Source organism: Mesorhizobium sp. P171375, from assembly GCF_057786075.1.
This window is the reverse complement of the sequence record NZ_JBYNWF010000001.1, coordinates 6,073,374-6,297,501: the sequence shown is the minus strand read 5'-3', so window position 1 is coordinate 6,297,501 and position 224,128 is coordinate 6,073,374. Positions and strand designations below refer to the sequence as shown.

The window sequence follows — 224,128 nt, the reverse complement described above, 5'->3', positions numbered from 1 at the left end:
TGAACTGGTCGGCGAAATTGGTTTCTTTGCAGGGCTGCCCCGTACGGCCACTGTCCTTGCAGCGCGCGATTCGATCGTCCTTGAAATCAGTCGTAGTCATTTCGAGAAGGCGGCCGAGGCTCTGCCGAACCTGAGAGAGGCGGTCACAATATCTCTGGCGCGCCGGTTCGCCACGCAATCTCCGATTTTGTCAGGTCTCCAGAAACCTGCCAAAATCCGAACGCTTGCCATCATTGCAGCCGGCGGAAGTCGCATCTCACCGGTTTTCATCGGGCACCTACAGCAAGAGTTCGGCGCGGTCACGCGCGCTCAGTTCGTTTCCCGGCTTGACGTTCACACGAAGTTCCCAGGTCGTCCGATCGACGACCAGCCGGTCCTTAACTGGTTAAACGAACTGGAGGCGCAAGCTGAATTCGTTGTCTACGTCGCGGATGAAGAACCTAATGAATGGACACGAGTCTGCATTCGCCAGGCCGATACCGTCCTGCTGTTAGCGAATGCGTCCTCCTCGCCTCGCTTGAACACGTCCGAGGAATTGGCGCTATCGGTCCATCCACCATCGACCGGTCGCCTTGTCTTAATTCACGACAATCGCTCGACTGCGGTCTCCGGCACCTCTGCGTGGCTCGATGAGCGCCCCCATGTCGGCCAGCATCATCATGTTGCGCTGGAGGACGCGTCTGATATCCAGCGCCTGGTCCGATTTATTTCCTGCAAGGCACGTGGCTTCGTGGCGGCTGGGGGTGGGTCCCTGGGCAGCGCCCATCTGGGCGTTTACAAGGCCTTCGTCGAGGCGGGCGGGCGCTTCGACTATCTCGGCGGGACAAGTTCCGGAGCGGCGATGATGGCCGGCTTCGCAAGAGGGTTGGACGCAGAACAGATCGACCGCGGCACGCACAACATATTTGTCAAGAGTTGGGCGTTTCGGCGCCCCACCTTGCCGCGTTTCGCGCTTCTGGATCACAAGGCCTTCGATCGAGCCCTTCGGGAGGAATACGGCGAAGTTCTGATCGAAGATCTTTGGTTTCCGTTCTTTGCGCTTTCGACCAATCTGAGCAGCCGTCAGCCCCATATCCACCGTCGTGGAAAACTCTGGCAGGCCGTTCGGGCATCCGGCTCGCTCCCGGGTGTCCTGCCGCCGTTCTTTACCGCTGACGGCGATATGCTGGTGGACGGCGCCATCATGAACAATTTGCCGCTGGAACAGATGAGGGAACTCAAGACCGGCCCCAATGTCGTCGTGAGCTTTGGGTCCAGTGGACCGCAAAAATACCACATCGACTATGACCGCATCCCCGGAAGGTCGGAACTGGCGATCGCCCTGCTGAACCCTTTCGGCCGTCCCCGCCTGCCGCAGGTTCCGAGCATGCTTCAGGTTATTGCCGCGAGTATCCTGGCACACGGGCCTCAGGACATTGCTGTCGGCGACGAGGATGTCTTGGTCTGTCCGCAGGTTTCGAGCACCTTCATGGATTGGAGTCGGCATTCCGAGTTGTTTTCGGACGCCTACGACCGCACGGCGCAATGGATCGAGGAACGTCTCCGCCAGAACGACTCAGGGCTCCGGGCGGTGCTCGGTTGACGAGCGCATCGAGTTGAACGACGACCGGCTGACCGCGTTGAGGCGCGAAGCGGACATTCGGGTCCGCTCCCCTCAGGACGCCCAAGTCGCGCCGGCGGCGAAAGCCATTGACGCCGAACAGGTGGAGGGCAAACCGGCATCGGAGCTGCCCCCGCGACTAAAATCTCAACACCCAGGCTTCCACTTTTCCCTTGCCTTTGACTTCGATAGCGCCGCGCGGCTCGAAGACGAATTGGTCCTTGAGCTGTTCGTAGACGGGGCGCGTCACCTGAACAGAGTCGGGAACTCCGCCAGACTCCATGCGGCTCGCCAGGTTCACAGTGTCACCCCATAAATCATAGATGTACTTGCTCTTGCCAATGACGCCGGCGACCACTGGCCCGCTGTTGACGCCAACCCTGAGCTTCATCGAGACGTTGTGTTCCATCGCGTGCTCGCGGGTAATGTGGACCATGCGGATGGCCATGCGGACCATGCGCTCGGCGTGGTTGGCCACCGGCACGGGCAGGCCGCACACCGCCATATAGGAGTCGCCCACCGTCTTGATCTTCTCGATGCCGAGATCGTTGGCGGCAACGTCGAAGCGCGTGAAGAGTCCGTTGAGAAACATCACGACATCGTGCGGCGGCATGTCCGATGTGAGTGCCGTGAACCCGACCAGGTCCGCGAAGGCGACCGTGACCTCGGCGAAGCCGTCGGCGATCCTCTCCTCGCCAGCGCGCAGCCGATTGGCGATCGGTGCCGGCAGGACGTTGAGCAGCAGCTGCTCGTTCTCGCGGTTCTTGGTCTCGATCACGACATTCTTCTGGCGCAGATCCTCAACCATGCCATTGAAGGCCGAGCAGAGTTCGCCAATCTCGTCGCGCGTGCGGACCGGCACGCTGGTCGCATAGTCGCCGGCAGAGAAGCGTTTGACCCCGGCAGTGAGATCGCGGAGCGGTCCGAGCAGCGCGCGCGAAAGCCAGGCGGCGGTGGCCGCGACCACGAGCATCGCCAGTCCTCCGGCGAGCAGCAGATCCCGGCGGAGTTCGGCGATCGGTGCGAAGGCCTCGGCGCTGTCGATCTTGGCGACGATAGCCCATTTGAGATCGGAAATCGCGAGCGGTCCCCATGAAGCGAGCGTCGGGACACCACGGTATCCGATGATCTCGCCCGTGCCCTCGACACCGGCGAGCGCGGCACGGGAGGCCTTGGTGTCGATGCGCTGATGCAGCACTGGTGTCCCGTAACGCTGAATGGCGGCGATCTCCTCGTCCGAGGCGCCGACGGATTTGAGGTCGGCGAAGAAGCTATCCCGGTTCTCGTAGAATGCCCGCGGGCCAGAGCGCGCCAGATAATCGGGTCCGATGAGATAGGCCCCACCCGTGTCGCCGAACCCTTCCTGCCGCCAGCGGCGGTTACCGGTGACGACGTTGTCGATCTCATCATTCGACAGTTTCGCGACCAGCACGCCGATGACGACGCCCTGGGCAATCACCGGTGCTGCCATGAAGGCGATCGGCGCGCCGCCTGATGGCGCATAAGAGGCGAAATCTACGAGGCAGATGGCTGACGGGTCCGCGATCTGCGAGCAGCGGGCGACGGCGGCCGCGACGTTGGCGCTGCGGTACGGACCCAACTGAAGAGACGTGGTGAAATCCACCTCCTTCTGGACCGCATAGATCAGGCGACCTGATTTGGGATCGGCAATCATGAGATCGAAAAAGCCGACCGTGGTAGCCGCAGCGCGCATCAATGGATGATATATGGCATGCAGCCTGGAGTATTCGCTTCCGTCGCCGGCGTCGTCGAGAAGGTTGCGCCGCTCCGCGGGGTTGGGATTGTCCACAATGTAGTGATACTGCAGATAGTAGGGGGCACCATCGACCGGCAGGTAGTCCGACAGGGCTGGTTCCCGGCCCAGGGTGCGCGTCATTCCGGGGATGAAGTTCTCAGCGTACCAATCGCCGACCCTCTGCCGCAGGTCGGGCGGCGCGCCTGCCCGGTCGAGTTGGTCGACCGCGGTCCGGAACTCGCGTGTCGCATCGACCACCATCTTTGAAGTGGCAAGCAGGCGCAGTTCCGCCTCGATCGTGCGGAAGTAGGTTTCGATCTGGCGCGTCTTGGTCTGACGAGCGGCCGTGAGTTGGTCGAAGACCGCTTTTTCGAGAGCGTCGCGGGCGCGGAAGTAACCGAGCGCCCCGGTGACCATGACGGCGATCGCGCCAAGAAAGACGAGGGTTGTAAACAGCTTTGCAGCCAATCCCCAGCCTGCGGGACTGGATGAGCCGGTCACATCTGAAGAAGACATGAGATCTTGCTTTGCTTTTGCATCAGGTCTTCGGAAACAGGAGCGTCGGCGTCGCGCCGGTCGGCAAGCCAGGATCGTGTTTCATCTGTTTTCCCCCTCTCCCTCGCATATGCATACCAAATTTACTGCGAGACGTGTGCGGGAATGCGTCGATTTGCCGATGGGACCGTACGGCAAAGCGGCCATGGAGAATGGCCCGAGGGCTTGCTTGGTTCTCGTGAATTCGTTTGGATGCTACCCCATCCAAAGCCCAAGGTGGCGCGCTTGAACCAGGATAGCAGGTACCGCGGTTCGACCAGGCGTCCGGAAAGCGGACGCGATGCACTCTGGCTTTTGGCGCGATGCGGTTGGGCGAGCAAGATACTGCCAGCGAGCGTGCGATGACCGCTGCATCCGACGATTCAACTATTCAATCGATCCCGTTGATCGCCAGCGCGAGTGGACCAAATGCTTGTGCCTGTCGAACAGAGCCAGTTTGTCGAAATAACCTAGCCGAAGCCCAGCCCCGCAGCCGTCACAGGTGAAGCGAGAAATCGACTTAAACCATGAGCCATTTCGAATGATTGGATGTTTGCAGACCGGGCACTCAAACTGGAGCTCCACGTCGAGCAGATCGTTAGCTATAGGCATGGTCACGCCCCAAACTGCAGATACCTTCCATTAATCCCGGAAGATGACGGGCGTATGTGACTTCAGTCTCAGAGGGGAATTGCGGGCGATTGCATCGGGATTCAACTGCCCCGGACGAGGCAGGCCTGATGCGGACATATCGGCCGTGCACGATTGCGAACGGGACTCAGCTGCTTCTGGCGAGCGCGCGCGAAACGGGTGACGCCTCCGGAGCGGGTTCCAAGGGTTGGGAACGCCAGCTCGGCGAGATCCGCCGATTTCGCAAGGTGGGGGCATGGTCAGACAGCAAGGCCCAACGGCGCAGTCGGTGCGCTATAGTCTGTAACAGGTTGTTGCATCTCGAGGATTTCGCCAATGATGGTCGGCTTTGTAGGCATGTCAGCGCCGAGGCCCCTGCCTGCAGTGCCCTCTGCCTACAGAGACAACGTCTCAGGCGCGTGGGTTCCTCGTGAGCCATACGCCCGGCAGGAAGCCGCGCACAGTTGCCCTCGCGCTGCTTCATTCATCACGAAGCCAGCGCGAGGGCAGTTGACGTTCTCAGACCACAACGAATGAACTTGATGTGATCGCGAGATGTGGGGCAAGCGTGGCGAATTGCGTTTGAGCGGCGCCACCGGCTCCGTCACTGTCGAAATAGAGCGCTCCGGTCGTGCTGTTGTAGACAATATGGTCGGTACTGTCGTGTGCTGCCGTCCCGCTATAGAAATCAGCGCTGGCGAGCGTTCCGACCTTGAGCCCTTTGAAGATAGCATCATCAAGGTGGATCTTGTCATTCGACGGGTCGAAGTCGGTGATCCTGTCGACATTTCCGGCGCCAAGCGCAGTGTTGAAGACGAAAACATCCTTGCCGCCAAAACCGGTCAGTGTGTCGGCGCCACCGCCGCCGCTGATGACGTTGTTGCCAGCATTGCCCTGGATGGTCTGGGCGAACTCGTTGCCGGAGAGGTTGATTGCCGTGGTGGCAGACTCCCTCGTGGTGCCAAGGACTTCAATCGACGAGCCGGCCGAGAGCGCATGGCTTACAGAGGTCCATATCCTGTCCTGACCCTGGCCAGCGGTCTCGATCACCTTGTCACCGGCATTGTCTACCCAGTAATCGTCGTTTCCGCCGTGGCCAATCATGGTATCTGCGCCACCGCCCCCGTTCAACGTGTTGTTGCCGGCATTGCCCTCGAGCGTCTGGACGTACTCGTTACCGGTCAGGTTTATTGCCGCTGTCCCGGCCACATTTGTGGTGGTTAGAGACCCCACCGAGGAGCCGGCGGAGAGCGCAAAGCTTACCGATGTGAGAACCTTGTCCGTGCCGCCGCCGTCAACCTCGACAATCCGGTCACCAGCGCTGTCAACATAATATGTGTCGTTGCCGCCATAGCCGGTCATCGTGTGCGCGCCGACTGCCTGAAGAATATCGGCGCCGCTGGTACCGACGACTTTGTCCGTGGTCGGAGTAGGATCGACAGGGGGAGGAGTGGTTGGCGTGGTTGGCGTCGGGGTCGTTGTCCCGGTTTGGCTGTTGTGATCTTGGAAAAAAGCCTGCATTGACGGCGTGTTGCCAAGCGACGTTTCGCCGTTCTGCGAGGACCATTTGTAGGCCATATCGAAGACAGGTGAAGGAACCAGCTTTTCCCAGTGATCCATCATAGTCTGCATCTGCGCAGTGGTCGGCATCACATAGGAGCCGCCTGTATTGGTCGCCCAGCCACCACCGCCAAACGACTGATAGACGGGTACGATCGAGCTCAGCGGGATGCCCGCATTCAGCGCGGCCGTCACGGAACGGTCGATGTAACTAAAGTCGACGACCGTCGATCGCACCGGATAGGGATTTATTCCGTAGAAATCGATGCCGGTGTTGGCCGGATTGTAGGTGTTGGTGTAGTCGGGGGTGTTGAACGAGCCCATATTCATCAGAGTGATGAAAGTCTTGGCCCCCGGGAAATGGGAGTGGATCCAATCCGATTCGGCCTTCAGATTGGCAGCGCTGACCTGAGTATGATATTTGCCCGTGGGATCCGGCTCATCGGTGAGATAAAAAGCTAAGACCTTCGAATTGCCGATAAGAGGGGTCACCTTGTTGATGAAAGAAGCGGTTACCCCGTTGCCTTCATTGAGCCAAATCAAGGCCTTGGAGCCATCCGGCAGGGCGTTGACCGATGAGGCGTACTGGAGATCGACCAGGTTGAAGCCGTTGGCTGCAGCTGCTGCGGCAGGGGCGCCATAGGCGTAGTGCATCGTAGCCATACGAAGGTTCTCTCTTCTGACTGGTAGCGCCCCACCCCCTGCCTAGCCGAGAGTCTACATTAGCGCCAAATCAAATACGGAAATGCGTTGATAGAAACATTGATCTGAGCCTTGAACACCTCGGCAACCTCAAGCCAACGAGGCCCAACACCACGCTTGCCTTGCCTAATCGGCGGCGTTGTCGGTACCAAATCAAAACCGATACTCGCTGACAATCACTGATTACTGGCGTGGTTACTGAGAGCTCAAAACATCGGCGTTAAACCTGCAATTTTTTGGAAGAAACCCCGTTCTTGGGATGCTTTCTTGAGCCGATCATCTCTCAGGAGATGCGTCGAAACCTTCGAATCTTAATGTCCGGCAATTCGTCTTACTGAAGGCAGTCGACAGGCGGCGGAAAAGGAACCGCTTTCTGTGCGACATGTGTCTGCCTGCGAACTTCTGTACTGGTGTTGAGCCAGGTCACGGTGTCTTGCGACCCGGTCGCATCATCGGGGAGATGGCCGGTGGGTAAATGAACCAGGCCAAACCGCCGGCGAGGGAAGGCCACCATAAGCGCGCCTTCAGGCGCCTTGCCGGGAGACGACGCGCATCATTTCGGTCCAAGCCGGAGACCCTGCGCGCACGAGTGGAACTCGCTCATTCAAACGGACGAGGACAGTCGGCAAGCCTGACCGTACCGTGGAGCTTGGCATTACAAGTTCCAGGCAGCGGAACCAAGGACAATGAAAGCAGGACCAAAAGCCGGCCAGTGCGCGCGATCGGAGTTATGCGCACGGTCAGGAGACGGGGAATGAACCCGCATCTCGTGTGTGTGGGGGGCGAAGATCACGCCTTTAGAATTCCGTTCCTGTTGTCGATGCGCGAAAGGGGCTTTCGGGTCACTGCAGTCTCCACCGGCGATGAGGCCGCGTTCTCGCGGCATGGCATTACGCATCGTCGTTATGGCTTCGACCGGTTTTCCAGCGGCAGTAGCGGCGCCATCAAAACGATTCGAAAACTGATTTCGGAGCTCCGTCCGGATATTGTCCAAAGCTTTGACACGAAGCCCAATCTATTAACACCACTGGCGGTGCGCGGGACGGTTCCGGTCGTCCGTACAATCAATGGGCTGGGCTGGACGTTTTCATCTCTGGAGCCAAGGGCTCTGGCCCTTCGTCCAGTCTTTTGCGCACTGCAGTGGCTTTCGTCATTCTGGACGGCTGCGACAGTATTCCAAAATCGGGACGATCACGCTTTCTTTGAGCGCTACCGACTGATCGGACGCGGTAGCGGAAGAGTGATCCGCAGTTCTGGAATCGATGTTGATGCATTCGCTGCCGCAACCCATCTCACATCGTCGCCAGAGAAATTGCGCGAAGAGCTTGGGCTCCAGTCCGCAGAAGTTGTAATTTTTGTCGGCCGGCTCACTCGTCAAAAAGGCATACCGACACTGCTTGAGGCTGTCCCCCGCGTCCTGGCCAAGAGGCCCGATGCGCGTTTTGTGCTGGTCGGCCCATGGGAATCCGAGGGTCCGTTTGCCGTCGCCAAATCGGACATCGATCGGTATTCCCCTCATGTCATCGCCTTGGGTCCACGACAGGACGTTGCCGCCCTCCTTGGCATGGCCGATCTGTTCGCCTTTCCAACGCAATATCGGGAAGGAGTTCCGCGTGTCCTGCTTGAGGCGGGACTGGCGGGATTGCCGATCGTCGCTTCTAATATGCCCGGTTGCAATGAGGTGGTCGAAGACGGCTGGAATGGATATCTGGTCCCAGCCCATGATGCAGATGGTCTTGCGTCAAGAATAATAGAAATCTTGTCCGACCGCGGCAGCGGAAGGACCATGGGTCATCGGTCTATCGAATTCGTCAAGACGCATTTCGCGCTGCCGCTGGTGATCGATCAGTATTGCGACCTCTACAATCAGGTCCTTGGCGCCAGATCCCTTGGCGATGCAGATTTGCGTTCGCAGGCTGGAAAGGATGCCGCGCTCGGCCGACTGGGCGAGGTGCGCCAATGATTCGAGACGTGTTATTGGCCGGCGGCGTCGCGATGGCCTACGCATCTCAACTTGAGATCCCGGGAGCGCCGTTCGGCATCAGCGAACTATTTCTGTCCTCGTGGATCCTCATATCGTTGGGCCGGGTACTTGCGGGGGGCCAACTCGTGGTCACGCCGGCACTTTCCATTCTCAGTGCCTTCTGGGCGATCATGACATTCGCCCTCAGCCTGGGCCTGATCGTCGGCATGCTTACAACCGTTCAGTATCTGGAAGCGCCGATACACGACACGATCGCCTACCTGCTATTGGCCTCCGTCACATGCCTGCTTGCGGCAGATCCGAACGCGGATCGCCATCTGCGCCGCACCTCATGGCTGGTGATCGCAATTGCGAATGGATGTTTTGCTTTCCAGTTGGCACTTGGATTCAATCTGATCCATCAGTCCGGAGTAAACCCGTGGTTCTGGGACCGGTTCACGGGTTGGTCCGACAATCCAAACCAGCTGGCTCTTTATTGCGCACTTTTCGGCCCTCTTGCGCTGCATCTGGCGGTAACAACCCATAGCATGATCGCCAGGGCGTACGCGCTCGCGAGCATTGCTCTCATCGTCTATGTCGGGAGATTGACCAAGAGCGACACCTATCTTTTGACGATCGTTCTGACCGGCTTGATCTTCTTGCTGCTGCGTGTCCGGACCTGGGTCACCACAGGCGGACAAGCCTCGCTCGGCCGCCAGGTCCTGCTCCTGTCATTGGCTGCTCTGCTTCCTCTCTCAATCTCTGCAACACCCTATGTGCTTGCGGAAGCGACCAGTGTCGAAAACTTTGCCAAGAGCCTGACCAAAGGAGAAGGCGGCGAGGCGACAGCCGAGACCGCCAATCTGCGTATCAACATCTGGACCAATGCTTTGGGCAAGGGCTTGGGCTCCGCCTCACTTGGCCTTGGCCCCGGGCCTCATGTCGACAGGAATGTCGTGACCAAGGAGTTTATCGATCTGCCTTTCGAGGCTCACAGCACGTTGATTGATACGTACACTCAAGGGGGCATTCTCGCGGTCCTCGCCCTGCTGTGGATTCTTGGCACCGCGGCAATCCAGGCATGGCGCAAAGGCCTCGACGCTCTGGTGGCGCTCGTGTTGTCGATAGGCATCTTCGGCTTCCCACACCTGGTCATTCGCCACCCGATCGTTTGGTTTTCAATCACTCTTTGCCTGGTTGCCGGAACAGCCAAACCGGCTGCGGCAACTGCACGAGCGGCGGGCCGATAGCATGTGCGGGATTGCCGGGATCCTACTTGCCCCTGACTCAGCCAGTACAAGGCCGCTGCGGGCAATATCGCAAATGACGGCTGCCCTTCGTCACCGCGGCCCTGATGGCGAAGGCTTCTGGAGCGATGGTGAAGCCGGCATTGCATTCGGCCACAACCGGTTGGCCATTGTCGATTTGTCGGAGGCAGGATTTCAGCCGATGCGTTCGGCAAGTGGCCGGTATGTCATCACTTTCAACGGTGAAATATACAATTTCCGCGATCTGCGCCGGGAACTCGAGAGCGCCGGCCATCAGTTCCGCGGAGCATGCGATACAGAGGTTATACTCTGCGCGATCGAAAATTGGGGGCTTGATGCCTCACTCAAGCGTTTTGCCGGCATGTTCGCGTTTGGACTGTGGGATCTGAAGACAAGGACCCTTCACCTGGCTCGCGACCGAATGGGCAAAAAGCCAATTTATGTCGCCCCGACACGCCATGCACTTGTTTTTGGCTCCGAGTTGAAAGCCATCAGGTGTTTCCCGGGTTTCAATCCGGAACTCAATCTCAATGCGGCCAGGTCGATGCTGTCGCGAGGATGGGTGCCGGATCACAATTGCATCTGGCGAGGGGTATTCAAGCTACCCCCAGGCTCGGTCCTGTCCTTGACGGCCGAAGACTTCGCCAAGGCGCGTCGCACCGGCTCCGTTCGGCATCGTGTGCGAGCTTGGTGGTCACTGGCCGAAGTGGCCACCAAAGGCCGACAGGACCCTATGGTCGGCAGCGACGAAGAACTGACGAGTGAACTCGATGCGCTACTACGACTTGCCGTCAGGGAGCGCATGAACGCCGATGTGCCGCTGGGCGCGTTTCTGTCCGGCGGTGTTGACAGCTCAACCGTTGTAGCCCTGATGCAGGCTCAATCGCAAAAGTCTGTACGCACATTCACCATAGCGTTCGGCGAGCGCGGATTTGATGAGGCTCCTCATGCCGCCGCGGTTGCGCGGCATCTGGGCACAGACCATACTGAACTCCACCTTTCGCCGGCCTCGGCGCGTGACATCATTCCAGAACTGCCTCAGACTTGGGATGAGCCGTTCGCCGATAAATCGCAAATACCGACGCTGCTGGTGGCGCGGCTCGCTCGCCAGCACGTTACGGTCGCGTTGACGGGCGACGGTGGCGACGAGTGTTTTGCCGGCTACGCCCGCCACCTTATGGCGGCGCGGGCCAATCGACAGCATGGTATGCCCTCGCCGCTGCGGGAGACCCTTGCGGCGGCCATTGCGCTGATGGCTCGCGCAACCCGTCACAATATTTTCAGCAAGCTGCCGCTTTCAGGGCTTACTCGGCACGCGTTGCGCAGCGATCGTCTGGATCGGCTGGCTCGGCTGTTTTCTGCCGCCGATCAAGAGGAGTTGTATCAACGACTGACAGGCTCATCGACAGTTAATCTAACGCTCCCCGGGCCACGCACATCAATTCGCCGCGCGCCTCAGTTGGATGACCTGCTGTCCCGTCTTTTGTACAACGACATGGCTGGCTATCTGCCTGGCGACATCCTGGTAAAACTGGACCGCGCCAGCATGGCCAACAGCCTTGAGGGCCGATGCCCTCTTCTTGATCACCGAGTTGTCGAATTCGCCTGGCGGATGCCGGCGAATGCAATGGTTCGCCATGGACAAGGCAAGTGGCTCCTTCGCCAGTTGCTGCGCCGGTACGTTCCTCAGCGACTGATAAACCGGCCAAAGCAGGGTTTCGACGTTCCTATGGCGCTCTGGCTGAGAGGGCCTTTGCGTGCCTGGGCGAGTGATCTTCTGGCTGACATGCGCCACTCCGGACATGAGCTTTTCGACGTGGCAAAAGTTCAGACGTGCTGGCGCGATCACCTCGATGGAAAACGGGATCATTCTCGTGATTTGTGGGCGACGTTGATGTTCCTTGCATGGCGCCACGACGCCGATCGGCCATCAGTGGCATCAGCAGCCCTGCCGGGCGCGCTTGAGTTGACGGGAGTTTGAGATGGAAGGTTCAATTGTCAGTCGCATTCAGCTTCCGCGCACCACAGAGATGCGGGTAGCTGTGCACGAGACCAATCCACGCATGCGGCGGCGGTTGCGTGAACCGATGGACACGCAGACCCCTTTCGGCCAACTGATCATCACCATCGCGAGGCGGAAATGGTTCCTGCTTGCCATGGTCGTTTTTGGCGGCGCACTTGCAGGGCTTGTTGGCTTTTCGCGCCCGGCTGTGTTCGAAGCGACCACACAGGTGATCGTCGATAGTTCGATGAGGACTGCGCCTGACGGCACAGGTGGTCAGGACATGTTGGACACAAGCATCGACAACCATTTGACCATGCTCCTGTCGCAAGGGCACCTGCGTCGCGTTGTTGCGGCATTGCGCAAGACCGAAGCTGATCAACAGGCTGACGTCGGTGGTTCTGTCGCGCAGGGATCGGCTCCTGAGGCGCCAACGGAAAAGCGTTCGTTTGCAGCCGATTTGTTGGATCGAATCTTGCTGCATGGCAGTGACGATGCCGCAGAACTGAAGACGTTGCGACGTGGACTGCGAGTTGGCCAGGAACTGCGATCGCGTGTTATCACCGTCGGGTTCAGCGATAAGGATCCTGTGCGGGCAGCCCTGGTGGCCAACACATTCGCCCGGGTTTATGTCGATGATCTCGCACGCAACAGCCAAACCGCCGACAGGGCGGAGCTCGCGTCCATCGTTGCCGCTCTGCCGACGGTCCAAAGTGATCTGGCGGAAGCGACCGATCGTCTGGAGGAATATCGGCTGAGCCATGGCACTGTCGATCAGGGTGCAGCCGACAACGCTGCCAGGGAAACAGCTGATCTCAACCAACAGCTTGCCTTGTCGAAGGCCGATCTCACCACGACAGAGTCCCGTCTTCAAAAAATCCAGGACCTGCAAAAGTCGGGCGCCTCACCGGCCGCGCTTGCGGACGTCATTGGATCGCCGGCGCTCGCCGACCTTCTGGCCCATCCGGCAGACAATACGGCAGGAAACGATCCCGCGGGGGCGATTAACCGTGAGATCGAACAGGGCATCGCACGTATCGCTGCGGAGGCGAGTACGTACCGTGCCCAGATCGCGGCGCTAGAGACGCGCAAGAATGTCCTCGAAGCCGTAGTAACCGACACTGCGGGCCGACTTTCAGGGATGCGCGCACTTGAACCAAAGGTTACTATCCTGACGCAGCGATACAATGAGCTCCTGACCAGACAACAGGATCTGAGCCGGCGCATTGCAAGCCCCTCGTCGGGAGTTTCGATAATTTCGACGGCATGGCCGCCGAGGAACCCCAAGAGCCTTTCGCCGGTCTACCTTATTCCACCCGGCATGGTCGTATTTGGTCTCATTGGCGGTATCCTTGTCCTTCTCGGCAATCGTCTCGATCAGACTTTGCGCGGTGAGGCGGAGACTGAAACAGCCCTCGGCTTCCCATGCCTGGGATTGCTCCCGAAGGTCTCAAGACCAAGTGCCAGGCGCCTGCAACAGCTGGTTCTTGGGCAGCAGCAATCCATATACAGTCGGGCTGCAATGTCCCTGCTGGTCAATGCAACGCCGCTTCAGGCAAGGGGGCGCCCGTCGCAGGTCGTGCTTGTTACGTCCAGTGACCAAAGCGATGGGAAGACCGAGCTCGCATGGAGCCTGGCTCTCGCGGCAACGCGCCTGGGCGGCCGTGTGCTTTTCATCGACTTTGATCGCCACGACGCGCGGCTTACGAGCGATTTCGTGAGCGAGTTTAGTATTTTGAAACCGCACAGATCCTTTGGAGACTATGCGAAGGGGCGCTGTGATCTGGAGGGTGTAATTTCGAGCATGCCTGAGATCGGCGTCGATTTCATGGCTGCGCCGGCGCTCTCGGATGACCTCCTGAAGTTGCTGTTCACAATGGACGCGCCGCGACAATTTATGGACAGGCTGGGCTCAGTCTACAGTTTCGTCGTCCTGAACGGACCGCCGGGGCTCGGAGGCCCGGAATCCCGTCTGCTGGCGGGTTGGGCGGATTCCGTTCTGTTTGCGGTACGCTGGGCAAAGACACCGCGCAACGTTGCACGCGGTGTCCTGGAATTGCTTCAGCCCGAGGAGCCCGGATCTGTTCCAGTCGGAACCGTGCTCACGCAGGTCAACCTCAAACAGCATGCAGCGTATCATTTTGGAGACGGCGGCGATCTGCTGCTCGTGGGGGCATGACAAAGGACTCAAGCACCGGTTGCGGCAAATGATCATCGAACTCTTCGGACCGCCTGGATCCGGCAAGGCAGCCTTTGCTGATGCGCTTGCAGGACGGTTGCGTGGACAAGGCTACCGTACGAGGGTTGTCCACAGTCGTCAGCGCAGAAAGAGGGGGGGCAGTGTCGACCTTGGAGTATTCCTATTTCTTTTTAGAGTCGGGGCGGCAATATTTTCGGCCTTTAGTGTACTGATATCACCGAGAGGCTTAGTAAAGTATCTTTCGCTGTCACTTGCCATGATAAGAATTATTCCGCCAAAGAAATTCATATGGCGGGCTAGGGTGTGGCAACATATTTTGAAACTTTCTCATACCTGGGATGAGGCGAAGCAATCCGAAGAAATAATAATATTCGAGCAGGGATATGTTCAGGCAGTTGCATCGCTGGCGATTTTCAACGGCGCGGCTGATAATATTGCAATCGCACGGACGCTAAAACTCACGCCGGTGGCGGATTTTACGCTCAGAGTTGTTCTGCCACGTCCCATCGTGGAGACACGCTTGCGGGAGCGGATGAAGCACGATGCTCCTGCTGAGCGAATTCTCGATGCGGATCTCGACACAAGCATGCGAGCGTTTGGTGTATTTCAAAACATAAATGATATTCTGCTCGGAAACGAAAGGAATATTCTTCCTGTTGAGACGCTCAATGATCGGTCGTCGTTGGCGAGCATTCAGCGCATCGCACGGAAGATAATCTCAAAGATTCAGCACGATGGGGTCAGATATTTGCCACGCGGCGAAGCAGGCCATCCAATGCTTGAAGGTGGCGTAGGATGCTATATTGAGGAGTGTGGAGGTACGATAACCGCACAAAATGTTGCAACTTCTCTTGCAGCTGCAGATACCATTTTGCCGAAGAAGGAAGATCTGACCCGTAGCCTCGGCTATGCCGCCATCTTTGCTCTTATGATCTATGTCGCAGGCGCAGGGCTGACCAGCTTGGCGCAGTTGCTGATTGCGCGCATCGTCGGCTCCACAAGTTATGGCATCTATTCCTATGTCCTGTCCTGGACTTCGGTTCTTGCCTATCTAGCAACGCTCGGCTTCAACGTATCCTTGCTGCGCTTCGTATCCGCCTATCGGGCCCAAGGTCGACTTGACCTGGCGCACGGTGTAATCCGGTTTGCTGTGCAACGATCGCTGGCGGTGGCGACTCTATTCGGTCTGACTGGCGCCACTTTCATCTTTTTGTTTTCTGGTCCTTCCAACAAGGAACTTGAGATCAGCCAGCTTCTCGGCATGGCAGCCGTGCCTTTGGTCACCGCCTCCGCATTGGGGGCTGCACTTGTTCGTGCATTCGGGGGCGGCGTCTCAGCCCTTTTGCCCGAACGCATTGTGCGCGACGGGTTGTTGTTGACGTTGCTTGGAGTTGCCGCCCTGTCCGGCGCGTGGACCTTGAATGCCCCATTGGTGATGCAAGCAGTGCTGACAAGTTCGGGCGTAACGGTCGGACTGGTGTTCATAATGGCCACAAGGTTCCAGCCTCCCGGTTTGCGGCACGCTGAACCTGCCGACGCATCGAAAGACTGGTGGGCGGTGGTTCCGCCTATTATGCTCATGGCCGGGCTCGATGTCTTTATCAACAGGGCTGGGGTCATGGTGCTGGGCTGGACTGGGCATATCCGTGACGCGGGCATTTTCGCCCTGGGCCTCAACGTGGCGTTGCTTGTCAGCCTTGCCCTGGTGGCCGTCTCCACAATGTTTTCGCCCACTGCAGCTACCCTCTATGCTCAAAACGATCGCAAAGCCCTGCAGGCGCTGTTTTCGCGAGCGACCTTGCTTGCCGCAGCCGGCGCCATAGCGATGGCGCTCCCGCTGCTTGTGATCGTGCGACCTCTTTTGAGCTGGTTTGGTGAGGATTTCGGCACAGGGGCGCCCATCGCGCGCGTGCTGATGCTCGGATATGTCTTCGTCGCGCTCTGCGGACCCCAGTTGAACCTCTTGACCATGACCGGAAATGAATGGGCCGCGGCCATAACCATGATAGTCGGCGCTGCGATTGGCGTCATAGGCTGTGCAGTGGGTATTGAAATCTACGGTCCACTGGGCGCGGCCGTGGGGCTCGCGCTTGCCCTGGTGGTCTGGAATGTGGCGATGGCGATTTATATCCGCAAGCGGCTGAGGATCATTCCCGGGTTGATCTTTGCATTGATGTCACTCAAGGCGCGCCCGGTCGAAAGTCACCAACGGTATTGGTTCTTGCGTTGACCTGACGGCCGGGAGCCGCGTCCGGACAGGCGTTTCCGGTCGCTCGAATTCAGAGCGATGCAGACGGCATGCGAATTATCCATCGGCGACGTCCCTTCTGGACATTTGTGAATCCTTTCTGGGGTTCAGTTTATGGAAGGGCGTCCTCATGCAAACGCACGATGATGTGCCTCGATGCGGCAATCACTATTCAATGCTCGCTTGGCGGGTTCTCTATGGCGCTGTGGGCATGACACAGGATCAGGCCGCTGATCATCCGGCAAAGGGATGACGCGACCGGGGAGGTAGTAATGCAACAGGCGAGCAACAACTCATCGCGCCTGGCATCGCTCGACCTGCTGCGATTGGTTGCGGCCCTGGCGGTTGTGGCCTTTCACTATCTTTTTCGCGGGCCAATAACCGGCGATGTCGACGTTGGATATGCAGCCGCTGCACCGTTTGCCATCTACGGCTATCTCGGCGTCAGTGTGTTTTTCCTGATCAGTGGCTTCGTCATAACTTGGTCGGCCGAAGGTCGAACCTGGCAGGAATTCGCAGTCGCGCGCTTTGTCCGGCTTTATCCTGGATTCCTCGTCTGCATGACCGTGACGTTCGTCGTTCTCTCAATCGCCGACGACCCCCGTTTTCCGACTAATGTTTCGACCTATGCCGCCAATCTTACCATGTTCGCCCGCGCATTCCACAGGCCATCCATGGACGGCGTCTACTGGTCGATCATGCTCGAGATCGTGTTCTACAGCTGGATCGCACTGCTCATGCTTGCGGGTGCGTTTCAGCGCTGGAAACTAGCCATCGTTGCCATCTGGCTCGCAGTTTCGGCAGGAAATGAGCTTTTCCTCGGGAGCATGGCAATACGAGTTCTCTTTATCACCGACTATGCGCCTTTCTTTGCCTTCGGTATTCTGACCCAACAAATCGTTGCAAAAGGTCGTTCGCCGGCGGCGCTCATCCTTCTTGCAGTGGCATTCCTGGTGTCTTGCCAGACTATCAGGTTTGACCATGGCTGGATGCTGGAGCATCACGGTGTAGCCATTTCCTATCCTGCTCTCTTTGCAGCCAAAGCTGTAGTTTTTGGGATTTTCGTAGGAGCAATACTTATTCGTTCTATGGTAACACCTTCAAAGACTGTCCTGATGCTCGGCGGATTGACTTATCCGCTTTATCTTTTGCACCAATATATCGGTTACATCTCGCTCAACGCCCTAACCCCGCTGGTCGGCAAGAACGCCGCGTTCTTTCTCGTAGTGGCGACTGCCCTCCTTGCCTCGTTCGTGATCTGGCGTTTCATCGAGAGCCCGATACGCAAGCCGCTTATCCGCGCATTGCTGTCTGGGATGGATCGCATCTCCCCGATTGGATCGGCGAGCGCTCGAACCAATAGCCGCGTCGCGCCGACATAGAAGAAGCTCTGCCCGAAGCAGCCGGTAACAGGTCACGTCTTGAATGGGGGATCGGACGGGATGAGCTGGGCGGGGTGGGACCCGCGGTCAATGGTTTACACAGGCATGAGGTTTTGTTGTTCTGACGAGGCCACAGTATCGCCTCCATGAAAGTGTCGATACCATTCGACAAAACGCTGAACACCGTCCTCGAGGGCCGTAGAGGGAGCGAAGTTTACGGCGCTGCGAAGATCGCCAACATCGGCGCGAGTCTCCAGGACGTCGCCGGGAGGCAAGGGCACATCTGTGCGAAGAGCCCGACGACCAAGGGCAGTCTCGATGATTGCAATCAGCCGGTTGATCTCCTCGGGCCGATCATTGCCGATATTGTACACACGATATGGCGCCGAGCTCGTAGCCGGATCCGCTGCGAAACCATCCCAATTCGGTTCGGCACGCGGCGGGGTGGCCAGCACTCGAACCACTCCCTCGACGATGTCGTCTATGTAGGTGAAATCTCGCCACACACGACCGGCGTTGGCCACTGCGATCGTTTTCCCTTGGGCGATTGCATGAGTGAACGCGTAGACCGCCATGTCGGGCCTTCCCCACGGCCCATAGACGGTGAAGAACCGCAATCCTGTCGTGGGCAAGCCGAACAGATGACTGTACGAATGCGCCATGGCTTCATTTGCACGCTTGGTCGCGGCATAGAAGCTGAGGGGGTGGTTGGCGCCGTGGTGTTCGGAAAACGGTATGGTTTGATTGGCGCCGTAGACGGAACTCGACGAGGCGTAGACCAGGTGTTTGACGCCGGCGTGCCGGCAGCCCTCCAGGACATTGAGAAACGCCACGATGTTGGACTGTACATAGGCATGCGGATCGACCAGCGAATGACGCACGCCCGCCTGGGCAGCCAGGTGAACAAAATGCGATGGTCGAAAGTCGTAGAACAGCGACTGCACAGGCAACCGATCCGCCAAATCCAGACGCATCGGAGTAAACCCCGGCTCGGCGCACAGGCGCGCAAATCGCGCTTCCTTCAATCTTGGATCGTAATAGGGTGTGAAATTGTCCACCCCTACAACTTCCGCACCGGAGCGCAAAAGCCGCCAAGCGACATGAAACCCGATGAAGCCCGCTGCGCCGGTGACGACGATCGGACCTTTCCGCGACAGTTGCAGGATTGCGCGGTCCGATGGGGCTGGTCCAGATTTTGCTTCCGCCGGACCGGACCTGTCGCGTTGACCATTGCCCACCCTGTGGCCCTCGGAATTCTGTCCGACCATGTCGAAAATTTCCCCCCTCAAGATTGAGCTCGTCGAGCTGGCCGACCGTGGCGCCGTGGCAGGCTGGGAGCTGCGCAAGGGCAGCTCCACAGCGGCCAGAATTCCGAGTGACGCCGCCTCGCGATCGAGACGGCAACCCTCACGGCAATACGGAAATACGCCCCAGAAGAGCCACCAGTTCCCCCTGGCGTTTTGTGTCGGTCTTGGCGAAGAGCGACGCCAGTTGAGACCTGATCGTGGTCCGGCTAAGCCGCCAACTGCGGGCGATTTCCAAGGGCGCATCCCCCTGGGCCAAGCGCATGGCGAGCTGGGTCTCCGCACTCGTCAGGCCGAACATCTTTTGCAATGTCTGAGGATTGGCCGACGATCTGTTCTCGCGGTCCAACAATGCCACGATGCTCGTTCCATCAGGAGCAACGACCCCCCCTTCATTGAGTACCACCGGCCGGTCGCCGGCGCTGCGGATCACCACCCATGAGAGCGAGCCTGGCAGAAAGTTGGCCGGAACATTCGCAACCAGGCGCCTTAGTGCGGCCGAAAGCTCGGCGGCTGTACCAGCCGCTTCATCCTGGCGTTCGAACGTGTCCTGGGCGGCGGCGTTCCATTCAACCACCTTCTTTTCGCGATTCAGGACGAGATACCCACAGCCGATGCGGTCAAGCATGCCGGTGACGGATTCCATGCCGCGGCGCTTCGAGTCGCCGACATCGGCCAGCCTATCTGGAGTGCGCCCCGTCGTACGCGTTACGCAACCATATTTATTCCCCAAGACAACATACCGCCCGCCCGCAACGGTGTCGTTGCGCCTATCAATCAGAGACATTGTTCCTACCCCAAGCCCAGTGTTTCTACCCGACGGAAACTCTTCGATATCTCCTGCGTTTTTCCTTTGTCGAACGGATAGTAATCTGGTGTTTGGGTGTGGCAATCCGGCAGTGGTACTAGTTAGGCGGTTGCCTCCTAGCCTCGACGGACTAGACCGAAAGATGTAGACTGGTGCATGGGATCGCATTTGCGTAGGTTGGGTTTCGGCTTGCTGGGTACACCTTTAGCTCACGTGGCTTCAATATTGGTGCTTGTTGCCACAATTATATTCGAAATAAATGGCATAATTCATACCGGTCTCGGGCCAAGTTTTATTGAAACTATTCCGGCTATAATTGTCATCGTGTATCTTGAAGGTCGTCGAGCCGCGATCGCTGCGACGCTGGCGATCGCCGGCGCCGGCCTGTGGGCCCAGAACATCCTTGGCGGTCGGATCTCCAATGAGGACTGGCTTCGGGCAATCTACCTTCTGGTGTCGGGTGGCGTGATAGCATTTGTCTTCCACCGGCTCCGACAAGACCTGCGAAAGGCGGTGGAGGTCGCCGAGTCCAGGCTCGCTGCTGTAGAGGCGACCGAAGGCCGCTTTCGGTGGGCATTCGAACGTGCGGCCATGGGCTTTGCCAACGCCAATGAGAACGGTGAGCTACTGCAATCCAACAGACGGCTGTGTGAGCTGACGGGTTATACTGAAGCGGAGCTCGCCCAATTGCGGCTTGTGAGCCTTGTTCATCCCGACGACCGGGATTCGATGTTGATATTGATTGAAGGTCAGGGCAAGGCCACGACCCCTTCCGGTGCTGAGGTCCGTTTGTTGAGGAAGGACGATACGACATTCTGGGCTCGAGTAGTCCTGTCTTCATCCCGGCCCGACGGCGTCCTTTCGGGGGGTATGTTCGTGGTTGTCGACGATATCTCGGACCGACGAACGGCGCGCGAGGCGATCCGGGCGCAGAAGGAGCGGCTTTCTCTCGCGCTTTCTGCTGGCCGCTTGGGCACTTGGCAAATCGACCTCACCGATGGGACTGTCACAGGTTCCGACAAATTCTGGGACACTCTAGGCCTGCCTCCAGCCGCCAGCCGGCCCTTGCAAGATCTTGCTGCTGTCGTGCACCCGGCGGACTGGCCAAAGCTTGCAGCCACGACAGAACCTGCCTCCACTACTAATCACGATATCGAGATACGCGTCCGGCGAGCGGACGGTAACATCCGCTGGATAGCTTTGCGTGGGCGCGAGGAAAGACATGATGACCATCTGCTGCGCATCGGGGTAGCAGCTGACCTGACAGAGCGCCGGCAGACTACGCTGCTGCGCGCAGCGGTAAAGAAGCGGGAACGCGTAATGCTCGAACAACGCCATCGGTTCAGCAATCTTTTCCCGGTGATCACCGCGCTGGTAAAAATGGTCGATTTTCCCGACAACAATGTCGCCAAATACAAGGAGGACCTGATCGATCGAATTCGAGCCCTTGAAGCGACTCACACGCTGCTTTCACGCCGCACCAGCGCTTCGGTGCTGCTCGACGACCTGGTTGTCCGGGAGCTGCAACTCTACATGGGAACACGCGATATCGTGGTCGACGGCCCTGACATCATATTGTTAAGCGGTGCGGCAGAGAGCTTTGCAATGGTGGTTCACGAGCTGACGACGAACGCCGTAAAGCACGGCGCACTTGGCGAGCCAGGAGGCCGGCTTGAGGTTACCTGGTCCTTTGCTCCAGAAGGTGAGGGAAACGATATTGTGTTCCACTGGGTGGAATCGGGCCGACGCAAGAAGGCCAAGATGATCGGCCATGGCTTTGGTTCAATGATAATCGGGATCGATGGCGCACCCCTTATCGGCCACTCCTCCAAACTGGAGATATTGGACCACGGGTTGCGGTACTCGCTGCGCCTGTCACAGCATGAAATCGAATCCTAGCTCGCGTTTTTCGAAAGCCAATTCTGCAGCACAAGGGCTGCTTCGGTCCGGTTTCGCACTCCAAGCTCACGCATTATGGCAGCAGCATGGATTTTTGTGGTCGCTTCGGCGATGTCAAGATGGCGAGCGATCTCCTTGTTTGAATAGCCTTCGGCCATCAGCTTGAGGACATCCCTCTGCCTCAAGGTCAGCTTGCTAAGACTGCCGGTCCCGGTCCGCGGTTGAGTTGAGGCTCTCTCGGGCGGGGGCGCGTGTAGCCCTTGGCCTGCAGAAGTCCGCGACAAGAGCGCCGGAACGTAGATGCGGCCTGACAAAATTTCGCTCACAGCCAAAACGACTTCTTCGTCTTTTTGCGACTTTACGATGTAGCCGTGAAGGCCGATCGACAGAGCCGTCAATATCTCCGAACGTGAATCATTGCCCGAAACGATTGCGAAGCGCGTATCCGGGTATGTCGACAGAACGTCGGCGAGCACCTGCTGGTTGAACAGCCCCGGCATATTCAGATCCAGGATCGCAAGATGTATGGGAGCCTGATCCGCCAAGAGGCTGACCACGGCATCGAAGCATGCAGCCTCAAATATCTCTATACTCGGAATGCCGGCGCTTAGCGCCAGTCGCAAGCCGCGACGATACAGACCGTGATCGTCGGCAATGACGATTCGATACATTGCATTACCCCAACCCGTACTCGAGCCCAATGAACAAGGACAATTGGGCCCTTGAAACATCCCTTACGATTGGGAGATCGATCGGTGAAAGGCATTCAGAAGCGTGGCCAACCACTCGTCGAACCAACCCAAGCAATGTTAGCAGAACCCGCGTATCGCTAACTATCACTTTTGCTAATGTAATACTAAATAGCGGAAAACTCTCCTGTTTTTTTTAGATGTCGTTTAACCATGTTGAATTAGCCCTACCTGGCGTTGTGGAACGCCCGATTCTAAATCTCGCTAATTCAGCCCCAACTAAGGAAATTTCGCTGGGATTTTCAGCGTCTTGCTGGAGTTCGGCAGACCGTTCCAGCAGTCGCAAAATCCTTGGTTTTGGGGCCTGGGAAGTCACGGACGTTTGAATATCTTGGCAGACATTGATGGCTCGCCCGCCGTTCGGGGCAGGCCTCAAGCCTGACCGACCAACCTACCTTCAGCACGGCTATTGAACACCAGAAGTGTTGGATCGCTACCATTCGATTGCACGACGACATCCAGCCAACGGTCACTTACCGTTCCTCCTATGATGCTCGGATTGACGCGCGGGGGGTCGGCAAGAATTTCAACCGATCTTCACGTTTGAAAAGACCCAAACGCGCCTTCCCGGACACCACCATCGACTTGGCAATAAATCAGGAGGATCGGATGAAAGCGGTTATTCAATGCGGTGGGATGGGAACGCGCCTTCGCCCCTTCACATCGGTCCTGCCGAAGCCCCTCATGCCGATTGGTGCTCGCCCCGTACTTGAGCTGCTTTTGAAGTGGCTGCGGCGCAATGGCATTGAAGACGTCTATATCACAACCGGATATCTCGGCCATCTTATCCGCAGCGTATGCGGCGATGGTTCGCAATGGAACCTGAAGATACGATACACTCAAGAAATGGAGCCGCTCGGCACCATCGGGCCACTTTCGCTGATCAGGGATGAACTGACTGAACCCTTTATTGTGCTCAACGGCGATGTTCTGACCGATCTCAGCCTCAGCCGATTCATTGCGGCACATCGCAAGCACAAGGATCCGGTAACGATCGCTACCGCCAACCGCCTGATCAAGATGGACTTTGGCGTCATCGACGAAGTCGACAATGCAGTCCAGATGTTTCGCGAGAAGCCAACGCTTTCTCATCTCGTGAGCATGGGGATCTACTGCATGAACCCCGATGTTCTGAAATTCATTCCGTCGGGTATTGCATTCGGATTCGACGATTTGATGCTGCAGATGATGCAGCAAGGCACGGTCGTCCATACCTACAAACACGAGGGCCTGTGGCTCGATATTGGTCGCGTGGACGACTTCCAAAACGCCCAAGCCATTTCCTGGGAAGAGCAATCGGCTTCGATCGAGGTTGCCGCGGCAGCGGCCTGACAAATCACGTCACGAGTTCAAATCACAGATAATAGTCTAGGAGGACATTATGCTCTTGGTCAGTGCCCCAATTTTGGGTGTCCCGGAGAAGGCAGCTCTATCAAAAGTCATCGATAGTGGCTGGCTGACCATGGGAGAGCAGGTGCGAGCCTTTGAACAGGCCTTTGCCAGCATGCATGGCGCAGAGGACTGTGTGGCAGTCAGTTCCTGCACAGCAGCACTTCATCTCATTTTGCACGGACTTGGTATCGGCCCTGGTGACGAGGTTCTGGTTCCCTCGCTCACTTTCGTGGCAACCGCGAATTCGGTGCTCTATGTCGGCGCCACTCCGGTCTTCGTCGATATCGAATCGGCCGACGTGCCGTTGATGTCGCTTGCGGAAGCGGAAGCCCGCTGCACACCGCGCACCAAGGCAATAATTCTCGTTCACTTTGCAGGGTACCTCGCCAATCGGGAACAATGGCAGAGGTTTGCCCGGGCCCGCGGATTGCACATCATCGAAGACGCCGCGCATGCTCCTGGCTTGAAGGAGGTAGGGACGTTTGGCGTCGCTGCCGCCTTCAGCTTCTATGGCAACAAGAACATGACAACCGCCGAAGGCGGGGTTGTCATTGCCAAAGATCCCGAACTGCGCGAACGGATTCGCCAGGCCCGCGGGCACGGGATGACCACCGGAACACACCAGCGGCTGAACAGCCGAACGCCGCAATACGACGTGACCATGCTCGGCTTCAATTACCGCATGGACGAGATGCGGGCAGCAATTGGACTCGTGCAGCTGCAAAACCTGCAGGAATGGAATGAGATCAGGCGCATCCTGGTCGTACTTTATCGGCGGCTCATTGCAAAACATTGCCCGGCGGTGACAGTTCCGTTCAGCGAACCGCGCAAGTCCGCATACCACATCATGCCGATCCTTCTGCCGCGCTACGCCAACAGGCAAGACGTCATCGACGAATTGCGCACGCAAGGGATCCAGACCACCATTCACTATCCGCCCGTGCACCAGATGACGCTCTACCGCGAGCTCTTCCCGGGGACCCACTTGCCGCGCACAGACGACTTTGCTCAACGTGAGCTGACAATTCCACTTCACCCCCAAATTACATCGCCCGTCGTCGAAGCGGTTGTGGAAGCTCTGGCAGCGGCGGTGAACAGCGGCACTCAGGCAGGAACAGCCGCATGAATGCAACGGACCGATCCCTTCATCGACGTTTCGTGCCAAGCTCAGCCCATGGGCTTGCGAGACGCTCGATCGACATAGCGGTAGCCAGTGCTGCTGTCATCCTATTCGCACCACTGATGCTGCTGATTGCGATTGCTCTTCTAGTCGAAGGCGGCCGTCCAGTTTTTTTTGCGCAGACACGCATCGGCGCAGGAGGTCGGCCCTTTCGCATGTACAAGTTTCGCAAGTTCGATGTGCGATGCGATCCTCACGGTCTCGCGCTGACTGTCGCCGGAGACACTCGCATGACGAGAATAGGCCGGATTCTCGCCGCGACAAAGTTCGACGAGTTGCCGCAACTGTGGAATGTCCTCAGAGGCGAGATGGCAATTGTTGGGCCGCGACCGGAAAGCCTCGCCTTCGTGGATTGCTTCCATAGCGGCTCGGAGGCCGTTCTGGGATACAAGCCCGGCTTGCTCGGTCCATCACAGGTTCTTTTCCGGAACGAGGCCAGTTTTTACCCTCAGTCGATGGATCCGCTGCTGTACTACCGGGAGGTGTTGTTTCCCGCCAAGGCCATGATCGACCTGTCCTATTACCCCCGACGCACGCTCGCATCCGACATTGTCTGGATGGCACGCGGTTTTCTGGCAATTCTTGGCCGGGTCCCGCCGCCGCCGAATGGGCGCTCTGATGACCTGCAAGATCAGCGTGTGACATAGGAAAGAGGACAATCAGTCATGGGCTATAAGGGCAAAAAAGTTCTCATCACCGGCGCCGATGGATTTATCGGGTCGCATCTCACCGAAGCACTGGTTCGCGACGGAGCCGATGTCACGGCGCTGGCTCTTTACAATTCATTCGACAGCCACGGCTGGCTCGACGATTTGCCGGACAACATTCGAAGCCAGCTGAAGCTTGTCCGGGGCGACGTGCGCGACAGCGCATTCCTTAACAGGATCGTGCGTGGCCAAGCCGTCGTGTTCCATTTGGCTGCACTGATCGCGATTCCCTACTCATACGCGGCTCCGCAATCCTATGTGGAGACCAACATCCTGGGTACGGTGAATGTTCTGGAAGCTGCGCGCCAATGGGAGACGGAGCGCGTGGTTCACACCTCGACAAGCGAAGTTTATGGCACAGCGTTAACCATGCCTATCAAGGAATCGCACCCGCTGCAGGGGCAGTCACCGTATTCGGCTTCCAAGATTGGCGCCGATATGATGGCGGAAGCCTACGCCAGGTCGTTTGACGTTCCCGTCGTGACGATGCGGCCATTCAACACCTATGGTCCACGGCAGAGCGAACGAGCTATCGTGCCGACCATCATCCGGCAGGCGCTCGACAACAAATGTTCAGCGATCATGGTCGGCGACACAAGCCCGATCCGTGACCTCACTTTTGTGGAAGACACCGCGGCCGCATTCCTGACTGCCGGTGTGGCTGATCTCGAATTCGGCCATGCGTACAATGCCGGAAGCCAACGCGCCGCGACGGTTGCAGATGTTCTGAAGCTGGTGCTTGAGTTGAGCGGCTCAAAAAAGCCCGTCCATCGAGACGAAGGCCGCCTGCGGCCGCAGAATTCCGAGGTCCGTGCACTGCTCGCCGATTCTTCGCAGTTCGAAAGCCAAACCGGGTGGCGAGCGCGGACCAGTCTGCGCGACGGCCTGGAGCGAACCATCGAATGGTGGCGCGCCCGCCTTAGCGAAGGCCGGGTGCGCCGCGAGATGAGCTACATGACATGACCTTTCGTGACCGGCATCCTTTGGTGTTGTTCTTGTTTGCCGCTGTCGCATTCTTTGATCTGCATGTCGCCGGAGGTCAGGGGCGCAGCACCTCGACGTTGTTCGTTGCGACGCCAGCGATGGACTTGCCCGACTACCTGCGCCCAGCCATCGATCCGATAGTTGGCGCAAGCTTCACCCGCATCACCAAGCCAGGGCAGCTTGGCAACGGCGTCGCCTGTGGACATGATTATTGCAGCCACCGTTATTCAAGCGCCCAGGCCTGGAATTCGGATCAGAGCCTCCTTGTGATTACCAACGGCTGTAACGGCATGTGCTTCTTTGACGGGCACACCTATGCTCCCATCTTCATGCGCAATCGATCGGCTGAATGTGAATGGCACCCTCGAGACGCGGCGCTGATGATCTGCGTTCAGGGCCAGAAAATATCGACCTGGGCACCGCGGACCAATCGCGAGGACGTGCTGTTTGCTTCAAAAGATTATCACGATCTGCACTTCGGACCGGGCAAAGGCAACCCAAGCCGTGACGGCAACCGTATCGCAGTGCGTGCGGTTCGCAAGGACGGCGCCGAAGTTGTCTTTGCATACGATCTCAAGCTGCGGCAAAAGTTCGTCGATATCACGCTTGGGCAACTTCCTGGCGTCAATGACAACTGTTCGATTTCGCCGCTCGGCAACAACATCATTTGCATTCAGGAAGTGGCAGACGGCACCACCGAACAGGCCTTTATTTTCTCTGTCGACGGCACCCCGGGCCAGAGGTGGACACAACATCATCGGCCCGGCCATGGCGATATGACTGTCGATGACGATGGAAGCGAAATCTACGTCGGCATCAGCAAATCCGATCCAGACAAGTTTCAGGTGATCAAGCGCCGGCTGTCTGACGGCAAGGTGACTTCCCTTATGAAGTATGGCGAGGCAATGCATGCTTCGCTGCGCGCCTTGGACAAGCCAGGCTGGGTGTTCCTGAGCTATGGCGGCTATCCTGATGAGGTCTCGAGCCGTCCTGAAATGGCCCCCTATGCACGAGAGGTGATCGCGCTGCGCCTCAATGGCAGCGGAGAGGTTCGGCGCATAGCGCAAACGCGAAATATTGATTTTGACTACCGAAGCGAGACCCACGCCTCGCCGTCCCCTGACGGTTCGCAGGTGATCTGGGCCAGCAACTGGGGCGTGCCCGGCGGGCCGGTCTATGACTTCGTCACCCGAGTCGATTGGCCGGAAGAGCCGACATCCAACTAGTGGAGATTGTGACCATGGCGTTCATGAGTAGAACCATTCTTGTAGCGCTCGGTATGCTGGGCGCCATCGATATGGCTGGCGCTGCGGACGTGCGAAGTGCCTACAAACTTTCTCCCGGCGACATCGTCGAGATCGGAATTTCGTCCATTCCTGAACGGACCCAGCGTGCCGCAATCCAGATGGACGGTACGATCGCGCTTCCCGAAGTCGGGATGGTGGCCGTCGGCGGCCTGACGCCGGCGGAATTGCAGGCTCGCATGGAAACCATCCTGCCTACCAAGATATTTCACCAGCGCCTGCCCGATGGGCGAGAGCAGATGATCGTCATCAAGCCAGGCGATGTGACGGCGATAGTCGCGGAATATCGTCCGATCTATGTGACTGGTGACGTGCTCACTCCGGGCCAGCAGGCCTATCGACCGCTCATGACCGTGAGACAGGCCGTGGCGGTGTCAGGTGGCGTCAGCCTTTTGCGATCGCGGGCAAACCAGGCTGGTCCCGACCCGGTGGACCTGCAGCGCGACTACGAGTCGCTTTGGGGGGAATACACACGAGATTACTTCCATAGTGCTCGCGTTCGAGCCGAACTGCAGGATCAGGTGACTTTCGACATGCAGCCGCCTCAAGGCTCACCCTTGTCTGCAGCTTTCAGTTCGGCAATTGCCAAGGCCGAGGCGGAAGGGCTGAAGATTTCCCTCGACAACTTCCAGCAGGAACAAAGCTACGTAGATCAGGGTGCCAAGGATGCGGCGGCACAGATCGAGGTTCTGACAAAGCGTGAGCAGGTCGAGAGCGACGGGGTCAAGGCGGATGAAGAGGATCTGGCGCGGGTGACGAAATTGTTCCAGGCGGGCAATCTGACCAGTAACAGGCTCGCCGACGTCCGGCGCTCCGTCCTTCTGTCCTCCAACGGGGTACTCCAAACATCGGTAGAACTCATGAGGGCGCGGCGCCAACAGGAGGACTATCGCAGACAGCGCGAGCGCAATGACAATGTGCGCAGGATCGGCTTGCTGACCGAGCTCAAAGATACCGACGTGCGACTTGCCGATACCACCGCCAGGCTTCGCGCCGCCAGCCAGAAGTTGCAGCCCACTGGTGCATCCGCCATGCCGCTGCCAGTTGCTGGCGAAACAATTCGGGCTCAGATCACGATCGTGCGTAAGGTTGGCGAAGAATGGCGCAAACAACCTGCCGAAGAAGACACCGAGGTGACACCGGGAGATACGATCGAGGTGCGGTTCAGCAGCGGTCTCGAAAATGTGGCAGTCCAATAGACCCTCACCCGGCCGACAGCCAGGTTTAGGGAATGCCCTACTGTTTGAAAGCTCTGGAGAACTGGTCCGTAAGGGGCTTCAACAGATACGACCAGACATTGCGCTCATCGGTGCTTATGTGGACCTCGGCCGGCATGCCTGGTTTGAGTATTTTCTCTCCCGTCAGGCAGGTCGCTTCATTGTCCACGTTGATGCGCGCCGAGAAGTACGAAAGCTGACGTTGCTGATCCTTGATCAGGTCGGCAGAGATGCGCTTGACGGAGCCTTCGCAAACGGGGGTCGTTCCGACGTCAAAAGAAGGAAAGCGGATTGAAACCCGCTGTCCTGGGTGAACATCATCCATGCGGGTTGGAGGAATGAGAGCATCCACGACGAGATTGTCAGTATCGGGCACAACCATCATGAGCACTTCCCCAGCGCCAATAACGCCTCCGACCGTGTGTATCGAGGATTCCTGTATGGTCCCCGTCTGAGGGGACCGGATATCGGTCCTGGCGAGTTCGTCGTCCGCCACTATCTTGCGCTCTTCGAGCTCGGTGCGCTTCGCCTCCGTTTCGCGGAGTTCACTTGTCACGTCGCTGCGCATCTGCTCGTCGAGTTGAAGCACCTGCAGGTCAGTTTCACTGATGTGAGCCTGCACCTCGGCGATTGCTGCGACAAGTCGTCCGGACTCGCCGCGGGTTCGGCTTTCTTCCAGACTGACATTGCTCAGTCGCTCTTTGGACACCAGCTTCTTGGCGTAAAGCGATTGGACGTCGGCAAGGCTGTGAGCCAACAGATCCAGAGAGTTCTCCGTCGCAGCCTGCTGAGCCTTGAGGCCGTCGATCTGGTGCCCCAGTTGCAGTGAACGGCTTTTCAACTGCGCTTTCTGGCCGGCCAATGCCGTAGCACGGCTTTCGAACACAGCCCGCTCGCCATTGACAAGTGCCGCCACCTGCGGGTTGCCCATTCGCACCCGAAGGCTGGGTGGAACCTGCATTTCCGGCAAACCCTGTCGCTCGGCTTCCAACCGCGCCAGGCGGATGGTGGCGCGGTCAAGATCTTCACTGACGATCTGCAGGTTTGACCGTGTCAACGTGTCGTCGAGCCTGACCAACACGTCGCCGGCACGCACATGGTCCCCATCCTGGGCGAAGATGCCGCCGATGGTGCCGCCGGTTCGATGCTGGACTTTCTTTATATTGGTTTCGACGACCACCGTGGCCGGCGCAATGACGGCACCGGCAATCTTGGTCAACCCCAGCCAAAGTCCTCCGCCGACAATCAAAAGGAGCGTGGTCGCCAAGCCCAGAAACAGGTTGGCTCGAATGCCATCCGGCTGTTCGGTTAGATCCGTCCCGATCCATTGGCTTGCGCCGGCAGCATATGTGGAAATGGTCGCGTCAGACACGGGGCAATTCCTCAAGCATGACCGCCTGCACTTTTCTGCAACGGAACGACTGTTGGCCTCTCCGGATTTGGGAAGGGGCGGATCACATTTGCCAAGACATCATCACGCGAGCCAAAAGAGTGGACCATGCCGTTGGACATGACGAGTACTTGATCGATGTTGACGAGGGCAGAGGGGCGATGCGCAACGACGATCACGATGCCCCCGCGCTGGCGTACCGCCATGATCGCTCCTGCCAAAGCCACGTCGCCGTCCACATCCAGATTGGAATTTGGTTCGTCGAGAACGACAAGAAACGGATCGCCATACAATGCCCTCGCGAGCCCGATCAGCTGCCTCTGGCCAGCCGACAGGGCCGCTCCTCCTTCTCCGATGCGTGTTTGAAAGCCTTCCGGCAAACGCATGATCATCTTGTCGACGCCTGCTGCCCGGGCGGCTGCCATGACACCTTTAGGGTCGCTCCCGCCCCCGAACCTGGAAATGTTGTCGGCAACTGATCCGTCAAACAGTTCGACGTCCTGTGGCAGGTAGCCGATATGAGCGCCGAGCAGTTCGGAATCCCACTGATCGAGCGCCGCCCCATCCAGTCGCACCGTGCCTCGAAGGGGCTTCCACACCCCGACCAAACCGCGAACGAGCGTTGTCTTCCCGGATCCGCTCGGGCCGACAACCGCCATCCCGGCGCCACTCGACAAGCGGAAGCTTACATTGAGAACGGTCGGCTTCTGTGCGCTTGGTGGCGCTATCGTCAATTCCTCAACGGAGAGCTGTGCTTGCGGCCGTGGCAGCTCCATAGGGGCCTTTTGGCTGCCGAAAGCATCCAGCGCAGCCGCCAGGTCGCTATAGCTTCGGCGGGCAGCCAGAAACCCTCTCCAGTTTGCAATCGCCACATCGACCGGCGCCAGTGAGCGGCCTAGCAATATGGAAGACGCGATAATCACGCCTGGCGAGGCCTCGCCCCCGATCACCAGGTAGGCGCCCAATCCGAGTACACCTGATTGCAAGGCCATTCTGAGTGTTTTCGACAGCGATCCTGTTGCGCCCACAATATCGGACAGCCGTTCTTGGTTCTTGAGATACGCATGGCTGACCTCACTCCACCGCCGACCGAGCCGGGCGGAGAGACCCATCGCTTGAACGACCTCTGCATTGCGGCGGCCGGAATCCGCAAGAACGCGTTGCGCGATCAGTGTTTCAGATGCACGAGCGGCGGGTCTGCGGCCTAAGATTTCCGCCGCCACCGTCAAAATCACGACAGCAGCGGCGCCGGCGGTTGCCAGCAGCCCAAGGGAAGGGTGCAACAGATAAATGACCACCAAATAGAACGGTAGCCATGGGGCATCGAAGACAACCGTCGGCCCCAAGCCGGAAAGAAAGCCGCGCAGTTGGTCCAGGTCGCGAAGCGGCTGCACCCGGTTGCCGTCCTGCCCGGCAAGAAGAGGCAGTGACAGTGAAATGGTGAAGGCTTTTTGCTGCAGGTTTCGGTAGAGTCGATTGCCTATGCGAACCAACAGGCGAAGCCGTACGAAATCGAGCAGCCCGTAAATGGCATAAAGGCCCAGCATGCCGATCGTGAATCCGATGAGTGTCGGAACGCTCTGCGAGGGAAGCACACGGTCATAGACCTGCAGCATATAGACGGAGCCGGTCAGTGCCAGAACGTTTATCACTGCCGAAAAGAGGCCAATACCAACCAGCCCAGGCCCACAACCCAACATGGCTGAGCGTAAATCTTGCGCGCGCTGTTCCCTCACGACATGCGGTCTCGCACGCCAGCATGTCGCATGGTGTCATAGCTTCCGCAGGTGTTGGACAAACTCTTGCCTCTCGTTGCCCCGCCCACTCCCGAAAACATTACGCCCAGCTAACGTTCGACAAATTTGAGAGAAATGCAGCGAAATCGTGACGGTGAGCCGTAATATCGCTAATTGGCCTGCCAAGCTGGGGATAACCGGCCTGGGAGGGCGAATGCCTGCCCAGGCAGATCACGTCGTCAACTCGCATGGTTAAAGTCTGTCGGATTGCGACAATGAGTGAATCCGACCGAAAGTCTGGTTCAGGCCTGTTTCTTCATGTGACCGACGACCACTCGGCCCTCTCCGTCCTCATTCATGACCGCGTGAATCTTCTCGTAGGCCTTGGAGCGTTCGAGCAGACCCATGACTTGTCGATCCTGGCCAAGACCGACTTCGAAGAGCAGGATACCAGCGGGACGCAGATAACGTGGAGCGTCCTTGATCACGCGCATGTGGATGCTCAGGCCATAAGGACCAGCAGCAAACGCCTCACGCGGCTCCAGGTCCGTCAGGTGTGCGCGGTCGCCCTCGAGCCGCTTTTCCGAAATGTAAGGCGGATTGCAGACGATCATGTCGACCGTGCCGTCAAGCTCCAGGCCCGAAAAGGCCTCGAACAAGTCGCCCTGAAGCACAGACACGCGGTCTGCCAGCCCATGATGGGTGATGTTGCGGCGCGCGGCCTCGACACATCCATCAGTTAGGTCGCTCGCCCAGATGCGAGAAGCGGGAGCATGGTGCGCGATGGCGCAAGCCAGATTGCCCGCGCCGCAGCACATGTCGACAATGCGAGGCGCCGCCATGTTCACCTGACGCAAGGCAGTGAGAGCGGCCGTGCCCAGCAACTCCGTCTCCGGCCGGGGCACGAGTGCCCCGGGTGCGACGAGCAGTTCCAGCCCCATGAAGATGGTGCGGCCTTTGCTGTAGGCGTCCGCGACACTGATTTCGTGGCTCACGACAAACCCACCTTCCCGATGTTGCGGTTGCATAAAACTTTGATAATCAGTTCGTTTTTCGGATGACGTACTGCGCAATCCCCTGAATGGAATCGAGGTTCTCAGGCAGCAGTTCGCTGTCCTCGACGATGATTCCGAACGTTTCCTCGATGAAGCCGATGACCTCAAGCACTCCCGTCGAGTCGACGATGCCTTGGTCGAGCAGAGACGTCTCGCTCTCCAGGGCCTCGGCGTCGGCCACGTAGAAATTCGACGCCAGGAAACCGCGAATTTGCTCCCTGTAGATTTCTATTCTGTCCTTGCTAGCCAACATCGAATTATTCCTCCAGTTCTACAACATAAAGCCAGGTCAAATTCCCACACAAATCAGATCATGACAGAGCCGTTTTCTTCAGTTTTCCCGTGTCCGTCATTGGCAAGCTGGCTACAACAATGATCGACTTCGGGACCATGAAATTTTCCAGTCGTTTCTGGCACTCTTTCTGCAGTTGTTTTTCGCCGATGGTTCTTCCTTGCTCCATGACGACAAACGCCTTAACCGCCTGCCCGAGAAGGTCGTCAGGAACGCCGATGACTGCGGCTTCCCGGACCCCCGGAATATCCATCAACACGTTCTCCACCTCCTTCGGCGCGACCTTCTCGCCTCGGGATTTGATGATCTCGTCGCCACGGCCCACGAAGTAGAGGTAGCCCTCCGCATCAATCCGGCAGTAGTCGCCGGTGTACAGGACCTGCTCGCCCGGCAGAGGGCCGGGTTTGAGCTTTCTGGCGGTCGCCTCCGGCTTGCCCCAATAGCCTTTCATCACCGTCGCGCCGCGGATGACGAGTTGGCCAACGACGCCGGGGCCGACCCGTCGATCGTCCTCGTCGACGATCCACATTTCCGTGTTCGGAATGGCGATCCCGACACTCAACGGCTTTCGCTCGAGATCCTCCGGCGGCAGATAAGTGCAGCGCTTGCATTCGGTGAGGCCATACATGGAATAGATGCGCGCGCTCGAAAACAGCTCCTGAAGCATCAGAATGTGCTTGAGCGGGAGAGCTGCCGCCGTGTTGGTGACATAGCGGATGCTCGAAAAATCCTGATCGTTCAGCGATTTGAGCTCCGACAGGGCAGCGAAGATAGTGGGCACGCCGGGGAACCCAGTGACCCGCTCTTGCTTGATCAGTCCAAGGATCTGCGCCGGGAACGCAAATGAGCGCTCGAGCACCAGCCGGGCGCCGGTGCGAAACGCCATGAGCATCTGGTACAGTCCGTAATCGAAGGCCAGCGGCAGGACGTTGAGGATCACTTCGTCCTCGCCGAGCTCAAGGTATGAGGCGATCGATGTGCACGCCGTCATCATGTTCCTGTGCGTCAACATCACGCCCTTGGGCTCGCCGGTCGACCCTGATGTGTAGATGATGGCCGCCAGATCGATGTCAATGCAGCGGCGCACCGGCGCCGCGCCGTGGCCGGCAACCGCAACGTCCCAACGCACCGCATTGGGCAACTGCATCAACTCGGCGTCATCGATAGGCCCGGAGACGATAACCCGGCGTAGTGACGGGCATTTGCGCGCGGGCTCGCTGAAGATCGAATGCAGGTGCTTGTCCGTTATCAGCGCCGTCGGCAGGCAATCGTTGAGCAGGTAATCAAGCTTGTCGCTTTTGGTGAGCGGGTTGACGATGCACACAACGGCATTCGCCTTTAGCACCGCCCAGAAACTGACGACGGTCTCGACGGTGTTGTCGGCAAAGATCATCACACGATCGCCGCGTATCACCCCGGCGTCAGCCAGATGTTGTGCGACAGCGTTGGCGCGTGCCTCGATCTCGCCATAGGTCAGACGTTGCCTTCCGCAGACCAACGCCACCTTGTCGCCGAGCCGGGCGGCGGAGTGGCTTAGATAGTCGTGCAACAGCGGTATCGCGCCATGCATCATGCCAACACCTCTTCCCGATGCTCATGGTCAACATCGACGTTGAGCTCAGTCTTTCGCGTGGTGCCAGGACGAGTGGCGATAAACTGCTGGTGAAGGAGTTGGGTCGACAGAACGCCGACCAGCGCCATGTTATCGGAGTTGGACAGATCTCCGTCGACCGTCCTGGCCTGACACTTGCCGAGCAGGCGCGCGACCGACTTCGGATCGAAGACGTTTGCCTCGCGCACCGCCGTCTCCGAAAGCGCTTCACGGACATAGGCCGGGGCATCATCGGCGATGAAGCATAGAGCATTCGGTGCCCGGTACGGTTGCTTCTTGCGGGCCACGACTTCGGGCGGCAGAATGGGTATCGCCACCCGCTTCAGCACATGCTTTTCGTCCAGGACGCGCAGCTTGTATTCGGCCGGAAGCGAATTCGCGAGTTCTACAACGTCATCGTCCAGGAACGGGAACCGCCCCTCGATGGAGTTCGCCATCAGCATCCTGTCCCCTTGCGACGAAAGCAGGTAGCCCGACATCAGCGTTTGGATCTCGAGATACTGGTCTTGTGCCAGCGGCGCCCAGCCCGAAAACTCCGCAGGCAAACGGGCCAGAAGCTCAGACACCGTATTGCGCTGTTCTGTCTCGGCCCGCATATCGGTCGAGAATAATCGCTTGACGGCGCTGGTGGTGCGCCAGCGCGTATCGTGCGCAAAGCCTGGCCCATCATAGGCCTGGATATCGCGCCCGAAAAACTGCCGAGCCATCGCTTGCTGATGGACCGGCGAACGGGTGAGATACGGATAGAGCCGCTCCAGCAGCCGCGCGCGTCGCGTCGACTCTGGCTGGCGTCCCCAGAACCGGCGCACCTTGCCTTCCCGGAACAGATCGTAGCCAGCGAACATTTCGTCGGCCCCTTCGCCCGTCAGCACGACCTTGATGCCATGCTTGCGCACCAGCCTCGAGAGCAGGAGCAGGGGCGCCGGCGCCGTCCTGAGGATTGGACGCTCGGTGTGGTAGATCACCTCAGGAAAGATATCGGCAATGTCGCTGCGCGAAACCACCACCTCGTGGTGCTCGCTGCCCGTCGCGCCAGCGACCAGCCGCTGGTAACGGGTCTCGTCATATTCGGCGTCGTCAAAACGCAGCGAGAAGGTCTGGAAGCGGTTTCCTGCGATGCCTCTTCCCAGCATGGCGACAAGAGAGCTGTCGAGGCCGCCGGAAAGGTAACAGCCGACCGGCACATCTGCCTGCTCAATCCTGAGCGACGTCGCGGACTGCAGGGCGCTACGCACCTTGTCGACTGCATCATCGAGCGAGCCGGCAAATTCATGACGCGAGCCGGAAGCGTCGGGATAGCAAGGTTTCCAGAAGGCCCGCTCGCGGACAGTGCCGTTCTCGTAGATGCGGACATGCCCTGGCTTGAGTTCGCTGACCCCCTGGAATACGCCTTGCGGCGGAACCACCGTCCAGAGCGTGAAAGTCTGGTCGATGCCGGCTGGATCGAAGGCTCTCGGCACAGCCGCTTCAGCCGCAAAAATGGCTTTCACTTCGCTGGCGAAATAAAGGCGACCAGCATGCTCGCAAAAATGCAGAGGGCAGATGCCGAAACGATCACGCGACAAAACCAGACGACCGGCCAGCGAATCCCAGATCGCGACCGCCCATTGCCCATTCATGCGCTCGAAGGCGGCCTCGCCCCACGCGCGATAGGCGTGGATGACCACCTCGGTGTCGCTGCGGGTGCGGAAGCGATGGCCGAGTGCGACCAGCTTTTCCCTGAGCGCGACATAGTTGAAAATCTCGCCGTTGAAGACGATCCACGTTGTACCGCTGGTGTCGGCGAGCGGCTGCTGACCGCTCGACAGATCGACGATCGACAGGCGGGCATGGGCCAGGCCCGCGCGTTTGTCGCGGTAGAGGCCACGTTCATCCGGGCCGCGGTGAGCGAGTGAGCCCGCCATGCGCAGCAGCGCCTCACGCGACGGGGGTGCCGCAGCAGCGCTCAGCGCCACGATTCCGGCGATGCCGCACATCCAGTCAGCCCTCGTCCATTGCAGTGACCGGCAGAGGTCTGGCGTGAAGGTAACGCGCTGCGCGCCGCTTGCTTTCGATGTCCTTGAAGACTTTCTGGACCTGGTCTTCGGTGAGGCCGGCAACCGTGGCGACCTCGGCGGCGGAAATGCCGTGGTTCACGCCGTAGAGGCACAAGTCCGTCAGGTGGTAAGGCAACGCGAAATAGAATTCCTCCTGGCTCTGCGCCATGGAGAAAGTGTCCGTGGTCGGCGGTCTGCTGCGAACCTCCGGGTCTATCCCAAGGTATTCCGCCAGTTGATAGACTTGCGTTTTGTAGAGGTGAACGATCGGCAACACGTCGGCAATGCCGTCGCCCTGTTTGACGAAGAAGCCCTGGTCATGTTCCAGCCGATTTGGCGTACCCGCCACCGCGAAGTTGAGACGGTCCGCGTGATAGTACTCCGTCATCTTGCGCACCCGCTGCTTGTAGTTGGTGGCGGCGACGATCTGCAGATAGGCTGCTGGCGACAAACGAACGGTGTCGATATTGCCCTCGGGGTCTTCGACCGTGAGGCGTGTTATGTTGAGGCCGTTGCTCTCAAGGACGGATGCCATCACCAGCTTGCATTTCCAGCCGTCGCCATAGGCCGGAACGACGGTCCTGATTGCGTCGACCTGGCGGGAATAGGCGCCGATCCCCTCCAAGGCCGGCGTGATGTCTTCAAGGATCGAGTCTATGCCGAGTTGCGCTGCCACCGTGCGGCCTAGCCTTAGCGAGTCCCCTGAGGAATGGAGCTCCGGCATGAATATGCCGAGGACCTTGTCTTTCCCGAACGCGCGAACGCTAAGGGCCGCGACGACGGAGCTGTCGATCCCGCCGGAGAGTCCGACAACCACCCCTCGGCGCCGGAGGGTGCCGAAGACCTGCTGGCGCAAGATTTCAATGATGCGATCGACCTCCGCACGAGGATCGAGCACCAGCGTATCCTTGCCGAATCCTGAGATCACGTCGATGACCTGTCCTCCCCCTGGCGAAACTCTTCTGGCAGATAAGTCCGCGCCACGGCCGCCTCGATGAGGGGACGGTTCGAGGCGACATGAGGTTCTGAGACCATATCGATATGGCTGCCGACGATGGGAATTACATCCAGGTCTGCGAAAGCACTGTCCCAGCCAATGGCTCGAGGCATTCCTGGCCGAGCGCAACGGAATAGGGTGCCCGTGATCGGCAGTGTCGGCTTTGGCATTTGCAGCCACTGCCAGAAGGCTCGGGCTCTCAAAACTTCCTGAAGTTCCAGTTTGGCCCTGAAGCTTGTCGCGTTGAACTTATCCTGTGCATACCGGTCGAGCATGCGAGCGACTTGCGCCTCGTAGCCCATCCTGACCGTGACCTTTGCGAGAGCACGGCAAGCCATCCGGTAGGCCGTGATGCGATTGGTTCGGATTCGATGATATGTGCGGGTAATTGTCTCCCGATAGGTGCTCCGTTCGCCGAGAAGGCTCGTGTCAAGGATGCCCAAAAATTTCACGGTTCGTCCGACAGCCAGCAGCCGCGAAGCGACTTCAAAAGCAACAACGCCGCCGAGTGAATGGCCGAGGAGTCGTACGTTACCTGCAGGCTGGGCGCGGTTTATTTGAGCGAGTGCGGCGTCAGCCATGGCGCCGACGGTGTCTTCGCCCTGCAGTATCATCGCCAGGGCAGGATATCGGACCGGGACTACTCGCGCCGTCTTGCCCATAGAGGACGCGAAGGCGGCAAGGCTTGGGCCGTAGCCAACCGACCCAGGGAGCAGAAAAAGAATTGGAACGTGGTCCTTGCGCGCATTAGCTTGCTGGTTGCCCGCCTTTGCCGTGTTAACCGCCTTTACCATCTCGTCGAAGGTCATCCCGACGGTGAAGGATTCGAGGTCGAGTTCCTGTCCAATGACACCCTCGATTTCCATGACGCAGTGCAACAACTTCAGCGAATCGCCGCCTGCATCATCCCAACGCCCGGCGGCGACGCGGGTATTGAGAATTTTGGTCCAGGCCCGCTGCACCACCTGATGGACATTCTGCTCGCGTCCGGCATTCGAGACCTGCGGAGTCGGGGCTGTCCTGATGCTTGCACTGTCCAACGCGGCAAGCCTCGCTATGTCGACCTTTCCGTTCGGCATGCGTGGAATTTCGGTCAGCGCATGCAACCTCAAGGGACATAGAGGTGGGGGCAGAGTCATTCTGACAAGCTGGCGAAGGTCGTCGGAAAAGTTGGAACTGGCCGGGCCACGAGGTACTGCGAAGGCCACGAGTTCGGTAGCCGCTGTCACAATAGTCACGGCGTCCTGGACAGAGGGCACGCTGCGCAATACCTGTTCCAGTTCTGCCGGTTCGACGCGTCGGCCATTGATCTTTATCTGGCGTCCCTTGCGGCCGACGACCTGGAGCAGGCCATGCTTGTCCAACTGGACGAGGTCACCCGTTTCAAAGATGCGGAGGGTGGGATTGTTTGGATCCGAGGCCACAGGCACGACTGCGCCGTTTTCCCAATGGCCAAGCAACACATATGGGCTTCTTATCACGAGCTCTCCGGTCGTGCCCGGCGGGACGCGCCGTCCCTCGTCATCGACAATCGCAAATGTAATTCCTGGAAGGAGCCAGCCCACCGGCACCGACGCGCCTTGCTCTGGCCAGTCGTTCGGCAAAAACCATTGTGAGCCAGTGGTCTCGGTTGATGAGTAACCGATCTGGACGAGGCAGTCGCTCGAGACCGCTTGGCGCAGCAGCGCAATATCAGCCCACGAAACCTTCTCGCCCCCAATTCGAGCGACCCTCAGTGTGCGGAAGGCATCCTCTGACCTATTTGCCAAGAGTGCGCGCAGCAGCGCCGGCACCAAATAAGTGACCGTCACGCCTTCGGACTGGATCCGGCCCAGAAGGGCGCGCAAGCCTATCGCTTCGACCTCGACAAGATGAAGAGTGGCACCTGTGAGAAGGGCAGCGAGCACCTCCCGGCATCCAGCGATCGTGGCTGGCCCCGTCAGGGGCAAGAAGACGTCGGTTGAGTCGATGTGGCATGCGTCGACATATTGCTGAACACGCCACAGAAGACTGCGCTGACTGTTGACAATGCCTTTGGGGCGCCCGGTGCTACCCGAGGTATAGAGCACGATTGCCGGCGAATCGACGGAGACGGAAAAGGACTGGGGTATCCGATCGATTTTCGGTATAGCGCGGGGCACGACATTGATCCAACGGACAGCTTGCGGCAGACCCGTCGGGCGTATGTCGCCATCGCCTATGACAGCCGATAGCCGCGCCGCAGCCACGATTGCATTGATTCTGGAGTCGGGATCCCTGGTGTTCAGTGGTACCGAAGGTCGCCCGGCAGCCATACTTGCCAGCATTGCCAACGGGTAGAAGGCCGAGTTTGCTTGAAGGATCCCGACCGCCTGTCCATCGGGAACAATGGTGGCGATTTGGCTAGACAGGGCCTCAACGGCCGACAGAAGTTCCGAGTAGGTAAAGCGATTGGTTCCGTCGCTGACTGCGAGCTTTTCGGGATACTGCCCGGCGATGCTTCGCAGATGATCGAAGACGGCAGTGTCGGCAAAGTCCGTGCCCATCCGACGATAAGGACGCAGAACGGGACCGCCCTGATCGAGCGCATATTCTGGCACGTTTGACCATGTATCGGAGGCCGCTGGTTGAAAACCCGACTCTGGATCCTCAATTACCCTTTCAGGTCCGAAATTGGCTGGTGACATGGCTGGCTCACGCTGAGATTAAGGTCACTTATCGCCGCCCGTCTAAATCTTTTCATCGATCATTCTGATGATGCTGAGAAATACTCGCGGCGCATACGGGGTGTGTTCGCTGGGCTGGCCGGGCGCCGTCCGTTGCGGCTAGTAATCAGACGCCAGGCGTAATCGATGCGGTCCAACCAGCCGATCGAGCTAGACGAGATTGTTGTCAACACGGTCGATGGCCACTGCAGCCGACACCTCAAGCCTTCGCTAGAGCAATTCCAGGAAAAGTGTGTGCGGTTTCCGTCCGGAAATTGCGTAAAAACAAAAAGATAGAGCGGTTCGCCGTTTCCGTGAAACGGTGAAATGCTCTAGCGCAAGCAACACCGTCTATCGCCCATCGTGTGGGCAATTCGGGACACGTCTCAAACGCGAAGTTTTGAGAATTGTTGGCGACGTGTGGCCCGCGCTTCGCTACCCCTGAGCGAACCCGGCATCCACCACACACTTATCGCAGTGCGCCAGCCAGCCTCGTTATCAAGCCCGCGACGACCAGGCCGCAGATCATGCCCGCGCCGTCGGCAAGCCAGTCGAATACATCCCTGTCGCGCGCTATCAATTGCGTGCCCTGAAGAATCTCGATCGCGGCACCTATAAGAAGCAGAAAAACAACCAGCTTTGTTTTTTGCTCGGGCCAGCCGAGGCTGCCAAGGGCCGCCAAAACCGCGAAGGCGGCAGCATGGTTGAGCTTGTCATGATTGGACGTGAAGGCCATATCGAGAATCTCGAGGAGCCGCTCAGGCAACAGCGCGAGCAAGAGAACACCCACCAAAGTAAACGGAAAGGCCGTCCTTGCCACGATCGGATAAGAGTCTACGCGCAACAATCGGCATTAATCCTTGATCCGAGATTGCTGCAGCCATCGATGGCGCAGCGTTAACTGGCGGCAGCAATTTTCAGCTTCCGTCCTCCAGCGTGCCGACGCATCGGCCAAATGAATGACGATCCCTGCGTTGGTCAAATTCACAATGAGCGGTGAACAGGTTCGATTCCACCAGGCGCTTCTCGCAAACCATGGCCGTGCGCCTGGGAACCGATTGCTGTCTGCCGGCGCCGGTCAGAGATTTCACGATCCCGAGGACACCTGCAACCCACACGCTCGGCACCTGAGCGAACTGCCTTCCTCGATGCTGCCTTGATCCAACATGGGCTCTTGTCTTCCATGGAGCATCCAACAGCGCGGGCATTGAGCCACCCCCTCAACAATGGGCTTGTAGGTGTATACGCGCGAACCTGCAGCGGCGTTGTTGTCGAGATCGGCTCTCAGTTTTGCCCTGGCTTCGTCATGCAGGGTTAGCTCGCGACGCAGTTCGTCGGCCCTTGTGTGCTTGTCGATCGAGATCCTTTCAGCCTCAGATTTTAGCGTATCCCTAACACCGACCATTGCACGATCTCCCCGCCCGTACGTTCCTGTGTGCTGGTGCATTTTAAAGATCGCAAACGTGTCAGAGACGTCTTGGTTGATTACAATAAAACCTGAGGTCGTGCCGGATGCCGCCGCTGCTTAATCCGAGTCCGCAGTGCTGGTGATCCTGAAACCATCACAATGTGGAGAACTTCACTTACTCCAACATGTACCCTGCGCTATCTTCTTCGAGGGGAGCCACGACTGTCCTGCACTTGCAGGGGGCCCAGCGGCTCGCGTAGGTACTGGGCAGCGGTTGGCCGCTGGGCCTAACCGACGGGCATTGGGGCGCCGGCTGACCAATTTATGCATCCGGGCGAAATGCGAGCGAAACATGCGAACGAATTACGTGAGCGACGGAATTCAGGACGGCGGTGCTTCGCTATCTTCGGCAATCGCTACGGCAGCTGAGCTTTTGCGTTTGGCGGTAGCTAGCGATCGGCGAAAACGGCTTCAGCCAGTCATGGGTAAGTCACTGGGAACCAGGAACCCGCCTTCCAGCAACTCCAAGGCATCCAAGGCTTCGTCGTCTTGCAAATGGGCCAAGGGAACGCCGTCTATGTGGACAACGTTCTGGTCGTCTACGTCGTAGACTTCCCACAATTTGTCCGCGCCTCTTCGGATGGTGTGTCGTCGGATGGTGTGTCGTCGTTCCATGAGCGGACCATAGGGGCGGCGGTCGAAATTGGGTAGGAACAAAACTGGGGCAACCAAATTATAGTAGTGGAAAACTTAACCGCCTTGATTGTGTCTGCCGACAAATGCAACCTGGATAGTCCGCCGTGAAGGTGAGTAATCACGCGCAGCTGAAGTGACCCGAGGAGGTTCGATTGCCGATATTGAGACCACAAAGCCTAGGACCAAGAACGGTTTCGCAGTGAGCGTGCGGGGCTTGAACTTTCTGCAGAGATGGATGGACGACAATCTTCCGCACCATTCGTCATCTGATCCAAATTTGGCGCGAGGCCTTGCGGAACGAGCAACCACAGATGCAAGATACGCGGGAATTCCGCCCGAAGAGATTTCAGAGGAGGTGGGTAGCCTGTTCACGACCATGCTTGAGGCGCTCGAAAGTCGCGACCGCGAAGGTGGCTGAGAATGGCGATATGCTCGGCAGAGCGTCCGCGGCCAGCCATCCGTCGGACCTGACGCCGGTGCAATACGAAACGGATGCGCGGCCCGGCAAAACTGGCGATCAAGCCGCCAATACAAAACCAGGCGGTCCACCGGACCGTCCCTGTCAATTGTCGCTCCGCACTGCGCTTTGCTTTTTCATGTCTTCGAACGATGAAATGGCTCACCGGAATGTCGATAGTTCAGGCGGGATTTCCAAATTCTCGGTCTCCAGCGTTGGGTTGCTGTCAGCGCATTAGTGGCGGCCGGGCTCTACCTGGACAGGTTAGGATAATTTTTGGGCACCGAGGCCAATTAGTACAAGGAAGCAACATCCATGACAGTAACAGGCCTTTACAGGTGTCCGGGAAATCCTCCATGCGCATGTGTGATGGAAGACAAGAAAGCCAGCTACGTTGACGCGGCTCACTATCGCGAACGTGGGTATAGGCCGGACTTTGAAAGCTTACCTTGGGAAGGCGAGTACAGGGCAGCAAAGGAAGGGCGCAGGCAAGCCAGTTCGTGAGCCCTCCTTCCTTTTATTGGAAAGGCTGGCATCGACTGGGCTTGACCTAAGCTGCGATTTCGGTTCGGACGCTGCGCATCGGTCGACAGGCGGTTCGAAGCTGGCGTGTCCAAATCATCGCTGTCGCCTGGACTCGACCAAGCAGCGAAGTGTGCGGCGCACTGGAACTTCTCGGCCAGGTACAACCAGAACATGACCGATCTTTGACAGGCAGCGGTGATCTGCGGCGGCCCGGCGCTCTCATGTCGGGGGAGACAGTAAGCGCACCGGGCCTCACCGGAGGGCAGCAAGCACCCCGGCTGACCAAGATGTTTGCGCTGCTCCTGATCTCAGCGAAGCATTTAAACGAAGGATCGTTCAGGCCAAAACCGAGTGGATCTGCGTCGGCCCGAACGCTCTGTCTTCGGGTTGGCCAGGCCGGGCTTGGTAGCCTTTTCTCGATGCGAGAGGCGGCTGGTTGGCGTGTGAAAGAAGAAACATTGGATGCACTGAGGTGGCGCATCGATTGGATGGGCTGCTTCCTAGCGGCCTACGACCTCAGATCGATGGCCTGTGACACCAAAATCCGCGTGCTCGCTATAGCCCTTGCGCTGCGAAAAATCCGAAGAGCAAAATCACGTTACCTAGCACGGCGAGAATTTCAAACGCTTGAAGGGATCCTTTCGTTCGATCGGGCGTGGCCATTGTTATTTGGAATAGGAATCGATTCGTGCCAACGATTGCGGCATACGAAATTATCAGCACGCCAAGCCAACTTAAGTTCAGCATGTGAACCCTCCATCTCGATAGGAACGACGCAAACTGAGTCAAAGTTTCCAGATTTCGAGATACGGATTCTCCCCGGATATTCGTCCTTGATGATTGGGAAATCCAAATCGCAAGCCCGCGCCAGCGGTCCCAGAGGCGCGGGTTCACCACCCCAGCCCGGTTCGAGACACGGCTTGTCCGTAACCAACCGGTCCCTCGGATCATTCCACGCGGGACCCTCTCAGGCTATTTAAGACTGCCAGCTGGCACCGGCTGGCGGGCTGTTTTCTGAGGCGATTTCTTTCGCGGCTTTCGTTCGCCTGCCTGGTCTTCCGTTTCAGGTGCCGACGGCACCACGAGTGCTTGGGCAGTTGCTCTGATAGTTGCCAGTGTGTCTGCCATGCCCTCGGCAACCTCGGTAAGAAACACGAACTGGTCAGACGTTCCTTCCGAAAAAGGATCGGATGCCTGCGATCTCATCTCATTCACGAGGTGCTGCGCCTCCGAGAGAATGAGGTCGCGTTCGGGATGCCGTGCGATCATTTGCGCTAGCAATCCTTGAATAAGCATCACGGCGCCCACTGTGCGACCGTCACCGGTAAGAGTTTGTGTCATCTGCTGCCTTTGCACCGGACTACGACTGTGCCCCTTAGATCACATAGGCCTTTCTCTCAACCAGGCAACGCAGCCTCTGAAGTGATGCTCGGTCCTTTTTCCGCACCATAGGGCCAAGAGGCTCGCGGTCGCCACCCAGGGGGTGATCATACGCCACATTCTGAGCCGATAGCCGTAGCAGATCACTATTCCCTTCACAGGTGCGCCGTTGTTCGGCGTCAGATTAACCTTAATCTGCTCCTTCGATTGAACGATCAGCTCGTGATCAAGCAGAGGTAATGTATCTGTTGCAGCAACTCGGCCAGGGTTCGCCGACAATAGGAGCAGGCCATGTGCGGCATCGTCGGAATTGTCGGCCAACAGCAGGTGGCGCCGCTCATCGTCGACGCGCTGAAGCGGCTCGAATATCGCGGCTATGACTCGGCCGGTGTCGCCACCGTCGAGAAAGGCGCGCTCGGGCGCCGCCGCGCCGAAGGCAAGCTGATCAACCTCGAACGCCGGCTGAAGGACGAGCCGCTCGACGGCACGATCGGCATCGGCCACACACGCTGGGCGACGCACGGCGTGCCCAACGAGACCAACGCGCATCCGCATTTTTCCGACGGCGTCGCCATCGTCCACAACGGCATCATCGAGAATTTCGCCGAGTTGCGCGACGAATTAATCCGCGATGGCTATTCGTTCTCCTCGCAGACCGACACCGAGGTCGTGGCGCATCTGGTGGCGCGGGAACTGGCCAAAGGGCTGAAGCCGGTCGAGGCCGCGCACCAGGCGCTGAAGCGGCTGGAAGGCGCCTTTGCGCTGGCCATCATGTTCACGGGCGATGAGGACCTGATCGTTGGCGCCCGCAACGGCCCGCCTCTGGCTGTCGGCCATGGCGACGGCGAGATGTTTTTGGGCTCGGATGCCATCGCGCTGGCGCCGTTCACCAATTCGATCACCTATCTCGAAGACGGCGACTGGGCGGTGGTGCGCCGCGAGGGCGTCACCATCTTCGACATCGATGGCAAAAAGGTCGATCGCAAGCGCCAGCAGTCACTGTCGACCAGTTTCATGGTCGACAAGGGCAATCGCCGCCACTTCATGGAAAAGGAAATCCATGAACAGCCGGAAGTGATTTCGCACACGCTGGCGCATTATGTCGATTTCGTCTCCGGCGTGTCGAGACCGCTGGAGCTGCCGTTCGACTTCGCCAAGATCGGCCGGTTGGCGATCTCGGCCTGCGGTACCGCCTATCTCGCCGGCCTGATCTCAAAATACTGGTTCGAGCGCTATGCGCGGCTGCCGGTCGACATCGATGTTGCCTCCGAATTCCGCTACCGCGAAATGCCGCTGTCGGCTGATGACGCCGCCTTCTTCATCTCGCAATCGGGCGAGACCGCCGACACGCTTGCCTCGCTGCGCTACTGCCGCAAGGCCGGCATGAAGATCGGCGCCATCGTCAATGTGCGCGAATCGACCATGGCGCGCGAATCCGATGTCGTGCTGCCGACGCTTGCCGGGCCGGAGATCGGCGTCGCCTCGACCAAGGCTTTCACCTGCCAGCTGTCGGTGCTGGCGTCGTTGGCGGTGCGCGCCGGCGTGGCGCGCGGCACGATCTCCAAGGACGAGGAGAAGACGCTGGTGCGCGCGCTTTCGGAAGCGCCGCGCTACGCCAACCAGGTGCTGAAGCTCGAGGAGCAGATCGAGCGCATCGCGCGCGAAATCTCGCGCTACAAGGACGTGCTCTATCTCGGCCGCGACACCAATTTCCCGCTGGCCATGGAAGGCGCGCTAAAACTCAAGGAAATCTCCTACATCCATGCTGAGGGCTACGCCGCCGGCGAGCTGAAGCACGGCCCGATCGCGCTGATCGACGAGAACATGCCGGTGATCGTCATCGCCCCGCATGACCGCATCTTCGAAAAGACCGTGTCGAACATGCAGGAAGTGGCGGCGCGCGGCGGCAAGATCATCCTGATCACCGATGCCAAGGGCGCGGCGCAGGTCAGCGTCAAGACGATGGAGACCATCATCCTGCCCGACGTGCCGGAAATCATCTCGCCGATCATCTACGCGCTGCCGATCCAGATGCTGGCGTACTACGCCGCCGTCTTCATGGGCACCGACGTCGACCAGCCGCGCAATCTGGCGAAATCGGTGACGGTGGAGTAGGGCGGATGGCTAATCGTCTCCGCCGACAGGAGGTGACCAATGAGTCGGCAATTGGGACGAAGCCCTCGCGATCGAGGCTGCATTTTTCGTCGATCACAGGTGAATGGGCCAGTTGCGCTCTTGAGGTTTTCATCGTCGCAATGATCAGCCTTTTGCTGGCCAGCGCCATCGGCCTGATGGTCCCCATTTTGTTGATAGGTCGAGCCTAGCAAGCGCGAGGAATATCCTTCGTCCGTTCGAACGAAGACAAGTAAGGAGATAGGGATAAAATTCGTCTCACGCGGCATTTGGCGCCGCGGCGCAATAAGCAGAAAATACAATGGCGGTGAGGGCGGTGGTTGATGAGTTTCAGCGATGGTCTATGCGCAGAATACCAAATTAAAGCGTCTCCGCTGGAACGTCACGTTCTTTAATCGACGCCTATTGATTTTATCCCGAGGGATACGCGGCACAGCGCGTGGCGCCATATTTCCTTTCGTTCCGTTAACCCTCATTCTGTTATTTGCATCTCCAGCCTACAGTCAGCTTGCTCCGGAAACGTCAGCAGTCGGCGCAGCTAGACAGTTCGTCGATCGTGGTTTCGCACCACATCGATTTCGAAAAAGAACCGGGCAACGCGCAACCAGGCGCGCCCGGGTCCCATATATCCCATGCAGTCCTCGGTGAAGCGCAGGCATCCAAGGATGCACACAACCCGCTCGACGAGAATGTGGAAGGGTTGCGCCGCGAGTTGGCCGCAGCACGAGAGGAGCTCGCCAGGCAAGCTCAAGCCTTAAAAGCACAGCAGCAAACAGACGAAGTGCTCTCGCACAGTCTGGAGACGGCGCAACGTGTTATCGAAAATCTCCGGGCGGCAGCCACTCTCTCTGAAAGCGCGGACAACAGCGTGCCAGAAGCCAACTCCCCCATGGAAGCCTCCGAGGCTCCTGCCAAGCAAGCGCTTGAGGACGAGCGCCAGAAGATTGAGCTCTTGAAGCAACAACTTTCCACGGCTTATCAAACGATCGATGCCCTCAAGACAGGCGCAAATCTGGCCGCAGTCGGGCAGGCCAGCGCCGCAAAGGACCGCCAAGTGGCCGAAGCCGCTTCCAAGCAGGCTGGGGAAGCACTCAAACTGGAACGCGAACGAGCAGATTCAGCCACAAGTGAGCTCGACTCTGTTCGGAAGGAACGCGATGCGTTGAGGCAGCAATCGATTGTGTTGAGTGCGGCGCTGGACCAGGAGCGTGAAAGGTCTAACGGTTTGGCCCGCAGCCTCAGTGCCGCGCGTGAGACAATTGACATCTTCAAGGATAAGCGTCGCATTACAGCCTTGCAGCGCGCGCCGAAAGTACGCGCGCCAGCGGGTGAGCTTGCATTACCGCGCTCAGGGGCAACCCGTAAACCGCCCTCGCAGGACAAACAGAAGGAAAAGGGCCAGGACCCATCGCAATCGGAGGTGCTGGCTACCATCGATCTTCCCGCGGCATTGCTCCCAACGCGCCCCCCGAAAAAGCGCGGCCTGCGCCCGTGAGGACCAGGGAGCGAAATGTATGCCGCACGGGAGCATGACAATGAAAAATTGCGTCGTGGCCGCATTGATGATCGGAATGGCAGTCGGGCCTGCCTCGGCTTTTGAAACAGGCGTTGGCGGTCACGTCGGCGGCATCGGACTCAGCGCAGGAGTGAGCGGCGGTAGGCAAGGCACATCTGTGGGGGTGGGCGCGAACGTCGGCGGTCTCGGGATCGGTGCTGGAGTGAGCGCCGGTGCGCAAGGCACGTCTGTGGGGGTAAGCACGAGCGTCGACGGTGCGGGCGGAGCAAACGTTGGAGCTTCGGTTGGCGCAGGTCTCGGCGTCGGCGTCGGCATCAGCGATGATGAGTCCGCCGAAAGCCAATCGGCTGCCGCTGCCGGCAGTCCGGCCGCAGTCTCGGCAGCGACTGCCAAGACCACCAGAAAGTCGATGGTTCTGCCGCCTGTCCTAAGGCCTTCCAAATCAGGGCGGGGCTTCACCAAGGGGTATCCCTTTGGATTTCTGGGACCACTGGAAGCGATTCCCGGGACGCCAGTTGCGGTCGTGCAAGCCTGCCGCTCGGCGGTCATGTCCGCTGCCAAGCCGCTTGGGGCCATCCGTGTCCGCGCGGCAAGCGCGGGTGCCTTGCGTCAACGCCGCGGTGCAATCTCGGCGCCGATCAACGTGCGAGTGGACTACGCAAGGCAAGGTGGCATCGAAGTCCGGCAGGCAAAGGTCAATTGCAGTCTCGATAGAGCAGGCAGGGTCAGCGGAATAAAATAGACCTATGGCCTGTAAGGGCCACCACACAACGTTTTGCGGGTCGTTCGACATCGCGCGCGGCGCCACGCTTGGCGATGACCATGCCCCCAAGTCTGATTTTGGGAACCCGCCGCTTGATTAGCCCTAGTGAACCTGAAGCCGCTGTTCCCGGTGCAGCGAGGAACCGGGCTGGTGGAGTTTCTCCCTGCAAACACGTTGGGTTGAAGGACAGGGAGCTTCGCAAGAATCCTAGCCTGTAGTGTAGCGACCGGACTCTCGAGAACGATGCAGCTGTGCAATCGTAACGCCTGGAAAGGGCCGATGCTATATCTCCTCGGTATAGGCGACAGTGAAACTTCGTGCCGGCATGGGAAAGATCGTTTCCATGGCCAGATTCTGGATTGTTATCTGTCTTTGGCGACCTGTTTTTTCTATCACTGATCATCCAACTCGTTGAAACCGCATGCTTTGCAGCGGTACGCATGGTTCGGCTCCTCTTCGCGACGGAGCATCCTGACTGTGCCGCGTTCCACCCAACAGATTGGGCACGAGAAATTGCCTCCGTAGCGCGGCCGGTACACTTTCAGGCGCCCGTCCGCGAGATCCGCGGCCTTCAGTCGTTCGGACATCTCGGCCAGGCTTTTGTAGGCTTCGGCGATTCGGGTTCGCAGGGATTCTCGGTCGTTCGCTTGGGCGAGCGCTTGTTCCTTCGCGCGAAGAGTGAGTTTTTTGGCAAACCGCTCCATCATTCGCTGCCTGATCACCCTCGTCTCGGAGTGGAGATAGGGGTTGCTCGAAACAGGACGATAGGCCGTAAGGACTAGTTGACCCAATGTGAGCTTCAGCTAATTTTAGCTACGACGAGAATTCAAACCCCTCGTCAGCCTTTGATGAAACTTCTCGCCCGCGGGCTCAAGCCGGCGGGCTTTTTTCATGTCTGTATGTCCTTGCTGACCTCATCGAGCATCTTCAGTGCAGCACTTTTTCTGCAGGCAGCACCAGCAAAGCGCGTTTATGAAAAGCCGAAGCTGGACAAGAAGGGCAGGCTGACAGCTGTCACGGCTTCACCGAGGCTTCTCCAGCTGTGCCGGCACAGCCGACGCCAACCTAAGGTATTGTTGAGTAACGCAAAGCCTGCTGTCGATTGCCCTTCCCCGCGCACTGGCGGATTGGACTATGATAGGCGCATGCTCTGCATCTTTTGTTCGAAAAGCGCGAGCTTGGTCAAATAACCGATCCTAATCTTCGTGTCGCATCGGTCGCAGTTGAAGGTAGATATCACCTTCACCCAAGAGCCCTTCTTCACCATTACATGGGAGCAGTTGGGGCATTGAAATTCGAGGTACTCGTCCATCATTTCTTCGGAAATAGGCATGTGCCACTCCCCTCAGCGATTTACTGAAACTAAGCGGTGGCGGCCTTCCAGCCGAGCCACGAATGCGCGGCTCGAACCTTAACCTTGGGCAAAGGTTCCATCGCCCGGCTTCGGTCCTAAGGTGCAATAGACCAAAGTCCCAATGTGCTTGTCGGAAGTCATTTAAGAGGCGGCCCTCGGCCGTCGTGACCTCCGAGCAGGAAGGCAGGTTATCACCCTCCCCACTGAGTGGGAACATTCCGTAAAAAACGTACAAGCTAGATCTCGAGGCCCAGCCCGCCGAGGGACGGGCGCGGCCTTCTTTCCGCAATCGGCGCACGATGTCGCCGTCCGGATCAAGCACGCACACGGAAGGCACGGGCTCCAGCGGCAGGCCTTTCTGCCGCCGCGCCTCACGCAGCATGTTTTCAACCTGAAACACGGACTCGGCCGAATAGTTCTTCAGCTCAAGCAGTGGCGACTGCGGAATTAGCGGCGTCATATTGTTCGTCCAAGAATCTTTGGATGCGGGACCACTTCAGGCCGCTGCCTCAACCGGAAGGCCTGCAGCCTTCCATTCGGGATAGCCGTCCTCGAGCCGGTGAACGACATATCCTCGCATCCGCAACGCCGCGACAGCTTCGAAGGACAGAACGCAATAAGGACCACGGCAATAGGCGATGACCTCTCGGTTCGCGGGCAGCTCCGCCAGCCGGCGATCAAGCTCGGCGAGCGGGATGTTGAGCGCGCCCGGAAGATGTCCGAGCGCGAATTCGTCGTCCGGCCGGACGTCGAGAACCGTGACGAGGCCATCATGCAGCCTTGAGACAAGGTCTTCGCGCGACACTGCCTCCAGCGCGTCGCGAGCGTGGAAGTAGTCGGTCATGACGCGATTGACCTCGGCGAGGTTCCGCTCGCCCACGCGCCCCAGGGCCTTCATCAATTCAACCACCTGGGCATCTCCGGCAAGACGATAAAGCACATGCTTGCCATGTCGCTGCGCCTCGACAAGTCGCGCGCGTCGAAGAATTTGGAGGTGGCGCGAGGCGTTGGCAAAGTTGAGGCCAGCCCGTGCCGCAAGTCCCTCGACGCTGCGTTCGCCCTGGGCGAGGTGCTCCAGCAATTCCAGCCGGTGCGCATGCCCGAGAGCTTGAGCCACTTCGGCAAGGCTGGCGAAAATTGCCTGTTTTGGCCCGATGCTTGACATGCGATCTTCTCGATGAAACATTCAGCAGAATAATTGACTGTTACCTCAAGCGAGGTAGAGAGCGCAAGTCATGATCCTCCGTCAATTCCTCCATTCCGACCCGGTCGCTGCATCCTACCTGTTCGGCTGTGGTGGCAAGTCGGCCGCCGCCGTCGTCGATCCGGTCGGCGACATCGCGCCGTATCTTAGGGTTGCCGAGGCAACCGGCATGCGCATCCTCTATGTGGTCGATACGCACATCCATGCCGACCACATTTCCGCCGGGCGGGCGCTTGCGGCTGCCTCCGGCGCCCAATATGTGCTCTTCGAAGGCGTGGAATCGGGGTTCCCGTTTCTGCCGGCCAAGGACGGTGACGTGCTCGAACTCGGCAACGTGACCATGACCGTCATGCACACGCCCGGGCATACGCCGGAACACATTTCGCTCCTGGTCACCGACAGGACACGCGCGGCCGAGCCATGGTTCGTGCTGACGGGCCACACTCTCATGGTTGGCGATCTCGGACGAACCGAACTTGCAACCAGCGCCGAGGCCGGCGCGCGGACGCTGTTTTCCAGCGTGCGGCGTCTCAAGCAACTGCCAGATCACGTCGAGGTGCTGCCCGGCGCCTTTTCCGGCTCGGTCTGCGGGCGCTCGCTCAGCGGCAAGCCGACATCGACGATTGGCTTCGAGAAGCGCTTTAACAAAGCGTTCCGCATCGACGACGAGGAGGCCTTCGTCGCAACGATGATCGCAGACATACCGCCTCCGCCGCCGGATGCGGCGCGCAACCGCGCCGCCAATGCCGGCTTGGCCGCCGCTGCGGCCTGACCGATGAGCGACGCATCGGTTTCGCAGTCAGCAGGCTCGGCCGTCAGGCTTGGGCTCAAGGAAAACTGGCGGCAGTTTGCTCTTCTGATGCTGGTGAATGCCTTTGTCGGCGGCATGGTTGGGATCGAGCGAACGGTGGTGCCGCTCATCGGGTCGGAAGAGTTCGACATCAAGTCAACGACACTCGTCGTCTCCTTCATCGTCAGCTTCGGCGTGGTCAAGGCACTTGCCAATCTCGTCTCGGGTCAGCTCGCCGATACCTGGGGGCGCAAGCGCGTTCTCGTCCTCGGCTGGCTTGTCGGCTTGCCGGCTCCGTTCATGATCATCTGGGCCCCAAGCTGGGGATGGGTGATTGCGGCCAATGCACTGCTCGGCGTCAACCAGGGACTCGCCTGGTCAATGACGGTGGTCATGAAGGTGGACCTCGTTGGCCCGAAGTCACGCGGCCTCGCCGTCGGACTCAATGAATTTGCCGGCTATCTCGCCGTCGGCGTGACGGCGTTCCTCACCGGCTATCTTGCTTCGCGATACGGTCTGCGACCGGTGCCCATCTATCTCGGGATCGGCTATGCCGTCGCCGGCACTGTGTTGTCGGTGCTGCTCATCCGCGACACGCGCGGCCACCTCCGGTTGGAAACATCCGCTCACGCACAGCAATCCGCGCCGATCAGCTTCCGGGAAGTTTTTGCGCTGACCTCGTTCCGGGATCGCAATCTGTTCGCGGCATCGCAAGCCGGCCTCGTCAACAACCTCAACGACGGCATGAGCTGGGGTATTTTCCCACTGTTCTTCGCGTCCTTCGGCCTCGGCGTCGAGCGCATCGGCATCCTGAAGGCGATCTATCCGGCGACCTGGGGGATCCTGCAGATCGTCACCGGCCCCTTGAGCGATCGGTGGGGTCGCAAGGGTCTGATCGTCGCCGGAATGTGGATCCAGGCCGGTGGCTTGTTTCTCACCGCGGCCACGAGCCGGTTCGAATGGTGGCTCGTCGGCAGTCTTCTTCTCGGCCTTGGAACGGCAATGGTCTATCCAAGTCTGATCGCCGCCGTTTCCGACGCTTCGCACCCCAGCTGGCGCGCCCGCTCGCTCAGCGTCTACCGGTTCTGGCGCGATCTCGGCTACGCGATCGGCGCGCTTTCCGCAGGTCTCATCGCCGATCGCTTCGGGCTCTCATCGGCGATCACATCGATCGCCGCATTGACGTTTCTGTCGGGAACGGTGGTTGCCATGCTCATGCGGGAAAGGAGCCCACATTGAAGGGACCCGTCCGCCTTGGCGGTGCAACCGAGCAGCGATGGCTCGAAGCAGCCGTCTGAGGCTGCACAACCCATGTTCAACGACGAAACGGAGAGAGATTTTGGTGCCGATCCATCCCTGGCGGACAGGCAGTGGAATCCCTTTCGGTGTTCCTCAGCCGTTTCGGTAGTCAGTTCAAGCTGCCCCTACCATTCGTCCTTGGCAGCCTGCAGGCGCGGCAACACCCTTTCACGGAGAGCCTCTCCGGATTGCTTCGTTTCTTCGACCCGCTTGGCACGGGCAGCCTTCTCGGCGGCGTCGGCGGAGGCCTTTTTCTGCTGAGCTTCCTCCAGCATCATTCGAAGCTTGTCGTCGGCCATCTCATCCTCCGCTTTTTCGATGCCTAGATCATCCCTGCTTTGTCAGCATGCCGCCGGCAGCCTTGATCCCGGCCTCGATACCTTGCAGGAAGGGAGTGGTGTTGCCCGGCGTCCCGGGATAGCCCGGCGTCCCTGGCATGCCGACATGAATCCCTTTGATCAGCCGATAACCGAGTTCGAAACCATCCGAAAAACTCCCATCGACTACCGACATTTGAACCCTCCCATGTCGCGACTCATGTCGCACGGACATGCCGATAGCCGCAGGAAACCCTTGGAAATCAACGGCAACGGTTTGCAACATGACGCGACATGAAATCAACCACCGGATGCCTATGTTTGCATCTAAGTTGCTGATTTTGTTTGTAGAATTTTGGTAGCCGGAGAGCGCTACCGCCATTCCCCCCACTCATCGAGCTGCCAGTTCAAGCTTCGCTGCTGCGGCTGAGCGAAGCGAATCTATCTTAACTTGCGGCTTCCCGTTTCATCTTGCCGCGGCGCCGTATCTCTTCAGGGGTCGGCTGCTCAGCCGCTCGGGGCCGAAAACCCTGCGCGAGCCGCACGGCTGGCCAAGCTCGATCAGCAGGTTCGCTCGCATGCAAGCCTGGTGCGGCTGTATCTGTCTGTCTTCAGCCCACCCCTGCGTCCAATGTGACACCGGCGTGAGAGACGATTTATCGAGTCTGTGGTCGCCATTTCACCGGATCTGGAACCCATGCGCCAGCGGATCGCGATCGTCGACGAAAATCGTGTTGTGGCCGATGATCCGCGCCCAGCCGCTGACACTGGGCTTGATGCCCTTGAAGGGGCCTATGCCGGCCTCCGCCTCGACGCGGCCCTCGAACACCGTGCCGATCAGGCTTTCCTGGCGGAAGCTATCGCCGACCTTCAGTCGTCCCTTGCCATGGAGTTGCGCCATGCGCGCTGAAGTCCCGGTGCCACCCGGCGAGCGGTCGATCGCCTTGTCGCCGTAGAACACCGCGCCACGGCCATCGGCATTGCTGCTCAAGGGCTCGTCGCACCAGATGGCGTGGTCCACGCCGCGTATCCTTTCGTCTTCGGGATGAACTGGATCGCAGACGGGTTTGAGCGCTTCGCGCAGGCCGCGACTGAGGTCGACGATGTCGCTTGCCGACATGCCGTGCAGGCCCGGCCACGACTGCTGCGGCTCGACGACGGCGTAGTAGTTGCCGCCATAGGCGATGTCGACGACGAGCCGACCGAGACCGGGCACATCGACGGCGACGTCGGCTGCATGCAGGTAGCTGGCAACGTTGAACATCCGCACGGAGTCCACGAACTCGCCAGGCTTTTCGTATTCGATATCAACCCTGCCGGCGGGAGTTTCGATTGACAGTTTGCCGGGAACACGGGGCGTCACGAGACCTTCCTCGATTGCTGCCGTCACGAGGCCGATCGTGCCGGCACCGCACATTGGCAGGCAGCCGCTGACCTCGATGAAGATCACAGCGAAATCACAGTCCTGACGGTGCGCAGGATAGATGATCGCGCCCGACATGATGTCGTGTCCGCGTGGTTCGAACATCAGTGCCTGCCGGATCCAGTCATGGTCGCGTATGAACAGGTCGCGTCGCTCGGCGATGGGAATATGCGGCAGCAGGGGGCCGCCTCCCGCGACCAGGCGGACCGGATTGCCGCAGGTGTGGGAGTCGATGCAGAAGAAACTGCGGCGCATGGGAATTCCTTTTGCGGTTCAGGCGAGCTTTGCCGCGCCAGGCGCCTGGCTGCGCTGCAGCACGCCCCTGGAAACCCGGTCGAGGAGGATGGCGACGGCGACGATCGACAGGCCGGCCCTGAGGCCCAGGCCCATCTCCATCCGCGTCAATCCCCGCGTCACCTCGGCGCCAAGACCGCCTGCTCCGACGAGACCGGCCAGGACGACCATGGCCAGCGACAAGAGGATGCACTGGTTGAGACCGACCAGCAGTGTCGGCGTGGCCGAGGGGATTTCGATCTTGAACAGGATCGACCGCGGCGAGGCGCCGGTGGCCTGCCCGAGCTCCAGTAGGTCTTTCGGCACCTGGTTGAAGGCGAGCGTTGTCAGGCGCAGCATCGGTGGGATGCCGTAGACGATCGTGGCGATGATCGCCGGAACGCGGCCGAGGCTGAAGATCATCACGGCGGGAATGAGATAGACCCATGGCGGCACCGTCTGCATGATGTCCAGAACGGGTCGGATCGCGGCCTCGAACTTGCGGTAGCGTGATGCCAGAACTCCAAGCGGGAAGGCGACCGCCACGGAAATAATCACCGCCACCGTTACCAGCGCCAGCGTCTGCATCGACGCGGTCCAGAAACCCGCCAGCAGGCAGAAGGTGAGCGCGATGGCCGTCACCACCGAGACCCGGACGCTGACGAAGAACGCGGCGAGAAGGACAGCCACGACGATCGTCGCGTAGGGCGGCGGATAGAGCAGGGTGGTTTCTATGGCGCCAAGCACCGCCTCGATCAGCTTGGTCACGGCATCGAAGAACGGATGGAAGTTCTTGTTCAACCAATCCACGGCAGGGGCGAGGTAAGCGCCGGGCGAAAACTGGAGCAGATCAGGATTCATCGTGCGTCTCCCTTGGCGCGGCGCGCCACACTCTGCGTAAGTCTGTCGAGCACCATGGTCAGGATGACGATTGCGATCGCGGCGTTGATCGACGTGGCGATGTCGAGCGTGCGCACCGCCGAATAGATTGTCTCACCCAGGCCGCCAGACCCGACGATACCTGCAATGACGACCATGCCGAATGCCATCATCAGGCATTGGTTGATCCCGGCCATTATGCTCGGGATGGCGAAAGGGAGCCTGATCTTGGTAAACATCTGCCAGGGTGTCAGGCCGCTTGCCTGGCCAAGCTCTATGAATTCGTGCGGCGTCATCCTGATGCCCAGCGACGTGAGCCGGATGGCAGGAGGCATCGCGACGATGAATGTGGCGACGAGCGCAGTCGCAGCCCCGTAGCCGAGCAACGCGATCGCCGGAAGCAGATAGATGTAGGGCGGCATGGTCTGGATCAGGTCGAGTATCGGCTCGAGAAAGCGGTCAAACGCCCTGACGAAGCCAGCCACGATTCCAATGGGGATGCCGAAAAGAAGAGCGAGGATCGTGGCAGTGATCACCAAGGCCAATGTGCTCATGGTTTCGCTCCAAAGCCCCATGACGGCGCAGAAGATCATGGCAAGCCCCGCCAGGATGCCCGCGAAGGCGTTGATCAAGCGCCATCCAAGCAGGGCTGCAATGATCGCGATCACGTAAAACGGTGCGAGCTGAAGAAGCCAGAGGACGCCGTCATAGGTGCCTTCGAGCACGGCCCTGACAGAGTCAAACAGCCACTCGCCGTTGTCGCTGATCCAGCCAAGTGCATTGTCCGTCCAGCTGTCAAAAGTATCCGTGATGGTCGAGATGTCCATTTCGCTCTCCCGAGCCTAAGCGGCGGTTGGCGTGCCCGCGACGCCTCGGAGCAAGCCGCGAATGGTCACGACCCCGATGATGGCTCCGTTGTCGACAACCGATATCGCGTCGCGATCGGACTGCATGGTGAGATCGATGAGCGCAGCGATATCGGCCTCTGGCGACGTTCGAAGAAGCGCGTTCACGTCGCAATGCGGCTCCGCCGCCTTGAATTCGGCAACCGGGCGCATGACGGAATGGGCCTTTACCAGGTGGATCCTGGATATTCCCGCTACGAAATCCGAGACGTAGTCGTCGGCGGGCCTGGTGACGATCTCCTCCGCCGTTCCGACCTGTACGATGACGCCGTCCTTCATGATAGCGATGCGGTCGCCGATGCGGATGGCCTCTTCGAGATCATGGGTGATGAAGACGGCCGACTTGCCCAGCGACTTCGTCAGCTGTCGGAATTCATCCTGCAACTGACGGCGGATCAACGGGTCGAGGGCGCTGAACGGCTCGTCCATGAGGATGATTTCGGGATCTGCCGCCAGCGCCCTGGCAAGACCGACGCGCTGCTGCATGCCGCCGGACAGTTCTCTCGGATAGCGCGAGGTCCAGTCGCCAAGCCCAACTTTTTCGAGCGCCGCGCGGGCAACCCTGTTGCGCTCGTCTTTCGCGACGCCACGCACTTCGAGACCGAAACCGGCGTTCTCGAGAACAGTCCGATTGGGAAGAAGCGCCACGCTCTGGAACACCATGCCGATGTTGCAGGAACGCATATCGCGCAGCTCCGCCGGATTGAGCCTGGCGATCTCCTTTCCTTTCACCGTGATCTTGCCAAGACTCGGTTCGATCAAGCGGTTGAGCAGGCGGATAAGCGTCGACTTGCCGCTCCCCGACAACCCCATGATGCAGAATATCTCGCCGCGGCGGACCTGCAAGCTGGCGTCGGAGACGCCCACCACGCAGTCGAAGTCTTGCAGCACCTGCGTCTTGGAGAGCCCACGTTCGGTTATGGCCTTGACAGCGGCTTGGGCGCGACTGCCGAAGATCTTCCACACCGACTGGCAGTCGACCAGCACTTCGCTGGAGTCGTTAATCGCAGTGTTCATCGCGTTCCCCACGGGCCGGTTTGGCGACGGCCTTCATGTTTTCGTTGCTACGGAACGGGCCGCCGATGTCGGCGGCCCGCCGTTTCGACGACTATTGGGTCTTGATGTTTTCCCAGCGCTTCAGGAGGTCGGCGTGGCTGTCGGTCCAGGCCTTGATGGCCTCGTCCATGGTCTTGCCCTCGTTGACCGCCGAGTTGATCGCGGTGATGTCGGCAAGCGGCACGTAGACGCTGGCGATCACTTCGCGTGCATGCGGATTGTCGGCGGAGAAGCCCTTCTTGCCGATCCAGTAATAGCTCTGCGGTGGTGGGAAGACTGCCTTCGGGTCCTTGAGGAACTTGACGTCATATTTCTGCATCATCCAGGAGGGCTCCCAGATGGTCACGGCGATCCATTCCTTGCGGTCGACGGCCGACTTGAGCGCGGCGGTCATGGCTGCGGTGCTGCCCTCAACGAGCTGCAGTTTCAGGTCGTATGCCTTAACCGAGTTTGCCGTATCGCGCATCAGACCCGAACCGGGCTCAATGCCGACGATCTTGCCGCCGAACTTGTCGGCGTTGTCGTTCAGCTGGTCCATGGAGTCGATGGTCACGTATTTCGGCACCGCGACGCCCTGGAACAGGCCATGCGAAACCGGCGAGATCTTCTCCAGCTTCTTCTTGTTCTTGTCCCAGTAGTCCTGGGCGACGTAGTCCGTCTGCGAGGCAAGGATCTGGATGTCGCCCTTGGTCAGCGCGGCGTAGGCAATGCCCCACTCGGAAAAGTCCACCACCTTCACGGTGTAGCCGGAATCTTCGAGCACCTTCTTGGTAATGCCCGTGATGGGGGTGAGGTCCTCCCAGGACATCGTGCCCACGGTAATGGTCTTTTCTTCCGCCTGAGCGGACAGCATGGTCATACCGACCATCGCGGCAGCGCAGACCGCTTTCCACAACGTCTTCATTTTACTCACTCCTTTGTTTTTCGTTCCCATTCTCATTTGAAGACTTCGCCATCGGCTCGGTCTTCACATTGCGCGGCGAAGGTTACCCCTCGCGGCCGGCACGCAATTCCTGCAGTCGGATCACGGTATTGACGCCGAGCCATGCGAGCGGCTCCGGAGGGAGTCTCGCGGGCTCAGGCTGATCCGAGAATTTGTCGAGCATGTCCGAGCGGGTTCCGGTCGCCAGATCGACTGCCATGACACCCGCGAGCGTGCTTTTCACGGTCCCGAGGCCGTTCTCGCAGCACGCCGAGTAGAGGCCCTCTTGGATTTCGCCGAAGGCGGGCACATGGTTGCGGCTGAGGCAAAGCCGTCCTGCCCAGACGTGCTCTAACGACACATCCTTGAGGTCCGGAAACCTGGCGTCCAGGGACGTCCGCTGTTCGGCGGCGATTCCGGCCAGGCGCTTCTCACCGACCTGGACAGCCCAGTCGTAGGTGAACCGGGTCCGGATCACGATGCGTGAGGAGCCATCGGCGGTGATCTTCCTGACGGTCGCGCCCATTGGATCGGCCGGAAGCAACGCCCACCTATCCTTGCCCGTCGATCTTTCGGTGAAGGGCGCGGTCATCGATGCGTAAGTGAAGATGTGCATCAAGCGGCCGCGGAAATGGCCGAAGTCCTCGATGTGGCCGTTGACGCCGAGGATGACTTTCGGCGCGGTGATGCTGCCTCGATGCGATATGGCCTTCCACGCCCCGCCGACACGCTCAAGTCTGAGCACCGGCGAGTGCTCGTATATGTCGACCTTTGATGACAGCCCGGCGGCAAAGCCGCGAATGTAGTCAGCGGGCTGGATCATCACCGCGCCTGGCGTGTAAAGACCTCCCAGATAGTATGACGATCCGGTGATCTCCCGCATCTCGGCCGCATCCACAAAGCGGTGCTCCTCGCCGATGCTAGCGAGCGAGCGGCCATAGTTTGCGTTGAGTTTTATCCCGCGCTCCGTCGCGGCAGCATTGATCTTGCCCGACGGATCGAAGGTCCGCACCGACATGTCGTACTCGGCCGCAGCGTCGGCGGCGAAGGAGATCGCAAAACGGTTCTGGGCGATCTCCGTCTTTGTCGCGGCCTCGTCGGCGACGGAATACTCGCCCGACGAGATATTGTGCGGGACGTCGATCATGTAGCCGGAGTTCCGGCCCGCGGTGCCCTTGGCGATCTCTCCCGCATCCAGAAGGACGATCCTGTCGCCAGGCCGCAGCTGAGACAGCCGCCGCGCCGCGGAGAGGCCGGCGAAGCCTGCACCGATGATCAGCCAGTCGGCCGACACGTTGCCGTCGAGCGTCCGGATGGGGAAGCTGCGTCTACTGATCGCCTCCCAGCCCGAGGTTCCGGATTCAGCCGGAAGACGCTTGACGACAACGTCGCTCATCGGATGGTCTCGTCGACCGAACGATCCGAGACGTCGATCCAGACCGTCTTCAATTCGCAGTAGTTGTCGTGCGCGAAGACCGACTTGTCGCGGCCGCCGAAGCCGGACTCCTTGTAGCCGCCGAACGGCGTCGTCGCGTCGCCTTCGCCAAAGCAATTGACGGTGACGACGCCGGCTCGGATTTCGCGCGCAAGCTTGATCGCCTTGCGCAGGCTGCCGGTGTAGACGGACGCGGTCAGGCCATAGTTCGTGTCATTGGCGAGCGCCACGGCTTCGGCAAGCGAATTGAACGTCGTGACCGAAAGGATCGGTCCGAAAATCTCCTCCCGAAACAGGCGGCTTGCGGGCGTAACTCCGTCGACGACGGTCGGCTCGATATAGATGCCCTTGTGTGTGGCCCCGCCATGGGCGATGGCGAGCTTTTCGCCCTTCGCGTCGGCGAGGAAGGATTTCACCTTCTCGAAATGGGACTTGCTGACGAGCGCGCCGATGCGATTTTCCGGATCGAGCGGATCGCCCGTCTTCCATTCGCGCATGTAGGCGCCGATACGCTGCAGCAACTCGTCCTTGATGCTGGCCTGGACGATGAGTCGTGACGTGGCCGAGCAGTTCTCGCCCATGTTCCAGAACGCGCCGTTGACCACCTGTTCGGCGACGAGGTCCAGATCTTCGGCATCCTCCAGAACCACCGCCGGGTTCTTGCCGCCGCATTCGAGGACGATGCGCTTGAGGTTGGAGTCCGCGGCGTAGCGCAGGAAGCGGCGGCCTGTCGGCGTCGATCCGGTGAATGCCACCATGTCGACGTCCATGTGCATGCCGATCGGTTCGCCGACCTCCTTGCCGCCGCCGGTGACGACATTGAAGACGCCAGCCGGGACACCGGCTTCATGCGCCAGTTCGGCAACACGAAGCGTCGTCAGCGTCGTCTCCTGGGCGGGCTTCACGATCAACGAGCATCCCGCGGCAAGTGCCGGACCGATTTTCCAGGCCAGCATCAGCAGCGGAAAGTTCCAGGGCAGGACGCAGCCGACGACACCGACCGGTTCGCGCACGACCATAGTCAGCGCGTTCGAACCCACGGGAGCGACGTTGTCATAGAGTTTGTCGATCAGTTCGGCGTGCCAACGGATGGTGTGGATCGTATCCGGAACATCGACGGTCTGGCATTCGCGGACCGGCTTGCCGCTGTCGAGGCTCTCCATGACCGCGAGTTCGTGACGGTTGTCCTCCAGCAGCTTTGCGAATTTGATGAGGACGGCCTTGCGCTCGCCAGGCGAGCGGAGATGCCAGCGGCCGTCGTCGAAAGCCTGCCTGGCCTTGGCCACGGCGAAATCAACATCGGCAGCATCGCACGCCGCGATCTCGGCAAGCGTCTCGCCCGTCGCTGGATTGGTCGTCTTGAATGTCTTGCCGGAATTCGCCGGACGGAACGCGCCGTCGATGAAGGCATTGGTCGGAAATTGAAGGCCTGCGGCAATCGCCTTGTATTCGGCGGCGGTCAAAGGTTCATGCATGGTTTGCTCCCGACGTGATCTGGGCGACCGTGCGCTTCAAGGTGGCGACGACAGTCTGGAGACCTCGCTTTTCTTCCGAGTTGAGAGGGCGCAGCGGCGCCCGCACAGGGCCGGCCTTGAGGCCGGTCAGCTCACAGCCATGCTTGATCGACTGCACGAACTTTCCGCATTCGAGGAAATCCATGAGCGGCAGCATCGCCGTCATGATGGCGCGGCCCTTGTCGAAATTCCTTTCGAGCACGCAGGCTTCGTAGAGAGCGACATGCTCGCGCGGCAGAAAATTGGAGCCGGCGCAGACCCAGCTCCTGGCACCCCATGCAAAGAATTCGAGAGCCTGGTCGTCCCAGCCGCAGGAGAGCGCGATATTGGGGAACTTCCGCGCCAGCAGATGGACGTTGCCCATCTCGCCGGAGCTCTCCTTGATGGCGACGACGTTGCGGGATTTGCCGACGCGGGAGAAATAGTCCTCTCGCATGGTCACGCCCATGCGGGCCGGATAGTTGTAGAGCATGATCGGAAGGTTCGCCGCACGGTCGACTGTGAGGGCGTGAACCGCATTCTCACGTTCGGTCGGCAGAGCGTATGGAGGCGACGACACGAGGATAGCGTCAGCGCCGATCTCCTTTGCCGCCTTGGCATATTCGACCGAGTCTTCGGTCCTGGTAGCGCCCGTTCCAATGATGAGCGGAAGCCGGGTGCCAATCACTTCCTTGGCATAGGCGGCGAGATCGAAGCGCTCCTGGGCGCTCTGCGCGTAGTATTCGCCCGTCGAACCGCCGACGATGATGCCGTGCACTCCGGCCTCGATGAGCGACTCAAGAACGGCTGCAAAACCGGCGCGATCGATCCGCCCGTCCGGGTCGAGCGGCGTTATCGCCGGCGTGTAGATGCCCTCGAATTTCAAGTCATTCCTCCGTCGATGGAGTCGCCGTTTCGACGAATGCGCTTTCGGGGCACACGAAGCCGTCTGCGAACTTCTCACGCGAGAATTCTCAGTGCCCCGAACCCGTCGATCGCATTTGATGGTCTGGAAAATTGCACACGGTCGGGCGGGAGTCAATGGATTGTATTATCTGTGTACACATTTTTTATATTTTGATAACACACAACTGCCTCGCAGGTGCGCGCCTGAGACCGGTTGGGTTCGGCTGAATATTGCGGCGGCTGTCTCACTGCCGGCAAAGTGCCCGGCGCGCGAGCAGAGCTGGGTTTGCGGTCGGGGTGAGCCCTCAGGACCAGAAGCAGCGAAAGGAGCAGTCCTCTCGCACGCGGCGCATTTCGAGCCCGTCCTGAACAGACCTTGGGTGATGTCAGCAAAAAGGGGTGTGATCCCGGACCAGGGCGCTAATGCTGAAAGTTAAGGTCTCCGGATTTCTCCGGGCCGCTTACGGCGATGCGGTCAAGAACCGCCAATGAGGGCATCCGCCTTCAATCCTTGCGGCGCGATAAACATCTCCATGTTTTCGCGCGACAGTTCCCAGTGCTCGAACACGAGGTCGACAACGGCGTCCTCTTCGTGAGCGCCGATGGCAGAAATGAAGCCGTCGTGATGTTCAACTGCTATCTGAAGCCGCTTGCGCATGTCAGCGTTGCGCGGACGGAAGAAGGTGTGACCAATACGGGCGTGATCGATCAGCAGCCTGCCGAGACTTGGCTGCAGGTAGGCATTGCCGGACATCTCGCCGATGATCTCATGAAAACGGTTGTTCTCGAGGACCATCGAAAGCGCATCGCTGGACGTACTTGCCTTGCGGAAACGCTCTTGTGTGTCCTTCAAATCCGAAAGCTGTGAGGGCTTGAAATTCTGGACGGCCAATCGGCCGATAGCAGCGTAAATCATGGGCGCGACCAGGAAAAAATGCCGAAGGGTCGAATGGTTCATCGGGACAACGCGGGCGCCCCTGTTCGCGCGAATTTCGATGTATCCTTCGCCCTCCAATCTGCGGAAGATTTCCCTGACTGGCGTCCGTGACAGACCGTAGCGCTCGCTCAGCGCCACCTCATCGAGATCCTCGTCAGGATCAAGTTCCATCGTCAGGATGCGGCGCTTCAGATCGTCGTAGAGGCTGCCCTTGCTGCTCTTCATTGCGCACCTTCGGAATGATTCTGATTGTCAATGATATCTAGTACGGCACGAAGAATCGCATGCGTTGATAGGCGTGTCAACGGATTGTATTTTCTTGGTACACAATGTATAGCCGATCATCAATGGCTCACTGGAGATAGACGAAGCTATCCCTCTGCCGGTCGAGCAACGCCCCAGGACAGCCCAGGAAAAAGGAATGGCCAAGAGGTTTGCGTTTCTCATGGTTCGTGATTTCACCCTGTCGCCGCTCTCGCTGTTCATCGACACACTGCGACTGGCGGGTGATGAAGGTGATCGAAGCCGCAGGGTAGAATTTGACTGGCAGATCATTGGCGAACGCGGCCTGCCAATCAGGGCGAGCTGCGGCGTCGAATTGCTCCCGACGAAGGAGATCGGCAATCCGGAGGACTTTCACAACGTCGTCGTGGTCGGCGGCCTGCTCGACACCAACCGCGTCCTCAGTTCAGAGAAGGAGGCATTCCTTTTGCGGGCAGCTGAGAAGGGAGTGCCTCTTACCGCGCTTTGCACGGGAAGCTTCGTGCTTGCCCGTTACGGCTTGCTGGATGGCTATAGCGCCGCCGTCAGTTGGTTTCACATCAAGGATTTTCGGACCGAGTTCCCCGCTGTGAACGCGCATGCCCATACTCTGTTTTCCGTCGACCGTGGCCGCTCAACTTGTGCCGGAGGTACGGGCGCGGCCGACCTAGCCGGCCATTTCGTTTCGGAATCCATAGGGCGGAAAGCGGCCGAAAAAGCCGCCAAGATCCTTGTCCTTGATCGAATTCGAAACATCAAAGATGCGCAGCCGGTCGGGGACCTGTTTCCCGAAGCGTCGAGCCGCGCGGTGAAGCGGGCCCTGCTGTTGATGGAAAGCAATCTCCAGGAGAAAGTCTCGATCACCGAGATCGCAGGCCGGTTGAATTGTTCGAGGCGACAGTTGGAGCGTCTTTTCGGGACTGAATTGGGCGTCAGTCCGATGGCGGCGTATCTCGCGCTGCGGGTGCATTATGCGAAGTCCCTACTGGAGGACAGCGACTTGCAGATAGGAGAAATCGCATACCGATGCGGTTTCGAAAATGCCGGGCATTTCAGCCGGGTGTTTCGTCAACAGACCGGTGCGACGCCTACTCACCTTAGGCATCAGACCCGATCCTCAGGCGGCTCTACCAATGCGTGACATGAGTTCGTGCCGGATTGAGCTGCGCCAACGTCCGATTTCTGCTCGAGACGTCCGAAACCCGACATGCCGCTTCCGTGAAGAGTTTCGGGCGCCGGCAGGCGTACGAAAGTCCCCGAGGAAGGAACCCGTGGGCCACAGTCGATGGCTATGGGGATTTCGATTTGCGGCTGGTGTCGGCGACGGCGCGACCGCCGCCGGCAAGCGTCGGTTTTGATGTGGACGGACCGCTTCGCCTTTCAGCCACGCGGTATTGTCGGCTCGGCGCGCGGCCGGACGCGACCCGTTCGGCGTCGATGATCACCATGGACACGCGTGGGTCCGTTGCCGGAGGCTGGGCGCCTGCGGCTGAACGCTGGAGCATGCCATGCCGGGTCATGGAGAGTTCTCCCGGTTCGTCGCGGTGGTGTCCGGCGGTCCGCGCGGCTGTCGCCACCGTTCGAACGTCTCGATGATGATCATGCTTCCGCCGCAGCATCGGCATGGCGGACGGAAGTCAGTCGGTTCTACCGAGTTGTCGTCCTCCGACGGCGCAGCAACGTTCAGCAGTTCGCGGGCGCGTGCGAGGCTGCCTTTGCGGGAGCCGCCGGCGAGCAGGCCGTAGTGACGGATGCGGTGGAAGCCGCGCGGCAGGATGTGGAGCAGGAATCGGCGGATGAACTCGTCGGTGGCGAGTGTCATGACCTGCTGCCGATCGGTGCCGTCACGACGATAGTCCTTGTAGCGGAACGTGACCCCTGCTTCATCGAACCGGATGAGGCGGCGGTTCGAGATCGCAACCCGGTGGGTATAGCGGGACAGATAGGCGAGCACTGCCTCCGGCCCGGCGAACGGCGCCTTGGCGTACACCACCCAGCGCTTCTTGCGGACCGGCGACAGGTGCCGCACGAATGCCTGCCGCGCGGACAGGTGCGCCATAAATCCGAAGAAGGCGAGCCGTCCTGCGTCGTGCAGAGCGACCAGCCGGGTGAGGAAGAGCCGTCGGAACAGCTTGCCGAGTACGCGCACCGGAAGCAGGAAGGCCGGCCGAGAAGATATCCAGCGGCTTCCGTCCGGCGCGATGCCGCCGCCCGGCACGATCATGTGGACATGCGGATGGAGCGTCATCGCCGAGCCCCAAGTGTGAAGGACGGCGGTGATGCCGATGCGCGCGCCGAGATGCTTTGGATCCGCCGCGATCGTCAGCATCGCCTCCGCTGCCGCCTTGAACAGCAGGTCGTAGACGAGCGCCTTGTTCTGGAACGCGATGTCGGCGACCTCGGCGGGCAGCGTGAACACGACATGGAAGTAGCCGACCGGCAGCAGGTCGGCCTCGCGCTCGGCCAGCCACGTCCGCGCCGCCGCGCCCTGGCACTTCGGGCAGTGCCGGTTGCGGCAGGAGTTGTAGGCGATCCGCCATTGGCCGCAGTCCTCGCAAGCCTCGACGTGACCGCCAAGGGCTGCGGTGCGGCAATACTCGATCGCCGACATGACCTTGAGCTGCTGCAGGCTCAGATGACCTGCGTGGGCGGCCCGGTAAGCGGGTCCGGCAGCACGGAAGACGTCGGCAACCTCGATCGAGGCGCGCACGCTCAGCCGTCGGATGAGATCTCTTCCGGCTTGAACAGGCCAAGCTTGTCGAGCGGGCTCGTGACCGTGCGCACCGTTCGGGTCGCCACCTTCGCGTAAAGGGCGGTGTTGTTGAGCTTGGCATGCCCGAGCAGGACCTGGATGATCCGGATGTCGGTGCCGTCCTCCAGCAGGTGGGTGGCGAAGCTGTGGCGCAGCGTGTGCGGCCCGACCCGCTTGGCGATGTCGGCGGCCTGGGCCGCCTCGACGACGATGCGATAGAGCTGCCGCGTGCTGATCGGCTTCATCGCGTGCTGTCCGGGGAACAGCCAGCCGTCACGGTGCATCACGCCCTGCTGACGTCCGACCTTCCACCACTCACGCAGAAGCGTGAGCAGGTCCTCCGAGAGCATGGCATTGCGATAGCGCCCGCCCTTGCCACGCTCGACGCGCAGCAGCATGCGCTCGCTGTCGACGTCGGCAACCTTCAGCATCGACACCTCGGCGACACGCAGGCCCGCGCCATAGGCGACTGACAATGCGGCCTGGTGCTTGAGACACGTGGTGGCGTTGAGCAGCCGGGCCACCTCGTCGCGGCTGAGCACCACGGGCAGGTTGCGCGGATGCGCCAGCCGGACAAGCCTGCGCGCCAGGTCCGGGCGGTCGAGCGTGTGGGTGAAGAAGAAGCGCAGTGCCGACACGATGCTGTTCATCGTTGGCACGGGAACGCCGTCCTCCTGCTGCTCGATCTGGAACCGGCGCAGGTCGTCGGCGGTAGCGGTGTCTGGTGAACGCCCGAGGAATGTCGCCAGGCGTCCGATGTCGCGGAGATAGTTGCGCTGCGTCTCGCGTGAGAAGCGCCGCATGTTCATGTCGTCGATCAGCCGCTGGCGCAGCGGGCTGACGGGTGCATCGAGAACGGGATGGTGCATGGTCAGGCTCCTTGTTGAAGAAGCCCGCCATGCTCTGCCGCTGCCGAACCACCCTCAATGCGAGCGCGACGTCCGGGTCGTGATCGCTACCTCACCCCACGCGCCCATCCCGCGCAGCGGGTTCGTTCAACGGCCCCAAAGGCGACATCACAACATCTGCTCGGCGATGATCGCTTCTGGCGCATCTGCGACGTTCTTTGGCACCGTAAGGTAGCAGGCTCGGCCTTGAATCATTGAGGATTTTTCGGACAGGGCGCTACCATAGATCCGGGTTTTTGTTATATTTCAATAGCTTAAAGGTAGACTGGTAGCGGGAGAGGGACTTGAACCCCCGACCCCAGGATTATGATTCCCGTGCTCTAACCAACTGAGCTACCCCGCCAGGGCGGCGAAAGGCCCGAATCCACCTTAAATCGAAAGGCATTTCGAGGCGTTCGCCAAGGTCGCGCGGATATAAGGTTGGGAGGGCGAGCCTGTCAAGCATCGATGCGTCAGGCGCGCCGGCATATTGTCGCCCGAGAAAAGCTTTGCCGGGCAGACATCCCGATGCAGCCGGGATGGGGCTCTAGTCTTTGTTTGAGCATGGTCTCTGGACAAAACGGGTACCCCGTTTGTCCGTGAAAACCGGTTCCCACTTTTCGGGACCACGCTCTTGTCGCCGGGGTTGAGTTCGGCGGGGCACGTCGCTATGTCTCGGCCAAGAAATCTAGAGTTTGAAGCTGATGAAGCCGCGCATTGCAGTCCTCGGTTGCGGATACTGGGGCAGCAACCACATCCGCACCCTCAAGGCGCTTGGCGCGCTGCATGCGGTTTCCGATGCCAATCGGGCGCGGGCCGAAGGTTTTGCCAGCGAGCAGGACTGCCTGGCGATCGAGCCGGATCAGCTGTTCGTGCGTGACGATATCGACGCCATCGTCATGGCCTTGCCGCCGCAGTTCCATGCCGACCTTGCCGTGCGCGCCGTCGAGGCCGGCAAGGACGTGCTGGTGGAAAAGCCGATCGCGCTGACCGTGCCCGATGCCGAACGCGCAGTGCAGGCGGCCAAGGACAATGGCCGCGTCTTCATGGTCGGCCATGTCTTGCGCTTCCATCCAGCCTTCGAGACGCTGAAGGCGCTGATCGACAATGGCGAGCTCGGCGAAGTCCGCTACATCCATTCGCACCGGCTCGGCCTTGGCAAATTTCATACCGAGAACGACGCGCTGTGGGATCTTGCGCCGCATGATCTGTCGATGATCCTGGCCATTACCGGCACGGAGCCCATCGAAGTCAGGGGCGAGGGTGCTGCCTTGCTCGACAGTCTCAGCGACTTCGCGCACCTGCATATGCGCTTTCCCAACGGCCTGCGCAGCCACCTCTTCGCCTCGCGGCTCAATCCCTATCGCGAGCGGCGGCTGACCGTCGTCGGCACCAAGGCGATGGCGGTGTTCGACGATGTCGAGCCATGGGAACGCAAGCTTGCCGTCTACCGCCATGCGGTGTGGCAGGACAGCGGCCAGTGGGCCTTCACCACCAACGAACCATCCTATGTCGCGGTCGGCCAGGGCATGCCGCTGACGCGCGAGCTCGAGCATTTCATCCAGTGCATCGAGACGCGGGCCGAGCCGCGCACCAGCGGCGAGGAAGCCATCAGGGTGCTGCGCATCCTGACCGCGGGCACGGTTACCCACACAAAGTCCTGAGACCGTTGGAAGCTGCGCTGAAGGTCAGAGAAACAGCCTCTGAAAGGACGGCGTTATTCTGCAGGAACCTGTGCCGGCCTGGCGGCAAGCCGCGTCAGCATCGCTTCGGCCTCGGCGCCACGCTCGGAGCGCTCGATAAAGCCGCCGCCGAAGACGCGGGCCTCGTTGCCGTCGTCCGAATAGAGCACGCAGGCCTGTCCGGGCGCGATACCGGACTCGCCGTCGACCAGTTCCACAAAGGTGCTGCCGGCGCGGTGATGCAGCACGGCCGGGCGCGGCGGCCGCGTCGAGCGGACCTTGGCAAACAGCTCCATGCCGGCGGCCGGAATGTCTGACAGCGCGCGATCGCCCAGCCAGTTCATGTTGCGCAGGTAAATCTTGTGCGTTTCCAGCGCCTCGCGCGGGCCGACAATGACGCGGGCCCGGTCGGCGTCGAGATGGACGACGTAGAGCGGTTCGCCCGACGCAATGCCGATGCCGCGGCGCTGGCCGATCGTGTAGCGCAATATGCCATCATGGCGGCCAAGCACGCGGCCGTCGATATGGACGATGTCGCCCGGGTTGGCGGCAGCCGGCTTCAGCTTGGCGATGATATCGGAGTACTTGCCCTGCGGCACGAAGCAGATGTCCTGGCTGTCCTGCTTGGCGGCGACGGTCAGCCCCATCTCTTCGGCAATAGCGCGCACCGCGGGCTTCGACAGGCCGCCGAGCGGAAAGCGCAGATAGTCGATCTGCGCCTGCGTGGTGGCAAACAGGAAGTAGCTCTGGTCGCGGTCTGCATCGACCGGCCGGAACAGCGCGCGGTGGGCGCCATTGGCGCCGGAGCGGATATAGTGGCCAGTGGCGAGCGCGTCGGCGCCAAGGTCCTTGGCGGTCGCCAGCAGATCGGCGAACTTCACCGTCTGATTGCAGGACACGCAGGGGATCGGCGTCTCGCCGGCGACATAGCTCTCGGCGAACGGGTCGATGACCGCCTTGCGGAAGCGCTCTTCATAGTCGAGCACGTAATGCGGGATGCCCAGCGTCTCCGAAACGCGGCGGGCGTCGTCAATGTCCTGGCCGGCGCAGCACGAGCCGGCCCGGTGCGTTGCCGCGCCATGGTCGTAGAGCTGTAGCGTGACGCCGACGACATCATAGCCTTCGCGCTTCAAAAGGCCTGCGACGACGGACGAATCGACACCGCCCGACATGGCGACGACGACGCGGGTGTTTTGCGGGCTGGCGGGAAGGTCGAGGCTGTTCATGGTTCTTTCGTTCTGCGCGGCGCTTCAATGGCAGTGGCGCGAATATAGGTCAACCACATCAGCGGCGCCAGCTTTGCGGCAGCGCCGATTTTGCGGGAAAATTGCGCGCCCGCCGGCCGTTCACTCAAATGCCGACGAAAAGACTAACGCGGCGTTCATGATCCTTACCTAGTCATTAGGGTTCGCTTAGGCAATTTTTAAAGCTGTGGCGGTAATGTGGTGGGGATTGGGTCTTTGAGTTTTTTGTAGAGAGTACGATGACCGATCTTGTTAGACCGCGAGTCAAATATGTTATCGGGCCTGACGGCAGCCCTCTTACGATTGCCGATCTGCCGCCGACGAATACACGTCGCTGGGTTATCCGGCGCAAGGCGGAAGTGGTTGCGGCGGTGCGCGGCGGGCTTTTGAGCCTCGACGAGGCATGCCAGCGCTACAAGCTGACCACCGAGGAATTCCTGTCCTGGCAAGCGTCGATCGACGAATACGGGCTTGCCGGGTTGCGCACGACGCGCATCCAGCAATACCGGCACTAGAGCCAGGATCTCAACAAGAAAAGGGCGCGGTAACCGCGCCCTTTTGCCTGTCGTAAGGCCCCTGCTTCAGGCCGTCAGCACCACCTTGCCGATGGGCCTGGTGGCGAGAAAGGCGTGCGCCGCGCCCGCCTGTTCGAGCGGAAAGCTCTTTGCCACATGGACGGCAAGCTTTCCCGCATCGACCAGTTTGCCAAGCTCAACGAGGCCTTCGCGGTCAGGCACCACAGACATGCGCTCGACGCGGATGTTTCGCGCCGCAGCCTTGGCCCGGGTGGTGTCGTGGACGTCGAGCAGCGACACCAGGACGCCGCCGTCCTTCAGGACTGTCAGCGATTGGTCGGCATGGTCGCTGCCCATCGGGTCCAGAACCAAATCGATGTCACGGACCTCAGCGGTGAAATCGCCCTTGGTGTAGTCGACGACCTCGTCGGCGCCGAGCGAGCGGACGAAATCGAGTTTCTTCGGACTGGCGGTGGCGATGACATAGGCGCCGCGCGCCTTGGCAATCTGCACGGCCAGATGTCCGACGCCACCGCCCGCGGCATGGATCAACACGCGCTGGCCGGGCTTCAGGCCACCATGGCGGACAATGCCTTGCCAGGCGGTCAGGCCGGCCAACGGCAGCGCGCCGGCGTGATTGTGATCGATGCCTTGCGGCTTCGGTGCGATTTCATCGACCGGGGTGACGGCGAGTTCCGCATAGGCCGCGGCCTGCTTGGGAAAACGCGGCATGCCGAATACGGCGTCACCGACCTTGAGGCCACCATTGACGCCTGGGCCCAGCGCCTCGACGGTGCCTGAAATATCCCAGCCAAGGGTGAAGGGCGGTTCGCCCAGCAATGGATAAGAGCCGGCGCGCACCGAGCCATCGACCGGATTGATGCCGGCTGCGTGCACGCGGACCAACACTTCGCCTGATTTGGGCGAGGGGGCGGGACGATCGGCGATGACGAGGACGTCGGGTCCGCCGACGGAATTCTGGACAACGGCACGCATGGGATATCTCTCCTGCTTGGGTTCATATGCCGCTATCATTTGGATAGTATTATTCTCTTGTCTAGTATGTACCTTTTCTATATATAGGTACCCCATGGATAGTGATAATGATTGCGGCAGCGGCTATGATGCCTTCCAGCGGACGTGCCCTTCGCACGCCGTGCTCGAAATGCTGGCCAGCAAATGGGTCTATCTGGTAGTTTGCGCATTGCGCCGCGGCCGGATGCGCAATGGCGAACTGGCCCGCAGGCTGGAAGGCATCACGCCCAAAATGCTGACGCAGACGCTGCGCATTCTCGAGCGCGACGGGCTGGTGCGGCGCGAAATCTTTCCGGTCATCCCGCCGCGGGTCGAATATGAATTGACGGAACTTGGCCAGAACCTGGCGGGGCTGCTCACCCAGATACGGTCCTGGTCGGAAGAGCATGTGCCCGACATCAAGCAAGCGCGGGCTAGGGCAGAGGCGAATCAGGAAGCGGAGTTGCAGGCACAGGCCTGAAGCTGCGGCCGCCCTGCGGCCAGATCAGCAGCGCTGGAACTTTGGTCCGGCCGCACTCAAGCAAAGTGCGGCGTCAGGCGCCGCTGGCTGGATCAGCCACCGTCTTCAGCCGATCATGGCGCTGCGGCCGCCGAGTTCAGCATCGCGGATCTTGGTGTCGCGCGATTCCAGCATCTCAGCCTTGGAAAGCTCCGCTTCAGCTTCGCCGAGTAATGATTCGGCAGCGCTTCGCTGCTGGGCGAGGTCGCTTTGCGAGTTTCTGAGGTTGTCGCGGCGCAGACGGGCCGCTTTGGCGAAGGTTGGATAGGCAAAATGACTGATGTCGGTGATGCCCGCCTTCTTTTCTTCGGCGGTGATCTGAAGCTCCAGTTCAACAGCCATGCGCTCGAACTCGGCGATCATCGTGTCGAGCTGCAGCAGCTGCCGCCGCTTCTCATTCACCTGAAACTGCTTCAGCCGAACGAGGTTTTCACGTGACTTCATGATTCGGTACTCCCGCAAACGCACACCTGCACATATCGTCCAATCCGCTCGCCAGGGCCTGGCGACACCCGTATCCACCGGCATTCCCCGAACTATGGGAAACAAATTCCTAAAGTTTTTTGCCGGCGGTAACCATTCGTTTACGGGCATTGTTAATCATACGGGCGAGGACTTAAGGCCGGGTAAAAATTCCGGCTCCCGATACGGAAGCCGGCCAGCGAGTCCCTTGAGTCACTTAGTCCAACTTATTAATGTGTTGCATTAGCGATTTGGTTCTGTGATTCATCATTAGATTCAAGAGGGTGTAGAAAGCGGTTAAAAAATCTGGTACCGTTCTGACTGCGGAATTAGGTTTTGTTAACCATTCGATGGCAGCCTTCTGTTCAGGCAATCACTGCTCCGGTCCCGGATGGGTCGTGACATGGTCCGGCGGCAGAAAAGGGGAATGAAATGCGCGTTCTGCTGATAGAAGACGACAGTGCAACCGCTCAGAGCATCGAGCTGATGCTCAAATCCGAAAGTTTTAATGTTTATACGACCGACCTCGGTGAAGAAGGCGTCGATCTCGGGAAACTTTATGATTACGATATCATTCTTCTCGATCTCAACCTTCCCGACATGTCAGGCTACGAAGTCTTGCGGACGCTTCGCCTGTCCAAGGTGAAGACGCCAATCCTGATCCTGTCCGGCATGGCCGGCATCGAGGACAAGGTGCGCGGCCTCGGGTTCGGCGCCGACGACTATATGACCAAGCCGTTCCACAAGGACGAGCTGGTCGCCCGCATTCACGCCATCGTGCGCCGCTCCAAGGGCCATGCCCAGTCGGTCATCACCACCGGCGACCTGGTGGTCAATCTCGATGCCAAGACCGTCGAAGTCGGTGGCCAGCGCGTGCATCTGACCGGCAAGGAATACCAGATGCTGGAGCTGCTCTCGCTGCGCAAGGGCACCACGCTGACCAAGGAAATGTTCCTCAACCACCTCTATGGCGGTATGGACGAACCGGAATTGAAGATCATCGACGTCTTCATCTGCAAGCTGCGCAAGAAGCTCGACGCTGCGTCCGGTGGCCAGAACTACATCGAAACGGTCTGGGGCCGTGGCTATGTACTGCGCGAGCCGGAAGACATCCGCGTCAGCGCCTGACCGAATCATCTGATTGAATTCAATGCAAAAAACCCGGCTCAGGCCGGGTTTTTTGCTGTCCCTTCCGTTCGAGCACGAGCCGAATCAGGCGGCGATCTTCAGGGTACGAAAGCGTTCGAGCAGTTGCGGCCGGTTGAACGGCTTCAAGAGATAGCCCTGGGCGCCGGCGCGCTTTGCCTTCATGATCGAGGCGACATCGACTTCGACCAACGAAATCAGGATCTGCGGCTTGATCGCGCTTTCCATGGCGCGGACCCGGCGGATGACATCGACCGCCTGCATGTCCGGCAGTGCGCCGTCGACGACAATCACATCGGGCATCTCGGCAGCGCACATCTCGACCGCGTCGTGTCCGGTGGCCGCTTCGATCACCACCATGTCGGAGCCGCCAAGAATCCGTTTTGCGACCTTTCTGATCACACTCGAATCGTCAACAAACATGCAGCGCTTCATTTCCGGGTCCTCTTTGCCTTGGGGCGAACCGGCGGCATCCGGGGTATCGGGATGCACCTTAGACCGATCTGGTAAAGAAGCCGAAAAGCCGTTAGGTAAAGTTTTTGCAAAAATGTCGTTTGCGCGCCGTGTCTGCGGACGCGTCGCCGACGAAGAAACTTGGTTGTTCTGAATTTCGGCCAAGCCCGCAAATATCAGCGGGAAAAGATACTTGACTTGTTCTTGGCTGTCGGCCGAGCCGGTAACGACTTCGGGTCGTCAGACCGCGGACAGCACGATCTCTTCGGCGGTCGCGTGGATCGAGATTGTCATGTTGGCCTCACGCGCAAGAAGCAGCGTGTAATAAGGCTGGACCGAATGGGCGTCGATCGGCTCCTCGGGCTTGTTGCCGGAATGGAGTTCGAGGAATTTTGGCGGCACGCGCAGCATCGGGCCGCTTGCCGCAAGCGCAAAGCGCGGCTCGGTGTCGAGGTTTTCCAGTGTAACCACCAGCTTGCCGCCGCGCGGGATGGCGGCGTTGGCGACGAGCAGCAAATTGAGCAGCAGCTTGACCTTGTTCTTGGGCAGCAGGGCGCGAACGCCGTTCCAGACCAGTTCCGGCTTCTCGTTCTTCAGGAACGCGATGGCGACGGACTCGGCATCGCCGGTGTCGATCATCATGCCGGCCGAACCTGCGGCGCCGAAGGCGATGCGGGCGAACTGCAGCCGGGCCGAAGCGTTTTTGGCACTCTGGCGAATCAGCTTCATGGCGTCTTCGTCGGCGCCGCCCTCGTCGAGGAGTTCAAGGCCATTGTTGATGGCCCCAACCGGCGAAATGATGTCGTGGCAGACGCGGCTGCACAACAAGGCTGCGAGATCGGGTGCGGAGAGAGAGAAAAGCTCGGCCATCGGCAAAAATCCCTGCAAAAAATTCACATCCTGGTGGCCACGCGAGCGACCGCCGCGCCTCACCCACCCGAATCACGCTCTTTCCCCAGCGCTTCTGAATACACAGCGCCCGAGCGTGCAGCAACAAATCCACAATTCTCGTCAGCAAAAATGGCGTGTTTGCACAGGATGGGAGCCCGCACAGACGGTCAGACAGCCTTCGAACCGCCATGTTCATGTGGAAGGTTAATGGTTGAAAAAGGATTACGGCATAGTTTGCCCGTAACAGTCATCCTTAACGGCCGCCTAAAGAGCCGGACGGGGTGCGAGGCGTCGGCGAAAGTGCTCCCTGACGGAGATTGGAAGCATGGTTTCCCGATTCTACGACCGGACCTTTGTCCGTGTCTTCTTCATGGCGATTGCCCTCATGGGCGCGCTCGCCTTCTCAACCTCTGCGTCGCGGGCGCAGGAATACACCGCTCAGGAGATCGTCGATTCCGGCCACAAGTTCTTCGGCGCGACGTCGGGCGGTCTCGCCACCGTCGTCGAGAAGATTTTTGCCTCCTACGGCCTGCCCAATGGCTATCTGCTCGGCGAAGAGGGTTCTGGCGCGGTGATCGGCGGCCTGACCTACGGCGAAGGCACGCTCTACACCAAGAATGCCGGCGACCATAAGGTGTTCTGGCAAGGTCCGTCGCTCGGCTGGGATTTCGGCGGCGAGGGATCGCGGGTGATGATGCTCGTCTACAATCTCGACGACGTCAGCAATCTCTACAACCGGTTCGGCGGCGTTGCCGGCTCAGCCTATGTCGTGGCCGGCGTCGGCTTCAACGTGCTGCAGAACAACAGGGTGTTGCTGGTGCCGATCCGCACCGGCGTCGGCGCGCGGCTTGGCGTCAATCTCGGCTATCTGAAGCTGACGCAGAGGCCGACCTGGAATCCCTTCTGAGCGATTCCGACCACAGGTTGACCCGATCAACAGGTTCTGACCCGATCAAGCTGCGGCATACTCTTGCCGCAGCGCTGGATTTGCGTCATGCGAACATGGCAAAGTCCAGACTTGGCGGTTGTCGGCTAGCGACCCGCCTGTAACGGGTAGTCACCTTGGTTCAATCGATCCTGTTCTTCGCCCTCGGCTTTCTGTGCGCCGGCTTTCTGGCGCTGCTGGTTGCGCCGGCCATCTGGCGGCGGGCGGGCGCGCTGACGCGCAGGCGTGTCGAGGCGTCGGTGCCGCGAACGCTGGCCGAGATCCAGGCCGACAAGGACAGCTTGCGGGCCGAGTTCGCCATGACGACGCGCCGGCTCGAAATCAGCGTCAAGACGCTGCGTGAGCAGGCCAATGAGCAACTCGTCGAAATCAGTCGCGGGCGCGAGGCGCTGAAAGGCCTGGCGGTCGAGCGCAAGGACAAGAAGCAGGCGCTTACCGAGCTCGGAGAAAAAAACGAATTGCTCCTGCATCGCGAGCAGCAGATACAGCAGCTGACGGACAAGCTGGTGCAGGCCGAGCGCATGATGGAAAAGCGCGCGCTTGAGCTCGAAAAGCTTGAGCACATGTATGACGACGCCTCCTTCTCCTCCAGCAATCGTCAGATCAAACTGGTGGCGCGGGAATCGGAGCTGGAAAAGTTTGCCAACGACATTTCGGTGCTGCGCGGCCAGCGCAAGGAAGCCGAGAAGCGCCATCAGGAAGTCGTCGCCGAGAGCAAGGCCACGCGCGATTCTCTGAAAGCCGAGAAGAAGAGAACCGCCGATCTCGAGAAGAAGCTCGAGCGCCTGCTCGCCACGCTTGCCGATCGCGAGGACAAGCTCGATCGCCGCGAAAAGGAACTGGTCCGGCTTCGCGAACGGTTGAAGGGCGAGGCTGCGGGAGGCGCCGTGGCTGCTGGCCTTGTTGGCGCGCAGGACAATGCCCCCGCTGGTAACAACGACGTCGACAAGGTGCTAGCCAAGCTCGAAGGCGATCGCGAGCGGCTGGAAGCCAGGCTGACGACGCTGGCCCGTGAGAACAAGCGGCTGAAGACGGAGCTTGGTGGTTCCGAGACCACGAGAAATGGCGACGACGAGCGCAGCGCCGGGGATGCGTTGCGCGAACAGATGAACACGCTCGCGGCAGAGGTCGTCAGCCTGACCGCCAAGCTTGAAGGACCCGATTCGCCGATCACCAAGGCGTTGGCTGCGCCGCAGGAAGCGCGATCGGGAACCATCAGCCTCGCCGATCGCGTGCGGGCGCTGCAAAAGGCAGATTCGGCGGGCTGAGCTTCAGGCCGCTGGCTTTCAAAAATCCTGGGCGGCTACCGACTTGGCAGTCGAAAAATGATGCAACGCGATGGCTGAGGCTGCAGCGACATTCAGGCTGTCGAACCCTCCAGACATCGCAATCCTCACCGTCCGCAGCCGGTCAAGCAGCCTCTCGGGCAGGCCTTCGCCTTCGGTGCCGAGATAGAGCGCCAGTCGTTGCGGTCTCGCGGCATTGCGTATGTCAGCCTCGCCGCGCGGCGATAGAGCGACCTGGGCGAAGCCCAACTCGTCGAGCTTCGCGATGAAAGCTTCAGTGTGGCTGAAGGAGGCGAAGGGAACTTTCAGCGCTGCGCCGACGGAGACGCGGATCGCCTTGCGATACAGCGGATCGCAACAGGTGGCGTCGATAAACACGGCATCGGCGCCGAAGGCGGCAGCGTTGCGGAAGATCGATCCCATATTGTCATGGTTGGCGATGCCGATGAGCACGACGATCAGCGCGTCGGCAGGCAAGGTGTCGAGCAAGGCCTGTGCGAGCTGCGGCGTGCCCTTGCTGCCGATCGCCAATATGCCGCGATGCATGTGGAAGCCGGCGATCCTGTCCATGACGTCGCTTTTCGCAACGTAAACCGGCAGGTCGGCAGGGGCCTTGCGCAGGATGTCGTCGAGCCCGGCCAGCCGGTTTTCCAGAACCAGGACCGACTCGGCGGCGAAGCGTCCGGCTGTCAGCAGGACGTCCAGCACCACCTTGCCTTCGGCGACGAACCGGCCATGGCGGCCGGTGAGATCGCGCTCGCGGATGTCGAGATAGGCGGCGACCCGCGGATCGCGCGCGTCGTCGATCTGGATCGGATCCATAAATACCTCGGCCGGCGAAAATCGTCAGCGAGGTAAGGAGCGATCGGAGCCGCAGGTCAAGTCCCGGCGCGGCGCAGACGCGTTGCCATCTGGGACAAATCGCCGGCGCCGAAGATACCGTCCAGCATGCGCAAGAGGTCGCGCACGGCGTCCGACTTGCAGGAATAGTAGATCATCTGCCGGTCGCGGCGGGTCTCGACAAGATCGAGCGCCCTGAGCTTGGCCAGATGCTGCGACAAAGCGGACTGGCTGAGCACCACCTTTTCGGCGATGGCACCGACCGACATTTCACCGTCGGCCAGATAGCTCATGATCAAAAGCCGCTTTTCGTTGCCCATAAGGGTCAGAAATGTCGCCGCCGATTCGGCATTGGCGATTAGTTTGGTCGAGACCATGCCCCATGTTTCCCTGCTCATCCGAACGCTATGGGGGCAAATAGCGTTGGGTGCTATAATTCAGCTGTGGATGCACGCTGCTGATTCAGCGCTACCTGAATCGTAGATCATTTCGCCCAAATCTCAAGACATGCTTTTGATTCATGACGATTATCCTTGCTAACCCTGCGTAGCCGGCGCACGTCCGGCCCTGGCCATGTCGACCAGAACGGGCCGCAGGTCGCGCGCGGTATTCAATGGTTGCGGAAAATAGACCCTGCAAACGGCGTCGCCCGATGCCAGGTCCATGCCCTCGGCATCGAAGCCGGTCATGGTCCAGCCATCACCGTCGGCCTTGGCAAAATGATGGGCATAGACGGCGATTGCATCGAGATGGTCGGCATTCATGTGGTCGAGGGCGGACTGTTCGCTGGCCGCCAGTTCGTCGACGATCGGCCCATCGGTGATGAGATCGGCACGGTCGAGCAGATAGGCCTTGCCGAAACCGCCATTGAGGCTGGCACGCTCCGGCTCGAGGCGGAAGATCGAGAAATCGCCGAGCCCGGAATAGAGCTTAGCCCTGGGATTGTGATTGAGATAGCGCCGCTCGGCGCGGGCATGCGCGCTCGATCCGCGCTCAAGCGGCTGGGCCCGGCAAACCAGTGTTATCCTGGGGTGCGCCAGCGGATCGCCCTTGCCGGGCTCACCGACAAGCAGCGAGCAACGCGGCTCGGCAAGCATCGCCCCGGTGTGGGCGGAGAGCGCCGAGACAAGGATCAGCGGCGTGCCATCGGTGTCGGTGGCGACACCGACTCTGGAGGCCAGCGGCGAACCGGTCGAGGGCTCGATGACCGCAAGGGCGCCGAAGCGGGCGCTGCGGATCAAGGTTGTTGCCAGCCTGACCGCCTCGGCGTCCGTCGCGCGAATGACGTCCTTCTTCGGCTCGTTCAAAATGTTCACCGGGTTAAGTTGATTTTCTTCATCCAGTTATTGGCCAATCAGACCGGATTTGACAAGCGCTGTAATCTCATCTGCCGAAAAGCCGAAGCGCGCCAGCACGTTTTGCGGCCGCTGGTCGTCATCATCCGGCATGGCGGCAAGCGCCGGCTGCGAGGCGGAAAAGCGCGGCGCAGGTGCCGGGCGTTCGAACGTGCCCGTCTTCACAAATGCGTGACGAGCACGATTGTGCGGATGGTTCCTGGCCTCCGCAAGCGACAAAACCGGCGCGACGCAAGCGTCGGTGCCCTCAAACAGACCGGCCCAGTCGTCGCGCGTCTTCAGCCGGAACCGGTCGGCGAAGGTGGCGCGCATGTCCGGCCACAACGCCTTGTCGTACTGGCCGCGGACAAAATGCTCGCCCAGCGGCAGCAACCTGGCGAATTCGGCGAAGAAGCGCGGCTCAAGGCAGCCGACCGCGACGTGGCGTCCGTCCGCCGTTTCATAGGTGTCGTAAAAGGGGGCGCCGGAATCGAGCAGGTTGGCGCCGCGCCTGTCGCTCCACAGGCCTGCCGCCATGAAGGCGTGTATGGGCGCCGTCAGCATCGAGGCGCCCTCGACCATTGCCGCGTCGACCACCTGGCCCTTGCCGGAGCGCGAACGCTCAAACAGCGCTGCAAGCACGCCGGCGATCAGCATCATGGCGCCGCCGCCATTGTCGGCGATCAGATTCAGTGGCGGCACCGGCCGGCTTTCCTCCCGGCCGATGGCATGCAGCACACCGGAATAGGCGAGGTAGGTGATATCGTGGCCAGCGCGGCCTGCGAGCGGCCCGTCCTGGCCGAAGCCGGTCATGCGGCCGTAGATCAGCGCCTTGTTGCGCGCCAATGCAGCATCCGGGCCGAGACCGAGCCGCTCCATGACGCCGGGACGAAAGCCCTCGACCAGCAGATCGGCCCGTTCGACGAGATCCAGCACCAGCTCGATGCCTTGTGATTGCTTGAGATCGACACTCAGGATGGAACGGCCGTGACGGTCGAGATTGTACTCATCGGAGAGCGGCAGCAGGGGTTGGTCCGAACCGCTGCGCTCGATGCGCAGCACCTCGGCGCCCATCTCCGACAGCATCAGCCCGGCCAGCGGCACCGGGCCGAGCCCGGCCATCTCGATGACTTTCAGGCCGGCCAGGGGGCCGGTCTTCACTGCGGCTGCGCCGGCCGCCATGGCCGTCTATTTCGGCGCCATGCGGATCGCCCCGTCGAGGCGGATGGTCTCGCCGTTGAGCATCTGGTTTTCGACGATATGCAGGGCGAGCGCCGCATATTCGGACGGTTCGCCGAGGCGAGACGGGAACGGCACGGCCGCACCAAGCGAATCCTGCACCTCCTGCGGCATGCCGGCCATCATCGGCGTCTTGAAGATGCCGGGCGCGATGGTGCAGACGCGAATGCCGGAGCGGGCGAGATCGCGGGCGACCGGCAGCGTCATGCCGACGACGCCGCCCTTGGAGGCGGCGTAGGCGGCCTGGCCGATCTGGCCGTCATAGGCGGCGACCGACGCCGTGTTGACGATGACGCCGCGCTCGCCGCCCTGCAACGGCTCGAGCTTGGCGGCGCGATCCGCGACGAGGCGGATCATGTTGAAGGTGCCGATCAAGTTGATCTCGATCACCTTGCGATATTGGTCGAGCGGGTGCGGACCATCCTTGCCGATGGTCTTCACGCCGATGGCAATGCCGGCGCAGTTCACCAGGATGCGCGCCGGCCCAAGCCTTTTTTCCACTTCGGCGACCGCGGCCGCACCGCTGTCGGCGCTGCTGACGTCACACTGGATGGCGGTGCCGCCAATGTCGCCCGCCACTTTCGCCGCCCGGTCGATGCCGATATCGAAAATCGCGACGCGGGCGCCCTTGTCGGCCAGCGCTCGGGCGGTTGCCTCGCCGAGTCCGGAGCCGCCACCGGTTACGATCGCAATCTGGCCGTTCGGGTTCATGCCGCGTCCTCCCTGCTTTTGCGGATCATGCTACGGAGGTCGCTGGCATGGTGCAACCTGATCGGTCCATCGAGACGTCTCGATCGGCCGGGCAATCAGGCCATCGCCGGCGCGGGCTCGGCAATCCTGGCGACGCTGGCATGGCAGACTTCGCCGGAAAGACGCGCCACGGCGCCAGGCACGATCTCGTGCGACAGCAGCCGGTCGAGGTCGACCGGGCGTGGCATGGAGATCTGGCCGCGCGGGATCTTCCTGAAGCCGAGCGGGCCGTAATAGGGCTCGTCGCCGACAAGGATCACCGCCGGCGCGCCAGCCTTGGCAGCCGCTTCCAGCGCGATCGCCACCAGCCGGCGGCCGATGCCGAGATTCTTGAACGCAGGGCGCACGGCAAGCGGCCCTAGCATCAGCGCGCGGCCGGCGCCGGCCGCAATGCGGGTCATGCGCACCGAAGCAACGACGATGTCACCGTCCACGGCGACGAAGGACAGCGAGCGCTCGTGGCCGCCGGCCTCGCGGATCTTGTAGGCGGCCAACACGAAGCGGCCGGGGCCGAAGGCTTCGTCGTTGATGGCTTCGATTTCGGGGTCATGCGCCGGAGTTTCCGGCAGGTATTTCACGTCGGCAAGGCTCATGGTCTTCGCGGTCCGATATACGAGGAAGGTTGCTGCAAGCGGCAGCGTTCGCCAGTCAGCGCTTTCTAAGCGCGGGCGCCCTTTCGTCGTCGGTCAAACCGTATCGAGGCAAAGTCGAACATGCGGAGTGTCCGCTAGCATCATTTTTCGGCCGCTGCAATCGGTCGCTTTTATCAGGCATTTCGGACGAGTGACGCTCTGTTCAGCAGATGACGACTTCGACATTGCCGCTTTGCGCCTACATTGGCCAAGGCAGGCAAGGAGATTTCGCATGGGTTTGCTGGTCGAAGGCAAATGGCAGGACCACCCGGCCAAGGTCGATAGCGGCGGCAGGTTCATCCGCGCCGAGGCGCAGTGGCGTGACTGGATCACGCGTGATGGCTCGCCGGCTAAAGGCCGTACGCGCGGCTTCAAGGCCGAACCGGGCCGTTACCATCTTTACGTCTCGCTCGCCTGTCCGTGGGCGCACCGCACGCTGATTTTTCGCGCGCTGAAGAAGCTCGAAGGGATCATCTCGGTTTCGGTCGTGCATCATTTCCTCGGTGCCCACGGCTGGACTTTTCTGGCCGAGGACGGGGCCACTGGCGACACGGTTTACGGCCTCGATTTCCTACATCAGATCTACACCAAAGCCGATCCCGCCTATTCGGGCCGGGTGTCGGTGCCGGTGCTGTGGGACAAAAAGGAACAGACCATCGTCTCCAACGAATCCGCCGAGATCATCCGCATGCTCAATTCCGCCTTCGACGCATGGGGCGATGCCAACGTCGATTTCTATCCGCCGGCGCTGCGCGGCGAGATCGACAAGGTCAATGCGCTGGTCTATCCGGCCATCAACAACGGCGTCTACCGCGCCGGCTTTGCCACCACGCAAGCAGCCTATGAAGAAGCCTTTGCAGAGTTGTTCTCGGCACTCGACACGCTGGAGGAGAGGCTGTCAAAACAGCGCTATCTCACCGGCGAGCGCATCACCGAGGCGGATTGGCGGCTGTTCACGACGCTGGTGCGTTTCGACCCGGTCTATGTCGGCCATTTCAAATGCAATCTGCGCCGCATCGCCGACTATCCGAACCTGTCGAACTATCTGCGCGATCTCTACCAGGTGCCCGGCGTCGCCGGCACGGTGAACCTGCACCACATCAAGACGCATTATTACGGCAGCCACGAGAGCATCAACCCGACGCGCATCGTGCCGGTCGGCCCGGAGCTTGACTACGCCGCGCCGCATCACCGGGCGCGGTTCAGGAAGGCGGCGTGACGCCAAATCCAATCGAGCGCATGGCGCACTACGTTGCGATTTCAGCAGCGAGAGTTATCGCAGCAGCTAATGCTGTCGGAGAACTCTGGCCTACCAGTGCGGCGATGCCGGGTCCCCACCAAAAACCTCAGCGATCCGCCGCAACGTCGCCGGCGTCGTGCCTTCGGGCAGGCGATCAAGCGGGAAGAAGCCGGCTTCGGCGATCTCGTGGTCCGGCAGTTTCGGCGCCGTCTGGCTGAAGCTCTCGATCAGGTAGAAGGCGACATGGTCGCGGCGGCTGGAGCGGCGGTTGAAATGCATTGATTTCAGCACCGGCGGGGCGGTGAGTGCGATGTTGCCTTCCTCGGCCAATTCCCGCGTCAGCGCTTCGCCAAGCGTTTCGCCCAGCTCGACGCCACCGCCCGGCAATTGCCAGCCGGGAACGTAAGTGTGGCGGATGAGGAAGACGGAGTTCGACGCGCGATCGTGGATCAGGCCGCGCACACCAAGCGTCATTGGCCGCCGCAGCAGGAAATAGAGATGGAACAACCTTGCCCTGAGGCCGGCCCAACTGGTCTGGCGAAACGCCTGCTCCGGATCCGATATCGCCATCGCTAGCGAAACCGTAAGCAGACAGGAAACAGTGAGTGGAAAGCGGGGGGCGCGTCGCCTATGAAGGAAGGATGTTCAGGCTCGCGCATATTTCCGATGTCCATCTGGGGCCGCTTCCCGGTGTAACCTATCGCGAACTCGCGTCCAAGCGCGTGGTCGGCTATGTCAACTGGCAGCGCAACCGCCGCCGCCATATGCACGATGCCGTCATCGACACCATCGTCGCCGACATGAAGGCGAGCGGTCCCGACCACCTCGCCGTCACCGGCGATCTGGTCAATCTGGCGCTGGATGGCGAGATCGAAATGGCAAAGCACTGGCTGGAGACGCTAGGCCCTCCGGAGGATGTCTCGGTAGTGCCGGGCAATCACGACGCCTATGTGCCGGGCGCCTTCGACAAGGTCTGCCGCTCCTGGGCGGCGTGGATGAGCGGCGACGGCGTCACCACACCAATCGACCGCAACACTTTTCCCTATCTGCGCGTGCGCGGCAACGTCGCGCTGATCGGCGTCTCGACGGCGCGCGCCACGGCGCCGTTCATGGCCAACGGCTTCTTCCTCGAAGGTCAGGCGCAAAGGTTGGCCTCGATGCTCGACGCCACTGCCAAACGCGGCCTGTTGCGGGTGATCATGATCCATCATCCGCCGGTGCGCGGCGCCGTCACCCAGCAAAAGCGCCTGTTTGGCATATCCCGTTTCCACAAGACCGTTCACCGGCACGGCGCCGAGCTTGTGCTGCACGGCCATTCGCACCTGCCGTCGCTGTTCTTCATTGGCGGACGCGGCACCAGGATTCCGGTTGTCGGCGTCGCCGCTGCCGGGCAGTCGCCCGGCGGCAAGAACCCGGCGGCACAGTACAATCTGCTCGACATCGACGGCGAAAAGGGCAACTGGCGGATCCGGCTGACGCGTCGCGGCCTGACCGGACCGGCCATACCGCCATCCGACCTCCAGGTAATGGAACTTGGCGTGGATGCCGAGGCATCTAAACCACTGGTCAGAAGCTGATCTTCATCGCCAGGATGCGATCCCAAAACAGCACCGCCGACACAGCAAGGCCAACCACGGCGCCGGCGGCGATCAGGCCGAGGCCGGACAGGAAGGTCGACCAGCGCCTGTCGGGCGCGGTTGCTTGCAAGGGTGGTTCGGCCTCCCGCACGGTGGCGCGGTTCAGGCCGGCCACGGCGGGCTCGACGCCACCCTCCATCATGCGCTGGCGCTCGACGATGCGCTCCGCCACATAGCGCGTAACCTGATCGGCAACCGGTTTCATGTCGGTCGATTCGGCAAGTACCACGCGGCCGATGCGGGTATCCCTGAGGAAACGGTAGGTGCGGCGGTCGCGTCCCATGGCGACATGGCTGACGGCGTCGATCCACAGCCGCGGCTGCAGGCCCGACGAGACGACGAAGTCGAAATTGTCCATGTCGGCGGGTACGTCGGCAAAGACCGGGGCGAGTTCGGCGGCAAGCAGATCAAGCCGCATGCGGTGCGCCTCGCGCATGTCGACCACGACATCGTCGCGATCGGCAAAGGCGTTCTTTACGTCGCGAACGGCATCGGACAGTTTGCGCGACGGGGTTAAAGAGGTGAATTGCTCGTCTGAGTCCTTCATCATCCCTCGCTAATATATGGTTAATAGCGAGTTAACACAGCCATTTGCAAAATGCACTGGCGAGATGCCGGAAGACGGTTAGTTCAGCTCGCTGCGGCGTCGAATGTCGGACGCCTGCCGCGCCGGTCCATGTTCCGGCGCACGGCCTGGGCGACCACGCCTGGCTCCTCCTCGACCAGCATATGGCCGGCATCGATGACGTGATGGATGTGAAAATGCGCCGGCAGGCCATCAGCCTGGGTATAGGGCAGGACCGGATCGTCCGTTCCCCAAACCACCATCACCGGCATGTCGAGCGTGTCCAGCTGTTCGCGGGGGATGACGCCCTGCCGCTCATCCCTGGTCATGACAGTTGCGATCTCGATCAGCTTGCGCAACTGGCCGGGGCGACGGCGTACTTCCGCCAGCACGCCAACGATGCGTTCGGGCGGCGGGCTTTGCGGTCCGGACATGGCGGCAAGGCAGGTGCGGATTTCGCGTCTGTCGGCCGCCGCGGCGTAGCGACGCAACAGCGGCCCATTGATCTCCGGGCCAAAACCGCCCGGCGCCAGAAGCGTCAGCGAGGCTATTGTTTCGGGTTCGGCCAATGCCATCAGGGTGGCTACCGCACCGCCCATCGAATGACCGGCGACATGCACCCGTGCTATGCCGCGTGCGGCGAGATCCGCGAGAACTGCTCGCGCCGCTGCCCTGGCCGGACCGCTGCCGGGGAAATCGAGCGACAGTCCGTGTCCCGGAAGATCGTAGGCCAGTGTTCTGATCCCGGGCGCCAGCGTCGCGGTCACCTCGCGCCAGATGTCATGGCAACCGCCGAAGCCATGCAGCAGGACGACCGTCTTCGGCCCGGCGCCCCGCTCGGCAACATAGAGGGATGAGACCATGAAAAATGTATGATTATTGCAAGATAGGACAGGAAATTTCGAATTGGGCTGGATTGCTCCCAGTCCAGACCGATGGCCAGTAAAATTTTCGCGATCCGGAAAGATACTAGCTGGCGTTACCGAGGCCCGCGGCGCGCAACGCCTCGACCAGCCGCTCGGTCAGATCGGCGGGATATTTCCGCTCGGCGAAGGCCGCACGCGGGTCAGCGGCGAATTTCGGGAATTTGGTGGTCAGCTCATCCAGAAGCTTGGCCGCCAGCTGCTCGCGGCCGGCAGCCTTGGCGCCGATCAGCCGCGCCGCCAGATAATGCGATTTCATCGCCGTCGTGCGCAGCGACTCGCTGGCGATCGCGGCCTTGTTCATATCGCCCAGCATGAACTGCCCGGCGAAGAGCCCGTAATCCCACCAGGTCGGGTGGCCGCTGAACGTCTCGACGGCACGGGTCAGGATCGGTGTTCCCTCGGCATATTTGCCGGCGAAGATCAGGCCATAGCCGTAGGCGGCAGCCATGCTGAGGTCGTAGGGGTTGAGCTGATAAGCCTTGCGCATCCAGCGGATCGCCTCCTCGGGGTTGCCGAGGCGCGAGTAAAGGTAACCGTATGCGCGGTGCGCATAGGGGCTGGTCGGCCCCATCTGGATGGCGCGATGGGCAAAAGACATCGCCTGTTCGACCGTCGCGTCAGGCGGATAGGCGTAGTGATCGGTCGCGGCCTCGAGATGGAGCGATGCCAGTTCCGAATAAACGAGCGACGATTTTGCGCCTTGGCTGGCAAGGTTTTCCAGACAACGATAGGCGGCCTCATGAGTCTTGGTGCTCTGGTCGAGATAATATCTGTCGTTGAGGATCAGGCACCTCGTCAGCCCGGTCTGAATGCCGTTCTGTTCGATGTAGCTGTAGAGCGGGCCGGCGGCGGGAATGGTCGAGCTGAGGATGGCGGCGATACGATCCTCGACGGTACCAGGCGCACTGTCGGCGACCGTCAGATTGCGGGACAAAAGCACGCGGCCGGTCGCCACACTCTGCAGCTCGAGCGTCACGTCACCTGCCATTGGTCCCGGCAGGACATCGAAAACGAAGCTGGTCGGGTCGGTGCTTGGATCACGCTTGCTGTCGGCGTCGCGGCCGATGAAGTCGATGGTGTCGAAACCGGCAAGACCGGCGCGCAGCGAGGCGGCGACGCGGCCGGCCTCGGGGCCGGTGGCCTTCACGGCGATGTAGACGAGGGGCAGAGCCTCCATCGTCGGCGATGCGATGCTGCTCGTCGCGCCCGCGGTCTCGACCCCCGCCGCCGGATCGTTGCTGGCAAGCAGTGCGCCGCTGCCCTGGCGCAGGATGAGCACGCCCAGCATGAGGATGACCAGCGTCAAGGCGATCCAGAAGAACTGGAGATGGCGGGCCAGCGAAGGCCCAGGTTCTGTAATCGCCGAAGCTGTCGTGGGGAGCGCGGCAGGAGCCGCCTGGTCAGGCGATCCCGGCAGGGCGGCTACCGCCTGCGCCAGCGCCACCGGCTCCTGCCCAACCGGCAGGCGGATGGCGTTGAGTTCATAGGACGGCACATAACCGCCGCGCGGGATGGCGATGCGGACCGGATCGGCTACGCCCTCATTGGCGAAATAATGCTGGAGAAGTTCGCGCAGCCTGCCGGCCTGCACCCGGACCACCGCATCGGTCGACGAATCGAAATCGCCATCCTTGCCGAAGACGTCCATGGCGATGGAGAAACCCTTGAGCCTGTCGGCTTCGCCGGCCTGCTCGCGCTCTACAAGATAGCGCAGCAACTTGCGCGCGCGCTCGGAGCGTCCGAACGTTTCGCTGGCGAGTAGTCGCTCCAGTGTCTCGCGCACTGCGGGGGCGGCAGGCGTGGCATGCTGCAAGTGTCGATCCTCTCGAAGTCGGCACAGGTTGAGGCGCAATCATATAGCGCCTGCACTTCCATACAAGCTTGCTTATGTTATGCGATCGCGTACCGCACCAGATAATTACCGATGGTTAACACGAAAAAATCGGAATTTACCCTGGCAAATGGGGGATTTCCGGGCGCCGCTGACATCGGCGCCCGGGAGAATATCAGCTGACCTTGCGGCTGATGATGCGGTTGGCGGCCGAAACCACGGCTTCCAGCGAGGCGGCAACGATGTTGGTGTTGATGCCGGCGCCGAACAGCTTGCCGCCGGGATATTCCATCTCGACATAGGAGATCGCCGAGGCGTTCGAGCCGCGCTGGAGCGAATGCTCGGAATAATCGAGCACCGACATGTCGACGCCGACATGGCGCGACAGCGCATCGACGAAGCCGTCGATCGGACCGGTGCCGGAGCCGGTGATGGTCGTCTCCTTGCCGTTGTCGAGGATCACCGCCTCGACCACCCGCCGGCCCTTTTTCTCGGTGTCGGGATAGGTGTGATGGTCGAGGAATTTCAGCCGTGCGCCAGGCTGATCGACATAGCTCTCGAGGAAGCGGTCGTGGATGCGCTTTGCCGGCACTTCCTTGCCTTCCGCGTCGGTGATCGCCTGGATCTCCTGGCTGAACTCGATCTGCAGGTTGCGCGGTAGGTTGAGGCCGTAATCAGCCTGCAGCACGTAGGCGATGCCGCCTTTGCCTGACTGCGAGTTGATGCGGATGATCGCTTCGTAGCTGCGCCCGACATCGGCCGGATCGATCGGCAGATAGGGCACTTCCCAGACCGGCGTGTTGGCCTTCTTCAGCGCCTTTATGCCCTTGTTGATGGCGTCCTGGTGCGAGCCGGAAAAGGCGGTGTAGACGAGTTCGCCGACGTAAGGGTGGCGCTCGGGGATCTTCAGCTGGTTGGAATATTCGTAGACGTCCTTCATCCGGTTGATGTCGGAGCAATCCAGATGAGGATCGACGCCTTGTGTGTACATGTTGAGCGCCAGGGTGACGATGTCGACATTGCCGGTGCGTTCGCCATTGCCGAACAGCGTGCCTTCGACGCGGTCGGCACCCGCCATCAGGCCGAGTTCGGTGGTGGCGATGCCGGTGCCGCGGTCGTTGTGGGGATGCAGCGAGATCAACAGGTTCTCGCGGTTGTCGAGGTTGCGGCACATCCATTCGATGCGGTCGGCATAGATGTTGGGCGTCGACATCTCGACCGTCGACGGCAGGTTGATGATCAGCTTGTTGTCGGGCGTCGGCTTCACGATTTCGGTAACGGCGTTGCAGATCTCCAGCGCGACTTCGAGTTCGGTGCCGGTAAAGCTCTCCGGCGAATATTCGAAGCGGTAACCGCCGCCGGCCTTGGCCGCCATGTCGGTGATCATCTTGGCCGCGTCGGTGGCGATGCGCTTGATGCCGCCGACGTCTTTCTCGAAGACGACGCGGCGCTGCAACTCGCTGGTCGAATTGTAGAAATGCACGATCGGGTTGGTGGCGCCCTTCAGCGCCTCGAAGGTGCGGGTGATGAGTTCGGGCCGGCACTGTACCAGCACCTGCAGCGAGACATCGGCCGGCACATTGCCTTGCTCAATGCACCAGCGGGCGAAATCGAAGTCGGTCTGCGAGGCCGAGGGGAAACCGATCTCGATCTCCTTGAAGCCCATGTCCAGCAGCAGGCCGAACATGCGCGCCTTGCGCTCATGGCCCATCGGGTCGATTAGCGCCTGGTTGCCGTCGCGCAAATCAACCGAGCACCAGACCGGCGCCTTGTCGATGACCTTGTTGGGCCAGGTGCGGTCGGTGAGGCCGACTGTCGGATAGGGCTGGTATTTGCGGGCGGCGCCCGGCATGTGGCCGGCTGTGCCTTTTACGCTTTCGGCTTCGCCGGATCGTATCTCTTCTCGTGCGTTCATCGTCTTGTTCTCCCGGCGGCTCACGGATCGGTCTTCGGACGGATTGAGAGCGAGCTGCGCCTTACCAGATTTTCGTTCGCTTGATGTGAATTGCCAATTTTGAAACTGGCCAAGGAGCGTGCGCGTAAGCGGCGGTTCGACCGCCGGGCGCTCCTTCAGCGAACCCGGCGATCGCCGATAAGGCCGAGAAGAAGCAGGGTCGATGCCAGCGCGCGAACGGTCTCGCCGGCAAAGCCGGTCGGACGGGAAGCGACGGAGGAGGCGCGCGTGTTCATGGCGGTTTTCATACAGGAGCGGCCATGGAGAGGCAAGTAGGCGCTTTTCTGCCTGTTTCAGACCTCTTCCCCACGCGCGGCAAATACGCCAGACTTGGTGTTGTTTCTGTGCGTGTCGCCGTCCCTTCGCGGTCTCGGCAACATGCTTGGACGAGGTCGCGATGCCGGGGGAGGTCGCCCATGAATTTTGTATTCTTCTCGCCGCATTTTCCGGCCAACGGCGCCGATTTCTGCGACCGGCTGAAGAAGGCCGGCGCCACGGTGCTGGGCATTGGCGATGCGCCCTTCGATGCGCTGGACGGCAAGCTCAAGGCTGCTCTGTCGGAATATTACCGCGTCGCCGACATGGAGGATTACGATCCGGTGTTCCGGGCGATGGGTCATTTCATCCACAAATGGGGCCGCATCGACCGCTTCGAGTCGCTCAACGAGCATTGGCTGGAACTGGAAGCCAACATCCGCACCGACTTCAACATCTACGGCACCAAGCTCGATTTCGTGAAGAATCTGAAGCGCAAGAGCCGCATGCGCGCCTTCTTCCGCAAGAGCGGCGTCGATACCATTGCGCAGCGCAAATGCTCCGACCGGGCAGGCGCCATGACCTTCATCCGTCGCGTCGGCTATCCCGTGGTGGTGAAGCCCGATTCCGGTTCCGGCGCCTCGAACACCTTCAAGATTTCCAACGCCAAAGAACTCGACCAGTTTTTCCGGGACAAGCCCGAGGACGTGACCTTCGTCATGGAACAGTTCATCGAGGGCCTGGTGGTCACCTTCGACGGGCTGGTCAACCGCGACGGTGAGGTGGTGCTTGCCGCCAGCCACCGCTACGACCAGAGCGTCATGGAAGTGGTCAACAAGGATCGCCACATGAGCTACACCTGTTTTCCCAAAATCAGCCCCGCGGTCGAGGAGGCAGGCAGGAAAATCCTGAAAGCGTTCGACGTGCGCGAGCGCTTCTTCCACATCGAGCTGTTCGAAACCAAGGACGACCGTGTCATCGCGCTCGAGGTCAATATGCGGCCGCCCGGCGCCTGGATGACCGATGCGATCAACTACACGTTCGACATCGACGTCTATGCGGCGTGGGCCGACATGGTGGTCAAGGATGCCGCCAGCGGACCCTATGAGGGCAAGTATTTCACCGCCTATGCCAGCCGCAAGCAGCACCTCCATTATTTGCACAGCCATGAGGACGTGCTAGCCGCGCATCGCGACAAGATCGTCCACCATCAGCCGATAGAAAAGGTTTTCAGCCGCGCCATGGGAAATTACGCCTACCAGATGCGCTCGAAGGACGAAGCAGCGCTGCGCGAGGCCGTCGCCTATATTCACGCGGAAAAGGCTTGAACGCGATGGACATTTCCTATCACAAGGGCTTTGCCCGCAATCTCGGCCGCGACATGGAATACAAGCGCTACGGCCATGCCGGCCGGCCGGTGGTCGTGTTCCCTACCTCGCAAGGGCGGTTCTATCAGTTCGAGGATTCCGGCGGGGTGGGGGCGCTGGCCGAATTCATCGACACCGGCCGCATCCAGCTGTTTGCGGTCGACGGCATCGATTCGGAATCTTTCTTCAACAAGCATGCCGACGCCGCCCACCGCATCGGTCGCCACGAGGCCTATTTCCGCTATGTCCGTGAGGAGGCGTTGCCGGAGTTTCTGGCGACCGCCGAGCAAGCCAATGGCGGACGCAAGCTGAAGCCGCTGTTCACCGGCTGCTCTATGGGCGGCTACCATTCCTCGAACTTCGTCTTCCGCTTCCCCGAACTCGCCAGCGGCGTCATCGCGCTGTCGGGCGTCTATTCGGCGCGCGACTTCTTCGGCAAGGCGCTGGAAGGCGACATTTTCTACAACTCGCCGCTCGACTATCTGCCCGGCATCGTCGACCCCAAGCTGCTAGCGCGGCTGAAGGTGCTGAGGATGATCTTCTGCTGCGGGCAGGGCGCCTGGGAAGAGCGCATGCTGGTCGAGACGCGCAAGCTGGAACAGATCCTGCGCGACAAATCCATTCCCGCCTGGGTCGACTATTGGGGTGGTGACGTCAGCCATGACTGGCCGTGGTGGCACAAGCAGCTGGTCTATTTCTTCGGCCGCTGGCTGGATGACGATCTGATGCATAGATTGGACTGATGGCCACGCCCGAGCCCATCCGCCGTTTCGTCGAGGCCACCAATGAAGGTGACACCGAAGCGTTTCTTGGTACCTTTACCGCCAACGCATCCCTGGCCGACTGGGGACGATCCTTCCATGGCCGCGAGCAGATTGCGCGCTGGAACCAGTCGGACAATATCGGCGTGAAGTCCAATCTGCGCATTGTCCGCATCGCCGAGGCCGATGGCAGCTACCACGTCCGCATCGCCGTCACAGGCGAAGGCTTCAACGGCGAAGGGAACATGGTCTTCACGATGGACGGCGACCGCATAGCGAGCCTGGTCATCAGCTGACGCCGCGCAAGGCTAGCCTTCCTGGCATACCGGCAGAGGAGCGGTTTCGTGCTCCACGGTCGATCCGCGGCGCAGGCCGAGGAAGACGACAAGCGCGGTGACGATGGTGATTGCCGCCAGCACGATCAGCAGCCTGTCGAACGCCGTCTCGTAGGCCTGGACCAGGATCGTGGCTCCGGCTCCCGGCAAGCGGGCTGCCGCTTCGCCGACATTGCCGGTCACCAGCAGTTGGGCGGCAGCGGTTGCACTCAGGGACGACGTTGCGCCCTGGGCCGGCAGTTGTGCAGCCGTGAGCCCGACAGGACCGCCATGACGATGGCCAGCGCCACGCCTTCACAAGCGACGCGGGTGGTGTTGAAGATGCCGACCGCCATGCCGGCGCGCTCCTTCGGCACGACGCTGACGGCAAGTCCGTCCATCAGCCCCCAGGGCAAAGCGATGCCGATGCCGATCAGCATCAGCGGCGCCACAAGGGCGAGGGCGACCGGCGGCGTCAGGCTCAGCCAGACAAGGCCGGCGGCGGCAATCAACAGGCCGACGCCGCAGATCGTCGCCGGAGCGATCCAGCGCGCCACCTGGCCGGCAAGCAGAGGCAGGATCAACAGCGGTCCCGACAGGCAGATCATCAATTGCCCGGCCTCGATCTCGCTCATCCCCTCAATGCCGATGAAGCGGATCGGCAACAGCACGAGCAGGACGACGAAGCCATAGGCGGGGGCAGCCGCCAGAAACTGGACGCCGACGAAGCGGGGAAAGCGGAACAGCGAAAGATCGAGCATCGGCCGGCCCACGCGCCGCTCGACGATGACGAAGGCGGCAAAGAAGAGCGCCGCGATGGCAAGCAGCCCGATCACGAGCGGATCGGTCCAGCCGCTCTGCGGCGCCTGAAACACGCCGTAGGTCAGCGCAGCCAGCGCAATCGTGAAAGTGCCGGCCCCCGCCCAGTCGAGGCCAGTCGCATCGGGGTCGCGCGATTCCTTGATTGTGCCCAGACCCAGTAGCGCGGCGGCAATCGCAAGCACTGCCACCAGAACGAAGATCGACCGCCAGCCGAATGCTTCGATGATCAGGCCGGAGGCGATCGGACCGAAGGCGAGGCCAATGCCGAAACTGGTGCCGAGGAAGGAAAAGGCGCGCAACCGCAATTGCCCCTCGAATTCCTGGGCAAGCGCGGAGGCGCCGCCGGCGAAGGCGGCCGCACTGCTGAGCCCTTGCGCAGCCCGAAGTGTGTCGAACCAGACGATGTCAGGCGCGAGCATCGCGCCCAGCGTGGCCAGGACATAGAGGCCGAGGCCGGCGAGGAAGATGCGCTTGCGGCCATGATTGTCGGCGAGCGCCCCCAACGCCATCAGGGTAGCGCCAAAGGTCAGCATGAACGCGTTCGTCACCCAGTTGAGCGCGATCGGGCTGCCGCCGAGATCGGCTGCGATGCGCGAGAGCGCGACGGCCGGGCCGGTGAAGGTCAAGGGCATGGTCATGGCGGCAAGGCATACCGACAACAGGACGAGCCATGGCGCAGCTGCGCCGTTTGTGGTCTTCGAAATCATGGTTTTTCCTATCTGAAGCAGGATCCGCCGGTGTGCCGTCGGAGCGCAGCACCGGTCGCAACGGCAAGATAGGCCCGCGACAATCACGGAAAAATAGTATTAAATCTCCAGATATACCGGACTGAAACGCTCGAATGGAGAGATGTGATGGAACGCCTCAACGGCCTTCTGGCCTTTGCCCGCACCGCCGAGTTCGGCAGTTTCATCGCCGCCGGCCGAACGCTTGGCATCTCGGCGTCGGCCGTCGGCAAGAGCGTCGCCAGGCTCGAGCAGGATCTCGGCGTGCGGCTGCTGCAGCGCAGCACGCGCCGTGTCGGACTGACCGAAGAGGGCAAGCTGTTCAACGAGCGGGTGCGGCGCATCCTCGACGACATCGACGATGCCGAGGCGATGCTGTCGCGGACGCGGGAAACGCCGCATGGGCGGTTGCGCATTTCGACGCCGATCGTGACCTATCACCTGCTGTTGCCGGTGCTGTCGGAGTTCATGGCGTGCTATCCCGAAATCGAACTCGACATCGATTTCAACGATCGCATCGTCGACCTTATCGACGAAGGCGTCGACATCGCAATCCGCAGCGGTGAGCTGCCGGATTCGCGCCTGGTGGCGCGGCCGCTAGCGCCCTTCCGGCTGCTGTTGTGCGCGGCACCTTCATACCTCGAGCAGCACGGCAACCCGAGCGGACCGGACGATCTCGTGAACCATTACGGCATACGCTTCCGGTTTCCAAACACCGGAAAGCTGCAGGGTTGGCCGTTCATCGGCGGCAGTGTCGAGCCGCAGGTCCGCTCGATGCTGACCTGCAACAACACCGAGGCGCTGAAGGGCGCGACCATGGCCGGTCTCGGCATCAGCTCGATGCCCGATTTCCTGGTCCGCGAGGCGCTGCGCGATCGGCAATTGCGCACTGTGCTGGACGACCATGTCGACGGCCGCGGCCAGTTCCGGATGCTGTGGCCGTCAAATCGCCATTTGTCGCCGAAGGTTCGCGCTTTCGTCGATTTCCTCCCCGACCGGCTTGCCGCGACGCTGAGCGGCTCGTAGTCCTTCGCGGCGCCGATGGCGATGACGAAGACGGCGAGGGACTAGCGCTGTTTCTCAGTAGGTGGCCCGTCCGCCCGACAGGTCGAACGTTGCGCCAGTGGTGAAGGAATTTTCGTCCGAGAGCATGAAGGCGATCATCGCGGCCGCCTCTTCGACTTCGACAAACCGCCCGCGTGGCACCTTACCCAGCATGTAGGCCACCTGGGCCTCGGTGAGCTGTTCGAGGATGCGGGTGCGGGCGGGCGACGGCGTCAGCGCGTTGACGGCGATGTCGTGGCCGGCAAGCTCCTTGCCCAGCGATTTGGTCAGCGCGAGCACACCCGCCTTGGCGGCCGAATAGGCGGCGGCATTCGGATTGCCTTCCTTGCCGGCGACAGAGGCAATGTTGACGATGCGGCCGTAGCTGCGCGCGATCATGCCGGGCACCAGGCGTTTGCAGCAGTAGAAGACGCCGTTGAGGTCGATGTCGATGATCTGGCGCCATGAGGCAGGATCATAGTCCACCACGGTAGCCGCCGGTCCGGCAATGCCGGCATTGTTGACGAGCAGATCGACCGGGCCGAGCGAGCGCTCGGTTTGCGTCGCGGCGCTGTCGACGGCCTCGATCAGCGATTGATCGCACAGCAAAGCCTCGATCCGACCGAGCGGGGCGAGTTCGGCGACGGCGTTCTTCATCGCAGCCTGGTCGACATCCCAGATGGCAACGCTGGCGCCCGACGATAGCAGGCGCCGGGCAACAGCAAGGCCGATGCCTTGCGCGCCGCCCGTCACCACGGCGACACGGCCTGAGAGATCGACGGCATTCACGCGACGGTTCATGGGCAATTTCCTCTTCCCGGATACTTGAATTCGTAACTCAGTCCCTGACGGCTCTCGCCACCAGCCGCGCGATGCTTGGCCCGGCGATGAGCACGACCAGGAAGCGGGCCGATTGCAGCGCCATGACGAAGGAGATGTCGACGTTCTGCGCGGCGGCGGCGATGATGGCGACGCTGTCCATGCCGCCGGGGCTGGTTGCGAGATAGGCGGTCAGCGGATCGATGCCGAGGACATGGCTGATCAGCCAGGCAAGCCCGCCGCAAAAGGCGATCAGCACGACGATCGAACCGACGATCTGCGGCAGTGCCCGCGTCGCATGGCGCAGGATCGCCCGGGTGAAGTTCAGACCGATCGACCAGCCGACCATCGCATAGGAGAGTGCCAGCAGCCATGGCGGCAATTGCATCGCCACGCCGAAGCCGAGATGGACGATGGTGCCGAAGATGAAGGTGCCGAGAAAGAAGGGCGAGGGCAGCCGGCAAAGCCGGCCGAGCAGGCCGCCGACCAGCGCCACGCCGAGCGTGGCGGCAAAAGCCATTGCGTCGATCGGCGGGAACCAGACAATGGCTGGGATTTCAACGCCGGAGGTGTCGACCCACATCTTGGCCACGAGCGCCGCCGTCATCGAGACGAAGATCACGCGCAGATACTGCATGAAGGCGACGAGGCGCTGGTCGGCGCCGAAGGCGCCCGCCATCAGAACCATGGCGGTGGCTGCACCCGGCGATGAGCCCCAGACCGCGGTGGTGCCAGGCAGAATGCGCCAGCGGCTGATCAGCCAGCCGAGCAGGCTGGACGCCGCAAGGGTCGCCAGCACCACGACGAGAAACAACGGCCATTCCTTGTAGAAAACCGAAAAGATGTCGGCCGAGATCGACGCCGCGACAAGGCAACCGACGACGGCCTGGGCGGCGCCGAACAGCGGGCGCGGCACGCGCACCGTGGCGCCGTTGGTGCCGGCAAGGATGGCCGCCAGCATCGGGCCTATCAGCAGGGCGGCGGGCAGTGCGGCGTATTCCAGCGCGCCGGCGAACAGCAGCGAGAAGATCAGCAACACCAGCCACTGCCGAAGCGGACGCATGCGCGTCATGCGTTCGATGGCCGGCTGTTCTGGCGAGGAATCCATATCAGGTCTTAGACTTGGAGAAGAATGACGCGAACCCCGCCGAGGAAAACTCGAAAACCGCGGTTGCTTTCGAACATCACTCGTTCTTGACGGCGGGCAGGCCGAAACCCCCGACCGGATGGGTCTCGATCTGGAACTCGAAGCCGGAGATGAAAGGCCGCGCCTTGGCGATCGCCGCCTGGACTTCGGGCAGTTGCAGCGATGCCTTGTGGCTGGCCTGATCGGTCCACACTTCGGTGACCCAGATCGCGTCGGCATCGGCCGGGTCGGTGGCGATGATATAGCTCAGGCAGCCGGGGAGGGCGCCGGTGCTCTCGCGCAAAACGCCCATGATAGCGTCGCGCTGGCCGCGCGCCGCCCGCATCTTGCCGATCAGTCCGTACATCGCCTTACGTCTCCCCTTGCTTTCAACCGCTGAAACTTTCGCACAACATGCTTGGGTTGCGAGACGCAGTATGCAATTGCCCGCTCAAGGCATCAACTGGCCACCGTTCACCTCGATCACCTGGCCGGTGATGTAGCCACTCAGGAGATCGGAGGACAGGAAGAGATAGGCGCCGACGCAGTCTTCGGCCGTGCCGGCGCGTCCCTGAGGAATGGTGGCAACCATGCCCTTGATCTGTTCGTCGGTGGAATAGCGCTCGTGGAATGGCGTCAGGATCGTGCCGGGCGCCACTGCGTTGACGCGGATGCCGAAGCCAATCAGCTCCTTGGCCATGCCGCGGGTGACGTTGGAGACGAAGGCCTTGGCCGAGCCGTAGAGCCCGGCGCCGCCGCCAGCGCCATTGCGCGCGGCGATCGACGAGGTGTTGACGATGAAGCCGCCCTGCTTCTTCAGCCATGGCATCGCCTTGCGCGAGGCGGTCAGAACCGAGCGGGCGTTGAGGTCCATCACCGCGTCGTAATGCGCCTCAGTCTGCTCGGCATAAGGCACGCGGCCAAGCATGCCGCCGGCATTGTTGACCAGCCCGTCGAGCCGGCCGAAATGCTCAGCGCTCTCCTCGACCACACGCTCGACATCGGCGGCAATCGAAAAGTCGCCTTGGGCGAGAAACACCTCGCCGCCGCCATCGCGGATGGTCTTGGCCAATGTTTCGGCGGCCTCGCGGCTCGAATTGTAGTGCAGCGCGACGCGGCTTCTTTGCGCGGCATAGGCCAGCGCAAGGGCAGCGCCTATGCCGGTCGAGGCGCCGGTGACCAGCACCGCCTTGCCGGCAAGATCGGGGATGACGAGGGTGGGGGTTGCTGGCACGTCGGTTCTCCGGGAATTTCCTCCCGTCCTTCGTAGGCGCTCGCAGCCCTCCTGTTCAAGCCCCGGCTAGGGTCTGAGATAAGCGTAACCCTGGCGCTGCAGTTCGGCGAGCTTGACGACGCCGCCCTTGTCGGCGGCGTGGAAGCCCTCGAGCAAATCGGCAGGGGTGATCTCCATGCCTTTCATGGTGTTGCCGCACGCGTGCGACTCAAGACCCTGCTGGATGAGGCCCGCAAAGCGTCCCGAAATCGCCGCTGATATGCCTTTCGACTTGAAACCGGCAAGGGCGGGACCATGCACGACCAGCACGATGTCGACATTGCCGCCGGTGCCTTCATAGTGGTTCTTGATGTTGCCGAGCACGAAATTGACCTTGTCGAGATCGCTGAGGTGATAGGCGACCTTCGGCTTTTCTTCGGCGGCCGCTGCCCGGCTCAGCCCGAACAGGCCGGCGGCGCCGACAAGGCTGGCACGGAACATGTCGCGTCTGCGCATAGCATCCTCCTCGTCCTGGCGCTCACCGCAAATTGCGTGGCTGCGGCCATGATCCTAGCATAAACTGACGTTACGTCCTGTCGATGCGAGGAGGGGGTCCAATGGCATTCAGGAAGTGGAAGAATTTCGCCGTCGCCGGATTTGGCGCCATGCTGCTCGGTGCACTTGCGGGTTCGGCCGTGGCCGACGATGCGCTTAAATTGCCCGAACTCAGTGCGAGTGGCGCCGATGCCTGTTTCGGCCGTGTCTATGACGCGGCCCATCTCAAGGCGCATCCGAAGCAGAAGGTCGCGCGGATTTTCTTCCTCTATGGCCATGATCCGGTGAGCCATCCGAACGAGGAGCCGATGGCGAATGCGGACACCTCCTACAATGGCTTTCTCACCACCACGGTGCGTGGCGCCAAGACGCCGCAATGGGCCGGCGGCTGGTGCAATCACGAGTCCGAAGACGGTAAATCAGGCCCGATCCGCTGCGGCATGGACTGCGACCGCACCATGGCTTCGCTGAAACTCGATGACAAAGGCCGCCTGATCCTCACCGATGTTTCGTCCGATCTCTATCTCGACGCCGGATCGGAAGACGAACTGGGCGAGGCTGAATATGACCGGCAGGCGCTGGGCTCAGAGGACGATAATTTCCGCCTCGACCCGATGCCGGCGGCGACCTGCAAGGCCGAATTCGCCAAGATCGATCCGATCGATCCGGCGCTGGGTGCGCCTTTGCGCGAGCGGCTGAAGCCGGGCCAGCCTTTCTGTTTCGGGCGCGATTACGATGCCGCGCATCTCTCCTCTCATCCCGACCAGGTGACGCAGTCGATCCGCGTCTTCCGCGGGCCGGTCGAGCTTGCCTCCTTCGCCTCAGGCGGCGATGTCGCCAACTGGCCCGACGGCGCCGACATCGCCGTTTCGGTGACCACCAGGAAGAACGGGGCCAAGGTCACGCAGACCTATTCCTGCCAGGGCGAAGCGGACCAGTGGCGCTGCGCGGCGAGTTCGAAGATGAGCAATGCTTCGTGCGACATCAGCCAAAAGGAAATCTACCTCAAGCGCGGCGCCAACGGCACCATGATGCTGGCCAACCCGAACAGCAGCCTGGCGATTGTGGACCTCTGCTCGAAGGCGGCGGAGGGCAAGACGCAGTCGGACGACAAGGTCTACCGGCTGGAGTCGATGCCGCAGTCGGCCTGCGCCCCGTAAGGCCTGTCGACATTCAGGTGAGGCCGGCCTGCGAACGGCGGCTTCCTGCGCTTCCGGTGCTCACGTACTTCAAGTACGCTCCGCTCCGGTTCTCGGAAGCCACCATTCTCGACTCGGCCTGACCTGAATCTCGACAGACCTTCGCACCTAGCGCTGGACTACGCGAACGGCACGGCCGTCGTGCCTTTCGGCAGCTTCGCTTCATCATCCGGTTCGACATGGATGGTGACGCGCACCGAGGGGATTTCGGCTTTCAGCGCATCCTCGATGCGGTCGCAGATAACGTGGCTGGCGCCGACGGTCATGTCGGCGTCGACGACCAGGTGGAACTCGATGAAGGTAGCGCGACCGGCGATGCGGGTCTTGAGGTCATGAACCTCCAGCGCGCCCTTGCAATTGGCCGAGATAGTGTCGCGGATATGCATGTGTTCCTGCGTGTCGACGGCGCGGTCCATCAGCCCGTTCATCGACGAGCCGATGACATGCCAGCCCTGCCACAGGATGTTGAGCGCCACGATGACGGCAAGCGCCGGATCGAGGATTTGCCAGCCGGTCAGGATTGCGCCGACGAGACCGCCGAAGACGCCGACGGAAGTCACCACATCGGTCATGATGTGCCGGCCGTCGGCAACCAGCGCCGGTGATTTCGCAGCGCGGCCGGCGCGGATCAGCGTCCAGGCCCAGAAAGCGTTGATGACGGTGGCGACGCCGTTAATCCCCAGGCCTTCCCAGGGTTGTTCGAGCGGCGTCGGCGTCTGCCAGGAGCGCCAGACCTCGCTGAGGATCAAAAGTGCTGCCAGCACGATCAGCACGCCTTCTAGCACGGCCGAGAAATACTCGGCCTTGTGGTGGCCGAATGGATGGTCCTGGTCGGCCGGCTTGTAGCTGACCCGGATCGCCCAGTAGGCAGCGGCCGAGGCAATGACGTTGACGATCGATTCCAGCGCATCCGAATAGAGCGCGACGGAGCCGGTGATGTACCAGGCGGCAAGCTTGAGCGCGAGCACGACGCAGGCGACGACGATCGACCAGAAGGCGAGGGCGGCGACCCTTTGCTTGGCCGCCTCCTTTGCCGCGATCGCCGTCACGCTGTCCGCTGCGGCCATACCGGTCAGGCCGCCTTTTCCTTGGCCTTGCGCGGCAGATGCGCAACGATGTTCTCGATGATGCGCATGCCGGCATTGTGGCCGAGCGTCATGATCGATTCCGGATGGAACTGTACGGCGGCGATGGGCTCCTTGCGGTGCTCGAAGGCCATGATGACACCGTCCTCTGTCTCGGCGGTGACAACGAAGCCGTCGGGCAGCCGTACCGGATCGGCAAAGATCGAGTGGTAGCGGCCGACGGTGACTTCCTTGGGCAAGCCGGAGAAGATGATGCCGGGCTTGGAGACACGGATGCGCGACGGCTTGCCGTGCATCGGCACATGCAACTGCCTGAGCTCGCCGCCATAGGCCTCGGCCAGCGCCTGCAGGCCAAGGCAGACGCCGAAGATCGGCAGGTCGCGAGCCCTGGCTTTCTTGATGGTCGCGGCGCAGTCGAAATCCTTCGGCGTGCCCGGTCCGGGCGACAGCACGACGAGATCCGGCTTCAGCCGATCGAACACTTCCTCCGGCACCGGCGTGCGCACGGTCGAGACATTGGCGCCGGTCTGGCGGAAATAGTTGGCCAGCGTGTGGACGAAGGAGTCCTCGTGGTCGACGAGCAGGATGTTGACGCCGTCGCCGACGCGCGCGGTGGTGCGTTCGGCGCCGGCGGCATTGCCTAGTTTGGCGTCGCGGATGGCGGAGAGCATGGCGGATGCCTTCAGTTCGGTTTCGGCTTCTTCTTCCTCGGGGATGCTATCGAAGAGCAGCGTGGCGCCGGCGCGCACCTCGGCAATGCCATCCTTGATGCGGATGGTGCGCAGCGTCAGGCCAGTGTTCATGTCACCGTTGAAATTGACCATGCCGACGGCACCGCCATACCAGGCGCGCGGGCTCTTCTCATTTTGCTCGATGAAGCGCATGGCCCAGAGTTTCGGCGCGCCGGTGACGGTAACCGCCCAGGCGTGCGACAGGAAGGCGTCGAAGGCATCCATGCCTTCGCGCAAGCGCCCTTCAATGTGATCCACTGTGTGGATCAGGCGCGAATACATCTCGATCTGGCGGCGGCCGATGACGCGCACGGAGCCCGGATCGCAGACCCTGGACTTGTCGTTGCGGTCGACGTCCGAGCACATGGTCAGCTCGGATTCATCCTTCTTGGAGTTGAGCAGCTTCAGGATCTGCTCAGAGTCGGAAATGGCGTCGTCGCCACGCTTGATGGTGCCGGAGATCGGGCAGGTCTCCACCCGGCGGCCATTGACGCGCACGAACATTTCCGGCGAAGCGCCGATCAGATACTCGTTTTCGCCGAGATTGATGAAGAAGGAATAGGGCGAGGGGTTGATCGACTTCAGCTTGCGCGAGATTTCGGAAGGCTGCGTCTCGCAACGCTCGTAGAACATCTGCCCGGGCACGACCTCGAACAAATCGCCGCGCTTGAAGCTATCCATCGCCTTGCGCACCAGATTGGCATATTCGCCGGGTTCATGATCGCCGCGCGGCGGGATGCGGTCAGCGGTCTTGAACGACTCGGCGATTTCGTCGCGCGGCAGGCCTTCAGTCGAAAAACCGTCGCCGGAATAGTCGTAGCGGTCGGTCCAGGCCTTGGTCGAATAGTGGTCGACGACCAGGATCTCGTCGGGCAGGAACAGGACCAGGTCGCGCTGGCTCTGCTTGCGCTCGAGCTTGTAGTCGACCGGATCGAACTGGAAGGCGAGGTCGTAGCCGAAGGCGCCGTAGAGGCCGAGATTGGCGTCTTCGTCGGTCTTGAACAGCGCGGTGATGGCGCGCAGCACGGTAAAGACGGAAGGGACGCGGCTGCGCTCTTCCTCGGTGAAGACCCGGCCAGGCTTGGCGACATCGAGGCGGATCAGCTTTTTCGAGGTTTCGGTGATTGTGACTTCGCTCAAGCCGGCAAGCGCCTTGCCAATTACCGGCAACAGCACCTCGCCACGGCCGTTCAGTGCCTCGATGCGCATGGCGCGGCCACGCGCGGAAATCACCAGCGGCGGGTCGATGATGGCCGTATCCCAGCGCGTGTAGCGGCCGGGATATTCGTAGTTCGAGGAAAACACGGCCCCGCGGCGCGAATTCAGCCCGTCGACATAGGAGTCGATCGCGCCGGCATAGGGCTTGTCGTGGCGCTCGCGGGTAATGGTGACGCCACCCGCGGTCACGAAGCGTTCCGCGCCGTTTTCCAGAACCTTCATCGTCGTCATTGCCGTCTCCATCTGGCTTGTTGGGCAACGGACCCGGGACTGGCTTTGAAAAAACAAATGGCCGCCCGGACATTCCGTTGCGGCCACCTTCTATTTTCACGCGCACGCGTTCGAACAGGCCGCTGTCAGCGAGCCCACCACCAAACGGTCTTGATCGAACGCATGTTCATGGGCGAAATCCATAGCGGCGAAAAGCCGGATGCGCAACAGGTTTGAAAGGCCTGTTTGTGGCCGCCGCTTCCGGGGCTCATGGCACATCGCCAGGGCCGGCGTTCCTGCCTAGACTAACCACGCAACATCGAGAAGACGGGAAGACACCGATGACCGACCAGATCGAGCGCGCACGCACGTTCCATTCCCTCCACGTCAAGGGAAACCCGATCGTTCTCTACAATGCCTGGGATCCGGGCTCGGCAAAGATCGTCGAGAAAGCCGGAGCCAAGGCGATCGCCACGGGCAGCTGGCCGGTGGCGGCCGCCTTCGGCTATGCCGATGGCGAGAAAATCCCCAGGGAATTGGCGCTGGACAACATCAAGCGCATCGTGGCGGCGGTCGACCTGCCGGTGACCGTGGACCTTGAGGGCGGCTATGGCGTCGAGCCGGAGGTCGTCGCCCGCACAGTGACGCTTGCGCTTCAGGCGGGCGCCATCGGCTTCAATTTCGAGGACCAGATCGTCGGCGGCTCTGGCCTGCACGACATCGCCGTGCAGGTGAAGCGGATCGAGGCGGCGGCGGCAGCGGTGAAGGCTTCGGGCATTCCCGCCTACCTCAACGCCCGCACCGACATCTTCCTCAAGGCGAAGCCGGATGCGCATGACAAGGGCCTTCTCGACCAGGCGATCGAGCGGGCAAAGGCCTATAAAAAGGCCGGCGCGAGCGGTTTCTTTGCGCCGGGTCTTGGCGATGAGGGGCTGATCGAGGCGCTCTGCAAAGCCACAGCGTTGCCGGTCAACATCATCGCGCTGGCGCATGTGCCGCCACGCCAGCGGCTGGCCGAGCTCGGCGTCTCCCGTGTCAGCCACGGCCCGGTGCCCTACCGGCAGATGACCGAATGGCTGGAGGCGAAAGCACGGCTGGCGATCTCGGGCTAGGTCAGTCCTCCAGCGTCCCTGACCTTGCGTCGGCGCTCTTCTTGTCGCCGACCAGCTTCAAGAGATCCTCGCCGGCGCGGATGATGCGGCGCGCGCGGCGGGTCAGGATGATGCCGTCCTGCGGGGCAAATACTTCCGTGCGGCCGCCGACCTCCCCGGGTGTATGGACGATGGTGGCGAGGCGTGCGCCCTTGGCGACGCGGTCGCCGGGCTTCACGTCGTAGAGCACGGCACCCGCCCGGGGTGCCGGCATCATGTCGATGTTTTCCAACGGTGCGACGAAACCAGTGAAAGGACCTGGTGCGGGTAGGGCCGGGTCGGCGATCACGCCGCGCGCCACCAGCAGCCGGTAGAGACCTTCGGCATCGGATGCGGCCAACCTGCCGTCGACATCGAGCATGCCGCGATATTCGACCGTGGTGGCGACGCGCCGCTCGAACTTCGCCACGCCTGCGGGGACGTTCTGGTAGGGCATGATCGTGGCGCCCTCGAAGGTCCCGTCGCTGTCTTCGCTCCACAGCACCACCGCGTCGATGCCCATCGCGGAGGCGCAATCGGCCATTGTCGGCCACAGGCTGGTGTGGACGTAGAGATAGGCCAGTCCTTCATCGTCACAATGCAGATCAAGCACGATGTCGTGGCCGATGGAAAGTTGCAGCAGCCGCGTCTTCAACTGCTGGTCGGCAGTTCCGAATGTGGTGTCCGGCAACAGTGCGGTATCAGGCGCGGCAAGCAGCGGAAAGGCTCGGTTGAAGTTGGTGCGGGTGCCGAGATGAAAGCGGCCCTGATGTTCGCCGAAATGATATTGCGCGCGGCCGATCGGGTTGGCCCAGGGAACGACCGTGATGTTGCCCTTGATGCGGCCTTCGACCTCGGCCTTGTTCAGCGCAGGCATCAGCGCGTCGATGGCGACGACGCCCGGCAATTCGCCGGCATGGAGTGCCGACTGCAGATAGGCTGAGGGCGCTGCCTTGTCGGCGCCCGTGAAGCGGAATGCCGGGAATTCGTAGAAAACGCCTGCGCTGTCGCCGGAAATGCGTTCGATCGATTTCTGCATGGGATGCCTCCGAGAAAGAGGCAGAACACATGCACCTTTGCCGGAGGGCTGTCGATTGGTCCAGTTCACGCCGCCATGGGCGCAATGGGATTATTCTGCGGCCGCCGGAACGGTCGCCACAGGGGCTGAGCGTTCTAGCGCCTGTGAGACAACGGCCACGGTAACGGCCAGCAGCGCCAGCACCGCGCCAACCAGCGGCAGATGGGCGTAGGAAACGCCGGCGGACAAGGCCACGCCGCCAATCCAGGCGCCGCTGGCATTGCCGACATTGAAGGCGCCCTGGTTGAGCGTCGCGGCGAGGTTCGGCCCTTCGGACGCCGCCTCGACGACGCGGATCTGCAGCGGTGGCACGACGACGAAGATGAGCAGACCCCAAAGGAAGACGACACCGATGGCGACACTGGCGATGGCGCCGAACTGCATGAAGCCGACAAACAGCACCGCCATCAAAAGCAGCGTGCCGATGACCGTCGGCATCAGTTTCCAGTCGGCCAGCCGGCCGCCCATGATGTTGCCGATGGTCATGCCGGCGCCGAACAGCAGCAGCACCCAGGTGACCGCGGAGGTCGACAGGCCAGAGACCTCGGTTAGATAGGGCTTGATGTAGGTGAAGACGGCAAACAGGCTGGCCGAGGCCAGCGAGGCGATCAGCATGGCGAGCCAGACCTGCAGCTTGCCCAGCACGCGCAGTTCGCCGCGCAGGCCGCCACCGCTGGGTTCGGCGACATTGGATGGCACCAGCCAGGCGATGGCCGCAACAGAGATCAGGCCGATGCCGACGACAGCAAAGAAGGTGGAGCGCCAGCCGAACGCTTCGCCAAGCGCAGTGCCGGCGGGAACGCCGAGGATGTTGGAGAGCGTCAATCCCGCGAACATCATCGCCATGGCGCTGGCGCGCTTGTTGCGCGGCACCAGGCTGGCGGCAACGACCGAGCCGATGCCGAAGAAGGCGCCATGGCCGAAGGCGGTGAAGACGCGCGCAGCCATCAAGAGCCAGTAATTGGGCGCAATGGCGCAAAACAGATTGCCGACGACGAACATAGCCGTCAGCGCGACCAGAACCGGCTTGCGCGGCAAATTCGCGGTGGCCATGGCGACGATCGGGGCGCCGAAGACGACGCCCAGCGCATAGCCGGTGACCAGCAGACCTGCCGAGGGGATCGACACGCCGAGATCGGCGGCAACCTCGGGCAACAGGCCCATAATCACAAACTCGGTGGTGCCGATGCAGAAGGATGCTATGGCAAGCGCAAGGATCGGCAAAGGCATGGAAAGTCCAGTCTGAATCGGTTCAATTTCAGACTGAACGAGAAGCCGTGCCATGCGCAATGCACATTGCTGCAATGCACCAATGCAGAAAGCCGGGAGCTTGACGCAAAGTTACGTCACACCAGCGGCTTCAGTTCCTGGGCGATGGTCGGCAGCAGTTCCGAGACCGTCGGGTGGATGTGCATAGCACGGGCCAACGTGTCGACCGGCGCCTTGGCGTACATCAGGTCGAGCACGCAGTGCACCGCCTCGTCGCCGCCAGGGCCAAGCACGGAACAGCCGAGGATCTCCCTGGTGTCGGCATCGACCAGGATCTTCATAAAACCTTGCGTCTCGCCCTTTTCGACGGCGCGGCCGACGCGGGTCATCGGCCGCTGGCCGACCAGCGCCTTGCGGCCGGATTTTTTCACGGCGGCCTCGGTCATGCCGCAGCGGCCGAGCGGCGGATCGATGTAGAGCGCATAGGCCTCGACGCGGTCGCTGACCTTGCGCGGATCGTTATCGAGCAGATTGGCGGCAACGATCTCATAGTCGTTGTAGGAGGTGTGGGTGAAGGCGCCCTTGCCGTTGCAATCGCCCATCGCCCAGATGCCGGGCACGCTGGTGCGCAGCTGGTCGTCGACGGTGACGAAGCCGCGCAGATCGACCGCGACGCCGGCCTTGTCGAGGCCGAGGTCGTCGGTGTTGGGAGTGCGGCCGAGCGCCAGAAGCACGTGCGAGCCGACTGCCGGCGGTTCGCCGGCCGAGAACGTCACGGCGATGTCGTTGCCCTGTTTGGCGAAGCCGATGTCGTCGGCGCCGACATGGACCGCTATGCCCTCGTTTTCGAGGATCAACAGGATCGCAGCCGATACGTCCTCGTCCTCGCGGCCGGCCAGGTGTGGGCTCTTCTCGATGACGGTGACTTCGCTACCGAAGCGGCGGAACATCTGCGCGAATTCGAGCGAGATGTAGCTGCCACCGACGACGACGAGGTGACGCGGCAAAATTTCGAGATCCATCATAGAGGAATTGGTGAGGTAGTCGATGTCGTGGATGCCGGGCAGATCCGGCACCGAGGCGCGGCCGCCGGTGTTGAGGAAGATCTTTTCGGCGGTCAAAAGGTCGTTGCCGACGCGCACCGTGTTGGCGGATTCGAAGCGGGCGTGGCCACGATAGAGGGTGCATTTGTCCATGCCGGCGATCCAGGTTTCCAGCCCCGTGCGGGAGGCGCCCGAAACCTTGTCCTTGCGCGCCTTGATCGCCTTATAGTCGACGCCGACAGGGCCACTGAGCGTCACGCCATAATCGGCGGCGCGCCGCGCCAGATGGGCGGCATAGGCGCTGGCGACCATAGTCTTGGTCGGGATGCAACCGGTGTTGACGCAAGTGCCGCCGACCAGCTTGCGCTCGATCAGCGCCACGCTCATGCCGGCTGCGTTCAGCCTGCCGGCGAGCGGCGTGCCGGCCTGGCCGGCGCCGATGATGATGGCGTCGAAAGTCTTTGCCGTCATGCCACCGCCGCCACGATCAGCAGGCCGCCGATGATGGCCGCCGCGTCCTCGATGAGAGCGGCGGGCCGATCCTGGCCGAAGGCGGCTGCCAGCCGGCCGCGCGCCTCGGCGCCGCCATAGGTGCCGATGACGGCGCCGATGGCGCCGGCGATCAGACCGCCAACGGTGGAACCGGCGGTGGCGCCGATCACAGCACCTGCAAAGGCGCCAAGCAGGATGCGGGCGCCGAACTGCTGCGGCACTTTGCGGCTCGGCGTCGACGGCAACTGGTCGGTGACCAGCTCGACGATGGCGAGGATGGTGAAGATGCCGACGGCGGCCCAATGGCCCATGAAGCTTGCCCAGGTGCCGGCAAGCGGCAGCCAGCCGAGATAAGCACCCCAGGCGACTGCGGCCGGTGCTGTCATGGCGCGAAGACCGGCGATGATGCCGATCAGAAGTGCAAGCAGATAGAGCATGGTTGATCCCCTCAACGCAGAACCCCGGACGGTCCGCGCGGCAAGCTAGCATAGGCCGGGCATTTGGACAGCGGGGTTTTCCCAGGCGGAGGATTGTGCTTTGGCAGGAGATCAGATTGGAGGCATGGCCATGTCCGCAAGCGAACGCACGAAGATGATTGCAGGCGAGTGGTACACCTGCATCGACGACGAGTTGGAAGCGCTGCGGGTGATCGCGCGCGATGCGGTGTTCGAGCACAATTCGCTGCCGCCCCGACCGCGCGGCAACATCGGTCCAGCGCTATCGGCGCTGCTCGGCAGCGCGGGCGAGGGCGCCCGCATCGAGGCGCCCTTCCACTGCGCCTACGGTTTCAACATCCATCTCGGCGCAGGCGCGTTTCTCAATGCCGGCTGCACCATCCTCGATACCGCGCCGGTGCGTATCGGCAACCGGACACTCCTTGGCCCCAATGTGCAGATCTACTGCGCCGAGCACCACAAGGAGGCAGCAGGCCGTCAGACGGGGCTGGAGATCGCCAGGCCGGTCACCATCGGCGACAGTGCCTGGATCGGCGGCAGCGCCATCATCCTCGGCGGCATCAGCATCGGCGATGGCGCCATTGTCGGCGCCGGCGCGGTGGTGACGCGCGACGTGCCTGACAACACCACCGTGGTCGGCAACCCGGCGCGGGCGGTCAAACGCGGCTGAATACGCGTCCGCCGAAGATCAATGAGACAGGGCGGACATCGCCTGCTCGCCGGTCCGCCTGGAGAATTCGCGCCGGTACTGCGCCGGCGAGGTCCGCAGTCGTGCGGCAAAATGCTGGCGCAGCGAGGTGGCGCTGCCGAAGCCGGCCTCGAAAGCCACCATGTCCATCGATTTCTCGGTCGCCTCCAGCAGCCGTTGCGCCAGTTCGATGCGCTGGCCGGCCAGCCACTCGCCAAAGCTGGTGCCCATCGATTTCTGGAAACGGCGGGTGAAGGTGCGCCGGGTCAAGCCTGCGGCCTCGGCGACGCGGTCGAGGCTGTGCGTTTGCCCCAGCGTTGCCCGCACGGTGTCGAGCGCCTGGGTGAACCGATCGGCGGTCGGGGTTTTTGCCAGCGGGCGCTCGATGAATTGCGCCTGCCCGCCCTGCCGGTGCGGCGACAGCACGATGTGCCTGGCCAGCCGCAGCGCTACCTCCGCGCCATAGCGGGCGCGCACGATGTGCAGGCAGCAGTCGAGGCCAGCGGCGACGCCGGCCGAGGTGACGATGTCGCCATCGTCGACATAGAGCACGTCGGCGTCGACTTCGATGTCGGGATGCAGCGCCTGCAGGCGGTCGGTAGAAGACCAGTGCGTGGCCGCCCGCCGGCCGGCAAGCAGCCCGGCGGCGGCGATGGCGAAGGTGCCGAGACAGAGGCCAACGATCAGTGCGCCGCGTCGGTTCGCGCGCGTAAGCGCTTCGAGGAGCGGGTTGGGAAGCGGGGCGTCGAGATCTTTCCAGCTCGGAATGATGACGATGTCGGCATCGTCGAACGCGGAGAGCCTATGCGGCACCGCGATCGTCAGCCCGGCATCGGTGTGGATTGGCCCATTGTCGAGCGCGCAGACGCGAAAGTCGAAACGCGGCAGGCCGAGTTTGGTGCGGTCGGTGCCGAACACCACGCACGGTACGGAGAGGTGGAAGGGACTGATGCCGTCAAAGGCGAGGACGGCAATGATCGGATCAGTCATGGGCGTTTCCGGCAAGTGAGATCGGATTGTCCCAATTCTTTCGAATGATGTCAATCGGGCCACTTTTCGCTGCCGGGCGATCCGCCTATTTTCGACCCGTCCCAGTCAAGCCCGAAAGGAAAACACTATGTCCGCCAACACCACGCCGCGCCGCGCACTCATCGTCATCGATGTCCAGAATGACTATGACGGCGGCAATCTTGCGATCAAGCATCCGCCGTTTCGCGACAGCGTCGTCAATGTGGCCCAGGCCATGGACGCTGCCAGTGCTGCCGGCGTCAAGGTGGTCGTCATCAAGCAAATGGCGCCCGAGACATCGCCGATCTTCGCCAAGGGCAGCCATGGCGGCGAACTGCATCCCGAAATCGCCAGGCGCAAGCGCGACCACTATGTCGAAAAGAACTTGCCGAGCGCCTTCACCGGCACCGATCTCGAGGCGTGGCTGCGCGCCAATGCCATCGATACGATCACGGTCATTGGCTACATGACGCATAATTGCGACCTGTCGACCATCATCCATGCCGTCCATATGGGCTTTACGGTCGAGTTCCTCTCCGACGCAACCGGCTCGCTGCCCTATGCCAACAGCGCCGGCTATGCCTCGGCCGAGGAGATCCACCGCGTGGTGAGCATCATCCTGCAGTCGCGCTTCGCGGCCGTACTCAAGACCGCCGAATGGATCGACTGCCTGAAGACCGGCGCACTGCCCGAACGCGACACGCCCTATGCGTCCAACCAGCGCGCGCTGGCGCGCAACGCCGCATAGGCAAATCCGTCCCGGAAAGCAAAAAGGACGGCCATTGGCCGCCCTTCTGGAATCTCGCAACGATCTCGAAATTTTTAGAACAGGCCTTCGATCTGGCCGGCTTCGTTGAGGAAGATCTTTTCCGAGGACGGCGCCTTGGGCAGGCCGGGCATGGTCATGACCTCGCCGCAGATGACGACGACGAAGCCGGCGCCCGCCGACAGCCTGACCTCGCGCACCGGCACGGTGTGGCCGGTCGGCGCGCCGCGCAGGTTCGGGTCGGTCGAGAAGGAATATTGGGTCTTGGCCATGCAGACCGGCAGGTGGCCATAGCCGGCCTGCTCCCAGGCATGCAGTTGGTCACGCACCGACTTGTCCGCAATCGCCTCGGAGCCGCGATAGATGCGCTGGACGATGGTGTTGATCTTCTCGAACAGCGGCATGGCGTCGGGGTAGAGCGGTGCAAACTGCGAGGCACCGGATTCGGCCAGCGCCACCACCTTGTTGGCGAGATCCTCGATGCCGGCGGAGCCATGGGCCCAGTGCTTGCACAGGATCGCCTCTTCGCCCATCGAGGCGACATAGTCCTTCATCGCCTGGATCTCGGCGTCGGTGTCGGAATAGAAGTGGTTGATGGCAACCACCGCCGGCACGCCGAACTGCCTGATGTTCTCGATGTGGCGTCCGAGGTTGGCGCAGCCCTTCTTCACCGCCTCGATGTTCTCCTTGCCGAGGTCTTCCTTCTTGACGCCGCCATTCATCTTCATGGCGCGCACGGTGGCGACGATGACGGCCGCGGCTGGCTTCAGCCCTGCCTTGCGGCACTTGATGTCGAAGAATTTTTCGGCACCGAGGTCAGCGCCGAAGCCGGCTTCGGTGACGACATAGTCGGCGAGCTTCAGCGCCGTCGTGGTGGCGACCACCGAGTTGCAGCCATGCGCGATGTTGGCGAACGGGCCGCCATGGACGAAGGCCGGGTTGTTCTCCAGCGTCTGCACCAGGTTGGGCTGCATGGCGTCCTTGAGCAGCACCGCCATGGCGCCATCGGCCTTGAGGTCGCGGGCATAGACCGGCGTCTTGTCGCGGCGGTAGGCGACGATGATGTCGCCGAGGCGCTTTTCAAGATCCTTCAGGTCGTTGGAGAGGCACAGGATCGCCATGACTTCCGAAGCGACGGTGATGTCGAAGCCGGCCTCGCGCGGAAAACCGTTGGCGACGCCGCCAAGCGAGGCGATGATTTCGCGCAGAGCGCGGTCGTTCATGTCCATGACGCGGCGCCAGACGACGCGGCGGGTGTCGATGCCGAGCTCATTACCCCAGTAGATGTGGTTGTCGATCAGCGCCGACAAAAGATTGTGCGCCGTGGTGATGGCGTGGAAGTCGCCGGTGAAGTGGAGGTTCATGTCTTCCATCGGCACGACCTGCGCATAGCCGCCGCCGGCTGCACCGCCCTTGACGCCGAAATTCGGGCCGAGCGACGCCTCGCGAATGCAGACGATTGCCTTCTTGCCGATGCGGTTGAGGCCGTCGCCGAGCCCGACCGTGGTCGTCGTCTTGCCCTCGCCGGCCGGCGTCGGGTTGATGGCGGTGACCAGGATCAGCCTGCCATCCTTGTTGCCTTTAACCGACTTGATGAATTCAGCCGAGATTTTCGCCTTGTCGTGGCCGTAGGGCAAAAGGTGCTCGGTCGGGATGCCGATCTTCTTGCCGATCTCCTGGATCTGCTTTTTCTTGGCGCCGCGCGCGATCTCGATGTCGGACTTCACTTCGGCCATGACGGCTTTCCTTCGGATTGAACGGTGGAGGGGACGGGTTTGATCTCACTCGCAGGCATGTTGGACCCGGGCGCGGGCATGTTCTAACCCTGTCGCTGCCGCGGCGTCAACTTGCATGCAACTATGTTTCCTGTGAAGAAAGTGTCTCCGCGGCCGGGCCGACCTGCCGTCGGTTCTTCCTGGCTCCGTTGCCGCGCCGTATAGAAGCCAGAGGACGCGTCGTTCCGCCGTCTCAAAACAGCCGCCCAATGCACGGAATGCGACAGAGGCGACGGCGCAAATTCGCCATCGCTGCTTGCGTTGCGATAAGGGCTACTGGGTCAGCACGTTGCTGATCTCAACCATGTTGGAGCGCACCCGCAGCACGTAGAAACCCATCGTCGTCAGGTGCGTCGGCATGATCCAGCCATCCTCGCGGCCATTGGCGATGATGAAGGGCTGTATGCGCAGCGCCGAGACGAATTGCGAATCCATCGTGTCCCACAGATTGCCGAGATGCTTTTCCTTGATCACGTCCTCGAAGTCGGCCTGGGCGCCCTTCATCAGGCCGTAATAGGCATAGAGCTGGCCATAGGCGAACCAGAAGCGGTCGTCGGCGCGGAAGTCGAACCAGCCATTGTTGTGGTTTTCGGCACGCTCCTTGAGGATTGCCGAGGTCGAACCGATGTCGGAGGAGATGCGGTCTATATACTGCTTCAGATTGTCGGCACGGGCGTCGAACGTCGCCTGGCAGGTGGCCAGGCGGGCGTTGAAGGAGCGCAGCTTGTTGACGGCATCGCGATAATAGCTCGGGGTCGGCGTCTTCGGTCCGAACGGGTTCAGGCCGAAATACCAGGTTTCCTCGTCGAACTGCAGATTGCCGCGAGCATCCTGCAGATCGGCGTCGATCTGCGATGTCGTACGCACGCGGCCGAGATTGTCGGCAAGCTCGGTGGCGGTGCGCCGCACCGCCTGGTTGATGCCGCGCTGGAACGAGGCCTTGTTGTCCATAAACGGCGTGTGATCCCAGTCGACGCCGAACAGGCCGAGCTTGTAGAGGATCATCGACGAGACCCAGGCATTCTGGTTGACGTTGAAATCGGTGAGGTCGGCCGCGACCTGGGCGATGCCCGAATTGCCACAGGTCTTGGCGGTCTCGGTGCCGGCACCGGCCGCGACCTGTTCGCCGGCGGAAATGTTGCGGTTCTCGAAGGTGTATTTATCGACGTAGTTGGGGTCGAACTTGTTCCACCACTGGGTGGCGTAGAAGAAGTTGGCGTAGAGGCCGATCAACACCAGCAAAGCCAGGCCGACCACCGCCTTCAGGATCCAGCCGCGCTGCGTATACCAGCGCCCGGCCCATAGGAAAGGCCACAGGATCGCGCCGATGACAAGGCCGATACCGCGGCCGATCCATTGGAAGATGCGGGTGAAGAAATTCACGATCGGATCAAGCATGGCTCTCGTTCACCCCTCAGCATGATGCCAAAAAGTTGCAGGCTTTTTGGATAACATCATGCGCCAAAACAATAAATTAGAACGAAATGACGGCTCATTTCGTTCTAGTCAGTCAAGCCGTAAAGGCGCGTGCGAAACGCCACCTTGTCTTTCAAATATGTGGTTTTCAGAACGTCCACAACATGCGATCGCCAGGCGTCGCTGTAGCCATCGTAGTCCTTGTAGAAGCCGGGCTTGTTGAAGACGTAGCGCGAGACGAAGTCCTGCGGTACGAAATCCGAGATCAGCTGGTTGGTCAGCCAGGCATCGGGATGGTCGGGCTTGCCGCGCACGACCAGGAAGCGCTGGCGCGGCGCGACATCCTCGATCTTGAGATGGCCGAGCTGGGCGATTTCGCGCTTGGCGGCGTTGAGGAAGGGAAAATTGCCGTCGCTGGTGATGAGATCAGCATGGCCGTGGATCCAGGTCTGCAGCCAGACCTTGTCGACATCGGTCAAATTGCGGTTCGGTTCGGTGTCACGGATCAGGGAGCGCACAACCATCTCGGCGCGATGCTCGAGATAGCCCGAGCTTTCGACCCATGACGCCCGCGGCAGTTCGATGCGGCCGGTCGAGGCCAGGAACTTGAACACCTTGTCGGCATCGTTGATCGAGAGGTAGCTGACCTGCCAGGGCCGCGAGCGGCGAAAGCCGGGTGCGGCCGGGTCGCCGATGACCGTCGTCATATCGGGGTCGACGAAGACGTAGACGCCGCCGAAATGGCTGGTCCAGTAGGCGTTGTGGCGGAAGATCACCTGGTCGGGCACCAGCGCATTTTCGCGGATATCGCCGCAGACCTTGGCCAGCTCCACCATGCGGTTGAGCATGGCGCTATCGCGCCAGGCGTCCGGCTCCTGCTTCAGCCGGTCGACAAGCTTGCCGAGCTCGGCGGCCTTGCCTAGCACGTCCTCGGCCGACAGCACCTTGAACTCGACCTGGCTGATCGACAGCAGATCCTCGATGTCGTTGACCACGGGGACGGAATCTTCGATCTCGCCGTAGATGACGTCCTTGATGGTCAGCGCATCGATGGCGCGCTGGTTCTTGGACATGAACTCAAACATCAGCTGCGAGGTGTTGGAGAAGGCGGTGTGCACCACCGGCAGGTCGATCTGCGACGGCGTCAGGATGATGAAGCGGCGGTTGACCTCATTGGGATCGAGATAATCGTAGTCGCCGCATTCCTCGGCCACCTCGGGCGAGAAGCCGGTGCGGTCGATCTGGAAACTCTTTAGTTTGGTCGGCTTCGACCCGAAGGCAACAAGCGCCTTGTTGTAGCGCTGGATGAGGTGCGACTCATCGACGGCGAGTAGGCGGCCGTAGATCAGTTCGTTGTCGCGCAGCAGGTCGGGTTTTTTGGCGGGGGTCACTTTTCCTTCTCCCCGTTCACGGGGAGAAGGTGCCCGAAGGGCGGATGAGGGGCGGCGCAAGCGCTCATCATCTTTCCTCCGACGTAGAAGAGGGCAAAAACTTCACATCGACTGCAATCATCGTCTGATTGAGCCGACCATCCAAAGCCGCAACAATCGTATCCAGCACGCTCTTGCGCCCCGTCAGGACATCGGCGTGCCAAACCCTCAAAACCGACCAGCCGTTCCAGTTCATAGTCTCATCCCTGAATCGATCGTGGGATCGATTTGCATGCTGGCTTCCATCGACTTCCACAACCAGATTGGCTTCACGACAGGCGAAGTCGGCGAAATATGGACCGATCGGCAGCTGGCGAACAAATTTGTAGCCGTTCAATCGTCGCCCGCGCAGTTCGTGCCATAGTTTCTCTTCAGCTTCATTTTCAACTTGCCTAAGTTGCCGGGCTCTCGCCGCTTTTGGCTCGTTTCCTCCACACACAGCGCTGCCCCTCATCCGCCCTTCGGGCACCTTCTCCCCGTGAACGGGGAGAAGGAAGGAAGCTCACGCATTCCACAGCCCCTTCTTCTTCATCTCCTCCATCTCGCGCGCTGCACGTTCGCGCAGCCGCGCATCGCGGAGCAGCTTCTCGACCGCCGCATCGTCGGACTTGTCGGAATAGCGGAACTCGGAATCGGCGTAGCGGTTGATCTCCTGCATGACCATGTCCATCGAGAACGGCCCGCGCAGTTCCTCGATCATGGCTTTCTTCTCGTCATAGCCCTTGTGCATGAAGGCTTCCGGTTTCTCGAACCAGTCGTCGGGCAACTCGATATCCATGGCGCGCATCTTGATGGCGTCGGTGACGTTCTTGATGGCGCGGCCGGTGAAGCGCGGCTCGGCGTCCTTGATCAGGTGCAGATAGGTGCCGATGTCGGCCATCGATTTCGGCGCGCCATTCTCCTTCATGTAGCGCTCATAGACCTTCATCAGCCCATCTTCCTGCGGCTTCTCATGCTCCTCATAGGCCTCGGTCACAGCACGCTGGATTTCCTGCGCGGCATAGAGCTTGTGGTCGCCGAGCGGGATCTTGTGGTTCTTGCCGGCAAGCAAAACGAAGATGTCGATATAGTCGTCGCGGCTCTGCGGCCCATCGACCAGCCAGCGGGCGCCGGCGCGCTGGCGCAGGGCGTCGTCGACATTTTCGGGATAGTTGGAAAACATGCCGAACGAGCAGTTGCCACGCACCACCGTGCCGGCACCGGCAAAGGCATCCATCAGGACGCCGGTGATTTCCTGCTGGCCGGCCGAGGCGCGGTCGTCGGAGCGGCGTGCCGCCACCTGGTCGATGTCGTCGACGGTGCCGAAACCGATGACGCGCGGGTTCAAGGCATTGTTTATGAATTGGCGGCAGTTCTGGCCTGACTTGCCCTGGTAGGACGAAATCTGGTCGACGCCGAAATTCTCATAGGCGAAGGGATAGCCGGCGACCTGGCAATAGCCGTTGACCAGGCCCGCGATCATCTGGATCAGCGTCGTCTTGCCGGTGCCCGGCGCACCGTCGCCGATGAAGGTGAAGAGGAAGCCGCCGAGTTCGACGAACGGATTCAGCTCGCGCTCGAAATCATAGGCCATCAGCATCTTGGCGAGCTTGACCGACTGGTATTTGGCGATGTGGTTGCCGACGACCTCTTCCGGCTTCTTGAAGGTCATCACCAGCGGCTTGGAGCGCTTGCCCGGCGCGACGTCGAAGCCGTCCAGGGTGAAATCGTCAGCATCGATGCGGATATGAGCGTCCTCGAACGGGCCGATACCATCGAAGCGGCCTTTGCGGGCTAAGAGCCCGTCAATGGCGACGCGGGCGAAGGCGCGCGCCCGGGTGGTCAAATCGCCATCGTCCTTGGAGCCGGCAATCGCCTTGTCGAGACCGGCGACAATCGACTTCACCGCATCCTGCGGCGTGTCGAACAGGAAGTCCGGCTCGGGGATATCGTTGGGCGCCTCGCCGTCGCTGTCGATCAGCTGGAACAGATAGGAGGCAAGACTGAAGGCTGAAACGTAAGCCGAGGCTGACAGAAGCTTCTTGAAGGTGGCGGCTTCGTCGCCTTCCAGCGGCGCGCGTGTGTTCTTGGCCTGCAGGCTTTCAAGATCGGAGCCCTCGGCGAAGACATCGGAAATGGCGAGCGAAATCGCCAGGCCGCGCCGGGCGCGAAACAACAGCGTGTGCTGCGGGATGCTCATCAGCTGGTCGTCGGGATGGATGGCGGCGACGGTTTTGGTCAGTTCGACCTCCCGCGTGCGCCGCACCGAGCCAACGGAGACGGTCGAGACGAAGCGGCGATTGGTGCCCGCAAGCGCGGTACCGGATTCTCGCGAAGGGTCTTCCAGCACGACGACGCGGGTGATGAAGCTCTGCGCCGTGGCGCGGTGCTTTTCGATCGCGGCTTCCGGGATGGTGGTCAGGCCGGTGTCCATGAAGGATGCTCCGTGGTGTGACGGTCAGACGTCTGAGATGACCTGTCCGTTGGACAGGATGTGAACCTTGTAGCCGGAAAAGATCTTCTGCGCCTCGCCGGCGGCGTAGAGAGCCTGGTAGGCTTCGTGCGGGATCAGGGCGTGGTTCTCGTAGCTCGACACGCCCTGGCGCGCGGCTTCGAGATCGTCGGTGTTGATGAAGAATTCCTGCGTCGTCTTCTCGCTGGAAAACAGGCCCTTGCGGCCGGGTTTCTCGCCCTTGGAATAGACCTCCTGGATGGTCCAGGTGAGCAGCCAGGCATTTTCGGGCTTGCGCACCTTGGCCAGCACCTCGGTCACCGTCGAATTGTTGTCGGTAATCCCTGCGGAATAAAAGGGGCCAAGCACGACGCGGCGCAATTGCTTGGGGTGCAGCGGCTCGAAATCCTTGTCGAGATTGACCGCAATCGTCGCCGGCGACAGCGTGTAGGCGGAATTCTTCTCGGTGAAATCGTCGAAGCGATGGGCAAGCTCGGGGTTGAGCAGGCCGTCGACCGGCAGCGGGATGTCGACCTGTTCGTTGAGCTTGCCGTTGCTGTCGACAAGCTGGCGGATCATGGCTTCGGAGGAATCCTCCACCGTCACCATGTAGACCAGCGGCAGGTTGGCGCTGCCGTCGAATGTCGCCCAGTGGACGAGGTAATAAGGCCGGAAGGTTTTTGGATTGACCGAGACCTTGGCCGTCTGCGCCAGCGAGAACGGGCCGAAGGTCTGCTCGCTCTTGACGTCTTCAAGATAGAGCCGCTCGGCCATCGACTTTTGCAGCGCCTCGGGGAACTCCTTGTGGCGCAGAATGAAGTCGGCCATTTCCTCGCGCAATTCGCCGGCGAGCGGGATGTTGGCCAGACGCGCGTCGGCCTGGCGGCGATCGTTTTCCAGCTCGAGCAGGTTCTGGAAGACGGGATAGCCGCTGTCGGCGCGCGAAATGCGGAACGTGTCCATGAAGCCGAGACGGTTGCGCCAGCAGGAGAACGATTTGTCCAGCCGGGCAATGTATTCGGCGACGATCTTGGCAACGATACCGTGCCGGTAAAGCGGCGAGCGGTCGTCGCGCATGAACACTTCAAGGCCGCTGAGTGCGGCCGTGATGGCGGAAAAATAGCGCGCCGCCGCTTCGTTTTCGGGAGTCATGCCGGGTGTGCTCGCGTGCAGCCGCTCCTTACGACTGCACGTAGTTGGCCGAATTGTGCTTCTTCATCACGTCGTCGAAACGGCGGGCGAAGGCATCGTCGGCGAGCTTCTTGCGGCGCTGGATGTCGGCGCTGGCGACCATGTTCTTCTCGTGCATTTCGAGGAGATCGCCAATGTGCTTTTGCGAGGCGGCACCAATGCCGGCCATGGTCTCTTCGGCGGTGTTGTCGACCTGGCTGCCCAGCGTGTTGATCTTGTGGGCGACGTCCTGCTGGGCGGCAGTCTTCAGCGAATCTTCCAGGGCCTTGTAAAGCACGATGCGCTGTTCGGTATCGATGGTCAGCTTGTTGATCAGCGTCGACTGCGCCGCAATCTGGTTGTTGAGCGAATCGACGAAGGTCTGGAACATCGAGGTATAGCGTTCCAGCGTCTGGCTCTCGGCCAGCAATTCCTGCTCCTTGGCTTGCTTTTCATTGTATTCGGTGGCCAGTTTCGAGCGCTCGCCCTCAAGCTGCGTGCGCTCCTTCTGGCTGGTCGAGGCCGCGATCTTGTTCTCGATGTCGAGTAGCAGCGGGTTGACCTCCTCGATGCGTTTCTGCACCGCTTCGAGGTTGGTCATTGTCACCTTGCGGCGCTCGATCACCTGCGACAGGCTATTTTCGGAAGTTTTGTAGCGCTGGTCGAGGACCTCTTTCTGCGCCTTCAGGATGCCGACGATTGTATCCGACTTGACCAGAAGCTCCTGCAGATTGCCGGCCAGCGACATGTTGCGGACACGGTCGGTGCGCATGCGCTGCTTGCGTTGCGCGGAGAAGACGCCGACGAAGCTTTCCCAGCCTGTGTAGTTCTTCATGCTCTCGAATTCGGCGCCGAAGACGTTGGTGGCGTCTTCCAGCCCGATGATCAGGTCGGCGATGTTGCCTTCCATCACCTTCTGCTGTTTCAGCACATCCTCGATGCGGGCATTCTCGATGTCGAAATTGGCATCGCCGATCTTCTTGTCGGCGGTGGCCAGCGTATCAAGCACGGTGCCGGACTGCTCGATCTTGCTGCGCATGTCCTGCACGACCTGCCTGGTCTTGGCAATTTCGGCATCGAAATTCTGCAATGTCGCCATAGGGGCCTCCCGCTTCGGCTTCCGGTCGCTGGCTGCGAACAGCGGCGAATATATGTGGGGCATCCGGGGATTGAAAGACGCAAGACAAGACCCGCCCCGAAAACAAAAAAATCCGTCATCGTCTTGAAAGTCAATGAAGGCGGGGTCATGGCGTGAATAACCAGTCGGCCAGGCATTGTTCAACTGTCATTGAACTTTGATGTTGGCAAGCAGCCGATCTCGGCCGGTGCGGACGTCCTGAAATTCGACAGAGAACTCAACCGGTTGCAGGCGCGAGACAGCTGGCCAAAGCCATCGCCATCGCGGTACGCATCCAGCCGTTCAGGGCTTCGGATCGGCCTTCAGATAGGCGATGACGTTGGCAATGTCCTCGTCGCTGGTCAGGCCGGAGAAGGCCATCTTGTTGCCGGGTACTTTCAGCTTGGGGGCGCTGAGATAGGCCTTGAGGTTGGCTTCGTCCCAGACGAGGCCGGCGGCGCCGGCATCCTTCATGGCCTGCGAATAGTTGAAATTCTCGGCTGTGCCGGCCGTACGGCCGACGATACCAAGGAGATGCGGGCCAATCTTGTCGCGGTCGGTTGCCGCCTCGTGACAAGCCATGCATCTGAAGAAAACCTTCTTGCCCAGCGCAGCATCGCCGTCGGCTTGCGCGGCCGCGATACCGGCTAAGTAAATGACAAGTGCTGACGAAATGGCTCTAAGCATGGCGGTCCCCGGCTGGCTCTGGCTGCCGGCAAAATAGGCTGCAGGGCCTTAACAAACGCCGCATGGTGGCTGGATTGCAAGACCGGTCTTATCCCGTTCGGTGGAGCGGCATTTCCGCGATTGCCTGCCGGATCGCTTTTTCAATTGCTGCCGATGAGTGGTTGTCACGCACGAAGGTGCGGCCGCTCTCCGCCATCTCGGCCGCCGCTTGCGGGCGTTTCGCGAGATCAACGATTTTCGACGCCAGTTCGCCGGCATCGTTGCTCGACAGGAAATGCCTGCCCGCCTGCAGGCCGAGCCCTTCGACGGCCTTCTCGGTGGCGCAGACGACCAGGCCCGCCGCCATCGCCTCGAGCACCTTGATGCGGGTTCCGCCGCCGAAGCGCAGCGGGATCGGCGCATAACCGGCACGGCCAAGCAATTCCGGCAGATGCGGTGGGTTCTCGATCAGCTGCAGACCATGCTTGGTGCATAAACCACCCACGACGTCGCGCGGGTTCCTGCCGGCGACGGTGATCGACCAGGGCCGGCCGGAGGCGGTGAGGCGCGGCACCATCCCGCGTCCGATCTGCTTGACGGCGTCGATGTTGGGGAAATAGCCGAGATGGCCGATGAAGCACAGGCTGAGTTCACGGTACCGCTCGGCACCAATCGGCAGGGAAAGCACACTCTCGTCTGGAATGGGGTTGGCGATGAGCCTGACGTCGCCGACGGGGCCGAGAGCGGACAGCAGCGCGCCGTCGGTCGGCGAGCAGACCCAGACCTGATCGGCCATGGCAGCCGCACGCCTGTCGGCGTCGCGCGCCTGCGCCCTCTTGCGCCCGTTTTGGCGCCAGCCTCGAATTTGCTGCCACAGCGTCAGGCCGGCGATCCGGTCGGCGACCGTCCGGGATTCGATGTTGTGCTGGTCAAGAACGGTGCGTGCGCGATGCTTCGGCGCCAGCGTCAGCAGCTGCGACAGTGGGATCTCCTCGATCACCACGAGATCGGGCGAGAATTCTCTCCAGATCGCGTCGGCTTCAGCCAGTTCGTCGTCCGGCATCATATGCACGGTCGGGTGAGGGCTGCGCCTGCCCCAGAGACCTCTGCCGCGCGCCGCCTCGATGATCCGGTGACGGATATTCGGCGGTGGAGAAGGCGCCGGGGCGCCAGTTAGGCTTACCGTCAGAACCTCGCCCATCGATGCCAAGGCGCGCGCATTCGCGGCGTTCCTGATCTCGGCGCCGGATACCGGCGGAAACGGGCAATCGACTGTGAACTGGAGAATTCTCATGTTGCCCTGGCCGTTCAGCCTCTGGTGAAGCCGATGAAGTCGTCGGGCGCGGCGCGGCCCATTTCCTCTTCCCAGTGGCGGCGGCAGAGCGAGACATAGACGTCCTTGCCGATCGCCACCTGTTCGCCTTGCCGCGCCACTTTGCCGTCAGGGCCGAGACGCACGACCATCGTCGCCTTGCGGCCGCAGCGGCAGATGGTGCGCACTTCGCGCAGGTCGTCGGCAATGGCCAGAAGCGCACGCGAGCCGGAAAACAGATTGCCCTGGAAATCCGTGCGCAGGCCGTAGCACATGACCGGGATGTTCAGCCGGTCGGCGATACGGGCAAGCTGCCAGACCTGCTCCTCCTCGAGGAACTGCGCCTCGTCGACGAAGATGCAATGCACGGTCGTGTGTTCATGATGCTCGGCAACGCGAGCGTAGAGATCGTCGCCATCGCGGAACATCTCGGCCTCGGTCTCCAGGCCGATGCGCGACGAGATCAGCCCGGTATCGCCCTTGCGATAGTGGCCGGCGACGAACAGCATCGTCGTCATGCCGCGTTCGCGATAATTGTAGGACGCCTGCAGCAGCATCGTCGTCTTGCCGGCGTTCATCGTCGCATAGTGGAAGTAAAGCTTGGCCATGCCGTCCTTTTAAGCCGAGTTGTCCTGCCGCGGGGAGGGGGCACCGCAGCATTTCACTGGAAAAGCCGTCTGCCATCGAAAAAGCGGCAGGCGTGTCGCTGTTTGGCCAGCCCGCGCCGTTGATCGTGATTGCCTTAGCGCTTGAAACCACACCAGAATGGTGTTTGGCTGACGAAACAAGGCGGGCAAAGAAACCGTAACTACGCTTCGCCAAAGAATCACAATGGGAGACTATCAATGTCGCGTATGAACACCTTCGTCGCCGGCCTCGGTCTGGCGACTTTCCTGTCCACAAGCGCAGCCCTTGCCGGCGATCCGGAGAGCTGCAAGGCGGTGCGCCTTTCCGATGTCGGCTGGACCGACATTCAGGCCACGACCGGCGTCGCTTCGGTGCTGCTCACCGCGCTCGGCTACGAGCCGCAGACGATCCAGCTCTCGGTGCCGGTGACCATGGCGTCGCTGAAGAACAAGGATCTCGACGTCTTCCTCGGCAACTGGATGCCGTCGATGACCAACGACATCAAGGACTATACCGCCGACGGTTCGGTCGAGACGATCAGCACCAACCTGACCGGCGCCGGCTACGGCATCGTCGTGCCGACCTATGTCGCCGATGCCGGCGTCAAGTCGCTGACCGACATCGGCAAGTTCAAGGACAAGTTCAACGGCAAGATCTATGGCATCGAGGCCGGCAATGACGGCAACCGCATCATCCTCGACATGATCAAGAACCCGAAGGACAATCTCGAAGGCTTCGAACTGGTCGAATCCTCGGAAGCCGGCATGCTGACGCAGGCCGAACAGTCGATGAAGAACAATGAGTGGATCGCCTTCCTCGGCTGGACGCCGCATCCGGTGATGGGCGCCATGAAGATCACCTATCTCGACGGCATGGGCGACAGCGGCTTCGGCGCCGCCACCGTCTACACCAATGTGCGCAAGGGCTACACCACCGAATGCCCGAATGCCGGTAAGTTCATCGCCAACCTGAAGTTCAATCTCGACATGGAAGGCGAGATGATGGACGCGATCCTGAAAGGCGGCGACGCCAACACGGTCGCAGCCGACTGGCTGAAGAAGCACCCTGACGCGGTTGCGCCGTGGATTGCCGGCGTCACCACCTTCGATGGCGGCGATGCGGCCGCAGCGGTCAAGACCGCGCTCGGAAGCTGAGCCGACTGAATTCGGCAAAGCCGAACCAGGAAGGGCAGCCAATCTAGAAAAGGCTGCCCTTTTTCATATCCTGTGAGAAGATGACGTAACGACAGCAGAGGCCGGGGGCAGGCGGTCTCGCGCATGAGAGGGGCGATATGGATCCGATTTCGAAATTCATGGTCGATCACAAGATACCGATCGGCGCCTGGGGAAAGGCCTTCTTCGGTTTCCTCACCGACAATTTCGACACTGTGTTCAGGGCTTTTTCGAACGGCCTCAATTTCCTGCTCGACGGACTGGTCGACATCCTTTTGATGGTGCCGCCGGTGCTGCTGGCGCTGGTCGTTGCCATCATTGCCTGGCTGCTGCAGCGCTCGCGGCCGCTGGCCATCGGCGTGTTCCTCGGCCTGATCTTCATCATCAACCAGAACCTCTGGAAGCAGACGGTGCAGACGCTGGTGCTGGTCGTGGCCGCCGCCGCCATGGCGATGGCCATCGGCGTGCCGCTCGGCATCTGGGCCGCGCACAAGCCGAAGGTCTACCGCGTCATGTTGCCGGTGCTCGACCTGATGCAGACGCTGCCGACCTTCGTTTACCTGATCCCGGTCTTGACCCTGTTCGGCCTTGGCAATGCGCCTGGCCTCATCGTCACCATCATCTTCGTCATCCCGACCGCGGTGCGGCTCACCCATCTCGGCGTCGTCTCGGTGCCGAAGTCGATCATCGAGGCCGGCGAGGCGTTTGGCGCCACCAAGCAGCAGCTGCTGTGGAAGGTCGAACTGCCGTCAGCGCTGCCGACCATCATGGCCGGCCTGACGCAGTCGATCATGCTGTCGCTGTCGATGGTGGTGTTCGCAGCGCTGATCGGCGCCGGCGGCCTCGGTACTGAAATAAACCGCGCGCTCGGCTCGCGCCGCATCGACCTCGGCCTTGAAGCCGGCCTGGCGATTGTCGTGCTCGCCATTGTGCTCGACCGAATGACGCGTATCGGCGTTGGAGGCAAGAAATGACCGTCGCCGTTGACTTCAAGAATGTCGATATCGTCTTCGGGTCCGATCAGGCCGGTTCGCTGGCGCTGATCGACGGCGGTGCCACGCGCGCCGAGATTCTCGAAAAGACGGGCAATGTGCTGGGTTGCGCAGGTGCCAGCCTGACCGTGCATGAGGGCGAAATCTCCGTGCTGATGGGCTTGTCGGGCTCCGGCAAGTCGACGCTTCTCAGAGCCGTCAACCGGCTCAACGTGGTGTCGCGTGGCCAGGTGCTGGTCAAGGACGGCGACAACATCGTCGATGTCGTGACCTGCGACCAGGCGACGCTGCGGCGGCTGCGCCAGAAGCAGGTGGCGATGGTGTTCCAGCAGTTCGGCCTGCTGCCATGGCGTACGGTCGAGGAAAATGTCGGCCTCGGCCTCGAACTCGCCGGCGTGCCGGACGCAGAACGCAAGGAGCGCGTGCACAAGCAGCTCAAGCTGGTCAATCTCGACCAGTGGTCGAAAAAATACGCGCATGAACTGTCCGGCGGCATGCAGCAGCGCGTCGGCCTCGCGCGCGCCTTTGCCACCGAGGCGCCGATCCTGCTGATGGACGAGCCGTTCTCGGCGCTCGATCCGCTGATCCGCACCAAGCTGCAGGACGAATTGCTGCAGCTGCAGGCGGAGCTGAAGAAGACCATCATTTTCGTCAGCCACGATCTGGAAGAGGCGCTGAAGATCGGCAGCCACATCACCATCATGGAAGGCGGCCGCATCGTGCAGACCGGCGCGCCGGAAGACATCGTGCTGCGGCCCGCCAACGACTATGTCCGCGACTTCATCGCCAACGTGAACCCACTCTCGGTGCTGACCGCCTGGAACGTCATGCGCGACCGCCGCGACCTCGAGCACGGCGATAACGGCTGGGTGTGGCTCGACCGGCGCAAGACGACGCGCTTCAAGATCGACGATCACGGGCTGGTGGCGGCGGCGGAACGCGACGGCAAGCCGGCAGTGTGGGTGTCGTGCGTCGATGTCGAGGCCCAGCCGGAGGAGACGGCACAGGTATTCTGGGCCACTCCGGGCACCTCACTGAAGACAGTGATGCTGGCCATGCACCGCTCGCAGACAGCGCCCGTGGCGCTGTTCGACGACCAATCGCGCTTTGTTGGCGCCATCGGCATACGCGATGTGCTGAGCGCGGTGCTGCGGCGCTAGGCCGGCAACGTCACCGATGAAACGGATTTTGACCTGGCTGTCGATGCCGCGGGCGGCGCAAGCGGCGCTCGGTTTGCTGATCGTGATTGCGATCCGCTCGAACCTGGAGTTCTTCCGCCTTGGGGGCGCGACCGCGTCGCCGCCGGGCAATGAGGAAGTCTTTTACATCGAAGGCTCGCTTGCTGCATCCATCGCCGCGCTTGTTGTTCTTGCCTTGCATGCGTTCGGGCAACATCGCTGGGCAACGCTGTTCGCGGCGATTGTCATCATCGCATTGCTGGCCTGGAAGATTGTTGCCGTTCCCTGACAGGCTGATACGGCGGCCAAGGGCTGCTTTGCAGGTTCAGCTAAGCCCGATGCGCTTGGCGCCGAGCTTGTAGAGGGCAGTGGCATCCGGGTCGAAGCGGAAGGTGCCGATGAAGTCGTCGGTGGTGTAGTCCGGAAGCGTCTTGCGGATGGCGGCGGCGAAGGTTTTGGCCTCGTCGAGCCGTCCGGCCAGCGCCAGGCAATGGGCGGCGATCGACAGGATAATGACATGGGCATTGGGGCGGGCCGCGGCCTTGAGCGCCCAATGCGCCGCATCATCGAACTGGCCCAGCCGGACATGGGCCATGGCGCGTGCACCCAGCATGCCGAACAGCAACGGATCGAACGGCGACAGATGGCGCGAGTGATCCGACGACCCGATCGCGGCTTGCGGGTCGCCCGACTGCGACTGCACGAAGGAAAGCGCATAGTGGCCAAGCGCGAAATTGGGGCTGAGATCGACAGCTCTTTCCAGCTCGACAAGCGACGCGTTGCCTTCGCCGCGCAGCCACAGCGCCCGGCCCATAGCCCAGTGCGCGGCCGGATTGTGATCGTCGACCAACAGGCTCTGGCCGGCCGCTTCGTAGGCGAGCGCGCTGTCCTGGTCGCGGTTGCCCCAGCGCTGGAAGGCGCTCTGCCAATGGGTGAAGGACAGGCCGGCATAGGCGCGGGCGAAGGTCGGATCCTGCTGCACGGCTATATCGAAGAAATGCCGGGCGAGGTCGTTTTCGCTGCGGGTGAAGCGATACATGTGCCAGAGGCCCCGGTGGTAGGCCTCCCAGGCATTGAGTGAATTGGGCGCCTTCAGCATGGCGCGGTTGCGCTCGACCGTCTCGATCTCGGATGAGATGGAGGCCACGATGCTGTTGCCGATATCGTCGAGGATCGCGAAGAGGTCGTCGGGCCTGCGCTCGAAGGTCTCGGCCCAGACGATCCTGGCCGTGCGCACCTCGACAAGCTCGACGGTGACGATCAGGCGGCCTGTCACGCTGCGCACCGTACCGGTGGCGACATAGTCGACATTCAGCCGGCGACCGGCATCTTCCGGCGCGATGTTTTTCTCGGCCAGCGCGAAGGCCGAGCCACGGGCGATGACGAAGAAATCCCTGAGCTTGGCCAGGCGGGTGATGATGTCGTGGGTAAAGCCGTCGGCCAACCCGCCGCGAATGCCGCTGCCGGCGTCTTCGGCGAACGGCATCACGGCAAGCGAGGCCTTGTGCGGTGTCGAGGGCTCGGCACCGGCAAGCATGATCGGCGCCTGTTTCGCAGCCGGCACCGTTGCCGGCTGTGCCGGCAAAGTCGCGCAGTGACGTTCCGCGCGAATGGCCAGCCACGCTTGGCGCACCGGGCCGAAATCCAGCTCTTCCGACTGAAACAGCTGCGCTGCTGCTGCCAGATGGTCCTCGCAGGCGCCGAACTGGCCGCGCCGCGCCAGCCTTTCCAGGAGCGCGATGTGGGCGCAGCTGTCGAACGGGGTCAATTCCAACCATTTTTCGAGATGGGAGGAGACGTCTTCGGAATCGGCCGGGAGCGTCTTGACCAGATGTTCCAGGATGGCTGCGTGGCAGGATCCGAAACGACGGCGCTGCGCGGTCAGCCAGCTGTTGAAGAGCGGGCTGCGGTCGATCTCCAGCCCCTCCAGGAAGTTACCGGCGAAGAGCTTCGACAGCGCCTGCAGTCGCTCGGGGTCGAGCGTTTCGATGCCTGCGGCAGTCGCCGCCGCGACATCCAGCACGTCGACCGAAATGCCGTCGAGATCAAGCGCGATCGTATCATCAGCGGTTTCGATCCTGCGGCGCCCCGGCTCGTCGAGAGCAGCCCTCAATTTGCTGAGGCACCAGCGCAGCTCGCCTCTGGGGTCATTTGGGACATCCCACAGCAATTCGCACAGCTTGCCACGTCCGACCGGGTGGGGCGCTAGCACCAGATAGGCCAGCAGCGCGCGCAACTTGCGCGATGCCGGCAGGACCACCGGGACGCCGTCGCGCGCAATCGCCGGCGGCCCAAACAGGCGCACGCTAAGACCTTGACGGCTGCTCTCCACGCTCGATTCCACGTCGGATACCACGCCTTCTCCCACGCTGGCCCGCCGGCCCCTGCTTTATCACCGAACACGACAAAGTGCACCCGGCTTTGCAAATTTGCGCGCCGGATGTGGGGTTTACCACATTGCGGCACGTCAAAGACCTGTAGTGCGGCAAGGTGTCGAAATCTCGCCGCCCAAACCGCCGGTGTGTAACCGGTCCGTGAGCAAACCAGGAGTTCATCCATGTTGCATCAGCAGAAAATCAGAACCACGGCCGGCCGCGGCCGCCTGTTCGACAGCATTCTCGACACGGTCGGTGACACGCCGGTCATACGCGTCAACAATCTCGGCCCGGCGCACGCCACCATCTACGTCAAGGCAGAGTTCTTCAATCCGGCTGCGTCGGTCAAGGACCGGCTGGCGCTCAACATCATCGAGGAAGGCGAGCGCACCGGCGCGCTCAAGCCAGGACAGACCGTGATCGAGGCGACCAGCGGCAACACCGGCATCGGCCTCGCCATGGTTTGCGCGCAGAAGGGCTATCCGCTGGTGGTGACGATGGCCGACAGTTTTTCGGTCGAGCGCCGCAAGCTGATGCGCATGCTGGGCGCCAAGGTGGTGCTGACGCCACGCGCCGAAAAAGGCTTCGGCATGTACAAGAAGGCGGTGGAACTGGCCGAAGCCAATGGCTGGTTCCTGGCCCGCCAGTTCGAAACCAAGGCAAACGCCGCCATCCATGAGGCGACCACGGGACGCGAGATCGTCAACGATTTCGCCGGCTCGCGGCTCGACTATTTCGTCACCGGCTACGGCACCGGCGGCACTGTCGCCGGCGTGGCGCGCGTGCTGCGCCGTGAGCGGCCCGAGACCAAGATCGTGCTGACCGAGCCCGCCAACGCACAGCTTGTCGGCAGCGGCAAGCCGCAGGTGCGTGGCGCAGGCGGCGCGCCGGCTGCCAGCCATCCGGCCTTCGAGCCGCACCCGATCCAGGGCTGGACGCCGGACTTCATTCCGAACGTCCTGCAGGAAGCGATCGATGGCAACTTCTATGACGAGGTGATGCCGATCGCGGGGCCGGAGGGCATGAAATGGGCCAAGGCGCTGGCGCAGCAAGAGGGCATCTTCACTGGCATTTCCGGCGGCTCGGCTTTCGCCGTGGCGCGCCAGATCGCCGGTACGGCGCCTGCCGGTTCTGTGATCCTGTGCATGCTTCCCGATACCGGCGAACGCTACATGTCGACGCCGCTGTTCGATGGCATCGAGGCCGAGATGAATGCGGAAGAGCTTGCTCTTTCGCGCTCGACGCCCGGTTGCCAGTTCCCGGCATGATGGCGCGGGAGCAATCTGCATGGACGCGTTGTCTGGACACTCGGCTACCGGCACCGAGGAAACGCTTGACCCCTCGGACTGGGCCGATGTGCAGGTCCTGTCGCATCGGATCGTTGATGATGCCGTCGCCTATTTGCGCGATGTCAGGCAACGGCCGGTGTGGCAGGAGATGCCTGGAGATGTGAGAGACTTCTTCACTGCGTCCCTGCCGCAATCGCCAACGCCGCTTGCCGACATCTATGGCGATGTCGTGGACAAGGTGATGCCCTATCCGATGGGCAACATCCATCCGCGCTTCTGGTCCTGGTATATGGGGTCGAGCAATTTTACGGGCGCCCTTGGCGATTTCCTGGCGGCCATCCAGGGCTCCAATCTCGGCGGCGGCAACCATGCCGCCGCCCTGATGGACGGCCAGGTGGTCGACTGGTGCAAGCAGATGATGGGCATGCCGGCTTCGGCCAGCGGCACGCTGGTCAGCGGCGGCTCGATGGCCAACATCATCGGGCTCACCGTGGCGCGCAACACCAAGGCTGGCATCGACGTGCGCGAGCATGGCGTTGCTGCAATCGAGAAGCCGTTGCGCTTCTATGGTTCGGACCAGATCCACTCCTGCCACCGCAAGGGGATGGAGGCACTCGGCCTCGGCAACAGGGCGCTGCACCGGATTGCCAGCGAGGCTAGCCTGCGCATCGATATCGCGGCTTTGCGGGCGGCGATATCGGAAGATCGCGCGGCCGGGTTCAAGCCGGCTTGCATCATCGGCAATGCCGGCACGGTGAACACCGGCGCCATCGACGATCTGCAGGCGCTGGCCAAGCTGGCGCACGAGGAAGACATGTGGTTCCACGTCGACGGCTGCATCGGCGCGCTGATTGCGATTGCGCCTGAGAATGCGCATCGCGTCGCCGGCATCGAATGGGCCGATTCCATCGCGCTTGATCCGCACAAATGGCTGCATGCACCGTTCGAGGCGGGCTGTGCGCTGGTCAGGGATGCCTCGGCGCATCGCAAGACTTTCGCGGTGACGCCGGAATATCTGGAATCGACGCCGCGCGGTCTCGCTTCCGGGCAATGGCTGCACGATTACGGACTGCAGACGTCACGCGGCTTCAAGGCGCTCAAAGTGTGGATGGCGCTGCGGGAACATGGGGTCGAAAAATTCGGCCGCCTGATCGACCAGAATATTGCGCAAGGGCATTGTCTCGCGAACCTGATCGAGGCCGAACCGGCGCTTGAGCTGACAGCCCCAACCAGCATCAACATCGTCTGCTTCCGCTATCGCGCGGAAGGGCTCGATGGCGAACGCTCGAAAGCGTTCAACACCGAGATCATGCTGCGGCTGCAGGAGGACGGCATCGCCGCCATTTCCGATACGACGGTGCAGGGCCGACATTGCCTCAGGGTGGCGATCAATAACCACCGGACCCGGCGCGAGGACCTCGACCTTCTGGTCGCCGAAACGATCCGCCTGGGCAACGAGATTTCGGCTGCCTGACCGGCCGTCGTGTCGGGCAGGCGGCTCTCAGCCGCTGGCGGCCGCCTTGAAATCGTCCCCGCCTTCCGTGACGGGAAACGTCAGGCCGGGAAGGTAAAATGTGATAGGGCGGATTTCGTAGACTGCCGAAGGGTTCACGCGCCTCAGGTCACGCGCCGCCGCGATGGCTTCATCCTGGGTGGCGCAGTCGAGCACATACAGACCCAGCAATTGCTCCTTGGTCTCGGCAAACGGACCGTCGATGACGATGCCGTCTCCCGGGCCGCGCAGAGTGACGGCGTCGGCGGTTGCGCCCAGCCTTGCCGCCGGCCCGAGCTTGCCCTCACGGGTCAGCCTGGCATTGACCTCGAGCAGGTCGTGCATCAGCGCCGCATCCTGCTGCGGCGTCAGGGACTGGATGGTCTGTTCGACGTGATAGGCCAGGATGGCGTAAAACATGCGGCGATCTCCTCCTGTTCGAGCGGCCGCACTATTGCAAGGTTGGGTTGGCCGATCCAGCCCCGGTGCCCATCGAGACGGTAGTCTCCTGCCTTATGCCGCCAGCGGCAGTCTGAGTTCCGTCAGCAGGCCGCCGCCGGGATGGTTGGACAGATGGACCTCGCCGCCGGCGGCACGCGCAATGTTGCGGGCAATGGTCAGGCCGAGGCCAAGGCCGCCGGTCTGGCGGTTGCGCGACTGCTCCAGCCGCACGAAGGAACCGAACACCTGGTCGAGCTGCGCCTGCGGGATGCCCGGTCCCTCGTCGCGGATGACCAGCGTGATCGTGCCGTCCGACTGGCGCAGGCTGAGATGGGCCTTCTTGCCGTAGGTCACGGCATTCTGGACGAGGTTGTTGACGCAGCGCTTCAGCGCCACCGGCCGCGCCATGCAGATCATGCCACGCGGCCTGGCGCCGTCATGGTCGAACGAGACGTCCTCGAAGCCGTCGGCGATCGATTCTACCAGCGACCAGAAATCGATCCGCTCGCTCCTCTCCTCGGTGACTTCGAACGTGGCAAAGTCGATGACGGAGCTGGCGATGCTCTCGATGTCGGCGAGGTCGTGGGCCAGCGCCTCGCGCGCCGTCGATTTGCGCAGGAGTTCGAGGCGCAGCCGCATCCGGGTCAGCGGCGTGCGCAGGTCATGCGCGAGTGCTGCCGCAAGATGCTCGCGGTCCTCGACATAGTCGCGCAATCTGACCTGCATGGCATTGACGGCTTTCGCCGCGGCGCGGATCTCGCGGCTGCCGGTCTCGGCGATCGGCGGGCTCTTCAGATCCGTGCCGATCCGGTTGACCGCCGTTTCCATCATCCGGTAGGGCGCCGTCAGCCGGCGCAGAGACCAGATCGACATGATCACCACCAGGGCCGCGATAAGCGAATAGAGCGGCAGGCTGTCGAAGCTCAATATCGGCCCGACCGGCGTGTTGGGCTCGGTGAAATTCAGCCATTGGCCGTCGGCGAAGCGGACCGATGCCGTCAGTTTGTCACTCTGGGCGAAGCTCGCCGCCAGTCCCAGGAGGTCGCGCTCCACCGCGCCGACATCCTTGGAGAGCACCACGCCGCCAGGCGTGTTGGCCGCCTGCGATGCAGGATCGCGCCGGACGCGTGCGTCGGTGATGCCGAATTTCGACAGCCGTCCGACCAGTATGTCCTCGAGCTCGGCCAGTTCGTCGTCGCCGGCGATCGACGAGGTGACCGCGGGCGTGTCCGAAACGGTCAATGCATAAGTGGCGTTGAACAGGCCGGACGCCGTCAGCTTGCGCTGATCGGGCGTGTCGTCATGCATCAGCTGCACCAACGAATAGGCGCGGTCGTTGAGCCGGTAGAGATCGACCTCGTCATTGGCGACGGCGCGGTCGCGCGAGACGATATAGAGGGTGGCAACCTGGCTGATCAGCAGGCCGGCAATGACGATGAGCAAAACCCAGACCGGCAGGGTTTGCGGCAGCAGGCGTCTCATTCGGAGGTGGTCTCGGGCAGGAACTGGTAGCCGCCGCTGCGCACCGTCAGAATCAGTTTCGGCGTCTTGGGATCGTCTTCCATCTTGCGCCTGAGACGGCTGACCAGAATGTCGATGCTGCGGTCGAAGGAATAGTCGCTGTCGCCACCGGAAAGCTCGATGAGCTGGTCTCGGGTGAGCACGCGCTGCGCGCTCTTGACGAAGGTCTGCAGCAGGTTGAACTCCGCCATGGTCAGCTCGACCCTGACGTCGCCCGGCGCCATCAGCCTTCGGCGCGAACAGTCCATCGTCCAGCCGGCGAAATGGTAGATCTGCTTGGTGCTGGCGCGCTTCGGCTCGGCAGCGCCATTGCGCCTCAGCACGGCGCGGATGCGGGCCAGAAGCTCGCGCGGATCGAAGGGTTTGGGCACATAATCGTCGGCGCCCATTTCGAGGCCGACGACGCGGTCGGTGGTCTCGGTGACCGCGGTCAGCATGATGATCGGTGTCGAATAGCTGGCGCGCAGGTCGCGGCAGAGCTCCAGCCCGCTCTTTCCCGGCAGCATCACATCGAGAACGATCAGGTCGACCTGCGTGCGGCGCAGTATGTCTTCCATCTCGATGCCGTCGGCGGCAACCGTGGTGCGCAGGCCGCGCTTCTGGAAGAATTCCTGAAGCAGGTCGCGAATGCCCTTGTCGTCGTCGACGATCAGTATGTGCGCATCGGATTTCACGGCGATCCTGTCATTGTTGGCGGGCCAGTCGGTGGCCGCCCTTGAGTTTGCTTTTGGCGACGTCACCCACACGATAGAATTCTGGCCACATGTTGGCCAGCGGCGATGATCGCCTGCAGAGCCGATTTGCCAGAAACAATCCAGAAACAAAATTCTATAGTCCGGAAAAACTTCCGAAAAAAATCAAGGGCATAAAGGGTGCCGTGGCGGTCAGGTCATCGGCTGCGACGCTAGTCTCCGGAGTAACGGACATTACCAATGCACAGGTTCACGACCAGCTTGATGGGTGCGCTGTTCAGCATTTCGCTCGTCACGGCCGCGGTCGCAGCCTCTAGCGCAAAGGTGACGCCGATCACAAGGAGCGAGCGCTGCATCGATCTCAATCGCCAGGTAGACGAAGCCCTCGAAACCCATGCCGCGGCAACGCAGGTCACCGCGGCGAAAGCACTGCAAAGAAAGGGAAACCGGTTCTGCGCCAACAAGAAACAGGCACAGGGTATCCGGATGCTCGCGAACGCTTTGAAGCTGCTTGGAGTGACACCGATCGACCCGGTTCAGTGACACTCAAACCGACCCGCACAAAAAAGGAAATGAAGCCATGAAAAAGTCCATCCTCTCCGCCACCGGTCTCGCCGTCGCTCTCGCTTTCGCGATGCCGGCTCTGGGCAATGCCGCTGCCACCGCGACCGCTGCTCCGGCTGCCTCGACGACCGCTCCGGCGACCACGACCGCCAAGCCCCCGGTGAAGAAGGTCGTCGCCAAGAAGGCCGTCAAGAAGCACAAGAAGGCCAAGAAGGTCGTCAAGAAGGACGCCCCGAAGGCCTGATCCAGACCGACCCAATAGGGTTGTCTGTAACAAGGCCGCTCCAGCACCCCCCGGCTGGAGCGGCCTTGTCGTATCTGACAAGCATGATTATCCCGTTGATGGGTGCCGGCCACCCAGGACTTTAACCCGTTTGCAATGCCGGTCCGATAGGACAGCCAGCATGAAGAAGCGGCTTTCATCCATTCTGCGCTCGATGGCCATTGGTGGCCTTGTCGCCTCGGCTGTGGTCAGGGTGCTGATCCAGTTTACGGCCAGCCCGGTGCCCGATCCGGTGAGCGGGCGCACCGAGCCGTCGCTGTTCGCGCCGGCTATCTCCAGCAACTGGCAATACATAACGCCATGGCAGAGCCTGCTGCTTGCCGTGCTCACTGGCGGCGCGCTGGCCTGCTTTGCCGGCTGGCTCGCTGTCGCCTGGTTGGAGCGCAAGGCAGATGCGGCCAGGTCCGCCTCAGCAGGGCAATTCCACGCTCGTCGCACCGTCGACCGCCAGGGCCGTTGAACCGTACCGGACAGTTCCTAAATTTGTGAATGGCAGCACTCCCGGGAAGCCGGTTTCGCGCGCCGATCAAAATGGACGACTGCTTTCCCCCATGACAAAGTGAGAGCGACCCTCGCGCAATGCCGGTTTCCGATGCCTGAGATCACCTCCAAACCCCGCACCAAGACCAAGCCGCAGACCGAGCGACCGAAGCTCTACAAGGTCATCCTTATCAACGACGATTTCACGCCGCGCGAATTCGTGGTGACGGTGCTGAAGGGCGAGTTCAAGCTCAGCGAAGACCAGGCGCGCCGGGTGATGATCACCGCCCACCAGCGCGGCGTCTGCGTCGTCGCCGTGTTCACGAGGGATGTCGCCGAGACCAAGGCGACGCGAGCCACCGACGCCGGCAAGGCGAAAGGCTATCCGCTGCTGTTTACGACGGAGCCCGAAGAGTAGCTTCTCCCCGTTTACGGGGAGAAATGTCCGGCAGGACAATGAGGGGCGGCGCTGACGTCGATGACAGTTCACTTGCGCGGGTCGTGGAGGTTGCCAACAACCTCAGGCTAGCGCTGCCCCTCATCCGCCCTTCGGGCACCTTCTCCCCGTGAACGGGGAGAAAGGAAGGAGCGCTCCTACCGTCCCTCTCTGAACCACATCGCGCCCATCGCCAGCAACAGCAGGCCGAGGCCGAGGAAGCCGCCGAATAGCGGCACGCGCGAGACGGCTTTCAGTACGCTGTCGTCGGTGGTGCGCAGGCCGATCCAGTCGGCGCCCGAGGCCGCGCCCGAGGCGCGGACCGGGACGATGGAGGGCAGGGCGACACTGCCGGTAAGCTGGCCAAGGGTGGAGGGCGCCGCCAGCCGGCGCACGCTGCCGCCGGTGGCTTCCGCCGGCGCCTTCAGCCGGTTCTCAGTGGAGATGACGTCGGAGAATTCCGGCGCGTTGACCGGACCGACATGGGCAAGTGCGGTCAGGTCGCCATTGCCGATCTGGTAGAGGCCGATCTCCTTGGTCTCGACGCTGCCCAGGAAAACGCCGGGCTCGGATTTTTCCAGCTTGACGATCAGCGCCTTGCCTGAGGGGGTGATCACCTGGGCCGGGCCGGGGTCGTCGCTCATTGTCTGGCGGCGGATTTCCAGCACCATGCCGCGGCCGTCGGCGGTCAGGCGCTCTTCCTCGAGCTCAGGCTCCTTCATCAGCCAGTGGGCGATGCGGCGGTAGAGCTGGACATGCGGGCCGCCGCCCTCGAAGCCGCGCGCCCATAGCCAGCCCTGATCGGACAGAAGCATGCCGACACGGCCTTCGCCCTTGTGGTCGAGCAAAAGCAGGGGACGGTTGTCGGCGCCCTTCATCACCACTTCGCCTTCGGGATTCTGCACGCCGATGGTGCGGAACCAGCGGCTCCAGTGCGGCGGCTCGCTCGCCGAACCGTCGAGGCCGCGCGTCACCGGATGGCGCTGGCCGAGATCGGTGAGGCGCGGATAGAACGCCTTGTCGATGACTTCGCCTGTCGGCATCGCCGGCAGCGAAGACATTAGCGGCGTGCGGGCGATCGAGGCGTCGCCGGCATATTCCGGCCCGGCGGCGATCAACAGCGCACCGCCCTTTTCGACATATTCGGAGATGTAGTCGTAATAGAGGATCGGCAGCACGTCGCGGTGCTGGTAGCGGTCGAAGATGATGAGATCGAAATCCTTGATCTTCTCGACGAACAGCTCGCGGGTGGGGAAGGCGATCAGCGACAATTCGTTGATCGGCGTGCCGTCCTGCTTTTCCGGCGGCCGTAAAATGGTGAAGTGGACGAGATCGACCGAAGCGTCGGATTTCAACAGGTTGCGCCAGGTGCGCTCGCCGGCATGCGGCTCACCGGAAACCAAAAGCACGCGCAGGTTTTCGCGAATGCCGTCGATCAGCGCGATGGCGCGGTTGTTGGCGTCGGTCAGTTCGCCCGGCTCGCGGTCGATGGAGAGTTCGACAATGTTGCGGCCGGCGCTGGGGATGGTCACCTGCAGCGGCATGGGCTGGCCAATGGTGGCCTCTTCGACCGCGACCTGCTCGCCATTGACCGAGACGCGGACATCGACCGGGCCGGTTTCGCCGTCCGTGGCGATGACGCGGTAGGTCATGTCGAGCGGCTTGCCGACGAGACCGAAGCGCGGCGCGTTCTCGAAGCGGATGCGGCGGTCCTTTTCGTGCTCATTGCCGGTGATCAGCGCGTGCAGCGGCGCGTTGAAGTCGGGGGCGGCGGGCGGCGCGTCATGCACCTCGCCATCGGTGATCATGATGGCGCCGCCGATGCGCGATGGCGGCACGTCGCGGAAAGCGCCTTCGAGGGCTGCAAAAAGCTTGGTCTCGGTGCGCTCTTCGGCGGCTTCGGACTTGCCGGCCTCGACGACGCGCACGTCGAACTGCTTGAAGCGGGCAAGGCGCTGCTGCAACCCTGCCAGCGCTTCGTCGGTCTGCTTGGTCCGGTCGCCTATGTCCTGGCTCTGGCTGCGGTCGACGATGACGGCAACGACGCTTTTCAACGCCTCGCGCTCCTCGTCGAGGAAGACCGGGTTGAGCAAGGCGGCGCCGAGCGCAATCAGCGCGGCGAAGCGGAAGATCGCGCCGCGCTGGCGAAACCACAGGCCGACAGCCGCGAGCAGCAGCAAAGGCACCAGCACCATGGCCAGCAGCGGCCAGGTCAGCAGCGGTTCGAAGGAGATCGACCAGTTCATGATCTTACTGCCCCAGCCGTTCGAGCAGGATGGGCACGTGCACCTGGTCGGATTTGTAATTGCCGGTCAGCATGTACATCATGATGTTGACGCCGGCGCGCAGCGCATAGATGCGCTGCATCGGATCCGACGGCACGGTCGGCAAAAGCGGGTCGCCATTCTCGTCGACCGCCCAGGCGCCGGCAAAATCATTGGCGGTGATCAGGATCGGCGAGACGCCGTCGCCGACGCGCACCGGCCGGTTTTCGGCGTTGCTGGCGTCGAGCGAGGCTTCCACCCAGAGCGGGCTGCCGGCGAAGCGGCCGGGAAATTCGGGCAGGATGAAGAAGGATTTGGTCAGCACATGGTCGGCAGGCACCGGCTCCAGCGGCGGCACGTTGAGATTGCCGAGGATGTCGCGCAATCGTTCCGTCGCCGGGCTCGCCGAATCGGCGCCGATGCCGTTGGCAAACTGATCGCGGGTGTCGAACAGCACCGTGCCACCCTGCTGCATATAGGCGTCGATGCGGGCGATCGCGGCCTCGCTCGGCATCGGCGCGGAAGGGTCGATCGGCCAATAGATCAGCGGATAGAAGGATAGCTCGTCTTTCGAAATGTCGACGCCCGCCGGCGCGCCCGGCTCAAGCGCGGTCTTCTCGATCAGGAAGCGGGTCAGACCTTCGAGCCCGGCGCGGCTGATCGAATTGTCGCCTGGCACGCCAGTCAGCACATAGGCGATGCGGGTCTTGGCAATGTCCTCGATGGCCGCGGCGTCGCCCGGTTTGGCATCGTCGGCGCGGGCGAGGTCGGCATGGCCAAACAACATGCCGAGGCCGAGCAGCAGCGCAGCCGTCGTTGCCGCAGCCGTGCGGGCGCGGCGCGGCCGGCGTGACAACAGCCCGCCCATCCAGAACACCGCCAGCGTGTCGAGCAGCATCAGCACAAGTGCTGCGGTCACCAGCGGACCCTTGAGGTCGCGCGATTCGTCGAAAGCATACTGGACATTGGTCACCGGCACCGTGAATTGCGGCCGCTCCAGCGGCGCGAAGACGGTGGCCGGATCGAGCAGATTATGGGCGAAGACGCCGGTTTCGGAGCCGTAGAGACCGGGCGGGTTCTCGAACGTCACAGGCAGCGGGCCGGCGACGGGCACCAGCGGCCGTGCGTCCGGCGTCGGCGGCACCAGCGCGCCGTCGGCCGCGATCATGCGATAAGGAGCCAGCGAGGTGGCGGCGGCTTCGGCGTTGGCGACTGCGGCGCCCTGGTTGCGCGACAGCTGCACGATACGCCGCAGCATTTCGACGAAGCTGCCGGAGATCGGCAGCGTCGACCATGTCGCCTCCGGGGTGACATGGAACAGGACGAGCGTGCCCTTGCCCTTTTTCAGCCCGGTCACCAGCGGCGTGCCGTCGGCCAGCGTTGCCCAGGTGCGCTCGACGATATCGGGCGTCGGCTCGGCCAGGACCTGCCGGCTCACCGTGACTTCGGCCGGCGGCGCGAGGTCGGCAAAGGGGCCGTTCTTCGGGAATTCGGTCACCGGCTGCGGCGTCGTCCATGACAGGGAGCCACCGAGCGAACGCTCGCCGGTGCGCAGCCTGACCGGCAGAAGATCATCGTCATTGCCGGCGGCGGCCAGCCGCGACCCGGCGAAGCGCACCAGCGTGCCGCCATTGTCGACCCAGTCGACGAGCCGCTGATGGACTTGCGGCGGAATGGTGCCGATATCGGCCATGACGATCATCGCCGGCTTTTGGTCGAGGAGCTGCGGGATGGCGTCGGCGAGGTCGGCGCTCGACGGTTCGACCAGATCGGCGAAGGGCTGCAGCGCGCGCCTGATGTAGTAGAGCGGCGACAGAAGCGGCTGCGCCTGGTCGGCCTCGGCCTGCGACAACAATCCGACGCGGCGGCGCTTCGAGCTTTCATCGAGCACGCGCACCGCACCCGCCTGGCGCTCGCCATCAAGGGCGATCGAGGCGAAGTCGTTGCGCAGCTCGAACGGCACCGCCATCGTGCCGGTGGCGGTGGTCTCGCCGGGTGCGAAAGTCAGCGTCGCATCGGCGATGCGCCGGCCCTTGTCATCAAAGGCGCCGGCGGTGACCTGCGCCGGGGCTGGATCGCCGGGTGCGCGAATGGCGGTCAGTGCAAAGCCGTCGACCTGGTTCTCGGCGCCGGTGAGGCCGGTCAGCGCCAGCCGGTCGGAACTGGCCCAGACAACACGGTCGGCATTTTTCGACAGCAGCGTGTTGAAGGCGGCCTCGTCGCCTTTTGCGGCAAGGCCGTCGGCGAGAACGGCAACGCTGGCGCCGGGCAAGGTCTCCAGCACGCCGGCAACACGGGCATAGACGGCAGGACGGTCAGTCGGGATCGGCCGCGGTTTTGCCGCGCGCAGCCGGTCGAGAGCGGTTGCGGCGTCGAAGGGGCCGATCTCGGCATTCGGCTTTTCGGCGGTGAAGGCGATGACGACAGGCACGCCATTCGAGCCGGCATCGGCGATCAGCCGCTGCGCGGTGGCGACGCGTTTGCCCCAGTCGGCGGCACTTGCCCAGTCATTGTCGATGACCAGTGCCAAGGCTGCCCCCTCTGCCGGCAGTTTTTCGCGCGGGTTGAAGACGGGTTCGGCCAATGCCGCAACGATCAGGGCCGCCATCAGCAGCCGAAGCAGTGTCAGCCACCACGGGCTCTGCTGCGGCGTCTCCTCGCGCTTCAGCACGCGGGCGAGGATCTTCAGCGGCGGGAACACCTCGGTCTGCGGCTTGGGCGGCGTCAGCCTGAGCAGCCACCAGATCACCGGCAGCGCCAGCAAGCCCCACAAGACCATGGGAGCACCAAAGGAGAGCGGCAGCCAGCTCATGCGCTGGCCCTTCCGGCGAACGCGCCATCGGCGGTCATCGCCATATGGATGCGCACCAGTGCCTCGGAGGCGAGGCGATCGGTGTGGTTGACTGTATAGCTCCAGCCGAGGCGCTTGCACCAGCCGGCCAGCTCCTGGCGGCGGGCGGTGTAGAGCAGGCGATATTCATCGCCGAGCATTTCCGCGCGACCGGCGGTCAGCTTGTCGCCGGTCTCGGGATCGGTGAATTCAGTGCGGCCGGCATAGGGAAAGGTCTCCTCGGCCGGATCGGCGACCTCGATCAGATGCGCACGCACGCCATGGCGGGCCAGCACGTCGAGCCAGGCCATGGTCTCCTCGACCGGATCGAGGAAATCGCTGACGATGACGATGTCGCAGAAGCGGCGGATGCTGGACAGGTCAGGCTTTGCCGGCGGATCGGCGGCGTGCATCAACTGCGCTGCGATGCGCTCGGCGCCGTTGCGGGCGGTGAACGGATCGGTCAGACCGGGCCAGGCGATGCGCTCGCCGCTGCGCGACAACAGTTCGGCCATGGCCAGCGCCAGCACCAGCGCGCGCGATTCCTTGGACACGCTGGCGCCGGTCGATTTGTAGAGCATGGAAGGCGAGGGGTCGGCCCACAGCCATACTGTATGGGCGGCCTCCCATTCGCGGTCGCGCACATAGGTGTGATCGTCGCGGGCCGAACGGCGCCAGTCGATGCGCGAGGAATCGCCTTCGACATAGGGGCGGAACTGCCAGAAATTCTCGCCGATGCCGCGCTTGCGGCGGCCATGCCAGCCGGCAATCACAGTGTTGACGATGCGGCGCGCTTCTACCAGCAGGTCCGGCACCAGCGAAGCCCGCAACCGGCCCCTGGCGAGCGCGTCGCGCGTCGCTGCCGGTGTCTGGACTTCGCCGATACGCGCCATCAGATGCCTTTGGCCAGTTTCGCCACCACGTCACGCACGGTCGTGCCCTCGGCGCGGGCGGCAAAGGTCAGCGCCATGCGATGCTGCAGCACCGGCTCGGCCAGCGCGCGGATGTCGTCGACCGAAGGCGCCAGCCGTCCGTCATAAAGCGCGCGGGCGCGGGCGCAGAGCGTCAGCGCCTGACTGGCGCGCGGGCCGGGACCCCAGGCGACGTGTTTGTCGGTCTCGGCATTGCCCTGGCCGGGGCGCGCCGAGCGCACCAGCTTGAGGATGGCGTCGACGACGCTTTCCGGCACCGGCATGCGGCGGATCAGCGTCTGGATCTCCTTCAGCCGCACAGGCTGCAGGACATTTTGCGCCTTGGCGTCCTCGATGCCGGTCGTCTCCAGCAGGATGCGCCGCTCGGCCTCGATTTCGGGATAGAGGATGTCCACCTGCATCAGGAAGCGGTCGAGCTGCGCTTCGGGCAGCGGATAGGTGCCTTCCTGCTCCAGCGGGTTCTGCGTCGCCAGGACATGGAAGGGCGCCGGCAGGTCGTGGCGAACGCCGGCGATGGTGACGTGGTATTCCTGCATCGCCTGCAGCAGCGCCGACTGGGTGCGCGGCGAGGCGCGGTTGATTTCGTCGGCCATCAGCAATTGGGCGAAGATCGGGCCGGAGATGAAGCGGAAGGAGCGCTTGCCAGCCTCGTCCTGCTCCATCACTTCGGAGCCGAGAATGTCGGACGGCATCAGGTCGGGAGTAAACTGGATGCGGCGCGAATCGAGGCCGAGCACGACGCCGAGCGTCTCGACCAGCTTGGTCTTGGCAAGGCCTGGAACGCCGACCAGCAGCGCATGGCCGCCGGCGAGCAGCGCCACCAGCGTGCGTTCGACCACCGCTTCCTGGCCGAAGATGACGCGGCCGACGCCGTCGCGGACCCTCGAAATATCGGCCAGCGCCGCCTCGGCCTGGGCGATCATGTCCTTTTCGTTGATCGGGCTTTCCTTGACCATAACGCTCATGCCGCATCGATCCTTGTGCTGGAAGTACCGGCTTGCACTGTAGCAGTGCCGCAGAATGCCGCGATTCGGCCTCGCCTGGCGCCTGCATTCAATTTAAATCACAGACTTAGGCTGACAAGCGGAACAACAGTGACTATTTCGTGACCATGACGGAACGCTCCGAACATCGCGAACAAAGCCTTACCGGTGCCACAGAGGCGCGCGGCCTCGAGGCGCTCATCTCGCGCGCGACCCGCGCCGGCAAGGGCGCGGCACCGGTAGAGCGCTGGAATCCGGACTTTTGCGGCGATCTCGACATGGAGATCAAACAGGACGGCACCTGGTTTTATCTGGGCACGCCGATCGGCCGCATGCCGCTGGTGCAGCTGTTTTCCACCGTGCTGCGTAAGGACGAGGATGGCAGGACCTATCTGGTGACGCCGGTGGAACGGGTCGGCATCCGCGTCGTCGATGCGCCGTTCATTGCCGTCGAAATGAACGTTTCCGGCGCCGGCTCCGAGCAGACCATCACCTTCCGCACCAATGTCGGTGATGTCGTCGAAGCCGGGCCTGGCCATCCGCTGCGTTTCGTCGACGAGGACGAGACCGGCGGGCTAAAACCCTATGTGCTGGTGCGTGGGCGGCTGGAAGCGCTGGTGACGCGGCCGGTGATGTACGAACTGGTCGAGCATGGCGAGGAGATCGACATCGGCGGCAAGACAATGTTTGCCGTGCGCTCGAAGGGCGAGGTCTATCCGATCATGCCGACGGAAAAACTGAAGCGGCTGAGCATGTGATGGATCAGGTGACGCCGGCAGCGTTTTCCACAGCGGATTTTCGGGCGCGTGTCGCGGCGCAAGCTGAGGCCCATGCCGGCGACGACTATGGCGACCATCGCTTCAACCCCGGCCATCCCCGGTTAAAGCAGCTGAAGGCGCTGCGCGATGCCGCTGTGCTGATCCCGGTCGTCGACCACGGACGCGATGCGACCGTGCTCTTGACCAAGCGGGCGGAAAGGCTGCGCAGCCATTCCGGGCAGGTGGCTTTTCCCGGCGGCACCATCGATCCGACCGATCCGACCCCGGAAGCAGCGGCCTTGCGCGAAACCTTCGAGGAGATCGGGCTTGGCCAGGACCGCATCGAGGTCATCGGCCGCATGCCCGATTATGTCGCCGGCAGCGGCTATCGCATCGCCCCTGTGCTGGCGATCGTGAAGCCCGGTTTTACTCTGTCGCTCAACGCCGACGAGGTCGATGCCGCCTTTGAAGTGCCGCTCCCGTTCCTGATGGATCCGGCCAACCACACCAGGGACAGCCGCATGTGGAACGAGCTCGAATGGTTCTTCTACGAAATGCCCTATGGCGGCCAGCGCATCTGGGGCGTCACCGCTGGCATCATCCGCGCGCTCTATGAAAGGCTCTATGCTTGAGTGATCCGATATCGCTGGCGGGCAAGGCTGACTGGCTCGGTGAAAAACATCTGCAGCGGCTGCTTGCCGTGCTGGCGCAAGGCGGTGAAGAAGCCCGTATCGCCGGCGGCGCGGTGCGTAATGCGCTGATCGGTCAGCTGGTGGCAGACATCGATATCGCCACGACCTGCCTGCCTGAGGAAACCATCCGCCGCGCCGAAGCGGCGGGCTTCAAGGCGGTGCCGACCGGCATCGAACACGGCACGATCACGGTGATCGCCGGTGGCACGCCCTATGAAATCACCACGCTGCGCGCAGACATCGAGACCGACGGCCGCCGCGCCAAAGTGACGTTCGGCCGCGACTGGAAGGCCGACGCCGAACGGCGCGATTTCACCATCAACGCACTGTATGCCGAGGCCGACGGCACGGTCATCGACCTGGTCGGCGGTGTCGGCGATATCGAGGCGCGCAGGCTGCGCTTCATCGGCGATGCCGAGCAGCGCATCCGCGAAGATTATCTGCGCATCCTGCGCTTCTTCCGCTTCTTCGCCTGGTATGGCGACGGCCGGCCCGATGCCGAGGGACTGAAAGCCTGCGCCCGGCTCAAGGACGGGCTCGAAAAACTCTCGGCGGAGCGCATCTGGTCCGAGCTGAAGAAGCTTCTGTCGGCCCCGGATCCGTCGCGCGCGCTGTTATGGATGCGCCAGGCCGGCGTGCTGACCGGCGCCCTGCCGGAGAGTGAGAAATGGGGAATCGATGCCATTCACGGGCTGACAAAGACCGAGAAAGAGCTGGGCTGGGCGCCGGATCCGCTGCTCAGGCTGGAGGCCATTGTGCCGCCCGATGCGGCGCGGATGACGGTGTTGGCCGAGCGACTGAAACTGTCCACCAACGAGGCGGAGCGCCTGCGACACTGGGCGCTGACGGGTGCCATCGAACCGAAGACGAGTGAAGCGGAGCTGGCAAAGCTGCTTTATGCAGGCCATCGCCAGGGCTTTGTCGATCGTTTTCGGCTGTCGCTCGCCTCGGCGCGGTCGCGCGCCGTCGAGGACAATGACGCGCTTGTCCAGGCCGGCGGTTTTTCGCGCCTGCTGGCCTTTGCGCTGAAATGGGAAAAGCCGGTATTTCCGGTCAAGGGTGCCGATCTGACCGCGCTTGGCGCGTCGCCGGGGCCGAAACTCGGCGCGATCCTGAAAAACCTCGAAAAGGAATGGATCGGCTCCGGCTTTTCGCTCGATCGCGACGCGCTGCTTGAGCGCGCCGCGGAGGCGGTAAGGGCCAGTTGAGCCTCAGGCTGCGTCGCGAACCTTTTCGATGCGCGAGCGGATCGCTTCGATCATCGTCTCGCGGATGACCGTTTCGCCATGCGTCTCGCGCATGTGGTCGACGGCACGGCGCATCACCTCGGCTTCCTCGTCGGCACGGGTGTGCCACTCACAGCCGGGAACCAGCGAGCCGCAATGGAATTCCTTCATGGGGTTTTCTCCTTTCCTCCTGGGAGCCTGCGCCTCTCGTGGGCACGAAGCTCCGCCACCTTTGTTCCGCGCCCTGTCGTAGCAGTCGGTTTTGAGGGCACGTATGGGGGAACAAGCATAACACGGTTCGGCGGTTTTGGTTGCCGCTAAAGCGCGTCGCGTCGAAGCGGATTCACGCGACGCGCTTTAGGCCTTTGATTTTATGCATGTCATTTTCCCAAAAACCGAGGTCACTTTTGGGTGACATGCTTAGGCGAAAAAGGCGGAGCAGCGCTGCTCCGCCTCTGTACGCTACCCCAGAGCAAGACCAGCTCGGTCTTGTCCCGACAGGGCCGTCACTTCACGATCTTGACGGACTCGGCAACTTTGTTCTTGCCGCTCATGTCCCAGGAAACGCGGACCTTTTCGCCGGCCTTCAGGCCAGGATCCTTGAAGGTCTTGGGCAGCGTAAAGGTCGATCCATCGTCCAGAACAAGGCTCATGGCCGTTCCATCATAGGTTTTGACCGTGCCCGTGGTGTGCTTGACCGCGGCAAAGGCAACCGAGCCTGAAGCGAGAAGGGCAGCGACGGCTGCCGTTACAATGAGCTTTCGCATGGTAAGTACTCCTGGAAAATGCGGACATCCGTTTCTTGAGAATGCTCCGCCTTGTTCAGGGCCGTCCGGTAGCGTCGTGTCGCGGTTCGGGACTGAACCGCCGGCGCTTCCCGGCCCGGAAACGACAAATAGTCGTTTTATTTCAATTGCCTATTAGACGAAAAAGATAATTCGTGCGCCACATTGAATGCCAAAATTCGGCGAATGGGACGCTTTTGCGGCTCACGCTTCGCTCACCGATTTGTTACGGCCACCTGACCTCCGGCGGCAGGCTGGACAGGATCGAGGCGACATTGCCGCCGGTCTTCAGGCCGAAGATGGTGCCGCGATCGTGAAGAAGGTTGAATTCGACGTAACGGCCGCGGCGGATGAGCTGTTCGTCGCGGTCGTCATCGGTCCAGTTTTCGTTGAAATGGGCTCGAACCAGGTGGCCGTAGACGACGAGAAAAGAACGCCCGACATCCTGGACGAAATTCAAATCGGCATTCCAGCCGCCTTTGTCCTCGCCCGAATGCAGCCAGTCGAAAAAGATGCCGCCGACGCCGCGCGGTTCGTTGCGGTGCGGCAGATAGAAATACTCGTCGCACCAGGCCTTGAATTTGGGGTGGTCGGCGACGGCGGCATTCTTCTCGCAGGCAAACTGCATGGCGCGGTGGAAGGCGATCGTGTCGGGGTGATCCTCGGTGCGGTTGCGGTCGAGCACCGGGGTCAGGTCGGCGCCGCCGCCGAACCAGTGGCGCGACGTCACGACCATGCGGGTGTTCATGTGCACGGCCGGCACGTTGGGGCTCCAGGGATGCGCGATCAGCGAAATGCCTGATGCCCAGAAGCTCGGGTCTTCCTCGGCGCCGGGCATCTGCTTGCGGAATTCCGGCGAGAACTCGCCATAGACGGTGGAGGTGTGGACACCGACCTTTTCGAAAACGCGGCCACGCATCATCGACATGGTGCCGCCGCCGCCCTTGCCCTGGTCGCGCTCCCACGGCGTCTTTTCGAAGCGGCCGGGAGACCAGGCGGCCAGCGGCCCCTGCAGTTCCTGCTCGATCTGCTCGAAAGTGGTGCAGATGCGCTCGCGCAGCGTCTCGAACCACAGCCTGGCCTTCATCTTCTTTTGTTCGATGTCGGCCGGCAGGCCTGCCGATATTTCTGGTCGTTCCAAAATCAGGTCTCCGGTCGCGCCGACAAATGACTCGTCTTTTTAGGGCGCGATCCCTAATCTCTTAAGGGCAAGGGTCAAGTGTCATCTGGTCAAGGCCCCAGGAGTTCTTTCATGCGCACCCCGGCAAGACCGCCGCTGGATGGCTTGAAAAAGCGGCTCGACCGTTCGCGCGCCGAGCGCGAGCGCATGCCGCGCGACGGTTTTCTGCGTGAAACCTTCGTCCTGCCGCGTTCGGATGCGCGGCTCAAAGCCAAGGAATGGTTCGAACGCTTTCCCAAGCAGGCCTACTGGACCGAGATCGAAAGCTGGTTCGAGCGGCCGGGCGACGTGATCGAATTCACCATAAGGCGGCTGCCAGCGGCGGATTAGGGGTAGGTCCAAGGCGAAGGGCATGCGCCCCTACACGCAGGATTGCCGTGCCGGGTTGAAGACGACGGGATAGGCGTGCTCGTCGAGCATATCGAGGAACGCATCCAATCCTTTTGTCTTGATGAAGTCCAACTCCATGCCAGAGATCAAGTGGACGCAAAGGATTTCGACCTCATCGTCGTCGATGGTGAGCCGCTCTGCAATACGTTGGTCCGGCGCGATGATGGGCGTCAGAAACAGGAAAGTTCTGAAGTCCGATCCTGAGGCTGGCGGCGAGGGCATCGCAATGCGGTGGCCGAAGCCCAACCATGTATTGTCTATGAACGGATACTCCGCCAGCCACCTAAGATTGCTCAGGATCTTCGGTTCAGGCTCGCGAACGTACCACATCAACTCAGCCCGCCGCTTGATACCGTCGCCAACGGTGGAAGGAACAGCCATGCGCCGCTCACTCATGCCGTTGGTAAGGAGTACAAAGCCTTCACCCACAGGATCGATGAGCGAGAAGTCTCTGCCGAACGCAAGAACCTCGACGCTATCGGGCCCGCTGGCGGGGAAGACGCGGGCAGGCTCACCCAACTCTTCGATGTAGGCAGACCTTCTGTATTCGCTATTGGAGCTTCCGGATTTCGGCGGCTCGCCTCCGAGAAATCTCTTCAAACCTGGAAGCCGGGCCATTTCCCATCCGCTCCTAACGTGCCAACCGCGCATGGCATGCTTCAGTCGCATGACTCACTGCTAGTGTCATCGGGGTGCGCGTTCATCTACCGCTATTTTGTCTCGGTGCTTTCTTGCCGCGCAGGGAGAACCATTAGCCGCCGCGCTCCCGTCCCTTCCTTCGCCAGCCGATCCTCTCTGTTTCTCAGCGGACATTTGTCGATCGACATGCAGCCGCAGCCGATGCAGTCGGTCAGGCCGTCGCGCAGCTTCTTCAACTGGCTGATCTTGCGGTCGAGGTCGTCGCGCCAGCCGGTCGACAAAAGGTTCCAGTCTTCGCGCGTCGGCGTGCGGCCTTCCGGGAGTGATTCAAGTGCGGCGCCGATCTCGGCCAGCGAGATGCCGACCTCCTGCGCCACCTTGATGATCGCCACCCGCCGCAGCACGTCGCGGCCATAGCGCCGCTGATTGCCCGATGTGCGGTGGCTGCGGATCAGCCCGCGCGCCTCGTAGAAATGCAGGGCCGACACCGCCACACCGCTGCGCATGGCCACCTGGCCAACCGTCAATTCCTTTAGCGGAGCCATCTCGATCTTCCCGCTTGACCTCAAGTTAAGTTGAGCTTGTAGCCAGGAAATGTCGATAGGGCAATTGAGGAGAAGGCGATGTGCGCCTGGGTGAGAATGACGCAAGAAGCAGCAGCCTTTCGCGACGGCGCGTTTAAGATCCTAGCCGAGCTGCCGGATGGCTTCGCCGGCAACCATAGCGACGGACAGCGCGACATTGATGCTGCGCGTGCCCGGCTGCATCGGGATCGTCAGCCGCGCATCCGCCGCCTGATGGACAGGATTCGGCACGCCGGCCGATTCGCGGCCGAACAGCAGGATGTCGCCGTCGGCGAAGGCAAAGCCGGTATAGGCGGTCGCGCCTTTGGTGGTGAGCAGCACCAAACGGCGCGATTCTCGCTTGCGCCAATCCTCGAAGGCGTTCCAGTCGACATGCCGGGTCAGGGCAGCCATTTCGAGGTAGTCCATGCCGGCACGTTTCAGCGCTTTGTCGGAGAGCGGGAAGCCGGCCGGCTCGATAATGTCGACGCCAAAGCCAAGGCACGCGGCGAAGCGCAGGATTGTCCCGGTGTTGCCGGCGATGTCAGGCTGGTAGAGGGCGATGCGGAGACGGTGGTTCATTTCCGCGTCCTTCTAATAAGTGGCAGATCGGCCACAGCGGACTCCTGGTTTTGGAAATTGCTGGACCTGCGGGTGGCCATTTTCTGCGAAGTCGATTATACCGCACGCATTGTCAACCCGAACCGATGGAGGGGTATTTCATGATGGCCATGCACATCCAGCGCCCCTCCCGTGGGCTTACCTGCCTGCCGGCGGTTTCGGTACGACGATTTACCTGACTTCCTAGATCTGATCGCACCGATTCCCGCCGAACCCAGTTTTCGGCTTTCGAAGGAATCCTGCGATGTTTTTCAACCTGTTGAAGGGGCCAAGCGCCCCAGTTGAGCGTGTCCTGACCGAGGTGTCCCCTCGTGTCCCGACCGATGCAATCCGTGCCTCCGGCCGAATGCCGGCGCACGACATTGCTTCGCCTTTTTATCTCTATTTGCACACGGAGGACGGACCGATGTTCGATCCCTACAAAATACCTGGTTCAAGAAGCCTGCATGAGCGCAAGACGGCAACCTGGGCGTTGCTGATCGGCGAGACCTACTCGTCGGCGGTTCACGCCGAGACGCGCCGGCGCCCGCATCGCGGGATGCTGCCGGATGTCGATTTCTCGCGCGCGGTTCCTGACCACAGCCGGCCGTCGCTGGTGCGCCGGATCATCCGGCTGATCCGGCCGGGCGCGAAAAACCGGGCTGGCGGCGGCGTGCCGTCAGGTCAGTCGAACGTGCCTGTCGGCGAAAAGCCCGCAAGTCCCTATATTGCGCGAAGCAGGACCGATGGCCCGGGTGATTCCGGGCCGTCGGTCCCTGACGCCGTACGCTCCGGGGACTTTTCCCGTGCCGCGTGAGCGGACAACAGTTTTGTGAGCATCACCATGTTTAGCTGGTTTGAAAAAAGGCTCGATCCGTTCCCCGCAGCGGAACCGGTCGAGCCGCCGAAGACGCTGGTTGCCTTCTGCGTGCATTATACGCGCGGCGCCTGGCCCTACATCATCGTCGATGCGATGCTGGTGACGGCGATCGCGGTGGCCGAAGTGTGGATGTTCGGCTTTATGGGCCGCATCGTCGACTGGCTGTCCGGGCAGAATCGCGAAACCTTCCTGCAGACCGAGAGCTGGAAGCTCGCCGGCATGGCCTTCGTCGTGCTGTTTGCGCTGCCGGGCACGGTATGGCTGCATTCGCTGCTCAACCAGCAAACGCTGATGGGCAACTACCCCATGCGCATCCGCTGGCAGGTGCATCGCTATCTCTTGAAGCAGTCGATGAGCTTCTACCAGGACGAATTCGCCGGCCGCATCGCCACCAAGCTGATGCAGACGGCGCTCGCCGTGCGCGAATGCGTCATCAAGGTGATCGACGTGCTCAACTACGTCATCGTCTATTTCCTCGGCATGCTCTTCATCGTCGGTTCGGCCGACTTGCGGCTCGCGGCACCGCTCGGCGTCTGGCTGCTCGGCTATATCGGGCTGTTGCGTTTCTTTATTCCGAAGCTCGGAAAGGTCGGCGAGGCGCAGGCCAATGCGCGCTCGACCATGACCGGCCGCGTCGTCGACAGCTACACCAACATCCAGACGGTGAAGCTGTTTTCCCATGCGCGCCGCGAAGCTACGTTCGCCAAAGAAGGCATGGCCGGCTTCCTCGACACGGTCTACCGGTCGATGCGGCTGGTGACAGTGCTCTACGGTCTGCTCTACATCCTCAATGCGTTGCTGCTGTTCTCGGTCACCGCGCTGGCGCTGTGGCTGTGGCTTGGCCAGGCGGTGACGATCGGCGCCGTCGCCGTGGTCATCGGCCTTGTGCTCAGGATGTGGGGCATGTCGCAGTGGATCATGTGGGAAATGTCCGGCCTGTTCGAGAACATCGGCACGGTGCAGGATGGCATCGCCTCGATCTCGTTGCCGCGCCTGGTCGAGGACCGGCCGGGGGCGAAGGACATTGCCGTCACCAAAGGCGAAATCCGTTTCGACGATATTCGCTTCCATTACGGCAAGCAGAAGGGTGTCATCGAGAGCCTGTCGCTGACGGTGAAACCCGGCGAGAAGGTCGGCATTGTCGGCCGCTCAGGTGCGGGCAAGTCGACGCTGGTCAACCTCCTGTTGCGCTTCTACGATTTGGAGAATGGCCGGATCCTGATCGACGGCCAGGAGATCGCGTCGGTGACGCAGGATTCGCTGCGCGCACAGATCGGCATGGTAACGCAGGACACCTCGCTGCTGCACCGTTCGGTGCGCGACAACATCCTCTATGGCCGGCCCGATGCCACGGAAGAGATGCTTGTCGAGGCAGCCGGGCGGGCCGAGGCGCTGGAGTTCATCGCCGGGCTTTCGGACCACACTGGACGCAAAGGGCTCGACGCTCATGTCGGCGACCGCGGCGTCAAATTGTCCGGCGGCCAGCGGCAACGCATCGCCATAGCTCGCGTTATGTTGAAGGACGCACCGATACTTATCCTTGACGAAGCGACCTCGGCCCTGGATTCCGAAGCCGAGGCCGCCATCCAGGAGAATCTCTACAAGCTCATGCAGGGCAAGACCGTCATCGCCATTGCGCACCGGCTGTCGACCATTGCGGCGATGGACAGGCTCGTCGTCCTCGACAAGGGCCGTGTCATCGAGGAGGGGTCGCACGAGGAACTCGTCGCCAGCGGCGGGCTCTACGCGCAGCTCTGGCAGCGTCAGTCGGGCGGGTTCCTGCTCGACGACGGCCCGGTCGACGCCGCCAATGATGCTGTGGCCAAGGGAGAAGCCGCGGAGTGATGACGTCAGCATGATGATAGCCGTCTATCGCTGGTTCGAGAACTGGGTCTATCCGTTCAGGGAGCCAGCGAATCTTCGGCCACCATCAAGCGTTGGCGGCTTCCTCTGGCACTATGTCGGCCAGGCGAAGTTCGCCTTCTTCGCCATGCTGGTCATCGGCGGCTTCGCGCCGCTGATCGAGGCCGGGCTGTTCTACTTCGTCGGGCGGCTGGTCGACATTCTCGACCAGCTTCCCGGTGAACGCAGCTGGCACGCGCTGTGGGCCGCTGCCGGGCCTGAGCTTGTCTTCATGATCGCGGTGGTGCTGGTCATCCGCACCGTCGTGGTCGGCTTGTCGGCGCTGGTCGACGAGCAGACGATTACGCCGGGCTTCTACAATCTGGTGCGCTGGCAGGCGCACCGGCATGTATCGCGCCAGTCCTATACATTCTTCCAGAACGATTTTGCTGGCCGCATCGCGACAAAAGTCTGGCAGGCGGGGCAGGCGACCGGCGACCTGATGGAGAGCTTCATCGAGGTCATCTGGTTCATGCTCATCTATACGGTGACGACGCTGGCGCTGGTCGCCGGGCTGGATCTGCGTCTGGCCGTGCTGGTGGTGGTCTGGATTCTCGCTTTCGCCTGGCTGGCCAAGCTCTATCTGCCCTCGATCCGCAGGCATGCCGAGGCCACGGCCGAAGCTGGTTCGATGATCAATGGGCGCATCATCGATTCCTATTCCAACGTGCAGACGCTGAAGCTGTTCTCGGCTGATGGCGACGACCGCTACATCAAGAACGGCTTCGACATCTATCTCGACGCGCTGCGGCCTTTCACCCGCCGGCTGACCGGCGTGCGCATGGCGCTGACGACGCTGTCGGGCATCATGATCTCAGCGATTGGCTGCTTTGCGGTCTATCTCTGGGTCGAAGGGTCGATCACCGTCGGCGCCGTCGCTTTCACGCTGTCCCTGGTCTTGCGGCTCAACATGCTGCTCGGGCGGGTGATGATGCAGCTCAACGGCATTTTGCGAAACCTCGGCGTGCTGGAGAACTCCAAGGCGCTGATCTCGCAGCCGCTCGGCCTCATCGATGCGCCCGACGCCAAGGAGCTTGTCGTGGCCGGCGGCCGCATCGACGTGAAAAATGTCGAGTTTCATTACGGCAAGGGGTTCGGTGTGCTCAACGGCATCGACCTTGTCGTGCGGCCCGGCGAGAAGGTCGGGCTGGTCGGGCCGTCGGGTGCCGGCAAGACGACACTCGCCAACCTCATCCTGCGCCTCTACGACCTCGAGAGCGGACAGGTCACCATCGACGGGCAGGATGTGTCAGAGGTGACGCAGAATTCGCTGCGCGCCAATATAGGTGTCGTCAGCCAGGACACCGCGCTCTTCCATCGCTCGCTGCGCGACAACATCAAGCTCGGCATGCCTGATGCAACCGACGCCGAGGTGATCGCGGCGGCGAAGAAGGCCGAGGCGCATGAGTTCATATTGGGCTTGCGCGACAACCGGGACCGTGCCGGCTACGAGGCCTTTGTCGGCGAACGCGGTGTCAAACTGTCGGGCGGCCAGCGCCAGCGCGTGGCGATCGCCCGCGTCTTCCTCAAGGATGCGCCGATCCTGATCCTCGACGAGGCGACATCGGCGCTCGATTCCGACATCGAGGCGGCGATCCAGGAGAATCTGGCCCGGCTGATGGAGAACAAGACGGTCATCGCCATCGCGCATAGGCTGTCGACCATTGCCGCACTCGACCGGCTGGTGGTGCTGGACGGCGGCCGCATCGTCGAACAAGGCACGCATGACGAGCTGGTGGCGCAGGACGGGCTCTATGCGCGGCTATGGAAACGGCAGTCCGGCGGCTTCCTCTATCACGAGGAAAGCGTGCTGGAAGAGACACGGCCGGCGGAGTAAAACGCTGAGATGTCAGTCAGAATGCCCTCGAATTTTGGACGCGGCGGCGCGCAGGAAAGCGCGCTGGACTTGCTCGGCCACGAGATCCTGGCCGAAAAGGCGGCCGCACTCGGCCGCGCTGGCCAACGTGTCGAGGAAACGCTGAAGAAGCTGCGCGAGAACAGTGATGACGAGCATCGCGCCCGGCTGCTGAAGGAAGCCGCCGCGGCAGTGCACGCCTATTTCATTCAGCGCGAACTTTGTGGCTTGCGCCGGCACGAGTCGGTGATCCGCGAATACGACATCCCAAGGGCAGTGCTGGTCAGGCTCGGCGCCAGCTAAAGGCTGCCGGCAACATCATTCCAGCCATTCGGTGATGAAGCTGCCGCTTTCGTGGATGTCGGTCGATTCGAGCGGGCCTGGGCCGAGATTGGTGAATTTGTGCGGTGTGTTCGGTGGCACGATGAGGATCTGGCCGGCCGTGGCCTCGATCTGCTGGTCGCCGATCGTGAACAGGCCGGTGCCCTGGCGGATGATGAAGATCTCGCAATAAGGATGCGTGTGCAGCCGCGGGCCGCCGCCGATCTCTGCCTGGTAATTGAAGATCAGGCAGGAGTTGGAGCCATGGGCGGCGAGTTGCAATTCGCCCTGCCAAAGGCCGGGCGTCCTGGTCCAGGTCTCGCGGTCGATGATGTGTGCCATTCCAGCGAGACTAGATCACGGCAACCTGTCCTGTCGAGACAGGCGGGGAGCCTCGGATTTGCTGATATTTCCCTGTTGTTTAGCCGCCTTTGCCGGCCTTTGGACATCTGGCCGACTGACGCGCTCTTCTGTCCCCGCGACAATCTGCCCTTGTGCCTTCACCCGTCTGGACAAAAACGGGCTTCACGCATAAACCGAACTCCAAATGCCGGAGGAATTCGCTAGCCTGTTCGCCATGCGCTGTCGGGTTGGCGTAAACGAGCGGGGAGCAAGGCTCGGCCACCGGCACGGAAGAGGCGAAAGGATCAGGCACCCGTGAGCGCAACCGACACCCAGGATCCCAACCGTCGTGATTTTCTCTACGTCGCCACCGGCATGGCCGCAGTGGTCGGCGCAGGGGCTGTCGCCTGGCCGTTCATCGACCAGATGCGCCCCGATGCCTCGACGCTGGCGCTGGCCTCGGTCGAGGTCGATGTTTCTTCGCTTACCCCTGGCATGTCGCTGATCGTCAAATGGCGCGGCAAGCCGGTCGTGGTGCGCAACCGCACCGACCAGGAGATGAAGGACGGCGAGGCCGTCAACCTTGCCGACCTCAAGGATCCGATCGCCCGCAACGCCAATCTGCCGGCCGATGCGCCGGCGACCGACGCCAACCGCACCACGCCCGGCAAGGAAGCCTGGATGGTGATGGTGCAGGTCTGCACGCATCTGGGCTGCATTCCGCTCGGCCAGGAAGGCGATTTCGGCGGCTGGTTCTGCCCGTGCCACGGTTCGGTGTACGATACCGCCGGCCGTATCCGCAAAGGCCCGGCGCCGGAAAACATGGCTGTGCCGGTATTCAAGTTCATTTCCGATACCAAAATCCTTATCGGTTGAGGCAGGGGATATTTCGATGAGCGAGGGACACTCGACCTATACGCCCAAGACCGGTATCGAACGCTGGTTCGACGCCCGCATGCCGCTGCCGCGCATGGTCTATGACAGCTTCATCGCCTATCCGGTGCCGCGCAACCTCAACTATGCCTGGACCTTCGGCGGCATCCTGGCGATCATGCTGGTGGCGCAGATCCTGACCGGCATCGTTCTGGCCATGCACTATACGGCCGACACCAATCTCGCCTTCAATTCGGTCGAGAAGATCATGCGCGACGTAAATTCGGGCTGGCTGTTGCGCTACATGCATTCCAACGGCGCCTCGTTCTTCTTCGTCGCCGTCTACATCCACATCTTCCGCGGGCTCTATTACGGCTCCTACAAGGCGCCGCGCGAGCTGCTGTGGATCCTCGGCTGCATCATCTACCTCTTGATGATGGCGACCGGCTTCATGGGCTATGTGCTGCCCTGGGGGCAGATGAGCTTCTGGGGCGCCACCGTCATCACCGGCTTCTTCAGCGCCATTCCGCTGGTCGGCGACTGGATCCAGCAGCTTCTGCTCGGCGGTTTCGCCGTCGACAACCCGACGCTCAACCGCTTCTTTGCGCTGCACTATTTGCTGCCGTTCATGATTGCCGGCGTCGTCGTGCTGCACGTCTGGGCGCTGCATGTGGTCGGGCAGTCGAACCCGACCGGCATCGAGGTCAAGTCGAAGACGGACACCGTCGCCTTCACGCCCTATGCGACCATCAAGGACGCGTTCGGCATGATCGTGTTCCTGTTCTTCTTCGCCTATTTCGTCTTCTACCTGCCGAACTTCCTCGGCCATCCGGACAATTACACGGTCGCCAACCCGCTGAAGACGCCGGCCCACATCGTGCCGGAGTGGTACTTCCTGCCGTTCTACGCGATCCTGCGCGCCATCACCTTCAACATCGGGCCAATCAACTCCAAGCTCGGCGGCGTGCTGTGCATGTTCGGCGCCATCGTCATGCTGTTCTTGGTACCGTGGCTCGACACCTCCAAGGTGCGCTCGGCGGTCTACCGGCCCTGGTACAAGCTGTTCTTCTGGCTCTTCGCAGCCGACGCCGTCCTGCTCGGTTGGCTGGGCTCGCAGCCGGCCGAAGGCAGCTTCGTGTTCATGGCGCAGATGGCGACGCTGTTCTACTTTGCCTTCTTCCTCGTCGTCCTGCCGGTGCTCGGCCTGATCGAGACGCCGCGCAGGCTGCCGAATTCGATCACCGAAGCGGTGCTGGAGAAGAACAAGGGTGCCGGTGGGGGACATCCGGCAGGTGCGAACGCCGCGCCGGAAACCAAGGGCTGAGCGAGAATCTAAGGGGATTTGGCATGAAAAAGATTCTCACCTCGCTCGCGCTGCTCGGCCTGTTGGCTGGCGGCATCGGAGCGGTCGGCAGCGTGGCGATGGCCGCTGAAGAGGCGCATAACGCTGCGGCACCCACGCATTTCCCGATCGACGAGCCGAAGGAAATGGACTGGAGTTTCGCCGGTCCGTTCGGCACCTATGACAAGGCGCAGCTGCAGCGCGGCCTGAAGGTCTACAAGGAAGTCTGCTCGGCCTGCCATTCGATGAACCTGGTGGCGTTCCGCACGCTGGAAGGCCTCGGCTACTCGGAAGCACAGGTGAAATCCTTTGCCGCCGAATACACCATCCATGACGGCCCCAACGATGCCGGCGACATGTTCGACCGTCCGGGCAAGCCGTCCGACCATTTCCCGGCGCCGTTCGCCAATGAGGAGGCGGCTGCCGCCTCCAACGGTGGCGCAGCCCCGCCCGACATGTCGCTGCTGGCCAAGGCGCGCGGCGTCGAGCGCGGCTTCCCGCGCTTCGTCTTCGATATCTTTACCCAGTACGCCCAGGGCGGTCCGGACTACATCCATTCGCTGCTGACCGGCTACGACCAGACGCCGCCGGCAGGCATGGTGATCCCGGAAGGCACGCACTACAACCCGTACTTCATGTCCGGCGTGTCGCTGAAGATGCCGAAGCCGCTCTCGGACGGCCAGGTCACCTATGATGACGGTTCGCCGCAGACGGTTGACCAGTATTCGCGCGACGTGTCGGCCTTCCTGATGTGGGCTGCCGAACCGCATATGGAAGACCGCAAGAAGACCGGCTTCCGCGTGCTGGTGTTCCTGTTGCTCTTCGGCGCCCTGGTTTATCTGACCAAGCGCAAAGTCTGGGAAGGCGTGGCCCACTGAGGCCAAGCAGCCTGCGATCAAGAAAGGGCGCCGAAAGGCGCCTTTTTTCGACGGCAAGGGGCGCCAGCGGCGTCCCTTTTTCGTTCATGGCTGTGGCCAAGAGGCAGTTTGGCATTTCACCCGTTGGCATGGCGGCATCGGATTGATATTCGACGCAGCGAGCTTCTTGCGCCATGGCATTTGGAAATCGATGATGCGGCTACGCGACTGTCACAACTTTTCCGATTTCCGGCGCATGGCGCAGCAGCGGCTGCCGGGGCCGATCTTCAACTATATTGACGGGGCGGCGGACGACGAGGTCACCTATCGCCGCAACACCGAGAGTTTCGAGCGCTGCGACCTCGTTCCCAATGTGTTGCGCGGTGTCAGCGAGATCGACATGTCGGTGACGGTGATGGGCCAGAAACTGGCCATGCCCGTCTACTGCTCGCCGACAGCCTTGCAGCGGCTGTTCCATCATCAGGGCGAGCGTGCGGTGGCCAAGGCTTCGGCCAAATTCGGCACGATGTTCGGCGTGTCCTCGCTCGGCACCGTCAGCCTCGAGGAAGCGCGCAAGATCAGCAGCAGCCCGCAGGTCTACCAGTTCTATTTCCACCGGGATCGCGGCCTCAACCGGGCGATGATGCAGCGGGCCAAGGCGGTCGGCGTCGAGGTGATGATGCTGACCGTCGACAGCATCACCGGAGGTAACCGCGAGCGCGACAAGCGCACCGGCTTTGCCATTCCCTTCAAGCTCAACCTTGCCGGCATGCTGCAGTTTGCGCTCAAACCGGGCTGGGCGATCAACTATTTCACCCATGAGGGGTTCAAGCTGCCGCAGCTCGACGAGCATGTCGACATGGGCGGCGGCACGATGTCGATCAGCCGCTATTTTACCGAGATGCTCGATCCGTCGATGACATGGGACGATGTCGCCGAGATGGTCAGGCTGTGGGGTGGTCCGTTCTGCCTCAAGGGCGTCATGTCGGTGGGGGATGCCAAACGCGCTGTCGAGATCGGCTGCAGCGGCATTGTGCTTTCAAACCATGGCGGCCGGCAGCTGGACGGCTCGCGGGCGGCCTTCGACCAGCTGGCCGAGATCGTCGACGCCGTCGGCGACAGAATAGACGTCATCATGGATGGCGGCGTGCAGCGCGGCACGCATGTGCTGAAGGCGCTGTCGCTCGGCGCCAAGGCTGTCGGCGTTGGACGCTACTATCTGTTCCCGCTGGCGGCGGCCGGCCAGCCGGGCGTCGAGCGGGCGCTGGAGCAGATGCGGGTCGAGATCGAGCGCGGCATGAAGCTGATGGGCTGCAGTTCGATCGAACAATTGTCGCGCACGAATCTCCGTTTCAGGTAATCTCGGCTCATGAAATCCTCGCTCGAAGACACGCTGCTCGCCGCGATCCGCACCATTCCGGACTATCCCAAACCCGGCATCCTGTTTCGCGACATCACCACTTTGCTCGGCAATGCGCGCGCTTTCCGCCGCGCGATCGACGAGCTGGTGCATCCCTATGCCGGCCAGAAGATCGACAAGATCGCCGGCATCGAGGCGCGCGGCTTCATCCTCGGCGGCGCCGTCGCGCACCAGCTTTCCGCCGGCTTCGTGCCGATCCGCAAGAAGGGCAAGCTGCCTTACGAGACGGTGCGCGTCGCCTACAGCCTGGAATACGGGCTGGACGAGATGGAGATGCACAAGGACGGTGTTGTGCCGGGCGAGAAGGTGATCCTGGTCGACGACCTGATCGCCACCGGCGGCACGGCGGAAGCAGCGATCAGGCTGCTCAGACAGATCGGCGCCGACATTCTTGCTGCATGCTTTGTCATCGACCTGCCGGACCTGGGCGGGCGGGCGAAGCTTGAGGCGCTGGGTGTGCCGGTGCGGACGCTGATCGGGTTTGAAGGACATTAGGCAGGGCACTTTTTCCCTTCTCCCCTTGTGGGAGAAGGAAGAGGCTACCCTGCCTTCACCAGCACGGCGCTGTCGAATTCCAGCACCTTGTCGTCCGTCGAGTCGAACCCCTCCGAGCGCAGCGCGAGCAGCCGCCAGCCGCGGCGGGTGGCGAGCGGGCGGTGGGAGACGGCCGTGCGCATGAAGGTTACGGTTTCACCGGCATAAACCGGCTTTGGCCATTTCAGGTTCTTGAAGCCGGGCGAGGGGCCGAATTCGGGCACCGAGCCGGGACCGCTCCATCGCGTGGCGTCCAGCCCGCTTTCGAGATTGAGTTTCATCCAGGTGGCGGCGGTGTGCCAGCCTGAGGCGCAGAGGCCACCGAAAACGCTTTTCTTCGCCGCCTCCTCGTCGACATGGAAGGGTTGCGGATCGTATTTGCGGGCGAATGCCTTGATCGCCTCGGCGTCGAATGTGTGCGAGCCGAGATTGATGGTCTCGCCAATGCGGAAGAACGCGTCGAGGCTCATGCGCCGGCCTCGCGGGTCAGGAACATGACGGTGTTTTCGAGTTCGAAGACGCTCTCGCCACGCTGGTTGACCATCTCGCTGCGAAAGGTGACCAGACCGAGTTGGGGTCGTGACTTCGAAAGGCGCCTGGCGACCACACCAGTCCTGCCGGAAAGCGTGTCGCCGGCCAGCACCGGCTTCTTCCATCTGACCTGGTCGATGCCCGGCGCACCTTGCGCGGTCGAGTCGAGCAGGAAGGCGTCGCACAGCATGCGCATGAAGATCGCGCAGGTGTGCCAGCCGGAAGCGGCGAGCCCGCCAAGGATGCTGGCTTTGCCGGCCTCCTCGTCGAGATGCATCGGCTGCGGGTCAAACTCGGTGGCGAATTCGACGATTTCGGCCGCACTCACCTGCTTGGCGCCGAGGTCGATCGAAGCGCCCTCGGTGAAATCCTCATAGGCCCAGGTCTTTCCAGTCATGATCCTAATCCAGTTCAAGATTGTACGATCACCGGGCATCCGGATGCCGTCCGAAGGGCGTCGGGTCAAGTGAATTCTGGTGATCCAGACCCGGTCAGAGCCAGCCGCGACGGCGGAAATACCAGAAGGGGAGGATCGCCGACAGGATCATCAGGCCGATGGCGAAAGGATAGCCCAGCTCCCATTTCAGCTCTGGAATGACGTCGAAATTCATGCCGTAGATCGAAGCCACCAGCGTCGGCGGCAGGAAGATGACGGCGGCGACCGAGAAGATCTTGATGATGGCGTTCTGCTCGATCGAGATCATGCCCAGCGTCGCGTCGAGCAGGAACGAGATCTTCTGCGACAGGAAGGTGGCATGGTCGGCAAGCGACAGCACGTCGCGCGACACGGTCTTGATGCGGGCGCGGACGTCCTTGCTCATCTTGATCTGGGTGGCGACATGGGCGAGGAAGCCGGAAAGGCGCTGCAGCGAGATCAGGCTGTCGCGGATCGAGGAAGCGATGTCCTCCTTGCGGCCAATGGCCTTGAGCAGCTCCTGGAAATCGCGGTTGCGCTTGTTCACCTTGGTCGAGCGCGCCTCGAAGATATCGCGCGAAATCGTCTCGATGTCGCGGCCGGCGCGTTCGAGAATATCGGCGAGCCGATCGACGATCGCCTCCAGCAGACCGATCAGGATGGTGTTGCCGGTGGTGCAGCCTGTCGCCACCTTCTCGGCGCGCAGGGGAAAGGTCTTGAACGCCTTCGGCTCATGATAGCGGATGGTGACCAGTCTCGGTCCGGCAAGCACGAAAGTGACCGGTGACATGAGCGGATCATCGATCTCGGTCTGCGCCGGCAAAGTGGCGGTCATGAAATAGGCGCCGTCCTCGATATAGAGGCGGCTCGAAATCTCGATCTCCTCCATCTCTTCGCGCGTCGGAATGGCAACGCCGAGCCAGGTCTCGATCGTCGTTTCTTCTTCCTTGGTCGGATTCAGAAGGTCGGCCCAGACGACGTGGTCGCCGTCGGTCGCGAGATCGTCAGTGACGCGCAGGCGGTCATTGTCGACGACGAAGGCCTTGATCATCGCCGGGTCTCCGTTGGTTGAACCCAAGAGGTTTCGTTCGATAGCGATGGGTCCTGCGCGCGCAGCCATTTCCCACGGAGACGGGCAGGTCGCATGCAGACGGCCTTAGACCCGGTGCCAAGGGCAGTCAAGCGAAGCAGCATGCGGGCTCTTCCACTTGACGCAGCTGTGATCGGCCGCGGTCAGCGCGCCGGGCGCGAGATACCTTCGCGCCTCAAGTGTTGAACTTGAACAGCAGTACGTCGCCGTCCTGGACGACATATTCCTTGCCTTCGTCTCGCGCCTTGCCGGCTTCCTTGGCCGCTACTTCGCCGCCCAACGTGACATAGTCGTTATAGGCGATGGTCTGGGCGCGGATGAAGCCCCGCTCGAAATCGGTGTGGATGACGCCGGCTGCCTGCGGGGCCTTGTCGCCCTTGTGGATGGTCCAGGCGCGCGTCTCCTTCGGCCCGGCGGTGAAATAGGTGATCAGGTGCAACAGATCGTAGCCGGCGCGGATGACCTTGTTGAGGCCCGGTTCGTCGAGCCCGAGCGAGGACAGGAACTCCATCTCTTCCTCGTCCGAGAGCTGCGCGACTTCGGCCTCGATCGCGGCCGAGATCACCACGGTGCCGGCGCCCTGCGCGGTGGCCATCTTTTCCACGGCCTGGGTGTGCTCATTGCCGGTGGCGGCGTCCGCTTCGGCGACGTTGCAGACATAGAGCACGGGATGCGAGGTCAGAAGGTTCAACCCCTGCAGGATGCGCAGGTCCTCCGCTGAAATGCTCTTGAGCAGGATGCGCGTCGGCTTGCCGGCCTGCAGCAGCTCGAGGGCCGCTTCCATCATCGGCAGCACGGTGGTGGCTTCCTTGTCCTTGCTGCCGGCACGCTTGCGGATCTGCACGATGCGGCGCTCGAGGCTGTCGAGGTCGGCAAGCATCAGCTCGGTCTCGACCGTCTCGGCGTCGGCGACGGGGTCGATGCGGCCCTCGACATGGGTGATGTCGTCATCCTCGAAGCAGCGCAGCACATGCACGATGGCGTCGACCTCGCGGATGTTGGCGAGGAACTGGTTGCCCAGCCCTTCGCCCTTGGAGGCGCCACGCACCAGGCCGGCAATGTCGACGAAGGAGATGCGGGTCGGGATGATCTCTTTTGACTTGGCAACCGCGGCGATCTTCTGCAGCCGCGGATCGGGCACCGCGACCTCGCCGGTGTTCGGTTCGATGGTGCAGAACGGATAGTTGGCGGCCTGCGCCGCCGCCGTCCTGGTCAACGCGTTGAAAAGCGTCGACTTGCCGACGTTGGGCAAGCCAACGATGCCGCATTTGAAACCCATTTTTGTCCGGTCCTATCGGGAAAGCGAAATTTGATGAGGGCTATGGGCGATAGGGGTGAGGAACGTCAAGCCCTGCGGTCCCGATCCTATCGAGGCTCAGTCTTTCTTGCCGAACAGTTTCTTCAGCATAGCGGCCATCGGTCCGCTTTCCGGCAGCTTGGCCGGCGCCTGCTGCGGTCGTGCCTGGCGGATGTGGCTCTGGGCTTTCGGGCCTTGCGCCTTCGGCGTCTTGGCCGGCGGGCGGTCGTCATCGCCGGTCGGCACGAGCTTGTCGCGCAGAGCCAGCGTGATGCGGTTCATGAATGAATTGTCGTCGCCCTTGGCCAGCAGCCCGGCATCGTCGGCGATGGTATCGAGCAGCACGTTCAGCCATTCGCGGTCGGCCTTGGCGAAATCGCCGAGTACATGGCCATGCACCATTTCCCTGACGCCCGGATGGCCGACACCGATGCGCACACGGCGATAATTCTTGCCGATGTGCTGGTCGAGCGAGCGGATGCCGTTATGGCCGCCGGCGCCGCCGCCGACCTTGACCCGCAACTTGCCGGCCGGCAGGTCGATCTCGTCGTAAAAGACCGTCAGCGCCTCGGGGCCGAGCTTGTAGAAGCGCAAGGCTTCGCCAACCGCCTGTCCCGACAGGTTCATGAAGGTCTGCGGCTTGATCAGGAGAATCTTTTCGCCGGCAATCGTGCCTTCGGCGATCAGGCCCTGGAACTTCTTCGACCAGGGCGAAAAGGAATGGCGGCGGGCGATAGCGTCCGCCGCCATGAAGCCGACATTGTGCCGGTTATCAGCGTATTTCGCGCCCGGATTGCCGAGGCCTGCAAAGACAAGCATCGTGCGCTCCGGACCCGAAAATTACTTCTCTTCGGCGGCAGGGGCCGCCGCTTCGGGGGCTGCCGCTTCCGCCGTCTCTTCCGCCTCCGGCTTCATCGCCGAGGAGCCGGCAATGGTCGCGATGGTGAAGTCGCGGTCGGAGATCACCGGCTTGACGCCGGCCGGCAGGGTCACCGCCGAGATGTGGATCGAATTGCCAATGTCGGCGCCGGTGAGATCGACGGTGATGAATTCCGGGATCGCGTTGGCCGGGCAATGGAACTCGACCTCGTGACGCACGATGTTGAGCACGCCGCCGCGCTTGATGCCGGGCGACTTGTCTTCATTGATGAAGTGGACAGGCACGTCGACATTGACCTCGGTGTCCTTGCCGATGCGCAGGAAGTCGACATGGACCGGGAAATCCTTGACCGGGTCGAGCTGGAAATCCTTGGGCAGAACCTGGATTTTCTTGCCGTCGACATCGATCGTGGCGATCGTGGTCAAAAACCCGCCGCCATGGATTTTGTAGAAGACGTCCTTGTAGTTCAGCGCAATCGCCAGGGGAGGCTGCTTGTCGCCATAAATGACTGCAGGCACTTTACCGTTACGGCGAACTGCACGGGCGGACCCCTTACCGACCTGTTCGCGCGCTTCGGCCTTGAGCTCGTAAGTATCGTGGCTCATGGCATTTCCTTTCGCGTGTTATGGAGCGTTTGCGGCGGGCAATGTGCCTGAACCGTAAACGTCGAAAGCCGCCAGGCCTGGATGTCCGAATGCGAGAAGCCGCATACGCGGACCTTTATTCGGGATCACAAGGGGAAGGCAGCCTTCCGCCGCGTTGCCTCCAAGGGTGTCTACGCGGGTGGCGGCTCTATAGCGGAAGGTGGGAAAGGGTGCAAGTCGGCCTTTGGCGCCAGAGGTAGGCCATTCCGGCCGCGCTGTGAACTCACATATCCACCGCCTAGATATTCTCTCGCGTATAGATCTCGAAAGGCAGGATGGTCGTGACATTGCCGCTTTCGTTCGGCGCAGACACGGCGCGGACCATGCCGGCTAGCGCTTCCTGCGCTATGCGGGCGAGTGGGTGCGAGATGACGAAGGTCAGCGTGCCGTCGAGGAGTGCCGGGCGGGTCGAGTCCATCAGTTCATAGCCGACGACGACGATGCTGCCGGCGCGGCCGGTGGAGCGGAGCGCGGCGATGGCGCCGGTGATGCCACCGCCGGCGACATAAAGGCCGGACAGATCCGGATTTTCGTTGAGCAGCTTTTCGGTCATCTCCTGCGCGATGGCGCTGGATTCGAAGGTCAGCAGCGGCTCCAGCAGCGTGAAACCAGGCGCGTGCTCGCGGAAATAGGAGCGGAAACCGCTTTCGTTCATCTCCTGGCATCGATAGCGATGATTGCCGACGAGGATGCCGAGCCTGCCGGGCGCTTTGCAGACATGCTCGAACACCCAGGCCGCGGTGCGCCCGACCTTCCAGTTGTCGAGGCCGATATAGTTGACATGGCCTGTCGCCGAGATCTGTGAGATCAGCGCGAAGACCGGCACGTTGCGGGCCTGCAGCGCATCGACCGCCTGGCTGACGAGAGGATGGACCGCGGCGACAACGCCGACGGCGTCGCATTCGGCGCCTAGCGCCAGCAGGCGGGCGGCGACGTTCTGCGGTGACAGATCGTCGAGAAACTCGGTGCGCAGTTCAATCTCGCAGTCAGGCATGGTCGGCGCCACCGCGCGCAGCGCCTCGGCGATGTTGCGATAGAAGGCGCGGCCGGGCTGGTGCAGCAGGAAGCCGAAGCGGTAGCGCGGCCGGGCGGCCGCTATGCGGCTGCGCAGCGCGCCCATGCCGTAGAAGCCGATCTGCTCGGCCGCCAGCCTGACGCGCTCGCGCGTGCCCTGGCGGACGGCGCCGGCGCCGCTCAGCACACGGTTGACGGTGGCCACCGAGACCTTGGCCTCGGCGGCGACATCCCTGATCGTCGGCCGCTTGTTCTGATCCATTTCGTCTCATCCGTCTGTAGCAATTGATACGAAGATATCATTCGCTGCGCACGATTGATATGAATGACACAATCAATTTGGAATAAACATTCTATTCTTGATTCATTTTGGATCAAGATGTTTATCTCAGCAAAAGCAAGCAAGGCGGACGCACCGCCAGCCCAGGGATAGCAGCAGCACAGGCAGACGAGTGTTCGCCCACCGCTCCGGCGGTGCCAGGCAGCGCGCGCGTGCGGCCCATCCCAAGGCGTTGCGGTGCGGCATTGCGGGTGGAGGATTGGCATGGACGATCTCAAATACGGCGCGCGCGACAAGCGCGGTGACTGGAAGCCGAACGGGCGCATCGAGGGCGCGCCGTTGTTGAACTGGCCGCCTAGGCTGCCGAAGATCCTGGCATGGCTGCCCGGCTATATCTGGCCGTGGAATGCGTTCCACATGGCCACGGCGCTGATCTACTGGTTCTATGTCGTCCCCGGCGTCGAGACGATGAAAACCCTCAGCTGGGGCTGGGCGTTGTGGCTCTACGCCGTCAACGCCGTGGCGATCCTGGTGTTCTACGGCATCTTCGAGCTGCGCTATTACATCAAGCGCGCCCAGGCGACGCGGTTCAAATACAACCACAAATTTCCAGGCGACGCGCCCTCGGATGTGTTCTGGTTCCAGAGCCAGAACCTCGACAACTTCCTGCGCTCGTTCTTCATCACCATCCCGTTGTGGACCGTGGTCGAAGTCATTTTCCTGTGGTGCTTTGCCAATGGCTACGCACCGTGGGTCAGCTGGTCGGATCATCCAGTCTACCTCGCCGCACTGGTGCTGATCGCGCCGGCCGTCCACGAGGTGCATTTCTTCTTTATCCACCGCCTGATCCACTGGGGACCGCTGTATCGCTGGATCCACTCGGTCCACCACAATTCGATCAACCCCTCGCCGTGGTCGTCGCTGTCGATGCATCCGGTGGAAGGGTTCCTCTATCACGCGGTGGCCTTCTGGCACCTTGTCATCCCGTCCAATCCGATCGTCGCGCTGTTCCAGCTGCATGTCGCGGGCTTCGGCGCCGTCAACGGTCATCTCGGTTTCGACAAGCTGGAGGTGAGCGACGACACGGCCGTCGATAGCCATGCCTACGCGCATTACCTGCACCACAAATATTTCGAGGTGAACTACGGCGGCGACGGGCTGATCCCGCTCGATCGCTGGTTCGGCACCTGGCACGACGGCACCAGGGAGGGCGACGCCATGATGGACGCCCGGTTCCAGAAAAAGAAAGAACGCATGAACGCCAAGGCTGCGGCGAACCATTGATCAATTGACGGCACGCGCAACGGGAGAGGTGCGCGCGCAGATGAATTCAACGTTTTTCTAAATCCGTCCAAGGACGGCAACCGGGAGGAAATGACATGAAACGCACCACGAAACTCTTGACGGCGATGATGACGGCGGCAGTGCTGGCGACATCAGCCACAGCCGCGATGGCCGACGGGGCGAAGATCTTCGTCATTGGCGGCAAGGCGGACGACCCGTTCTGGTCGAAGGTCAAGAAGGGCGCCGACGACGCCGGCAAGGTTGCCGAACTCACCGGCGGCTCGGTCACCTGGCTCGGTCCGCAGAACTACGACAATCTTGGCCCTGACGCGGCCAAGCTGATCCGCACCGCGCTCAGCCAGAAGCCCAGCGCCATCGTCGGCCCCGACTGGGTGCCGGAGGCCATGGATGACGCCTTCAAGGAAGTCGTTGCCGCGGGCGTGCCGCTCATCATCTACAATTCCGGCGGCATGGATGCAGCCAAGCGGCTCGGCGCCATGAACTATGTCGGCAACGAAGAATACACGGCTGGTCTGGGCGGCGGCGCCTATTTCGGCAACCACGGCGCCAAGAACGTTTTGTGCGTCAACACCTTGCCGGGCTCCACCAACACCGAAGACCGCTGCAAGGGCATCGCCGACGCCATCGGCAAGAGCGGCGGCAAATCGAGCCAGCTGCCGCTGCCTTCATCCAGCTTCGGCAATCCGACCGCGGTCGCCGAGGCGATCAAGGCCGCCGTGTTGAAAGACAATACGCTCGACGGTGTCATCACCATCAGCGCCGGCGACGCCAACAGCGCGGCCAACGCCATCAGCCAGGCCAGTGTCGGCGACAAGGTCAAGCTTGCGTCGTTCGACATGGACGAAACCGGCCTGCAGCGCATCAAGGATGGCACGCAATTGTTCGCTGTCGACCAGCAGCCCTATTTGCAGGGCTATCTCGCGGTGTCGCTGCTGAACGGCTTCGTCAACTATGGGCTGGACCTGCCGACGAAACCGGTGCTGACCGGGCCGGGGATCGTCGACGCGGCCAATGTCGACGCGACGATGGGTGGCGCGGCGGCCGGCGCCCGGTAACGCTGGCAGTTGCCTTCTCCCCTTGTGGGAGAAGGTGGATCGGCGCGCAGCGCCGAGACGGATGAGGGGTGTTGGAAGCAACGCCAACGCCTCACTCCGCCCAGCCCCCTCATCCATTGTTCAAGCCAGGGAACACTTCGATGACATCCCAAGCCCATCACCAACCCGCAGTGGCAGCGACAGCGCCCGCGCACTCTTCGATGCCCTCGATCGGCAGCCTCGTGCGGCGCCCGGAGGTCGGCTCGCTGATCGGCATGATCGCCGTTCTTGTCTTCTTCTCGATGTTCGGCGGCGCCAATTTCCTGTCGGCCGGCGGGTCCGCCAGCTGGCTCAACGTCGCTTCGGAACTCGGCATCATTGCGCTGCCGGTGGGGCTGCTGATGATTGCCGGACACCTCGATCTCTCCATCGGGTCGATGATCCCGGCCAGCTCAATGACCATTGCCATCCTCTCGGGCCACTTCGGGTTGCCGATCATCGTCGGCATCCTCGCGGCGCTTAGCCTCGGGCTGGCCGTCGGCTTCATCAACGGGGTCCTGGTGATCCGCACCAAGGTGCCGTCCTTCGTCGTTACGCTGGCAACGCTGTTCGCATTGGCCGGCCTGACGCTCGGCCTCTCGGTCATCCTGTCCGGCAGCACGAGTGTGGCGCTGAAGAGCGGGCCGACCGCCAAGCTTCTGTTCGGCGACTATCTTGGCGGCAAGTTCCAGGTCACCCTGTTCTGGTGGATCGCCATCATCCTGATCGTCGGCTTCATCCTGAATTTCTCGCGCTTCGGCAACTGGATCCTGGCCATGGGCGGCGACGCCGTCAGCGCCCGCAATGCCGGCATCCCGACCGACCGGGTTACCATCGCGCTGTTCATGAGCAGCGGCCTGTGCGCTGCCTTCGTCGGCATGTCGCAGGCGATCCTCTACAACAGCGCCCAGGTGGCGGCGGGACAGTCGTTCATCTTCAACTCGATCATCGCGGTGGTCATCGGCGGCGTGCTGCTCACCGGCGGCTACGGCTCGGTGGTCGGCATCGTGCTTGGCACGCTGACCTTCTCCATCGTCAACCAGGGCATTTTCTACACCGGTTTCGACGCCAACTGGGCGAGCCTGATCATCGGCGTCCTGCTGCTTGCCGCCGTGCTGATGAACAACACATTCCGCACCATGGCGTTGACCTACGCGCCGCGCACCAGACAGAGGGCCCGCTGATGACCGCGCCTCTGCTCAGGCTGACGGCAATCAACAAGTCGTTCGGTCCGATCGACGTCCTCCACGACATTTCGCTGGAGGTCAGCGCAGGCGAGGTGCTGTGCCTGCTCGGCGACAATGGTGCCGGCAAATCGACGCTGATCAAGATCCTCTCCGGCGTCCACAAGCCGACATCGGGGACAATGGAAATGGACGGCAAGGCGGTCGAATTCGCCAGCCCGCGCGACGCCAGCGACCATGGCATCGCCACCGTCCACCAGTTCGGCGGGACGTTCGCGCTGATGAGCATCGGCCGCTCCTTCTTCGTCGGCGCCGAGCCGACACGGCGCTGGGGGCCGCTCACCATCTACGATCGCAAGCGGGCCAACGAGATCGCCGTCACCGAGATGCGCCAGCTCGGCATCACCCGCATCGACGATGGCGACCGCCTCGTCGGCGGACTGTCGGGCGGCGAACGCCAGGCGCTGGCCATCGCGCGCGCCGTGCATTTCGGCGCCAGCGTGCTGATCCTGGACGAGCCGACCGCGGCCCTTGGCGTCAAGGAGGCGGCGCATGTGCTGCGCATCGTCTTGCAGGCACGCCGCAAGGGCATCGCGGTCATCTTCATCACCCACAATGTCGTCCATGCGCTGACCGTCGGCGACCACTTCGCCGTGCTGATCAGAGGCTCCAAGGCTGCCGATTTCCGCAAGGGTGAGAAAAGCCGCGAAGCGATCACCGATCTGATGGCCGGCGGCGAGCAGATGGCTGAGCTCGAAGCCGAGATCGAGAGCTTCAGCGCGACACAGTGAAGACGCCCATCTCCTCCTCCCGGGCATCTTCCTGTGCGGCCGGCGGAATTCCGCCGGCCGCCTTTTCAACCAACCAGAGACAGACTTGCAGGAACCAGCAATGGCAAAGTGGATTGATGCGTGTGCGACGGACGATATCGAGGAAGAGGACGTCATCCGTTTCGATCACGAAGGCCGGACCTTCGCCATCTTCCGCAGTCCGGACGATACCTTCTTCTGTACCGACGGGCTGTGCACGCATGAGAAGGTGCATCTCTGCGACGGGCTGGTTATGGAATACAGGATCGAATGCCCGAAGCACAACGGCGTGTTCGATTACCGGACCGGTGAAGCGGTGCGCGCGCCGGTCTGTGTAAACCTTAAAACTTACAACACGAAGGTCGAGGACGGCCGCGTGTACGTCGAGGTCTGACATGTCCGATACTTTTACGCTTGCGGCTTGCGCGGAAATGCTTTGGCGCGACCGGCCGATGGAATTCCGCGTCAAACGCCTCACCGAAATGGGCTTCCAGGTCGGTCTGTGGAACTGGCCTGAGCACGACCTCGCAATGCTGGAGAAATCCGGCGCTACCTTCTCGATCATGAACGGCTATCTGCGCGGCCGACTGGCCGATGACGAGGGCGCCGCCGAACTGTTGAAGACGGCAAAGGAGACGGCGGCGGTCGGCAAGCGCCTCGGCGTCGCACGGCTCAATCTGCACGGCACCGGGCTGGGCGAGGGCGGCTTGCCGGTCACGCCTTGCGAGATCGTTACCGGCGCGATGTGGCTCAAGGCACGCGACACGCTCAACCGAATCGCGGACCTCGCAGACGCCGAGGGCGTTACCTTCACGCTGGAGAATCTGAACCTTCCGGTCGACCATCCCGGCGTGCCGTTCGGGCGGGCCGAGGATACGCTGGCGCTGGTGTCGAGCGTGAACCGGCCGGGGCTCCGCCTCAATCTGGACCTCTACCATGCGCAGATCGGTGAGGGGAATCTGATCGAGCTCTGCCGCGCCTGCCTGCCATGGATCGGCGAGGTGCAGGTTGCCGATGTCCCGGGACGCATGGAGCCCGGCACCGGCGAGATCAATTATCGAGGCATTGCCCGTGCGCTGAAGGCCATGGGTTATAGCGGGCCGGTCGGCATGGAGGCGTTTGCCTCCGGCGATCCCGAGGCGGCGCTACTGGCCTTCCGCGACGCTTTCACTATCTGAGGGAACAACAATGGTCACCAAGAACAGCCGCCCCACCGTAGCCGACATCCGCGCCATGAGGCTCGCGGGCAGAAGATCTCCATGCTTTACGTCACCACGCTCGAAGAGACTGCGGCAGCGGATGCGGCCGGCGTCGACATGCTGTCGATCGAGGGCCGCTTCTTCTCACCCGAAATGCGCGAGGCAGCCGGCCGGTGTTTCGTGCAGGTCGGACTACCCTACGGCCCCGCCGGCAATCTGGTCACCGCAGAGGATTATCTCAAAACCGCCTACCACTTCATGCGCATCGGCGGCGACTGCTTCTACTGTGCCGCCTCGCTCGATATCCAGAAGGCGCTCTGCGACAACGCGGTTCCGGTCGTCGCCCATGTCGGCCTGATCCCGTCGCAATGCACCTGGACCGGTGGCTTCAAGGCCGTCGGCAGGACAGCCGAGAGCGCGCGGGCGGTGTGGGATCACGTCAAGCGCCTGGAAGCCATTGGCTGCTTTGGCGCGGAGCTCGAGGTGGTGCCCGACCGGATTGGCGAACTGATCACCAGGAATACGCCGATGATCATGCTTGGCATGGGCGCCGGGCCGCATGCCGACGCGCAGTATCTTTTCAGCGAGGACGTGCTCGGCCACACGGCTGGCCACAGACCGCGCCACGCCAAGACCTACCGCAACTTCGCCGCCGAGTATGAACGGCTGCAGCGAGAGCGTGTCGCCGCCTATCGCGAGTTCATCTCCGACGTGCAGACGGGTGCGTATCCCGAACCGCAGCACGTGGTCCCTATCACCGACACGGAACTGTCCACTTTCAAGGCAGATCTGGGGCTGTAGCGTTTTCGCTGCCGACCTACCGGTCGCCGCTCAACGCATCGCGCAGCGTCTGGATCTGCCGGTTCAGGGCATCGAGCTGAGACAGCGTCATGCCCGAGCGCTCGATCAGGGTTTCGTTGAGGCAGTTGCACTGGACGAGCAGGGCGCGGCCGGCTGGGGTCAGGTCGACCTGCACCTGGCGCTCGTCGGTCTGGCTGCGCTGACGGGTGACCAGGCCCGCCTGTTCCATGCGCTTCACCAATGGCGTGATCGTGCTCGATTCCAGAGCGAGCCTGTGCGCGACCGCACCGACCGACATGCCGTCGGCCTCGGCAAGCGCGTTCAGCACGAGGTACTGCGGATAGGTGATCCCCATCTCGTCCAGCATCGGCTTGTAGGTGCGGTTGATCGCCATTGAGCTGGCGTAGAGGGTGAAACAGAGCTGATTGTCCAACGGGAGAGGCACGATATATTCCTTTGCCGACTGAGCGTTTCAGATATGTACCACGAAAAATTATATCGCGATACATATTTTCTGTAGACAAGGGTTTCGATCTGCGCTAGTCATATCGTTATCGCGATATTGATTATCGCGAAAGACAATTAATGGAGATTGAGATGACCAAGCCCGGCAGCAGCACGATCACCACCAAGGACGGAACCGAGATTTTCTACAAGGATTGGGGAACCGGCCAGCCCATCGTTTTCCATCATGGCTGGCCGCTGAGCAGCGACGACTGGGACGCACAGATGCTGTTCTTCCTGTCGAAGGGCTACCGCGTCATCGCCCATGACCGGCGCGGCCATGGCCGCTCGACCCAGACCGATACCGGCAACGAGATGGACACCTATGCCGCCGACGTCGCGGAACTTGTGGCGCATCTCGACCTCAAGGGCGCCATCCATATCGGCCATTCCACAGGCGGCGGTGAAGTGGCCCGCTATGTCGCGAAGTATGGTTCAGGCGGCCGTGTCGCCAAGGCGGTGCTGATCGGCGCCGTGCCGCCGATCATGCTGAAGACAGCGGCAAATCCTGGCGGCCTGCCAATCGAAGTGTTCGATGGCTTCCGCGCTGCCCAGGCCGCCAACCGCGCCCAGTTCTTCCATGATGTTGCAGCCGGTCCGTTCTACGGCTTCAACCGTCCCGGCGCCCAGGTATCGCAGGCGGTCGTCGATAATTGGTGGCGCCAGGGCATGATGGGCGGGACCAAGGCGCATTATGATTGCATCAAGGCGTTCTCGGAAACCGACTTCACCGACGATCTGAAGGCCATCGACGTGCCGGTGCTGGTCATGCATGGCGACGACGACCAGATCGTCCCGATCGCCGACTCGGCGCTGCTGTCGGTCAAGCTGCTCAAGAAGGGCGAACTCAAGGTCTACAAGGGCTTCCCGCATGGCATGGCGACTACCCACGCCGATGTCATCAATGCCGACCTCTTGGCCTTCATCAAGGCCTGATACCGTCTAGCTGGAACAAGCAAGGCACCCGCCGTCAGGCGGGTGCCTTGTGTTTTCATTGAAATGTCCGCGGGACCTATTTGGCGAGAAAACCCGTGATCAGCTTGACGGTGGCGTCGGGATTTTCCTCCATGATCCAGTGACCGGAGGCGGGCACAATGCCACCGGTGACATCGGTCGCAACAAGCCGCAGTGTATCTGCCTGCGTGGTGCCGGCGGATTTTTCCCCACCAACTGCCAGCACCGGCATGGTCAGTTTGCCGCCGGCGGCGAGCATCGCTTGGTTGTCGATCGCGTCCTGGTCAAAGGCCTTGAACTGCTCGAAAGCGTCATGCATCGCATGCGGGCGGGCATAGAGTTTGGCGTAGTGCTTGCGCGTTGCCTCGTCGATCTTCTTGGGGTCGGCCGACAGCTCATTGTAGAAGCGGTCGAGATAGATGCGCTCGCGCCCCGCGACCAGCCGCTCCATGTCCGGGCCGCGGAAGTTGAAGTGCCAAAGCAGCGGGCTCTGCTTGATCTTTTCCCAGTCTCCGATGCCGGGCAGCGGCGCATCGATGATGACCCATTTGGTGATGCGCTTGGGATATTGCGCGGCAAGCGCATAGCCGACCATGTTACCGATGTCGTGCGTGACCAGGTCAGCCTTGTCGATCTTCAGCGCGTCCATCACGCCGGCGATGTCGACGGCCTGGTTTTTCTTGGTGTAGCCCGCCTCCGGGTGAGCGGACAGACCCATGCCGCGCAGATCGGGCACGATGACGGTGTGATCCTTCGCAAGTGCCACCGCCGCGGCGCCCCACATGTCTCCGGTATCGGCAAAGCCGTGTAGCAGCACGACCGCGGGACCTTTCCCGCCGATGCGCACATAGAGTTTGGTGCCGTTGGTTTCGACGGACTGCGTCTTGAAACCCGAGGGAAAGGGAACGATGCGTGCCATAGCCGGCACGGTAACAAAAAGCACACCCAACACAGCCAACACGATCTTGCGCATATCATTCTCCAGAGACGTTGAGGATCTGTGGCAGCGTCGCCCCGCGCACACGTCTCGAACACTAACAGGCTTTTCACTCGGGGAAAGAATCAATAAGGGCGTGGCAGCTGCCACGCCCTTTATGTCGAGTCCTGGAGATCGGTGTCTTAGCTGGCTATCGCCTGTGCCTTCCTGGCTTCCTTCATGTTGGGCAGGAACACCGTCAGCAGGCCGAGCAGCGGCAGATACGAGCAGACCTGGAAGACGAAATCGATGCCCTTCATGTCGGCAACGACGCCGAGCACGGCGGCCGCGATGCCGCCCATACCGAAGGCGAAGCCGAAGAAGATGCCGGCGATCGTGCCGACGCGCCCCGGCACCAGCTCCTGTGCAAACACAACGATGTTGGAGAAGGCCGAGGACAGGATCAGGCCGATCAGCACCGTCAGCACCATCGTCCATTCGAAATTGGCGTAAGGCAGTGCCAGCGTGAAGGGCAGCACACCAACGATCGAGAACCAGATCATCGCCTTCTGGCCATAGCGGTCGCCGAACGGGCCGCCGAGCAGGATGCCCAGCGCCGAGGCGCCGAGGAACAGGAACAACATGACCTGGCTCATCTGCACCGAAACGCCGAACTTATGGATGGAATAGAAGGTGTAGTAGCTGGAGAGCGAGGCGATGTAGGCGTTCTTGGTCAGCACCAGCAGCGTCAGCACGGCCAGCGCTCCCATGACCTTGCGGCGCGGAAAGGGCGAGACGAAGCTTGCCGCCTTTTGGCTGCCCTGCGCGGCGCGCATCCGGCTGTACCAGCCGCCGACCCGCGACAGAACGATGATGCCGATCAGCGAGCCAACGGCGAACCAGGAGATGCTGGTCTGGCCGAAGGGCACGACGATGAAGGCGGCGAGCAGCGGCCCCATCGACTGGCCGAAATTGCCGCCGACCTGGAACAGCGATTGCGCCAGGCCAAAGCGGCCGCCCGAGGCGAAACGGGCAATGCGCGAGGATTCCGGATGGAAGATTGCCGAGCCGATGCCGATCAGCGAGGCGCCAACCAGAAGCAGCGCGTAGTGGCCGGCATAGGCGAGCACGATCAGGCCGATCAGCGAGGACGCCATGCCATAGGGCAGGGAATAGGGCATTGGCCGCTTGTCGGTGATCATGCCGATGATCGGCTGCAGCAGCGACGCCGTGACCTGGAAGGTGAAGGTCAACAGACCGATTTGCCAGAAATCGAGACCGTAATTCTCTTTCAGCAGCGGATAGATCGCCGGCAGCAGCGACTGCATGATGTCGTTGATGCCGTGGCAAAAGCTCACCGCCAGGATGACGGTGAAGGCGGTTGCCTGGACTGAAGGGAGGCTGGCGCTCGGCTGCGGCGCAATGCTGGCGGCTGTTGTATCGGTCAAGGCAGGCTCCGAGTCTTTTTGGCGGGCGTTTGCCCGCAGGCAGGCTTGGCGGCCGCATCTTGCGGACCGTCTTAAGGACGCTCGTCTGAAGCGCCTTGGGGGACGACTGCCTTATAAGCCGCTTGCGAGGCGACTTCTTTCGTGGTTTGGTCCAATAGTTTCGCAAGTGGGCCATAGCCAATGCCACATGGCAGGGACGTCTTCCGCGCCGGCAATGCCGATCTCGGCCGATTGCACGAAAGCCGCTGGCAATGGCTCGAGGAAGTTTCCGGGCCGGCGGTGGCTTTGCCGACCGAATATCCCGACGGTTATCACGTGCCGCAACACCGCCACAGCCGCAGCCAGTTGCTGCATGCGCTGGTCGGTGTCGTGCTGGTGACGACCCGGTACGGGCGCTGGATGGTGCCGCCCGACCACGCAATGTGGATACCGGCCGGCACCGAGCATTCCGTCGAAATGCTGGGCGATGTTTCGATGCGCTCCGTCTATGTCATGCCGGGCGCGATCCCCGGGCTGCCGGAAGGTTTGCGCGTCGTCGGCGTCACCGAACTGATGCACAGCCTGATCGTCGAATCAGAAAAGCTGCCTCAAGGCGGCGAACTGGAAGGACGCGGCGGGCTGATCATGAACCTGCTGTTGCATGAAATACCGATCTTGCCGGAACGGCCGCTCGGGCTGCCGTTCCCGTCCGATCCCAGGCTGGCAGCGCTCTGCCGGCGCTTTGTCGCCGCACCGTCTCCGCATGCCACGATCGACGAGTGGGCCGATGCCGCCGGGATGAGCCGGCGCTCGTTCACCCGCGCCTTCCACCGCCAGACCGGGCTGTCACTGTCGACATGGCGCCAACAGGCGTGCCTGTTTGCAGCACTGCCCAGGCTCGCCGACGGCGAGCCGATCACCAGGGTGGCGCTCGATCTCGGTTATGACAGCGTGCCGGCCTTCATCACCATGTTCAAGCGCATGCTGGGCGCCTCGCCGCGCGGCTATATGCGAGGCGCGCGCGACAATGGCGAAGCCATGCGGCGAGCCCCGCCTCGGCTTGAGGCTCCGGCACCATAGAGCGGGTCACCGTTTCACGGAAACGATGACCCGCTCTATCTCTTTGGTTTTACGCAATTCCGGACGGAAAACCGCTTCACACTTTTCCTGGAATTGCTTTTAGTCCATCTGGACGCCGCTGGCCTTGACGATCGGCTCCCATTTGGCGAGCTCGGCTTTCACATGCGCTCCAAGCTCCTCCGGGGTGGAGGCCACGATCGAGGCGCTGAACTGGGCCATGCGGGCAATCACGTCTGGATCTTTCAGGGATTCAACTGCCGCTTTCTGAATCACGGCAATCACTTCCGGCGGCGTGCCCGCGGGTGCGAACAAAGCATTCCAGCTGTAGGTTTCATAGCCGGGAATGGTCTCGGCAATGGCCGGTATGTCGGGGAAGGAGGGGACGCGCTCCTTGGTGGTAACGCCGAGCGCTCTCAGCGTCCCGCTCTTGATATGGCCCGATGAGGACGGAAGGTTGTCGAACATCATCGGCACCTGATTGCCGATGACGTCGTTCAAGGCCGGTCCGGCGCCCTTGTAGGGAATGTGCTGCATGCTGACGCCGGCCATCGTCTTGAAAAGCTCGCCGGAGAGATGCAGCGGGGTGCCATTGCCCGAGGAGGCGTAGGCGTATTTGTCCGGGTCCTTCTTCAGCATCTCGATCAGTTCCTTGACGTCCTTGGCGGGGAACGCAGGGTTCACGACCAGGACGTTCGGTACCAGGACAAGCAGCGATATCGGCGCAAAATCCTTCTCCGCATCGTAGGGCTTTGTCTTCAGGATAAGAGGGTTGAGCGCGTGTGTCGCAACCGTGCCCATGAGGATTGTGTAGCCGTCCGGTTCGGCCCGGGCGACTTGGGCAGCACCAATGCTGCCGCCGGCGCCGCCGACATTTTCGACGACAATCTGCTGGCCGAGTTTTTCGGACATCTTGTTGGCGACGAGGCGCGCGACCAGATCCGTCGAGCCGCCAGCGGAAAAGGGAACAACCATTGTGATGGTCCGATCCGGGAAATCGGCGGCCCAGGCCGCCGGCGCCGAAAAGGCGGCCGCGATGGAAACCGCAAGCCCGAGCAAAGTCCTTCGCCGCATTTGCTACTCCTCCATTGTTTGGAGGAGCAGTATGCCATGCCAAGCGCGTCAGGAGAAACGTCTGGTTCCCGCAACAGTGCAGATTACGGGCCGCTAATGTGTGCGTCCGCTTAGTCGAACAGGCTCGACACGGACTCTTCGGTGGCCGTGCGCGAGATCGCCTCGCCCATCAGGTCGGCGATGGAGATGACGCGGATGTTCGGCGCATCGAGCACGCCCTGCGTCGGCTGGATCGAATCGGTGATCACCAGTTCCTGCAGCTTCGAGCCGGCAATGCGGGCAACTGCCCCGCCCGACAGCACGCCATGGGTGATGTAGGCAGTGACGCTGGTGGCGCCGTTGGCGAGCAGAGCATCGGCGGCGTTGCACAGCGTGCCGCCGGAATCGACGATGTCGTCGATCAACAGGCAATCCTTGCCGGCAACGGCGCCGATGATGTTCATCACTTCGGATTCACCGGGGCGTTCGCGGCGCTTGTCGACGATGGCCAGTTGGGCGTCGAAACGCTTGGCCAGCGCACGGGCGCGCACCACGCCACCGATATCGGGCGAGACGACGACGACATTGGCAAGCTGCTTGTATTTCGCCTTCACGTCGCGTGCCATCACCGGCACCGAGAACAGATTGTCGGTCGGAATGTCGAAAAAGCCCTGGATCTGGCCGGCATGGAGATCGAGCGTCAAAACGCGGTCGACACCGGCGCGGGTGATCATGTTGGCGACCAGCTTGGCCGAAATGGGCGTACGGCCCGAGGCGCGGCGATCCTGCCTGGCGTAGCCGAAATAGGGGATGACCGCGGTGATGCGCTTGGCCGAGGAGCGCATGAAGGCATCGATCATGATGAGCAGTTCCATCAGATGATCGTTGGTCGGAAATGAGGTCGACTGCAGGATGAAGACATCCTCGCCGCGCACGTTTTCCTGGATCTCGACGAAAATTTCCTGATCGGCGAAGCGTCTGACGCTGGCCTTTCCCAGCGGGACGTTGAGATAGCGGGCGACCGCTTCGGCCAGCACCCGGTTGGAATTGCCCGCGAAAAGCTTCATGCACCGTTCCTGGCGAAGGATGGAGAGGCGCGACAGACTCTCGAAAGCCTCTTAACCGGGCTTTTAGCGAGCCGTGCCGGTATTGCAAGCCTCGTCAACCGGATTCCGCCGGCTAATCTCAAAAACGTCAACGCGTGACGAATAGCGGTAACAGGCGGATCAGCCGGCGCTGCTGCCGAGCCAGGCCGCGAACTGGTCGATCGTCTGGTCGGCGATTGCCTGCATGGTAGCGGGGGCGACGGCGGGCCAGCCTTCGGCGCCACTGACTGAGGCCGCCTTCTGCTGGCCGTTGATGCGGTGCAGCCGGTTGCCGGCGGGGTCATAGACGTCCCAGACATAGATGACGGTGGTGTCCTTGCCTTCCGTCATGGTCGAGAAGTAGCCCTTCAGCACATGGGTGGCTGTCTGATCGGTGCTGCCGGCAAGGGTGATGCCGCGCTGCCTGGCGCGGGTCTGGAGTTCGGCTGTCAGCGGCGTTGCCGCTTCCACCGAGGCGCCGACGATCGGCGCGATCTGCAGCCGCGTCTTCGACAGGGCGGCGGCGGCCTGCGCGGGATTGGCGGGTGTTGTGGCGCCGACGGCCGGCGGCGAGGGCGTGCCAGCTGGGGCGGTGCCTGGGGTTGCCGACGGAGGCTGGGCCGGTTGGGCAGAGGCTGCCGGCGGCGTGATGGCGGACGGTTCGAGGACGTCCTTGGCGTTGGTGCAACCGGCCAGCACAAGCGCTGCGAGCAATGACACGGTCGTCACACGCGATCGTCTCATCTGCCCGAAACTCCTTAGCCGTGAACGCGCCCGCGTGGACCAGCCATTATGGATTCACTGTACGATCAAGTCGAGATCATGGCGTGAAAGCGGCTTCGGCTGGGATTCGGTGGTCAGGTAGGTGCGGCCAAGCGTCATTGCCGTCTCGGTTTCGGAGTCCATGATGATCATGTGCGCGAACAGCGTCATGTTGGGCGCGATCGGCTCGGGATTGCCCTGGTAGAACATCGGCATGTCCATCCAGGACGGGGTGAAGCGGGCGCCGACCGAGTAGCCGCAGGCGTTGAGCCGGTGCTTGGTCAAATTATGCGCTTCCAGCGTGCGGGCATGGGCGTCGAAGACATCGCCGAAGGTGTTGCCCGGCGTCATCGCCTTCTCGACCGCCAGCAGGGCGGCGCGGGCGGCGTCGAACAGCTCCTGATGGCGCTTCGACACCTTGCCGGTCAGCACGGTGCGCATCATCGGGGCGTGATAGTGGTGGAAGACGCCGGCCCATTCGAGCGTCAGCTGGTCGTTCTTGGTCAGTTTGCGGCGCCCGGCCTTGTAACGGCAGAGCAGTGCGTCGACGCCCGAGCCGATGATGAATTCATTGGCCGGATAGTCGCCGCCGCCGGCGAAGACCGCACCCTGCATGGCGGCAAGGATCAGCGCCTCATCGCCGCCCTGCTTGATCAGCGGCAGGGCCGCGTCGAGCGCGTCATCGGATAGATTGGCGGCCTTTTCGGCCTTGGCGATTTCGGCCGGGCTCTTGAACAGGCGCAGACGGCCGACAATGCCGGAGGCGTCGGCGATCTGGCCAAAGGTCTGCAACTGCTCGTCGACGCGGCGGCCATTGAAGGCGGTCAGGCCATGGGTGTCGTATTCGACGCCGATGCGGGCGCCGAGCAGATTGAGGTCGTTGAGCAGGTTGCGCAGGTCGATCGCCGGGTTGGCGCCGTCGCGGTCGGTCCACAGGACGATCTTGTCGATGATCGAGGTGTGGCGCGCCTGGCGCAGATCGGCCGACCGGGTCAAAAGCACCATCGAGCCATCGGCCTTTACCACCAGGCACTGGAAGAAGCAGAAGCCGAACGTGTCGTAGCCGGTCAGCCAGTACATGCTCTCCTGGGCGAAGAGCAGCACTGCGTCGAGCTTCTTCTCGGTCATCTCGATCATCAGCCGGTCACGCCGGGCGTCAAACTCCGAGCGTTCGAAATGCAGCGCCATTATTCATTCTCCAAAACAATTGCCGAAACCTGCCGACCGTAGTCCGGTTCCTTGCGATGCGTGGTGCGCCGGTAGGAATAGAAGAGATCCTCCTCGGCATAAGTACAGCGGCCAAGCCCCTCGGCGATCACGCCAGCCTTTTTCAGCCGGTCGACCGTATAGAGGTTGAGGTCGAACATCGCATGCCCCGGATTGGCCGAAGGGATGAAATAGCTGATGTTTTCGGCATCGGCTTCGACAAAACGGGCGACGAATTCCGGCCCGACTTCGTAGTTTTCAGGACCGATGGAAGGGCCGAGAACCGCAACGATGCGCTCGCGGCGGGCGCCGAGGCTTTCCATCGCGGCAATGGTGTTTTCAAGCACGCCGGTGAAAGCGCCCTTCCAGCCGGCATGCGCCGCGCCGATGACGCGCGCCTCTGCATCGGCAAACAGCACCGGGCCGCAATCGGCTGTCGAGGCGCCGATGGCGATGCCAGGCCGGTCGGTGACGACGGCATCGGCCTTGGGCCGTGGACCGGGGAAGGGTTCGTTCACGATGACGACGTCGGGCGAGTGAACCTGATGCGCAGTCAAGAGATGGCTGGCCGGCACGCCCATCCAGGCAGCGACGCGGCGGCGGTTCTCGGCGACCAGCGTCTGGTCGTCATCCGAGCCGGTGCCGATGTTGAGCCCCTGGTAGATGCCGCTGGAGACACCGCCGATACGGGTGAAGTAGCCATGGCGGATGCCTCGCGGCTTCGCCGCTTCTAGCAGCGGCGAGCGAACAGGATCCGGTTTGGTCTGATTCAGCATGGATGGGTTTGTTGTCCGCGCCAGCGCTTTCGTCAAGGCGAAGTTCGGCCAAGCCAATGCGGCAGCCATGCCGCATTGGCTCCGAGTTGGCGAAAAGCGGGCATTCGACTATAGGCGATGGCCAGACAATTTCCGGGGCGGGCGAAAGTGCATGGGCTGGAATCCAGTCAAAAGCCTGATCCGACAGATCCACCGAAATCGCCAGATGCGCAAGGCGAAGGATTTTCGCAACGCGCTGGTGAAAGGCTATTTCCGCTCACGCAATGCAGCGTCGGGGGCGGAATTTGCCGAAGAGTTGCGGCGAACCGGCGCGCGGCATTTTTGCTTCTCCATCGCCTACAACACGCCCTGGGTCATCGATGCGCTGACCAAGGCATGGCTGACCTATTCGAGCGGGATGACGCTGGTGGTCATCGACAATTCGTCCAAGCCCGCGGCGCGGCAGGCGATCGAGGCCATCTGCCGGCGGCGCGGCATTGCCTATTTCGGCTTGCCGCGAAATCCCGAATGGAATCCGAACCGGTCGCATGGCATTTCGATGAACTGGGTTTTTCATAACATCGTGCGCCCGCTGCGGCCCGACCTGTTCGGCTTTCTCGACCATGACTGCTTTCCGGTGGTTGCCCTCGATATAGCCACGCGCATGGCGGGCACGGACGCCTACGGCACCAAATACCCCGCCAAAAGAGGCCATGAAGGTTGGTATTTCTGGGCGGGGCTTTGCTTCTTTCGCTTTTCCGTCGTCGAGGACCTTGAGCTCGATTTCACGCCGCGCTTCGACACCGGGCTCGATACTGGCGGCGGCAACTGGCCGATGCTGCGCGACCGGCTGGACGACAGCAATATCGTCAATGCCGAGAAGACCACGATCAGCCTGAAGCTCGGCGGCATCGAGGCCGACCATCGCATGCTGGACAACAGCTTCTTTCATGTCGGCGGCGCTTCGTATCGCGGCCTGATCAGCACACGGCACTATCGCCAGCTGATGTGCGATCATGTCTGGGAGACCTACCTTGGCGGTGTGGCGGAGCGGCTTGTAAACGACCTCTAGAGCGTTTCACCGTTTCACGGAAACGGCGAACCGCTCTATCTCTTTGTGTTGACGCAATTCCGGACGAAAAACCGCTCACACTTTTCCTGGAATTGCTCTTGTCAGCCCGGCTGGTGCGGCAGGATTTTAAGAACCTTGAACAGCGTGCCCATGGCGTCGGGGCCGGCCAGGCGCTCGACGGCGTCGGTAATGGTTTGTTTTGCCTCGTCGCTTGCCTGGCTACCCAGCAGGCCGGCCCGTTCGAGCAAACCCATGGAAAGCAGGAAGTCGCCCTGCGTCGTCAATTCCACATCGAGGCCATGCGCCCGCACGACAGCGGCCAGCGCTGCGAAGTCGACATGAGCGGTGAGATCGGCTTCGCCGGGATTGGCCAGCACGTCTTCGAAAGCGTGCTTGCGCACGGCCTGCAATGTGTCGCCGAAACCGGGCTGGAGATGGCCGTAGTCAGGGAATAGCCCGGCGCCGCCGTGGCCGGCTATGCATTCGGCAATGGCCGCCATCAGCGCCGCGCGGGCCGGTGCTACTTCGAAAATAGAACCTTGCGGCGCCTCGGCGGCATTGTCCGGCAGCAGCGTTGCCTCGACCGAGCCGGCGCCGGCGAAGAAGCTCAGTTCGTCTGACACATCGAGGCCGATCATCCGTTCGCGCCATCCGGCGTCGGCGCGAATGAACTGGCGGACCGGCACCGCGTCGAACAATTCGTTGCCGACGATCAGCAGCGGCGCCTGCGGCAGCGTGGCGATGGTTTCGTGCCAGCCGACCTCAGCTGAACTGTCGGCAAGCGTCTGCTTCTGGATTTCGATCAGGCGCGGGCTGGTCTCGATCAGGGCGAAGGACGCACCGGCTGCGAGTGTGGGATCCAGCCGCGCCAGGGTACGCAGTATGTCCTTCATCAGCGTGCCGCGGCCGGGGCCGATTTCGGCGATAGTGACCGGCAGCGGCCGGTCGATCGCCGACCAGGCCTGATACAGCCAGACGGCGACGAGTTCGCCGAACATCTGGCTGATCTCCGGCGCGGTGACGAAGTCGCCCTCGGCGCCGAACGGCTCGCGCGTCGTGTAGTAGCCATCGCTGGGATCGAACAGGCAGAGCGCCATGTACTCGTTGACGGGAAGGGGGCCAAGCGCACCGATCAGGTCGACGATGCGGGTTTTCAGCCGTGTCATGCCGGCTGTGGCTGCGGCACCGGCCTGGCGGTGGCCATCGCCCAGATGCCGGCGAGCACCATCGGCAGCGACAGCACCATGCCCATGGTGAGCCAGCCGCCGAAGAGATAGCCGAGTTGCTGGTCGGGCTCGCGGAAGAACTCGACGAAGATGCGCGACAGCCCGTAGCCGCAGATGAAGGCGCCGCCGACGAAGCGCGGTGTCTTCAGCTTCAGCCGCGAATGGGTGAGGAAGCGCAGGACCAGGAACAGCACCAGGCCCTCAAGCAAGGCCTCGTAGAGCTGGCTCGGATGGCGCGGTTCGAGGCCAGCGACGCAGCCCGCCACCGTCTGCTGGAGGCGCTCGTTACAAAAGACGACGCCCCACGACACATCGGTCACACGACCCCACAGTTCCGCATTGACGAAGTTGGCAATGCGGACGAGACCGAGACCGACCGGCACGCCGGCCGCGACGACGTCGAACAGCGACCAGGTGCGGATGCCGCGTTTGATGGAAAACAGCGTCATGGCGAGGATGACGCCGAGCAAACCGCCATGGAACGACATGCCGCCCTGCCAGATAGCGAAGATGTCGAGCGGGTGGTCGATGTAGCGCTTGAGGTCGTAGAACAGCACGTAGCCGGTGCGCCCGCCAAGCACGACGCCGACGGCGGCCCAGACGATGAAATCATCGAGATCGATGGGTTTCATCGGCAAGACACCGTCCGGCCACAGCCTGGTGTTGTTGACGAGCCGCTTGGCGTACCACCAGGCGAACAGGATGCCGACGATGTAGCCAATGCCGTACCAGTGCACCGCCAGCGGGCCGATCTGGACCAGGATCGGGTCAATGTTGGGGAAAGGCAGCGACGCCATCGGCAGCAGGAAAGAGTCGTTCAACAGGGTCTCCCGGAAGGGCTCGCGTTCGGGCGCGGACCATGCGGCAGGGTTTTGGCGGGGTCAAGGCAAGGTGGTGGTTGCCTTGGCCCGCAGATGGGAGGCTCAATCCTGCGGCTTGCCGGCGACCAATTGCCTTAGGGCGTCGTTGATCCTGTCCTGCCAGCCGGGACCATCTTCCTGAAAGTGGTCCAGCACGGCTCGATCGATCCTGATCGAAACGAGCTCCCTGACATTCGGTGCGGCTGAGGCTTCGCGAGTTGGCGGCGCCGGTTTTTTGATCGGCTTGAAGGCTGCTTCTGCGGCTTCCATCGGATTTATCGGTCGGCGCGGAGGCGTTGCCATTGGTTGATCCTTGATCAGAGCGACTTGACGCAGGTCGACTTGAAAGCACTACAATAGGCGACGTCGCGCCATCACGTACAGGGCTGGGCAGCCGAGGTGCGATGCCGCAGCCATCGCAACGTTCTTGCATTCCGCACACGGCGCCATTACCTCAATTCGACCAAGCGAGGATTTGCCATGTCGACCGGACCGAACCGCATTCTCGATGAATTCGCCAAGCTGATGACCGATGCCGCGGGTGCTGCGCAAGGCGTGCGCCGCGAGGTCGAGACTGCCTTCAAGGGGCAGGCCGAGCGCATCCTCAACACCATGGACGTGGTGCAGCGCGAGGAGTTCGAGGCCGCCCGCGACATGGCGGCCAAGGCGCGGGAAGAAAACACCAGACTGGCCGCGCGCATCGATGCGCTCGAGGCCAGGCTTGCCGAATTGACCGGTCAGGCCGCACCAGCGGCGGCGGCAAAGCCCAAAGCAAAAAAATAATCTTTAAACTTTTCCACAAAGCGCAATCCGAAAAAGTGCTTTGCCGTGAATCGTTTACCGGCGATGCATGAATCTTTGTGACAGCGCCTTTCCACATGCGGGATGACGCAGTGCGAAAAATTAGGCTGTTCACGCGACTCCCGATCAATAGACTGAATTTGTTGCATGATTCGGAGCAGGGTCATGCGGCCGGGCGGTGGGGTCCGGTCCGGGGTCTTTGTGTCGTGAAGTCCTGGCCGTCCGAGTTCTAGACAAGATTGTTCGTCGTGTGTGCCCCGCGGAGCGTGTGGCGCTCCCCTGAACACAGGAAGCATTCCATGGAACTTCTCGAACTCGAATTCTCCCGCGAAATCCATCCGGTGGATGTCATCGAGCAGGTGGCCCATAACAATGACTGGTCCTTTGAGCGGGCCGGCGATGACGAAATCTCGATCTCGGTTGCCGGCAGCTGGACCGACTATCACGTCTCTTTCTCGTGGATGGAGGATTTCGAGGCGCTGCATCTGGCCTGCGCGTTCGACATCAAGGTGCCGGAAGCCCGTGCGTTGGAAGTGATGCGGCTGTTGTCGCTGATCAACGAGCAGATGCTGTTTGGCCATTTCGACCTGTGGGAGCAGGAGGGCGCGATCATGTTTCGCCAGTCGCTGCTGCTCGCCGGCGGGGTCGAGCCCTCGAGCCAGCAAGTCGAGGTGCTTTTGTCATCAGCGCTGGAAGCCTGCGAATGCTATTTTCAGGCCTTCCAGTTCGTCGTCTGGTCGGGAACCTCGGCCAAGGATGCGCTGGCCGGCGTCCTGTTCGAGACCTACGGTAACGCCTGATCGTCGCTAAGAAAAGAAGATGAGTTCGAGCAGCGCGCGCAAGCCCGAGATCAGCTTTGCCGATTTCGATCGTGTCGATATCCGTGCCGGCACCATCGTCGAGGCTGAGCCTTTCCCTGAAGCGCGCAAGCCCGCGTTCAAGCTGAAGATCGATTTCGGCCCCGATATTGGCGTGAAGAAATCCTCGGCGCAGATCACCAAATATTATGCGCCGGGAACGCTGATCGGCCGGCAGGTGTTTGCGGTGGTGAATTTCCCGCCGCGCCAGATCGGTCCGTTCATGTCCGAAGTGCTGACGCTCGGGTTTCCCGACGAAGAGGGCGCCGTGGTGCTGGGCGCCATCGAGCGCAAGGTGCCGGACGGCGGGCGGCTGTTCTAGGACTGGCGAAGAGGTTGGGGCCGGAATGCGCCGAGAATGGTTCCGACCGTTGCGGCCGAGAGCACAAGATGCAGGACGTCGAACGGCCAGGCGAGGCCGAAATGCATCAGCATGAGGTTCAAGAAGGAAGGCGGCGCGGCATCAGCGGGAATCAGGATCAAGCCTGCGGCCAGGATCAGCCCATATTTGAGTATGGCAACGATCGCGAGAACGATGAACATTATGGCGACGAAACGTAGGCGATTGCCGTCGAGCGCACGCCAGCACCCGATTGGGTCAAACGACCCCGTCCAGAGAAAATCGCCGACAAAGAGATATGTCCATACAAGGACAACACCACCCGCGAACGCGTTGGAGACTCCCATCGCCGACGTCCAAGGCGCGATGTCCTCGGGTCTGAGCGGCAAGTCATGTGTGGCCAGCAGGCCGGCTACAAGCAGTCTGTGCTCGCCGGCGACCGCAAAGCCGCAAAGAAGCTGAATGGTCGCCAGAAGCAACGCAGCCAGAAGAATCCGCTGGCCGAGCTCAAAGCGCATGCCCGGGATTGCGAAGCGTTTAACACCTTCAATGCCTCGCCGAATAACGACACGGCCGTGCTCGGACGCGTTTGCCATGCGGTCCAGAACAAACGCAAAGACCATCGCCGAGAACGGAGCGGCAACAATCGCGGAAAGCCAAGTCCTGGGGTCAAAGCCGCGCGATAGAAGCCAGGCGGGCGCCTGCTTCGGATCGGCAAAAAGAATAAGAGCAAGCACCGTCAGACAGATCGTCGTCAGCAAGCAGGGGAACCAGGCAGCCAAGAACAGTGGCCAGGCATTCGCACGGCAATAGTCGAACACCCGCGCAACGGTTTTGCCGATGCGCAAGACGCGACGCTTCGGCAATACAGCAGGCAACTCGTCCAGCGTTGAAATCGGCGTCAATCCCACAGGGAACTACACACGCAAAATAATGCACCGCAAGAAACCGCCGCACAAGCTCTCGCAAGGAGCGAGTGGGCGGCATTGAGGTGGCCACGCAACTGCCACCGATCGGCATCGCCGAGGGCTGATGCACCATTCCCGGCTCGGCCTGACCTGGAACTCGTTACATCCTGCGCGCTGGTGTATCAGGCGGCAAGCTTCCGCTTGGTGCCAAGCGCCTCTTCGACCGTGTCCATGAACATTTCGGCGCAGGCTTTCCAGCTGTAACGCATGGCGCGTTCGCGCGCCTCGGCGCGGTCGACGTTTAGCGCGGCGAGCGCGGCCTCGCGCAGATCGGTCGACACCGCCCCGCCAATGCCGTCGCCGACGATGTCGATCGGCCCGGTGACCGGATAGGCGGCGACCGGCGTGCCGCTGGCCAGCGCCTCGATGATGACGTTGCCGAACGTGTCGGTGCGGCTCGGGAAAACGAAGACATCGGCAGAAGCGTAGATTTCCGCCAGTTCGTCGTTCGGACGGTGGCCAAGGAAATGGGCCTGCGGGTACTTCGCCTTGAGCTTGGCCAGTTCCGGCCCCTCGCCGACGATGACCTTGCTGCCGGGGAGATCGAGATCGAGGAAGGCGCTCAGGTTCTTTTCAATGGCGACACGGCCGACGCACAGGAACACCGGGCCGGGAAAGCCGAGGTCCTTCTTCTTGTCCGGGCGGAAATGGTCGGTGTCGACGCCGCGCGTCCACGGCCTGAGCTTGTTGAAGCCGCGCGCGGCGAGATCGTCGGCCAGCGACTGTGTGGCAACCAGCGTGCCTTGTCCGGAATTGTGGAAATCGCGCAGCCAGCGGTAGGCCCAGCTCTCCGGCACCGGCAGGCGGGCGCTGAGATATTCGGGAAAGCGGGTGTGATAGCTGGTGGTGAAAGGACGGCCGGCGTTGCGGCAATAGCGCCGCGCCATGATGCCGAGCGGTCCCTCGGTGACGATGTGGATGTGGTCGGCCTTGCGCTGATCGATCAACCGCGCGACGTTGCCGGGCGTGGTCAGCGCCAGCCTGATGTCGGGGTAGGTCGGCAAGGGCAAGGTGCGAAAGATGTTCGGGGTCAGGAAGTCGACATCGACATCAAAGGATTTCAGCGTTTCGGTAAGCCGCTCCAGCGTATGGACGACGCCGTTGACTTGAGGGCGCCAGGCGTCGGTGACCATCAGGATGCGCATGGCGGTCCTTTGCTCGGATCGACGGTTGCCTTGATGCGATGGCGGAACGGCACCCACACGGCGGCCCTCGCTTCGCTCCAGCGCACCCGGGCGGGCACGATTTCGAAGTGAGGCGGCTGAGCCGAATCAACTGAGGTCGCGCGCTTCATGCGCGCTCTTGACCATGATTTCATGACGGGCGGATGAAGGTGGTTTTTGGCTGAGCATGATCTCTGGACAAACGGTTCCCGTTTGTTCAAGGAAACCGGTTCCCATTTTTCGGGATCATGCCTCGTCAGGCAGGAACCTTGATCACCGCCCGCAGGCCGCCGAGCGGGCTGTCGTCAAGCGTGATGTCGCCGCCATGGCTGCGGGCGATGTCGCGGGCGATGGAGAGGCCAAGACCGGTGCCGCTGGCGTCGAGGTTGCGAGCTTCGTCAAGCCGCAAGAACGGCTTGAACACGTCCTCGCGCTTTTCGGGAGGGATGCCTGGACCGTCGTCGTCGATGGTGACGACAAGCGAGCCACGGCCGTGATTGGCGCTGATCTCCACGGTCTTGGCATAGCGCAAGGCATTGCCGGCGACATTGGACAACAGCCGGGCGAAAGCGTGCGGGCGCACATGCACGTCCGGATCGCCGGCGAGCACCGTCGACAGCTTGCGCTTGTGCAGCGACGCCTCCTCGCCGAGCTTCTGGAAATAGGCCTCGAGATCGAAATGGCCGGCATCTTCCGACGCTTCGCCGCGGGCAAAGGCGATATAACCTTCCAGCATCGACTGCATGTCGTCGATGTCCTGGTTGAGCGCCGCCTTGGTCTCGGGCTTGCCGCCGGCAAGCGCCAGCTGCAGCTTGAAGCGAGTGAGGATGGTTCTGAGATCGTGGCTGACGCCGGTCAGCATGGCGGTGCGCTGTTCGAGCTGCCGTTCGATGCGCTCGCGCATCTGGATGAAGGCAAAGCCGGCGCGGCGAACCTCCTCGGCGCCACGAGGGCGAAAATCGCGCGGCATCGGCCGGCCCTTGCCGAAGCTTTCGGCGGCCTCGGCCAGCATCAGGATCGGCCGGATCTGGTTGCGCAGGAAGGGGATGGCGATCGTCAAAAGCACCAGCGAGGTGCCGACCATCCAGATCAGGAAGATGTGGGTGTTGGAGGCATAGGCCTGGCTGCGGCGCACGAAGACGCGCAGCACCTTCCCCTCAAGCTGGATGCGCACCTCGACGATGTTGGAGTTGCCGACGGTGTCGATCCAGAACGGGCGGTTGATCTGGCGGGTGATCTCGGTGGAAAGGACGTCGTCCAGGATCGAGAAGAAGGGCTTGGGACCTGGCGCCGGCAGCGGGTCGGGCGGCAAGAGGTCGACCTTCAGCTGCATGCGGTCCTGCGCGATGCGGATGATGTTGGCGTAGTCGCCGTCGTGCGGGTAGGTCTCGATCATGTCGATGATAGCGGCGATGTCGCGCACGGTGGCCTGCGACAGGCGCTGCGTCACGGTTGCCCAGTGTCGTTCCATGAAGTCAAAGGCGACGACCGATTGCAGAAGGATCATCGGCGCGATGACGATGATCAGCGAGCGGGCATAAAGCCGCTTCGGCATATAGAGCGCGACCAGGCGCCAGAACCGGTTCCAGGCGCGCGGCATGGCTTTCAGCGCGCGTAATATGCGCGTGCCGAAGCCGCCTTGTTCCGCCCGTTCCAGTTGCGTGGTCGCCATGTGTCCTTCCGCTGGTCGCTCGTCGATGGCACTCGTCTATGGCCAAACGGCGACCGTCGGTGGCATTCTATTCCACGCCGAGCCGTTCTGGAACAGCCGTGGCATGGCGGCCGACGACCAGCAGGCACGGAATCGCAAGTATCGTGATCAAGGGTTCACCGGCGCGTTGCGTTGGAACCACTTCGCGGATCGAGCGTTACGAGCGGATGGTCAGACAATTTGCCTACGCCCTTATCTTCGTCCAGGTATCCATGGCAACTGCGCTGGCTACACAGGTATTCCTATCGACCGCCGAGGAAGCCCGTAGCTCAGAACTCTCGCTGGCGCCGGCGCCAGGCGAAGAGGGATGCGCCAAGGCGATGTGGCCCAATATTCCGGAACGATGTCTGCAACGAGTCGAGCCGAAGGTGGTGACGCTCGTGCTCAGCCAAAACAACTGATGGCGAATGGCTCTTTCTGACATGCAGGCTGCCATTCGCATCTGGCCGCGCTGCCGCAGGACCACCAACGCTCCGTTAAGCCTCGCTCAATCTCTGCAATCTATCTTGAATGCCAGATTGTCGAGGGTGACATGAAGCGCAAGTCGGTAATGCTCTTTGCCTTCCCAGCTCTGATCCTGCTGATCTTGGCAGGGGAGCGCATGGCGGCCTTCTTGCTGGGGGCTTATCCGGCCAGTCCCACAATGTGGTGGATCTGGCTTGAACTAAGGCCGCTGTCGACGATGTTCTGGCAACAGATCGATCTCTATCTGGGAGCGTCGATGGTCGTTGATGCCTCCATCCTGGCCGCCGCGTCGATCGTTTGCTGGACGGCGTGCCGCACAAGAAGGTCGGCTGCCTTCTTCTTCCTTGCAAATCACGTCGCCCTGCTTTTTGCCGGGTTGATGATCGCCGCCACCAGCCATTCCGAAACAGCGAGCACGATCGCCTCGTTCACGGTACCCGGGGGCCTTCCATTCTCACTAATGGTCGATTTCACCTTGAAGAACAGCCTTGTGCTGTTTCTGGGTCTGACAGCATGCGCCTACTGTCACGTTGCCTTCCTAAGCGAAACCCGACAGCGGTCCGAAGCGCTGGCCGCGCGCCTTGTTGCTTTGCAGCGAGATTACTAGGGTAGCCCACGTCTTCCAGCGCTAGTTGATCTTTCTGTAGTAAACCTTGCCGTCGGCCTGTTCTATGCGCTGGTAGTTTGGGCTTGGGGCAGGCGCTGTAGCGACGATCCTCTTTTTCGGAGCACGCGGCGCATCGACCACGCTGGGCTCGGTCGCATCTTCACCATCGACAGCGACGGGTGCCTCCGCCCCGGCGTTGGCCGCGACCATCGAAGGTTCCGCTGCGCTCGACATGACGTCGTCACGGGCAAGGGGCTGGTTCTGTTCCAGCCGGGCTATGCTCCTGTTGATCTCACCGAAGCTGCTCTGCAGTTGACTGTCGAGTTTTTCAAATCGGCTCTGAAAACCGTTGTTGACCGTGTCCAGCCGGCCCCCGATTCGTTGTTCGAACGTCCCGAGTTGTTCCAGGCGCCCTTCCAAAAAGCGCATATCGCTGATGCCTCGGTAGAGATAAACCGCGGCTATTATATTCACTAGGGTGATCAGGGACGTGCCGATGATGACCGCGCCGATCATGCTTTTGTCGCTCGGTTTCCCAACGACAGCCTGCTCTTCAACGCGGGTTGCTGTCCCAATCTCGATTGCCGGCATGTCCGGTTCGCTGATCATGGTCATTGAACCACCACCTTTGCGCCGATCGCGACGCGTTTGAAGAGATCGATCACATCGGTGTTGGTAAGGCGAAAACACCCCGATGTTCCGTCGAAGCCAACCCCTGACGGATCGTTGGTTCCGTGTATCCGATAGAGCGTGTCACGCCCGTCCCGAAGCAGATAGAGCGCCCGGGCGCCGAGTGGATTGTAGGGACCGGCAGGTACCAATTGCGGCAGTTCCGGCTGGCGGGCGCGCATTTCGCGGGGTGGGCGCCATTCCGGCCATTCGGTCTTCGCCCCCACCTTGACGACCCCGGTCCAGCCAAATCCGTCGCGGCCGACGCTGATCTGATAGCGAAGCGCCTGGCCTTGTCGGGTCACCAGATAAAGCGCTTTCTCGCCCTTGCGGATAACGATCGTTCCGGGTTGTTCCGTGGTCTCGAAGGCGACAGTCTTGCGCAGGCTGGGGCCCATTGCCGGCAGCGGCGGCCGATCCGCAAGTGCCGATCGCGCGCTGGCGAAGTCCTGGGCCGACATCGCCAGCGCCATGCCCATGACGCAGGCCAATCCCGGGCCAATCCGATTCCTACCTGGCCGATACCTATTTGGCAGCGTCATCGAGCCGCTCTTTGAACATCCGCTTCAGGTCCTTGTTGAATCGCGCACGCCCATCCACCTCGGCAGGCAGGATAGCACGGTTCAACGCATCGGCCAGAAGCGCATTGTCAAGCGCGACCGATTTGATGTGCGGCGCCTTGAAAATCTTTTCCAGTTCGCTGCGCGAAAAGTGGTTCCCGAACCATTTGCGTTTGTGCTTGTTGGCGACCAGCGTGATGCTTACAGCATTGCCACGCAACTCACGGATCTTCTTGTAGAGCCGCTTGCCTTGCCGCAGCGAGGCGACGTTGAGTTCGAAGACGATGAAGATCTCATCGCTCGTCGACAGCACGGAATTGTGCCAGCGCGTCTCGATGTTCGGCAGGTCGATGACGATGTCGTCGAACCGGTAGGCGACGAGGTCCAGCAGACGAAACACGAAATCGGCGCCCTGCGGCTCGAAAGGCAGTTGCGGCCTCTCGAAGGAATAGAGTGTCAGCCCGGACGGACGTGAGAGCTTGATGACGTCCATCAGCTCGACGTCGAGCCTCTCCGGCTGGCCGATGATGCCGCCGAGGTCGAACTGGTTGAACTGGTTGAGATAGGCGCCGCAATTGGCGCTCTGGAAATCGAGGTCGACCAGGCAGGTGGAAGCCCCGCGTTCTTTCGATTTCGAGGCCAGGAATTCGGCCGCCGACAGTGCGAGCGTTGTAGCGCCGGCGCCGCCGCTCGCGCTGATGAAGGTGATGATGCGGCTCTTGGTGCCTTGGTTGCCGGTGTCGTGGAAGGTCACTGCGTTCAGCAGTTCCTTGCCGTCGAGCGGCTTGTGCAGCCAGTCCGAAGCGTTCATGCGCACCAGCACGCGCGTCTGCTCCGACGACAGCTCGTCGGAGACCGCGATCAACGGCACGGTTGCCCAAAGGGCGCGCGCTTCGACGATGTCGGGCCTGCCGAGCAACTCGCCCTTGCCGAGGTCGAGGATGACGATGCCGGGGCGCGTGTCCACGGGCGGACCCCTAAGGAAGTCGCCGGTATCGGAAACCCTGACGTCGTAGATCGCCAGCGCATCGAGCCGCGTCGTCACTTCGCGCCTGAAATTCGGATCCGACGAGAACAGCGCCACCTGCTTTCGCTTGGTCGGTGTAACCTTGGTGTTGATGGCGTTCATGGTGTCCACGTGCTCTTCATGTCTTCGCCCGTAACCGTGCTCAGCATCGAGGGCATGGTGATGTTTCCGAATCCGAGCAGTCCGCCCAGGAAGAAGAACTGGAAGGGATGATTGGTGATGCTGACCGTGATAGTCGGCACCGGGCCGCTGGGGCGCGTCCAGTAGCCGAGGCCGGAGGCGGCGTATTCGATCCGCACCTGCGATTTCTCAAGCATCGGCAGGTAGTCGTGCATTCCGGCACGGGTGGCGGTGCCGTCATAGATCGCGTCGAACGATGTTTGGCTCGCATCGGAGGCTTGGCACAAGCCTCCTCCGACACTGCAGCAAGCGACGCCTGCTGTGCTTGCTGTGCAGACATAATCATAGGTGCCGGCCGGCACCGCGGTTCCGACCATGGTTACATCGCTCTGCGTTATTGTCTCAGATGGAAGGCCGAGTGCTACAGGGCCAGAAATTTGCGCCAGTCTTGCGCCGGCTTGCACAGCTTTGTTTCCAGAGTTCCATTGGTAAAAAGCATAGCCGAAATCGACGAAGCCGAGCAGAAGCGTCAATAGCAATGGCAGAGCGATGGCCATTTCGACCATCGCGGTGCCCGACTGCTCGGCGCAAAACCTTTGGTTTCCCATCACCATCCGATAACTCGTTCCTGATGGGAGACACTGAGGGTAAGAGCGCCAAAGCCAAGATACGACAAGAATCCGACATCCGGGTAAGAATAGGATGTACTGACGTCTACGACATCGACCGTGCTCTTGTTGCTAAGATAAAGCTGGGTGCCCGATCCATCGGTCGCATTAGTGGATGTTTTGGTAATCGCAACTGTCGCTGGAAGCCATCCATCTACTCTGGCGCTGCCGGCAGTGACCGCCCCATTGGCAGCAAGGTTTTGCGCGCGCCCCTTGCAGGTGTCCCAGTCGCTACTGCATCGCGCCATATAGCGGGCTGCATCCTCGACGCCTGCTTCAAGAAGCAGGCGCGTGTTCAGCATGTTGGAGAACTCAAACACACCGGCCGATAACAGCAAGACGAGTGGTGCGGTGATCGCGACTTCCACCAAGGCGGCGCCCCTTTCGTCGCCCTGGAACCGTCGGATGATTTGGCCAAGCCTGGTCATGTCGGCTCTACCGGTACAGCTGGGCTTCGTTGCGGAAAGCTTTGTCTAAAAGAGTATTGTTGGCAAACCCTCCATCGACGTCGACGATCTCCAGGCTGATAGGCTTCTCACCGGCCGTGGTGTCCTCATCGTTCTTACTGTTATCCTGCTTCTGGATGGGGCTGTTTATGAAGACGCTGGCATAGCCATCAGGCTTGAGCTGGATATGGCCATTGATCTTGGCCTGGTTGGCGATGCAGTCGACGATCGCCATGTTGAGCAGTCGCCGGTCGGGATCCGCAGTCGGGGTCGAGCCTTTGAAGCAGGCTGGAACGCCGGTTTCCTTTGTCGGCGCCTTGGACTTGTCACCGACAAGCCCGTTCGCAATCTCGTATTTATAGACGTCATATCTGGAAGCCGGCACAGCAGTGCCGGTCGGGTTGGTCGTGCTAGGCACGCTGGGGTAGGCCGCGCCGTGGTTGATCAGCCAATAGTTTGTCCGATCCCATGTCGAGTTCGTCATCCCGGTCGTGGAATCGAAGCTATTGCCCGGCGGTAGCGCCATGGCCGTCCCGTCTGTGTTGGGCGTGTATTTGTTGCAGTTGGAGGTCTTGTCCACTCCCTTGCGCACATTGCTTGCTGGCCGATATTTCCAGTCATTGTCATGCGACTTGAGCGAAGAACTGTAGATGTCGAAGCGGACATTGAGCCCAGCGTTGACCTGGCCCAAGGTGACGCCGGTTTTCGTGGTGAGGGCGTCGCGGTTATAGCATGTGCCAGCGGTGCCCATCGCCATGGCATCCCGCAGCGAGGCCAGATTGTTGTCGATCAGTCCGAAATTGCCGGGACCAGGGTTCGAGTCAACCTTGAGGATGCGGTATTCGCGGCTGTAGGTGAGGCCGGCGGCAAACGCCTGCTGGATCGTCTTGCTGGTCGACGGGTCGGTCGTCTCGAACGGGTTGCACATGAAGATCGGCACGGTTTCGCAGATCGACTGAACGAATCCGGCCACGGCCTGTGGCCGGATGTCCATAGTGTCGTTGCTGCCGATAAAGGCGGCGGGAAAGATCGTCGCGAACGCGCCGGCACCATCAGTCAGGCCGGAAGCATTCACCGTCACCAATGAGAATGACACCGCTTTAGGATCGGTGCTGGCCCAGTTGACGCCGTTCGAGTCGACGCCGGCAGCGCTCAACCTGGTGTCGTCACTGGCGGGAATGCCGGTCAAGTAGGTGACCGTTACATCAGACAGGGCGAGCGTATGATCGCCTGCGGTCGAAAACTTGGTCTTCTGGTCGGTCAGAAGAGTGGACGCCGCCAGATTGGCTCTGGTGATCGAATCCGACCTACCGTCCAGTTCCGCGGCTGTCGCAAGCGCAAGAGCATCGACACCCTTCTGAAGATCATTGTGCAGTCCGTAGGCCCGACTCATGTCGATGGCCAACAATGCGAAGCCAACCAGCACGGGCAGCATGATTGCGACAAGGATCATCGCTATGCCGCGTTGATCGTTCCAGAACGCCCTAATGGTCCCCAACATGACCTTACTCTCTGCTTCCTTGCACCAGGCCCCTCGCTCACCCCGTGCAATGCGACCGCATCCTTCTGTTCAATTCGCTCCGTTGTTCACTGCCCCGCCGACATTGACCGTTATCGCAGGCGGTGGCGGTGGTGGCGGTGGAAATTTGTAGCCTTGGGCAACAGCGGCAGCCCGCGTACCGTCACCTTCGATATGGGTGTTCTTCGCGTTCGGATTGAACGGATCGACCGTCTGTGCCAGCGAATTGTATTTCTGCGTATCGCCGGCGGCCAGGGTCACCGTGTCATAGTTGTTCAGATAATCGGCGGCGCAGCCCGATAGTGCACCGGCGCACAGAATGAGGATCAAGGCGCTATTTCTTGACATAGAGCATCTTGTCCTTCGATTTGAAGTCCAGCATGTGGCCATAGGGGCCAGTCACGCCGTCGCCCGTTTCGTATTTGCGGATCATGTCCTTGTTCACCTCGAGCTGACCGAGCACGAAGAATTCCGGATCGTTGGCCGGCCGCGTCTTGTCGAACGGCGTCGCCAGCTGTTCGCCTGGCTTCACCGGCCGCACGACGTGCGGCGTGACGATGACGACCAGTTCGGTCTCTTCCTTCTGGTTGCTCGAATTTCGAAACAGCGTGCCGATAACCGGCACCTGGCCGAGCCACGGCACCTGTTCCTGCAGCTTGGTGGTCTTGCTGGACAGCAGCCCTCCAACCGCGAAGCTCTGGCCGTCGCGCAGTTCGACAACGGTATCCAGCTTGCGGTTGGTGAAGATCGGGTCGCCGGCGCTGGTGAAACCGGTGAGGTCGCTAACCTCCGGCGCCAGCTTCATATGGATCTTGCCGTCGTCGAGTACGACCGGCGTGAACAGCAGATTAACGCCGAATTGCTTGTACGTGATGGTTACCTGGCCATCATTGCCGACGACACGGATAGGGACTTCGCCGCCGGCGTTGAAGCTGGCGGGTTCGCCGGAAAGCGTTGTCAGGTTGGGATTTGCAAGCGTGCGCACGACCCCCTTGGCCTCAAGCGCTTCAATGATCAGATCGACCTTGATGTTGCTGTCAATGACCCGGGTGATCAGAGCCGCGAAGGGATTGCTGGTCGACAGCAGGCCGGTGAGTATATCGCCCGGGCCGAGCACTATATTGTCCTTGTCGACGGTGGCGATGCCGGTTGCGGCGCGTGTCGTGCCGCTGCCGTTCGTGCTCCTGATCGACACGCCGAGATCGCGACCGGCGTTGCGCTTGGCTTCCAGCACGCGCACTTCGAGATTGACCTGCTGGCTGTCATCGACAATGACGGAATTTATGATGGCGTCAGGCCCATATTGCTGCACCACCTCCATGATGGATGCCAGCGTCGCGCCATCCTTGACGTGACCGCCAAGTCTCACCTTGCCGTTGATCGAACCGATTTCGATGCGCGCCCTGGGCGCCACCTGGCGGATCGCCTGCGCCATGTCGCTGACATCGACGCCAACTTCGATCTGGATGACGCCCAGCGAGCGCTTTTCCGGGGAGAAGAGATTGACGGTGGTGGTGCCGGCGCTCTTGCCGATGACATAGAGCGTCCGGTCGGTCATCGGCTGGGCATCGGCGATCTTCTCGTCGCCGACAACGATATCGCCGAGATTGGCGCTCACCTGGAGGGTCACCGACTGCGACATCGGCAGGAAGATGCGATGGACGCTCGGGTTCGATACGTCGATGAAGCGGTCGGCTGCTTCAGCCGCGGCAATCGACGTCAGCAGCGCAGCCAAACAGAACAGCGCGGCCGCCGCTACCCTCATCCAAAACCCCTGCATCCCCATCTCCCAAACTGCTGCCGCCGGCAGCCCCCGCTTCGCCGCGCGTCCTTTTATGGTTGTCGCGGCACGTCATAGGATTCGAGCTTCACGCCGCGAAACACGCCCACTGTAACATTCTTCGGCGGTGCCGGCTCCAAATACTTGACAACTTCCTTTACGACTTCGTTTGATGCGGGTGCCACGGCCGGAACCGGCTTGACCTTGCTCAACTGGTCGAGCTGGTTTCCCACCCTGTCCACGGCCTTTTCCAATCCGGCGATCTTGTCATCCGCGCGCTGGCGTTCAGCGGCGGCTGCAGCGTCGGCCGCGGCCTGTTTGTCCAGTTCGGCCTGCCTCTTTGCGACATCGGCCGGCGTCTCGCCGTTCAGGTCGGAAAGCGTTATGCGCTCGGTCATCTCGCCCTTGCTGGCGGCGGCCTGGCGCAGTGCAAGAGACAACTGTCCCGCGCCGGCGGCCAGCGTCAGCTTCTGGGCGTCCTTTGTGCTGGCTTCGAGCGTCACCGACTTAACCACCGTCGGGTTGTCCTTGCTCACGTCTGCGACCTGGTCGACGGCGAGCACCTTCATGCTCTGCAGCAGAACGTCGACAAAACTCTTGTCCGAACCGTCATCGCCGCGCACCGAGCGCGTCAACAGCACATCAACCCGGTCGCCCGGGAAGACGAAGCCGGCGACTCCCAGTACATCGTTGACGCGGATGGATACGGCCTTCATGCCTTCGCCAAGTACAGCCGAAAGCGTGGCGCGTTGGCCCGGACCGGTGATCTTGCTGGCGAGGATCGGCTCGTTGGTGCTGATCGCCTGCAGTGCCTGCCTTGCGCCACTGCCGGCCAAGGCTTCCTTGGTCGTCTTGAATGCTCCAGCCGGGACCGCGCCCGCGGGCCAGGCTATCTCATGCAATTTATCGGCGCTCAATGTGTCGCCGAACTTCAGTGGCAGTGCCGCGACAACGATCGTATTGCCTGTGCCGTTTGATTGAGCCAAGGCACTACGCTGGCCAGCCAGCCAGATGTTGATCAGCACGACCGCCAGCACCCCGAAGACGCCGGCGAGGACTATCATAATAAGCGTGTTGGCGCGCATAACCCCAACCCCCAAGCCAATAGAGCGGGAATTCGCCCGCCACGACTGAATTCAGGCCCGGGTTTGGACAACCCGGGCCTGATGCCGATCAAACAATCAAGAACCGGCACCGCTGGCGCAAGATCCGATACCGGAGTTGTCCATGGCGGTGCAAAGGCCGGTGAAGCGGCCCGTAACCCACCCGCCGATACCGATGATGAAGCCGATAGAGGCGACTGCGATGATGCCGATCAGGATAGAATATTCGACCATAGCAGCGCCGTTTTCATCGTCGCGGAACTGCCGGGTCATCGTCATGAGTTTCTTCATGTCAATTTCTCCCTTTGGAGGTTTTAACCCGACGAGACAGAGCCAAGGATGAACCCCATACCCAAGCATCCCCCGTCACCTCAATCCTAGGTCGCACCAAAAAGCAGAGTCAAACGGATTAACAGTTCCTTAACCTTCGAATACCTGATCAGAAGCCACTTAAATTTTGACAAGAGCTTGATTCGCTTAATTTTTCAAGTCGCCTTAACCATTCATTCACAATTCCGCCACGGTGCCACGGCGAAGCAGTTGGATTAGTGGTTCTGCATATTCGTTTATATCTAATGGGTTAGAGATGGCTTCCGGAGGTGCACGGCTTGTTGCGCGCCGAAAGGTTCCGTGAGGACCGGCGGAAGGCCGCTTTTGAGGAAAGATAAAGCGTCTATTTCCGAAAGCCGATTTTAACTATGTTGTAAGTATCGGTCGCCTTGACCTTGTTCGGCGCTTGTGCCCCTCGTGGTTAACGCTTAGTTTCAGCCTGGGGATTTCAGAGGGCTGAGCGAAATGTTGGGCCGCTTCATCAAGGGACCAAGTGAGCCGCAGGCGCTGCAGCAGTCAGCGCCGCTATCGACGACAAGCGTTTTGGCACCAGCCCCGCCGCCCGAAGTCGAACCGCATGGCAACGATTTTCTGACGCTCAAGGTCGAGCTGCATCGACACCTGATCGACAGGTTCAATCTGTCCGCTCTTGAAACAGCGTCCAAGGATCAGATCCTCAACGAGATCCGTCCGATCGTGCGCGAGTTCGTTCGCATTCGTGCCGTGCCGCTAAACGCCCGCGAGCTGGATCAGCTGACCAGCGACACCGCTGACGAGATGCTAGGCCTCGGGCCGATCGAACCGCTGCTCAAGGACGATTCCATCACCGACATCCTCATCAACACGCACGAGCGCGTATTCATCGAGCGGCGCGGCGTGATAGAGGAGACTGCGATCCGTTTCCGCGACGAGGCGCATCTGTTGCGGGTCATCAACAAGATCGTCTCGGCTATCGGTCGGCGCGTCGATGAATCGGCGCCTATGGTCGACGCTCGCCTGGCAGACGGCTCGCGCGTGAACATCGCGGTGCGACCGATTTCTGTAGACGGCCCGCTGGTGTCGATCCGCAAATTCTCCAAGAATCCCTATTCGCTGGAGCGCCTGATGGCGTTCAATTCGATTCGCCCGCCAATGATCGAGCTGCTGCGGATCGCCGTCCAGGCCCGCAAGTCGATCCTGGTCTCGGGCGGAACCGGCAGCGGCAAGACAACCTTGCTCAACGCGCTCTCAAGCTACATCCCGGCCAGGGAGCGCCTGATCACCATCGAGGACGCGGCGGAACTGCAGCTGCAGCAGCCGCATGTCGGCCGTCTGGAGACGCGACCACCGAATGTCGAGGGCAGAGGCGAGGTTCGTCAACGCGAACTGCTGAAGAACGCACTGCGCATGCGACCGGACCGCATCATCGTCGGCGAGGTCCGCGGCGAGGAGGCCTTTGACATGCTGCAGGCCATGAACACCGGCCATGAGGGGTCGATGACCACTATCCATGCCAACACGCCTCGCGACGCTATTTCTCGTCTGGAGCAGATGGTCGGCATGGCCGGCATGCCAATGACGCACGAATCCATCCGGGCACAGATTGCTTCAGCCATCGACATCATCGTGCAGACGCAGCGGCTCGCCGATGGCGGCAGGCGCGTAACGTCGATTTCCGAGATTACCGGCATGGAAGGCAATGTCGTCCAGCTGCAGGAAATCTATAACTTTGTGAGGCGTGAAGTAGCCGCGGATGGAATGATCATCGGGGATTTTCGTGCCACCGGTGTCCGTCCGCGCTTTGCGCCTGAGGCCGCAACGCTGGGGCTCCATTTCGCCAAGGATGCCTTCAATCCGCAGGTCGCTCTCTGATGCTTACCGGACAGGCGCTCCTTTATTTCATCTACATGCTTGCGGCAGCTTCGGTGATCCTTGCCGGCGAAGCCCTTTACCTTTCTCTGGCCAGTCGCCGCTCCCGCATCGTGGCGGTGAACCATCGGCTGCGCCGTCTCGCTGATGAAGCGCCCGCGGAACAAACCCTGCAAAGTTTGCTGCGAGAACGCGGCTTGACCGATTCAGGAGATTTTATCTTCGGCTTTGTCTCGCTGAACAGGCTTTATACCCAGTCCGGTATCACCGGAAACCCGATGACCTTCGCAGCGTCGTTTTTTCTGGCCGGCCTGGCGCTGGCTTTGCTGCTCTGGCTTTTCCTGCACGTATCGGCGCCGGCAGCCTTCATCATCTTTCTCGTGGTGGGCTTTGCCTTGCCTGTTCTCGTTTTGCGCCGGGCACGTTCCAGCCGGATCAAGAAATTCGCCAGGCAATTGCCCGATGCACTGGACATGATCGTTCGTTCATTGCGCGCAGGGCATCCTGCGTCAGTTGCGATAGGTCTCGTCGCCCGCGAGATACCTGACCCGCTTGGCACAGAATTCGGTATCGTCGCTGACGAGATTACTTTCGGACTCAGCATGGAGCAGGCCGTGCGGAAATTAACGCAACGGGTCGGCTTCGAGGGACTCAATTTGCTATCGGTGTCCCTTTCTATTCAGGCGAGGACCGGCGGCAATCTTACCGAAATCCTCGCCAATCTTTCAACCGTGCTGCGGGAACGCCAGAAACTGCGGTTGAAGATCAGGGCGTTGTCGGCCGAAGGCCGGGCCTCGGCCTGGATCATTTCCTTGTTCCCGCTCGTCATGTTTGGGCTGCTCTGGCTGATCGCGCCCGGCTACTATGGCAAAGTCTGGAGCAGTCCTCTCATTACGCCTGCTTTCGTCATCTGTGGCAGCTGGGCCCTGTTGGGAGACTTCATCATGTATCGAATGGTTAATTTCGATTTCTGACAGGAGCGAGTCATAAATCTGTTTTCGAACACCGACGACCTGACCTTTTTTGTATCCATCGCAGTCTTCGCGTCGGCGGTGGCGCTGTTCCTGTTTGCGGCGCTGGTCTTCCTGCCGGCACTGCAAACGCGAAAGCTGGTCGTGGACAGCCTTTTGGGCGAAGGCTCTGTCGATCCGCGATCGATCCTGGGACGGGACCGTCTGGCCAAGATCGCGGCGCAGAAGCCGGTTGACGCGTACTTCAAGTCGATCGAGAAAGAACGCACCGAGCCTAATGCTCTGGAGGCGAAACTCTTCCGCGCTGGATTTTATCGAGCGGCCGCACCTCTCGTCTACACGCTTTGTCGTCTCGGCGCCGTTTGTATAGGGTTTCTGGCCATGTATGCCCTGCTATCGTGGGTGCTGCCGCCACGACTGCCGGGATTCTTAACGTTCGGTGGCTCGGCCTTGTTTGGGTTAGGCTGCATCGTCATTCCCAGCATCATGCTGGACCGGTTCGAGAATTCACAGAAACAGATCTATCGTCGCGCCTTCCCCGATTTCATGGATATGATGATCACTTGCGCCGACGCTGGTATGAGCCTCGAGGCTGCGGTCGAACGGGTAAGCCAGGAACTAGCAGCCACGCACAAATGGCTCGGAATTCAGCTCACGATCATGAATCTGCAACTGCGCGCCGGCAAGCCACTTCGGGAAGGGCTTCGCGAACTGGCTGACCGCATTGGCCTTGACGAGGCGCGGGCGCTGGCCGTGCTGTTCCGGCAGTCGGAAGAACTAGGCACCAGCCTGACGGATGCCCTGCGCGTCTACAGCGCGGAGATGCGCAGCCAGAGGGTTCTGCAGGCGGAAGAGCGCGCCAACGCCTTGCCCGTCAAAATGATGATCCCACTGGGACTCTGCATCTTTCCGGTGGTGATGATGGTAATCATGCTGCCGGTGGTCATTCGCATGAAGGGCATTTTCTTCTAGTTGCACATATGCTTTGGTCCAAATATGGGTCGGGGGACTCACGGGGAGATTTCATGAAAAGGCCAATTGCAGTCGTGGCCTGCCTGTTCATGGCGGCACTCGCCGGCTGCCAGACGAACGGGGCGGACGGTGTCGTTCGAACCAACGAGCCGTCGAAAGGCGACGTGACGTCCTTTGGCGACGCTTTCGACGGGTTGAAGACAGTTGGTGACGTCGAATATTACGCCTCGGATCAGGCTGTCGCCGAGGCCAAGAACCAGTTCCGTGCTGAAAATTACGGCAACGCCGGCGCCCTGTTCTTCAAGGCGACGCAGCTTGCCCCCAATGATGGTGGCGCCTGGATGGGATTGGCCGCCTCCTGCGACCGGATACACCGCTTCGACCTTGCCGACCGGGCCTATGGCCGTGCCTTCAAGCTGGTTGGCGCGACGCCCGAATATTACAACAATGTCGGCTATTCCTATCTGCTGCGCGGCAAGCTGCAGGACGCGCGCAGCAATTTCCTCAAGGCCTACGAATTGGCGCCCAATGATCCGACCGTGGTCAACAATCTGAAGCTGCTATCGTCCAGCGTGCAAAACATCGAGCGGTAGAATGTTGTTTGCCGTATCGCTGCTGCTTAAAGCGCTCGCCGTTCCTTTGCTGGCAAGGATCGCCTGGCTCGACTTCGTCACCCAAAAGATAGCAAACCGCGAAGTACTGTTGCTGCTTTGCCTCGGGCTGGGATCGCTCCAGCTTGTTTCTGTCGCAAGCGGATCGTGGTGGGATATGGGATTGAGTGCGATCGCCGGACTTGTGCTGTTCGTCGCGCTCTTTCCTTTCTGGATCATACGCAAGGTCGGAGCCGGCGATGTCAAGCTGATGGCGGTTGTTCCGTTTCTGACCGGTGGAAGCGGTCTCGCCGTGTTCTCGGTGCTGCTCTTGGTTTTCGCCCTCGCCACCGCGGCGATCGTGAAAAACCCTTTCATGCTGCCGGCAGGCGCGTTTCGCGTCTATATACAGCACTTGGACCGCAAGGGCGTCGTGCCCTTCGGCGTGCCAATTTCGGCGGCTGCGATCTGCACGATAGCGTTCCAGATTTATGCAAGTCTGGCGCTGGCGGGCAGTTCGGGGATACTGCAGCAGCTTAACTAGCGCTTGGTTCCGGAGATTTTCTTCCATGTCGATAGCGCGGCTAGCGGTCCGTAGCACTTCGGAGGCTTGGCGCGCCAATCAACCATTTTTCGTGACGGTAGTCGCCTATGTTCTACTCGCGCTTATTGCTGCGGCGCATTGGAACATCGTCATAAACTTGAAAATATATAATAAGAATTTCCTGTTTTTTGGGGCAACCGTGACCCTGATCCTTCTTGCTGTAGTCTTGATTCGGTTGATTATTCAACGGCCAGAGCAACCGTTACGTGCCATGAAGGAACTCATGCTGGCCAACAACCTGCCGGATCGAATTGCAGCCGGACTGCCGGTTGCGCTCGTCATCCCGCTCTTTTTCTCGATGTTCACCAGCATCAAGGGAGGACTCAGCAAGATTCAACCATTCTATGCCGACACGCCCCTGGTGGCGATCGACAGGGCAATTCATGGCGGGGTCGATGCATGGAGATTTTTTCATCCTGTGCTTGGCTTTGGCCCTATGACCTTTTCGCTGAACATTCTTTACAATCTTTGGTTTGCTGAGGTTTTCATCGTTTTGTTTTGCGTCGCTTTTTCAACGAGAAACGGGCGGCTGCGTTCCCAGTTTCTGGTCACGTTCGTCCTTACCTGGGTGTTGATAGGTAACGTTTTGGCGGCGGCCTTCGCTTCAGTTGGGCCAGCATTCGTTATGCCCTTTTATGGTGAAGGTACGTTTTCTCCCCTGATGGACTACCTTCAGACGACCAACTTGACCTATCCCGTCTCGGCGCTGGGTACGCAAAATTATCTGCTGGTCGATGCCGGGCTCGATGGGCCACGCCTGGGCAGCGGCATTTCAGCCTTTCCATCGTTGCACGTGGCTGTCGCGACCCTGAACGCGATTTATCTCTGGCGTTTTGGGCGTCTACTCCGCTGGGCCAGCATTGCGTTTCTGGCCGCAATCCAGCTGGGCTCGGTGCAATTGGCCTGGCACTACGCGGTCGATGGATACGCTTCTATGCTGCTGACGCCGATCATCTGGGCTATTGTGGGACGACTTTTAAACGCCCGATCTGGCCTTCAGATCGGAATAAAAGATGGCCGAGCCGAAATGAACTGAGCTTGTTATTCCTTTGCCCCTGTAAGCTTTCCCGCAGCACGCCAGATCAGCCACACCAGGATGATCGAGACATAGTCGTCAATGGCGTAGTGCCAGCCGAAATAGACCGAGCCGAACATGATCACTGCGACGTAGAGCCAGGCGAAGATTCCGGCCGTCCGGTTGATGTTACCAAGCAGCAGCGCGTTAAGCGTGACCATGGCGACATGGAAGCTTGGCATCGCAGATATGCCGGTCCCGATCGAGGCCTGGCGGCTGGTGTGGGATAAATAGAGATAGTCGCTTATGCGCAGGATGGCCGGGCCGGCACCGCTGCTTCGAAGCGAGGCGGTGAGATCGTCAAACAGGTCCGGATCAATCAGCCGGTCGTAGAAAATCGGGCCTGCGGATGATCCCACCACCCGCACAACGATGCCGAGGATGACCGCGGTCGCCGTCAGCGACAGGAAGTATCGCTGGCGCTTGGCGGCGTCATCCATCCAGGCGGCTGCGACAACCACGAAGGCGACCACCACGAACCAGAATTGGGCATAGAGGACATAGAGGGCTTGGTCGATAACGCCTGGCAAGGGAACCGAGCGCGCCCATTTCCAGACATGCCCGAAATGCAAGGCCGCATCGATCTCGGCAAGCCGCCGGTCGGCAAAGAACGGCACCATCTGCGCAAGCTCATACTTGTAGGTGGTGAAGGCGGCCAGGCATAGAATGAAGATACCAAGGGTGAGGGTCGCGCCGCGCCAGCGGGAACTGATCTTCGCGAGGAACCAAGTCGCCGGGGCGCGTCGGTCCCTGAAAGGTGCCGCCATGCCGATTCCGAGCAGGATGAAGAAGGGCAGCAGGAAATACAGGATCAGCAGCCGCTGCGTTCCCAGTGCCGCAAGGTAGGTTTCGGGGAACAGGCCAGCCGCGACACCGGCGTAGCAAAGGCCGAAGATCGCCAGTTTTGCCGACAGTCCTATCCTCGGTGCGGAAGTTACGTCAGCGCTCGCCGCCATATTCGCTTCTTTGGCGGGTCTTTCTTCAAAAGGACCGGAGCGTCGAGCGCGACCGGCGGCGGTGGGGTAAACATCAAGTGTTCAACGACGGTGACGAAGCCGCCGGCACCGGCGCTCGCAATCGCGCAAATTACAAGCATTCTCAAAAAGCCCACGCGCAAATCGCTCCTCAAGCCGGCAGAGAGGATGCGCTCGACTTGGTTAAGAAGCAACTACTTCGTTAGCGAGCGCATGCCGCATGAAGCGATGAATGCCATCGCCTGGCACGGTGCAGGAACTAAAATGGTCAAACCAATACTTTTGTTTGACCGTTTTGCCAGCAAGCAACAGAAACCGCTCGGCCGACGAGCCAGCTATTCCACGCTGAGCCGATAGCCGATGCCGCGCACTGTCTGCAGCCAGACCGGATTGGACGGATCGCGCTCGATCTTGCGGCGCAGCCGGTTGATCTGGACGTCGATGGTGCGCTCGCCGACTTCGGAATCGTCGCCGACCAGCTCATGGCGCGGTATGGTTTCGCCGGCGCGTGCGGCGAAGATCGCCAGGATCTCCTGCTCGCGGTCGGTCAGCTTCAGCGCCTCGCCGCCACGCTTCAGCTCGCGCCTAGCGATCTGGAAGGTGTAGGGGCCGAAGACCAGCTGCTCGACCTTGGGCGTGGTCGCCGGGCCGCCGCGGCGCAGGATGTTGTTGATGCGCAGGATCAGCTCGCGCGGGTCGAAGGGCTTGGGCAGATAATCGTCGGCGCCGGCCTCGAGCCCGGTGATGCGGCTGTCGGTCTCCGACAGCGCGGTGAGCATCAGGATCGGCACGTTCTTCTCCTCCCGCAGCGCCTTGGTGAGGTCGACGCCGGTTTCACCGGGCATCATGACGTCGAGGACAAGGAGGTCGAAGTCGAGCCCGGCGAGCTTGCGCCTGGCCTCGCCGGCATTTCCGGCGACCGTGACGCGAAAGCCGTTCTCGGTCAGATACTGCTTGAGCAAATTGCGGATGCGGGTGTCGTCGTCGACCACAAGCAGATGCGGCGCGTCATCGTCCGGCGCCGCCGGCTGGTCCACCCTCTCAATGGTCTCCATGGCTTTTCCCTGACATGTTTGCAGGCACAATGTCGATCTGCGCCCTTAGTTCCGGATTGACCATCGCTTCCAGGAATCTTTCGATCAAGGGGCGCTCGCTGGCTCCGGAATCTTCCAATGCAGCACGGATGCGGCGTGACTGTGGCCGCGCCAGGGCCAGCGCCAGGGCGCGGCCCTTGGCCGTCGGGTAGAGTTCACGCTGGCGGCGGTCGCGCGGGCCTTGCAACTGCACGATATGGTCGGTGTCGATCAGCTGCTTCAGCACCCGCGCCAGGCTCTGCTTGGTGATTTTAAGCACGTCGAGCAGTTCGGCGACCGTCAGCCCCGGCCGGCGGTTGACGAAATGCAGCACACGGTGATGGGCGCGGCCGAAGCCGTAATCGGCCAGGATCTGGTCGGGGTCGGAGGTGAAATCACGATAGGCAAAGAAGAACAGTTCGATGATGGCGAAGTCGATGCCGTCCTCGTCGGTGATCGCCGTCTTGATCGGTTTTCCGGCAGCTGGGCTTCGATCCGTCATCATTTCTCCGTCCATAGAGGGAAATTATGTCAGTACTATTGACGTAATTTCCCTGCAATGGTAATTTTTGACAAGCTTTTGGGCGGATTGCGAACGAAAAGGCAAGGGAGCGCGGTTTTTCCGGAACTTCCTGAGTTTGCCAGAGTTCGATTATCCGCTTACGCTTCAAGATATCCGGCCGCCGGATGCGGCTGTCGCGAAACAAACAACAACACCAATGATGTGCGGGCCGCCGCCCGCGGGAGGTTTCCATGGCATCCGTTCCCTTCGACCAGCTGGAAGGCTTCATCTGGATGAACGGCGAGTTCGTCAAATGGGCCGACGCCAAGATCCACGTGCTGACCCACGGCCTGCACTATGCCAGCGCCGTCTTCGAGGGCGAGCGCGCCTATGGCGGCGCGATTTTCAAGTTGAACGAGCATACCGAACGCCTGCATGAATCGGCGCGCCTGCTCGGCTTCAAGATTCCCTATTCGGTGGCCGAGCTCAACGACGCCTCGACCACGCTTCTCAAGAAGCAGGGTTTCCAGGACGCCTATGTCAGGCCGATCGCCTGGCGCGGCAGCGAACAGATGGGCGTGTCGGCGCAGAACAGCCGCATCAACTGCGCCATCGCCATCTGGCAATGGCCGAGCTATTTTGACCCGGCGCAGAAGCTCAAGGGCATCCGTCTCGATCTGGCGGAATGGCGCCGGCCCGATCCGCGCACGGCGCCGTCGAAGTCGAAGGCCGCCGGCCTCTACATGATCTGCACCATGTCCAAGCATGCCGCCGAAGCCAAGGGCTATGCCGACGCCATGATGCTCGACTGGCGCGGCCAGGTCGCGGAAGCAACCGGCGCCAACATCTTCTTCGTCAAGGACGGCAAGATCCATACGCCCAAGCCGGATTGCTTCCTCGACGGCATCACCCGCCGTACTGTCATTGGCCTGGCCAAGGACCGTAGCCTTGAGGTGATCGAGCGCGCCATTATGCCTGAGGAACTCGAAGGCTTCGAACAGTGCTTCCTCACCGGAACGGCGGCGGAAGTGACGCCGGTTTCCGAGATCGGTCCCTACCGATTCGAGGTCGGCGAGATCGCCAAGACTTTGATGAACGACTATTCTGCCGCAGTGCAGCCTAAGCATGCAATAGCCGCAGAATAACGAAAATCACAGCTTTTTTCGCAAGCAGGGGCGGTTTTAGGGCCGCCCCTTTTATTTCAGCATTTACGCATTTGACTTTCGTCTAATTCGGCGTCTCATGATCGTGTCGGCCCGGGAGGCTGGCAGCTATGGAGGGACTAGGTACATGGATACGAACACGCTCATTGCGATCGTTGTGCAGGTAATAGCGGGTGTTGTCGGTGGTCAGGCAATCGGCGTTGCGCTGAAGAATGCGGCGATGGGCCAGTTGACCAAAATCCTGGGCGGCGCCATTGGCGGCGTCGGTGGCGCGGCGATCCTCGGCAGCCTACTCGGCGGCGGCACGGTCGACCCGGCAGCGGCTGCGGCGGCAACCGGCGGGTTGGGCAGCGCGTTGAACATCGAAAACCTCGTCGGCGGCGCAGGCGGCGGCGCGATCCTGACCGGCATCATCGGTGCGGTCATGGGCGCGATGAAGAAATAAGCCTCGACATCTCGGGCTTCGTCATATGGGCGGCCGTTGGGCCGCCCATATCTGTTTTGGGGTCTATCAAGATTGTCGCGCAGCTGTGGACGTTGCCGGCCTGTGCCTCTACATCACGCGAGACACAGCGAAAGGACAATCATGGGTCAGCTCAATGCCGGCATCGTGCCGGTCACGCCCTTCCAGCAGAACTGCACCATCCTGTTCGACATGGATGACAAGCATGGCGTCGTCGTTGATCCAGGTGGCGACATCGACCAGGTGCTGGCGGTGCTGAAGGACAATGCGATCTCGGCCGGCGCGATCTGGATCACTCATGGCCACATCGACCATGCCGGTGGCGCCATGGAACTGAAAGAGGCGCTCGGCGTCGAGATCATCGGGCCGCATGAGGCCGACAAGCTGCTTCTCGACAATCTCGAGAACCAGGGCCAGCGCTACGGCATTGCCGGGGTGCGCAACTGCGTTCCCGACCGCTTCCTCACCGAAGGCGAAACCGTGTCGTTCGGTTCGCATGTGTTCGAGGTGCTGCATTGCCCCGGCCATGCGCCCGGCCATGTCGTCTACTATAACCGCGCGGCCAAGTTCGCCCATGTCGGCGATGTGCTGTTTCGCGGGTCGGTGGGGCGCACCGATCTGCCGGGCGGCGATCATGCGACGTTGATCGCCTCGATCAAGGACAAGCTCTTGCCGCTCGGCGACGACATCGGCTTCATCTGCGGCCATGGCCCGGGCGGCCGTTTTGGCGAGGAGAGGCGGACCAATCCGTTCCTTACTTAGCGATGTCGTTCTGCCAACAAAAAAAGCGCCGACCTTGCAGTCAGCGCTTTTTGTTTGGGGCAGGGAAGCCTCAATTAGCGGTGCAGAAATGCTGCTCACCGTCATTGCCGGTGAACGTGCCGTTGCGGGCGTTGAAGGTCCGGTAGCGGTCCGAGCAGTATTCGTACCAGTCGCGGGTCCACGGCTCGGCATAGCGGTCGGCATAGACAACCCTCGGCTCGGCATAGTAACGGGGCTCGGCATAGTAACGGCGCACCGGCCGCACTTCGCGATAGTCGTAGTCGTCGTCATAGCTGCTGTAGCGCGGCTGCGGGTTGCTCAGCGCACCGGCGATCAGGGCGCCGGCCGCAAGGCCGACCACACCGGCTGCAAGCGCGTCACCATTGTGGTGACCATGATGGCGATGGCGCCATTCGTCGGCGTTGGCGGCGGGCAGAGTGGCGAGCGTGGTCGCGGTGAGTGCGGCGCCCAGGATGGCGGTCTTGAAAATGCGATTCATTTTGGTCTCCTTCGTGCCGGTCCGGGTAGTTCTAGGGGATGCGGTCCGGCCTTGGGGACGATTAATATGAGACCGTGGCTGAACGGGGGCTGAACGGAATTTACACCTCTGATTCAGGCCATGCGGCAAAAACCAAGCGCGTGCGGAAGGCGCTCCGCCTCGTCAATCTCCGTCCAGACTGTCTTGAGCCGGCTTAGCCGACCGACAGATTGACAGCCTTCGGACCCTTGCCGCGCTTGTCCGGCTCGGTGTCGAATGTCACTTTCTGCCCATCCTCCAGACCGGGAAGACCCGACGCCTGCACGGCGGAAATGTGGACGAAGACATCCTTCTGGCCGTCGTCCGGCGTGATGAAGCCGAAGCCTTTGGCATGATTGAAGAATTTGACGGTGCCGGTCTGCGGCATGGGAAGCTCCCTTTGATCCCATAAAGTCAGTTTCGGGCCGGCAAATGCCCGAAGGGAAATTTGTCCTTTATTTTAGCGCTATCGGCAAGAGAAAGTTTTGGCGAGGCCGGCAACGGTCGAGGGGGTCAAATAGATCGTTGCAGGCAAGGCAATTCGCGCCAGACGATCGCGCCGGCGATCAGCCATTCGATGAACGGGTCGAGCGTCCTTTGCCCATCACCGGCGGACACGAAAAAGGCGCGACGGGAAACGTCGCGCCTTCGAAACTCTGGGACGGCTGACAATGCCGGTTCAAGCACACTTTCAGTGCTTCCTTCGCGCGCCCTGACGGGCGCGCGGGCACCGCCGGTTCAGGCCGCGCGGAGATTGACCGCCTTCGGGCCCTTGCCCATGCGGTCGGGTTCAACGTCGAAGGTGACCTTCTGGCCGTCGACGAGCGTACGCAGGCCCGAAGCCTCGATCGCGGAAATGTGGACGAACACATCCTTGGCGCCGCCGTCGGGCGTGATAAAGCCGAAGCCTTTGGTCGCGTTGAAGAATTTAACGGTGCCGGTCTGGGCCATTGGGGAAACTCCTTCACCCGTGTCAGTCTTGTGGTTTGCCCGCCGCCTGGCATCGTGGGCAAGTCCCGGTGGTTGCTTCGGCAGTCCTGCATTTGCGCATGGTAAAACCCCCCGCCGAAAACGGGGCCGTCAGAGATTCACAGTATCGGGGAAAGGTCGTCCAAAACGTTCCGCTCTCCGGGTCGCAAATGCCCGAACACAAAATTTATCGCACGGAAACGTGATAGTTGCAAGACAGCGCCGCGGGCCGCGACCATCGACGCATCCCAACGCAGGCGCTTCGATAGACCCGGCCCCGTTGGCGGTCATCAGCCAGAGCCCGGCCACGCATGGTCCAGCTGATATAGTCCAAGGTTAAAACAATGCGGGGAGGGGTATCGCATGGCTCCGCCGCGCCGCAAACAGGGGTTGCATTTGGCAAGGGAATGGCGAGGATCGACCGGCGCGTTTTGCGCCGGGACGGGGGTTCTCGAGGGAGGCATATTCATGAGATTTCTTGCGACGATTTTCTCGCGCCAGGGTTTTACCATTCTCTTCCTGTCGGGTCTTCTTGCGGCCTGCACCGTCGTCGTCGACGACGGGCCGGGACCCCGTCCGCGGCCGCCACGGCCGGAACCGGAATTCTGCACCAGGGAATATGAGCCGGTCTGCGCGCGGCGCGGCGGTGACCGCCAGACCTTCGCCAATGCCTGCCTCGCAGAGCGCTCGGGCTACCGCATCGTGCGAGACGGCCCTTGCCGTGACGGCGGTGGTGGCGGCGGCGGTGGCGAGGAGCCGACATTCTGCACCCGCGAATATGCGCCCGTCTGCGCCCGCCGTCATGGCGAACTGCGCACCTTCCCAAATGCCTGCGAGGCACGTGCCGCCGACTATCGCGCCGTCTACAACGGCCCCTGCTGAGAGGGCGCCTTTACCTTCTCCCCTTGTGGGAGAAGGTGGATCGGCGCGTTAGCGCCGAGACGGTTGAGGGGTGTTGGACGGAATGAGGCGTTGGTGTCTTCTGGAACACCCCTCATCCGACCGAGCTTCGCTCGGCCACCTTCTCCCAGAGGGGAAAGGCAAGGTCGCGGATCAAATCGGAATGGCTGCCTACACCGGATACGCCCCGTCGGCCGGGCCGGCGTAGAGCTCTGCGCCGTCTTCGTCGCAGATGCGCAGGCGGTCGGGGATCTGCGGCATGGCCAGCGTATGGAACAGCGCGGTTGCGCCCTGCAGGGCGGCGCGCAGGTTGGGCGCTTCCAGCGACACCTTGTCGAGCGTGGCTTCGTCGGCGTCGCGCGAACGATAGAACTCGATGAAGAAGTTCAAGCACGTCTCCGTGGCAGAGCGTTGCGCGAGCTTGTTGCCGTCACCTTGCACCTAGAGCGCGTTTCCCGGAAACGGCGAACCGCTCTATCTCTCTGTTTTTTCGCAATTCCCTAGGGAAAGCGCTACGCGCTTTTCCCGGGAAAACCGCTCACACTTTTCCTGGAATTGCTCTAAGGCGACGGAGGGGCGCACGAGGCGCCCCTGGCTGGTCAGTTTTTGGACTTCGGCTTCAGGCCGCTCTCGGCCTGCTTGACCGACGAGCCGAAGGGGGCGGCGGGCTTGGCCACGACCTTATCCTTCTTCGGCTTGCGCGTTTCGCGGTTGCTTCGCTGTTGACCCTTGGACATGGACTGCTCCTGGTGCGTGTTGGCTTGGCTTTGCCGGCGTTTCAGGCGGCCGGGTTGTTGGCAGCAACCGGATCGTCGGCCACTTCGAGATTGTCTTCCGTGGTGACCCGCTCATAGGTCTCCTGCTCGCTGCGGATGCGGTATTGCGGCGAGCCGTCCTTGACCGGCAACCTGCTCTTGATCTCGAACAGTTCCACGGGCTTCTGGAGCATCCCGATGCGGCTCTTCATGCGTACCGTCTGGCCGACGGCGAAGCGGTGCGAGGGCGTGTCGGTGCGCGGACGCGCATTCTGCTGGAAGCGGATCATGCTGCGTTCTCCTGGTCGCGCCTCAGCGCTGTTTCGAGTTCGAGGTAGTCGATGGCGACAAGCTGGCTGGTGGTCGGGTTCTTCACTGCCCTTGCCGGCAAATGGATGAAGGTGGCGACGCGACGCCAGGCAAGCCGCGACATGCCCTCGATCAGCTCTTCATCGTGATCGATGTCATAGTCGCCGGCCGGCAGTTGCCCTTCCAGTCCGCCGAGCACGAAGGGTGCCGCGAAATGGGCGATGGAATGGGTGGTGCGCTCCGACATTGGCTTGGCTCTGGTTCCGCCTGGACGCGCTGCACGCCACTGTGCCGGCAATTCAGATATCGGCGATTTGGAATGAGTTTGGCGGGTCGAGAACTTCTGACGCCGCGATATGCCAAGCTTGGCCCAAAAACGATCTTACAACTCATAGCCTTAAACAGTGGCTTGTTCAAGATAATTTCTGGCTCGATTCGACCGACCTAAAAATTTAACGCATATAAATCTTGGATAAAACTGCTATGATGTCATTATATCAACAAATCCCTTATCGATGGCGCGCCGGAATAATTGTCCTGTCGCCTGATTTTATTTTTGCTGAAAAGGCGAAATCTATGAGAATCATGAAAACACCGGACGGCCCAGTCGCAACCATCGCGCCAATCGTCGCGTTCCCGAAAGCCCTCTCTGTGCGCCTGACGATAAGGAGCGACGAAGCGGCACGGCGCAAGGTCGCCGACACCGACGGAACGCTGCGGCGGAAGCGCCAGCTTGCCGAAAGCAACCGGCTAATTTGACCGGACGAGCTTTGTCACGACGTGCAGTGCTGCGCGCTCGCTGGACACCCCCCGCAGCCCTTTGATTTTACGCACGGTTGTTGCCCTGATCGAAGACCATACCCGGCTTCGATCTGCCCTTGAATCTGTCTCTTCCATGCCTTAGGTCCGGCTAGCGGACAAACACGGCAGGTTTCCCATCAACAGAGATCAGAGAAGAGCGGCAGGCGCAGGTTCGGGCGGACAGCCACCGCTGGGCCTCGACCAATATGTGCAGCAGGCGCTGCAGCTGCACCAGGCCGGGCGCCGGCAGGAGGCCGAGACGCTCTACCGGCAGGTGCTGGCGCGCAAGGCCAATCACGCGGCGGCGGCGCATTTTCTGGGCCTGCTGCTGCACCAGACCGGGCGCAGCCCCGAAGGGCTGGAACTGATCGAGCAGTCGGTGCGTCTGCAGCCGAAGAATCCCGATTTCCTCAACAATCTCGGCACGGTGATGCGCGATCTCGGTCGCGTTGCAGCGGCGGCCGATTTCTTTCGCGGTGCGGTCGATCTCAAGCCCGACCAGCTCGCGGCACGCGATAATCTGGGTTCGGCGTTGAAACAGCTCGGCCAGTTCGAGGGTGCGGAGGACATTTATCGTGGCACGGTCGGGCGCAATCCCTTCCATGTCCGTGCCCGCATCGGGCTTGCCGAAACGCTACAGGAGGCCGGGCGTCTGGACGAAGCGCTGGCGACCTTCCGCGAGGCGTTGACCATCCGGCCGAAGGATGCCGACCTGTTGCATGGGCTCGGCGTCGGGCTGATGGAAAAAGGCAAGCTCGATGAAGCGGCCGACCTGTTCCGGCAGGCGCTGGCGATCGCGCCGGGCATGGCCAAAGCCTGGCTGATGCTGACGCAGGTCAAGCGCCAGAAGGAGCGCGACGCCGAACTCGCGGGGATGGAGGCACAGCATGCCAAGGCGCCGGCCGACAGCCTGGCGCGCATGCAGCTCTCCTTCGGTCTCGGCAAGGCCAATGACGATTTGAAGGATTACAGCAGGGCCTTCGACTATTTCGCCGAAGGCAATGCTATTCGCCGCAAGGGCATCGACTACGATTCCGTCAGGACACGCGACGAATTCGAGGCGATGAAGACGGTGTTCGACACCGGCTTTTTCGAAAAGCACAAGCCGAGCCCGATTTCCAATGACACGCCGATCTTCGTCGTCGGCATGCCGCGTTCGGGCACCACGCTGGTCGAGCAGATCATCGCCAGCCATCCTGAGGTCTACGGTGCGGGCGAGCTCAGCATTTTGAAGACCGCGGTCGGCAAGCAGTTTCCGACGACCATGCCCGGCGGCTTCCCCTGGGGACTGGTTGATGTATCGGACGCGGAGTTTGCCGAGGCAGGCCAAGCCTATCTCGACATGCTGCATGCCCGCTATCCCAACTTCAGGCATGTCACCGACAAGATGCCCGGCAACTTCCTGCTCATCGGCTTCATCCACATGATGCTGCCGAAGGCGAAAATCATCCATTGCGCGCGCGATGCGGCGGCGACGTGCCTTTCGATCTACAAGGTGCATTTCCGCGGCGACAGTCACCGCTACGGCTATGATCTCAGCGAACTCGCCGACTTCCACAATCTCTACACCGACATCATGGCGCATTGGCGCAGCGTGCTGCCCGGCGTTGTCCATGACGTGCGTTACGAGGATTTCGTCGCCGACCAGGAGGGACAGACGCGGGCGCTGATCTCGCATCTCGGCCTGCCCTGGGATGACAAGGTGCTGTCGTTCCACGAGACCGATCGTCCGGTGCGCACGGCCTCGGCCGCGCAGGTGCGCCAGCCGATGTATCAGGGCTCGGTCGATCTGTGGAAGCGCTATGGAGACAGGCTGAAGCCTCTCCTCGACAAGCTGGCCTGAGGCAGCGGCTACAGCTCCACGAACGGTTGGAAGCCGCCGTAGATCATGCGCTTCATATCGAAGGGCATAGGTCCCCAATCGGGTGTGAAACGCGGATCGGCCATCACCTTGGGCATCACCGTGTCGCGGCTTTCCCTGGATTCATAAACCACCCAGGCGAAGACGACGATCTCATCGTCCTTGGCCTGAACTGCACGCGGAAACGAAGTGACCTCGCCATTGGGCACGTCGTCGCCGATACATTCGACATAGGCGAGCGCGCCGTGCTCCATCCATATCGGGCCCGCGAGGTTGGCCAGTCTCTTGTAGTCATCGAGATTTGCCTTGGGCACGGCGAGCACGAAACCATCGACGTAGGACATGGGGTTCTCCTTGGTTGGTGGCGTTCTTCCTTCTCCCCTTGTTGTGGGAGAAGGTGGATCGGCGCGCAGCGCCGAGACGGTTGAAGGGTGTTCCAGCTTGGCGCCAAGTTACCCCTCACCCGGATTGCCCCGAATTGCGAAGAGCAATTCGGGGCAATCCGACCTCTCCCACAGGGGGAGAGGTAAGAAGCGTCAGCCTTTCTTCGCCGGTGCGTTCATCGCCCACTCGACACCGAAGGGGTCGCGCATGTTGCCCCACTGGTCGCCCCAGAACATCAGCTGGAGCGGTACGGCGACTTCGCAGCCGGCATCGACAGCGCGCTTCCACCAGGCGTCGATGTCGTCGGCGCCGAGATGGAGCTGCATGGTGTAGCCCTGCGGCTTGACGGCGGGCATGCCGTTTTCGGGGTAGAAATCGGAGATCATCAGCGTCGAGCCGTTGATGTGGAGATGGATGTGCATGGTGCGGCCCTGGTCGTCGGGCGGATAGAAGAACACCTGCTCGGCGCCGAAGGCCTTCTTGTAGAATTCGGCTGCCTTGAAGGCGCCGTCCAGTTGCAGATAGGGGGTCAATCCACCGAGAACTTTCGCGGCCGGCTGAACGGGGGTCTGGTCGGTCATATCTTGCTCCTCTTTGCGTTTGGTCTGGGCGCTTGATCTGGTCTTGCGAACCCTAGGACGAACGAGGCGGCGGCAATCCTACATGGCCGCTGCGATTTTTTTGGCGTGAAAGGAACTTGCGCCGGCGGCGCCCAATCAGAGCGCAATCCTCGCGGCCCGCGGGCTAGAAAAGGGACCGCTTCTTCAACCCGTTGAGACGACAATGATCCTCTACTACCAGACCCATTCGCCCCTCGCGCGCAAGGCGCTCGTCTTCGCCCATGAGGTCGGCCTTGCCGATCGGCTCGAGATCATTCACCACGAGACCAGCCCGACCTTGCGCAACGCCCGTGTCTACGCCGAAAATCCGCTCGGCAAGGTGCCGGTGCTGCTGCGGCCGGATGCGTCGCCGCTCTTCGATTCCGATGTCATCTGCGCCTATCTCGACACGCTGCATGACGGCCGCAAATTGCTGCCGCAGGATGGCGAGGCGCGTTGGCAGGCGTTGCGGCTGCAGGCGGTCGCCCAAGGCTTGGCGCAGACGGGGATAGGCTTGCGCTGGGAGACGGAAAGGAGGCCCGAACAATTGCGCCATGCCACGCTCGCCCAGGGATACCGGGACAAGATCGAGGCGAGCTACGACTGGATCGACAGCACGCTGGATGATGAGGCGCCGCTCCATGTCGGCCACATAGCGCTTGCCACCACGTTGTCCTGGATGGTGTTCCGCCAGCTGCCGTCGTTTCGCGCCCGGGTGCGGCTGACGGACTGGTTCGAGGCGTTCGAAAAGCGCGCATCGATGCAGGCGACGCCGCTTTCGGGCGATACGCATGACTGAGCAAGGGTCGCCCCGCGGCGGCCTGCATCGATAGCACTTCTCCCGGGCCGCATGGTCAGGGCGCCCTGCAGATCCGCGGGCCGTTTTGCGCGTCGATGACGATTTCAGGCCAGCCGATATCCTTGCGCAGCTCGATCGGCAGGGCGAGCAACTCGCGCTCGCTGCGATGGCGGGCGCGGTTCTGTGCGTAACGGGTGGCGACGCGGCCTATGGATGACAGAATGGACATGATGCTTTCTCCTCAGATGAAGCCGGCATCATCGTGTCGGCATCCCAAGGACGCGTCACACGGCGACAATCCGACAGAGCGCGGAGAAATTTATTGGCCGCAAGGCCGGATTCAATCGAAGACGGCTCAGATGACCGCTGCGGCCAGAGCGGTGTCGTAATACTCCACCATCCCGATAATCTTGCCGTCGCGCAGTGTCCAGAAATCGGCGGTGCGCATGACAAACTCCTCGCCGGTGGTTCGGCGCGTCATATGGATCTCGACCTGCGCCGCAACCTTGTCGCCCTCTTCGATGAACTCGACCGGGATGAAGCTCCGGTATTCGAAATCGTCGTCCAGCGCCAAAAGCCGAGCAAGGAACTCCTGCTTGCCCTTGGCCACTCCAGCGTAGCGCGACTGCGCCGGGTCGGCGATCCAGCGGAAGACGATATCATTGGCGCAGTCGACCAGCGCGCCCTCGATGTCACGTTTTGCATAGGCATCATACAGGTTCCTGACGACGTCCGCGCCACGCATGATCGGTTTCCTCCCTCGGTTTGCGAGACCTCAGAATGCGCCTTTTCCGACTTTTGCGAAAGCCTGACGAGCAGTCCTGATGGAGGGCCGGCCCGTCGGCCAAACCTCAACCACCTGGTTCGGCCACCGAGCGGAAGAATTCCTCGGGGTCTTCGACTTCGGTCAGCCGCCGCTTGTCGATCAGCCAGAAGCGGTTGCCGATGGCGCGGATGAAGGAGCGGTCGTGCGAGGCGAGGACGCAGCTTGCCTGATGCTTCAACAACTCATCCTCCAGCGCTTCCTGGCCATCGATGTCGAGATGGTTGGTCGGCTCGTCCAGCAGGTAGAAGTTGGGATTGGCGAGCCTGAGCGCCAGCATCATCAGCCGCGCCTTCTGGCCACCGGACAGCACGCCGATCTTCTTCTCCTGCATCTCGATGACAACGCCGGCGCCGGCAAGCAGCGAACGGGCGCGCTGTTCGCCGACATCGTAGCGGCGCGAGACCATGGCCAGCGGCGTGTCGTCGCCGCTGATGCCGGCCAGCGCCTGGTCGCTGTAGCCGAGCACCGTCGATGGCGTCACCTTGACGTTGGGCACCGTGTCCAGCTCGGCGATGGCGTTGCGGATCAGATTGACGAAACGCGACTTGCCGACGCCGTTGCGGCCGAGCAGCACAATGCGGTCGCCCTGGCAGATGTGGCGTTTGCCGGTCTTGAACAACAGCGTGCCATCTGGCGTTTCCACCGCCGCCTCGTCCAGTGTGATCAGCACCTTGGCGTGGGTACCGCGGTTCGCCAGCCGGATCGCGCCGGCCGATTTCTCGCGATGCGCCTGCACCGCCGCGTCTTCCAGCTTCTCCGCCCGTTCCCTCAGCTGCTTGGTTTTCACCGTCAAAAGATCACTGCCGGAGTTGATGCCGATGTTGTTGAGCTTGGCGGCCTGCTTGCGCAGCTGCTGCGCCACCTTCATGTCGCGCTCGAACCGGCGCGCCATCGAAGCGTCCAATTCGTCGAGGGCCCGCCGCGCCCGCGAATAGGGCAGTGCAAACACCGGCGACTCCTCCGGGCGCAGGAACAGCGTGCGGTTGGTGACGGCGTCGAGGAAGGCGCGGTCGTGGCTGGCGACCACCACCGGCACCTCGCGCGGCAGCGCGTTCAGCCAGCTCTCCAGCTGGCTGATCTTGGCGAGGTCGAGATGGTTGGTCGGCTCGTCGAGCAAAAGCACATCGGGATCGGTGACCCAGACGCGGGCGATCAGCGCCAGCCGCTGCCAGCCGCCGCTCAGCGCCTGCATGGGGCGCTCGCGCATCGGCTCCGGCACGTCGAGCGAATCCAGCACCACGTCGACCCG

219 protein-coding genes, 1 tRNA gene and 2 pseudogenes (2 of these 222 only partly in view) are annotated in these 224,128 nt (G+C 61.6%); 89 read left to right on the top strand and 133 right to left on the bottom strand.

Going from position 1 to position 224,128, the window contains the following annotated elements; translation table 11 throughout:
• A protein-coding gene (locus ACYHH6_RS30725; RefSeq protein ID WP_488500504.1) for a patatin-like phospholipase family protein crosses the window boundary here: on the top strand, window positions 1–1,582 show its 3' portion. The gene continues 236 nt to the left of window position 1, outside the view; 1,582 of the gene's 1,818 nt are visible here — the last part of the coding sequence; its start codon lies beyond the left edge, outside the window; it ends in the stop codon at window positions 1,580–1,582.
• 157 nt (window positions 1,583–1,739) lie between these two features.
• On the opposite strand, the gene ACYHH6_RS30720 is transcribed toward ACYHH6_RS30725, so the two are convergent.
• Together ACYHH6_RS30720 and ACYHH6_RS30715 are read right to left on the bottom strand one after the other, a co-directional pair.
• A complete protein-coding gene (locus tag ACYHH6_RS30720) occupies window positions 1,740–3,872 on the bottom strand; it encodes an adenylate/guanylate cyclase domain-containing protein (protein ID WP_352586374.1) in 2,133 nt (710 codons plus the stop codon).
• A 1,167-nt stretch (window positions 3,873–5,039) separates the two neighbouring features.
• The gene (locus ACYHH6_RS30715; RefSeq protein WP_352586375.1) at window positions 5,040–6,743 is read right to left on the bottom strand and encodes a calcium-binding protein; all 1,704 of its coding nucleotides are present in this window, start codon (window positions 6,741–6,743) and stop codon (window positions 5,040–5,042) included.
• A 793-nt stretch (window positions 6,744–7,536) separates the two neighbouring features.
• Here ACYHH6_RS30715 and ACYHH6_RS30710 point away from each other — a divergent pair.
• The 6 genes from ACYHH6_RS30710 (at window position 7,537) to ACYHH6_RS30685 (ending at window position 17,845) form a co-directional block, all read left to right on the top strand.
• Window positions 7,537–8,745 (top strand): glycosyltransferase family 4 protein, encoded by a 1,209-nt coding sequence (locus ACYHH6_RS30710; protein ID WP_352586376.1) that lies wholly within the window; start codon window positions 7,537–7,539, stop codon window positions 8,743–8,745.
• Window positions 8,742–9,995: a polymerase gene (locus tag ACYHH6_RS30705; RefSeq protein ID WP_352586377.1), complete on the top strand. Its 1,254-nt coding sequence runs from the start codon at window positions 8,742–8,744 to the stop codon at window positions 9,993–9,995. Before ACYHH6_RS30710 ends, ACYHH6_RS30705 begins: the two co-directional genes overlap by 4 nt.
• Before the next feature lies 1 nt (window position 9,996).
• Window positions 9,997–11,994, top strand: coding sequence for an asparagine synthase (glutamine-hydrolyzing) (gene asnB / locus ACYHH6_RS30700; protein ID WP_488500503.1), 1,998 nt, complete (start codon window positions 9,997–9,999; stop codon window positions 11,992–11,994).
• Window position 11,995: 1 nt separating this feature from the next.
• Window positions 11,996–14,194, top strand: coding sequence for a GumC family protein (locus ACYHH6_RS30695; protein ID WP_352586379.1), 2,199 nt, complete (start codon window positions 11,996–11,998; stop codon window positions 14,192–14,194).
• Window positions 14,195–14,222: 28 nt separating this feature from the next.
• On the top strand, window positions 14,223–16,445 hold the full coding sequence (locus ACYHH6_RS30690; protein WP_352586380.1) for an oligosaccharide flippase family protein: 2,223 nt from the start codon (window positions 14,223–14,225) through the stop codon (window positions 16,443–16,445).
• A gap of 290 nt (window positions 16,446–16,735) precedes the next feature.
• Window positions 16,736–17,845 (top strand): acyltransferase family protein, encoded by a 1,110-nt coding sequence (locus ACYHH6_RS30685; protein WP_352586381.1) that lies wholly within the window; start codon window positions 16,736–16,738, stop codon window positions 17,843–17,845.
• 95 nt (window positions 17,846–17,940) lie between these two features.
• On the opposite strand, the gene ACYHH6_RS30680 is transcribed toward ACYHH6_RS30685, so the two are convergent.
• On the bottom strand, window positions 17,941–19,008 hold the full coding sequence (locus ACYHH6_RS30680; protein ID WP_352586408.1) for an NAD-dependent epimerase/dehydratase family protein: 1,068 nt from the start codon (window positions 19,006–19,008) through the stop codon (window positions 17,941–17,943).
• Window positions 19,009–19,252: 244 nt separating this feature from the next.
• Window positions 19,253–19,795, bottom strand: a complete 543-nt coding sequence (locus ACYHH6_RS30675; RefSeq protein WP_352586382.1) for a helix-turn-helix transcriptional regulator — start codon at window positions 19,793–19,795, stop codon at window positions 19,253–19,255.
• A 351-nt stretch (window positions 19,796–20,146) separates the two neighbouring features.
• On the opposite strand from ACYHH6_RS30675, the gene ACYHH6_RS30670 reads away from it, so the two are divergent.
• Entirely contained in the window at window positions 20,147–21,856 is a 1,710-nt protein-coding gene (locus tag ACYHH6_RS30670) for a PAS domain S-box protein (RefSeq protein ID WP_352586383.1), read from the top strand.
• On the opposite strand, the gene ACYHH6_RS30665 is transcribed toward ACYHH6_RS30670, so the two are convergent.
• Window positions 21,853–22,527: a LuxR C-terminal-related transcriptional regulator gene (locus ACYHH6_RS30665; RefSeq protein ID WP_352586384.1), complete on the bottom strand. Its 675-nt coding sequence runs from the start codon at window positions 22,525–22,527 to the stop codon at window positions 21,853–21,855. The two genes, ACYHH6_RS30670 and ACYHH6_RS30665, sit on opposite strands and share 4 nt — an antisense overlap.
• A 687-nt stretch (window positions 22,528–23,214) precedes the next feature.
• Between ACYHH6_RS30665 and ACYHH6_RS30660 the strand changes: the two genes are divergently transcribed.
• The 6 genes from ACYHH6_RS30660 to ACYHH6_RS30635 are packed head-to-tail and all read left to right on the top strand — an operon-like array spanning window position 23,215 to window position 29,371.
• Window positions 23,215–23,937: a nucleotidyltransferase family protein gene (locus ACYHH6_RS30660; RefSeq protein WP_112559397.1), complete on the top strand. Its 723-nt coding sequence runs from the start codon at window positions 23,215–23,217 to the stop codon at window positions 23,935–23,937.
• A gap of 49 nt (window positions 23,938–23,986) precedes the next feature.
• A complete protein-coding gene (locus tag ACYHH6_RS30655; protein WP_352586385.1) occupies window positions 23,987–25,123 on the top strand; it encodes a DegT/DnrJ/EryC1/StrS family aminotransferase in 1,137 nt (378 codons plus the stop codon).
• Window positions 25,120–25,824 (top strand): sugar transferase, encoded by a 705-nt coding sequence (locus ACYHH6_RS30650; RefSeq protein WP_352586386.1) that lies wholly within the window; start codon window positions 25,120–25,122, stop codon window positions 25,822–25,824. The genes ACYHH6_RS30655 and ACYHH6_RS30650 overlap by 4 nt, the downstream gene beginning before the upstream one ends.
• A gap of 18 nt (window positions 25,825–25,842) precedes the next feature.
• The gene (locus ACYHH6_RS30645) at window positions 25,843–26,847 is read left to right on the top strand and encodes an SDR family NAD(P)-dependent oxidoreductase (RefSeq protein WP_352586387.1); all 1,005 of its coding nucleotides are present in this window, start codon (window positions 25,843–25,845) and stop codon (window positions 26,845–26,847) included.
• On the top strand, window positions 26,844–28,094 hold the full coding sequence (locus ACYHH6_RS30640; protein ID WP_352586388.1) for a hypothetical protein: 1,251 nt from the start codon (window positions 26,844–26,846) through the stop codon (window positions 28,092–28,094). The genes ACYHH6_RS30645 and ACYHH6_RS30640 overlap by 4 nt, the downstream gene beginning before the upstream one ends.
• A 14-nt stretch (window positions 28,095–28,108) precedes the next feature.
• Window positions 28,109–29,371 (top strand): polysaccharide biosynthesis/export family protein, encoded by a 1,263-nt coding sequence (locus tag ACYHH6_RS30635; RefSeq protein ID WP_352586389.1) that lies wholly within the window; start codon window positions 28,109–28,111, stop codon window positions 29,369–29,371.
• A gap of 37 nt (window positions 29,372–29,408) precedes the next feature.
• Here ACYHH6_RS30635 and ACYHH6_RS30630 read toward each other — a convergent pair whose 3' ends face one another.
• The 9 genes from ACYHH6_RS30630 to ACYHH6_RS30590 form a co-directional block, all read right to left on the bottom strand.
• On the bottom strand, window positions 29,409–30,761 hold the full coding sequence (locus tag ACYHH6_RS30630) for an HlyD family type I secretion periplasmic adaptor subunit (protein ID WP_352586390.1): 1,353 nt from the start codon (window positions 30,759–30,761) through the stop codon (window positions 29,409–29,411).
• Window positions 30,762–30,772: 11 nt separating this feature from the next.
• Entirely contained in the window at window positions 30,773–32,479 is a 1,707-nt protein-coding gene (locus ACYHH6_RS30625; protein ID WP_352586409.1) for a type I secretion system permease/ATPase, read from the bottom strand.
• A 338-nt stretch (window positions 32,480–32,817) separates the two neighbouring features.
• Entirely contained in the window at window positions 32,818–33,510 is a 693-nt protein-coding gene (locus ACYHH6_RS30620) for a N5-glutamine methyltransferase family protein (RefSeq protein ID WP_352586391.1), read from the bottom strand.
• A gap of 46 nt (window positions 33,511–33,556) precedes the next feature.
• A complete protein-coding gene (locus tag ACYHH6_RS30615; protein WP_112559405.1) occupies window positions 33,557–33,823 on the bottom strand; it encodes an acyl carrier protein in 267 nt (88 codons plus the stop codon).
• Window positions 33,824–33,881: 58 nt separating this feature from the next.
• Window positions 33,882–35,435: a class I adenylate-forming enzyme family protein gene (locus tag ACYHH6_RS30610; RefSeq protein ID WP_352586392.1), complete on the bottom strand. Its 1,554-nt coding sequence runs from the start codon at window positions 35,433–35,435 to the stop codon at window positions 33,882–33,884.
• Window positions 35,432–37,450: an asparagine synthase (glutamine-hydrolyzing) gene (asnB, locus tag ACYHH6_RS30605; RefSeq protein ID WP_352586393.1), complete on the bottom strand. Its 2,019-nt coding sequence runs from the start codon at window positions 37,448–37,450 to the stop codon at window positions 35,432–35,434. The genes ACYHH6_RS30610 and asnB (ACYHH6_RS30605) overlap by 4 nt, the downstream gene beginning before the upstream one ends.
• Window positions 37,451–37,454: 4 nt before the next feature.
• Complete coding sequence (gene nadE / locus ACYHH6_RS30600) at window positions 37,455–38,438, bottom strand: NAD(+) synthase (protein ID WP_352586394.1); 984 nt, start codon at window positions 38,436–38,438, stop codon at window positions 37,455–37,457.
• Window positions 38,435–41,173, bottom strand: a complete 2,739-nt coding sequence (locus tag ACYHH6_RS30595) for an AMP-binding protein (protein ID WP_352586395.1) — start codon at window positions 41,171–41,173, stop codon at window positions 38,435–38,437. Before ACYHH6_RS30595 ends, nadE begins: the two co-directional genes overlap by 4 nt.
• A gap of 487 nt (window positions 41,174–41,660) precedes the next feature.
• Window positions 41,661–42,038 (bottom strand): VanZ family protein, encoded by a 378-nt coding sequence (locus tag ACYHH6_RS30590; protein WP_352586396.1) that lies wholly within the window; start codon window positions 42,036–42,038, stop codon window positions 41,661–41,663.
• A gap of 1,492 nt (window positions 42,039–43,530) precedes the next feature.
• Here ACYHH6_RS30590 and ACYHH6_RS30585 point away from each other — a divergent pair.
• A complete protein-coding gene (locus ACYHH6_RS30585; RefSeq protein ID WP_352586397.1) occupies window positions 43,531–43,713 on the top strand; it encodes a hypothetical protein in 183 nt (60 codons plus the stop codon).
• A 1,536-nt stretch (window positions 43,714–45,249) separates the two neighbouring features.
• Here ACYHH6_RS30585 and ACYHH6_RS30580 read toward each other — a convergent pair.
• Complete coding sequence (locus ACYHH6_RS30580; RefSeq protein ID WP_352586398.1) at window positions 45,250–45,618, bottom strand: hypothetical protein; 369 nt, start codon at window positions 45,616–45,618, stop codon at window positions 45,250–45,252.
• A 330-nt stretch (window positions 45,619–45,948) separates the two neighbouring features.
• Between ACYHH6_RS30580 and glmS the strand changes: the two genes are divergently transcribed.
• The 3 genes from glmS to ACYHH6_RS30565 all read left to right on the top strand — a co-directional run bounded on the left by glmS (window position 45,949) and on the right by ACYHH6_RS30565 (window position 50,048).
• A complete protein-coding gene (gene glmS / locus ACYHH6_RS30575; protein ID WP_488500478.1) occupies window positions 45,949–47,772 on the top strand; it encodes a glutamine--fructose-6-phosphate transaminase (isomerizing) in 1,824 nt (607 codons plus the stop codon).
• Between the two features lie 526 nt (window positions 47,773–48,298).
• Complete coding sequence (locus ACYHH6_RS30570) at window positions 48,299–49,285, top strand: hypothetical protein (RefSeq protein ID WP_352593411.1); 987 nt, start codon at window positions 48,299–48,301, stop codon at window positions 49,283–49,285.
• A gap of 40 nt (window positions 49,286–49,325) precedes the next feature.
• Window positions 49,326–50,048, top strand: a complete 723-nt coding sequence (locus ACYHH6_RS30565) for a hypothetical protein (RefSeq protein ID WP_352593414.1) — start codon at window positions 49,326–49,328, stop codon at window positions 50,046–50,048.
• A gap of 413 nt (window positions 50,049–50,461) precedes the next feature.
• On the opposite strand, the gene ACYHH6_RS30560 is transcribed toward ACYHH6_RS30565, so the two are convergent.
• Window positions 50,462–50,773, bottom strand: coding sequence for a hypothetical protein (locus ACYHH6_RS30560; protein WP_352593417.1), 312 nt, complete (start codon window positions 50,771–50,773; stop codon window positions 50,462–50,464).
• 1,146 nt (window positions 50,774–51,919) lie between these two features.
• On the bottom strand, window positions 51,920–52,588 hold the full coding sequence (locus ACYHH6_RS30555) for an ArsR/SmtB family transcription factor (protein WP_352593420.1): 669 nt from the start codon (window positions 52,586–52,588) through the stop codon (window positions 51,920–51,922).
• A 70-nt stretch (window positions 52,589–52,658) separates the two neighbouring features.
• Between ACYHH6_RS30555 and ACYHH6_RS30550 the strand changes: the two genes are divergently transcribed.
• Both ACYHH6_RS30550 and ACYHH6_RS30545 read left to right on the top strand, forming a co-directional pair.
• A complete protein-coding gene (locus ACYHH6_RS30550; RefSeq protein ID WP_352593423.1) occupies window positions 52,659–53,399 on the top strand; it encodes an MBL fold metallo-hydrolase in 741 nt (246 codons plus the stop codon).
• A 3-nt stretch (window positions 53,400–53,402) separates the two neighbouring features.
• A complete protein-coding gene (locus ACYHH6_RS30545; RefSeq protein WP_352593426.1) occupies window positions 53,403–54,656 on the top strand; it encodes an MFS transporter in 1,254 nt (417 codons plus the stop codon).
• Window positions 54,657–54,841: 185 nt separating this feature from the next.
• Here ACYHH6_RS30545 and ACYHH6_RS30540 read toward each other — a convergent pair whose 3' ends face one another.
• The 11 genes from ACYHH6_RS30540 to ACYHH6_RS30490 all read right to left on the bottom strand — a co-directional run bounded on the left by ACYHH6_RS30540 (window position 54,842) and on the right by ACYHH6_RS30490 (window position 65,487).
• On the bottom strand, window positions 54,842–55,015 hold the full coding sequence (locus ACYHH6_RS30540; protein WP_352593429.1) for a hypothetical protein: 174 nt from the start codon (window positions 55,013–55,015) through the stop codon (window positions 54,842–54,844).
• A 28-nt stretch (window positions 55,016–55,043) separates the two neighbouring features.
• The gene (locus tag ACYHH6_RS30535) at window positions 55,044–55,415 is read right to left on the bottom strand and encodes a hypothetical protein (RefSeq protein ID WP_352593431.1); all 372 of its coding nucleotides are present in this window, start codon (window positions 55,413–55,415) and stop codon (window positions 55,044–55,046) included.
• Window positions 55,416–55,712: 297 nt separating this feature from the next.
• Entirely contained in the window at window positions 55,713–56,711 is a 999-nt protein-coding gene (locus ACYHH6_RS30530; protein ID WP_352593434.1) for a 4-hydroxyproline epimerase, read from the bottom strand.
• 18 nt (window positions 56,712–56,729) lie between these two features.
• Window positions 56,730–57,590 carry an ABC transporter permease gene (locus tag ACYHH6_RS30525; RefSeq protein WP_352593437.1) on the bottom strand — a complete coding sequence of 287 codons (861 nt, stop codon included), beginning with the start codon at window positions 57,588–57,590 and terminating at the stop codon, window positions 56,730–56,732.
• Window positions 57,587–58,435, bottom strand: coding sequence for an ABC transporter permease (locus ACYHH6_RS30520; RefSeq protein ID WP_352593440.1), 849 nt, complete (start codon window positions 58,433–58,435; stop codon window positions 57,587–57,589). The genes ACYHH6_RS30525 and ACYHH6_RS30520 overlap by 4 nt, the downstream gene beginning before the upstream one ends.
• 15 nt (window positions 58,436–58,450) lie before the next feature.
• Window positions 58,451–59,530, bottom strand: a complete 1,080-nt coding sequence (locus tag ACYHH6_RS30515; RefSeq protein ID WP_352593443.1) for a quaternary amine ABC transporter ATP-binding protein — start codon at window positions 59,528–59,530, stop codon at window positions 58,451–58,453.
• A 91-nt stretch (window positions 59,531–59,621) separates the two neighbouring features.
• Entirely contained in the window at window positions 59,622–60,473 is an 852-nt protein-coding gene (locus ACYHH6_RS30510) for a glycine betaine ABC transporter substrate-binding protein (RefSeq protein ID WP_352593446.1), read from the bottom strand.
• A gap of 82 nt (window positions 60,474–60,555) precedes the next feature.
• Complete coding sequence (locus tag ACYHH6_RS30505) at window positions 60,556–61,887, bottom strand: NAD(P)/FAD-dependent oxidoreductase (protein ID WP_352593449.1); 1,332 nt, start codon at window positions 61,885–61,887, stop codon at window positions 60,556–60,558.
• Complete coding sequence (locus ACYHH6_RS30500) at window positions 61,884–63,401, bottom strand: aldehyde dehydrogenase (protein ID WP_352593452.1); 1,518 nt, start codon at window positions 63,399–63,401, stop codon at window positions 61,884–61,886. Before ACYHH6_RS30500 ends, ACYHH6_RS30505 begins: the two co-directional genes overlap by 4 nt.
• Window positions 63,394–64,305 (bottom strand): dihydrodipicolinate synthase family protein, encoded by a 912-nt coding sequence (locus ACYHH6_RS30495; protein WP_352593455.1) that lies wholly within the window; start codon window positions 64,303–64,305, stop codon window positions 63,394–63,396. Before ACYHH6_RS30495 ends, ACYHH6_RS30500 begins: the two co-directional genes overlap by 8 nt.
• Window positions 64,306–64,800: 495 nt before the next feature.
• Entirely contained in the window at window positions 64,801–65,487 is a 687-nt protein-coding gene (locus ACYHH6_RS30490) for a GntR family transcriptional regulator (RefSeq protein ID WP_352593458.1), read from the bottom strand.
• 196 nt (window positions 65,488–65,683) lie between these two features.
• Between ACYHH6_RS30490 and ACYHH6_RS30485 the strand changes: the two genes are divergently transcribed.
• A complete protein-coding gene (locus ACYHH6_RS30485; protein ID WP_352593461.1) occupies window positions 65,684–66,664 on the top strand; it encodes a GlxA family transcriptional regulator in 981 nt (326 codons plus the stop codon).
• A gap of 148 nt (window positions 66,665–66,812) precedes the next feature.
• Here ACYHH6_RS30485 and ACYHH6_RS30480 read toward each other — a convergent pair whose 3' ends face one another.
• The 4 genes from ACYHH6_RS30480 to ACYHH6_RS30465 all read right to left on the bottom strand — a co-directional run bounded on the left by ACYHH6_RS30480 (window position 66,813) and on the right by ACYHH6_RS30465 (window position 69,526).
• The gene (locus ACYHH6_RS30480) at window positions 66,813–67,043 is read right to left on the bottom strand and encodes a hypothetical protein (protein ID WP_352593662.1); all 231 of its coding nucleotides are present in this window, start codon (window positions 67,041–67,043) and stop codon (window positions 66,813–66,815) included.
• Window positions 67,040–68,233 (bottom strand): IS91 family transposase, encoded by a 1,194-nt coding sequence (locus tag ACYHH6_RS30475; RefSeq protein WP_352593664.1) that lies wholly within the window; start codon window positions 68,231–68,233, stop codon window positions 67,040–67,042. Before ACYHH6_RS30475 ends, ACYHH6_RS30480 begins: the two co-directional genes overlap by 4 nt.
• Window positions 68,234–68,235: 2 nt before the next feature.
• Window positions 68,236–69,144 carry a tyrosine-type recombinase/integrase gene (locus tag ACYHH6_RS30470; protein ID WP_352593666.1) on the bottom strand — a complete coding sequence of 303 codons (909 nt, stop codon included), beginning with the start codon at window positions 69,142–69,144 and terminating at the stop codon, window positions 68,236–68,238.
• 305 nt (window positions 69,145–69,449) lie between these two features.
• Window positions 69,450–69,526: transfer RNA gene (locus tag ACYHH6_RS30465), tRNA-Met, on the bottom strand.
• 340 nt (window positions 69,527–69,866) lie between these two features.
• On the opposite strand from ACYHH6_RS30465, the gene ACYHH6_RS30460 reads away from it, so the two are divergent.
• Window positions 69,867–70,826, top strand: a complete 960-nt coding sequence (locus ACYHH6_RS30460; RefSeq protein ID WP_352556302.1) for a Gfo/Idh/MocA family protein — start codon at window positions 69,867–69,869, stop codon at window positions 70,824–70,826.
• 53 nt (window positions 70,827–70,879) lie between these two features.
• Here the strand turns inward: ACYHH6_RS30460 and mnmA are convergent, their stop codons facing one another.
• Window positions 70,880–72,070 carry a tRNA 2-thiouridine(34) synthase MnmA gene (mnmA, locus tag ACYHH6_RS30455; protein WP_181061261.1) on the bottom strand — a complete coding sequence of 397 codons (1,191 nt, stop codon included), beginning with the start codon at window positions 72,068–72,070 and terminating at the stop codon, window positions 70,880–70,882.
• A 257-nt stretch (window positions 72,071–72,327) separates the two neighbouring features.
• Here mnmA and sciP point away from each other — a divergent pair, with 257 nt between their 5' ends.
• A complete protein-coding gene (gene sciP / locus ACYHH6_RS30450; protein ID WP_013529904.1) occupies window positions 72,328–72,603 on the top strand; it encodes a CtrA inhibitor SciP in 276 nt (91 codons plus the stop codon).
• Between the two features lie 66 nt (window positions 72,604–72,669).
• Here sciP and ACYHH6_RS30445 read toward each other — a convergent pair whose 3' ends face one another.
• Window positions 72,670–73,599 (bottom strand): NADP-dependent oxidoreductase, encoded by a 930-nt coding sequence (locus tag ACYHH6_RS30445; protein ID WP_352588232.1) that lies wholly within the window; start codon window positions 73,597–73,599, stop codon window positions 72,670–72,672.
• A gap of 94 nt (window positions 73,600–73,693) precedes the next feature.
• On the opposite strand from ACYHH6_RS30445, the gene ACYHH6_RS30440 reads away from it, so the two are divergent.
• Window positions 73,694–74,098 carry a winged helix-turn-helix transcriptional regulator gene (locus ACYHH6_RS30440; RefSeq protein WP_352588235.1) on the top strand — a complete coding sequence of 135 codons (405 nt, stop codon included), beginning with the start codon at window positions 73,694–73,696 and terminating at the stop codon, window positions 74,096–74,098.
• 105 nt (window positions 74,099–74,203) lie between these two features.
• Here ACYHH6_RS30440 and ACYHH6_RS30435 read toward each other — a convergent pair whose 3' ends face one another.
• Entirely contained in the window at window positions 74,204–74,581 is a 378-nt protein-coding gene (locus tag ACYHH6_RS30435; RefSeq protein WP_142869582.1) for a flagellar export protein FliJ, read from the bottom strand.
• Between the two features lie 450 nt (window positions 74,582–75,031).
• Here ACYHH6_RS30435 and ctrA point away from each other — a divergent pair, with 450 nt between their 5' ends.
• Entirely contained in the window at window positions 75,032–75,727 is a 696-nt protein-coding gene (gene ctrA / locus ACYHH6_RS30430) for a response regulator transcription factor CtrA (RefSeq protein WP_006203583.1), read from the top strand.
• 84 nt (window positions 75,728–75,811) lie between these two features.
• Here the strand turns inward: ctrA and ACYHH6_RS30425 are convergent, their stop codons facing one another.
• Complete coding sequence (locus ACYHH6_RS30425; protein ID WP_112561197.1) at window positions 75,812–76,180, bottom strand: response regulator transcription factor; 369 nt, start codon at window positions 76,178–76,180, stop codon at window positions 75,812–75,814.
• Between the two features lie 258 nt (window positions 76,181–76,438).
• Window positions 76,439–77,068 (bottom strand): histidine phosphotransferase ChpT, encoded by a 630-nt coding sequence (gene chpT / locus ACYHH6_RS30420; RefSeq protein WP_142869636.1) that lies wholly within the window; start codon window positions 77,066–77,068, stop codon window positions 76,439–76,441.
• A gap of 391 nt (window positions 77,069–77,459) precedes the next feature.
• On the opposite strand from chpT, the gene ACYHH6_RS30415 reads away from it, so the two are divergent.
• Both ACYHH6_RS30415 and ACYHH6_RS30410 read left to right on the top strand, forming a co-directional pair.
• Complete coding sequence (locus tag ACYHH6_RS30415) at window positions 77,460–77,996, top strand: DUF1134 domain-containing protein (protein WP_235984549.1); 537 nt, start codon at window positions 77,460–77,462, stop codon at window positions 77,994–77,996.
• 155 nt (window positions 77,997–78,151) lie between these two features.
• Window positions 78,152–79,303: a coiled-coil domain-containing protein gene (locus tag ACYHH6_RS30410; RefSeq protein ID WP_352588239.1), complete on the top strand. Its 1,152-nt coding sequence runs from the start codon at window positions 78,152–78,154 to the stop codon at window positions 79,301–79,303.
• 18 nt (window positions 79,304–79,321) lie between these two features.
• Here the strand turns inward: ACYHH6_RS30410 and ACYHH6_RS30405 are convergent, their stop codons facing one another.
• The 6 genes from ACYHH6_RS30405 to ACYHH6_RS30380 all read right to left on the bottom strand — a co-directional run bounded on the left by ACYHH6_RS30405 (window position 79,322) and on the right by ACYHH6_RS30380 (window position 84,077).
• Window positions 79,322–80,143, bottom strand: coding sequence for a TrmH family RNA methyltransferase (locus ACYHH6_RS30405; RefSeq protein WP_352588242.1), 822 nt, complete (start codon window positions 80,141–80,143; stop codon window positions 79,322–79,324).
• Window positions 80,144–80,199: 56 nt separating this feature from the next.
• Window positions 80,200–80,538, bottom strand: coding sequence for an ArsR/SmtB family transcription factor (locus ACYHH6_RS30400; RefSeq protein ID WP_352588245.1), 339 nt, complete (start codon window positions 80,536–80,538; stop codon window positions 80,200–80,202).
• Between the two features lie 159 nt (window positions 80,539–80,697).
• Window positions 80,698–81,468 (bottom strand): HugZ family pyridoxamine 5'-phosphate oxidase, encoded by a 771-nt coding sequence (locus tag ACYHH6_RS30395; RefSeq protein WP_352588248.1) that lies wholly within the window; start codon window positions 81,466–81,468, stop codon window positions 80,698–80,700.
• Between the two features lie 36 nt (window positions 81,469–81,504).
• Window positions 81,505–82,677 carry a CaiB/BaiF CoA transferase family protein gene (locus ACYHH6_RS30390; protein WP_352588251.1) on the bottom strand — a complete coding sequence of 391 codons (1,173 nt, stop codon included), beginning with the start codon at window positions 82,675–82,677 and terminating at the stop codon, window positions 81,505–81,507.
• Window positions 82,678–82,683: 6 nt separating this feature from the next.
• Complete coding sequence (locus ACYHH6_RS30385; protein WP_112561149.1) at window positions 82,684–83,445, bottom strand: 3-hydroxyacyl-CoA dehydrogenase; 762 nt, start codon at window positions 83,443–83,445, stop codon at window positions 82,684–82,686.
• A 95-nt stretch (window positions 83,446–83,540) separates the two neighbouring features.
• The gene (locus tag ACYHH6_RS30380) at window positions 83,541–84,077 is read right to left on the bottom strand and encodes a GNAT family N-acetyltransferase (RefSeq protein ID WP_112561148.1); all 537 of its coding nucleotides are present in this window, start codon (window positions 84,075–84,077) and stop codon (window positions 83,541–83,543) included.
• 271 nt (window positions 84,078–84,348) lie between these two features.
• Here ACYHH6_RS30380 and ACYHH6_RS30375 point away from each other — a divergent pair, with 271 nt between their 5' ends.
• Entirely contained in the window at window positions 84,349–85,335 is a 987-nt protein-coding gene (locus ACYHH6_RS30375; RefSeq protein ID WP_352588255.1) for a glutathione S-transferase family protein, read from the top strand.
• A 90-nt stretch (window positions 85,336–85,425) separates the two neighbouring features.
• On the opposite strand, the gene ACYHH6_RS30370 is transcribed toward ACYHH6_RS30375, so the two are convergent.
• On the bottom strand, window positions 85,426–85,926 hold the full coding sequence (locus tag ACYHH6_RS30370; protein ID WP_352588258.1) for an NUDIX domain-containing protein: 501 nt from the start codon (window positions 85,924–85,926) through the stop codon (window positions 85,426–85,428).
• 71 nt (window positions 85,927–85,997) lie between these two features.
• Between ACYHH6_RS30370 and ACYHH6_RS30365 the strand changes: the two genes are divergently transcribed.
• Window positions 85,998–86,933, top strand: coding sequence for a metallophosphoesterase family protein (locus ACYHH6_RS30365; protein WP_352588569.1), 936 nt, complete (start codon window positions 85,998–86,000; stop codon window positions 86,931–86,933).
• On the opposite strand, the gene ACYHH6_RS30360 is transcribed toward ACYHH6_RS30365, so the two are convergent.
• The 4 genes from ACYHH6_RS30360 to leuA all read right to left on the bottom strand — a co-directional run bounded on the left by ACYHH6_RS30360 (window position 86,923) and on the right by leuA (window position 92,167).
• Window positions 86,923–87,540, bottom strand: coding sequence for a hypothetical protein (locus ACYHH6_RS30360; RefSeq protein WP_352588261.1), 618 nt, complete (start codon window positions 87,538–87,540; stop codon window positions 86,923–86,925). The two genes, ACYHH6_RS30365 and ACYHH6_RS30360, sit on opposite strands and share 11 nt — an antisense overlap.
• Before the next feature lie 83 nt (window positions 87,541–87,623).
• On the bottom strand, window positions 87,624–88,421 hold the full coding sequence (locus tag ACYHH6_RS30355; protein ID WP_352588264.1) for an alpha/beta fold hydrolase: 798 nt from the start codon (window positions 88,419–88,421) through the stop codon (window positions 87,624–87,626).
• A gap of 106 nt (window positions 88,422–88,527) precedes the next feature.
• The gene (locus ACYHH6_RS30350) at window positions 88,528–90,297 is read right to left on the bottom strand and encodes a tetratricopeptide repeat protein (RefSeq protein WP_352588267.1); all 1,770 of its coding nucleotides are present in this window, start codon (window positions 90,295–90,297) and stop codon (window positions 88,528–88,530) included.
• Between the two features lie 193 nt (window positions 90,298–90,490).
• Window positions 90,491–92,167 carry a 2-isopropylmalate synthase gene (leuA, locus tag ACYHH6_RS30345; protein ID WP_435053393.1) on the bottom strand — a complete coding sequence of 559 codons (1,677 nt, stop codon included), beginning with the start codon at window positions 92,165–92,167 and terminating at the stop codon, window positions 90,491–90,493.
• A 518-nt stretch (window positions 92,168–92,685) separates the two neighbouring features.
• Here leuA and ACYHH6_RS30340 point away from each other — a divergent pair.
• The 3 genes from ACYHH6_RS30340 to ACYHH6_RS30330 are packed head-to-tail and all read left to right on the top strand — an operon-like array spanning window position 92,686 to window position 94,948.
• Entirely contained in the window at window positions 92,686–93,852 is a 1,167-nt protein-coding gene (locus tag ACYHH6_RS30340) for an ATP-grasp domain-containing protein (protein WP_352588273.1), read from the top strand.
• A 5-nt stretch (window positions 93,853–93,857) separates the two neighbouring features.
• On the top strand, window positions 93,858–94,634 hold the full coding sequence (locus ACYHH6_RS30335) for an esterase family protein (protein ID WP_352588572.1): 777 nt from the start codon (window positions 93,858–93,860) through the stop codon (window positions 94,632–94,634).
• Window positions 94,634–94,948, top strand: a complete 315-nt coding sequence (locus ACYHH6_RS30330) for a nuclear transport factor 2 family protein (protein ID WP_352588276.1) — start codon at window positions 94,634–94,636, stop codon at window positions 94,946–94,948. The genes ACYHH6_RS30335 and ACYHH6_RS30330 overlap by 1 nt, the downstream gene beginning before the upstream one ends.
• Before the next feature lie 12 nt (window positions 94,949–94,960).
• Here the strand turns inward: ACYHH6_RS30330 and ACYHH6_RS30325 are convergent.
• Window positions 94,961–96,495: pseudogene (locus ACYHH6_RS30325) on the bottom strand (MFS transporter).
• Window positions 96,496–96,642: 147 nt separating this feature from the next.
• Here ACYHH6_RS30325 and ACYHH6_RS30320 point away from each other — a divergent pair.
• Window positions 96,643–97,539 (top strand): LysR family transcriptional regulator, encoded by an 897-nt coding sequence (locus tag ACYHH6_RS30320; protein WP_352588279.1) that lies wholly within the window; start codon window positions 96,643–96,645, stop codon window positions 97,537–97,539.
• A gap of 54 nt (window positions 97,540–97,593) precedes the next feature.
• Here ACYHH6_RS30320 and ACYHH6_RS30315 read toward each other — a convergent pair whose 3' ends face one another.
• The 5 genes from ACYHH6_RS30315 to ACYHH6_RS30295 form a co-directional block, all read right to left on the bottom strand.
• The gene (locus tag ACYHH6_RS30315) at window positions 97,594–98,346 is read right to left on the bottom strand and encodes an SDR family NAD(P)-dependent oxidoreductase (protein WP_352588575.1); all 753 of its coding nucleotides are present in this window, start codon (window positions 98,344–98,346) and stop codon (window positions 97,594–97,596) included.
• Between the two features lie 49 nt (window positions 98,347–98,395).
• Entirely contained in the window at window positions 98,396–99,484 is a 1,089-nt protein-coding gene (locus ACYHH6_RS30310; RefSeq protein WP_352588282.1) for an AbrB family transcriptional regulator, read from the bottom strand.
• A gap of 76 nt (window positions 99,485–99,560) precedes the next feature.
• Complete coding sequence (locus ACYHH6_RS30305; RefSeq protein ID WP_112561138.1) at window positions 99,561–99,869, bottom strand: putative quinol monooxygenase; 309 nt, start codon at window positions 99,867–99,869, stop codon at window positions 99,561–99,563.
• Between the two features lie 84 nt (window positions 99,870–99,953).
• Window positions 99,954–100,736 (bottom strand): SDR family NAD(P)-dependent oxidoreductase, encoded by a 783-nt coding sequence (locus tag ACYHH6_RS30300; RefSeq protein WP_352588285.1) that lies wholly within the window; start codon window positions 100,734–100,736, stop codon window positions 99,954–99,956.
• A 66-nt stretch (window positions 100,737–100,802) separates the two neighbouring features.
• Window positions 100,803–101,231 carry a DsrE family protein gene (locus ACYHH6_RS30295; RefSeq protein WP_352588288.1) on the bottom strand — a complete coding sequence of 143 codons (429 nt, stop codon included), beginning with the start codon at window positions 101,229–101,231 and terminating at the stop codon, window positions 100,803–100,805.
• Window positions 101,232–101,332: 101 nt separating this feature from the next.
• Between ACYHH6_RS30295 and ACYHH6_RS30290 the strand changes: the two genes are divergently transcribed.
• On the top strand, window positions 101,333–102,430 hold the full coding sequence (locus tag ACYHH6_RS30290; protein ID WP_352588291.1) for a hypothetical protein: 1,098 nt from the start codon (window positions 101,333–101,335) through the stop codon (window positions 102,428–102,430).
• Between the two features lie 158 nt (window positions 102,431–102,588).
• Here ACYHH6_RS30290 and ACYHH6_RS30285 read toward each other — a convergent pair whose 3' ends face one another.
• Both ACYHH6_RS30285 and ACYHH6_RS30280 read right to left on the bottom strand, forming a co-directional pair.
• Window positions 102,589–103,536 carry a cation diffusion facilitator family transporter gene (locus ACYHH6_RS30285; protein WP_352588294.1) on the bottom strand — a complete coding sequence of 316 codons (948 nt, stop codon included), beginning with the start codon at window positions 103,534–103,536 and terminating at the stop codon, window positions 102,589–102,591.
• Between the two features lie 5 nt (window positions 103,537–103,541).
• On the bottom strand, window positions 103,542–105,746 hold the full coding sequence (locus tag ACYHH6_RS30280) for an anthranilate synthase (protein WP_435053391.1): 2,205 nt from the start codon (window positions 105,744–105,746) through the stop codon (window positions 103,542–103,544).
• Window positions 105,747–106,054: 308 nt separating this feature from the next.
• Here ACYHH6_RS30280 and ACYHH6_RS30275 point away from each other — a divergent pair, with 308 nt between their 5' ends.
• Entirely contained in the window at window positions 106,055–106,825 is a 771-nt protein-coding gene (locus tag ACYHH6_RS30275; RefSeq protein WP_352588300.1) for an isocitrate lyase/PEP mutase family protein, read from the top strand.
• A 1-nt stretch (window position 106,826) separates the two neighbouring features.
• On the opposite strand, the gene ACYHH6_RS30270 is transcribed toward ACYHH6_RS30275, so the two are convergent.
• The 4 genes from ACYHH6_RS30270 to ACYHH6_RS30255 form a co-directional block, all read right to left on the bottom strand.
• Window positions 106,827–107,882, bottom strand: coding sequence for a M14 family metallopeptidase (locus ACYHH6_RS30270; RefSeq protein ID WP_352588303.1), 1,056 nt, complete (start codon window positions 107,880–107,882; stop codon window positions 106,827–106,829).
• A gap of 90 nt (window positions 107,883–107,972) precedes the next feature.
• On the bottom strand, window positions 107,973–109,151 hold the full coding sequence (locus tag ACYHH6_RS30265; RefSeq protein ID WP_352588306.1) for an MFS transporter: 1,179 nt from the start codon (window positions 109,149–109,151) through the stop codon (window positions 107,973–107,975).
• A gap of 116 nt (window positions 109,152–109,267) precedes the next feature.
• On the bottom strand, window positions 109,268–110,644 hold the full coding sequence (locus ACYHH6_RS30260) for an FAD-containing oxidoreductase (RefSeq protein WP_352588309.1): 1,377 nt from the start codon (window positions 110,642–110,644) through the stop codon (window positions 109,268–109,270).
• Window positions 110,641–111,102, bottom strand: coding sequence for a DUF4126 domain-containing protein (locus tag ACYHH6_RS30255; RefSeq protein WP_352588311.1), 462 nt, complete (start codon window positions 111,100–111,102; stop codon window positions 110,641–110,643). Before ACYHH6_RS30255 ends, ACYHH6_RS30260 begins: the two co-directional genes overlap by 4 nt.
• 130 nt (window positions 111,103–111,232) lie before the next feature.
• Between ACYHH6_RS30255 and ACYHH6_RS30250 the strand changes: the two genes are divergently transcribed.
• A complete protein-coding gene (locus tag ACYHH6_RS30250) occupies window positions 111,233–111,790 on the top strand; it encodes a sugar O-acetyltransferase (RefSeq protein ID WP_352588313.1) in 558 nt (185 codons plus the stop codon).
• An 18-nt stretch (window positions 111,791–111,808) separates the two neighbouring features.
• Here ACYHH6_RS30250 and ACYHH6_RS30245 read toward each other — a convergent pair whose 3' ends face one another.
• A complete protein-coding gene (locus ACYHH6_RS30245; RefSeq protein WP_352588316.1) occupies window positions 111,809–112,798 on the bottom strand; it encodes a helix-turn-helix domain-containing protein in 990 nt (329 codons plus the stop codon).
• A gap of 127 nt (window positions 112,799–112,925) precedes the next feature.
• Between ACYHH6_RS30245 and ACYHH6_RS30240 the strand changes: the two genes are divergently transcribed.
• Window positions 112,926–113,564 carry a cysteine hydrolase family protein gene (locus ACYHH6_RS30240; RefSeq protein ID WP_352588318.1) on the top strand — a complete coding sequence of 213 codons (639 nt, stop codon included), beginning with the start codon at window positions 112,926–112,928 and terminating at the stop codon, window positions 113,562–113,564.
• Between the two features lie 74 nt (window positions 113,565–113,638).
• Here ACYHH6_RS30240 and ACYHH6_RS30235 read toward each other — a convergent pair whose 3' ends face one another.
• The 10 genes from ACYHH6_RS30235 to ACYHH6_RS30190 all read right to left on the bottom strand — a co-directional run bounded on the left by ACYHH6_RS30235 (window position 113,639) and on the right by ACYHH6_RS30190 (window position 125,507).
• The gene (locus ACYHH6_RS30235; RefSeq protein WP_352588321.1) at window positions 113,639–115,318 is read right to left on the bottom strand and encodes a formate--tetrahydrofolate ligase; all 1,680 of its coding nucleotides are present in this window, start codon (window positions 115,316–115,318) and stop codon (window positions 113,639–113,641) included.
• 312 nt (window positions 115,319–115,630) lie between these two features.
• Entirely contained in the window at window positions 115,631–116,755 is a 1,125-nt protein-coding gene (locus tag ACYHH6_RS30230) for a DUF2333 family protein (RefSeq protein ID WP_112561125.1), read from the bottom strand.
• 104 nt (window positions 116,756–116,859) lie between these two features.
• A complete protein-coding gene (locus ACYHH6_RS30225; RefSeq protein WP_352588324.1) occupies window positions 116,860–118,164 on the bottom strand; it encodes a DUF6638 family protein in 1,305 nt (434 codons plus the stop codon).
• A gap of 67 nt (window positions 118,165–118,231) precedes the next feature.
• Window positions 118,232–118,657: an endonuclease domain-containing protein gene (locus ACYHH6_RS30220; RefSeq protein WP_352588327.1), complete on the bottom strand. Its 426-nt coding sequence runs from the start codon at window positions 118,655–118,657 to the stop codon at window positions 118,232–118,234.
• Window positions 118,658–118,705: 48 nt separating this feature from the next.
• A complete protein-coding gene (locus ACYHH6_RS30215; RefSeq protein WP_352588330.1) occupies window positions 118,706–120,616 on the bottom strand; it encodes an AAA family ATPase in 1,911 nt (636 codons plus the stop codon).
• Between the two features lie 24 nt (window positions 120,617–120,640).
• The gene (locus tag ACYHH6_RS30210) at window positions 120,641–121,786 is read right to left on the bottom strand and encodes a hypothetical protein (RefSeq protein WP_181061309.1); all 1,146 of its coding nucleotides are present in this window, start codon (window positions 121,784–121,786) and stop codon (window positions 120,641–120,643) included.
• A gap of 28 nt (window positions 121,787–121,814) precedes the next feature.
• A complete protein-coding gene (locus ACYHH6_RS30205) occupies window positions 121,815–122,903 on the bottom strand; it encodes a hypothetical protein (protein ID WP_352588333.1) in 1,089 nt (362 codons plus the stop codon).
• A 321-nt stretch (window positions 122,904–123,224) separates the two neighbouring features.
• Complete coding sequence (locus tag ACYHH6_RS30200; protein ID WP_352588336.1) at window positions 123,225–123,608, bottom strand: c-type cytochrome; 384 nt, start codon at window positions 123,606–123,608, stop codon at window positions 123,225–123,227.
• An 88-nt stretch (window positions 123,609–123,696) separates the two neighbouring features.
• Window positions 123,697–124,881, bottom strand: coding sequence for a glycosyltransferase (locus ACYHH6_RS30195; RefSeq protein ID WP_352588339.1), 1,185 nt, complete (start codon window positions 124,879–124,881; stop codon window positions 123,697–123,699).
• Between the two features lie 14 nt (window positions 124,882–124,895).
• Window positions 124,896–125,507 carry a thymidine kinase gene (locus ACYHH6_RS30190; protein WP_112561118.1) on the bottom strand — a complete coding sequence of 204 codons (612 nt, stop codon included), beginning with the start codon at window positions 125,505–125,507 and terminating at the stop codon, window positions 124,896–124,898.
• 237 nt (window positions 125,508–125,744) lie between these two features.
• Here ACYHH6_RS30190 and ACYHH6_RS30185 point away from each other — a divergent pair, with 237 nt between their 5' ends.
• From ACYHH6_RS30185 to ACYHH6_RS30170, 4 genes are all read left to right on the top strand, one after another.
• Entirely contained in the window at window positions 125,745–126,680 is a 936-nt protein-coding gene (locus ACYHH6_RS30185; RefSeq protein WP_352588342.1) for a choline ABC transporter substrate-binding protein, read from the top strand.
• A gap of 137 nt (window positions 126,681–126,817) precedes the next feature.
• Window positions 126,818–127,672, top strand: coding sequence for a choline ABC transporter permease subunit (gene choW / locus ACYHH6_RS30180; protein ID WP_352588345.1), 855 nt, complete (start codon window positions 126,818–126,820; stop codon window positions 127,670–127,672).
• The gene (gene choV / locus ACYHH6_RS30175; protein WP_203277150.1) at window positions 127,669–128,850 is read left to right on the top strand and encodes a choline ABC transporter ATP-binding protein; all 1,182 of its coding nucleotides are present in this window, start codon (window positions 127,669–127,671) and stop codon (window positions 128,848–128,850) included. Before choW ends, choV begins: the two co-directional genes overlap by 4 nt.
• Before the next feature lie 16 nt (window positions 128,851–128,866).
• A complete protein-coding gene (locus tag ACYHH6_RS30170) occupies window positions 128,867–129,157 on the top strand; it encodes a hypothetical protein (RefSeq protein ID WP_162712078.1) in 291 nt (96 codons plus the stop codon).
• 36 nt (window positions 129,158–129,193) lie between these two features.
• Here ACYHH6_RS30170 and ACYHH6_RS30165 read toward each other — a convergent pair whose 3' ends face one another.
• Complete coding sequence (locus ACYHH6_RS30165; protein WP_352588348.1) at window positions 129,194–131,224, bottom strand: transcriptional regulator; 2,031 nt, start codon at window positions 131,222–131,224, stop codon at window positions 129,194–129,196.
• Window positions 131,225–131,425: 201 nt separating this feature from the next.
• Here ACYHH6_RS30165 and ACYHH6_RS30160 point away from each other — a divergent pair, with 201 nt between their 5' ends.
• Together ACYHH6_RS30160 and ACYHH6_RS30155 are read left to right on the top strand one after the other, a co-directional pair.
• The gene (locus ACYHH6_RS30160; protein WP_352588351.1) at window positions 131,426–132,511 is read left to right on the top strand and encodes a PLP-dependent cysteine synthase family protein; all 1,086 of its coding nucleotides are present in this window, start codon (window positions 131,426–131,428) and stop codon (window positions 132,509–132,511) included.
• 19 nt (window positions 132,512–132,530) lie between these two features.
• Complete coding sequence (locus ACYHH6_RS30155) at window positions 132,531–134,006, top strand: pyridoxal phosphate-dependent decarboxylase family protein (protein ID WP_352588354.1); 1,476 nt, start codon at window positions 132,531–132,533, stop codon at window positions 134,004–134,006.
• Window positions 134,007–134,033: 27 nt separating this feature from the next.
• Here ACYHH6_RS30155 and ACYHH6_RS30150 read toward each other — a convergent pair whose 3' ends face one another.
• From ACYHH6_RS30150 to ACYHH6_RS30140, 3 genes are all read right to left on the bottom strand, one after another.
• Window positions 134,034–134,444: a YciI family protein gene (locus ACYHH6_RS30150; protein ID WP_352588357.1), complete on the bottom strand. Its 411-nt coding sequence runs from the start codon at window positions 134,442–134,444 to the stop codon at window positions 134,034–134,036.
• A gap of 93 nt (window positions 134,445–134,537) precedes the next feature.
• Window positions 134,538–135,947 (bottom strand): ATP-binding protein, encoded by a 1,410-nt coding sequence (locus ACYHH6_RS30145; protein ID WP_352588360.1) that lies wholly within the window; start codon window positions 135,945–135,947, stop codon window positions 134,538–134,540.
• Window positions 135,944–136,660: a response regulator gene (locus ACYHH6_RS30140; protein WP_112561185.1), complete on the bottom strand. Its 717-nt coding sequence runs from the start codon at window positions 136,658–136,660 to the stop codon at window positions 135,944–135,946. Before ACYHH6_RS30140 ends, ACYHH6_RS30145 begins: the two co-directional genes overlap by 4 nt.
• Before the next feature lie 258 nt (window positions 136,661–136,918).
• Between ACYHH6_RS30140 and ACYHH6_RS30135 the strand changes: the two genes are divergently transcribed.
• From ACYHH6_RS30135 to clpS, 4 genes are all read left to right on the top strand, one after another.
• A complete protein-coding gene (locus ACYHH6_RS30135) occupies window positions 136,919–137,221 on the top strand; it encodes a hypothetical protein (protein ID WP_352588363.1) in 303 nt (100 codons plus the stop codon).
• Between the two features lie 37 nt (window positions 137,222–137,258).
• Window positions 137,259–137,486, top strand: coding sequence for a hypothetical protein (locus ACYHH6_RS30130; protein WP_352588366.1), 228 nt, complete (start codon window positions 137,259–137,261; stop codon window positions 137,484–137,486).
• A 160-nt stretch (window positions 137,487–137,646) separates the two neighbouring features.
• Window positions 137,647–137,985, top strand: a complete 339-nt coding sequence (locus ACYHH6_RS30125; RefSeq protein ID WP_352588368.1) for a hypothetical protein — start codon at window positions 137,647–137,649, stop codon at window positions 137,983–137,985.
• A 132-nt stretch (window positions 137,986–138,117) separates the two neighbouring features.
• Window positions 138,118–138,423 carry an ATP-dependent Clp protease adapter ClpS gene (gene clpS / locus ACYHH6_RS30120; RefSeq protein WP_352588371.1) on the top strand — a complete coding sequence of 102 codons (306 nt, stop codon included), beginning with the start codon at window positions 138,118–138,120 and terminating at the stop codon, window positions 138,421–138,423.
• A 176-nt stretch (window positions 138,424–138,599) separates the two neighbouring features.
• On the opposite strand, the gene ACYHH6_RS30115 is transcribed toward clpS, so the two are convergent.
• The 4 genes from ACYHH6_RS30115 to ACYHH6_RS30100 are packed head-to-tail and all read right to left on the bottom strand — an operon-like array spanning window position 138,600 to window position 145,432.
• The gene (locus tag ACYHH6_RS30115) at window positions 138,600–140,687 is read right to left on the bottom strand and encodes a hypothetical protein (protein ID WP_352588374.1); all 2,088 of its coding nucleotides are present in this window, start codon (window positions 140,685–140,687) and stop codon (window positions 138,600–138,602) included.
• 4 nt (window positions 140,688–140,691) lie between these two features.
• Window positions 140,692–143,517 carry a DUF4159 domain-containing protein gene (locus ACYHH6_RS30110; protein WP_488500502.1) on the bottom strand — a complete coding sequence of 942 codons (2,826 nt, stop codon included), beginning with the start codon at window positions 143,515–143,517 and terminating at the stop codon, window positions 140,692–140,694.
• A complete protein-coding gene (locus ACYHH6_RS30105; RefSeq protein WP_112561103.1) occupies window positions 143,514–144,428 on the bottom strand; it encodes a DUF58 domain-containing protein in 915 nt (304 codons plus the stop codon). The genes ACYHH6_RS30110 and ACYHH6_RS30105 overlap by 4 nt, the downstream gene beginning before the upstream one ends.
• Window positions 144,428–145,432 carry an AAA family ATPase gene (locus ACYHH6_RS30100; RefSeq protein WP_112561102.1) on the bottom strand — a complete coding sequence of 335 codons (1,005 nt, stop codon included), beginning with the start codon at window positions 145,430–145,432 and terminating at the stop codon, window positions 144,428–144,430. The genes ACYHH6_RS30105 and ACYHH6_RS30100 overlap by 1 nt, the downstream gene beginning before the upstream one ends.
• A gap of 146 nt (window positions 145,433–145,578) precedes the next feature.
• Here ACYHH6_RS30100 and ACYHH6_RS30095 point away from each other — a divergent pair, with 146 nt between their 5' ends.
• From ACYHH6_RS30095 to ACYHH6_RS30085, 3 genes are read left to right on the top strand one after another with little or no spacing between them, the layout of a single operon-like run.
• Window positions 145,579–146,208, top strand: a complete 630-nt coding sequence (locus ACYHH6_RS30095) for a DUF1285 domain-containing protein (protein WP_352588578.1) — start codon at window positions 145,579–145,581, stop codon at window positions 146,206–146,208.
• Window positions 146,208–146,840 carry a CoA pyrophosphatase gene (locus ACYHH6_RS30090; protein WP_352588380.1) on the top strand — a complete coding sequence of 211 codons (633 nt, stop codon included), beginning with the start codon at window positions 146,208–146,210 and terminating at the stop codon, window positions 146,838–146,840. Before ACYHH6_RS30095 ends, ACYHH6_RS30090 begins: the two co-directional genes overlap by 1 nt.
• On the top strand, window positions 146,837–148,108 hold the full coding sequence (locus ACYHH6_RS30085; RefSeq protein WP_352588383.1) for a CCA tRNA nucleotidyltransferase: 1,272 nt from the start codon (window positions 146,837–146,839) through the stop codon (window positions 148,106–148,108). The genes ACYHH6_RS30090 and ACYHH6_RS30085 overlap by 4 nt, the downstream gene beginning before the upstream one ends.
• 3 nt (window positions 148,109–148,111) lie before the next feature.
• On the opposite strand, the gene ACYHH6_RS30080 is transcribed toward ACYHH6_RS30085, so the two are convergent.
• The 3 genes from ACYHH6_RS30080 to hemF all read right to left on the bottom strand — a co-directional run bounded on the left by ACYHH6_RS30080 (window position 148,112) and on the right by hemF (window position 150,052).
• Entirely contained in the window at window positions 148,112–148,297 is a 186-nt protein-coding gene (locus ACYHH6_RS30080; RefSeq protein WP_112561098.1) for a DUF1059 domain-containing protein, read from the bottom strand.
• A 335-nt stretch (window positions 148,298–148,632) separates the two neighbouring features.
• Window positions 148,633–148,893, bottom strand: coding sequence for a DUF1344 domain-containing protein (locus ACYHH6_RS30075; RefSeq protein ID WP_352588386.1), 261 nt, complete (start codon window positions 148,891–148,893; stop codon window positions 148,633–148,635).
• Window positions 148,894–149,137: 244 nt separating this feature from the next.
• The gene (gene hemF / locus ACYHH6_RS30070) at window positions 149,138–150,052 is read right to left on the bottom strand and encodes an oxygen-dependent coproporphyrinogen oxidase (protein ID WP_352588389.1); all 915 of its coding nucleotides are present in this window, start codon (window positions 150,050–150,052) and stop codon (window positions 149,138–149,140) included.
• Window positions 150,053–150,163: 111 nt separating this feature from the next.
• Between hemF and ACYHH6_RS30065 the strand changes: the two genes are divergently transcribed.
• A complete protein-coding gene (locus tag ACYHH6_RS30065; protein WP_006202578.1) occupies window positions 150,164–150,421 on the top strand; it encodes a hypothetical protein in 258 nt (85 codons plus the stop codon).
• 30 nt (window positions 150,422–150,451) lie between these two features.
• Here ACYHH6_RS30065 and ACYHH6_RS30060 read toward each other — a convergent pair whose 3' ends face one another.
• From ACYHH6_RS30060 to ACYHH6_RS30050, 3 genes are all read right to left on the bottom strand, one after another.
• A complete protein-coding gene (locus ACYHH6_RS30060) occupies window positions 150,452–151,099 on the bottom strand; it encodes a suppressor of fused domain protein (protein WP_352588392.1) in 648 nt (215 codons plus the stop codon).
• Between the two features lie 92 nt (window positions 151,100–151,191).
• Window positions 151,192–151,665 carry a redox-sensitive transcriptional activator SoxR gene (soxR, locus tag ACYHH6_RS30055; RefSeq protein ID WP_352588395.1) on the bottom strand — a complete coding sequence of 158 codons (474 nt, stop codon included), beginning with the start codon at window positions 151,663–151,665 and terminating at the stop codon, window positions 151,192–151,194.
• A gap of 141 nt (window positions 151,666–151,806) precedes the next feature.
• Window positions 151,807–152,265: a tRNA (cytidine(34)-2'-O)-methyltransferase gene (locus ACYHH6_RS30050; protein ID WP_352588398.1), complete on the bottom strand. Its 459-nt coding sequence runs from the start codon at window positions 152,263–152,265 to the stop codon at window positions 151,807–151,809.
• A gap of 445 nt (window positions 152,266–152,710) precedes the next feature.
• Here ACYHH6_RS30050 and ACYHH6_RS30045 point away from each other — a divergent pair, with 445 nt between their 5' ends.
• The 4 genes from ACYHH6_RS30045 to ACYHH6_RS30030 are packed head-to-tail and all read left to right on the top strand — an operon-like array spanning window position 152,711 to window position 157,223.
• Entirely contained in the window at window positions 152,711–153,100 is a 390-nt protein-coding gene (locus tag ACYHH6_RS30045; RefSeq protein ID WP_246501865.1) for a hypothetical protein, read from the top strand.
• A gap of 27 nt (window positions 153,101–153,127) precedes the next feature.
• The gene (locus ACYHH6_RS30040) at window positions 153,128–155,008 is read left to right on the top strand and encodes an ABC transporter ATP-binding protein (protein ID WP_352588402.1); all 1,881 of its coding nucleotides are present in this window, start codon (window positions 153,128–153,130) and stop codon (window positions 155,006–155,008) included.
• Between the two features lie 10 nt (window positions 155,009–155,018).
• Window positions 155,019–156,902 (top strand): ABC transporter ATP-binding protein, encoded by a 1,884-nt coding sequence (locus ACYHH6_RS30035; protein WP_352588405.1) that lies wholly within the window; start codon window positions 155,019–155,021, stop codon window positions 156,900–156,902.
• Window positions 156,903–156,911: 9 nt separating this feature from the next.
• A complete protein-coding gene (locus tag ACYHH6_RS30030; RefSeq protein ID WP_352588408.1) occupies window positions 156,912–157,223 on the top strand; it encodes a DUF6665 family protein in 312 nt (103 codons plus the stop codon).
• A 15-nt stretch (window positions 157,224–157,238) separates the two neighbouring features.
• Here ACYHH6_RS30030 and ACYHH6_RS30025 read toward each other — a convergent pair whose 3' ends face one another.
• Window positions 157,239–157,583 (bottom strand): cupin domain-containing protein, encoded by a 345-nt coding sequence (locus ACYHH6_RS30025; protein ID WP_352588411.1) that lies wholly within the window; start codon window positions 157,581–157,583, stop codon window positions 157,239–157,241.
• Between the two features lie 315 nt (window positions 157,584–157,898).
• Here ACYHH6_RS30025 and petA point away from each other — a divergent pair, with 315 nt between their 5' ends.
• From petA to ACYHH6_RS30000, 5 genes are all read left to right on the top strand, one after another.
• Entirely contained in the window at window positions 157,899–158,459 is a 561-nt protein-coding gene (gene petA / locus ACYHH6_RS30020; protein ID WP_352588414.1) for a ubiquinol-cytochrome c reductase iron-sulfur subunit, read from the top strand.
• Window positions 158,460–158,475: 16 nt separating this feature from the next.
• Complete coding sequence (locus ACYHH6_RS30015; RefSeq protein ID WP_192258845.1) at window positions 158,476–159,780, top strand: cytochrome b; 1,305 nt, start codon at window positions 158,476–158,478, stop codon at window positions 159,778–159,780.
• A 23-nt stretch (window positions 159,781–159,803) separates the two neighbouring features.
• Entirely contained in the window at window positions 159,804–160,676 is an 873-nt protein-coding gene (locus ACYHH6_RS30010; RefSeq protein ID WP_352588417.1) for a cytochrome c1, read from the top strand.
• 193 nt (window positions 160,677–160,869) lie between these two features.
• Window positions 160,870–162,015, top strand: a complete 1,146-nt coding sequence (locus ACYHH6_RS30005; RefSeq protein WP_352588420.1) for an alpha-hydroxy acid oxidase — start codon at window positions 160,870–160,872, stop codon at window positions 162,013–162,015.
• A gap of 9 nt (window positions 162,016–162,024) precedes the next feature.
• The gene (locus ACYHH6_RS30000; RefSeq protein WP_352588423.1) at window positions 162,025–162,570 is read left to right on the top strand and encodes an adenine phosphoribosyltransferase; all 546 of its coding nucleotides are present in this window, start codon (window positions 162,025–162,027) and stop codon (window positions 162,568–162,570) included.
• Between the two features lie 44 nt (window positions 162,571–162,614).
• Here ACYHH6_RS30000 and ACYHH6_RS29995 read toward each other — a convergent pair whose 3' ends face one another.
• The 7 genes from ACYHH6_RS29995 to ACYHH6_RS29965 all read right to left on the bottom strand — a co-directional run bounded on the left by ACYHH6_RS29995 (window position 162,615) and on the right by ACYHH6_RS29965 (window position 168,742).
• Entirely contained in the window at window positions 162,615–163,079 is a 465-nt protein-coding gene (locus tag ACYHH6_RS29995) for a MaoC family dehydratase (protein ID WP_352588426.1), read from the bottom strand.
• Window positions 163,076–163,537, bottom strand: coding sequence for a MaoC family dehydratase (locus ACYHH6_RS29990; RefSeq protein WP_112561087.1), 462 nt, complete (start codon window positions 163,535–163,537; stop codon window positions 163,076–163,078). The genes ACYHH6_RS29995 and ACYHH6_RS29990 overlap by 4 nt, the downstream gene beginning before the upstream one ends.
• A gap of 94 nt (window positions 163,538–163,631) precedes the next feature.
• Complete coding sequence (gene corA, locus ACYHH6_RS29985; RefSeq protein ID WP_352588430.1) at window positions 163,632–164,606, bottom strand: magnesium/cobalt transporter CorA; 975 nt, start codon at window positions 164,604–164,606, stop codon at window positions 163,632–163,634.
• A 214-nt stretch (window positions 164,607–164,820) separates the two neighbouring features.
• Window positions 164,821–165,924, bottom strand: a complete 1,104-nt coding sequence (ychF, locus tag ACYHH6_RS29980; RefSeq protein ID WP_352588433.1) for a redox-regulated ATPase YchF — start codon at window positions 165,922–165,924, stop codon at window positions 164,821–164,823.
• A gap of 96 nt (window positions 165,925–166,020) precedes the next feature.
• The gene (gene pth / locus ACYHH6_RS29975) at window positions 166,021–166,761 is read right to left on the bottom strand and encodes an aminoacyl-tRNA hydrolase (protein WP_352588435.1); all 741 of its coding nucleotides are present in this window, start codon (window positions 166,759–166,761) and stop codon (window positions 166,021–166,023) included.
• Between the two features lie 21 nt (window positions 166,762–166,782).
• Window positions 166,783–167,427 (bottom strand): 50S ribosomal protein L25/general stress protein Ctc, encoded by a 645-nt coding sequence (locus ACYHH6_RS29970; protein WP_488500501.1) that lies wholly within the window; start codon window positions 167,425–167,427, stop codon window positions 166,783–166,785.
• 277 nt (window positions 167,428–167,704) lie between these two features.
• The gene (locus ACYHH6_RS29965; protein ID WP_352588439.1) at window positions 167,705–168,742 is read right to left on the bottom strand and encodes a LacI family DNA-binding transcriptional regulator; all 1,038 of its coding nucleotides are present in this window, start codon (window positions 168,740–168,742) and stop codon (window positions 167,705–167,707) included.
• 282 nt (window positions 168,743–169,024) lie between these two features.
• Here ACYHH6_RS29965 and ACYHH6_RS29960 point away from each other — a divergent pair, with 282 nt between their 5' ends.
• The 7 genes and pseudogenes from ACYHH6_RS29960 to ACYHH6_RS29930 all read left to right on the top strand — a co-directional run bounded on the left by ACYHH6_RS29960 (window position 169,025) and on the right by ACYHH6_RS29930 (window position 175,131).
• Window positions 169,025–170,044: a sterol desaturase family protein gene (locus ACYHH6_RS29960; protein WP_352588441.1), complete on the top strand. Its 1,020-nt coding sequence runs from the start codon at window positions 169,025–169,027 to the stop codon at window positions 170,042–170,044.
• A gap of 95 nt (window positions 170,045–170,139) precedes the next feature.
• The gene (locus tag ACYHH6_RS29955; protein WP_352588444.1) at window positions 170,140–171,120 is read left to right on the top strand and encodes a sugar ABC transporter substrate-binding protein; all 981 of its coding nucleotides are present in this window, start codon (window positions 170,140–170,142) and stop codon (window positions 171,118–171,120) included.
• Window positions 171,121–171,320: 200 nt separating this feature from the next.
• On the top strand, window positions 171,321–172,322 hold the full coding sequence (locus ACYHH6_RS29950) for an ABC transporter permease (protein WP_352588581.1): 1,002 nt from the start codon (window positions 171,321–171,323) through the stop codon (window positions 172,320–172,322).
• Window positions 172,322–173,113, top strand: coding sequence for an ATP-binding cassette domain-containing protein (locus ACYHH6_RS29945; protein ID WP_352588447.1), 792 nt, complete (start codon window positions 172,322–172,324; stop codon window positions 173,111–173,113). Before ACYHH6_RS29950 ends, ACYHH6_RS29945 begins: the two co-directional genes overlap by 1 nt.
• Window positions 173,114–173,213: 100 nt before the next feature.
• Complete coding sequence (locus ACYHH6_RS29940) at window positions 173,214–173,525, top strand: MocE family 2Fe-2S type ferredoxin (RefSeq protein WP_352588450.1); 312 nt, start codon at window positions 173,214–173,216, stop codon at window positions 173,523–173,525.
• 1 nt (window position 173,526) lies between these two features.
• Entirely contained in the window at window positions 173,527–174,309 is a 783-nt protein-coding gene (locus ACYHH6_RS29935; protein WP_352588453.1) for a TIM barrel protein, read from the top strand.
• 10 nt (window positions 174,310–174,319) lie between these two features.
• Window positions 174,320–175,131 (top strand): annotated as a pseudogene (locus tag ACYHH6_RS29930) (3-methyl-2-oxobutanoate hydroxymethyltransferase).
• 16 nt (window positions 175,132–175,147) lie between these two features.
• On the opposite strand, the gene ACYHH6_RS29925 reads toward ACYHH6_RS29930, so the two are convergent.
• Complete coding sequence (locus ACYHH6_RS29925; protein WP_352588459.1) at window positions 175,148–175,576, bottom strand: MarR family winged helix-turn-helix transcriptional regulator; 429 nt, start codon at window positions 175,574–175,576, stop codon at window positions 175,148–175,150.
• 152 nt (window positions 175,577–175,728) lie between these two features.
• Between ACYHH6_RS29925 and ACYHH6_RS29920 the strand changes: the two genes are divergently transcribed.
• Window positions 175,729–176,571 carry an alpha/beta fold hydrolase gene (locus ACYHH6_RS29920; protein WP_352588462.1) on the top strand — a complete coding sequence of 281 codons (843 nt, stop codon included), beginning with the start codon at window positions 175,729–175,731 and terminating at the stop codon, window positions 176,569–176,571.
• 76 nt (window positions 176,572–176,647) lie between these two features.
• Here the strand turns inward: ACYHH6_RS29920 and ACYHH6_RS29915 are convergent, their stop codons facing one another.
• Entirely contained in the window at window positions 176,648–177,562 is a 915-nt protein-coding gene (locus ACYHH6_RS29915) for an alpha/beta fold hydrolase (RefSeq protein ID WP_352588465.1), read from the bottom strand.
• Between the two features lie 146 nt (window positions 177,563–177,708).
• Window positions 177,709–178,953 carry an MFS transporter gene (locus ACYHH6_RS29910; RefSeq protein ID WP_352588468.1) on the bottom strand — a complete coding sequence of 415 codons (1,245 nt, stop codon included), beginning with the start codon at window positions 178,951–178,953 and terminating at the stop codon, window positions 177,709–177,711.
• 180 nt (window positions 178,954–179,133) lie between these two features.
• Here ACYHH6_RS29910 and ACYHH6_RS29905 point away from each other — a divergent pair, with 180 nt between their 5' ends.
• Window positions 179,134–180,012 (top strand): AraC family transcriptional regulator, encoded by an 879-nt coding sequence (locus tag ACYHH6_RS29905; RefSeq protein WP_352588471.1) that lies wholly within the window; start codon window positions 179,134–179,136, stop codon window positions 180,010–180,012.
• A 99-nt stretch (window positions 180,013–180,111) separates the two neighbouring features.
• Here ACYHH6_RS29905 and ACYHH6_RS29900 read toward each other — a convergent pair whose 3' ends face one another.
• The 5 genes from ACYHH6_RS29900 to pgeF all read right to left on the bottom strand — a co-directional run bounded on the left by ACYHH6_RS29900 (window position 180,112) and on the right by pgeF (window position 184,891).
• Window positions 180,112–181,083, bottom strand: a complete 972-nt coding sequence (locus ACYHH6_RS29900) for a Bug family tripartite tricarboxylate transporter substrate binding protein (RefSeq protein ID WP_352588474.1) — start codon at window positions 181,081–181,083, stop codon at window positions 180,112–180,114.
• 110 nt (window positions 181,084–181,193) lie between these two features.
• On the bottom strand, window positions 181,194–182,129 hold the full coding sequence (locus ACYHH6_RS29895; RefSeq protein WP_142869247.1) for a ribose-phosphate pyrophosphokinase: 936 nt from the start codon (window positions 182,127–182,129) through the stop codon (window positions 181,194–181,196).
• Between the two features lie 159 nt (window positions 182,130–182,288).
• Complete coding sequence (locus ACYHH6_RS29890) at window positions 182,289–182,891, bottom strand: hypothetical protein (protein ID WP_352588477.1); 603 nt, start codon at window positions 182,889–182,891, stop codon at window positions 182,289–182,291.
• 54 nt (window positions 182,892–182,945) lie between these two features.
• Window positions 182,946–184,097, bottom strand: a complete 1,152-nt coding sequence (locus ACYHH6_RS29885) for a M24 family metallopeptidase (protein WP_142869245.1) — start codon at window positions 184,095–184,097, stop codon at window positions 182,946–182,948.
• Window positions 184,097–184,891: a peptidoglycan editing factor PgeF gene (pgeF, locus tag ACYHH6_RS29880; RefSeq protein ID WP_352588480.1), complete on the bottom strand. Its 795-nt coding sequence runs from the start codon at window positions 184,889–184,891 to the stop codon at window positions 184,097–184,099. Before pgeF ends, ACYHH6_RS29885 begins: the two co-directional genes overlap by 1 nt.
• 151 nt (window positions 184,892–185,042) lie before the next feature.
• Here pgeF and ACYHH6_RS29875 point away from each other — a divergent pair, with 151 nt between their 5' ends.
• Window positions 185,043–185,942: a hypothetical protein gene (locus ACYHH6_RS29875; protein WP_352588483.1), complete on the top strand. Its 900-nt coding sequence runs from the start codon at window positions 185,043–185,045 to the stop codon at window positions 185,940–185,942.
• A gap of 101 nt (window positions 185,943–186,043) precedes the next feature.
• Here the strand turns inward: ACYHH6_RS29875 and ACYHH6_RS29870 are convergent, their stop codons facing one another.
• From ACYHH6_RS29870 to ACYHH6_RS29860, 3 genes are all read right to left on the bottom strand, one after another.
• A complete protein-coding gene (locus tag ACYHH6_RS29870; protein ID WP_352588486.1) occupies window positions 186,044–187,108 on the bottom strand; it encodes a class I SAM-dependent methyltransferase in 1,065 nt (354 codons plus the stop codon).
• The gene (gene lgt, locus ACYHH6_RS29865; protein WP_352588489.1) at window positions 187,105–187,989 is read right to left on the bottom strand and encodes a prolipoprotein diacylglyceryl transferase; all 885 of its coding nucleotides are present in this window, start codon (window positions 187,987–187,989) and stop codon (window positions 187,105–187,107) included. The genes ACYHH6_RS29870 and lgt overlap by 4 nt, the downstream gene beginning before the upstream one ends.
• A gap of 102 nt (window positions 187,990–188,091) precedes the next feature.
• Complete coding sequence (locus ACYHH6_RS29860) at window positions 188,092–188,331, bottom strand: BrnA antitoxin family protein (RefSeq protein WP_352588492.1); 240 nt, start codon at window positions 188,329–188,331, stop codon at window positions 188,092–188,094.
• A gap of 177 nt (window positions 188,332–188,508) precedes the next feature.
• Between ACYHH6_RS29860 and ACYHH6_RS29855 the strand changes: the two genes are divergently transcribed.
• The 3 genes from ACYHH6_RS29855 to ACYHH6_RS29845 all read left to right on the top strand — a co-directional run bounded on the left by ACYHH6_RS29855 (window position 188,509) and on the right by ACYHH6_RS29845 (window position 190,008).
• Window positions 188,509–188,811 (top strand): accessory factor UbiK family protein, encoded by a 303-nt coding sequence (locus ACYHH6_RS29855; protein ID WP_023711152.1) that lies wholly within the window; start codon window positions 188,509–188,511, stop codon window positions 188,809–188,811.
• Between the two features lie 317 nt (window positions 188,812–189,128).
• Window positions 189,129–189,629, top strand: a complete 501-nt coding sequence (locus ACYHH6_RS29850; RefSeq protein WP_006202532.1) for a type III secretion system chaperone family protein — start codon at window positions 189,129–189,131, stop codon at window positions 189,627–189,629.
• A 19-nt stretch (window positions 189,630–189,648) separates the two neighbouring features.
• Window positions 189,649–190,008 carry a tRNA-binding protein gene (locus ACYHH6_RS29845; RefSeq protein WP_142869237.1) on the top strand — a complete coding sequence of 120 codons (360 nt, stop codon included), beginning with the start codon at window positions 189,649–189,651 and terminating at the stop codon, window positions 190,006–190,008.
• Here ACYHH6_RS29845 and ACYHH6_RS29840 read toward each other — a convergent pair.
• From ACYHH6_RS29840 to ACYHH6_RS29830, 3 genes are all read right to left on the bottom strand, one after another.
• Window positions 190,005–190,931, bottom strand: coding sequence for a hypothetical protein (locus ACYHH6_RS29840; protein ID WP_352588496.1), 927 nt, complete (start codon window positions 190,929–190,931; stop codon window positions 190,005–190,007). The genes ACYHH6_RS29845 and ACYHH6_RS29840 overlap by 4 nt on opposite strands.
• Before the next feature lie 185 nt (window positions 190,932–191,116).
• Complete coding sequence (locus ACYHH6_RS29835) at window positions 191,117–192,139, bottom strand: glycosyltransferase family 4 protein (protein WP_352588499.1); 1,023 nt, start codon at window positions 192,137–192,139, stop codon at window positions 191,117–191,119.
• 274 nt (window positions 192,140–192,413) lie between these two features.
• The gene (locus ACYHH6_RS29830) at window positions 192,414–193,829 is read right to left on the bottom strand and encodes an ATP-binding protein (protein WP_435053392.1); all 1,416 of its coding nucleotides are present in this window, start codon (window positions 193,827–193,829) and stop codon (window positions 192,414–192,416) included.
• A gap of 59 nt (window positions 193,830–193,888) precedes the next feature.
• Here ACYHH6_RS29830 and ACYHH6_RS29825 point away from each other — a divergent pair, with 59 nt between their 5' ends.
• Together ACYHH6_RS29825 and ACYHH6_RS29820 are read left to right on the top strand one after the other, a co-directional pair.
• Window positions 193,889–194,269, top strand: coding sequence for a hypothetical protein (locus tag ACYHH6_RS29825; protein ID WP_352588501.1), 381 nt, complete (start codon window positions 193,889–193,891; stop codon window positions 194,267–194,269).
• A gap of 131 nt (window positions 194,270–194,400) precedes the next feature.
• The gene (locus ACYHH6_RS29820; protein ID WP_352588503.1) at window positions 194,401–194,940 is read left to right on the top strand and encodes a hypothetical protein; all 540 of its coding nucleotides are present in this window, start codon (window positions 194,401–194,403) and stop codon (window positions 194,938–194,940) included.
• A gap of 21 nt (window positions 194,941–194,961) precedes the next feature.
• Here ACYHH6_RS29820 and ACYHH6_RS29815 read toward each other — a convergent pair whose 3' ends face one another.
• The 10 genes from ACYHH6_RS29815 to ACYHH6_RS29770 all read right to left on the bottom strand — a co-directional run bounded on the left by ACYHH6_RS29815 (window position 194,962) and on the right by ACYHH6_RS29770 (window position 203,123).
• Complete coding sequence (locus ACYHH6_RS29815) at window positions 194,962–195,555, bottom strand: hypothetical protein (protein WP_352588505.1); 594 nt, start codon at window positions 195,553–195,555, stop codon at window positions 194,962–194,964.
• Window positions 195,552–196,151 (bottom strand): L,D-transpeptidase, encoded by a 600-nt coding sequence (locus tag ACYHH6_RS29810; protein ID WP_352588508.1) that lies wholly within the window; start codon window positions 196,149–196,151, stop codon window positions 195,552–195,554. The genes ACYHH6_RS29815 and ACYHH6_RS29810 overlap by 4 nt, the downstream gene beginning before the upstream one ends.
• Window positions 196,135–197,298: a CpaE/TadZ family protein gene (locus ACYHH6_RS29805; RefSeq protein WP_352588585.1), complete on the bottom strand. Its 1,164-nt coding sequence runs from the start codon at window positions 197,296–197,298 to the stop codon at window positions 196,135–196,137. The genes ACYHH6_RS29810 and ACYHH6_RS29805 overlap by 17 nt, the downstream gene beginning before the upstream one ends.
• On the bottom strand, window positions 197,295–197,930 hold the full coding sequence (locus ACYHH6_RS29800; protein ID WP_031243784.1) for a TadE/TadG family type IV pilus assembly protein: 636 nt from the start codon (window positions 197,928–197,930) through the stop codon (window positions 197,295–197,297). Before ACYHH6_RS29800 ends, ACYHH6_RS29805 begins: the two co-directional genes overlap by 4 nt.
• Entirely contained in the window at window positions 197,924–198,412 is a 489-nt protein-coding gene (locus ACYHH6_RS29795) for a TadE/TadG family type IV pilus assembly protein (protein ID WP_023748948.1), read from the bottom strand. Before ACYHH6_RS29795 ends, ACYHH6_RS29800 begins: the two co-directional genes overlap by 7 nt.
• A 7-nt stretch (window positions 198,413–198,419) precedes the next feature.
• Window positions 198,420–199,931: a TadE/TadG family type IV pilus assembly protein gene (locus ACYHH6_RS29790; RefSeq protein ID WP_352588513.1), complete on the bottom strand. Its 1,512-nt coding sequence runs from the start codon at window positions 199,929–199,931 to the stop codon at window positions 198,420–198,422.
• A gap of 69 nt (window positions 199,932–200,000) precedes the next feature.
• Window positions 200,001–200,279 carry a hypothetical protein gene (locus ACYHH6_RS29785; RefSeq protein WP_352588516.1) on the bottom strand — a complete coding sequence of 93 codons (279 nt, stop codon included), beginning with the start codon at window positions 200,277–200,279 and terminating at the stop codon, window positions 200,001–200,003.
• A gap of 4 nt (window positions 200,280–200,283) precedes the next feature.
• Window positions 200,284–201,729, bottom strand: a complete 1,446-nt coding sequence (locus tag ACYHH6_RS29780; RefSeq protein WP_031243788.1) for a pilus assembly protein N-terminal domain-containing protein — start codon at window positions 201,727–201,729, stop codon at window positions 200,284–200,286.
• 53 nt (window positions 201,730–201,782) lie between these two features.
• Window positions 201,783–202,814, bottom strand: a complete 1,032-nt coding sequence (gene cpaB, locus ACYHH6_RS29775) for a Flp pilus assembly protein CpaB (protein WP_352588520.1) — start codon at window positions 202,812–202,814, stop codon at window positions 201,783–201,785.
• Window positions 202,815–202,910: 96 nt separating this feature from the next.
• Complete coding sequence (locus ACYHH6_RS29770; RefSeq protein WP_023748953.1) at window positions 202,911–203,123, bottom strand: Flp family type IVb pilin; 213 nt, start codon at window positions 203,121–203,123, stop codon at window positions 202,911–202,913.
• A gap of 504 nt (window positions 203,124–203,627) precedes the next feature.
• Between ACYHH6_RS29770 and ACYHH6_RS29765 the strand changes: the two genes are divergently transcribed.
• From ACYHH6_RS29765 to ACYHH6_RS29740, 6 genes are read left to right on the top strand one after another with little or no spacing between them, the layout of a single operon-like run.
• Window positions 203,628–205,013 carry a TadA family conjugal transfer-associated ATPase gene (locus tag ACYHH6_RS29765; protein WP_352588524.1) on the top strand — a complete coding sequence of 462 codons (1,386 nt, stop codon included), beginning with the start codon at window positions 203,628–203,630 and terminating at the stop codon, window positions 205,011–205,013.
• The gene (locus ACYHH6_RS29760; protein WP_352588527.1) at window positions 205,013–205,984 is read left to right on the top strand and encodes a type II secretion system F family protein; all 972 of its coding nucleotides are present in this window, start codon (window positions 205,013–205,015) and stop codon (window positions 205,982–205,984) included. The genes ACYHH6_RS29765 and ACYHH6_RS29760 overlap by 1 nt, the downstream gene beginning before the upstream one ends.
• A gap of 18 nt (window positions 205,985–206,002) precedes the next feature.
• Window positions 206,003–206,953 (top strand): type II secretion system F family protein, encoded by a 951-nt coding sequence (locus ACYHH6_RS29755; protein ID WP_352588588.1) that lies wholly within the window; start codon window positions 206,003–206,005, stop codon window positions 206,951–206,953.
• Between the two features lie 53 nt (window positions 206,954–207,006).
• Window positions 207,007–207,546, top strand: a complete 540-nt coding sequence (locus ACYHH6_RS29750; protein ID WP_352588530.1) for a tetratricopeptide repeat protein — start codon at window positions 207,007–207,009, stop codon at window positions 207,544–207,546.
• Window position 207,547: 1 nt separating this feature from the next.
• Window positions 207,548–208,087 (top strand): prepilin peptidase, encoded by a 540-nt coding sequence (locus ACYHH6_RS29745; RefSeq protein ID WP_352588533.1) that lies wholly within the window; start codon window positions 207,548–207,550, stop codon window positions 208,085–208,087.
• 25 nt (window positions 208,088–208,112) lie between these two features.
• On the top strand, window positions 208,113–209,183 hold the full coding sequence (locus ACYHH6_RS29740; RefSeq protein WP_352588535.1) for a phosphatase PAP2 family protein: 1,071 nt from the start codon (window positions 208,113–208,115) through the stop codon (window positions 209,181–209,183).
• 5 nt (window positions 209,184–209,188) lie between these two features.
• Here ACYHH6_RS29740 and ACYHH6_RS29735 read toward each other — a convergent pair whose 3' ends face one another.
• A complete protein-coding gene (locus ACYHH6_RS29735) occupies window positions 209,189–210,178 on the bottom strand; it encodes a phosphatase PAP2 family protein (protein WP_352588538.1) in 990 nt (329 codons plus the stop codon).
• 90 nt (window positions 210,179–210,268) lie between these two features.
• Here ACYHH6_RS29735 and ACYHH6_RS29730 point away from each other — a divergent pair, with 90 nt between their 5' ends.
• Entirely contained in the window at window positions 210,269–210,553 is a 285-nt protein-coding gene (locus ACYHH6_RS29730) for a hypothetical protein (protein WP_352588541.1), read from the top strand.
• On the opposite strand, the gene ACYHH6_RS29725 is transcribed toward ACYHH6_RS29730, so the two are convergent.
• Window positions 210,532–211,251: a response regulator gene (locus tag ACYHH6_RS29725; protein WP_112561043.1), complete on the bottom strand. Its 720-nt coding sequence runs from the start codon at window positions 211,249–211,251 to the stop codon at window positions 210,532–210,534. The genes ACYHH6_RS29730 and ACYHH6_RS29725 overlap by 22 nt on opposite strands.
• Window positions 211,238–211,771, bottom strand: a complete 534-nt coding sequence (locus ACYHH6_RS29720) for a MarR family winged helix-turn-helix transcriptional regulator (RefSeq protein ID WP_112561176.1) — start codon at window positions 211,769–211,771, stop codon at window positions 211,238–211,240. Before ACYHH6_RS29720 ends, ACYHH6_RS29725 begins: the two co-directional genes overlap by 14 nt.
• A 251-nt stretch (window positions 211,772–212,022) precedes the next feature.
• On the opposite strand from ACYHH6_RS29720, the gene ACYHH6_RS29715 reads away from it, so the two are divergent.
• From ACYHH6_RS29715 to ACYHH6_RS29705, 3 genes are all read left to right on the top strand, one after another.
• Window positions 212,023–212,916 (top strand): branched-chain amino acid aminotransferase, encoded by an 894-nt coding sequence (locus ACYHH6_RS29715; protein WP_352588544.1) that lies wholly within the window; start codon window positions 212,023–212,025, stop codon window positions 212,914–212,916.
• A gap of 145 nt (window positions 212,917–213,061) precedes the next feature.
• On the top strand, window positions 213,062–213,379 hold the full coding sequence (locus ACYHH6_RS29710; protein ID WP_112561041.1) for a hypothetical protein: 318 nt from the start codon (window positions 213,062–213,064) through the stop codon (window positions 213,377–213,379).
• 141 nt (window positions 213,380–213,520) lie between these two features.
• Window positions 213,521–214,159, top strand: a complete 639-nt coding sequence (locus tag ACYHH6_RS29705) for an MBL fold metallo-hydrolase (protein WP_352588548.1) — start codon at window positions 213,521–213,523, stop codon at window positions 214,157–214,159.
• A gap of 70 nt (window positions 214,160–214,229) precedes the next feature.
• Here the strand turns inward: ACYHH6_RS29705 and ACYHH6_RS29700 are convergent, their stop codons facing one another.
• From ACYHH6_RS29700 to ACYHH6_RS29685, 4 genes are all read right to left on the bottom strand, one after another.
• Window positions 214,230–214,658, bottom strand: a complete 429-nt coding sequence (locus ACYHH6_RS29700; protein ID WP_352588551.1) for a BA14K family protein — start codon at window positions 214,656–214,658, stop codon at window positions 214,230–214,232.
• 193 nt (window positions 214,659–214,851) lie between these two features.
• Complete coding sequence (locus tag ACYHH6_RS29695) at window positions 214,852–215,064, bottom strand: cold-shock protein (protein WP_112561038.1); 213 nt, start codon at window positions 215,062–215,064, stop codon at window positions 214,852–214,854.
• Window positions 215,065–215,189: 125 nt separating this feature from the next.
• Window positions 215,190–215,363 carry a hypothetical protein gene (locus ACYHH6_RS29690; protein WP_352588554.1) on the bottom strand — a complete coding sequence of 58 codons (174 nt, stop codon included), beginning with the start codon at window positions 215,361–215,363 and terminating at the stop codon, window positions 215,190–215,192.
• A gap of 51 nt (window positions 215,364–215,414) precedes the next feature.
• A complete protein-coding gene (locus ACYHH6_RS29685; RefSeq protein ID WP_006202520.1) occupies window positions 215,415–215,627 on the bottom strand; it encodes a cold-shock protein in 213 nt (70 codons plus the stop codon).
• 486 nt (window positions 215,628–216,113) lie between these two features.
• Between ACYHH6_RS29685 and ACYHH6_RS29680 the strand changes: the two genes are divergently transcribed.
• Window positions 216,114–216,527: a Kazal-type serine protease inhibitor domain-containing protein gene (locus tag ACYHH6_RS29680; RefSeq protein WP_352588557.1), complete on the top strand. Its 414-nt coding sequence runs from the start codon at window positions 216,114–216,116 to the stop codon at window positions 216,525–216,527.
• A 189-nt stretch (window positions 216,528–216,716) separates the two neighbouring features.
• On the opposite strand, the gene ACYHH6_RS29675 is transcribed toward ACYHH6_RS29680, so the two are convergent.
• The 4 genes from ACYHH6_RS29675 to ACYHH6_RS29660 form a co-directional block, all read right to left on the bottom strand.
• On the bottom strand, window positions 216,717–216,935 hold the full coding sequence (locus tag ACYHH6_RS29675) for a hypothetical protein (RefSeq protein ID WP_352588560.1): 219 nt from the start codon (window positions 216,933–216,935) through the stop codon (window positions 216,717–216,719).
• 209 nt (window positions 216,936–217,144) lie between these two features.
• Window positions 217,145–217,282 (bottom strand): hypothetical protein, encoded by a 138-nt coding sequence (locus tag ACYHH6_RS29670; protein WP_192257804.1) that lies wholly within the window; start codon window positions 217,280–217,282, stop codon window positions 217,145–217,147.
• Between the two features lie 41 nt (window positions 217,283–217,323).
• Complete coding sequence (locus tag ACYHH6_RS29665; RefSeq protein WP_142869210.1) at window positions 217,324–217,590, bottom strand: hypothetical protein; 267 nt, start codon at window positions 217,588–217,590, stop codon at window positions 217,324–217,326.
• Window positions 217,587–217,856 (bottom strand): hypothetical protein, encoded by a 270-nt coding sequence (locus ACYHH6_RS29660; RefSeq protein ID WP_112561035.1) that lies wholly within the window; start codon window positions 217,854–217,856, stop codon window positions 217,587–217,589. Before ACYHH6_RS29660 ends, ACYHH6_RS29665 begins: the two co-directional genes overlap by 4 nt.
• Window positions 217,857–218,092: 236 nt before the next feature.
• Here ACYHH6_RS29660 and ACYHH6_RS29655 point away from each other — a divergent pair, with 236 nt between their 5' ends.
• Both ACYHH6_RS29655 and ACYHH6_RS29650 read left to right on the top strand, forming a co-directional pair.
• Window positions 218,093–218,368, top strand: a complete 276-nt coding sequence (locus tag ACYHH6_RS29655; protein ID WP_352588563.1) for a hypothetical protein — start codon at window positions 218,093–218,095, stop codon at window positions 218,366–218,368.
• 250 nt (window positions 218,369–218,618) lie between these two features.
• Window positions 218,619–220,253, top strand: coding sequence for a tetratricopeptide repeat-containing sulfotransferase family protein (locus ACYHH6_RS29650; RefSeq protein WP_352588566.1), 1,635 nt, complete (start codon window positions 218,619–218,621; stop codon window positions 220,251–220,253).
• An 8-nt stretch (window positions 220,254–220,261) separates the two neighbouring features.
• On the opposite strand, the gene ACYHH6_RS29645 is transcribed toward ACYHH6_RS29650, so the two are convergent.
• Both ACYHH6_RS29645 and ACYHH6_RS29640 read right to left on the bottom strand, forming a co-directional pair.
• Complete coding sequence (locus tag ACYHH6_RS29645) at window positions 220,262–220,615, bottom strand: DUF1428 domain-containing protein (RefSeq protein WP_112561032.1); 354 nt, start codon at window positions 220,613–220,615, stop codon at window positions 220,262–220,264.
• Between the two features lie 192 nt (window positions 220,616–220,807).
• Window positions 220,808–221,236, bottom strand: coding sequence for a VOC family protein (locus ACYHH6_RS29640; RefSeq protein WP_112561031.1), 429 nt, complete (start codon window positions 221,234–221,236; stop codon window positions 220,808–220,810).
• Between the two features lie 202 nt (window positions 221,237–221,438).
• On the opposite strand from ACYHH6_RS29640, the gene ACYHH6_RS29635 reads away from it, so the two are divergent.
• Entirely contained in the window at window positions 221,439–222,053 is a 615-nt protein-coding gene (locus tag ACYHH6_RS29635; protein ID WP_352593641.1) for a glutathione S-transferase family protein, read from the top strand.
• Between the two features lie 55 nt (window positions 222,054–222,108).
• Here ACYHH6_RS29635 and ACYHH6_RS29630 read toward each other — a convergent pair whose 3' ends face one another.
• The 3 genes from ACYHH6_RS29630 to ACYHH6_RS29620 all read right to left on the bottom strand — a co-directional run.
• Window positions 222,109–222,282, bottom strand: coding sequence for a hypothetical protein (locus ACYHH6_RS29630; RefSeq protein WP_185970417.1), 174 nt, complete (start codon window positions 222,280–222,282; stop codon window positions 222,109–222,111).
• 126 nt (window positions 222,283–222,408) lie between these two features.
• On the bottom strand, window positions 222,409–222,798 hold the full coding sequence (locus tag ACYHH6_RS29625) for a nuclear transport factor 2 family protein (RefSeq protein ID WP_352593644.1): 390 nt from the start codon (window positions 222,796–222,798) through the stop codon (window positions 222,409–222,411).
• A 106-nt stretch (window positions 222,799–222,904) separates the two neighbouring features.
• Window positions 222,905–224,128, bottom strand: partial view of an ABC-F family ATP-binding cassette domain-containing protein gene (locus tag ACYHH6_RS29620; RefSeq protein WP_352593647.1) — the 3' portion only. It continues 303 nt past the right edge of the window; 1,224 of the gene's 1,527 nt are visible here — the last part of the coding sequence; the start codon falls outside the window, past its right edge; it ends in the stop codon at window positions 222,905–222,907.

Coding starts and splice junctions, on each gene's coding strand:
- ACYHH6_RS30720 (WP_352586374.1), bottom strand. CDS start 3,872: ATGTCTTCTTCAGATGTGACCGGCTCATCCAGTCCCGCAGGCTGGGGA.
- ACYHH6_RS30715 (WP_352586375.1), bottom strand. CDS start 6,743: ATGGCTACGATGCACTACGCCTATGGCGCCCCTGCCGCAGCAGCTGCA.
- ACYHH6_RS30710 (WP_352586376.1), top strand. CDS start 7,537: ATGAACCCGCATCTCGTGTGTGTGGGGGGCGAAGATCACGCCTTTAGA.
- ACYHH6_RS30705 (WP_352586377.1), top strand. CDS start 8,742: ATGATTCGAGACGTGTTATTGGCCGGCGGCGTCGCGATGGCCTACGCA.
- asnB (WP_488500503.1), top strand. CDS start 9,997: ATGTGCGGGATTGCCGGGATCCTACTTGCCCCTGACTCAGCCAGTACA.
- ACYHH6_RS30695 (WP_352586379.1), top strand. CDS start 11,996: ATGGAAGGTTCAATTGTCAGTCGCATTCAGCTTCCGCGCACCACAGAG.
- ACYHH6_RS30690 (WP_352586380.1), top strand. CDS start 14,223: ATGATCATCGAACTCTTCGGACCGCCTGGATCCGGCAAGGCAGCCTTT.
- ACYHH6_RS30685 (WP_352586381.1), top strand. CDS start 16,736: ATGCAACAGGCGAGCAACAACTCATCGCGCCTGGCATCGCTCGACCTG.
- ACYHH6_RS30675 (WP_352586382.1), bottom strand. CDS start 19,795: ATGGAATCCGTCACCGGCATGCTTGACCGCATCGGCTGTGGGTATCTC.
- ACYHH6_RS30665 (WP_352586384.1), bottom strand. CDS start 22,527: ATGTATCGAATCGTCATTGCCGACGATCACGGTCTGTATCGTCGCGGC.
- ACYHH6_RS30660 (WP_112559397.1), top strand. CDS start 23,215: ATGAAAGCGGTTATTCAATGCGGTGGGATGGGAACGCGCCTTCGCCCC.
- ACYHH6_RS30655 (WP_352586385.1), top strand. CDS start 23,987: ATGCTCTTGGTCAGTGCCCCAATTTTGGGTGTCCCGGAGAAGGCAGCT.
- ACYHH6_RS30650 (WP_352586386.1), top strand. CDS start 25,120: ATGAATGCAACGGACCGATCCCTTCATCGACGTTTCGTGCCAAGCTCA.
- ACYHH6_RS30645 (WP_352586387.1), top strand. CDS start 25,843: ATGGGCTATAAGGGCAAAAAAGTTCTCATCACCGGCGCCGATGGATTT.
- ACYHH6_RS30640 (WP_352586388.1), top strand. CDS start 26,844: ATGACCTTTCGTGACCGGCATCCTTTGGTGTTGTTCTTGTTTGCCGCT.
- ACYHH6_RS30635 (WP_352586389.1), top strand. CDS start 28,109: ATGGCGTTCATGAGTAGAACCATTCTTGTAGCGCTCGGTATGCTGGGC.
- ACYHH6_RS30625 (WP_352586409.1), bottom strand. CDS start 32,479: ATGTTGGGTTGTGGGCCTGGGCTGGTTGGTATTGGCCTCTTTTCGGCA.
- ACYHH6_RS30615 (WP_112559405.1), bottom strand. CDS start 33,823: ATGTTGGCTAGCAAGGACAGAATAGAAATCTACAGGGAGCAAATTCGC.
- ACYHH6_RS30610 (WP_352586392.1), bottom strand. CDS start 35,435: ATGATGCATGGCGCGATACCGCTGTTGCACGACTATCTAAGCCACTCC.
- asnB (WP_352586393.1), bottom strand. CDS start 37,450: ATGTGCGGCATCGCCGGAATCGTGGCGCTGAGCGCTGCTGCGGCACCC.
- ACYHH6_RS30595 (WP_352586395.1), bottom strand. CDS start 41,173: ATGTCACCAGCCAATTTCGGACCTGAAAGGGTAATTGAGGATCCAGAG.
- ACYHH6_RS30585 (WP_352586397.1), top strand. CDS start 43,531: ATGGACGACAATCTTCCGCACCATTCGTCATCTGATCCAAATTTGGCG.
- ACYHH6_RS30580 (WP_352586398.1), bottom strand. CDS start 45,618: ATGACACAAACTCTTACCGGTGACGGTCGCACAGTGGGCGCCGTGATG.
- glmS (WP_488500478.1), top strand. CDS start 45,949: ATGTGCGGCATCGTCGGAATTGTCGGCCAACAGCAGGTGGCGCCGCTC.
- ACYHH6_RS30565 (WP_352593414.1), top strand. CDS start 49,326: ATGAAAAATTGCGTCGTGGCCGCATTGATGATCGGAATGGCAGTCGGG.
- ACYHH6_RS30560 (WP_352593417.1), bottom strand. CDS start 50,773: ATGGAGCGGTTTGCCAAAAAACTCACTCTTCGCGCGAAGGAACAAGCG.
- ACYHH6_RS30555 (WP_352593420.1), bottom strand. CDS start 52,588: ATGTCAAGCATCGGGCCAAAACAGGCAATTTTCGCCAGCCTTGCCGAA.
- ACYHH6_RS30550 (WP_352593423.1), top strand. CDS start 52,659: ATGATCCTCCGTCAATTCCTCCATTCCGACCCGGTCGCTGCATCCTAC.
- ACYHH6_RS30545 (WP_352593426.1), top strand. CDS start 53,403: ATGAGCGACGCATCGGTTTCGCAGTCAGCAGGCTCGGCCGTCAGGCTT.
- ACYHH6_RS30540 (WP_352593429.1), bottom strand. CDS start 55,015: ATGGCCGACGACAAGCTTCGAATGATGCTGGAGGAAGCTCAGCAGAAA.
- ACYHH6_RS30535 (WP_352593431.1), bottom strand. CDS start 55,415: ATGGCGGTAGCGCTCTCCGGCTACCAAAATTCTACAAACAAAATCAGC.
- ACYHH6_RS30530 (WP_352593434.1), bottom strand. CDS start 56,711: ATGCGCCGCAGTTTCTTCTGCATCGACTCCCACACCTGCGGCAATCCG.
- ACYHH6_RS30525 (WP_352593437.1), bottom strand. CDS start 57,590: ATGAATCCTGATCTGCTCCAGTTTTCGCCCGGCGCTTACCTCGCCCCT.
- ACYHH6_RS30520 (WP_352593440.1), bottom strand. CDS start 58,435: ATGGACATCTCGACCATCACGGATACTTTTGACAGCTGGACGGACAAT.
- ACYHH6_RS30515 (WP_352593443.1), bottom strand. CDS start 59,530: ATGAACACTGCGATTAACGACTCCAGCGAAGTGCTGGTCGACTGCCAG.
- ACYHH6_RS30510 (WP_352593446.1), bottom strand. CDS start 60,473: ATGAAGACGTTGTGGAAAGCGGTCTGCGCTGCCGCGATGGTCGGTATG.
- ACYHH6_RS30505 (WP_352593449.1), bottom strand. CDS start 61,887: ATGAGCGACGTTGTCGTCAAGCGTCTTCCGGCTGAATCCGGAACCTCG.
- ACYHH6_RS30500 (WP_352593452.1), bottom strand. CDS start 63,401: ATGCATGAACCTTTGACCGCCGCCGAATACAAGGCGATTGCCGCAGGC.
- ACYHH6_RS30490 (WP_352593458.1), bottom strand. CDS start 65,487: ATGAAGAGCAGCAAGGGCAGCCTCTACGACGATCTGAAGCGCCGCATC.
- ACYHH6_RS30485 (WP_352593461.1), top strand. CDS start 65,684: ATGGCCAAGAGGTTTGCGTTTCTCATGGTTCGTGATTTCACCCTGTCG.
- ACYHH6_RS30480 (WP_352593662.1), bottom strand. CDS start 67,043: ATGACCCGGCATGGCATGCTCCAGCGTTCAGCCGCAGGCGCCCAGCCT.
- ACYHH6_RS30470 (WP_352593666.1), bottom strand. CDS start 69,144: ATGCACCATCCCGTTCTCGATGCACCCGTCAGCCCGCTGCGCCAGCGG.
- ACYHH6_RS30460 (WP_352556302.1), top strand. CDS start 69,867: ATGAAGCCGCGCATTGCAGTCCTCGGTTGCGGATACTGGGGCAGCAAC.
- mnmA (WP_181061261.1), bottom strand. CDS start 72,070: ATGAACAGCCTCGACCTTCCCGCCAGCCCGCAAAACACCCGCGTCGTC.
- sciP (WP_013529904.1), top strand. CDS start 72,328: ATGACCGATCTTGTTAGACCGCGAGTCAAATATGTTATCGGGCCTGAC.
- ACYHH6_RS30445 (WP_352588232.1), bottom strand. CDS start 73,599: ATGCGTGCCGTTGTCCAGAATTCCGTCGGCGGACCCGACGTCCTCGTC.
- ACYHH6_RS30440 (WP_352588235.1), top strand. CDS start 73,694: ATGGATAGTGATAATGATTGCGGCAGCGGCTATGATGCCTTCCAGCGG.
- ACYHH6_RS30435 (WP_142869582.1), bottom strand. CDS start 74,581: ATGAAGTCACGTGAAAACCTCGTTCGGCTGAAGCAGTTTCAGGTGAAT.
- ctrA (WP_006203583.1), top strand. CDS start 75,032: ATGCGCGTTCTGCTGATAGAAGACGACAGTGCAACCGCTCAGAGCATC.
- ACYHH6_RS30425 (WP_112561197.1), bottom strand. CDS start 76,180: ATGAAGCGCTGCATGTTTGTTGACGATTCGAGTGTGATCAGAAAGGTC.
- chpT (WP_142869636.1), bottom strand. CDS start 77,068: ATGGCCGAGCTTTTCTCTCTCTCCGCACCCGATCTCGCAGCCTTGTTG.
- ACYHH6_RS30415 (WP_235984549.1), top strand. CDS start 77,460: ATGGCGATTGCCCTCATGGGCGCGCTCGCCTTCTCAACCTCTGCGTCG.
- ACYHH6_RS30405 (WP_352588242.1), bottom strand. CDS start 80,143: ATGGATCCGATCCAGATCGACGACGCGCGCGATCCGCGGGTCGCCGCC.
- ACYHH6_RS30400 (WP_352588245.1), bottom strand. CDS start 80,538: ATGGTCTCGACCAAACTAATCGCCAATGCCGAATCGGCGGCGACATTT.
- ACYHH6_RS30390 (WP_352588251.1), bottom strand. CDS start 82,677: ATGGCGGCCGGCGCAGCCGCAGTGAAGACCGGCCCCCTGGCCGGCCTG.
- ACYHH6_RS30385 (WP_112561149.1), bottom strand. CDS start 83,445: ATGAACCCGAACGGCCAGATTGCGATCGTAACCGGTGGCGGCTCCGGA.
- ACYHH6_RS30380 (WP_112561148.1), bottom strand. CDS start 84,077: ATGAGCCTTGCCGACGTGAAATACCTGCCGGAAACTCCGGCGCATGAC.
- ACYHH6_RS30375 (WP_352588255.1), top strand. CDS start 84,349: ATGGGTTTGCTGGTCGAAGGCAAATGGCAGGACCACCCGGCCAAGGTC.
- ACYHH6_RS30370 (WP_352588258.1), bottom strand. CDS start 85,926: ATGGCGATATCGGATCCGGAGCAGGCGTTTCGCCAGACCAGTTGGGCC.
- ACYHH6_RS30365 (WP_352588569.1), top strand. CDS start 85,998: ATGTTCAGGCTCGCGCATATTTCCGATGTCCATCTGGGGCCGCTTCCC.
- ACYHH6_RS30360 (WP_352588261.1), bottom strand. CDS start 87,540: ATGAAGGACTCAGACGAGCAATTCACCTCTTTAACCCCGTCGCGCAAA.
- ACYHH6_RS30355 (WP_352588264.1), bottom strand. CDS start 88,421: ATGGTCTCATCCCTCTATGTTGCCGAGCGGGGCGCCGGGCCGAAGACG.
- leuA (WP_435053393.1), bottom strand. CDS start 92,167: ATGCCGGGCGCCGCCCGCAAATACCAGCCCTATCCGACAGTCGGCCTC.
- ACYHH6_RS30340 (WP_352588273.1), top strand. CDS start 92,686: ATGAATTTTGTATTCTTCTCGCCGCATTTTCCGGCCAACGGCGCCGAT.
- ACYHH6_RS30335 (WP_352588572.1), top strand. CDS start 93,858: ATGGACATTTCCTATCACAAGGGCTTTGCCCGCAATCTCGGCCGCGAC.
- ACYHH6_RS30330 (WP_352588276.1), top strand. CDS start 94,634: ATGGCCACGCCCGAGCCCATCCGCCGTTTCGTCGAGGCCACCAATGAA.
- ACYHH6_RS30320 (WP_352588279.1), top strand. CDS start 96,643: ATGGAACGCCTCAACGGCCTTCTGGCCTTTGCCCGCACCGCCGAGTTC.
- ACYHH6_RS30310 (WP_352588282.1), bottom strand. CDS start 99,484: ATGGATTCCTCGCCAGAACAGCCGGCCATCGAACGCATGACGCGCATG.
- ACYHH6_RS30305 (WP_112561138.1), bottom strand. CDS start 99,869: ATGTACGGACTGATCGGCAAGATGCGGGCGGCGCGCGGCCAGCGCGAC.
- ACYHH6_RS30295 (WP_352588288.1), bottom strand. CDS start 101,231: ATGCGCAGACGCGACATGTTCCGTGCCAGCCTTGTCGGCGCCGCCGGC.
- ACYHH6_RS30290 (WP_352588291.1), top strand. CDS start 101,333: ATGGCATTCAGGAAGTGGAAGAATTTCGCCGTCGCCGGATTTGGCGCC.
- ACYHH6_RS30285 (WP_352588294.1), bottom strand. CDS start 103,536: ATGGCCGCAGCGGACAGCGTGACGGCGATCGCGGCAAAGGAGGCGGCC.
- ACYHH6_RS30280 (WP_435053391.1), bottom strand. CDS start 105,746: ATGGAGACGGCAATGACGACGATGAAGGTTCTGGAAAACGGCGCGGAA.
- ACYHH6_RS30275 (WP_352588300.1), top strand. CDS start 106,055: ATGACCGACCAGATCGAGCGCGCACGCACGTTCCATTCCCTCCACGTC.
- ACYHH6_RS30270 (WP_352588303.1), bottom strand. CDS start 107,882: ATGCAGAAATCGATCGAACGCATTTCCGGCGACAGCGCAGGCGTTTTC.
- ACYHH6_RS30265 (WP_352588306.1), bottom strand. CDS start 109,151: ATGCCTTTGCCGATCCTTGCGCTTGCCATAGCATCCTTCTGCATCGGC.
- ACYHH6_RS30260 (WP_352588309.1), bottom strand. CDS start 110,644: ATGACGGCAAAGACTTTCGACGCCATCATCATCGGCGCCGGCCAGGCC.
- ACYHH6_RS30255 (WP_352588311.1), bottom strand. CDS start 111,102: ATGCTCTATCTGCTTGCACTTCTGATCGGCATCATCGCCGGTCTTCGC.
- ACYHH6_RS30250 (WP_352588313.1), top strand. CDS start 111,233: ATGTCCGCAAGCGAACGCACGAAGATGATTGCAGGCGAGTGGTACACC.
- ACYHH6_RS30245 (WP_352588316.1), bottom strand. CDS start 112,798: ATGACTGATCCGATCATTGCCGTCCTCGCCTTTGACGGCATCAGTCCC.
- ACYHH6_RS30240 (WP_352588318.1), top strand. CDS start 112,926: ATGTCCGCCAACACCACGCCGCGCCGCGCACTCATCGTCATCGATGTC.
- ACYHH6_RS30235 (WP_352588321.1), bottom strand. CDS start 115,318: ATGGCCGAAGTGAAGTCCGACATCGAGATCGCGCGCGGCGCCAAGAAA.
- ACYHH6_RS30230 (WP_112561125.1), bottom strand. CDS start 116,755: ATGCTTGATCCGATCGTGAATTTCTTCACCCGCATCTTCCAATGGATC.
- ACYHH6_RS30220 (WP_352588327.1), bottom strand. CDS start 118,657: ATGAGGGGCAGCGCTGTGTGTGGAGGAAACGAGCCAAAAGCGGCGAGA.
- ACYHH6_RS30215 (WP_352588330.1), bottom strand. CDS start 120,616: ATGGACACCGGCCTGACCACCATCCCGGAAGCCGCGATCGAAAAGCAC.
- ACYHH6_RS30210 (WP_181061309.1), bottom strand. CDS start 121,786: ATGACTCCCGAAAACGAAGCGGCGGCGCGCTATTTTTCCGCCATCACG.
- ACYHH6_RS30205 (WP_352588333.1), bottom strand. CDS start 122,903: ATGGCGACATTGCAGAATTTCGATGCCGAAATTGCCAAGACCAGGCAG.
- ACYHH6_RS30200 (WP_352588336.1), bottom strand. CDS start 123,608: ATGCTTAGAGCCATTTCGTCAGCACTTGTCATTTACTTAGCCGGTATC.
- ACYHH6_RS30195 (WP_352588339.1), bottom strand. CDS start 124,881: ATGAGAATTCTCCAGTTCACAGTCGATTGCCCGTTTCCGCCGGTATCC.
- ACYHH6_RS30190 (WP_112561118.1), bottom strand. CDS start 125,507: ATGGCCAAGCTTTACTTCCACTATGCGACGATGAACGCCGGCAAGACG.
- ACYHH6_RS30185 (WP_352588342.1), top strand. CDS start 125,745: ATGTCGCGTATGAACACCTTCGTCGCCGGCCTCGGTCTGGCGACTTTC.
- choW (WP_352588345.1), top strand. CDS start 126,818: ATGGATCCGATTTCGAAATTCATGGTCGATCACAAGATACCGATCGGC.
- choV (WP_203277150.1), top strand. CDS start 127,669: ATGACCGTCGCCGTTGACTTCAAGAATGTCGATATCGTCTTCGGGTCC.
- ACYHH6_RS30170 (WP_162712078.1), top strand. CDS start 128,867: ATGAAACGGATTTTGACCTGGCTGTCGATGCCGCGGGCGGCGCAAGCG.
- ACYHH6_RS30160 (WP_352588351.1), top strand. CDS start 131,426: ATGTTGCATCAGCAGAAAATCAGAACCACGGCCGGCCGCGGCCGCCTG.
- ACYHH6_RS30155 (WP_352588354.1), top strand. CDS start 132,531: ATGGACGCGTTGTCTGGACACTCGGCTACCGGCACCGAGGAAACGCTT.
- ACYHH6_RS30150 (WP_352588357.1), bottom strand. CDS start 134,444: ATGTTTTACGCCATCCTGGCCTATCACGTCGAACAGACCATCCAGTCC.
- ACYHH6_RS30145 (WP_352588360.1), bottom strand. CDS start 135,947: ATGAGACGCCTGCTGCCGCAAACCCTGCCGGTCTGGGTTTTGCTCATC.
- ACYHH6_RS30135 (WP_352588363.1), top strand. CDS start 136,919: ATGCACAGGTTCACGACCAGCTTGATGGGTGCGCTGTTCAGCATTTCG.
- ACYHH6_RS30130 (WP_352588366.1), top strand. CDS start 137,259: ATGAAAAAGTCCATCCTCTCCGCCACCGGTCTCGCCGTCGCTCTCGCT.
- ACYHH6_RS30125 (WP_352588368.1), top strand. CDS start 137,647: ATGAAGAAGCGGCTTTCATCCATTCTGCGCTCGATGGCCATTGGTGGC.
- clpS (WP_352588371.1), top strand. CDS start 138,118: ATGCCTGAGATCACCTCCAAACCCCGCACCAAGACCAAGCCGCAGACC.
- ACYHH6_RS30115 (WP_352588374.1), bottom strand. CDS start 140,687: ATGAACTGGTCGATCTCCTTCGAACCGCTGCTGACCTGGCCGCTGCTG.
- ACYHH6_RS30110 (WP_488500502.1), bottom strand. CDS start 143,517: ATGAGCTGGCTGCCGCTCTCCTTTGGTGCTCCCATGGTCTTGTGGGGC.
- ACYHH6_RS30105 (WP_112561103.1), bottom strand. CDS start 144,428: ATGGCGCGTATCGGCGAAGTCCAGACACCGGCAGCGACGCGCGACGCG.
- ACYHH6_RS30100 (WP_112561102.1), bottom strand. CDS start 145,432: ATGAGCGTTATGGTCAAGGAAAGCCCGATCAACGAAAAGGACATGATC.
- ACYHH6_RS30095 (WP_352588578.1), top strand. CDS start 145,579: ATGACGGAACGCTCCGAACATCGCGAACAAAGCCTTACCGGTGCCACA.
- ACYHH6_RS30090 (WP_352588380.1), top strand. CDS start 146,208: ATGGATCAGGTGACGCCGGCAGCGTTTTCCACAGCGGATTTTCGGGCG.
- ACYHH6_RS30080 (WP_112561098.1), bottom strand. CDS start 148,297: ATGAAGGAATTCCATTGCGGCTCGCTGGTTCCCGGCTGTGAGTGGCAC.
- ACYHH6_RS30075 (WP_352588386.1), bottom strand. CDS start 148,893: ATGCGAAAGCTCATTGTAACGGCAGCCGTCGCTGCCCTTCTCGCTTCA.
- ACYHH6_RS30065 (WP_006202578.1), top strand. CDS start 150,164: ATGCGCACCCCGGCAAGACCGCCGCTGGATGGCTTGAAAAAGCGGCTC.
- ACYHH6_RS30060 (WP_352588392.1), bottom strand. CDS start 151,099: ATGGCCCGGCTTCCAGGTTTGAAGAGATTTCTCGGAGGCGAGCCGCCG.
- soxR (WP_352588395.1), bottom strand. CDS start 151,665: ATGGCTCCGCTAAAGGAATTGACGGTTGGCCAGGTGGCCATGCGCAGC.
- ACYHH6_RS30050 (WP_352588398.1), bottom strand. CDS start 152,265: ATGAACCACCGTCTCCGCATCGCCCTCTACCAGCCTGACATCGCCGGC.
- ACYHH6_RS30045 (WP_246501865.1), top strand. CDS start 152,711: ATGTTCGATCCCTACAAAATACCTGGTTCAAGAAGCCTGCATGAGCGC.
- ACYHH6_RS30040 (WP_352588402.1), top strand. CDS start 153,128: ATGTTTAGCTGGTTTGAAAAAAGGCTCGATCCGTTCCCCGCAGCGGAA.
- ACYHH6_RS30035 (WP_352588405.1), top strand. CDS start 155,019: ATGATGATAGCCGTCTATCGCTGGTTCGAGAACTGGGTCTATCCGTTC.
- ACYHH6_RS30030 (WP_352588408.1), top strand. CDS start 156,912: ATGTCAGTCAGAATGCCCTCGAATTTTGGACGCGGCGGCGCGCAGGAA.
- ACYHH6_RS30025 (WP_352588411.1), bottom strand. CDS start 157,583: ATGGCACACATCATCGACCGCGAGACCTGGACCAGGACGCCCGGCCTT.
- ACYHH6_RS30015 (WP_192258845.1), top strand. CDS start 158,476: ATGAGCGAGGGACACTCGACCTATACGCCCAAGACCGGTATCGAACGC.
- ACYHH6_RS30010 (WP_352588417.1), top strand. CDS start 159,804: ATGAAAAAGATTCTCACCTCGCTCGCGCTGCTCGGCCTGTTGGCTGGC.
- ACYHH6_RS30005 (WP_352588420.1), top strand. CDS start 160,870: ATGCGGCTACGCGACTGTCACAACTTTTCCGATTTCCGGCGCATGGCG.
- ACYHH6_RS30000 (WP_352588423.1), top strand. CDS start 162,025: ATGAAATCCTCGCTCGAAGACACGCTGCTCGCCGCGATCCGCACCATT.
- ACYHH6_RS29995 (WP_352588426.1), bottom strand. CDS start 163,079: ATGAGCCTCGACGCGTTCTTCCGCATTGGCGAGACCATCAATCTCGGC.
- ACYHH6_RS29990 (WP_112561087.1), bottom strand. CDS start 163,537: ATGACTGGAAAGACCTGGGCCTATGAGGATTTCACCGAGGGCGCTTCG.
- corA (WP_352588430.1), bottom strand. CDS start 164,606: ATGATCAAGGCCTTCGTCGTCGACAATGACCGCCTGCGCGTCACTGAC.
- ychF (WP_352588433.1), bottom strand. CDS start 165,924: ATGGGTTTCAAATGCGGCATCGTTGGCTTGCCCAACGTCGGCAAGTCG.
- pth (WP_352588435.1), bottom strand. CDS start 166,761: ATGCTTGTCTTTGCAGGCCTCGGCAATCCGGGCGCGAAATACGCTGAT.
- ACYHH6_RS29970 (WP_488500501.1), bottom strand. CDS start 167,427: ATGAGCCACGATACTTACGAGCTCAAGGCCGAAGCGCGCGAACAGGTC.
- ACYHH6_RS29965 (WP_352588439.1), bottom strand. CDS start 168,742: ATGGATCAGAACAAGCGGCCGACGATCAGGGATGTCGCCGCCGAGGCC.
- ACYHH6_RS29960 (WP_352588441.1), top strand. CDS start 169,025: ATGGACGATCTCAAATACGGCGCGCGCGACAAGCGCGGTGACTGGAAG.
- ACYHH6_RS29955 (WP_352588444.1), top strand. CDS start 170,140: ATGAAACGCACCACGAAACTCTTGACGGCGATGATGACGGCGGCAGTG.
- ACYHH6_RS29950 (WP_352588581.1), top strand. CDS start 171,321: ATGCCCTCGATCGGCAGCCTCGTGCGGCGCCCGGAGGTCGGCTCGCTG.
- ACYHH6_RS29945 (WP_352588447.1), top strand. CDS start 172,322: ATGACCGCGCCTCTGCTCAGGCTGACGGCAATCAACAAGTCGTTCGGT.
- ACYHH6_RS29940 (WP_352588450.1), top strand. CDS start 173,214: ATGGCAAAGTGGATTGATGCGTGTGCGACGGACGATATCGAGGAAGAG.
- ACYHH6_RS29935 (WP_352588453.1), top strand. CDS start 173,527: ATGTCCGATACTTTTACGCTTGCGGCTTGCGCGGAAATGCTTTGGCGC.
- ACYHH6_RS29920 (WP_352588462.1), top strand. CDS start 175,729: ATGACCAAGCCCGGCAGCAGCACGATCACCACCAAGGACGGAACCGAG.
- ACYHH6_RS29915 (WP_352588465.1), bottom strand. CDS start 177,562: ATGCGCAAGATCGTGTTGGCTGTGTTGGGTGTGCTTTTTGTTACCGTG.
- ACYHH6_RS29905 (WP_352588471.1), top strand. CDS start 179,134: ATGCCACATGGCAGGGACGTCTTCCGCGCCGGCAATGCCGATCTCGGC.
- ACYHH6_RS29900 (WP_352588474.1), bottom strand. CDS start 181,083: ATGCGGCGAAGGACTTTGCTCGGGCTTGCGGTTTCCATCGCGGCCGCC.
- ACYHH6_RS29895 (WP_142869247.1), bottom strand. CDS start 182,129: ATGAAGCTTTTCGCGGGCAATTCCAACCGGGTGCTGGCCGAAGCGGTC.
- ACYHH6_RS29890 (WP_352588477.1), bottom strand. CDS start 182,891: ATGAGACGATCGCGTGTGACGACCGTGTCATTGCTCGCAGCGCTTGTG.
- ACYHH6_RS29885 (WP_142869245.1), bottom strand. CDS start 184,097: ATGGCGCTGCATTTCGAACGCTCGGAGTTTGACGCCCGGCGTGACCGG.
- pgeF (WP_352588480.1), bottom strand. CDS start 184,891: ATGCTGAATCAGACCAAACCGGATCCTGTTCGCTCGCCGCTGCTAGAA.
- ACYHH6_RS29875 (WP_352588483.1), top strand. CDS start 185,043: ATGGGCTGGAATCCAGTCAAAAGCCTGATCCGACAGATCCACCGAAAT.
- ACYHH6_RS29870 (WP_352588486.1), bottom strand. CDS start 187,108: ATGACACGGCTGAAAACCCGCATCGTCGACCTGATCGGTGCGCTTGGC.
- ACYHH6_RS29860 (WP_352588492.1), bottom strand. CDS start 188,331: ATGGCAACGCCTCCGCGCCGACCGATAAATCCGATGGAAGCCGCAGAA.
- ACYHH6_RS29855 (WP_023711152.1), top strand. CDS start 188,509: ATGTCGACCGGACCGAACCGCATTCTCGATGAATTCGCCAAGCTGATG.
- ACYHH6_RS29850 (WP_006202532.1), top strand. CDS start 189,129: ATGGAACTTCTCGAACTCGAATTCTCCCGCGAAATCCATCCGGTGGAT.
- ACYHH6_RS29845 (WP_142869237.1), top strand. CDS start 189,649: ATGAGTTCGAGCAGCGCGCGCAAGCCCGAGATCAGCTTTGCCGATTTC.
- ACYHH6_RS29835 (WP_352588499.1), bottom strand. CDS start 192,139: ATGCGCATCCTGATGGTCACCGACGCCTGGCGCCCTCAAGTCAACGGC.
- ACYHH6_RS29830 (WP_435053392.1), bottom strand. CDS start 193,829: ATGGCGACCACGCAACTGGAACGGGCGGAACAAGGCGGCTTCGGCACG.
- ACYHH6_RS29820 (WP_352588503.1), top strand. CDS start 194,401: ATGAAGCGCAAGTCGGTAATGCTCTTTGCCTTCCCAGCTCTGATCCTG.
- ACYHH6_RS29815 (WP_352588505.1), bottom strand. CDS start 195,555: ATGACCATGATCAGCGAACCGGACATGCCGGCAATCGAGATTGGGACA.
- ACYHH6_RS29810 (WP_352588508.1), bottom strand. CDS start 196,151: ATGACGCTGCCAAATAGGTATCGGCCAGGTAGGAATCGGATTGGCCCG.
- ACYHH6_RS29805 (WP_352588585.1), bottom strand. CDS start 197,298: ATGAACGCCATCAACACCAAGGTTACACCGACCAAGCGAAAGCAGGTG.
- ACYHH6_RS29800 (WP_031243784.1), bottom strand. CDS start 197,930: ATGGTGATGGGAAACCAAAGGTTTTGCGCCGAGCAGTCGGGCACCGCG.
- ACYHH6_RS29795 (WP_023748948.1), bottom strand. CDS start 198,412: ATGACCAGGCTTGGCCAAATCATCCGACGGTTCCAGGGCGACGAAAGG.
- ACYHH6_RS29790 (WP_352588513.1), bottom strand. CDS start 199,931: ATGTTGGGGACCATTAGGGCGTTCTGGAACGATCAACGCGGCATAGCG.
- ACYHH6_RS29780 (WP_031243788.1), bottom strand. CDS start 201,729: ATGCAGGGGTTTTGGATGAGGGTAGCGGCGGCCGCGCTGTTCTGTTTG.
- cpaB (WP_352588520.1), bottom strand. CDS start 202,814: ATGCGCGCCAACACGCTTATTATGATAGTCCTCGCCGGCGTCTTCGGG.
- ACYHH6_RS29770 (WP_023748953.1), bottom strand. CDS start 203,123: ATGAAGAAACTCATGACGATGACCCGGCAGTTCCGCGACGATGAAAAC.
- ACYHH6_RS29765 (WP_352588524.1), top strand. CDS start 203,628: ATGTTGGGCCGCTTCATCAAGGGACCAAGTGAGCCGCAGGCGCTGCAG.
- ACYHH6_RS29760 (WP_352588527.1), top strand. CDS start 205,013: ATGCTTACCGGACAGGCGCTCCTTTATTTCATCTACATGCTTGCGGCA.
- ACYHH6_RS29750 (WP_352588530.1), top strand. CDS start 207,007: ATGAAAAGGCCAATTGCAGTCGTGGCCTGCCTGTTCATGGCGGCACTC.
- ACYHH6_RS29745 (WP_352588533.1), top strand. CDS start 207,548: ATGTTGTTTGCCGTATCGCTGCTGCTTAAAGCGCTCGCCGTTCCTTTG.
- ACYHH6_RS29740 (WP_352588535.1), top strand. CDS start 208,113: ATGTCGATAGCGCGGCTAGCGGTCCGTAGCACTTCGGAGGCTTGGCGC.
- ACYHH6_RS29735 (WP_352588538.1), bottom strand. CDS start 210,178: ATGGCGGCGAGCGCTGACGTAACTTCCGCACCGAGGATAGGACTGTCG.
- ACYHH6_RS29725 (WP_112561043.1), bottom strand. CDS start 211,251: ATGGAGACCATTGAGAGGGTGGACCAGCCGGCGGCGCCGGACGATGAC.
- ACYHH6_RS29720 (WP_112561176.1), bottom strand. CDS start 211,771: ATGACGGATCGAAGCCCAGCTGCCGGAAAACCGATCAAGACGGCGATC.
- ACYHH6_RS29715 (WP_352588544.1), top strand. CDS start 212,023: ATGGCATCCGTTCCCTTCGACCAGCTGGAAGGCTTCATCTGGATGAAC.
- ACYHH6_RS29710 (WP_112561041.1), top strand. CDS start 213,062: ATGGATACGAACACGCTCATTGCGATCGTTGTGCAGGTAATAGCGGGT.
- ACYHH6_RS29705 (WP_352588548.1), top strand. CDS start 213,521: ATGGGTCAGCTCAATGCCGGCATCGTGCCGGTCACGCCCTTCCAGCAG.
- ACYHH6_RS29700 (WP_352588551.1), bottom strand. CDS start 214,658: ATGAATCGCATTTTCAAGACCGCCATCCTGGGCGCCGCACTCACCGCG.
- ACYHH6_RS29695 (WP_112561038.1), bottom strand. CDS start 215,064: ATGCCGCAGACCGGCACCGTCAAATTCTTCAATCATGCCAAAGGCTTC.
- ACYHH6_RS29685 (WP_006202520.1), bottom strand. CDS start 215,627: ATGGCCCAGACCGGCACCGTTAAATTCTTCAACGCGACCAAAGGCTTC.
- ACYHH6_RS29680 (WP_352588557.1), top strand. CDS start 216,114: ATGAGATTTCTTGCGACGATTTTCTCGCGCCAGGGTTTTACCATTCTC.
- ACYHH6_RS29670 (WP_192257804.1), bottom strand. CDS start 217,282: ATGTCCAAGGGTCAACAGCGAAGCAACCGCGAAACGCGCAAGCCGAAG.
- ACYHH6_RS29665 (WP_142869210.1), bottom strand. CDS start 217,590: ATGATCCGCTTCCAGCAGAATGCGCGTCCGCGCACCGACACGCCCTCG.
- ACYHH6_RS29660 (WP_112561035.1), bottom strand. CDS start 217,856: ATGTCGGAGCGCACCACCCATTCCATCGCCCATTTCGCGGCACCCTTC.
- ACYHH6_RS29655 (WP_352588563.1), top strand. CDS start 218,093: ATGATGTCATTATATCAACAAATCCCTTATCGATGGCGCGCCGGAATA.
- ACYHH6_RS29645 (WP_112561032.1), bottom strand. CDS start 220,615: ATGTCCTACGTCGATGGTTTCGTGCTCGCCGTGCCCAAGGCAAATCTC.
- ACYHH6_RS29640 (WP_112561031.1), bottom strand. CDS start 221,236: ATGACCGACCAGACCCCCGTTCAGCCGGCCGCGAAAGTTCTCGGTGGA.
- ACYHH6_RS29635 (WP_352593641.1), top strand. CDS start 221,439: ATGATCCTCTACTACCAGACCCATTCGCCCCTCGCGCGCAAGGCGCTC.
- ACYHH6_RS29630 (WP_185970417.1), bottom strand. CDS start 222,282: ATGTCCATTCTGTCATCCATAGGCCGCGTCGCCACCCGTTACGCACAG.
- ACYHH6_RS29625 (WP_352593644.1), bottom strand. CDS start 222,798: ATGCGTGGCGCGGACGTCGTCAGGAACCTGTATGATGCCTATGCAAAA.